Source organism: Bacillus sp. CZDM1, from assembly GCF_055502545.1.
The window spans coordinates 1-230,686 of the sequence record NZ_JBUESO010000003.1 but is presented as its reverse complement, the minus strand read 5'-3'; the positions used below and the strand labels follow the sequence as shown (position 1 = coordinate 230,686).

The window sequence follows — 230,686 nt, the reverse complement described above, 5'->3', positions numbered from 1 at the left end:
TATAGTGACATCTTTAGGCGGTTTATCTTCCTTGCCTTTTGAAATAACAACAGAAACCTTGTCACCCATACTCATTTCCGTATTAGGCAGAGGTGATTGCGAAATAATGCTGCCCTTAGGAATCAAATCATCAAACTTTTCTTCTGAAATTTCAAATTTAAGTCCAACAGAATCTAAATATTCCTGCGCACCCTTTGTACTGTATTGTGTTAAGTCTCGTAAGACAATCGGTTCAGGACCCTTACTTACTTCTAATCTTAATGTAGTTTCATCAGGTATTATTTCTTGACCGCCTTCTGGCTCTTGGCTAAGAATTGTACCAGCCTCACTATCATCAAAAACTTCAGTAATATCAATATCCTTAAAGTTTAGATCCTCTAATAAACGGCTTACTTCCTCATAGTTTTTTTCAATATAATCTTCTAGTTTTATTTTTTCCTTACCAGTACTTACAAATATCTTGACTGATGTATTTTCTTTTACCGTACTTTCCGCTTCAGGACTTGTTTTGATGACTTGCCCCTCTTCAATTTCATCATCAGGTATATTTTCTTGCTCGCCAGCCTTAAGACCTGTTGCTTCCAATTTGGCTATTGCATCTTCTAATTCCATCCCGCTGATATCAGGTATACTTACATCTTTAGGAGATAATAAGTCTGGTAAGACTGTAATCGTGAATATTCCCAACAATACTAACAATAAAAAGCTTGAAATTAATATAATAGGCCACTTTTTGCGTTTTTTCTTTTCTTTTCCTTTTGAATCAACATCTTTTCCTTTGTTTTTATCCTGACTATGTACCATTGTTTCACCAAGATTTTGCAAAGGACGATCATTCGTAATCACCGGTATTGCTTTTGTCGCTTCATCATCATCTGGGATGACAAATTTCTGTTCATTTACTCTCTCTGAATCGAGTGCTGTCCTTAAATCTTCTTCCACTTCATCTACATTGTTATATCGATGAAAAGAATCCTTAGCCGTTGCCTTCAATACGATATTTTCAACACTCTGTGGAATGTTCGGGTTCCACCTTCTTACGGATGGGGTTTCCGATTGCAAATGCTTTAAGGCAATAGAAACAGCAGATTCGCCTGAAAAGGGAAGTCTGCCTGTTAATAATTCAAACATGACGATTCCAAGTGAATAAATATCTGACTTTTTATTTGCCATTCCTCCGCGTGCTTGTTCAGGTGATAAATAGTGAACGGACCCCAGAACTGAATTCGTCTGGGTAATACTTGTTGCACTTAGCGCCATAGCTATGCCAAAATCAGTTATTTTTACATTTCCAAAACGGTCAACGAGAATATTTTGAGGTTTAATATCCCTATGAATGATGTGATTTTGGTGCGCATGTGAAATGGCAGAAGTCAGCTGTTTCATGATTTCAATTGTATCTTCAACCTGTAAGGGTGAACTCTGTTGTATGTATTGTTTTAAGGTTTGACCTTCGACATATTCCATTACAATATAATAAAGGTCATTTTCTTCTCCAACATCATAGATACTTACGATATTAGGATGAGCTAAACTTGTAGCAGATTGTGCTTCTCTACGGAACCGGCGTATAAATTCTTCATCATTAGCAAAATCAAGGCGCAGCATTTTGACAGCCACATCACGATCAAGAATCATGTCGTGTGCTAAATACACATTCGCCATCCCGCCTCCGCCAATCATTTCTAATACTTTATAGCGGCCACTTAATCGTTTTCCAATCAACATTATGCATCACCCTCGCTGAAATCAGCAAACTCTACAATTGCAAGTGTAATGTTATCTTCTCCACCATTCTCATTTGCAAGAGAAATAAGGGTACCCGCTTTATGCTCCAAAGGGTCTTCATTAGTCAGAATAGCACTCATATCTTTTTCATTTACTTTATTGGAGAGACCATCAGAACATAATAAAAGGATATCCCCTTCTTCAAAAATAATGGTTTTAACATCCATTTCTACTGCTTTTTCAGTACCAAGTGCACGTAAAAGTACATTTTTACGGGGATGATGCTCTGCGTCCTCCCGCGATATTTGACCTGTTCGAACAAGCTCATTTACTAGTGAATGGTCTTGGGTAACCTGTTTAAAACCGCTCTCATTAAATAAATAACATCTGCTGTCACCTATGTTTGCAATTGTCACAAACCGATTGGTACTAATTGCCGCCACAACAGTAGTACCCATACCATCGCATTCTAAGTTGTTCATTGCATGATTAAAAAGCAGGCTATTTACACTTGTAATTTGGTCTCTTAACCAACTTTCTGCATCACCAGCAGTCGATATACCTTCTGAACCCTCCCATTCGTTTTTCAACTGAGAGATCGTCATTTCGCTGGCAACGTCACCAGCACGGTGACCCCCCATACCATCTGCGACAATGGCTAGGCGGTTACCGTCCTTATTTACAAATATTCCACCAGCATCTTCGTTATGTTGCCTGACCTTGCCTTGGTCAGTCATAAATACTGCCTTCAATCCGTTCACCTCGTCTCCTCTTTCCGCTCCTTTGCACGAAGTTGTCCACATGCTGCGTCAATGTCGTGACCTTGCTCCCTCCGAATCGTTACATTTATTCCACGATTTTTGAGTGTTTTTTCGAATGCAAAAATTTTATCCTTCGGGGTACGTACATAGTCCCGCTCGGGAACATAATTAACAGGAATTAAATTAACATGGCATTTTAACCCCTTCAACAGGTCAGCTAATTCCTCCGCATGTTCAACAGAATCATTCACACCGCCAAAAAGGCCATATTCAAAGCTAATTCTACGCCCCGTCTTATCGATATAATACCTTACGGATTTCATTAAGTCATCAAGTTTATATGCCCTGTTGATTGGCATTAACCGAGATCGTAATTCAGTGTTAGGCGCATGTAGTGAAATCGCAAAATTAATCTGCATATTCTCATCAGCAAATTGATAAATCTTCGGAACAATACCGCTAGTGGATACGGTTATATGGCGAGCACCAATCATCAATGCTTTATCATGATTGATGATTTTTAGAAACGCCATCATATTATCATAATTGTCAAAAGGTTCTCCAATTCCCATTATGACAACCGAGCTGACACGCTCATCTGTTTCGTCAAGAGCCTGCTGTACGGTTACGACCTGAGCAACAATCTCCCCTGCTTCTAAATGACGCTTAAGCCCGCCAAGTGTTGAAGCACAGAAGGTACAGCCAATCCTACAGCCAACCTGGGTTGTTACACAGACTGAATTACCATAATCATGGCGCATTAAAACAGTCTCAATTGAGTATCCATCATGAAGTTCAAACAGAAATTTAATGGTCCCGTCAGAAGAAGATTGCTTAATAACGGTTTTTAGAGTCGTGATTTGAAAATTCTCAGAAAGCTTATCACGTAAACTTTTTGATAAATTATTCATATCTTCAAAAGAAGAAATCCTTTTTTTGTACAGCCAGTCATAGATTTGTTCTGCCCGGAAAGGCTTTTCACCATTATTAGTCAGCCATTCCTTGAGTTCATGAAGCTCCAGGGAATATATTGACGTTTTTTTCATGTCCAATGTTGTATTGTTCTCAGTTGTATTTAATTGTTCCAACTGTTACACCTTCTTTCTTAAGCATGCGATAAAGAACCCGTCAGAGCCAAAATCCTGAGGAAGGATTTGTAAAAAACCTTCTTTTACTAATGGTTGGATGGCCTCCGGCATTCTTTCTTTTAAGGTAACATCCACCTCAAATTCAGGATGCTCCTGTAAAAATGTAGAGACAGTATTTTCATTTTCTTCCTTATCTACTGTACACGTACTGTAGACAAGAATTCCACCTTTTTTGACTAAAGGTGAAACAGATTTTAATAAATTTTGCTGAATTGAACTTAATTGATTAAGATCCTGTTCTTTTTTGGTATATTTCATGTCCGGTTTCCTTCTCATAACCCCTAATCCTGAACATGGGGCATCAAGAAGTATTCGATCAAAGTATTCCTTTTCAAAATGTTCTCCTGCATTTCGTGAATCCATTGCGATTGTCCTTATATTGCCCAAACCTAAACGTTTAGCATTTTCATTAATTAATTTTACTTTATGTTCATGCAAATCGAGCGAGATTACTCCCCCCGTTAATTTCATGGTTTCTGCAATATGAGTACTTTTACCGCCAGGAGCAGCGCAAGCATCCAATATCAGTTCGTTTTCATTAGGAGCTAATGCATAGGCTGCGAGCATTGAACTTTCGTCTTGAATGGTTATCATGCCCTTTTTAAATGCCCTTGAAAAGGCTAAATTTCCTTTTAATGCCCGAATAGCTTCAGGAATAATAGGGCTTTTTTCGATTAGAAAGCCTTCTTCATCAAGATCCTCAATACATTCACGTATGGTGGTTTTAGTAAGATTCACTCTTGCTGTTTGCAGCGGTGCCGTTAGGTTAACTTCACACATTTCTTTTGTTCTTTCCATTCCAAACTGACTGACCCATCTCTTAACGAGCCATTCTGGGTGGCTCGTTTCGATTGATAATCTTTCAATGGGGTCACTAACCACATCCAAAGATGGAAGGCCTTCACGCTGAATACTGCGCAGCACGCCATTTACCATTCCAGCAATCCCCTTGTGGCCTCGCTTTTTGGCAATTTCCACTGCTTCGAATATTGCTGCTCTATCTGGGATTTTATCAAGGTATATCATTTGATAAAGGGTAACTCTTAACAGCTGAAGCACCCATTTTTCCAACTTTTTGCTATTTTTAATAAAGGGCTTTAAGAAGAAGTCTAGTGCCATCCTTCTTTGTAAGGTTCCATACGTTAATTCAGTCAGCAGCCCTGTATCAAGAGAGGAAATATTATTCTTCTCAATGGTAGTATTTAGCAGTAAGTTACTATATGATTGGTTCTTTTCAATCGCATCAAGTAAATCCATTGCGGCTTCCCGCACATTTTTCTTTTTATTCGTCATTTGATTCTCCTAGTCTCTTGCCAACTACGATTTTCGAACCTGCACCTCTGTAAAACTCTTCACTTGTCATTTTTGTTTTACCAGCGGGCTGCAGCTCTTTTATCCTAATAGACGTTTCATTACCGGTTGATACTGTAATACCATCAGGATCATTTTGGATGATTGTCCCAGGCACCTCACTCTTTCCCCCTGTTACCTTTTCAGAGCGCCATATCTTCAATGTCTGACCATCTAAAGTTGTAAAAGCAACCGGCCACGGATTTAATCCGCGAATATGATTATAGATTTCTTCACCTGTTTTGGACCAGTCGATTTTTTCTTGATCCCTTTTTATGTTAGAAGCGAAGGTCGCTTTTTCATTATTTTGAGGTATAGGTGTTAATTTTCCTCCTAATAGCTTAGGAAGTGTTTCAGACAATAATTCAGCCCCTGCAGCACTAAGTTTAGTATGAAGTGAACCAACATTATCTTCCTCAGTAATTTCTACTTCAACCTGCGTTAGAATATCACCTGCATCCAGTTTTTCAACCATATACATAATGGTTATCCCTGTTTTCTTCTTACCTTGGATCAGTGCGTAATGTATAGGTGCCCCGCCCCGAAGTTCTGGAAGAAGAGAGGCATGGACATTAATACAGCCATGTGTTGGTGCTGATAATATTTCCTTTGGCAATATTTGTCCAAAAGCTGCTGTAATGATTAGGTCAGGATTCAAAGAAAGAATCTGTTCCATTTCTTCTTTTTGACGAATTTTTTCTGGTTGATAGATCGGGATTCCACGCTTTATCGCTTCAACTTTGACAGGCGGTGGCGTTAGTACCTTTTTCCTTCCAACAGGTCTGTCGGGCTGGGTAACCACCCCAATAACTTCATACCCATCTTCAATAATTCTACGCAGGACGGGTACTGAAAAATCCGGGGTACCCATAAACACGATTCTCGTCATTCAATTTCTACTCCTTTTAACTCATCTTCCTCGAGATATCGGCTAACCTTCGTTGTAAATAATATCCCGTCCAAATGATCAATTTCATGAAGTATCGCTCTAGCGAGAAATTCTTCTGCTTCAAGCGTATACTTTTTTCCTTTGCGATTATAGGCCTCAAATTTCACGTAATTTGGTCTTGTAACCTCTCCAAACAAATCTGGGAAGCTTAAACATCCTTCTGGACCATGCTGCTCTCCAGATGTTTTTAGGATTTGCGGATTAATCATCTCAATTGTTCCTAATTCATTATCAATATCAACAATGGCAATTCTCTCATCAATTCCAATTTGCGGAGCAGCAAGTCCAACGCCATCGTATTCAATCATCGTGTCGTACATATCGTCAAGTAATTTAGCTAGCTTTCTGTCAAACTTCACAACAGGGCTGCATTTTTTTTCGAGTACCTCTGCAGGGTACATAACAATCTTTCGTATAGCCAAAGGTGTTCCTCCATCTGTTTCGAAGTTGTCTGATTTTTTTATCAGTTACTATTTATTACTATTCATTTTCACCCAAAATACTTGATCATAACCTTTTATATCAACGATTTTTACGTATCTTACATTAAAATAAATGGGTTTACATCAATGGAAACTAGTAATCCGCTTTTCGGGTCGTTTTGATATTGGTCCAGTATGGTTTTTAATGTCTTAGTAAGCTCTGGTTCACGCTTGTATTTAATAAGACAATGGTAGCGGTATCGATTATTAATCCTTGGTATAGGTGAGGCAGCAGGTCCAAGAACAACTGCACGATTAGAAATTCTCGACCGTACAAAAGCAGCAATCTTTTCCGTGGCTGAAACCACACTGATTAACTGTTCATGACTAATAGTAATTAAAGCTAAATAATAAAATGGCGGGTAATGATGTGCCTTTCGCATCATCATCTCTCGATTATAAAAGAGATCATAGTCCTGTGTCCCAGCAAGTTCTACACTATAATGTTCAGGAGTATAGGTCTGGATAATTACTTCCCCCGGTAATTCATGCCGTCCCGCCCTGCCGCTAACTTGTGTTAATAGCTGAAACGTCTTTTCAGATGAGCGAAAATCAGGTAAATGAAGCATAGTATCCGCTGAGAGAACTCCAACAAGTGTGATATTCGGAAAATCTAATCCTTTTGCAATCATTTGTGTCCCTAAAAGAATATCGGCTTTCCCTTCATGAAATTCCTTTAATAGCCGTTCATGCGATCCCTTTTTCCCTGTTGTATCTACATCCATACGAATTACTTTTGCCTCAGGAAGAATTTTTCCAAGCTCATCCTCGACCTTTTGTGTTCCTGTCCCGAAGTAACGGATATAATCACTTGAACACTCTGGGCATTGATTAGGCACATGGCTCTCATATCCGCAATAATGGCATTTCATTTGTTCCTTAACCTTATGATAGGTTAAGGAAATATCACAATTTGGGCAATTCATTACGAACCCGCAATCCCTGCACATAACAAAGGAAGAGTGACCGCGTTTATTTAAAAATAATACAGACTGCTCTTTCCTATCTATTCTTTCCTTCAACAGTTCAAAAAGCTTTCTAGAAAACATGGATCGATTTCCTGCTCTTAGTTCTTCTCGCATATCAATAATTTCAACTGCAGGAAGTGCCCGCTGATTCATGCGGTTAGGAAGAGTTAGCAGCTTATATACCCCTTTTTGAGCTCTTGCAAATGATTCTAAAGAAGGTGTAGCACTCCCGAGGACAACCGGACATCTATATTTACCTGCACGTTCAATCGCCACATCTCTCGCATGATAGCGCGGCATTTCTTCCTGTTTATAGCTTGTTTCATGCTCTTCATCAATAATAATAATCCCCAGATTTTCAAAGGGAGCAAAAATCGCTGACCTTGCACCGACAACTACTTTAACTTCTTTGCGTTGTATCTTCCGCCACTCATCATATTTCTCACCTGCTGAAAGTCCACTGTGCAAAACAGCAACTAAATTGCCAAAACGCCCCTTAAAGCGATTTACCATTTGCGGAGTAAGGGCAATTTCTGGTACAAGAACGATAGCTTCTCTGCCTTTTTCAATGACATCCTGAATGGATTGCAAGTAAATTTCAGTTTTCCCGCTGCCTGTTACCCCATAGAGGAGGAACACTTCATGAACCATATCTTCAATGGAACCTAATATTGGCCCCATTGCTTCCTGCTGATCATTGGTTAAAGGCAAAGGCTCCGTCCGGGTAAAGGTCCGGTTTTCATAGGGATCACGATAAACTTCCATGTCCTGTTCCGTGAGAAGTCCCTTTTCCACAAGCGCTTTTACGGTTGCGCCTGAGATTTTTAATTCTGCTGACAACTGTCTCATCTCAATTGGACCGGGGTTCTGAATAAAGTACCTCAATGCTTCTTTTTGCTTTTCAGCTCGTGGTGGTAAGCTATTATATTCAGTTTCTAAGTCCGCTGGAGATAGAAGCGGGCTGACATATTTTAATTTCTTTTTATTCAGTTTCCCTTTTACTAGATAGATTACTTCCAGCAGGCCTTTTGCTGCTTCTCTTTGCAGGATAGGGACCAGCCCATTTTTCAATGCGTCCTCCCAATTTATCGCTTCCTCTTTTTTTAAAATCTCGTGAAGCTGTACAGGTATTTCATTAATCGATACTCCCGGAGATAGCTTCACTTTCTTTTCATATTTAGCCTTCAAGGCTGCTGGAAGCATAGCTTGGTAGGCAAAGATTTTAAAACACAGTGTAGTTTCCGTCAGCCAATTCCCAAGTTCAAGCAATTCCTTATTTAAGACTGGCTCTAAATCCATCGGCTCACAAATTTCACGGAGCTTTTTAAATTCTGATTCAGCTTTTATCTCCGTAACAAATCCTTGAATTTTTCTTGGACCAAAAGGGACAATTACCCGCATTCCAGGCTGAATGGTTTCTAACCATTCTTCTGGAACTAAATAATCAAACTCCCTGTCCGTTTGTTTTGCAGGTACATCAACAATTACACTAGCAACTTTCATCTGGTTCCAAATCCTTTGGCAACGCTGTAATAGCTTCAATTATCCTGTAGGCAACATCCAGCTTTGACATTAAAGGCAACTCCATTTTAGCTCCATTTCGCATGAATAACGTTACAACGTTTGTATCAAAACCAAATCCAGCGCCTTCTGACCTTACATTATTGGCTACAATCATATCTGCATTTTTAGCCTTTAATTTTTTAAGTGCGTATTCTTCAACATTTTCAGTTTCAGCTGCAAATCCTACCAGAATTTTGTTTCTCTTCATGGTACCGAGCTCAGATAAAATATCCTTCGTTCGTGCAAGTTCGATAACCTTATCACCAGGCTGCTTTTTCATTTTATGGTCAAAGGAAACTTTAGGAGTATAATCAGCCACCGCAGCTGTTTTAATAATAATATCAGCATAGTCATAGTTTTTCATGACTGCCTGATACATATCATCCGCACTCTCAACCTTAACTAAATTCACCCCTTGCGGCGGCGATAAATGAACCGGACCAGAGATTAATAGCACCCTTGCTCCTTCAGTTATCGCTGCTTCTGCAAGAGCATATCCCATTTTCCCTGTAGAATGATTCGTAATAAAACGAACAGGGTCAATTTTTTCTCTTGTTGGACCAGCAGTGATTAAGACAGTTTTCCCTTTTAGTTTTAAAAAGCTTTTATTTGAAAAATGCTGTTGGATTAACTCTACAATTTTCTCTGGTTCCTCTAGGCGACCCTTGCCTACATATCCGCAAGCTAGATAGCCCTCACTCGGTTCAATAAATTGATAATTGTATGAAGACAAGATTGAAATGTTCTTTTTCACTGCGGGATGGTCATACATATGGACATTCATCGCTGGTGCGATCCAAACTGGTGCAGTTGCAGCCAATAAGGTTGTCGTAATCATGTTGTCAGCAATTCCATTTGCAAGCTTTCCGATCGTATTGGCCGTCGCAGGTGCTACTAGTATTAAATCTGCCCAATCAGCTAAATCGATGTGGGCGATCACATTTGGATTTTTTTCATCAAAGGTGTCGGTATACACTTCATTGCGAGATAAAGCCTGAAATGTTAAAGGGGAAACAAATTTTGCTGCAGAGTCACTGAGTATTACTTTTACCTTTGCTCCTGCTTGGACAAGTTTGCTTGTTAATGCAGCAGCTTTATATACAGCTATTCCACCGGTTACACATACTAGTATCTTTTTATCCATCTTAAACATCTCCCCCATTTCAATTCCACAAATTATCTATTCTTTTATTATGCTAGAATCACATTTTATTTTCATCTTTTTCAGCTTTGTTTCTAAAAATATTGTCTAATTTTGCAATAAAAAATAAAAAAGGCTGACATTTTGCTGCTGTCAGACCTTCATTGTTGTTACTTGCCTATATTGCTATCTTTTCCGTATATAGCACCTGTTTCTGATTTCTTAGGAACACGATAAGTAAGTTCACCGCTGTAAATTTCTTCTAGCGCTTTCCCTACATGCTTATAGGAAACATATTTAGGTAATCTTTCATCACGTGTTTGCTGCATGGAACGAGCACGCTTTGCTGCAACGGAAACAAGAGAGTATTTTGAATCAATTTTATTTAGCAATGAATCAATCGAAGGATATAACATTTATTCGACCTCCAGTAATTTTTTATATCGGTGTTCTACACGTTCTCTGCGACAATGTTCAGCGACAACAATTGCTTTCACACGTTCACAAGCCAATTCTACTTGGTCATTTTCTACAACGTAATCGTATAATTCCATCATTTCAATTTCTTCACGGGCAGATAACATCCGATTGTTAATTAACTCTTCTGTTTCCGTACCTCTAGTTACAATCCGGTTCTTAAGCTCAGAAAGACTCGGAGGCATTAAGAAGATAAATAAACCTTCTGGGAACTTTTCCCTGACCTGCCGTGCGCCCTTCACTTCGATTTCTAAAAACACATCTTTACCAGCATCTAAGGTTTCACGTACATAATCTACAGGGGTTCCATAATAATTCCCTACGAACTCAGCATACTCTAAAAGTTTCCCTTGTTTAATTAATTCTTCAAATTCATCCCGTGACTTAAAAAAATAATCAACCCCATTTACTTCACCAGGACGGGGAACGCGCGTTGTTGCAGATATAGAATACTCAAAAGCCGTGTCCGGATGGGAAAATATTTCTTTTCTAACTGTTCCTTTTCCGACACCAGATGGACCAGAAAATACGATAAGCAATCCTTTTTCCTGCATTTTCTATAATCCTACCCTTCATCCATAATTTCATCACGGTCTGCCAGCCTATGGGCAACCGTTTCAGGCTGTACTGCTGATAAAATGACATGGTCACTATCCATGACAATTACTGCACGAGTACGTCTTCCATATGTAGCATCAATCAATGAACCCCGATCTCGGGCATCTTGAATAATCCTCTTAATCGGAGCAGATTCAGGGCTTACAATTGAAATTATCCGATTGGCAGATACGATATTTCCAAATCCAATATTAATCAATTTAATCGACATGATTATCATCCAATCATCAATAATATATTTTTGCCGTGTCAACCATTTTCTAAACACTATTATTCAATATTTTGTACTTGTTCTTTAAGCTTTTCAAGCAAACTTTTTATCTCTACGACTTTTTTAGTAATCGTTGAATCATTTGCTTTTGATCCAATCGTATTCGCTTCTCTATTCATTTCTTGAACAAGAAAATCTAGTTTTCTGCCAATTGGTTCTAATTCGTTTAGGGTTTGAGTAAATTGCTGAATATGACTTTTTAACCTTGTTAATTCTTCATTAATATCAATTTTATCAGAAAATACAGCCACTTCTGTTAATACCCGCGTTTCATCAATTTGTCCCTGTACGAATTCTTCCATTCGTTTCATTAATCGTTCCTTATACAGAGAGACAACTTGGGGAGCATATTCTTTCAGTGCATCTATATTTATATCTAATAGTCCCAAAGAAGTGAGCAAATCCTTTCTAAGCTCTTCTCCTTCCGTTATCCGCATCTGTTTACATAATAAAACAGCTTCTTCTGCAGCTCTAAGTACTAAACTTTCCAATTCTTCATTTCCAGCTTCATTTTCTTCAATATGTAAAAATTCATTACGCGTTAATAAATCCTGAAGTAATACGTTTCCTTCAATATTGAATTTATCCCGTGCCTGTTTAATAAATAGGTAGTATTCTTCAAGCAGCTTCCAATCAACCTGAATTTTTCGAGTTACCGCACCCTCCCCTTCTATCATGATATAAACTTCTGCTCTGCCGCGACGAAGATGCTCAGTTAATTTTTTCTTTATCTTATCCTCAACATTTAATAAGTGTCTAGGCATCCGAATATTCACTTCACTAAAGCGATGGTTGACTGTTTTTACTTCTACATTCACAGAAAAAGAGGCTGAAGCAATCCTGCTTCTTCCAAAGCCCGTCATACTTATAACCATTAAGTACACTCCAATCAATTGAAGATGAGCGCTAACCTACTATGTAAAGTTTATTTATTATCTGGAAACTAACAAAAGGTAATAGAGTAACCTCTATTACCTTTTGGATTATAACACACTTTATTTTGTTTTTCTTAACAAAAATGTTCCGGCTAGTAAAAAAGTTGGAATGGAGGATAGTCCTATAATCAAAAGCCAGTCTTTTGCTAGAATTGGTAAGGTGTGAAATATCGGTTGGAATGGCGGGTAATAGATTACGACAATCATCAGTGCAAGAGAAGAGATAACTGCCCAGACTAAGTACTGATTACCAAATGGATTTCTAGATAGTACTGATTTTTCACTCCTACAATCAAATACATGAATGAGCTGTGCCATAACGAGAGTAGCAAAGGCAATCGTTTGGGCATATGGCAGATTTGCCGGATTCTGATTATAGACAATCATAAAGGCTAACAGGGTAACGATTCCAATAAGGAACCCCCTTGAAACAACTTTCCAGCCTAATCCTCGTGCAAACACTCCTTCATTTGGACTCCGTGGTTTGCGCTTCATTACATCCTCTTCAGGACGATCTAGTCCTAGAGCCATTGCCGGTAATCCATCCGTCACTAAATTGACCCAAAGAATTTGAATTGGCACAAGAGGAAGCGGCAGTGCCAGGAGCATGGCAAACAACATAACCAATATTTCCCCTACATTTGAAGCAAGTAAGTATCGAACGAATTTTCGAATGTTTTCATAGATGTTTCTGCCTTCTTCAATTGCCGATTTTATTGTCGCAAAGTTATCATCGAGCAATACAAGAGAGGATGCTTCTTTAGCCACATCTGTACCAGTAATCCCCATTGCCACACCGATATCTGCAGCCTTTATTGCTGGAGCGTCGTTCACTCCATCACCGGTCATCGCTACAATATGGCCTCTATTTTGTAAAGCTTTGACTATTTTCAATTTATGCTCTGGTGAGACGCGTGCAAATACGGATACATCATCTACAACATCCTCAAGCTCTTCAACCGACATGTTTGATAATGCATTTCCATCAAGGACCAAACTTTTCTTCGTTAGAATACCGAGCTGTGCAGCAATGGCTTTAGCTGTAATGATATGATCACCTGTTATCATAACAGTTTTTATTCCTGCTTCCTTACATTCTTTAACTGCATCTTTCACTTCTGGTCTTGGCGGATCAATCATGCCTTGGACACCAATAAAGGTTAATTTATTTTCTGCTTCCTGTTCGCTTAAGATAACGGTATTGGCCGAAATAGGTTTAAAGGCAATCGCAATGGTTCTAAGTGCTTTGGCAGCAAGATTATTGATAGCCTCTTGCACTTGACTCTGGACATTTTGTCCAAGATATTGTGTTTTGCCATCCCATAGGATGGATTCACTTTTACCTATAATTACATCTGGTGCCCCTTTTGTTACAATAAAATTCCTGCCTTGTTTATCTTTAACATGCATACTCATCATTTTTCTAACTGAGTCAAATGGAAATTCCTTGATGATGGTAAATTCATCTAATAGATTGTTGCGGTTAAACCCTGCTTTCATGGCACTTACGAGCAATGCACCCTCAGTAGGGTCTCCGTCTAGAATATAATCTTCATCTTTTATCACCAATTCTGAATGATTGCAGATCATCCCAAAAATAAGCATTTGCTGCAGAGCCTTTTCGTCCTTTGGATGAACCAGCGTATCTCCACGATAAAAATCTCCACGAGGCTGGTATCCAACCCCATCAACCGTCCAAGTGTGACCACCGCTCCATAAATGGGTAACCGTCATTTTGTTTTGTGTCATTGTTCCCGTTTTATCAGAACAAATGACCGACGCACAGCCGAGTGTTTCTACCGCTGGGAGTTTTCTAACAATGGCGTTTTTCTTAATCATTTTTTGGACACCCAGAGACAACGCTACCGTTACAATCGCCGGTAATCCCTCAGGTATAGCCGCAACTGCCAGGGAAACACCTGCTAAGAACATGGTATAAAGTTCATGCCCCTGTAAGACTCCAATTGCAACCACGAGAACAGTTAACAATAAAGCAACACTTATTAAGATTTTCCCCAGCTGCTCTAAACGGCGCTGCAGGGGTGTTTCTTGCGATTGGGCATTTTGGAGTAAATCAGCGATCTGTCCCATCGCTGTTTTCATCCCTGTGGCAATAACAACTCCTGCACCACTACCCCTAGTAATCATCGTGCCCATAAAAGCGATGTTTTCCATATCACCAATTCCAGGGTTTACTGTCTTTAAACTATCTATATGCTTAGACACGGGTACGGACTCACCAGTAAGGGCTGACTCTTCGATTTCTAAACTTCTAGATTCGATAATCCGTACATCGGCACCAATTCTATCTCCACTTGAAAATTTAATGATATCTCCGGGCACAATTTCTTTAGAAGGGATTTTCACCCACTGCCCTTCACGTAACACGGACACCTGAGGAGCTGATAATTCCTTTAGTGCCTGCAAGGATTTCTCAGCTCTTCTTTCTTGATAGAAGCCAAGGATACCGTTAATAATGACGATAGCAATAATCGCTACTGCATCAATATATTCACCAAGCAACCCTGATAAAAGCGTAGCTGCAAGCAGCACTAACACCATAAAATCTTTAAACTGACTAAAAAATAAGAGTAAGGCAGATTGCTTTTCCCCTTCCTCCAATTCATTAAGCCCATGTTGGGCTATTCGTTTCTTTACAGCTTCCGGTGATAACCCAGACGAAAAGTCGGTATCTAAGACCTTTTCTACTTGATTTATCTCCATCTCATGGAATTTCATCCGACCATCTCACTTCCCCCTTAATTATATGAGACATGCTCTAAAGAAAGCTTATTCAGCCTCGTCCAAAAAAATGCTATGATAATTAAGAGCAGTTACGATAACTGAATGAACAAGGTAAAATGAGACATACTCTAACCTAGTAAGAGACATTCTCTAACCTAGTAAGAGACATTCTCTAACCTAGTAAGAGACATTCTCTTACCTAGTGAGCTATACTAAAGAAAAGAAATAGTTTGAAGTAAAGGATGTTTTCCATGTCATTTGATGGTTTATTTACAAAAGCAATGGTTGATGAACTTGCGCGCACCTTAAAGGGCGGCAGAATAAACAAAGTACATCAGCCTTATAAAAATGAAGTAATCCTCACAATCCGTGCAAATGGAGTGAACCAAAAGTTATTATTTTCTGCTCATCCAAGCTATGCAAGAATACAGCTCACCAATGAAGCATACGAGAATCCCAGCGAACCGCCTATGTTCTGTATGCTGCTAAGAAAGCATATTGAGGGCTATATTTTAGAGGATGTCTATCAGGTTGAAAATGATCGTATGATTATTTTTGAAATTAAAGGGCGTAATGAAATCGGAGATGTGAGTTACAAACAGTTAATAATTGAAATAATGGGCAGGCACAGTAATATTGTACTAGTTGATAAAACTAGAAACATCATTCTTGATAGCGTGAAGCATGTTTCGTTTGCAGTAAACAGTCACAGAGCCATTTTACCTGGGCAGCCCTATATTTATCCGCCAGAACAAAATAAACAAAATCCATTCTTGGCAGTTGAAGATGATGTATTGAGAAAGATTGATTTTAATAGCGGCAAGATTGATCGGCAGCTTGTAGAACATTTTGCTGGGACCTCACCGTTATTCGCAAAAGAGGTTATTTTCCAAAGCGGGATTGCCAACCGAACAACCGTTCCGAAAACGTTCATTCAAATGATAGATAAAATTAAGAGTGGAGCAATAGAGCCTTCCATCTTATCAACAGGGAATAAGGAAGTGTTCTATCTCTTTCCACTTGAACATGTAAAAGGAGAAGTTAAAAGCTTCTCAACCTTAAGTGAAATGCTTGACCGCTTTTATTTCGGGAAGGCTGAGCGTGATCGTGTCAAACAGCAGGGAAATGATATAGAGCGGTTAATTATCAATGAAAAAGAAAAGAATGAGAAAAAAATTGAGAAATTAGAGAATACATTAAGAGAGGCTGAGAAAGCCGAGCAGCTCAAGCTCCTTGGTGAACTGTTAACAGCCAATCTCTATGCTGCCAAAAAAGGGATGAAAGAAATCGAAGTGGTCGATTATTATGATGAAACGGGCGGTACAGTAGTGATTTTCTTAGACCCGCGTAAGACACCTTCAGAAAATGCGCAAAAGTATTTCTCTAGATACCAAAAAGCCAAAAATTCTGTTTCCATCGTAATCGAACAAATTGAAATGGCACGTGAGGAAGTCTTTTATTTTGAAAATTTACTTCAACAGGTGCAGTCAGCATCACCAAAAGATATTCAAGAAATTCGCGAAGAGTTAATTGAAGGCGGTTATATTCGCGACCGTCAAAGACGAAATGCGAAAAAATTATCTAATGCCAAGCCGATTCTTGATCATTATCTTTCTTCTGATGGCACTGAATTGATTGTTGGAAAAAACAATAAGCAAAATGACTATTTGACCAATAAACTTGCAGCTAGAGATGAAATTTGGCTGCACACTAAAGACATTCCTGGCTCGCACGTTGTCATTCGAAGTAAAGATCCATCTGAAAGAACCATACATGAAGCAGCGAACTTGGCTGCCTATTTTAGTAAAGCCAGAAACTCTAGTTCCGTACCAGTAGATTTTACAAAGGTGCGGTATGTTAAGAAGCCTAATGGTGCAAAGCCTGGTTTTGTCATTTATGATAATCAACAGACTGTTTATGTTACTCCTGAAGAGGAAATGGTCCTAAAACTAAAGAAAAAATAAAATGGCCCCGGATTTTCCGGGGCTTTTCGTTTATTCGAACTTCTTGCTCCACTCAGAAGGGGATTTACTCCACGAAAGTAAGCTCTCTTGATCATCTTTGCTTATGTAGCCCTTATCAATCGCTACTTCCACTAGATTAACAAAATCAGTAAGTGATTCACTTTTTATTTCTTCTTGTGCGAATGCTTCCCTGCCCTTTTCTAGTCCATATGTAAATATTGAAACCACGCCAAGAACTTCACACCCAGCTTCTCGCAGTGCTTGAACGGCAGTAATCACACTGCCTCCCGTAGAAATCAGATCTTCAACCACCACAACCTTTTGTCCTGCTTCCACTTTTCCTTCTATCTGGTTTCCTTTGCCGTGTCCTTTTGCTTTTGAACGAACATAACACATCGGCAAGTTTAATAACTCACTAACCCATGCTGCATGTGGTATCCCTGCAGTTGCAGTACCAGCAATGACATCGGCATCTGAATATTTCTCTAAAATAATAGATTGAAGCCCTTGTGCAATCTCCTTTCTTACTTCCGGATAAGAAAGTGTCAGGCGGTTGTCACAATAAATAGGTGAACGTAATCCTGAAGTCCATGTAAATGGTTCGTTTGGTTTTAATGCTACTGCATTAATGGTTAATAATTTTTCTGCTATTAATTTTTTCATACTTGACTCCTCCATGCTTCCATCCATTTTTCATAGCTTTTCAGTGGATCATTTGATCTTGTGATGGAACGTCCTACAACAATCGAGGTAACACCCGCATTCCTTGCAAATTCAGGGGTGGCGACCCGTTTTTGGTCTCCAGTACTATCTTCTGCCATCCGTATACCTGGGGTAACTGTGTAAAATTTATCACCTAATTTTTCCCGAATAGATAATGCCTCCCAAGCAGAGCAAACAACTCCATCTAAACCGGCTTCTTTTGCTATAGAAGCATAATGAAGAACGGATTGTTCCAGAGAAACAGAAATGAGCTGGTCTGTTTTCATTTGCTCCTCCGATGTACTGGTAAGCTGTGTAACGGCTATGATGGCCGGTCGTCTACGACCATGTGCCGTGCCCTCCTCTAAACCTTCTACCGCAGCGCGCATCATTTCTTTGCCGCCAGCGGCATGAACGTTTACAAGGTCGCATTCCAATCTAGCAAGCCCCTTCATGGCGCTTTTTACTGTATTGGGAATGTCATGAAGCTTCAAATCTAAAAAAATACGGTGGCCGTTTGCTTTTAAGTAACGAATAATTTCAGGTCCTTCCTGATAATACAACTCCATTCCTACTTTTACAAAGAGTTGTTTACCAGTAAAGGGCTGTAAAAATTGCTCTACCTCTTTACGATTCGCAAAATCAAGCGCGATGATGAGCGAGTTTTCCATGGTCCTGCCAGCTCCTTCCCTTGCATTCACTGATATGTTCATAACCTAACTGCTCTATCAGGGCTGGTAATTCTTCAATGATCGTTGGGCAAATATATGGATCCACAAAATTTGCCGTACCTACCGCAACCGCACTAGCTCCTGCATAGAAGAATTCAATTACATCTTCAGCAGACTCAATACCGCCCATACCAATAATCGGTATTGATACCACCTGACTTACCTCATAAATCATTCTTAAAGCAACTGGTTTAATTGCCGGTCCAGACAGTCCGCCGGTCCGATTAGCTAAAATGGGTTTACCTGTCTTTAGATCCAGTCTCATTCCAACAAGTGTGTTAATCATCGTTAACCCGTCGGCACCGCCTGCTTCTACAGCTTTTGCCATTTCAACAATATTGGTAACATTCGGTGAGAGCTTGACATATACCGGTACTTCAGAGACTTCCTTCACCTTACGTGTTAATTCCTTAGCAACCTCGGGAATCGTCCCAAAAGCAATCCCGCCTGTTTTTACATTTGGGCAGGAAATATTCAATTCTAATGCGTGGACGTTAGCTGCTTTAGAAATTTTTCGTGCCACCTCAACATAATCGTCTTCAAGCGAACCAGCTACATTTGCAATAATCGGGACATCATATTGTGATAACCACGGCAATTCATTGCTGATCACTTTCTCTAAACCTGGATTTTGCAGGCCAATCGCGTTAAGCATTCCTGAAGATGTTTCCGCTACCCTTGGAGTTGGGTTCCCAAACCTCGGTTCCACAGTTGTTGCCTTAATCATAATGGCTCCAAGTTGACTCAAATCATAGAATTGGCTGTATTCCCTGCCGAATCCAAAGCAGCCAGACGCAGGCATGATTGGGTTTTTCAATGTTAAACCTGGCAGCTCCATGTTCAATTTGCTCATATCAAAACCTCCCCTGCTCGGAAAACCGGGCCATCACTGCAAACCTTTTTATAGGATACATCTTCTGGATCATCACTGGTTCTGCATACGCAAGCAAAGCATGCTCCAACCCCGCAGCCCATCCGTTCTTCTAATGATAAGTATACCTTCTTATCCGAATAACCTTTTTCAATTGCTTTAAGCATTGGAGTCGGACCGCAGGTATACAAACAGTCAAATTCTATATCCTTGATAATATCTGTCACAAATCCTTTGGTTCCACAGGAGCCATCAACGGTTGCCACATGGGTCTCTCCATATTCTGAGAATTCCTTTTCATAAAATACTGCCGACTCTGTTTGGAATCCTAAAACATGAATGACCTTTACCCCTTTTGCAATCAGCTGTTTAGAAAGCTCGTAAAGAGGAGGGACGCCAATCCCTCCGCCAACAAGTAAAGCTGTTTCCCCTTGATTAACCTCATCAAGAGGAAACCCATTTCCTAGCGGACCAAGAATATCCAACACCATCCCTGGGGTTTTCTCAGCTAGAAGAGAAGTTCCTATCCCCTCTTTGCGATAGATCATCGTAAACTGTGAATTCTTTCTATCAATAGAAGAAATGCTTATTGGTCTTCGTAAAAGCGGATCTAAACCTTTTCCAACTCGAATATGCACAAACTGACCTGGTGCTGTTACTTCATTAACGAAATCTGCTTCCACAGTAAGCTGATAGATGTCTCTAGCGATTTCTTTTTGGGAGATGATTGTGCATATTTCTTTTTTTATCATACAAAAATAGCCTCTCTTTCCTCTACATCCATGGCTTCTGCTGAAAAATTCATTGATTCTATTACTTTAAGAATAGCGTCAGCTGTGTCTAATGATGTTAAGCATGGAATCCCATTTTCAACTGCTTCACGACGGATTCTAAAGCCATCCCGTTCTGGCTGTTTTCCTTTCGTAAGGGTGTTAATAATGAACTGGGCTTCCCCACTATGAATAACATCCAGCAGTGTTTTACCTTGTGAGCCAATTTTTCCAACTACTTTTACTGGAAGTCCAGCATTTTCAAGAGCTGAAGCTGTTCCGCCTGTTGCCATAATTCGATACCCGATTGCCGCAAACCGTCTTGCAAGCTTTAATGCTTCTTGTTTATCCTTATCAGCAACTGTAAACAAAACTGTACCAAATTTTTGAATTCTCATACCTGAAGCAACTAATCCTTTGTAAAGTGCTTTTTCCAAGGTAATGTCTTTGCCCATTACCTCACCAGTTGATTTCATTTCAGGTCCAAGCGTAATATCAACATTTCTAAGCTTTGCAAAAGAGAATACGGGAACTTTTACAAAAACACCTTTCTTTTCAGGCACAATTCCTGGTGTGTAGCCTTGTTTTGTAATGGAAATCCCCAATATTGCTTTAGTTGCAATCTTTGCCATTGGGATATTTGTTATTTTACTTAAAAATGGGACAGTACGGCTTGAACGTGGATTGACCTCAAGTACATATACTTGATCCTTCGATATGACATACTGAATATTTAAAAGTCCAACAATATTTAACCCCTTCGCCATTTTTTCTGTGTATTCAACTAGCGTGTGTTTGATTCTATCTGATAATGTTTGCGGAGGATATACAGCAATTGAATCCCCAGAGTGGACTCCTGCACGTTCAATATGTTCCATTATTCCTGGAATTAACACATTCTCTCCGTCGCAAATCGCATCCACTTCAATTTCTTTTCCCGTTAGGTAGCGGTCTATTAATACCGGGTGCTCTGGATTGATTTTAACGGCATTTTCCATATAATGTAGCAGTTCTTCTTGTCGATATACGATTTCCATTGCACGGCCGCCAAGAACATACGATGGACGAACAAGTACCGGATAGCTGATTTCATCGGCAATAATTATCGCTTCTTCAACTGATAATGCGGTTTTTCCAAGTGGCATTGGAATATCCAGCTGCGCAAGGGCTTGTTCAAATTTATCCCTGTTCTCCGCACGGTCTAAATCCTCTAGGCTTGTTCCAAGTATTTTTACGCCATTCTCTTCTAAACCTGCAGCAAGATTTATCGCTGTTTGCCCGCCAAATTGCACGATTACACCCAGTGGATTTTCTAAATCAATTATACTCATTACATCCTCAATGGTTAACGGTTCAAAGTACAGCTTATCGGAGATACTGAAATCCGTTGAAACTGTTTCAGGATTATTATTAATAATAATTGCTTCATAGCCTGCTTCTTTGATGGCTTTAACAGAATGGACAGTCGCATAATCAAACTCAATTCCTTGCCCGATACGAATTGGCCCGGAACCGAGAACAATAACACTTTGTCTGCCTGTTACAATGGATTCATTTTCGTCCTCATATGTTCCATAGTAGTAAGGTGTTTCTGATTCGAATTCAGCTGCACAAGTATCCACCATTTTATAGACCGGAACCATACCTAATTTTTTGCGTAGATTGTATATATCCTTTTCCTTTTGGTCCCAAAGCTCTGCAATCTTTTTATCAGAGAAGCCTTTTTGTTTTGCTTCCTTAAGGATTTCCATATCCATCGGGTTGGAAGCAAGTTTTGTTTCAAACTCGATGATTCCATGCAGTTTGTGTAAGAAAAATAAATCTATTTGGCTCCACTGATGAATGGTTTCAACTGGAATACCTCGTTTAAATGCTTCTGCGATATAAAAGAGCCTCTCATCTCCAGCTTTGCAAATTCGTTTCTCTAGTAATTCATTACTGATTTCCGCTGATCCATTTAGTTCGAAATGATGGACACCCGCTTCTAGTGAGCGGATTGCTTTTAATAAGGACTCCTCAAAGGTACGGCCTATCGCCATAACTTCACCCGTTGCTTTCATTTGTGTCCCAAGTGAACGGTTCCCTGATTCAAATTTATCAAATGGCCATCTCGGGATTTTCGTTACGATATAATCAAGAGCAGGTTCAAAGCTTGCATAGGTTTTTCCCGTTACAGGGTTAAGCATCTCATCTAGTGTTAGGCCTACTGCGATTTTCGCTGCTAGTTTTGCAATAGGATAACCGGTTGCTTTTGATGCTAGAGCTGATGAACGGCTTACCCTTGGATTTACTTCGATGATGTAGTAATTAAAGCTATATGGGTCTAAGGCAAGTTGAACATTACAGCCGCCTTCTATCCCTAAGGCGCGAATGATTTTAAGAGAAACATTTCTTAATAGCTGATATTCTCTGTCACTTAATGTTTGACTTGGTGCAACAACAATCGAATCACCAGTGTGAACTCCAACTGGATCAAAGTTCTCCATATTACATACGACAATGGCATTGTCATTTCCATCACGCATTACTTCATATTCGATTTCTTTAAAACCGGCAATACTTTTCTCGAGTAAGCATTGATTTACCGGACTGTGCTTTAAGCCGCTTGCCACGATTTCGTCCAATTCTTCTGAATTATGACAAATACCTCCGCCAGTCCCTCCAAGTGTATAGGCAGGCCGAACAATAACTGGAAACCCTATTTTTTCCACAAATGCGTGTGCTTCTGCTAATTCATGAATAATTTCACTATCCGGTACGGGTTCACACAGTTCATTCATTAAGCTGCGGAATAAGTCACGGTCCTCGGCTTGTTTGATAGCAGATAACTTCGTTCCTAAGATTTCCACTTCACACTCTTCTAAGACCCCTGATTTTGATAGCTCAACCGCAAGATTAAGACCGGTTTGACCGCCGAGAGTGGCTAATAGAGCATCAGGACGTTCTTTGCGAATGATTCTGCTTACAAATTCCTCGGTTAATGGTTCAATATAGACGGCATCCGCAATCTCTGTGTCCGTCATAATTGTGGCAGGATTGGAATTAACGAGAATAACTCGATAGCCTTCTTCTTTAAGAGCGATACAAGCCTGGGTGCCTGCATAATCAAATTCTGCTGCCTGCCCAATCACAATGGGTCCTGAACCTATTACTAAAATGGAGTTTATATCATTACGTTTTGGCATGTTGTGGAAACCTCCTGTTTTTCAGCTTCAATCATCGCAAGAAACTGATCGAATAAATGGTTTGCGTCTTCAGGTCCTGGTGAAGCTTCTGGATGATATTGAACAGTAAAGGCGGGATAATCTAAATGCTTTAAGCCTTCAACAGTACCATCATTTAAAGCAATATGTGTAACTGCCAGCTGCGTATTTTGTAACGATTTTTCTTCAACAGTATATCCATGATTTTGAGCTGTAATGGCAATTTTTCCTGTCGCTAAATCTTTAACAGGGTGGTTAGAGCCACGATGACCGAATTTCATTTTTACGGTATCGGCACCGCATGCTAATGCAAATAATTGGTGCCCTAGACATATACCGAAAATTGGTACTATACCCAATAACTGCTTAATCATATGGACAGCTTCTGGAACATCCTTTGGATCCCCAGGTCCATTAGAAAGCATAATTCCATCTGGTCGTAATTGAAGGATTTCATCTGCAGTTGTATGGTATGGAACAACAACAACATCACAATTACGCTTATTTAATTCTCGTAAAATTCCATGCTTCATTCCGAAATCAACAAGCACAATTCTCTTCCCTCTGCCTGGACTTGGATAAGAATTTTTTGTAGAGACTCTTCTGACTTGATCAATCGGCATCTTCGTCTGTCTTAGCTTACTTATTACTTCATTAGGATCACTTTCAATCGAGCAGATGGCTCCTTTTAATGTCCCATATTGGCGAATAATCCTGGTTAATTTACGTGTATCAATACCTGCAATTCCAGGGATCTTTTTCATTTTAAAGTACTCATCAATCGTAAATTCACTCCTCCAATTGGAAGGGAATTCCGCAGCTTCTTTGACTATAAAGCCTTTTACTGCTGGATTAATGGTTTCAAAATCATCACGGTTTATTCCGTAATTTCCAATTAAAGGGTAAGTCAGCATAACAATTTGCCCACAGTAGGATGGATCAGAAAGGATTTCTTGGTAGCCCGTCATACCTGTATTAAAGACGACTTCTCCGGTTGTGTCCATGTGACTTCCAAAACCTTCACCAATAAATACTGTTCCATCTTCTAAAATTAGCTGTGCTTTCATACTGTTACACGTCCTTTCTCCCAAGCTACTTCGCCGCTCGCAATTGTCATTTGCGGCCAGCCTTTACAATTCCAACCAGCAAATGGAGTATTTTTTCCTTTTGATAAAAATTCCTGTGGATCAATTGCCTTTTCTTCGTCTAGATTTAATAGAACCAAGTCGGCTGGGGCTCCTACTTCAATTCTTCCGAAAGGAAGTGAAAAGCTTTCTGCCGGCTTTTTCGCCATATAGTGTATTAACTGTTCGAGACTCATAATGTTCTTTAAGACGAAGTGTGTATATAGCAGTGGAAACGCTGTTTCTAAACCAACAATTCCAAAAGGAGCCAGCTTAATTCCCTCATTTTTCTCATCCGTTGTATGTGGTGCATGATCCGTTGCTATAAAATCGATTGTCCCGTCCAACAATCCTTCAATTAACGCATCCCGATCAGCCTTATCTCGAAGTGGCGGATTCATTTTATAATTCGGATCGAGACTATCCGGTATATCATCTTGTGTTAATAGTAAATGGTGAGGTGTGACTTCTGCAGTAACTTTAATCCCTGCTTTTTTCGCATCCCTAATCACACGAACCGATTCTTTCGTACTAACATGGCACACATGATAATGACAGCCAGCCGCCTCGGCAAGCAGCACATCTCTTGCAATCTGTACTGACTCACAAACTGAAGGAATTCCATTTAGTCTATTTCTTTCTGAGAAAGAACCTTCATGTACACAGCCTTTATTGATCAGTGTATTTTCTTCACAATGGGCAACAATGGCCATATTCACACTTGCTGCTTTTTTCATGGCTTCGAGCATCTTGCTGGCATCTTGAACACCTACACCATCATCTGTAAAGGCAAATGCTCCTGCATTTTTTAATGCTTCAAAATCGGTTAATTCTTTACCGATTTGTCTCACAGTGATGGAGGCATAAGGTAAGACCCGAACGTTTGCTGTTTCTTGAATGCGATTTTGAAGCCATTCCATTTGTTCTATCGAGTCTGGAACTGGTCTTGTATTCGGCATTGCCGCTAGTGTGGTAAATCCACCTTTTGCCGCAGCGAGTGTACCCGTTGCAATCGTTTCTTTCTTCTCTCCTCCTGGCTCGCGGAGATGAACATGTAAATCGACAAATCCTGGTGATACCAACAATCCCTCTGCATTTACGATTCGATCAACAGTTTCCTCTATTTGATGATCAATCTTTACAATTACTCCATCTTCTATTAATAAATCTGCCTGTTTATTTACACCGTTAGATGCTATGTAGCTGGCGTTCTGAATAAGTAGTTTCATTCCCATACACTCCTTTTATACTTTCTATTGCTCTTTTTAAGACTGCCATTCTCACGTATACACCGTTTTCCATTTGCTTAAAAATTCTTGACCGTTCGCATTCTACTAAGCTATCTGCTATCTCAACATTTCGGTTTACCGGTGCTGGGTGCATAATAATACTTTTTGGCTTCATTGCCTTTTCCCGTTCCAAAGTCAGTCCAAATTGGCTATGGTACTCCGCTGCTGTATAGCTTCCTTTCTTCTGATGCCGTTCATGCTGCACACGAAGGAGCATGACAACATCTGCCTCACGAATTGCCTTATCAATTGGTCTAAATCTTGAAGCACTAAGACTATGAGTATCAAACCATTCGGTTGGACCCGAGAAAATAACATCTGCCCCTAGTCTAATAAGCGTATCTGCATTAGAATGTGCTACTCTGCTATGCCTTATATCACCGATAATGGCAATTTTCAAACCAGAGAAACGTCCGAACTCCTGATAGATGGTTAAAAGGTCAAGGAGCGATTGTGTTGGGTGATGACCGCATCCATCCCCGCCGTTAATAATCGGTATATTTACTTTTTCAACGAGATCATCAAAATAACGGTCCTGACCATGGCGGATAACAATGCTGGTAACTCCAATTGCTTCAAGTGTTTTTACTGTATCGTACAAGGTCTCGCCCTTTTGAACACTAGAAGTTTGCACTTCAAATGGAATAACGCTGAGACCTAACCTTCTTTCGGCAATCTCAAAACTTGATTTTGTTCTAGTACTTGCCTCAAAAAATAAGTTAGCAGAAAACAATTGACCTTCTGGACGCCATATCTTTCCATCAGCAAAACCCTGAGCCTCTGAAAGAATTTCATAAATCTCATCGACCTTTAATTCATTCGTGGTAAGCAAGTGATTTACCATGATTTTCCCCCATCCCATTATTTGTAAAAAACACCCTGATTTAATTTAATCAAGGTGCATTTATCATACTAAGACCACGATTTATAAAATCGTATTTAGTATTACACCCTTATAGCCTCTCTGGACTACTTTTAAAAGGTTAATTTTCTTTATGCAGTTTTTTGCTTATCTTTTTCTACTGTTTGTTCAAACATATCTTCACTTACTGGTTCTTTACCAGGAAGGATTAGGTGTAAAAGAACACCAGCAATTGCCGCGAATGCCATTCCTTGTATCTGAAAGGATTCTGATACTTTTATAAAAGCACCGCCAATTCCGATAACCAGAATGACTGATGATATCACTAAATTACGTTTGTTACCAAAATCAATTTTACTATCGACAAGCATACGTAAACCGGATGAAGCAATGATTCCAAAGAGCAGGATGGAGACACCGCCCATAACAGGTGTTGGGATAGTACTAATTAATGCTGTTATTTTTCCGATAAATCCAAAGATTGTTGCTAGAACAGCTGCACCTGCTATTACATATACACTGTATACTCGTGTTATCGCAAGGACACCGATATTCTCACCATAAGTTGTTTTCGGAGGACCGCCAATTAATGCAGATATAATGGTTGCTGTTCCATCCCCCAAAATGGAGCGGTGTAAACCTGGTTCTTTAATGTAATCACGTCCAACCACTTTACTTAGAACAAGCTGGTGACCAATATGCTCTGATAGTGTTACTACAGCGACTGGTACCATTAGAAGTGCTAAGTCCCATGTTATTTTAACCTCATAGCTTACAAACGGGATGATGAATTCAGGCATTTCAAACCAACTTGCTTCCAACACTGGTTTAAAATCAACAATCCCGATTGTAAATGAGTAAAGATAACCGACCACGATACCTGCTAAGATTGGGATAATGCTCAACATGCCGCGCATGTATATGGTGAAGATAATGGTGGCAGCTAATGTTACCAGTGCTGCTGAGAAATGAAGCAAGCTATATTCTCCTGCAGGATTATTCATCGCCATATTAACAGCGGTTCCGGATATTGCCAGACCGATAACTATGATTACAGGACCTACTACAATCGGAGGCAGCAGATTCATAATCCAGCGATGACCTGCTTTACTAATAATTAGTGCGACAATCCCGTAGACAAGACCCGCAAGGAATGAACCGATCATGGCTCCCCCTGGACCAGCTGTAGCTTTTGCCGCTATTACCGGAGCGATAAAGGCAAACGAAGAACCAAGGTATGCAGGCACCTGCCATTTTGTAATCATTAAGAAGGCGAGTGTTCCTAAACCACTTGATATTAATGCAATTGCTGGGCTTAACCCGACGAGATAAGGAACAAGGATCGTCGCCCCAAACATGGCGAATAAATGTTGTAAGCTTAAAGTGAGCCATTGGGCAGGATTGGGAATATCTTTTACGTCTAAGATGGGTTTAGTGTTCAATGTTTTCTCCTCCACAATCTTTCTATTTATTAGTGTGTTATTTTCATCAAAAAAAATCCCTCTTTGTCCATGAGAGTACAAAGAGGGTATGGAAATGCCATTTAGCATTGATGATGGCATTTTCCCCTTTGTCAGCCTCACAGGACTGCAATTAAAGGGCTACTATTCACTTTTCAAAGATACTTACTTGGTCAACCTTATCGACATCTTGTAATTCTACAACTACTTTTTCACTACTTGAAGTTGGAATGTTTTTCCCAACATAATCTGCTCTTATAGGAAGTTCACGGTGTCCACGGTCAACAAGAACAGCAAGTTGTATAGAAGAGGGACGACCAAGATCCATAATCGCGTCTAGTCCTGCTCTAACCGTTCGACCTGTATATAAAACATCATCAACAAGTATAACTTTTTTATCTTTCAATTGTACTGGGATATCCGATCCCTTAACAAGTGGTTCTTGATCATCTGTTTTCTTAGTTAAATCATCACGATATAAGGTAATGTCCAATTCGCCAACAGGTATCGGTTTCCCTTCAATTTCTTCGATTTTGGCAGCGAGTCTCTCTGCAATGAATATCCCTCTAGTACGAATTCCTACAAGGACACAATCTTCAATCCCTTTATTTTTTTCTATGATTTGGTGAGCAATTCTTGTTAGTGCTCTTCCGATTGCTTGTGTATCTAATACTACGGCTTTTTGGTTCATTTCCAACACCTGCCTAATTTAATAAAAAAACCTCTCACGCTTTGAGGTGAGAGGTAAAGAGTTTATCGGTATGGGCATAGGTATCCCAACCAATTATTCCGTTTCCTTCTCAGCCTCACAGGACTGATTTAAAGGCATATTCAACTGTTGTTATCGTACAATAATTCGACAAATGTGTCAACGATTATTTCGTAACTGATTTAAAACCTCTACAAATTCTACTGGCAGAGGTGCTTCAAATTCAAGGTATTCGTTGGTTCTTGGGTGGTTAAAACCAAGAACTCCTGCGTGTAATGCCTGGCCGTTGATATCAAGTGTTTTCTTTGGTCCATACTTTGGGTCACCTGCAAGCGGATAGCCAATATATTTCATATGGACACGTATTTGGTGGGTTCTTCCTGTCTCTAATTGACACTCCACAAATGTAAAATCCTTAAACCGTTCAATCACCTGAAAATGAGTTATAGCATGCTTACCATTATCCACAATCGTCATACTTTGCCGATCTCTCGTGTCTCTGCCCAATGGTGCATCAATCGTTCCAAAATCGTGAGGTATCACTCCATGCACAATCGCTTTATACTTTCGCGTAACGGTCTTTTCGACTAATTGGTTAACTAGCTTTTCATGGGCCATGTCATTTTTGGCAACCATTAAAAGTCCAGAGGTGTCCTTATCGATACGATGAACGATACCAGGTCGAAGAACACCATTTATACCTGATAAATCTTTACAATGAGCCATTAACCCATTAACAAGCGTTCCCGTTAAATGTCCAGGCGCTGGATGAACCACCATGCCGCTAGGTTTATTAACCACTAGAACATCCTTATCTTCGAAATAAATCTCTAAATCCATCTCTTCTGGGACAACATCGAGTAATTCTGGGTCAGGAATACTAATTTCGATTTCATCATTTAAACTGCATTTGTAATTTGTTTTTATCTTTTGTCCATTTACAAGGACATTTCCCTCTTTAATCCATTGCTGAACTTGAGTTCTTGACCATTCTTCATTTAAAGTTGAAATAACTTTATCAATTCGATCGCCTTTTTGCTGTTCAAGAGTGGTGTGTACCATTTTCTCCATATGATTTCTCCTTTGTTTCACGCTCATCGCGCAGCATTTGAATCATTAATAATACTACGCCAATGACTAAAGCCGAATCCGCAATATTAAATACTGGGAAGTTATAATTGAAAATATACGTATGAATAAAGTCAACAACTTCTTTTCGAAGCAGGCGGTCAATAAAATTACCAATCGCTCCACCCAGCATAAATGCCAGTGAAACACCTAGCAGCCACTTACCCTTTGCTTCTTTTTGAATGTAATAAATGATCGCAATGATTACTATAGCCGTTATGACATAAAAGAACCACATTTGTCCTTGCAGGATTCCCCATGCCGCTCCGCGATTTCGGTGAGAAGTAATATACAAAAAGTCCTCAATTACTGGGATACTTTCACCAAGATGCATTTTTGTGACGATCTGCCATTTCGTCACTTGGTCTAATAAAATAATAAAAATTGCGATTAAATAATAATACACTAAGGAATACCCCCATCTACGAAGACTTTACTTCCTTAGCATTTTAGCACAATCTTTAACGAAACAACAATGGAAGGTTAGAAAAAGCCGGAAATAAATGGTTTCTTATAAAAATGCTCCAAATTGTCAGAATCCTTTGATGATTTTATTGTCGGCATATTCTTTAAAAGATGTTCTGGCAGAGGTTCACCCGACATTTCACACTGACCGAAATTACCTTCTTCCAGCTTTTGGATGGCAGTTGAAATATCCGCTAGTTCATCCTCTAATATAGGGATCATCCACTCATTTTTCTGCTTATTATTCAATGATTTTAAAATTTCTAATTGCGTTTTACGGAGCTCCCAAAACAGCTGTTCCTGCATTGCATTCATAGTTGTAACCTCCGTTAAGTCATTTCTTATATTATCTCCCCTTAATTTGACCTAACCCGGTAAAACATTTGACATCAGGAACAACAATTAACGGAATAGGATAAAAAATGAAAAAACCCCATGAAATGATCATGGGGCATTCATTTTAAGCTAAGTGTGTATAGTTTTCTTTAACTACATCTGCACAACGCGGGCAAAGTGCAGGGTGCTCTGAATCTTTTCCAACCTCAGGTGTCACAACCCAACAGCGTTCACAGGTTTCACCTTCTGCTTTCGTGACAACGATGGCAGCAGTATCTAATTTAATAGCATTTTCAGGTGCTATTTCATAGCTGCCTGCGACTTCAAATCCAGAGATGATAAATAATTGGTGCACATTCTCCTTAATAGAGTCCAGTAGGTTTTTCGTATCCTCAGTCACATATAAGGAAACCTTTGCCGTTAATGATTTACCAATAACCTTTTGATTTCTAGCTTCTTCAAGGGCTTTTAAAACATCATCACGGAGCTTCATAAATGAAGTCCATTTTTCTTCTAATGCAGCTGCATTTTTTAGTTCCTGATATTCTGGCATATCCGTTAACTGCACGCTTTCTTCTGTAACTGCAGGAATGAATTTCCATACTTCGTCAGCAGTATGAGAAAGAATTGGTGAAACTAATTTTGTTAATGCAAATAATGAGTCGTAAAGCACACTTTGGATTGCACGGCGTTCAGGATTGTTAACTGCCTCAATATATAAAACATCCTTAGCAAAATCAAGGTAAAATGCACTTAAGTCTAGGGTGCAGAAATTGTTAATCGCATGATAAATTCCGGCAAACTCATAATTTTCATAAGCATTTCGAACATTTTTAATCAACTTATTTAATTTTACGAGCATAAATTGATCAACTTCACGAAGATTTTCGTATGAAACCCTATCTGTTGCAGGATTAAAGTCGGATAAGTTACCAAGCAAGAAACGGAAAGTATTACGAATTTTTCTATATACCTCTGCAACCTGCTTCAAAATAGCATCAGACACACGAACATCGGCCTGGTAATCAACTGATGCAACCCAAAGGCGGAGAATATCTGCTCCTAGTTGCTTCATTACCTTTTCAGGTACCATGACATTCCCTAATGATTTACTCATCTTTCTGCCTTCTCCATCTAAAGCAAATCCATGACTTAAAACACCTTTGTATGGAGCTTTGCCTGTTACTGCCACTGCAGTCGATAAGGAAGAGTTAAACCAGCCTCGATATTGATCCGAACCTTCTAAATATAAATCAGCTGGGCGAACCAAGTCGTCTCTTTCTAAGAGAACCGCTTGATGAGATGAGCCGGAATCAAACCAAACATCCATGATATCAGTTTCTTTTGTAAACAATCCATTAGGACTTCCTGAATGAGTAAAGCCTTCTGGCAATAGTTCCTTTGCTTCACGCTCAAACCAGATATTTGAACCATATTCCCGGAACAAACCAGAAACATGATCAATGGTTTCATCTGTAATGATTTCCTCACCATTTTCAGCATAAAATACTGGGATTGGAACTCCCCAAACACGTTGGCGTGAGATACACCAATCGCCACGGTCACGGACCATATTAAATAGTCGTGTTTCCCCCCATGCAGGTACCCATTTTGTTTCTTTTACTGCTTCAAGAAGATCATTTCGGAAATCTTTGATGGAAGCAAACCATTGTGCAGTTGCTCTGAAAATAACAGGTTTTTTAGTTCTCCAATCATGTGGATAGGAGTGAGTAATAAATGAAAGCTTTAATAGCGCACCTGCTTCTTCTAATGCTTGAGAGATCGGCTTATTAGCACTATCGTAAAATAATCCTTCAAACCCTGGTGCTTCACTTGTCATTACACCTTTATCATCTACAGGGCAAAGTACTTCAAGTCCGTACTTTTGACCGACATGGAAGTCATCCTCCCCGTGTCCTGGTGCTGTATGAACACAGCCTGTTCCAGCATCAGTTGTAACATGATCTCCAAGCATTACTAATGAGTCACGGTCGTATAATGGGTGCGCTGCAAGGATATTCTCTAACTCATTTCCTTTTACCTTTTGAATAACCTCAGCATTTTCCCAGCCTATTTCATTCGTTACTGCTTCTAGAAGTGCTTCAGCTACTAAGAATTTGTTTCCATTCGCTGCAACTACTACATAAGTTAAGTCTGGATGTACAGAGATTCCTAAGTTTGCAGGAATAGTCCAAGGTGTAGTCGTCCAAATGACAATTTGAACATCCGTATCAAGGACACCTTTTCCGTCTTTTACTTTAAAGCCTACATAAATAGAAGGTGACTTTTTATCCTGATATTCGATTTCTGCCTCGGCAAGAGCTGATTCACTTGACGGGGACCAATATACAGGCTTAAGGCCTTTATAAATATAGCCCTTCTTTGCCATTTCTCCAAAGACCTTAATTTGCTGTGCCTCATATTCAGGCTTAAGAGTAATATATGGGTTTTCCCAATCACCACGAACCCCGACGCGTTTGAATTGTTCACGCTGATTGCTTACTTGTTCAAGCGCATATTTTGTACAAAGCTGGCGGAATTCAGCTACCGTCATCTCTTTACGCTTAACTCCCTTATTTGTTAACGCCTGTTCAATTGGCAATCCATGAGTATCCCAGCCTGGAACATATGGTGCATTGAAGCCGCTCATCGATTTATAGCGAACAATAAAATCTTTTAAAACTTTGTTAAGAGCGTGGCCCATATGAATATCACCATTTGCATATGGAGGTCCATCGTGGAGCACAAACATCGGACGTCCAGCAGTCCGTTCTTGAACTTTTTTATAAATATTCATTTCTTCCCACTTTGCCTGGATTTCAGGTTCTCTTTGTGGAAGATTTCCACGCATTGGAAATTCAGTTTTTGGCATTAGTAACGTATCTTTATATTCCATTTTCTTATTCCTCCTGTAACACTCGTCATAAACAGAATAGCCAATAGACAAATAAAAAAACCCTCTCATCCCATAAAAGGGACGAGAAGGTTTTATTCCCGCGGTACCACCCTGATAGATAGCACAAAAAAGTACTATCCTCTTTAAGATTCGTAACGTGAATAACCCGCCATAGCTTACCATCCTTAAAAAAGAGTTTCAGCCTGGGACTCAAGGGTGATCTTCCAATTCCTCACTTTTTCCAGGCTTCCACCATCCCCGGCTCGCTATCAAAAGTTTATGAAAAAATGTACTGTCCCTCTCATTGTCATTTCCATTCTTTATTAACTTATTAGAAAATTATATGCGAAATAATACCAATTCGTCAAGCTAAGGAATCTTCCTCTTGATGGATTTTAAGTTCTGTTGCATCCACCTCATACTCTAATAAATGATCCCAGTCATCTGTATTTATCATATCCAGCTGGGCTTCAATCAACATTTTAAAACGAGTACGGAATACTTTTGACTGCTTTTTCAAGTCCTCGATTTCAAGAGCAATTTTTCTCGCCTTTGAAAGTGACTCATTAACAATACGGTCAGCATTCTTTTCTGCTTCTTTAATGATAAGCTTGGCTTCCTTTTGTGCATTTCGTTTTACATCTTCACCAGCCTCTTGTGCAATAACAATAGACTTGTTTAATGTTTCTTCAATATTTACAAAATGACCTAAACGGTCCTTCATCTCAGTTAAACGTTCTTCCATTTCTTTCTTTTCACGAAGGACTAATTCATAATCCTTTATAACTTGGTCTAAAAATTCATTTACCTCGTCCTCATCGTAACCACGAAAACCTTTATTAAATTCTTTATTGTGAATATCTAACGGCGTTAACGGCATGATGCCACCTCCAAGAATCTTTCTTCTGTATGTATTTAGTGTATAAGCATAAATTCGACAAAGTTTTCGATAATCCTGCTAAAAGCAAAAAATTATTTTTGCTTTCCGACAACAATTCGCCATTTATCTTTTTTTGTTCTTCCTTCAATTGACAAAATCTTTACTCTCCCATAGCCTCTAACAGACAACAAGTCACCCTCTCGACATTCAAAGGAATGATTTTCAATAGACGTCCAGTTCACCTTCACCAAGCCTTGTTCAATGAAAGCTTGAGATTTTTGCCTCGATATATGATGAACACCAGAAATAATTGTATCGAGTCGTAAGGAGGAAATCGTGATGTCCTGTTCCATCCATAAATTATCAACGGTTATGGATTCTTCAAGTTTTAACTCTCTTAAACGTATTGATGCTCTTCCAATTGATTCTAAATTGCTTTTAATATAGTCACTGATTTCAGCAGCAGAGAAAAATTGAACTTGTCCGTCTTTCATGGGAATGTCGCCAAACTTCCCTCGTTTTAATCCTAATGACATAAGTGAGCCAAGAACTTGGGGATGTTCTATAGAAACAAATTTGATAGGATAGTCGATCTCAAAAAGATTAATTTGAAATTCACTTTCTGTCGGTTCTAAATAATCAGGCATTATCAATGCCCTTTTTCTTTCACCGTCAGTATTCCCCCCAAAAAGTTGATATTTAATACTTCCATTCTCACCTATTATGGTTTTTAAAATATGCTGCTCTCTAGGATCAAGAAAATCAGTGAGTTTAGATGTATAGCTGGAATCAACAAAGTCCTTCCAGTGTAATACTTGATCAATAAATTCCCGTTCCTCAGGACGAAAATGCTGGTAAATATTCATATTTAACTCCTTAGCCCGGTTTAGGCTGGAAAATTAAGAAATTAAGTTTTGCAAAACTATTAAGCCTTGAGGGGCGAAAGATAAGATAAGAAATGCGGCTAAAGGTGATAAGTCCATCATACCTATTGGTGGAATGATTCTTCTAAACGGTTCCAGAAATGGTTCACATAACTTACCAAGAATTATCCCAATTTGTGAATCTCTCATATTTGGAAACCATGATAAAAGTATATAAATGATAAGCATCCATTTATATATTCCAATGATTTGGATCAAAATGTTAAAAATCATATCCATTCTTACTACCACCTCGTATCATGATATTCTTGTTCCTTCACTAGTTCAGATATATTGCCAGAAATCTCAACATTATCAGGCGTACATAAAAATATACTAGAGCCGATTTTTTGAATGTCCCCGCTTAATGCATAGACTGCTCCACTTAAAAAATCGACAATTTGTCTTCCTTCTTCGTGACCGATGCGCTGAAGATTTACAACAACAGCACGGCGGTTTTTCAAATGATCCGTTATGTCTTGAGCTTCGGCATACACTCTAGGTTCAACTAAAATTACTTTTGCACCCTTTTGTACACTCTGCAGACTTACAACGTTTTGAGGCTTCGAAGGCTGTTTTTGGGGCTTTATTGGTTCAACCTTCTCATATTCATCCTGATTATTATCATCAAAATCATCATCTAAAAAGAAAAATGTTTTTAACTTAGATTTTATCGTCATCTTTTATCCTCCTCACCAGCCTCACCGACAAGTGCCGTTCCTATTCTAATCATCGTTGCGCCCTCTTCAATGGCAATTCCAAAGTCATTAGACATCCCCATAGAAAGCTCAGTACATGGTGCGAATTCAAGATGCAAATTTTTCACTTGATCACGAAGCTCTTTTAACCTTTGAAAACAGGTACGAAGCTGCGCTTCATCATCTGTAAATGGAGCCATAGTCATTAAACCTTCAATACAAATATTCTCGTATGGCTGAAGACTTTTAACAAAGTCAATGACCTCCTCGGGAGCAAGACCATGCTTTGAATGTTCTTGAGAAACATTCACTTGAACCAGGCATTTCACTTTTTTTACCGCTCGTTTATTAATTTCCTCTGCTAATGAAATTCGGTCCAAAGAGTGTATATATTCTACTTTATCAATAATATACTTAACTTTGCGGGTCTGTAGTGTCCCGATAAAATGCCATAGGGGCTTGTCCCCTAATACTTCCCACTTTGTTAACAGCCCATCATCCCGATTTTCACCTAGATTTATTATACCAGCTTCCATAGCTTCCTTGGCTCTTTCTATGCTGACATATTTGGTTACGGCAATCAGTTTCACTTCATCAGGAGCCCGATTTACCCTTTGGCATGCATCACTTATTTGCTGTCTAATATGTATGAGATTTTCTGCAACCTTCATTCTGTGGTCTCCTTCCAGCCTATATAACTTAGCATCCTTCCTGTTTTACCTTGGTCACGGCGATGAGAGAAAAATTCAAATTGGTCACAACTAGAGCATAGTTTAGTAATTTGAATATTATCTGCTGGGACTCCGGCTTTAAGAAGAATTATTTTATTCAATTTTCGTAAGTCTAAAGTATACTGTCCATCATTAATTAAATTATAGGGTTTTTCTTCGACATCTACTAGAGTATTTTCTACAAAGTTAATAACATAATCATTAACAATATAACATTTTTTACAAATAGATGGACCTATTGTGACAAAAATTTGATTAGGAAGTATTCCTTCCTCTCCCCATTGCTCTACCATTTTTCGTGCAATTTCATTAACAGTTCCTTTCCAGCCAGCATGTGCAGCACCAATCATCCTGTGTTCAGGAGAAATAAAAAAAAGAGGGACACAATCGGCATAGCAAAGAGTTAATAAAATTCCCTCTTCATTCGTATAAAAACCATCCGTCCCCTTAAAGGCATTTTCATAGGTATCTGCCCCAAATCCACGGTCAGTACTTGTAACTTTTCTAATTAGGGTTTCATGGGTCTGTTCTGCCCCAACCCAATGCTTCACAGGAAATTGAATAAACTCAGCCACTTTGTTCCGATTTTGACAGACAGCTTCTCTCTGGTCTCCAACATGAAAGCCCATATTAAGATTTTCAAACACTCCAGCACTGCTGCCGCCTTTTTTGGTTGTTATTCCAGCAACAAGCCTCGGATACTGCTCCATCCAATTTTTAATTGAAAGAAATGATTGATGATCATATGCAAAGGGTTCCATACTCAACCTCATTTGTTTTTTTTCTAGTTTACCATGAATCGATTAATTGGTCACCGTAAGATGATATTGATATCTATACTTCCATTTCTTCTGTATTCCGTTCTTCAATAGCCTTGAATCTAACCAAAATTACATCTTGACCTATTTTAATAATATTTTTCCATGGAATAACAATATCTTCCTCCCTTCCAAAAAAGCCTAGAACTTTACCATTACCGGTAACGATAACCGCTTCTATTTTACCTGTGGAAAGATTAATTTCAATATCACCAATATTTCCAAGTTTTTTCCCATCAGACACATTCACTACATCTTTAATTTGAAATTCAGAAATTTTGACCATATCTCTCACTCCCGCCATTTTTATCCTAATGAAAATATATGATTAGATTGGTCAATTTATCTGTAAATGAATTAAAAAATAAAGCTGCCCAAAAGGAGGAAACTGCAAGCACAAAATAAAAAGGGTGAACCGCCACATAATGCAGCGTTTCACCCTTTGAACGTTCCCGAATATTTGCAGTTTCCTCTTGGACAGCTTTAACTTTGAATATTTTTATTCATTTGCTTGATGGCAGCTTTTTCCAAGCGTGAAACCTGCGCTTGTGAGATCCCAATTTCATCAGCTACTTCCATTTGCGTTTTTCCCTGGAAGAATCGCTTTCTTAAAATTAACTTTTCACGCTCATTTAGGCGCCGCATGCCTTCTTTTAAGGCAATTTCTTCAATCCAGTGAATATCTTTATTTCGTTCATCGCTTAATTGGTCCAACACAAAAATGGGGTCGCCGCCATCGTTATAGATTGGTTCGAACAAGGATACAGGGTCCTGAATAGCGTCTAGCGCAAAGACTATTTCTTCGTGAGGGACTTCTAATACTTTAGCAATCTCCTCAGCAGTTGGTTCCCGTGAAGTTTCACTCATTAAACGTTCCCTTACTTGTAGCGCCTTATAAGCGATATCTCTTAAGGACCTTGAAACGCGAATAGGATTGTTATCGCGCAGGTACCTGCGTATTTCGCCAATAATCATTGGTACGGCATAAGTGGAAAACTTTACGTTTTGACCTAAATCAAAGTTATCAATCGATTTCATAAGCCCAATACAGCCAACCTGAAACAGGTCATCAACAAACTCGCCTCGGTTGTTAAACCGCTGAATGACACTTAGAACGAGTCGTAAATTTCCGTTGACGAGTTTTTCTCGTGCTGTAATATCGCCCTCTTGCATTTGCCTGAAGAGTAATCTCATTTCTTCATTTTTTAATACAGGAAGTTTTGATGTATCTACGCCACAAATTTCAACTTTATTTCGAGTCAATCCCTTTTCCCTCCTCATAGGAGTTGCTGTACAAAAAACAGTATTTCCTTGAGGAGGAAAAATATGCACTTGTACATTCTTAGGAATTGCCAAGGTATTGTCGAAAAATACGATTATTACTTTGGTTTCAATGGTCTTTCGGCTAGAAAAAAATTCTTTTTTTGTAATCTCAAACCATTTTATTAAATTCTTTTCTTAATCTTTTTATTATTCTTTTTTCCAGACGGGATATATACGATTGAGAAATACCTAGCATATCGGCTACATCCTTTTGCGTTTTTTCTTCTCCATTGGTAAGTCCGAAACGAAGCTCCATGATTTGCTTTTCCCTATCACTTAGTTGATGCAGAGCTTTGGTTAATAATTTTCTATCCACATTCGCTTCTAAATCCTTCGTAATGATATCATCATCTGTTCCCAAAACATCTGATAATAATAACTCATTACCGTCCCAATCAATATTTAACGGTTCATCAAATGAAACTTCTGATCTAATTTTATTATTTCTTCGCAAGTACATAAGAATTTCATTTTCAATACATCTGGAAGCATATGTAGCCAACTTAATCTTTTTCTCAGGATTAAACGTGTTGACTGCTTTAATTAAGCCAATGGTACCAATACTAATTAAGTCCTCAATATTAATTCCGGTATTTTCAAATTTTCTAGCGATATACACAACAAGCCTAAGGTTACGTTCTATTAATATCGATCTAGCGGCCTTATCACCGCCTGGAAGCTTATTTAAAAGCAGCTCTTCTTCGTCCTTACTTAAAGGAGGCGGTAAGGCTTCGCTGCCGCCAATATAATAAACTTCATCACTTTTAATTCCTAATTTGATTAGGATCTTATACCAGTAGTAGGATAAGCGAAGTCTCCATTTTTTCACACAAGTTCCTCCTTCTAAAATCTGTTTTTAAGAGTATAGTATTATTAACTTACTTTCGCCGAATCATCATGCTGTTTTGGCCCTGTGAGCATTTTAGGATGGACAATGCATTGAAAGGCATCATCGGCAGATAATTGCTGCATTGTAAACGATACAAGACCTTTTTCACATAAATAATTTTCACCCTTAGATTCAATCAATATTGAGTCAGGCTTAACAGCAGCGATGAGTTGATGCTCTTGTCCTACCACCCGGCAAGGTACAATCCTCAGCCTATTTTGCCATTCATCCGGAAATTCCACATTTCCGAGAATCAGAGATTCAGGATCGACTGCCATTTTTTTTACCGGTTCGGCGACATTTTCTATGATATTCTTTATAGAAACAAACATAACAGGAAGTTTGGTTAATGGATCATAAAGCTGATTTCCACTGTCGACAAGACCTTTAAAAGTATAAGATTCAGCATTAATTCTTAGAGTGACATTCACAATCTGATCAAATTGAATTTTAGTCATTTCCATTCCCTCAATATTCCTTTTTGAAAAATGCCAGGCAATTGGAAAACCTACCAAAACAAAAAGCCAGCTAATTGGATCACCAAACCCCGTAACATTCGCAATCACAACTTTTGTTGACATCTCTGCATCAAATTGAACAAAATAATGTGCTCCGATTAATGCTCCTCCTATAAGAAAGGTAGTTACATAAAGAGTCATTAACGCCTTTATGAAAAAAGATAAACGTTTATAACCGAATACAACTAATACCATTACAACCGAAAATAGAAGCTTTGATATGGGATGGCTGGAATAGGTGTGTAATGGTGTAAACGAAAATAATATGATTAATGAACCAATAAAACCACCTGCTAATAACCTCCATATCCGAATTTGTCTTTTTAAAAAAATGGCTGATAGGTACAGGAGAAGGCTATCAAATAACAGATTAAGAGCCCAAATAACATCTAAATATACAGACAACCAGTTTCCCCCTTTTAATGTCAAAAGCATTTAGTAGCTTTATGGATTATACAGGGTGTATTAACATCATTTCTATTATTCTGTTTAGGGAAAAGTATAACCTACTTTATGGGCTAAAGTGTGTCACTTTCTGTAATCAAAAAAACAGAAATTTCCACTATAAACAACGTATTTTGTCTAATTTCATTAGGACAAAAAAGGCATGATCCTTTTGGACCATGCCTTTTGTCAAATTATCTTCTACGATTTCTGTTACGTAAGAATGTTGGTATATCTAATGTTTCTTCTTGGGGAGCACTATTATGACGGACAGGTTCTTGTGGAGCCTCTTCACGTTTTTGCTCTCTCTTAACTGTACCCAGCTGCGGTTTTGCTTGACCAAATGCTGGACGAGCTGTCTTTGGCTGGATAACCTCTTCATTAAATCCTGTTGCAATAACTGTAACAATGATTTCATCCTTATGATTTTCATTAATGACTGATCCAAAAATCATATTTACTTCCTGATCAGATGCTGTCGCAACAATATCAGCTGCTTCTTGAACTTCATACAAGCTTAAGTTGCTGCCGCCGGTAATATTCATCAGAACCCCTTGTGCACCATCGATCGACGTTTCTAACAAAGGAGAACTAATTGCTTTCTTCGCCGCTTCCGTTGCACGATTTTCACCGGTTGCCATACCAATTCCCATTAATGCAGATCCTTTGTTTGACATAATGGTTTTCACATCTGCAAAGTCCAAGTTAATAAGACCCGGAACTGCGATTAAATCAGAAATACCCTGAACCCCTTGACGGAGTACATTGTCCGCTTCACGGAACGCTTCAAGCATTGGAGTACTTTTATCTACAATTTCAAGAAGGCGGTCATTCGGGATTACAATCAAAGTATCCACTGCCTCTTTCATCGCGCCGATTCCACCTGCAGCCTGGTTAGACCGCTTTTTCCCTTCAAACGTAAACGGACGAGTTACAACACCGACAGTTAAAGCACCTAAATCACGGGCAATTTGAGCTATCACAGGTGCCGCACCTGTACCTGTTCCGCCACCCATACCAGCAGTAACAAACACCATATCAGCACCACGCAGAGCATCTTCTAATTGCTCTTTACTTTCTTCTGCAGCTTTCTTTCCAACTTCAGGATTGGCACCAGCACCAAGTCCTCTGGTTAATTTTGAGCCAATTTGCATTTTTACTTCTGCTTTTGAAAGGTTTAAAGCTTGTGCATCGGTATTAACTGCGATAAATTCTACTCCTTGAACACCATGTTCAATCATTCGGTTTACTGCATTGTTTCCTCCGCCGCCAACCCCAATAACTTTTATAGTAGCAAGAGAATCTAAATTTGTATCAAACTCTAACATGACAAATCCTCCTAATTCGTCGATATTCCTTTTCGTGTATGCTTATTCGAAAAAGAGACCAAGGAATTTTTTTACTTTTGATGACATCTTATCTTCCGGATGTTTTTCTGGCTTTGCTTTTGTTTGTTGTTGTTGTTGTTTTTGAACTTTCTTCTCGATTGGTTCAGAAACAGGTGCCGAGGCGACGAAGGTCCCACCTGGTAATCTAGCATTCTTGTATGCATATTTGATTAAACCAACCGCAGTTGTGTATTGAGGTTCTCTTACTCCTATATAATTGGGAACGGCTTTGCGAACTGGACTTTGGAATATAGATTGAGCAAGTTCTAATACACCTTGCATATTTGCAGTACCGCCTGTAAAAACGAATCCTCCAGGTAAATCATTTATTCCTAATCGTTTCAATTCATGAGCAATCAATTCAAAAATTTCTTCCATTCTAGCTTCTATGATTTCAGAAACATATAATTGATTAAATTGCTGATGTTGATCACTTCCAATAATAGGAACACTAAAGAATTCATCTTCTGAGGCATCATCGTAAAAAGCATGTCCATATTTTACTTTAATTTTTTCAGCATCCTCGGTAGAAGTATGTAATACCTTTGAAAGGTCATTTGTAATTAAATCTCCTCCAACCGGAATAACACTAGTTGCAGCCAAGTATCCTTGTTCGAAATAAGCGATAGTTGTAGACCCGCCGCCTAAATCAATTAATGCAACACCTAAATTCTTCTCATCCTTTGACAATGCATAATCACCAGCTGCAAGCGGCTGTAAAATAATGTCTGTGATTTCTAATCCAGCACGTTCCACACATCGCAGTGTATTTGTAATAATAGCATTTGATCCAGTGACAAGTGTTCCTTCTACTTCCAAACGAACACCAATCATGCCGCATGGATTATTAATTTCATCCTTACCATCAAGGATAAATTGTTTTCGTATTACTCCGATAATCTCTCTATCCTGAGGAATAGAAACAACTTGAGCTTCTTCTATAACACGTCTAACATCATCATTGGTAATTTCACGATTTTGACTAGAAACCCCTACAATCCCACGACATGGTTCAAGAGCGACCTGATTGCCAGAAATACCTACAATTACTTGTCGTATTTCCATCCCAATCATTCTTTCTGCTTCTTCAATAGCACGTTTAATAGAATGAACGGTATCATTAATGTCAATGATAGATCCTTTACGCAGCCCTTCTGACTTTACATTTCCAACACCAATTATATTGATAGAGTCATTGACAATTTCACCGATGATTACTTTTACACTGGATGTACCGATGTCAAGACTTACATATATTTCATTGCTGTTCATTCTTTGGCACCTCCTTAACATTACTTCAGTCGAACAACATTTATATTTCACAAGATATTTAATAAAAAAGTACGTACCTATATCTTATAAAATTATTCGTCACAACTAAATAATTCCCTTTAAAAAAATCAAATTTTTTCTATTTTTTCTTTGCTTGTTGACCATTTTGTCAATAATATTCTTCTTATTACAGCTATATTTTGAAATAAGCGTACACCAAAGGCGAAAACAGCTGCTAAATACAAGTCTACACCAAGATGAACGCCTAGAAAAGCTAAACTTGCAGCAAGTAAAATATTAAAAAAGAATCCAGAAACAAAAACTTTTTCATCATAAATATTTTGCAGTTGCGCTCTTATGCCGCCAAATAATGTATCAAGCGCTGCCAGAACTGCAATTGATAGATAATTAGAATATTCTTCCGGAATCCTTATATCTGTTAATAGACCAAGGAGTACTCCAATAATTAATCCTAATAAAGGCAGCCACATTATGTATTCCCTCCTTCATTCGCTTTCAATGACTCTAAATATCGAATCCGGATAGGATTATCATATGCGGGGATGGTAACCTCAGGGGTTGGTTCAGAAATAATCAGCTTAAGGTTTTCAGTGAAAAATTCCTCCGTTGCTTTTGAGGCTTTTATCCGATTGTATAATTTTTCAGCTGTTTCAATACTTTCTACACCGACCCTAACTTCTATTGGTAAACTTGTTAATGCATGACCATCAATTTTTGTTTCATTATTGATATCTCTTATGACCGTAGTATTGATAATTCTTTGACCATCTACTGATATATACATGGCGTCATACATATTCAATTCATTCAATAATCTTTTTAACAGTTCAGGTGAAATTTCCTTTGAAACCGGTGCTCCAATTTGGATTTCCTCCAAAATAGGGTCAATTTTCAACTTTAAACCTGGAACTTGAACCTCCGTCAATCCGGCTTCAATTTTCAGTTCTTCAATCGTATCTATTAAAGCCTGTTCCTTACTTTGCTTTTGCTTGGAATCATAGGCAAGTAATTTTTCTTCAATGGATCTAATTTCACTTACCAACTCTGATTGCAATTCCTTTTCTTGGAGCAAAGCCTCCCGCAGCTGCCACAAATCACGAGTATCGCGTTCGACCGGTTCTTTTACAGTTTGAAACTGAATGGCAATCATAAAACCAATTACTGTGGATATTGCAATAAAACTAATATTTTTTTTTTGCTTGTCCACTTTTTTCACCTTACCTTTTAAATTTATCTAATGTGGACATATTTAATTTCTATGAATTTCCTAAGATGGGATTCAGAATAATTTCGTTCTGTTTTTCCAGGGTAAAGACAATATTATCGTTAACTAGTTGATCCTTCACACCACCGGTAAGGTTTAATGCAGATGCCAATACCTCAGAGTCACCAATAGCTGTAATGACAAACGGTGCTGGATGTTGAATTCCATCAACCGTAATAACAGGTCCGTCACATAGTATATAAGACTGGCTTGTTAATCTCTGGCCATTAATGGCAATGGCAGCAGCCCCTGAGATGTAAAGTTCATTAATAACTTTAAAAACATGGTGTTCATGGACCAGATAGTTATTAATATTTTCTTCCTTTGGATCGTAGGCCCCGTCTGACAGCTGTACCATTACACCTTGTCCCTTAACCTTAACTTTACCTAAGAACATTCGGTATTTTTCTGCATCTTCAGCAAGGTTTGAATAGGCTTCCGCTTCTTTTGAAAGATCTTTTTCGTTTTCTAATACCTTATCTTGCTTCCGGTTTAATTCTTTTTGTAATCTCCGATTCAATTCCTCAATCTCTATTAGTTGATTTCTTAGGTCTAAGGTTTTTTCCCATTGTTTACTTGTTAAATTTGTGTTTTTTTGCTTTATTTCTTTTTGAGTAAAGTGATAAGAAAATGCAATCATAAACCCAAGAACAAGGCATACAAGGGATAATATTACATGCTTACCCTTCACCTTTATCATTCTCAATTTCTGATTCCTCCGATTCGTCCGCTTCCAATTCATAGGCCTTAAAATATGAACCTACCTCTAAATCGATAATCCCCTTTTTATTCGGATCTAATTGGCTAATGATTGAAGGATAATGGATCATTTTTTCCGAAAAACTTCGTAATGTGGCACTTACTTCAAAACCATCATTCATGAATAAAGAAATATGATATTGATCCGTTTTTTTCGGGGTATAATGTACTTCAGAGATTGCGTTTAGAACCTCATCCGGAAGCTCTTCAAGGGCAGAGACCATTTCTTTAAGGATAGCTCCCTCTTTAAATTTAAAGAGAATGGGTGCATTGACAGGTAGTTCAGCCACTACCCTATCCTTAAGGATTTTTCCGTTTTCCATAACAGGGTAATAGGAGTTATCTGACTCGAGATATGCAATTTTTTTTCGTTCCTCAATCTCAATCATTACTGTATTAGGCCATACAATTTTTACCTTTGCCTCTTTAATAACATTCACCTTTTGGAGATTTATAGCAATTGAATCTTCCTTTACACTCCAAATATTTGTCTTTTTTGATAAATGACTGGTACTGATTATTTCATTTGTTGACAGTAGATCATTACCTTTAATGGTTATCTTTTTAACATGACTTAATGGCGACTGTACATAAGCGACGATGGCAATCATGGTAAAGAACAAAAATAGAAGAAAAATAAGCCTTCTGTTGGCTTTACGACGTCTTTGCTCTTTAAGCTTTGGAATTCTATCCTCAATAGCGACAATCTTACCTTTATCCATACACTTCCCTCCATTAAGAATAACGCTTAGCATGTCCTAAAAGAAAACCTATGATATCTACCCGCTTTTCCTGCCTAAAAAGCGAAAACAACGGCACGAAAAATCATGCCGTCATTCATTTTCTCAGTTTTTTTCCATATTTATAATGAGTAATTATACCACAAAATTTGTAATAAGTACGACTAATTCTTATTACTTTCGACCAATAATTTCTACCTCAGTTTCCATTTTAACTCCAAATAAATGTTCAATTTTATCTTTAATATACTGAATTAAATCTAGTACATCCTTGGCAGTTGCATTACCGGCATTTACAATAAAATTTCCGTGCATTTCAGATATTTTTGCTCCGCCAATTTGGAAACCTTTTAACCCGGCTTCCTCTATTAATTTACCGGCATAATTTGGCAGCGGGTTACGAAAAATACTTCCTGCACATGGAAAATTCCATGGCTGCGTTTCTTTACGATAATCTTTGTTTTTTTGCATTTGCGAAACAATAGCAGTCCTATCACCCATTGTCAGCTTAAATTCCGCTTCAAGTACGATACCAGGACGTTTCTTTTGAAGGACCGAAGTTCTATAGGTGAACTCCATTTCATCATTAGACAACCATTCAATGGACCCGTCTTCAAACAATATGTGTGCCTTTGTTAAAATCTTACTAATATCTGAACCATGTGCTCCTGCGTTCATGTATACTGCTCCACCAACTGATCCAGGAATACCACTTGCAAATTCAAGTCCAGACAAGCCCTTCTTTGAAATTAATGTTGATAAGCTGACTAAAGAATGTCCTCCTCCAACCGTAATAGTGGACTCATTAATGGATAGATGGTTTAACCCAGAACCTAATTTTATTACAACACCTTCAATCCCCTTATCAGAAACAAGAAGATTTGATCCTCTGCCAATAGCTCTCCAAGGAAGTTGACGCTCCTTAATGAAGGTCATTACTTTTTGAATATTTTCCAATGATGATGGTTCAATAAAGAGATCAGCTGGACCTCCAATTTTCATGGTTGTATGCTGGGATAGCAGTTCATTTCTTTTCACTTTGCCAATATTTAATTCTTGAATTTCTATTAATAATCCGTCCATTCCTATCACCCTATCTTTCAAAACAAACGTATAGTTTTAGTTTATGCTGAAAACTGTATTGGGCTACTTTTGTTTTCCTTGGACTAGCTGTTTCATTAGTTTATATAGCCTATCAGCAGAGTCCGGCACCCCTAAATTTTTTGCTTTTGTTTTCATCATTTTTAGATTTTCTTGGTCTAACAGGATTTTGTCAATATGTTGAATGAGACTTTTGCTATTTAAGTCTTTCTCGATTAGTAATTCTGCTGCTCCGTGATCACTTAGTGACCTTGCATTTTTTTCTTGATGATTATTCGTAACATAAGGGCTTGGCACGAGAATACTCGGAATTCCTAATGAAGTGATTTCAGCAAGTGTCGTTGCACCAGCTCTTGAGACAACTAAGTCAATCCCAGCTAGAACCTCAGGCATGTTATGAATAAAAGGCTTAATCACAACGTTTTTCGGATTCCCAACAAGTTCAGCTTCTTTTTGTACATCAGCATAATGAACATCACCCGTAATATAGAGTACTTGATAGGGCTTTTCACCAAATTCAGAGAGCGCCTTAACTACAGCATCATTGATGGGTCTTGCACCACGACTGCCCCCGAAAATTAATACTGCTGGCATTGTCGTACTTAATCCTGTCGAAAGCCTTCCCCTAATGCCATCTTGCCCAATGACTTCGGAAGCCCGAGGGTTACCCGTAAACACTACTTTCTGCTTTGGAAAATATTCTCTTGCCTCCTCAAAACAAATAGCAATCTTGTTAACGTATCTGCTTAAAAATTTATTAGTTAACCCAGGAACACTATTCTGCTCGTGGACAATGGTTGGAATATTTAATTTAGCAGCTGCATATACAACCGGCCCACAGACATAACCACCTGTTCCAATTACAATATCAGGCTGGAATTCTTTTAACATTTTTTTACTGTCCCTAGCACCTTTTAAAAATCTTAAAATCGTTTTGATATTATCCAAGGATAATTTTCTTTTGAATCCGGTAATATGGATGGATTTAAAAGGTATCTTTTCCCGAGGAACTAATGTACTCTCCAGCCCGCTCTTTGTTCCTATGTATAAAACTTGCGCATCTTTATTTTCTTTTTGTATTTCCCTTATGAGTGCAAGAGCTGGATAAATATGTCCTCCAGTTCCACCGCCGCTTACTACTATTTTCATATGTCCACCTCAAATTAAAAAATGCTTTACGCTCATTTCTTATCCTATCTTACTATAAAATTAACAGAACGTAAGGATTGCAAAAAGAATGTTATCTAATTGTAAACTAATAAAGGAAATAAATAAAAAGAACCCTGCATCAAAACAGGGTAAATTAATATCTAGAATAACGGCTAATGTTTAATAAAACACCTATAGCCATCAACATTAAGGTTAGGGATGATCCGCCATAACTTAGGAAGGGAAGAGTGATTCCAGTAACAGGCATTAAACCAGTTACTACTCCGACGTTTATCATAACTTGAATGGCGACCATTGAAATGATTCCAACTGCCAGAAAGCTTCCATATAAATCGGGTGCCCCTAGGGCGATACGTATTCCTCTCCATAACAACAATGCAAATAAGAGAATAATGAAGGAACCGCCAATAAAACCTAGTTCTTCTGCTAATATTGCAAAAATGAAGTCAGTTTGTGGTTCAGGCAAGTAAAAGAACTTCTGTCTGCTTTCACCAAGTCCAAGACCGAATAAGCCGCCAGGACCAATTGCATAGAGCGATTGGATAATTTGAAAACCACTACCCAAAGGGTCTTGCCAAGGGTCTAAGAAAGAGGTGATCCTTTTCATCCTATAGGGTGCAGAAGCAACCAAACCAACAAATCCTGCTAATCCGATTAAACCTAATAAAGCAAAGTGTCCAACTCTAGCACCTGCAATAAATATCATCACTACACAGGTGCCAATCATTACTGTTCCAGTACCTAAATCTGGCTGTAGCATAATCAAGGCAAAGGCAATAAATACAAGGCCTAAAGAAGGCACCAGCCCTTTTTTAAAGGAGGTGATCAACTTCTGTCTCTCAGAAAGAAACTTCGCTAAAAAAGCAATCATAGCAAGCTTCATAAATTCCGATGGCTGAACGGAGAAGGCACCTACGCCAATCCAGCTTCGCGAACCATTTCGAACATTACCAACCCCTGGAATGAGTACGAGTATTAGCAGCACAAAGCATGTTATCAAAATGACCTTTGACCATTCTCTCCATGTCCAATAATTAATATTCATGATAAAAAACATGGCTGCTATTCCAACACCCGCAAATAGCGTTTGTCTTTTTGCAAAGAAGAACGAGTCATCAAATTTATATTCCGCCCATACCGCACTTGCACTATAAACCATAATAAGCCCTACTGCTAATAACGTAAATGTACAAATTAATAATATAAAATCAGGAGTTGTTCTCTTTGTCGGCACACCTAACACCTCGAATAGCAAGTTTTAGGGCTTCGATGTTGCCCAGCTCCAGCGACAAAGTCGCTTCCGCTTTTCGTTGGACAAGCCCTTACTTAAGCTTATGCACCGCTTCGATAAAAATGTCTCCCCTGACTTCAAAACTTTTATATTGATCCCAGCTTGCACATGCAGGAGATAACAAAATAACGTCACCTGGTTCTGAATATTCAAAAGCAACAGGCACGGCCTTTTCAACATTATCGACAGTGTTAATTTGTTTTATTCCTGCTTCTTCCCCAACTCGCTGAATTTTCGCTGCAGTTTGACCAAAAGTAATTAATGCTTTCACATTTTTCAAATATGGGATTAACTCATCAAATTCATTTCCGCGATCAAGGCCGCCAGCAAGCAGAATAATTGGATTTTTAAAAGCTTGTAACGCGGGTATAGTTGCAAGTATATTTGTTGCCTTTGAGTCATTATAAAACTTTCTGTCCGCAATTTCTGATACGTACTGTAGACGGTGTTTAACCCCTGTAAACGTTCTAAGAACACTTTGTATGGACTCATTCTTAACACCGGTTAACTTTGCAGCTGCCATAGCGGATAAGATATTTTCTAGATTATGAACACCAGGAAGTGCGATTTCATCTACTAACATTACTTTCTCGCCTTTAAAACAAATCCAGCCCTCATTAATGTAAGCACCTTCCATAATCACACGCTTTGTCGAAAATGGTATAGCAGCAGCTCGGGATTGTTCAGCAATTTCCCTCACTTCCTGCTGATCTGCATTATAAATAAAGTACTCTGCTGCACTTTGATTTTTGGTTATATTCGCTTTTGCTTTAAAATACTCTGCTCTATTACCGTGATAATCTAAGTGAGCATCATATAAATTCGTAATAATGGCTATCTTAGGATTGAATGTTTCTATCCCCATTAATTGAAAGGATGATAACTCGATAACGATATTATTTTCCGCAGTCGCCTCTTCTGCTACACCAGAAGCTACCGTTCCAATATTACCGGCAATTAAAGGCATCTTATTACCTGCATTCAACATTTCAAAAATTAACGTTGTCGTGGTCGTTTTTCCATTTGTACCGGTTATACCAATGAAAGGTGCTTCAGATATTTGATAAGCAAGCTCCACCTCAGTTAATACAGGTATTCCCTTCTCAATAGCGCCTTCAATGATTGGGTTTTGATAAGGAATACCGGGATTTTTAACGATGAGTTCGAATCCTTCATCAAGCAGTTCAACAGGATGCTCACCACAAATGACTTTAATACCTTGCTCTAATAACCCTCGCGCCTCTGGATTTTCTGATAATGGTTTTTTATCATTTACCGTCACGAATGCACCAAGCTTATGTAATAGAGCAGCAGCAGTTACCCCGCTTTTGGCCAGCCCAAGGACAAGAATTTTTTTATGAAGATACGTATTTATCTGCTTCAATTATAACCACACCTCAATATAGATACCTAGTATCGCTAATATTAAACCAACACTCCAAAATGTAACAACAACCTTCCACTCAGACCAGCCAAGCAGCTCGTAATGGTGATGGAGCGGACTCATTCGAAAAATCCTTTTACCTGTTGTTTTAAAAGAGATAACCTGCAAAATAACAGACAAGGTTTCAATGACAAATACTCCACCTATAATGATCAACAATAATTCTAACTTTGTTAAAATTGCTATGGTAGCAATCGCACCACCAAGTGCGAGTGACCCGGTATCACCCATAAACACCTTTGCAGGGTGGGCATTAAAAACTAGGAACCCTAGAACAGCCCCAGCTACTGCAACTGAAAAAATTGCCACTTCCATTTGCGATTGATTCCAAGCAAGGACAGCATAGGCACCAAAAGCAATCGCGGCAGTCCCTGAAAGTAATCCATCGAGTCCATCTGTCAAATTGACTGCATTTGAGAACCCTACAAGCCAAAAAACAATGAAAAATACAAAAAACCAGCCTAATTCAATGGAGTAACCACTACCTGGGATAGTGATTTCCGTAGGAAAACCATTTTCTTTATAAACAAGATAAAAAATAACTGAAATAATAATTTGCCCTAAAAGTTTTTGTCTAGAAGTTAAACCTAAATTACGCTTTAATGCGACTTTGATAAAATCATCCAAAAATCCAAGTAAACCAAATCCAAATGTCACAAGAATAAGTAAATAGGTTTTAACAGTCGGTTCAGAAAACTTTCCAGTCATGACAAGAGTGGTTATAATAATGGAAAATAATATCATGATTCCGCCCATCGTTGGGGTACCTGTTTTTACTTGGTGGGATTTGGGACCTTCCTCCCTAATGCTTTGTCCAAATTTCAACCTTCTTAAGAAGGGAATAAAAATTGGAGAAAGCAATACGGTAATCAGGAAGCCCATTAAAATTGTGAAAAAAATAACTTGCTCCAGCATTTTATCCCCTCCCTTCTACATTATTATTCGAATTCTTCATAGATATCTTTTCCAACATTACAGCTATATCATATGTTTCTTTATTTTCTTTGAGAAGTTTTTTATTAAAAAATGCGAAATTGGTCATATTCATTTTCTCTCTATTATCTCCGTCTATTTTTTCAAAATAAAATCGTAAAAGATCTAGGACTCCTGAGGTCAGATTTTCAGTAAAAAAGATGGGAAAGTGATTTGGAGTATATTTAGGTATCTGTTTCTTTTTATCCCAAACCGCTGCAATGGCTCCATTTGCGATGGCATCTAAAAGTTCCCCTGAATCATCGCTTAATGGGATAAATAAACCTCTTGTCTGCACTATACCTGCACTGTCAGAAACCATAAAATATAAATGATCCGCCTCTTTTACACCTTTAAAGTCTGGGAATAATGTTACTAAATCATTAAAAGCTAAATACATTTCTATCTCTCCTCGATAGCTTCCCGAGCAACGACTCGGTCATCAAAATCATAAACATTACTGCCAATTATCTGGTATGTTTCGTGACCTTTACCTGCAATTAGGATTACATCACCCTCAGCAGCCTGGTTAATTGCGTTAACAATTGCCTCTTTTCTATCTGGAATGGTGATGTAGCTTTCCCCTGTGGCACCATTTTCCATATCTCCTAATATTGCTATAGGGTCTTCACTTCTAGGGTTATCCGAGGTAAAAATAGGATCTGTACCATAACGACAGGCAATTTCTGCCATCAAAGGCCGTTTTGTTTTATCCCGGTCGCCACCACATCCAACGATTACAAAAACCCTCTTTTTCGCAAAGCTTCGAATCGTTTTCAACACATTTTCTAAGCTATCTGGTGTATGCGCATAATCAACAATAACTGTAAAATCTTGTCCTGCATTTACAAGCTCAAATCTTCCGTCTACCCCTTTAACACTTTCAATAGATTCAATAATTACCTCCATCGAAATATTTGAAACAAAAGCAGCAGCGATACTAGCCAAAACATTATAAACACTAAACTTTCCAATTAACTGTATGTTGATTGGATAACTCTTCTCTTTTAATACTATTTCAAATGAAGTCCCCGCAGAAGTCATCTTAATATTTCTAGCATGAAAATCTGCCTCATTATCAATTCCGTAGGTCACAACATGAGCCGCCGTAGATTTTCGATACATTTCAGAAGCAGAGTCATCAGCATTTAAAATTGCGAATTTAGGTTTATTCACGTCGAATGAGTTTCCAAGCTGGGAAAATAATAAACTCTTAGCGTGCCTATAGTCATCCATTGTTTTATGGTAATCTAAATGATCTTGAGTCAGGTTCGTAAAAACTGCTATATCGTAGTCACAACCATGGACTCTCCCCATATGTAAGGCATGTGATGAAACCTCCATTATTGCTGTATCTACACCAGCATCAAGCATTTGTTGGAAACCTTTTTGAAGGATTAAACTTTCTGGCGTTGTATTTTTAGTTTCAATCTTCTGGCAGCCTATTTTTGTATACATGGTTCCTATTAACCCTGTGCTCCGATTTACATCAGAAAATATTTTTTCGATTAGATGACTGGTAGTTGTTTTCCCGTTGGTACCTGTGATTCCGATTAAATGCAGCTTTTTTGTTGGATGGTTATAAAAAGCATCAGCTAATACTGCCATCGCTCTAGTTGCATCCTTAACAATTATGACTGGTACAGAAAGAGCTAGTGCCCGCTCAGCTAGTACTGCGGCAGCTCCATTATTCACTGCAGATTCAGCATAATCATGTCCATCGACGGTATATCCTTTAATACAAATAAATAAACTTCCCTTTTGCACCTTACGATTGTCATTTTCAATCGATGTAATTTCAGGATCCGTCCCTTGATAAGGAACGAGGGGGTGCAAATGTTGAAGTAAATCATGTAGTTTCATAATCTCAAATCCTCTCTTGCCTTTTGCAAAAATAACAATTTTTTACATGAAAATTTCTTCTTAAAAAGATTCACCTTATTTTACAGCAAAACCAAGTAGAATTCCATTTATCCTTTGGTTTTTCAAAAAAACAGGCGGCGGAAATCATTCCGGCCGCCTAACTGATAGAACTTTTTAACTCTTTCTTTATTCCTCTTTCCCAAAATAAAGTCTTATTGTTGAACCTTCTTTTACTTTTGTACCGGCCTCCGGGGACTGCCTTACTACAATATCACCTTCACCACTTGCATCAATTTTAAGATTTAACAGCTGTTCAGTAATCTCAAGTTTCGTTAAACCCGTTAAGTCAGGAAGTGTAATGGGCGCCGTATCCGGCCATCTTAATTCTTTTTCAATTTGATCTTTTCTAGGTTTTACTCCCATTGCCATAAGACCATCCTTCATTATACTGCCAACGATTGGAGCACTTATGGTTCCCCCGAAGATAAGTCCGCCTTTGGGATTATCTACAGCCACATATACAACGATTTCTGGATCATCTGCAGGGGCAAACCCCATAAACGAAACGATAAAGTTATTTTCCAAATATCTTCCGTTTTGCGCTTTTTGAGCTGTTCCTGTTTTACCGCCAATTCGATAGGAGTCAACAAAAGCCCTGAAACCAGTACCTTGTGCAACAACACTCTCCAGGGCATGTCGAATTTCCTTAGACGTTTCTTCAGATATTACTCTTCGTTTCTCCACAGGAGTATTTCGCATCACGATTTCTTTTGTGACAGGATCAATTAACTCTTCTGCAATATATGGCTTATAAAGAATCCCGCCGTTTACAGCTGCGGCAACGGCTGCAACCTGTTGAATAGGTGTTACTGATACGCCTTGACCAAAAGCAGTTGTTGCTAATTCAACCGGACCTACTCGGTCTATATTAAATAGAATCCCTGAACCTTCACCAGCTAAATCAATCCCTGTTTTCTGCCCAAAACCAAAATCTTTTATATATTTAAACAATTTATCTTTACCTAATCTTTGACCAAGTTCCACAAATCCCGGGTTACATGAATTTTGGACGACTTCTAAAAATGTCTGGCTGCCATGGCCGCCTCGTTTCCAGCATTTCAGCCTTGCACCCGCAACCTCTACTGAACCTGGATCATGAAAATGTTCTTTTTCTAAATCCACTTTCCCTTCCTCGAGAGCAGCAGCAAGAGTGATTATTTTAAAAGTAGAACCCGGCTCATAGCTTGACCACACGGGAAGATTCCGGTTATATACTTCCTGAGGAACATTCCTGAAATTTGCTGGGTCAAACGTTGGCCTACTTGACATCCCTAAAATTTTCCCATTATTTGGATTCATCGCAATCGCAATAATTCCATCTGGATTATATGTTGCTTCCGCAATATCAAGCTCTCGCTCAATAATAGTTTGAATTTTGGTATCTATTGTAAGCTTTAAATCAAGACCATCAACAGGATGCTCGTAGTCGTCAGCCATATCATCCATTCTTTCACCTTTGGCATTAGCGTAAAACTTAACGGATCCTCTTTCACCGCTTAGCTCTTTATCATAGTAAAGTTCTAATCCCATTAACCCCTGGTTGTCCACTCCGGAAAATCCTAAAACATGAGAAAGATAACTCCCAAACGGGTAATGCCTTTTTGAATCTTCACCAATATAAACACCTTCGAGTCCTAAAGCCCTGATTTCTTTTGCTTTTTCATGAGAAATTTTTCTTCCTTCTTTTATCCTTACAATCGATTCACCCTGGGTAATTTGTCGATATGCATTCTCCTTAGGAATATTTAACACAGCGGCCAGTTTTTCAGAAGTTCCAGCAGGGTCTTTAACCTGTCTCGGTACTACATATACAGTTGGGGCACTAACATTTGTGGCTAACGGGACACCATTACGGTCTATTATCTCGCCGCGCTCTGGTTCAAAAGGAATATTTCTACTCCAAGAACCTTTAGCTTGACCGGTCAACATATCACCCAGTACAAACTGAACATAACCAAGTCGGACATCAATGATTAAAAAGATAAGAATTCCAACGAACAATGCAATCATTAACCTCTTACGGACAGTTACATTTGAAACACGCATAAAATGAACGAGCCTCCTTTATCCTACTCGTTCATTTATATGCTTGTACTTATTTGGATAGAACGATTACAGATACCGTTTTAAGCCTATTATCAGTCAAACGGGACATCTTCTGCAACTTCTTCAGATAACTCACTATTTTCATCAACTTCCTTGTTTTCTTCTTCTAACTTTAAGGTTTCTTCTGGGGTTTTTAAATCAACAATTAAAAAATCTCCCTTGCGTAAAAGCGCACCCTCTTTGAAATTTTGCTTAACCACATAACCGCTGCCTGTAGAATTTAGTTTAACTCCAGTCAGTTTTGCAACCTTCATCACGTCCCTGAGTGACCACCCTGAAAAATCCGGTGCATTCAACTCTCCATCAGTTTGAAGGATAATCTTCTCACCTTCGAGAATATTTGTGCCAGCAGCTGGAAGCTGTCCCGTTACTTTTGTACCTTTTCCTAAAACAACTGCCTTAAGTTCCTGTTCCTCAAGTTTTTTTATTGTTTCTGTAACAGATTCACCCTCGAAATCATCTAATTTCGAAGTAGAGGCTTTTTCTTGTTGTGAAGGTTGAATATTCAAGTAGTGTAAACTGTTTTTCATTACAGGATTAAAAACCATTGAAACTGGAATAGAACCCAGGGAATAGTGCTCTATTTCCGGTTGTTGAACAGCAACATATACAACTAATTTCGGATTATCAGCAGGAGCCATGCCTAAAAATGAAAAAATATAATCTTCTTGTCCCCCTAAATAACCGCCCTTAGGATCAGGAATACTTGCTGTTCCTGTTTTTCCTGCTACACTATAGCCATCAATCTGATATCGATTCCCCGTACCCGTTTCTTCATTTGTTACTACTGTTTCAAGAATATCAAGTACTTCCTTTGCGGTTTCAGCAGAAATTGGTGTTTCAACAACTTCAGGCGCAGTATCACGAATGATCTCTCCTGTGTCGTGATTAACGACTTTGTCCACCACATGAGGCTTCATCATCTTCCCCATATTTGCAATCGCTGTTGCCGCCTGGATTTGCTGGATTGGCGTAATCGCTGTCCCTTGTCCATATGCAGTGGTTGCTTTTTCAATTGGCCAGGTAAATTGAATTTTTCCAGACGTTTCATTTGGAAGGTCGATACCGGTTGGGCGATCCAATCCAAATTTAGTTAAGTACTCACGAAATTTTTCAAAACCTAATTTTTCATTTGCCAGCTTTGCAAAAGCAACATTCGATGAGCGCTGTACACCTTCAAGGTAGGAAATAGTTCCCCATCCAGATCTATTATGGTCATGTATCGCCTTATCTTTTGATGTTACTCGATAAGAACCGGACTGGAATAATTCATTGGGATCAAATTTTTTTTCTTCAATAGCCGCAGCAAGCGTGAAAATCTTCATTGTTGAACCTGGTTCAAAAGAAGTTTCGACGGCTTCATTATGCCAGCTATTTTCAATCCCTTCCTTCGTTTTAGGATGGAAGGAAGGTCTTTGTCCCATCGCTAAGATTTCACCTGTTTTTGGATCTGCTACAATAGCGATGATTTTCTTTGGATTATATTCCTCTACTACTTTATTCATAGCATCTTCTAAGAATGTTTGAATCTTCTTGTCAATCGTTAAGTAGACATCATTTCCGTTCTCGGCAGGGGTAACCTTCTGTTCACCGTTTGGAAGCAAGTATCCCCATAAATCACTTTCGTAATTGATTTCCCCATCCTTGCCCGTTAACTCTTTGTTTAATGACTGTTCAATCCCCATTTTCCCGACGTAATTGTAAGTTCCATCCTTTTCGTCAATTCTGTCAGCGTAACCAACTAGATGAGAAGCAAAAATTCCATTTGGATAAAACCTTTTTGAGTCGCGTTTAAAAGTAATCCCTGGAAGTTTTAGAGCTTCAATTTCTGTTTTTGTTTGGTGAGAAATGTCTCTTCCCGCTTTTCCAAATTCAACCTGAAACTGATCTTTAGTCAAGCTACTATAAATCTTTGATTCTTCCATATCAATAAACTTTGATAATTCCCTGGCTGTTTTTTCCGGATCCGTAACATGGTTAGGCTTTTTTGGATTCGTGGTCATCTTTTTATCTAAAATGGCAATCAGCGTATATGAAGTGGTATCCTCAGCGATAACTTCCCCTTTTTGGTCATAAATCACGCCTCTAACACCATCCAAATTTCCTGTTCTGCTGTATTTTTGCTGGGCTTTTGCTGCAAGCGGCTGGGAACCGACCTCCCCAGTAAATTGAATGGAAAAGTACCTAAAGAGCAATATAAAAAAGAGCAGGCCGAATACTACAAACAATCCGGCTGCTCCGAAATTCATATATGGCTGTTTCTTGTTCATTTTTCGTGCACAACCTTGACGTTATTTTCGTTTTTTATAAGCCCCATTTGTGTCGCCTTTTCATAAATTCGTTCGTACGAACTAAGTTCACTTACTTGTAACTCAAGGTCGCTGTTTACCTTTTTAAGTTCATTAATCGAGGTTTGAACCCCCTGAATATCCTTATTTACCTGGTAAATTTCTGCTTGATTCGAGATGAGGTTGACGGCACCAAAACAAACCAGCCCTGTAAATACAATTCCGATTATTTTCTCCCCAGGTGTTAGCCAGTGCTTTTTTGTTTTTACAATAGTACGTTCCTGAACCTGTACTGTCCGTTCTACTTGCTGCTGTTGCTGAAATTTCCTGGCAAGACTACTCATTCTTTCCCCTCCACATAATTTTTTTATAATTTTTCCGCAATACGAAGCTTTGCAGATCTGGCACGGTTATTATGTTCTAATTCTTCTTCTGATGGAAGAATCGGCTTTCTAGTAATTAACTTCATAATAGGTTTGAATTCCTCGGGAATCACAGGTAAGCCATGTGGTAAATCTGGAATTTCACTTACTTTCTTAAAAGCGGCCTTACAAATCCGATCTTCTAATGAGTGAAAGGTAATTACACTTATCCTTCCTCCTGGATTAAGAATATCAATTGCTTTTTGCAAAGATTTCTCGAAAACAGCCAATTCATCATTGACGGCGATTCTCACTGCCTGAAAAATTCTCTTAGCTGGATGTCCGCCCTTCCTTCTTGCAGGAGCAGGAATCCCTTCCTTAATCAGGTCAACCAACTCAAACGTAGTTTCAATTGGCTGATTCTCTCTTCTAGCCTCTATTTTTCGGGCAATTTGCTTAGAGAATTTCTCTTCTCCATAGCGAAAAAAGATCCTAACCAAATCCTCGTAAGACCAATGATTAATGACATCATAGGCTGAAATTTGCGCTTCATTATCCATTCTCATGTCCAGCGGTGCATCATGATGATAACTGAAGCCTCTTTCTGGAGTATCTAATTGAGGAGAGGACACACCAAGGTCATATAAAACCCCGTCAACTTTTTCAATCCCTAGCTTTTCAAGTTCTTCCTTTAGGTATAAGAAATTGCTTTTGATTATTGTTAGTTGCTCACCGTAGAGTGACAATTTCTCTTTTGCATGTGCAATAGCTATTTCGTCTTGATCGAAGGCAAACAATTTTCCGTTATTAGTAAGTTTTGAAAGTATCTGGGAACTGTGGCCGGCTCCACCTAAAGTACAATCAACATAAATGCCGTTTGGTTTAATATTCAATCCATTGACAGCTTCATCTAGTAACACAGTTGTATGTTCAAACATCATTATCACCTTTTCCAATCGAACGATATAAAACGGAGCTATAATAGAATAACTTGTCCATTATATATCAAAACCAATCATATTTTCTGCAATTTCGGCAAAAGAATCTTCGGACTGCGAGAAATAGTCTTCCCAAATCTGTTTGCTCCAAATTTCGATTCGATTGGAAACTCCTAAAACTACACATTCTTTTTCTAATTTTGCATACTGAAGCAATGGTGCAGGAATGTTAATTCTTCCTTGTTTATCTAGTTCACTTTCGGTAGCACCAGAAAAGAAGAATCGGGTAAATGCACGGGCATCTTTTTTCGTCAGTGGCAGGCCTTTAAGTTTTTCTTCAATCAATGCCCACTCTGATAATGGGTAACCAAATAAACATTGATCCAAACCGCGGGTGATGATAAACATCTCTCCAAGGTCTTCGCGGAATTTGGATGGCACAATCATACGGCCTTTAATATCAATGCTATGATGGTATTCACCCATAAACATACCCGGTACCCCCACTTTCTATATAAAATGTACCACATTCCCCCACTTTCCTCCACTTATTTTTTAATAATTCTTGCTTACTAGCTTAAATCCTTTTTTATCCTGTAAACTTTTTCAAAAAAAAAAAGAAACTTCACAGGGAGTGAAGTTTCACTAAAGTTTAATTACCTTATGCCGACCATTAAATTCGAATTCAAGTTCCATTAATTCTTTAATAAAATTAGTTCCATACTGATTTAAATAATAGAATATATTCCACACTCGCTCTTGAGGGAAACCATCCGGACGCAAGGATAAATCAATACGGTTAAACTTACTAAGAATCACATCAAACTTTGACTTTACTGATTCTTCCAGCTTTGTTTCCATGAATCCGATTTGCTTTAATAGATAGTTTTCATTTTTCTTTAATAACGGCAGCAGACTCTTGTCAAGCTCATTTGTTTTCGCTTCAATCAGCTCATACTGCTTTAAAACTCGAGATTTTAGTGAAGAGAATAGTTCAGATACTTCTTTATCCTTTATGGACTCAAGATATCGATCTCTTTCTTCGACACTACCCCTGCTTAAAACCTCGGTTAGTTCTAATTGCAGCTCATTTAAATCACTTTCAATGGCTCTTTCCAACAAGGTAATGTTTAATCTTGGAACAATAGGCGGCATTTTTATATTAAAATGCTCAAAAACAAGCTTTAATTCAGCCCAATAAGAAATTTCACCCGGTCCAGCAATAAAAGCTAGTGTCGGAAATAGCCACTCTTGCATTAGGGGTCGTGTCACCACATTATTACTAAGTTTTGCAGGATCTTGGCAGGCAATTTCCATTAATTCATCTTTCGAAAAGGAAACTGCACCACTTTTCCCCACAAAATGATTACTATCTAGATCAAATTCCAGTAAAATACGTTCATTTGATTTTGGATGGCAGTAAAAGATATTCGCTGCTTTTTCAGTTGAATCAATTGTGATAGGAAACCCATTTTTGCCGATTACACTTTGCTGCTCAAGTAAATTATTTGTAACTTCCCTATGGTGTTCAATTTGTTTAGAGAAGTTTTCTTTTTGTAAGAGACGGAAATTACTGTCACCTGAATCCACGATTAATAAGCCATAATCTTTAAAAAGTTCCATAACAATATTGGCAAAAAAGTCAACAAATGTAGTTGATTTCAATAACGCTTCTTCAGCAAAACGAATTAATTGTTTTGTATGGTTCGTTTCCCCAAAATTTTCAATAAGATTATTTACCCATTCCCTGCAAATTTCTTTATTCAGGTTAATATCCGAGACCATCTTCTTTTGTTTAACCTTTTCTGGGTAAGACCATTTGTCTACTCTTTGCTCTACCGGCATAAACAGATGATTAACTTCATGAAAATCATGGTCCTCTCCTGCAATCCAGAATACAGGCACAACGGGAATTCCAAGCTGTCTCTCTTTTTCCTCAGCCAATTTAATAATTGAAATGATTTTATGTATGGAATAAAGAGGTCCAGTAAGTATTCCTGCTTGTTGACCGCCAATGACAACTACACTATTCAATTGTTTTAGTTTTGCAAGCGAGTTATTTACTGCCTCTGATGTTGGAAAACGCTCCATAAATTTCTCAATGTGATCAGCTACTTCTTCACGCGGAAAGCTTCGATTACTTAATTCATCCAATCTTTTCTGATCTTCGCCAAAGTCATTAAACCGATAATGAAAAAAAGACAAAATATCAGGAGATTGCTCTAGATAATTAGAAGCAAATCGGTTAGTTGCTGATAATGAGAGATCTAAAATCTCCATTTAAGTACTTCCTTTCTAATCAACCGTATTCATTCCATATGAGTATAACATCATCTATCCTAATTAAAAAAATCTTTGCTTAGGAAAATGTAAAAGTTACCGCACTCCGCAATATACCGAATAAAGTTAGGGTTATATAAGCTAAAAAGAAGATTAGAAAATTAAATCTCCAATAGCCTTTAAACACCTTCGTAAAGATAATTTCACCCTTTATTCTCCAATGTATTACCACAAAAACCATTGCAATAATAATTAATAATAGCAGGATCAACCAGAAAAATGATTTTCCCCAGATGGTTATTAATAAAAAATGAACGGCCAAGATAAATAAAATGTTTGAGTAGTCCAAGGCTTTATGAAAAGACTTTCGAGCGTTTTTAGTAATTAGCTTATTTAATACAAAAATGATGAAAAACCCGAGTAGAGGTGCTGTTAAGAAAATAGTGATGATTGATGAAATAAATGAATTCAATTAACTCCCTCCCTAGCCTTTTCTTTCCCTTTTAATAAATAATAGTAATTCTCAATATTTATTGCCTTCTTTTGTTGTTTATTTGCTTCATCTAACAAAAAACCAAGAATCGCGTCTACCTCAGTCCTTCTTCCTGCCTCCAAATCTTTTAGCATAGAGGACTGATTATCACCTGTTTTTTTACATATTCTAATCATATCTCTAAACTTCCTAATAGGATCTTCTAAGCTTAAAATAAAGGCAATTTCAAGAAATAGTTTTTTCACGGCAGCAAAATAAAAAGTGTTTGTAATTAATTCCCCGTTTTTGACTTGAAGAATTGCCGTTAGAGGATTAATTACTGCATTAGCAATTAATTTATTTACCATCATTTGATAATAATTGTCTTTGATTGTAATAGGAAAATGTATAGGTGCGCATGCCTCCGCAAGCTCCATTAGAATTTCAGATTTACCTTTATATAGAGCTGCATTAACAGCTCCTCCACCATTGTGACGTACCGTATTTGAATTCACCTTACTTGCTCCGTGCTCAACGGACCCAACAAGAATGGCAGCGGCATCGATTTTTTCAATTAATTTTAAATGACCCATACCGTTTTGTAAAAATAATAGATTTTGTGGGCTGCAATCGAATTTAGTTAAATGGTCAATTATCGAATGAAGTTGATATTGTTTCACAGCAATAATCGTTAATTCTTCAGTACCCTTCCACTTTGAAATTGGAAAAGCCTTAACGTTGACCCGACTTTGAATTCTGCCATTTTGAAGGATTACTCCCTTTTGATTGATGACTTCAGCTTGTTCGCTCGTCCTAGTATAAAGTGTTACAGAAAAAGCCTTAGCCAAGTATGACGCGAATAATAATCCTATCGAACCAGCACCAACAATGCCAATATTATTCATGATATCCACCCATTTTTATCTATTTTACTAATATTTTAGCAGATACTAGTTTGTAAGTCTGTCCTAAAAAAAGAAAAAAACCCATTTCGATCAGATCGAAACGGGACTTTTAGATTATTATTAACATCGTTTTAATACCGCAAATTCAGAAAACGCTTTCCTTCAATCAAATTATTTAAAGAATTTTTCGTGTATTTGTTATATAATAAATATAATTCATTTTGAATAATCTTATCATTAATCCCATTCCATATTATTCAGCAATAAATGAATATATACAGGTCTTATGCAAACCAATTCTTAGGGGGCTAAATTATGGTAATGAAGGTTGAAAAATTAAAAGTAAATTTTAAAACACTAGAGGAATTTAAAAAATTCAAAGAATATGGAATCCAAGAGCTTTCTATGCTCGAGGATTTAGAAGCAAATATGGTTGATAATGATAGCGACTCTCCTTTTTACGGGATCTATTTCGGAGACAAACTAGTAGCCCGTATGAGTCTATATCAAATTAATGCGAAGTTTGATCGTTATTTCTATCCTCCACAAAATTATTTAGAACTATGGAAGCTTGAGGTTTTACCAGAATATCAAGGCAAGGGTTATGGGAAGGAACTTGTAGAGTTTGCTAAAGGCTTGGGTCTCCCAATTAAAACAAACCCAAGAGTACAATCAAGAAACTTTTGGGAGCATATGAACTTTACAAACGTTGAATACGACATGGAGCGCGACAGAGGCGAAAACCCACTTGTATGGTATCCCGAAGGTGTTGAACCAGCTCATAACGAATAAAAGCGAAAGCGCCTTGCTCAGGGGCGACAGGCATAAGACGAGCCGGCGAGAAGGTTGGTCTTTACCTTCTTGACGGATTGGCTTATGACCCCGAGCCCCTAGGCGCTGTAGCTAGACAGATAAAGAAAAGCGGACAAATTGTCCGCTTTTTGCTATTTTTCAACTCTTTCGAGGTTTCCGTTCTTATCCATTTGAAATTTTACTTTTTGTTGTCTATCTTCTTCTTGCAAGACAACCATTTTTCGTGCTCTTTCCATAATTTCAATTAAAGAACGGTAGTCCTCCTCGATTGCTTTTAGGTTTTTTGATAATCTTTCATTTTCGGCTGCAAGCGAATAAGATTTCTTTTCAAGATCTTTAATTTTTTGAATAGACTTCTCTTTCGCCTCCTCGATGCTTGACGCAGCAGAAGCTTTCTTATGAAGGTCATCTAAGAAGTGCAGCACGGATTGGAATGTAACACTTTCACTCATGGATGAAGCAGGTGATGCCGCCTCTTCATTGGTTAACTCTTTTTGATAATCTTTTTCCGCAGACACGCCCTGTTTTTTTAATTCCTTCCGCTGTTTTTTTGCAAGTTCAATTCCTGATTTATATTGCTTCCTTACAAACGAATTCCAACGGAAACCGCAAGCAGCGGATGTTCGAGACAGCTGTTTCCCCACTTCTTCAAATGCTTGGAGCTGTGTCCCACCTTCTCGAATATGTCTTAACACAACTTCAGCTAGCAATAAATCTTCATCTTGGGACCATGCATCTTGGCGAGTTGGTGACATAAGTCAAATCCCTCCTAGTGTTTTTATTCATACATATGCATCTACTAGAAAAGATAGACTGATTAACAGATTGTCTTTATTCTTATTTCTTCGTTTTTTTACTAATAAAGTTTTGGACATATCTATGATGGGAATCACTTTCCCATAGAACACTACAATTATTGACTTCTTCTTCTATTCTTTCTCGAAGCTTACTTTCCTTCCATTTTCGAATCCACATCATTTTATATGATTCTAATACACTTAATTCAACAGCTAACAGTTTCTCCAAATAGGCTTCACAGGAAGAGATGGGGTCCTTTGAATATATAAAGTCTATAAAACCGGCTTCTTTTAAATATTCAGCAGTTTGAATATCAGCTTCCATTAAAAGTTTCATACTGCCTGCAGCTGGCAGTTTTTCTGCTAAAATCGTGCCCCCGCCCCAACCAGTGGTAATTGCTTGTTTACCCTGAACAAATCCAGCTTTTACCCCTTCTCTCGCTAAACGGAAATCACAGGCGGCAGCAAGCTCACATCCCCCGCCGATGGCCGTACCATTAATAAGAGCAATTGTTGGTTTCGTCATTGTCAGAATCGAAATAAGAATTTTTGACATTTTTGAAAGCATTACATAGGCCTCTTCTTTTGTTTTAAGCTGATGGAATACAGATAAGTCACCGCCTGAACAAAAAGCAGTGTCACCTTCCCCTGTAATAACAAGCGCCTTAATTGAAGGGTCATCAGCTAATGAAATGGCTTCTGTTAATCCCTGCATGACATCATAATTAATCGCATTTCTTTTATCACTTCTTGCGATTGTAAATAATAAATAACCACTATCCCTTTTCTCAATGGTATATGACAAGCTGCTTCCACCTTTCTCTCCTGTTTGTATGTATATAAAATCTCGGGTAACGACAAAAGCACAAGGGCATATTGCGCCTTGTGCTTTATCCTAATGGAAATTAGTCGTTAACAACGTCTTTACCCTTGTATGTTCCGCAAGCTTTACATACGCGGTGTGAAAGTTTCATTTCACCACAGTTTGGGCAGCTTACCATACCAGGTACGTTTAATTTAAAATGTGTACGACGTTTTCTTTTTACAGTTTTAGAAGTCCTTCTAAAAGGTACAGCCATTCTTCCCACCTCCTTAAAGAGTATTAAGAAAGTAATGAAGGCCAGGAATGCTGGTTCTTCACTTTGCTTCTTGTTTTGCTGATTATGATTCGGAAGAAGAATTGTTTTTGTCAAAAAACTTTGCAAGACCTGCTAGTCTTGGATCAATCTTCTTAGATCGATCTTGATCATGAACAACTTCCCAGTCCTTACCGGATTGTGGTGCAGCATCTTCATGATTAACATCCTCACAGAACACCTGCATTGGAACTTCTAGTAAAAGGATTTCTCTAATGACTGGCATTAGATCAATTACTTCCCCTTTTACTTGATATACTTCCTCTTCAGTTTCATATTCTGAACCTTGTAAGAGGAAAGTTTCAGTTGTGTCGACATTAATCGGAAGCTTTACATCCACTAAAGTACGAGAACAAGGTAAGATTAAATAACCTTCTATTTTCAAATGAAATGTCACTTTTGTTGAATCAATGTCACCCCGACCGGTAATATGCATCGGAGATACTTCACGAATCGATGGATCCGTTTCAATAATTTCATCAACTCTAATCGTATCATCAATCAGAAAATCCTTGTTTCGATATTTTTGTAATTGGCTTAATGTCCATTTCAATTGAATCACCCCAAGGCAACAAAGGTAATTATAGCCTTCGATTAAATTTTTGTCAATGTTTTTTCTTTACACCTAAAAACGTGATTTTCATTTTATTTTTTTCCAAAACACTTTCTTCATATTAGCTTACCCAGTTCAATCCTATTACAATCTCCGCTTACCATTATTATGAACGAATATCTTATTATGGTAATTTTTGCTATAATACGTTTACTGTAAAATTTACCATGATATTAAAAAAATAAGGAGATATTTACTCATGAAATCTGTTGGTGTAATTGTTGAATATAACCCATTTCATAATGGACATGCCTATCATTTGCAAGCAGCAAAGGAAACAGCTCATGCTGATCTTGCTGTAGCTGTTATGAGTGGAAATTTCCTTCAACGCGGTGAACCTGCTCTAGTTTCTAAATGGTATCGGACAAAAATGGCTCTCCTTAGCGGCGTTGATATTGTCCTAGAACTTCCCTATCAATTTGCTACTCAAAAGGCTGAAACCTTTGCAAATGGTGCAGTCTCGGTTCTAGATGCCATCGGGTGTCATTCACTATGCTTCGGAAGTGAAAGCGGTGATATTTCAACCTTCAAGCAAACAGTCGATTATATGGAGCTGCATAAAGATTGTTTAGATGAAAAAATAAAAATGAATATCAAAACAGGTGTAAGTTTCCCTAAAGCATTATCGTTGTCTTTTCAATCATTGTCAAGTACTGAAAACCTATTAAGTTTAGATAAACCAAATAATATCCTTGGTTTTCATTATGTAAAAGCGCTAAAAAAGCAAAAAAGTTCAATCATTCCACTTACGATAAAGAGAAAAAATGCTGATTACCATGATGAACACTTTGCCACTGAGACCATCGCAAGTGCGACAAGCATACGAAAAGCACTCTTTACTTCTAACAATAGCTCCATTGAACAATATGTACCTAATACAACAGGCACATTGCTCAAAGAATATTTAAATGAATATGGGAATTTTCATGAATGGGAAAATTATTGGAGTTTTTTACGTTTCCGCCTGCTCCATAGCAGTCCAGAAGAACTAAGAGAAATTTACGAGGTTGCAGAAGGAATAGAAAGCAGATTAATAGCAGCAGCACTAGAGTCCTCTACCTTTAAAGAATTTATGGAAAAAGTAAAAACAAAACGCTATACTTGGACCAGAATTCAAAGGATATGTGTCCATATCTTAACCAATACAAAAAAAACAGAAATAAGCGGTACTTTAGAAAAAGCTTCTTATTTAAGACTATTAGGAATGACAAAAAGAGGAAAAGAATACTTAAATAAAAATAAATCACAATTTAATCTTCCACTCATTTCAAAACTATCAGCTTATAAAGAAAACGATATTTTACTCGATATTAAAGCATCACGTGTTTATTCCTGCGGGTTAGGAAAACAATATGGGAACATCCTGTTACAACAAGAATTTAAACAACCGCCTATTTATGTAGAATTAAAAAGATGATGCCTCCCTGAGGCACCATCTTTCTTATTTCATAGGTAATTTCTGCAAGTAATTAATCGCATCATCAATTAAGTCTACCGGGACAATCTTCATTTTGGAATCAATTTCAATTGCTGTCTTAACCGCTAAGTTGTAATTGGAATCACTGATTCCCTTTTCATTTGGGGCAAAGAAAATTTCTGCTCCTGCCTTGTCTGCAGCAACAATTTTTTGGTCAATCCCCCCAATAGGTCCAACTACTCCTTTGGAATCAATGGTCCCTGTTCCTGCAATTTTGTAGCCTTTCGTAAAGTCCTCTTCCATTAACTGGTCATAGATTTCTAATGCGAACATCAATCCTGCCGAAGGGCCGCCAATCTCGTCTGTCTTAACGCTTACCTTTGGATTCACAATGATTTCTTTATCATCAACCAAAGAAATCCCAATACCAACCTTCTTTGGTTCCTCTTTGAAAGCCTGAAGCGTAACTTTTACTTTCTTCGTTTTGTTATTCCTCATAATCGTTAATTCTACTTGATTGCCAGCCTTTTTGCTGCCAACAAATTCGATAAAGCTTTCAGAAGATGTAAATTTCCGACCATCAACCTCAATTATACGATCGCCAGGAAGTAATTTTCCCTCTGCTGGCATATCAGGTACTACCTGAACAACGTAGACACCCTTATATTCGTATTCAACTGGATAACCGGCCTTTTTATAAGCTACTTCAATTGCATTCAGCTTCGAACCTGCCATCATGTGAAGTTGCCTTGCGTTGTATTCATCCTGCGTTTCCGTTTCATGTAAAATGTCATCCACAGGATAGAGTTCAACATAGTCAAAAAGCATAGCCTCCGCATAAGAATAGATATTGGCTCTTCCCATTCTTACAGTTGTAAGCATAAAGCTGCCCTTACCTTCTTTTCGGTCGTCTACCTGAATGATGGGGGCTAGTTCTTTGGCAATACCTGGTTTTGATACATAATAAGGTAATGAAAAGAAAATGCCCGCAATCATCAGCAATGCTATAACTATGGAAGAACCTGTAAATATTTTTCTTCTCATAGCATTTTACCCCTTCCATCCCTCTATAACATATTTTATTTGTTCTATTTGTTTTTTTGTTTCTTCTTCTCCAAGAGTAATGATTTCGTCGATATTTGTAAATGCACGGGAGCTATATACCTCAACTGGCGGACGAATCATGATATCAGAAGCTATCTCACGATTAATAAGGATTTCTGTTTGCATAATATCAATACTCTGCATAATAACATCATAAATAGAGGTGATTTCCGCATTACGCTTTACCCTCGATACGTCAACAGCAATCACAATATCTGCACCCATTTCTTTCGCAACGGATACTGGAACCCTATCTGACACTCCACCATCCACCAGGATTCTTCCGTTATATTTTTCAGGGACAAAAATTCCAGGGATAGCTATACTTGCTCTGACAGCCTCCGCCACGGGACCTTGCTTAAACACAACTTTTTCACCAGTAAGTAAATCGGTTGCTACAATGCCTAAAGGAATGGATAAATCCTCAATATTTTTACCGTGAGTAAAAACCCTAATAAAATCCTTCACCCTTTTCCCTGCAATAAAGCCCATTTTCGGAACAGTAAAATCTAAAAAATATTTTCGTTTAAATGCAGTTGATAATTTATATAAACGGTCGATTTCAATGCCTGCCCCATAAAAACTGCCTACTAGTGCTCCCATACTGCTGCCGGCGATTATATGAATAGGAATTCCAGCTTCCTTCAAAACTTTAATGACTCCTAAATGGGCAAATCCCCGTGCTCCGCCAGAACCAAGTGCTAATCCTATTTTAGGACGCTCCATAGCATTCCCTCCTTTTCATAAGCTTTAAAAGCATTATGACAATACAAAATATGTTAGGGGAAATCTCGTTCAATCTTATGGTCTAATTTAGCGTTCTATGAGTATATTTGTGTTATATGGGGACAAGGCCTGATGATTAAACAAATGAATAATCCTTATTTTAACATTATTTATTTATACAGTATAACAAAACCCTCGGAGAGGAGGCTCTTTCTTTGCTTCAATCTAAAATAAAAACCCTATTTTTATCTATATCTGCTATCATTTTAGCTGGTTCCATGATTGCATATCCTAAGGAGTCTTTTGAAGCCTCCATCCGTGGACTTAATATGTGGTGGGAAATTGTTTTTCCATCATTGTTACCGTTTTTTATCGTATCTGAAATGTTAATTGGGTTTGGGGTAGTCAAGTTTATTGGTGTGTTATTAGAGCCGCTCATGAGACCTTTATTCAGAGTTCCTGGTGTAGGCGGGTTTGTTTGGGCAATGGGAATGGCTTCTGGATTCCCGGCAGGTGCTAAGTTGACTACAAGGCTGCGCCAGGAAGGTCAGTTAACCCAAATTGAAGCAGAAAGGCTTGTTTCCTTCACAAACTCCTCAAATCCATTATTTATCTTTGGCGCGGTTGCAGTTGGTTTTTTCCATAACCCTCATTTAGGAGTCATTTTAGCATTGGCCCATTATTTAGGAAATATTTGTGTGGGTCTTATGATGAGGTTTTATGGCAGGGAAACCCCCGATAAAGCGAAGGACAAACAAGGAAAATTCATACTAAGGTCTGCTTTCTCAGCACTTCATCAAACAAGAATAAATGACAACCGCCCCATTGGCAAACTTCTTGGCGATGCCGTAAGTTCTTCCATTCAAACTTTGCTAATGGTTGGAGGATTTATTATATTATTTTCAGTTATCAACAAGCTTCTCTTTCATCTACATATTACTGCTGCGCTCGCAAAAGGTTTTGATCTTGCTCTTTCATCATTATCATTTCCTGATATGCTTAGTATTCCTTTCATTTCAGGATTATTTGAAATTACAATGGGAAGTGATTTAACAAGCCGGGTCGGGGATGCTACTTTACTCCAGCAGGCGATTATTACAAGCTTTATCCTAGGTTTTAGCGGTTTTAGTGTTCAAGCGCAGGTAGCCAGTATTTTAGCACAGTCTGATATTCGCTTTAAACCGTTCTTCTTTGCAAGAATCGCACAAGGGATATTCGCAAGTTCTTTTGCTTTTATTTTGTGGAAACCCATCTATGTTCGGTTCTATCAAACAGAACAGCCATCTAACGCAATCCCGGTTAGTTTTTTTGAAGAAGGTACATGGATGCATACTTTATACCATAAAATTATTGAACTTGGACCAATCATTACCATCCTTTCCTTGTCGCTATATGTATTGCTCTTGTATTTTCAATCAGTAAGGACACCAAAAAAGCCTTAGGTTCCCCTGAAGGCTTTTTACGTTATCTGTTAAATTTTTTATCTAGTGCATTTTTCACAATAGGTGGTACAAGCTCTGAAATATTGCCATTGTATTTTGATACTTCCTTAACAATACTAGAGCTTAAGAAAGAATATTGGCTATTAGTCATAATAAAGAATGTTTCAATTTCATCATTTAGCACTCTGTTCATGGAGGTTATTTGCATTTCATATTCAAAGTCTGAAACCGCACGTAATCCGCGAATGATAGCATTCGCATTAACTGACTTAGCATATTCAACAAGGAGTCCAGAATGTTCGTCGACCTTTACATTTGGAAGATCCTTTGTTACTTCTTTTATTAGACTTATCCGCTCCTCAACACTGAAAAGCGGGTTTTTTGATGAATTATTCATGACACTCACATAGACCATATCAAATACCTTTGCGCCTCTTCTGATGATATCTAAATGACCAAACGTGATTGGATCAAAACTCCCAGGACAAACAGCAATACTAGCCACAAAAGACTCCCCCTTATTCCTCACTATGCTGCGAATAAATTGTAATCGCAATCATTCCATACTTTTCATACTTATAGTGTGAAAATTCCCCTGCACTTACTGGTAATTCAACATCATGACTATGTTCGCAGATTATGTAACCGCCATTTTTTAATAACCTATATTCCGAAATCTTTTGCATTAAACTGAGTAACTGCTGCTTTTTATACGGCGGGTCTAAAAATATGTAATCAAAGTGAATTTCCCTTTTTACTAAGGCTTTTAATGCTCTGTCTGCATCATTCCGGTACACTTCCGCCTTATCCTCCATCTTACATGCTTGGATATTCTCATGGATGGTTTGAATCGCCTTGGCATCCCGGTCGACAAAAATGACTTTTTCTACACCTCTGCTTAGCGCTTCCAATCCTAATCCACCGCTGCCAGCGAATAGGTCCAGTCCTAATCCACCTTCAAAATATGGTCCAATCATATTAAATAAGGCTTCTTTTACTTTATCAGTTGTTGGTCTTGTTGTATTTCCAGGGACAGCTTTTAAGGCTCTTCCTTTACAAACTCCTGAAACGACTCTCAATAATTATCACCACAATTTTTTCTATATTCTATTTTTAACATTATCCTATCATAATTGACTAAACTAGCCAACTTGTCGGATTATTTTACGAAAAATTATTTTAAATACGTATAAGCTTGATCGTTGTGGAAATAATGTAATTAACAACATCAATTCGAGGATGTTGTTGCCAACCGCGGAGAAGACTTACGTTTCCCCATAAGTTCTTCCTCCGGTTTCTCCTCTCCCTTTGCCTTCTATCCTTTATCGAGGATGTAGAAGGACCCTGCAGATGTATGTCTGCAGGGTTTTTTCTTTTGTTTAAAGCTTTATGTCCAAAAATATGATAAAGTATGGAATGAATTCTTAAACAAAGGAGAGTTATCTTTGATACAACGCTTTATTGAACTAGGTGAGGGTTATTCGGATATATATGAGTTACTTGAACTAGCAAGGGCTAATCAACACCGGCTTCTTCATATGATGGCATTTCATACAGAAAAGAATGATAAGCAAGTGACATCTCTTGCAGTCGTTTTGCAGCTCACAGATCCTGGAAAATTCCAAGCACTTTATATTTGCCGTGAAGGTATCCCTAATCCAAACTTTACTCCGAATAAAAGATATGATTTATTTCAGCAGACTGCAGAGGAACTTGGAAAGCAAATCATTCAATTATCAGTTAAACCATCTTCCATTTTCCATGAAAAAGACTTGTACTATCAACATTTAATTGCAATATTGAGACTAAATCATTATATAAAACCGTTACATTAAAAAAGCTTCAGCGCGTTTGCGCTGAAGCTTTTTTATATACCCATTTTATAATCATATTCTTTTGCTTTATCTGGTGATGAATTTTCAAATTCCATCTTTAAGAAAGGCTTATATGACGGTTCTACTTTCTTAACAAATGAAAAGGAATTTATTTTTTCCATAATCACATCAAGTTCATCTTGATTACAATAAAGTACAACATATTTTAATTTTTTTGAAACGTAATGAACATTTCCAAAACGTCTTAACATCTTTGCTTGCTTTAAGGAATATAGCCAAATAACCAATCCTTGCCTTTGAACGAACATACTTATTTTCCCCTTCAATAAACCATCATTTTAATAAGTCTAGCATATTAAAACTCTCTTTTTCAATTCAAACTTTACTGATGATTCGGTAATTTTACCAAAACTCCAAAGGATAATGGTGATTCATATGGATTTAGAGCCAATTTGGCAGCAATTTATTAAGAAACTCTCAACGAATAAAAGTATTACAAATGTACACTGGAAAAAAATAACTGGAATCCCGTTTTTATATATTATCATAACCCCTAATTTATCTCAGCAGACTCTTGAGGAATTCATTATCAAGTGTTCCATTGTAGCAATGAAGGGTCACCGGTTGCACAGTGAAACAATTTTTGTGCGGCAGGATGGCGTTCTTATGGTTTATCGGCACCGGTTTTATGTACCTCAAGAAAAAATGTTTTGCTGCGGGAACCTATGCGTTGATTGTACGCGGTTAAAAAGGTAAAAAAACGGCTTAATCAGAATTAAGCCGAATTTTTATGCTGAGCAACCGCAGCTTCCACCACCGCCACAGCCAGCGCCATGGGAATCAGAATGGAAAAATGGGTTTCCTGTAGGAACCTTAATATGTTTAGAAACTGCCCCGCCCACTTGCATACTGATTTCATCGAGCAGATTTTGCAGGTCATTTTCCGCTAATTTGAATTCAGCTACATGTGGATCTAAGTCCATATCCCGTTTATATTCACGAATTTGACTCATTACCCTTTTATAATCTGGATGGTATTTGCCAAACCGCTGCACCTCTTCATAAAGCTCCTTAAGGTTTACAAAACGGTTAATCTTCTCTTGCGTTTCTTTATTCGACTGCATCTTATATAGGCAAATCTGATATTGTTCTAAAATGTCAGATTCAAAAACCATTTGTGCTAATTCCTCAGCGTATTCTAATAGTTCTACTCTTTCTGATGTAGCTAGCATGTAAGCCCACCTCCATTCACATTTTAACATGAATGTATGCTGAAAGTGAAATAAACTATTACTTAGGGATATTTACCAAGAACTCATTTGTTAATCCGTACGATTTGTTGTGCAAATCTACAACCTCCAATTTAATCTCACGTTCCCCTGGAGGAAGACCTTTAATGATAAAGGCTGCTGCGTTTACCTCCTTCGTTCTTTTCCCATCTACCCATACTACCAGCTTACCTACTTTCTGACCCTTTTGATCTGATTGCCGAAAGCTGATTCCAGATAAAATACATTCAACAAATACATCTTTGCCATTCGTTTTGGATTGAACAAAAAACGAGGGCGCCTTGTCCGAATATTCACTGAATACCGGTGATGCAGTTGAACCTTGGAAGCCAGAAAGAATACTAACGAAGAATATAGAAAGAATGGTTAATTCCATGTACTTTTTCAAATCATCACTCCTTTTACCTGTATTGTTCACCTCGTTTATTTTTTTTACTCTTTACTTTTTAAACGAAAAAAGACCACTAGCTAAGTGGTCCCTCATCAATCTTGGTCTTTCATAGACTGAAGCATGTAAAACATCATGGATGCCATTTGTACATTATTTGTAAATTTCTCAACCTTGTGTGGAATGGTTTTTTTATAGTAATGAAGTGACTCAATTTCTAAAGTCTGCAAATCATAGGGGTTCCTAGATAACTTTCGATACCATAGCGGCTGTTCTCGTATAAATTTCTTTAATTCTTTTTGGCCATTTAAATATTCTAGTACATCTCTTCTCATGGAAACTTTCCCTTCTGTTAGTCTTTACGAAATGAAAAAGGATGTTTGTGTTCAACTTTTAATGGGGCCTGTTTAGGTTGACTGCCCTGAAATTGGGAAAGTACGCCTTGAATAGCCCCTAGCGCTTGACTTAAGTTATTAACATAATGCTGAATTTGATTGTGATCCATTTTTTGTACGGTTCCTAGGATTGTTGATATCCAGTCTCCATTTTTCTCCTCTTCCTTTTCAGCACTAGGACTAGTTTTAACCCCTAATGTTTCCCAACGATTATCTTCTTCTCCAAGTAGATACCAATCTTCATATAACTCCTGCCAAGTTGAATTCCCATTCCGTACTTCCTTAATTAACGCCGGGTTGTTTTTCACAAACTCTTTAAATTTAATCACGGAAGGATGTAAATTTCTTTGCATAATACTTCACCCCTGCCCAAATCCAATGTGCCTATTATACGATATGTGCTAAATTAAAAATTGTGAAAAAACTACTTGCTGTAAAAATTATATTTATAATGGTAAGATGACTTCAGAATGAGAAACGAGAGAGGGATTACTGATGAAAGATGCACTACATCAATTATTAAACAATTGTATTGAAAAAGGATCTGAAGAGGATTTAGATGCACTTGCCTATTTATTAGAAGGATTTCAAAAGAAAATTGATAAAAAGTATACACAATATATTGATGGGCTCATACATATGGAGAGAAAAATAGATAAAGAAAAGAAAACCTGTGAAATCACTGTGCCATTAAATGCCGTTTGGAATAATTCATTAGATATGGTTCATGGAGGAATCACTGCCACTCTGCTTGATACTGTTATGGGGACAGTTATAAATGCCATCCTCCCAGAAGGTTATGGAGCGGTAACAAATCAATTGAATATCCATTATATTGCTCCTGGAATAGGCGACTCACTCCTTTGTAAAGCTGAAATCATTCATCACGGAAGCAAGACGGTTGTGATTTCAGGAGAAGCTTTCCGCTCGGACGGAAAAAAAATAGCCCATGCAACAGGAACGTTTTTTATTATTCAAAAATAGGGTAAACGAGGAGAAAGAACAAAATGGTTACTGCGGTTGTCATTCCCATTCTTTGCCTTTACTTCTTTTGGATTACTAGAAAAGAAATGAAACTAAATGATAGTAAGTGGCTAGCAGCTGCTGATGTAGCAAAAGAAGCGGTTCTGACCGGTGAAATAAAAAGTATTAACCAAGAAAAACAACGTTTTTATTATCATCGGTACATACTTTTATATGAACTTACAGTCCAAACCGAAACAAAATTAATAAAAGCTAAAAAAATAATCCCTATCAGAAATAATATTGAAATTGATACTTTTTCGGTTGGCGAGGTATTAAGAATATATGGCAGCTGGGAAGGAAATCATTTTCATTTTAACGAATACCAACTGGTCCATATAGATAAAAAGTAAAAAGGTGACTAGCTAGTCACCTTTTTACTTTTATCTAATCCTCAGATTTTTGAATAAAGTTTTGTGTATAATATTTTTGATACACTCCAATACCTAGGTGAGTGAAATCCTCATTTAATAATGACTCCCGGTGACCTTTACTATTTAACCAGCCCTCGGCCACTGCAGGACCATCTGTGTAATTAGCAGCAATATTTTCACCAGCAGACTTATAGGCAACTCTAGCAGCCTCTAGTCTATCGGAAAGACTGCCAAACTTCTTAGAGGTATGGGAGAAGTCATTGTTATCTGACATATCCTTACTATGACCATAGGCTACTTCTGATGTCTCCTCATCCCATTTTAAACTTTTCACATTATGCCTTATCCGCATAACATTGGTGATATCAAGTATTTCTTTCTCAGTTCCTTCCTCAATGACTCTCCACATCTCTTCGCTAGGCTCAAGCGCTCCAATTAATTCACCGCTATAGACTAGTTCGTAAGGACGCTGTTTAATTAAGGTTTCATCGTTCAAAAAGCGTACACTGGAGAGGCTGCCAGTAAATTTGTCTATATATAATTGGGCAAAAACATCTCCCAATTTTATTAATGGACGAATATTCAAATCAGTATCATTCAATTCAAAACGATAAGAATTCCCCTTAAACTCAATATCTATATTTGTATCAATTGACTGCGTATTAAAAATTCCCTCAATTGGCTGTCCAATTTTAAATGGTGAAACATCCAAATTATCGCCTATTGCAAATACTGTTACCACTTTGTTATTCTCCACACCAACCTGGATATAACGGGAGTAGTCAGTATTATAAATATACCATTGATACCCATATAAAGATTCATCAATTCTTTGTGGTTCACCTAGGATTCCTTTTAAATAGGTGAGATTTTGACCAACGAGTAAGCCCATACCACTGGTTGGATGTTCACCAGACGTTTTCTCTTGGATATTATTTTCCCGATTTTGATATAATGAATTGTTCATTTCTAACGTATGTTCATCAGTAATTAAAACTTCATTATCGCCATTTTCATTTATACTTGCATAAAAACCAATGGTTACGAAAATCGACGCTAGGATGAGGATTCTGAAGAGAGTACGCAGTTGTATTCACCCTCTCTATTACATTTCATTCATAATATGTCTTATTTTAATAATTATATCACCATTATCATTGTAAGTAATAGAGAATATTAAACTTGTCAGAAAAATATAATTTATGTAAAAAAACAGATACACCATTTTGATGTATCTGTTCTTCCTATTAGTGTTGTACCCCATTATAATTTTGCTCTGAGATTTCTGTAAGTGCTTCTTTCGCTTGATCATCGGTCAATTCTCTAATTGCAAAATCTCCCAGAGAAACAATACCAATTAATTTATCCCCTTCGACAACAGGCAGCCGGCGAATTTGGTTCTCTGCCATTAAATTTGCCGCCTCCTTGGTTGTAGAGTCTGCAGATATTGTTACAAGTTTACTACTCATAATATCTTCCACTTTTGTAGAACCTGGGTGTTTTTCAGCAACGCCTCTCACCACGATATCACGGTCGGTAATCATACCTACAAGCTTATCCTTGTCAACAATGGGAATAGCTCCAACATTTAATTCCTTCATCTTTACTGCTACTTCAAAAACATTATCCAACAACGTGCAACACTCTACATTATCTGTCATAATATCACGTATCTTTTCCAATTCTACGCCCCCATTTTTACATAGTTTTGCTTTACCATTTTCTTATGTTTACCAAAAAGGAATGATTTATTCGATGATGTATTCATTGCAAGTTTACACATTTTCAACTATTATTAAATTGAATTAATTTGCTTAGGTTAGGCATTGTTTCTAGGAGGGACTAATTATGAGATTCGAGAATACTGGCTATGAAAAGATGAAAGCTGATTTAAACCGTTTAGATGATGTAATGCTTGAGTACGGTTTAGTTCGAGAAGGTCAGTGGGATTACGACCGTGTTACATACGACCGTAAGTTTGAGTTAAAAGAAGGAACATTTTACTTACGAGTTCAAGGCTTTGCTGTAGAAGGAAATGTTGACTCTAATAAGGCAGTTATCGAGTTAATAACGCCATTATTAGGGAAACATTATTATCCTCACGGAGTAGAATATGGTGAAGGGGAAAACTTCCCAACATCGCTAGTAAATCAATGCAAGAAAATTCTTGAGGGTGTAAAATCCGAAGTTGATAAATTTGCTTTGTAAGCAAAAAGACGCATGAATACCATTCATGCGTCTTTTTTATTTAGGCTGTGTTAAAGCTGAATGTTGATTTTACTTTGTTTGGAAAATAAGCGGAGAATTTCCGTTTAAATTGGTAAATACCCATATTTCCTTCATAATAAGCGGAGAATTTCCGCTTATGGTATCCAAATCATTGGATTTTGTCTTTTTTAAAGCAGTTAACCGGAATATTTCCGCTTATATCGACTTCTTAAGGTTCCTTTATATCAATAGCCGGAAATTCTCCGCTTATGAATGATCAATCCTACACGAAAATCAACAATAAATAATAACACAGCCTATTTAAAAGAAATCATAAAAATATGGTTTGGTTTGTGGGAATAGTTCTTCTAAGACTTCTATTTCTGTTTCTTGACACTGTATGTAACCTAGTTCAAATAATTCTGCAGGGCGTTTGTAACCAAATAGTAACGCGGTCAATGAATTAATATCTAATCTTACACCCCGTTTAGGAGGCTGAACACAATTACTTCCTTGCTTGTCTTTATAAACTTTTACTTCTCCATCACTAAGGAGATAGGTGCCATTATTCCAAGGCGCATATTCATCTTCAAGGTGGAGGAATACCTTATTATTGATGTTATTAAAAGGCAATTTATTTAGGCATTGCTCAGCATCAACAACACGTGCCATAAAATAGGGAGTAACCTCCATCTTTACTTTTGGTTGATGCATGATAAATGGCAAAAGCTCATGGTTTGAAGTTAGTATGCTGACGTTATCAACCATAGAGTCATGCTGACAAATAAAATTCCACAATCCGCACCTTGCCTCTCTATTTAACGCAACAAACTCTTCAACTGCCATTTTACGCTCTTTTACTTCAAATAAGATGTACCCTATTGGTTCATCATTTTTGTTGTAGTAAACGGCAATCTGACCCTCACCATAAATGTTATTCTTCCACCACGATTTCTCACGAACAAGCATCCCCATATAATTATTACTGTACTGAGCATAAACGGCTTCTATATCAGGATGATGGCTGTCTTTTGTAAACCGCTTAATGGAGCCAGGCTGATTTTCTAAAAACTTAAGATCCTTTTTCTCAATAAGCAGCTTCTTATTTTCAGTAAATACTTCCCAGCCGAATTTTCGGTAAAAGCCAATATCAAAGGGGTGTAATAGTGAAACAATTTGCTCTTCATGACGCATTCTTTCTAATGCTGTTATTATTAACCTTTTTACATACCCGTTTCTTCTAAATTCAGGATATGTTGCAACCCCTGCTATACCACCCATTTTCCATTGTTTATCCTTTATATTAATATGATAAGGAATTATATGAAGCTTGGCACAAAGACTATTATCCTCCCACGCTCCTATTACTGTATGTCGTTTTAGCATTTCTAGTCTTTGTGCAACACTTTCCTCAGGTACTTTGTATTGAAAAGCATACATTGATAGCTTAAGTGATTCTAGATAATCCTTTTCCTCTAGTTCTCTGATTTCCAAGTCCATCACTCCCTTTATTAAAATATTTCTCTTAATACCCAGAAATTCCTTTCATAATAATACAAAAAAGTGCCATTGCAGGCACTTTTATATTCCTAATATTGCTTTTATCGTCGAGGTTGTTTCTCCTCCCGTGTAAAAAACATAAAGTAATAAGTATACGGCCACACCAGTGATAGCTGTAAAAAACCAAATGACACTTGTAATCGGACCTAGCTTTCGATGTTTGGTTAAGTTATTTTTATAACCTGTATAGAGTGTCACAATTCCAAAAACTGCTCCAGTGGTTGCTAAAGTGATATGAAAAATTAAAAAAATCGTGTAATAAATTTTTAAATTGTCTGGACCGCCAAAGGCCGTATTTCCAATAAAAATAGTTCTTGATGCATAGATGATAAAGAAAATAAGTGCAAATATTGCAGCTGTAAACATTGTCTTTTTATGTGCTTCTATTTTCCTTTGTTTAATTTGCCACCAGCCAATCGCTACCGTAATCGCACTTAAAACGATAAAGCTGGTACTTATCGTTGGTAATATTGCTAGGGAATTCATGGAATTAGCCTCACTTTTTTATATTTTCTACAATAATTTTAGTTTAGTTATCCCTTTTTTTCAATAAAAAGAAAATCTCCCAGTCAATTGGGAGATTTATTCGATAAGCGAAGGCTTCAGAGTCGACTGGTTCAGCTCATTATCAGAGTCAGCCTTATCCTTTCGGTACCATTCAAAGAATACATGTCCTAAGATTACACCATAAACAATTTCTTGAATAATCTTCATTAAAACTCCACCGAGCTGCTGATCATGTAATAATGACATCGAACTAAATAACTCTGGACCACTAATGCTCAAACCTGCAAATGTTGCTGGTCCCACACAAAGACTCATCACCTGTGCCCATACTTCGGGATCAGAATAGGTTGCATAGATGGAGCCGGGTGCAAATATGATTAAGGCACATGCTGGAGTAATTAAGATACCATCCGCAAAAATATAACCAACCTTTTTTAATCCACTTAATCTTTGATGTTCTGGAACGGGGTTTATTAACGGCCACCACATCAAAATCGCAACAATAAAAAGAAGAGACGAGTAGCCAGCATGGAACCAGAAGTTTTGCATAACGCGATCAAAAATCATTGGTATATGATAAAAAGAAAACAATCCATTAAAAACAATTAATGCTATAAGTGGTTTTGTGAAAAACTTAAACAAAGCATTAATTAGCCTTACTTCGAAAAGCTTTCTCCAAATCCAAACCGGAATACCAAAGATAAATATTGGCGGTATGACAAGCACTAGGACTGCCATTTGAATCATATGGACGTAAAACATTAAATGAGCCATTAAATCTAATGGAGACCCTTTTATAGCATAGATTAGTGAAATCGATAGCAAAAATAACCCAGCTTGCTTCATTGTTAGTGGTTCACTATCAACAAACTTGCGGCGGAATTTAATTGTAATTAAAAAGTATACTGCAGTTATTGCAAGCAGACATAATAGAAAGTACGGGCTCCAAAGTGCCTTAAAGCCAAAAATACCTAATGTAAGCACCGCATATCACCTCTAAATAGTAGTTAAATCATAATTATATTATATACGTTATTCGACGTCGGACAAAGAAATAAAACAAGTTTCCTATAAAAAGAAAATCGGCATACGCCGATTTTCTTTACTGTTTACCACCAAATAATTGTTGTAAATGTTAACACTGTCACTAAGCCAACAAGCAAGCCTGAATAAAGAAACAAAGATGGTGCCTCATGTCCTTTATGACTCATATGCATGAAATAGTAAAGCTGGAAAATAACTTGAACAATCGCTAGTAAAAGAATAAACGGCACGATAAACCAAGCCGAAAATCCTTTAACAGCTACTACAGCAAAAGCGATTAACGTTAAGAAAATCATCAAAGCAAAAGATACAACTTGATGTCTCATTTCTTCAGCGCTTTTTTTTCGACGATATTCAATGTCAACTCTTGGATTCCCTGAATTTAATTGTGAATTTGCCATCAGTTTATCCCACCATTCCCATTAAATAAACTACTGTGAAGATAAATACCCAAACTACATCAATAAAGTGCCAATACAAACTTGCAACGTAAAATTTAGGAGCATTGTAAAGGTCCAAACCGCGTTTATAATTACGAATAATTAATGTTGTAATCCATAATAGACCAAATGCAACGTGACCACCGTGGAAACCAACTAATGTGTAGAAAGCAGATCCAAATGCACTGCTTGTAAACGTATGATGATACTCATGCACATAGTGGGTGAATTCATAAATCTCTAATCCAAGGAAGCCCAAACCTAAAAGTAAGGTAAGTATTAACCAAAGATTCATTTTTTTAGCATTAAAGTTCTTCATGTGATACATAGCATAAACACTTGTTAAAGAACTTGTTAATAAAAGCATTGTAGCTACAAATGTCAAAGGCAAGTCATACAAATCTTTCGCTAATGTATGTGTTGAATCAGGTACTTTGTCCTTAAGTGCTAAGTAGGTAGCAAAGAGAGAAGCAAAAAGCACCGTCTCTCCACCTAGGAAGAACCAAAAGCCTAAAAATTTATTTTTTGCTTCAAGGGTTGATTTTTCAGGCTCAGCAGGCCATGTTTCATACGTTAATTTATCTTCTGCTTGCATTATGCCTTAACCCCCTTATCCTCGTCATCAATCAATTCTTCTTTATGAATATGGAACCCATGGTCATCCTTAACAGAACGTAAGAACATCGCTCCAAAAGTTATCAATAAACCAATAATAAGAACTGGTACTGACCATGCTTTATCATCCATGTTAAACAATGCACCAAATGCTGCAACGAATAAACCGAAAGCAATTACAAATGGCAGGAATGATGAATTAGGCATGTGAATATCGCCTAACGGTTCTGCAGGAGTCATTCCTTTTTTGCCTTCCATCTTTTCTAACCAGTAAGCATCTAAACCACGAACCAATGGAAGCTGTTTAAAGTTATAGAATGGCGGCGGTGAAGGTATTGCCCATTCAAGTGTTCTTCCATCTCCCCATGGATCATTTCCAACGCGCACATTTTTCACTGATGTCATGATGACATTGTATAAAAGGACGAGCACACCTAATGACATGAATACTGCACCCAGTGAACTAATTAAGTTTGAAAGTTCAAATCCTTGGCCCGGAAGGTATGTGAATACACGACGCGGCATTCCCCATAAACCTAAGAAGTGCTGGATAAAGAACGTCATATGGAAACCAATAAAGAATAACCAGAATGTAATTTTTCCTAATGTTTCATTTAACATTGTTCCAAACATTTTCGGCCAGTAAAGGTGAGTTCCTGCGAGAATCGCAAATACTACACCGCCAACGATAACGTAATGGAAGTGAGCTACTACGAAATACGTATCATGGTATTGATAGTCAGCTGCTGCTGATGCAAGCATTACCCCTGTTACCCCGCCGGCAACGAATGATGGAATAAAGGCTACAGCATAATGCATTGGAGTGGTGAATTTAACGCTTCCGCCCCACATTGTTAATAACCAGTTAAATATTTTAATACCGGTTGGTACACCAATTGCCATAGTCGCAACAGCAAAAATTGCATTTGCTACTGGCCCAAGTCCAGTAGTGAACATGTGGTGAGCCCAAACCATGAAGCCTAAGAAACCGATTAATACAGTTGCGAATACCATCGAAGAGTACCCGAACAGACGTTTTCTTGAGAACATTGAAAAGATTTCCGAGAAAATACCAAAAGCAGGAAGTACTAGAATATATACTTCTGGATGTCCGAAAATCCAGAATAAATGCTCCCAGATTACAGTATTACCACCCATAGTTGTAACAAAGAAGTTCGATCCAAACATACGGTCAAACATCATTAATACTAGACCGACTGTTAGTGGTGGAAATGCAAATAGAATTAGTGCAGAAGTGACAAAAGTAGTCCATGTAAACAATGGCATCCTCATATATGTCATTCCTGGAGCACGCATATTAATGATTGTTACTAAGAAGTTAATACCACCAATCAGTGTCCCTAGACCTGATATCTGTAAACCCAATACGTAGAAATCAACGCCATGACCTTTGGAGGCCATTGCAAGGGACGCATAAGAAGTCCAACCAGCATCCGGTGCACCATCAAAAAACCATGAAAGGTTTAGAAACACTCCACCGAAGAAGAATAACCAAAATCCTAATGCATTGACAAACGGAAATGCGACGTCACGCGCTCCAATTTGCAATGGCATTACGGCATTCATAAAAGCAAAAACTAGCGGCATTGCTGCAAGGAATATCATTGTTGTTCCATGCATGGTAATTATTTCATTGAATAAACCTGCACTAACAAAATCATTATTTGGTACTGCAAGCTGGATGCGGATAAACACAGCCTCTAGTCCGCCAACTACAAAGAAAAATCCACCTGCAATCAGATATAGGATGGCGATTTTTTTATGGTCAACAGTCGTTAAATAATCCCATAAAGTCGCGCCGAATCCTTTTTTTTGTGCGTAGGTACTCACGCTTTTTACCTCCCTTTCTACCGAATCCCCTATTATTCCTGGACTTTTAATCCCATTAAATATTCTGTTACATCATTAATCTGTTCTTCTGTTAAAGAATAACTACCTGTCATTAAGTTGCCTGGCTTGTATTTTTCAGGATCTGTAAGCCATTTTTTCAAGTCTTCTTCACTGTGATCCAATACACCTGCTATACGAGAACGTTCTCCAAAGTTTGTTAAATTCGGAGCACGTCTTGCTTCTGGCGGTGTACTATTTGCAGGTGTAACAGCATGGCAGCCTATACAACTATTATTGAAGATTTCTTGACCACGTTGAGCACTTTCAGTTTCTGCTAATTTTGGTTCTTCAACATCTTTCATATCTGCAACCCAGTTTTCGAAGTCATCACGGCTCATGGTTTTAACTTTAAAATCCATTAATGCATGTGATGGTCCACAAAGCTCCGCACATTTGCCGTAAAATAAATCCCCAGCTTCTTCAGCCTTTTTGCTATCAAACTCTAACCAGAATTTATTAACATTTTCAGTATTTGTGTCAAGCTTACCGCCTACGGCAGGAACCCAGAATGAGTGTTTAACATCAGAAGATATTAAATTAAAATATACCTTCTCATCTGTTGGAACCACTAAATCCTGTCCAGTCACAATACCTTGGCCTGGATATTCAAATTCCCACCAATATAAATTAGAGCGGACATTGATAACAAGCGCGTCTGAATCTTTATCTTCCATTGGTGAAACATCTGCTAATTTAAATGTTGCAGATACTGTTGGAACTGCTAAAAGTAATAATAATAAAATTGGTACAACAGTCCAAATAATTTCAAGTTTGTGACTTCCTTCTACCTGCTTTGGAATCTTTTCATCCTTACGTCTAAATTTAAACAATACGATAAAGAAGATTACCATTACGACTATAATAACCCCTACCATAATCCATGTACTTAGAGCCATCAAATCATATTGAATTTGCGCAACTTCACCAGCTGGCCTTAACGTCGATAGGAACGGTTCGCCGCATCCTGAAAGGATAAGCGAAAGAATCGCAAATATCGAAATTAAACGCCATTTTGCAAGCCTTTTCATAGCTAAATCATACCCCTCTTTCGCTAAATGAATTCTTTGAAACTTTCTGTGATCAAAAATGTATGTAGTAGTATTCTTTCTTAAATATATATATTTCCCTTATTTAAGAAAGAACATTCTAGCTAAACTAATGTGACAATGACCATTGCGACAAAAATAATCGTTAAGTATTGCAATGAATACACAAACATTAGTTTTGCCCACTTAATATCATCTTTGATCTTATATCCATAAATCCCTAATACAAGCCAACCGATATTTAACACGGTTGCCAAAATTAGAAATGGGATTCCTAATGAAGTAAGTAATAAAGGTGTCGGCAATAATGCAGCTACCCATATTAAGATGTGTATCTTGGTTGTTTTAAATCCCTTTACTACTGGAAGCATCGGGATTCCCGCAGCTCTATATTCTTCTACCCGCCTCATCGCTAGTGCATAAAAATGGGGTGGCTGCCAAATAAACATAATAATGAACAGAGCCCATGCCATCATATCAAGATTTCCATCAACTGCAGCCCAGCCAATTAAAGGTGGTACAGCACCAGAAATACTGCCAATAATTGTATTTGATACCAATTGCCGTTTAGACCATAGTGAGTAGAGCACAACATAACTAAAAACCCCAAGCAGTCCAATCACTGTTGCAGTTATGGTAGTAAACAATAGAAAAATTGTTCCTAGAACAATTAAGAAAACACCCAATCCAAGTACCTTCGAAGGAACTATTTTCCCCGTAACCGTAGGTCTTGATTTTGTTCTTTCCATTAAAGGGTCAATGTCACGATCAATAAAATTATTTATAGCGCATGAACCCGCAATAATTAGGGAGGAACCAATAACGGTAAATAAAACTATATCTATGTTGCTTAGAAAACTTTGACCACTAAAATGCAGGGCCAGCCAAATGCCAGTAAAAGTTGTTATAAGATTTGAATTTACAATCCCAATCTTTATAAGTGCCATAAAATCTTTCCACATAGTGGATTTTGCCATATGTGAATTAAGACCCGTTGAGCCATTTTCAATCGTTGCTTCACCGTATGCCTTTGAATTTGGCATCTTTCCCCCTCCTAAATATGTTGTAATTATTATTATAATCCCGATAGATAACTTTACCAAATTATAATAGTTATTTAAAAGCTATTATTATTTTATAATATTGTTATTTAAGGAACACTTTCTCTGTATATTAAATCACACTTTGGTGTATTTTTGTGAATTTTTTTTGAATAATTTTTGTCTAAATTGTGTCCGCGAGTATTTAATACCCATTATACTACATATTAGAATCTTTAGATAATAATATACACTCTAATTTAAGCAAAATCTAAACATTTCCTTTGTGTTATAGACAACAAAAGCAAATATTAAAGTTGTTATATATAAGTTTAATTTAACCAATCTTTATATTTCTAACAGACACCTATCTATTTAGTAGTAGTTTTCACTATAATAATAGTGTTAACCTAAAGTTATCCGCAATCTAAATTTTAATAAAAGTAATACAAAAATTTCAGTTTTAATTCTGTTCTTTTTCCTGTGTTTTCGTTATGATAAGGTAGTACATTTATCGCTAGATATTCCAAATCATTATACTTACAAAATATTGAACAAAAAAATTTATTAGACTTTTATTTAAGAAGGTGATTGTTTGCGACGTTCTTTGAAGTGGTTAGCTGTGGCAACTACTATTGGAATGATACTAGTTTTACTTGGGGGCGCACTTGTTACAAAAACAGAATCCGGTATGGGGTGCGGAAGATCTTGGCCATTATGTAATGGTGAGTTCGTGCCAACGGAGATAACTCCTGAATTAATTATTGAACTTGCTCACAGACTAGTATCTGGTGCGGTAGGTTTTATGGTACTCATATTATCTATTTGGACTTGGAAAGTAATCGGGCATATTAGGGAAACAAAATTCCTTTCCTTTCTTTCTTTTTTCTTTTTACTAATACAAGGATTAATTGGAGCTGCAGCTGTTATATGGGAACAGTCTGACTTTATCCTCGCATTACACTTTGGTATATCACTCATTTCTTTCGCCGCTGTATTTTTGCTTACTTTATTGATTTTTGAAATTGATAAAAAGTTTGATGCAGATAAACTTACTATCGATAAAAGAATGGGGTTTCACATTATTTCTATTTCTATTTATAGCTATTTTGTCATTTACACAGGTGCCCTAGTCCGCCATACCAAATCAAGTTTAGTCTGCCGTGATTGGCCGTTATGTATCAATGACAGCCCCGCACTTCCAACTAACCTATTTGAATGGGTGCAGATGGGACATCGTGCGGCAGCTGGTCTCATCTTTATTTGGATTGGATATGTTACTTATTTAGCAGTAAAAAGGTATCGTCAGCAAAAAGTTATCTATTGGGGCTGGATTAGTGCGTTTACTTTAGTATCTCTCCAGGTATTATCCGGAGCTCTTGTTATTTTTACTCAGTTAAATCTTTTTATTGCTTTGATGCATGCATTATTTATTACGTGTTTATTTGGTGTACTAAGTTATTTTCTCTTTTTATTATCAAGATCACGAAAAAAACAATAAAAAAAGTTGCCGGGTATTATACTTGGCAACTTTTTTTATGACTATTTATCCAATTCAAGCAGTAAATCTCCAGTTTGAATTGCTTCCTCACTTTTTACGTAAATTTCTTTTATTACTCCTGAAAAAGGAGCTTGAACGGTTGTTTCCATCTTCATAGCCTCGGTGATTAGGAGATGGTCTCCTCGTTCCACTCGTTCCCCTTTATCCACTAATACTTTGACAACTGTACCAGGCATAGTGGCCGAAATATGTGTCTCATTTTTAGGATCTGCTTTTAATCTAGATATTACCGCTGCTTTGATACTTTCATCCTTAATATTTACCTCACGGGGCTGACCATTTAGTTCAAAATAAACGACACGTGTACCATCCGCCTGCGGCTGACCAATTGAGACAAGTTTAACAATAAGTGTTTTTCCAGTTTCAATCTCTACTTCAATTTCTTCCCCAAGCCTAAGCCCATAAAGGAAAGTAGGTGTATCTAAAAACGATATATTTCCATATAGGTCAACCGTATTCAAATACTCTTTATAAACTTTTGGATAAAGCGCATAGGAAATCAAATCAATATCTGAAATGTTTCGTCCCAACTCCTTAGCTAACTCTTCCTTTAATTCTGAAAAATTCACATCAGATAGTAACTCACCAGGACGAACCTCCAATGGTCTTTTCCCTTTTAAAATTACGTTCTGCAGTTTTTCTGGGAATCCTTGATGCGGCTGACCGAGATACCCCTGGAACAATTCAACTACAGAATCTGGGAAGTCAATTGAGTCTCCATTATTATGGACATCAGCTTCTGATAAATTATTTTGTACCATAAAGAGTGCCATATCCCCGACAACTTTTGAAGATGGCGTTACTTTTACGATATCCCCAAACATATGATTGACCCTAGTGTACATTTGCTTGACTTCATCCCACTGATCGCCAAGTCCCACACCTTTCGCTTGCTGCTGTAAATTACTGTATTGTCCACCTGGCATCTCATGCTGGTACACCTCTGAATGTGGTGCAACCATTCCACTTTCAAAATCGTGATAATATTTCCTTACATCCTCCCAATAATAAGAAAGCTGTTCAAGAGCATCAATATTTACATTAGGCTTCCTATCCTTACCTTCTAATGCGTAATACAGAGAATTTGCGCTTGGCTGTGAAGTAAGCCCCGCCATCGTACTAAGGGCTGTATCCACAATGTCTACTCCACCATCAATGGCACGAGCATAGGTGAAGATTCCATTTCCACTTGTATCATGCGTATGAAGGTGTATTGGAATATCTATTGTAGCTTTTAGTTCAGATATAAGTCGATAGGCTGCTTCAGGTTTTAGCAAGCCTGCCATATCCTTTATCCCCAATATATGTGCCCCTTGATTCTCTAATTCTTTTGCTAGTACTTTATAATAGGTTAAGTCATATTTTACTCTCGCTGGATCAAGAATATCACCGGTATAACAAATTGATGCTTCGGCGATTTTTCCACTGTCCCTGACTGCTTCAATAGCGATTTCCATTCCTGGCACCCAGTTTAAGCTGTCAAAAACTCTGAATACGTCAATCCCTTCTTCCGCAGACTTTCTAACAAATTCTCTGATAAGATTGTCAGGATAATTTTTATATCCCACTGCGTTGGAACCGCGGATTAACATTTGAAACAGAACATTTGGTATTTTTTCACGTAGCACCCGCAATCTTTCCCATGGATCTTCTTTTAAAAAGCGATAGGCTACATCAAAAGTTGCTCCTCCCCACATTTCAAGAGAAAATAGGTTCGGCATTAGCTTTGCTGTCGGCTCAGCTATATGCAAAATGTCGGTTGTTCTTACCCTTGTTGCCAATAACGACTGATGTGCATCTCTGAAGGTAGTATCCGTTAATAATACTTTATTTTGATTCTTTACCCATTGAACGAGTCCTTCTGCACCATCTTGGTCCAGAATTTGTTTTGTTCCGTCCTGGTAAGGAAAATCATATTTTAATTTAGGCACTCTTGGTTTCGAAAACACCGGTCTTTTCTTTTTTTCAACACCTGGGAAGCCATTGACCGTAACGTTTCCAATATACGATAGCATTTTGGTTCCACGGTCCTTACTAACAGGAAATACGAATAACTCCGGAGTTGAATCGATAAATGAAGTATCATACTCCCCTCGTCTAAAATTCTCATGTCTTACAACATTCTCAAGAAAAGGAATATTGGTTTTTATTCCCCGAATTCTAAACTCCCTTAGATTCCGAACCATTTTAGATGCTGCTTGTTCGAAGGTTAATGCCCATGTAGATAACTTCACAAGCAAAGAATCATAATAAGGTGTGATGACAGCACCTTGAAAACCATTTCCTGCATCAAGGCGAACACCAAAGCCCCCTCCAGAGCGATAAGCCATAATTTTTCCGGTATCAGGCATAAAATTATTAAGCGGGTCTTCTGTTGTAACACGCGACTGGATCGCAAAACCGTTAATCCGAATCTCTTCTTGAGGAGGAATTCCGACAATTGGACTATGTAAATCCTGACCTTCAGCCACTAAGATTTGCGTATGTACAATATCAATTCCTGTTACCATTTCAGTTACAGTATGTTCAACCTGAATCCTTGGATTTACCTCTATGAAATAAAAGTCTTGACCAGAAACAAGAAATTCAACTGTCCCTGCATTTAAGTAAGCCACATTCGTCATTAGCTTAACTGCGGCTGCACAAATTTTCTCACGTAATGAATCGGATATTGACACACTAGGGGCTACTTCCACTACTTTCTGATGACGGCGCTGTACAGAACAATCCCGGTCATACAAATGGACAATGTTACCCTTTTTATCTCCAAATATTTGTACCTCTATATGTTTTGGTTTCTCAATTAATTTTTCCAGGTAAACTTCGTCACTTCCAAAAGCAGCTTTGGCTTCTGATTTGGCACGGTCAAATGCTTCTTGCATTTCCTCTTGGTTCCTTACAATCCGCATTCCGCGTCCGCCACCGCCAAGGGCCGCTTTAATAATAATCGGATAACCATGATGGAAGGTAAACTCTTGAACTTCTTCGATGTTATCGACAGGTCCATTGCTGCCTGGAATTACAGGTATACCTGCCAGTTCAGCTTGCTTCCTAGCCTTGACTTTATCACCGAACATATCAAGATGCCTTGATGTTGGTCCAATAAAAATAATACCTTCTTCTTCACAACGTCTTGCAAAATGAATATTTTCTGATAAAAAACCATATCCTGGATGAATGGCGTTTGCTCCGCTAAACTTAGCAATTTCAATGATACCATCAATATCTAAATAGGCATCGATAGGTTTCTTGCCTTCACCGACTAAGTAGGCCTCATCTGCTTTATAGCGATGATAGGCTCCAGTATCTTCCCTAGAATAGATAGCAACGGTTTTGATATTTAATTCAGTACAAGCCCTAAAAACCCGAATAGCAATTTCTCCTCTGTTCGCAACTAACACTTTATTAATTTGTCCTGTCAATTTTGGCACCCCATATCTCATTTTGATAAAAGCGCAGGGAATACTATTTTCCCCGCGCTACGTTCTAAATTGATATACATTTCCATCTTGTTGACTACTATTCTTTTCTTGGTGCTGTTGTTTATATTTATTTTCGTATCTAACAAACATTGAGACGTTCACTAGAATACCTGCTGCAATAGATAGTTGTAAAAGTGAAGATCCTCCATAACTTACAAATGGTAATGGGACACCTGTTAGTGGCATGACCCCTGAAACACCCGCAAGGTTAATAAAAGACTGAATTCCTATCATACTAGATATCCCAATAGCCAATAAGCTGCCAAACGGGTCTTTACAACGAAGACCAAGATAAATGCCCCTTAATACAATATAAGCCAGCGTAATGATTACAAAACTAACACCCCATACACCTAACTCTTCCGCGATAACTGCCATAATAAAATCTGTATGGGATTCAGGTAAATATCCCAGCTTTTGAACACTCTTTCCTAATCCCAAGCCATTAACCCCGCCAGAACCAATCGCAATATACGAGTTTGCTAGATGAAACCCAGAATCTAGTTCATCTTGGAAGGGATTACTTAAAACTTCAAATCGTTCCAAACGTGCTTCAGAAAAAATTTCATCCTGCAGCACTAAAATAACAGGTGATAGCAGAATCATTCCTAGCAACACTAATTTGGTAATTGTTTTAATATTCATCCCTGAAGAGATTATAATTGTACCCGCAATCAGACCAATAATAAGTGCTGTACCAAAGTCTGGCTGGAAGGCAATCAATCCAAGTACGATTACTAAGTAGGCTAATGGCGGAAGTACACCATGATTGAATTTGTTAATGTATGCCTGTTTCTTCGCATAAACCGCTGACAAATAAATAATAAGTGATATTTTTACAAACTCCGCAGGCTGAATACTAATAAAACCAAAGTCATACCAACTTTGTGCATTTCCTCTAACTTGTCCAAATACAAAAAGCCCTAAAAGACCTACGATAGACAATCCAACCATTGGCAGTAAAAATTTTGTACTTTTCATTATTTTGTAAGGGAACAGGGCGATGATAATAAAAATAAAACCCGAAGCAAATAGGTAGAGCTTCTGTTTTTGATAAAAATAATCACTTTCAACTCCATATCTTTGGACGCTTGAAGCCATACTGGCACTATAAACCATAACTAATCCAAATAAAGACAAAAGGATGATTGCAATAATTAGTGAATAATCATAGGATTTTAATATTTTTTTAAACATGTTATAACTTCCTCGTTTTTAAAATTGTCGTTATTGCTATTATAATAGAAAATGGAACGATTTAGTTGAGGAAAAGTTACATTACTACAATCTTTTGAATGGGAATATTCTGAAAACGGAAAAGGTTAATAAAAAACTCAAACAACACATCATCATTGTTTGAGTTTTTCAGCTATTTTCTAAGGGATGCTTCATGAAGCGCAGATAATTCTCTTTCTAATTTATCTAGAATCGCTTTGCCATCCTTGACTTCAATTAAGCCTAATCTAACCGCAAATTCTATCTCTCTTGATAACCCAAACATTTGCGTATCCAATACCTCTTCATAAAGAGGGCATTGAGGCATCGTGAGATTTTCCATTTGCACCTTTATAAGCTTTAAAATTTTTTCAGCGTCTGCCTGTAACAAGGCATAGGCTTTTTCCTGATGATTCACTATCATTTCAGACGCCAACATTGATCCCCCCATTTCAGAGCGATAACCCAACTTATCTATAAATTTTACCTTTTACTACAGAAAAATGCAAGAACAATAACCTCGAGGGGCATATAGTTCCTTGATATTACTTATATGACATTCATTCTATTTCACGTTATACTTTAATAGATATGAACTGGAGGAATGAATGATGGAAAATATAATAGTACTATCCGGAAAGGTAAAATATTCAATTACTCTCGATCCCACAGTTTGGATTTTTGATGATCGAAAGGTGGATTTGACTACATACTTCTCTACATCTTTTGAACACTCAAATGAACTTGAGGAGTACACTAAATCGGTATCTAAACATTGGGACCGAGAAATCATGGAGGGTGCTGTCTATCCGCCAACATTAAAAACGGAGAAGAAATATGAGAAAGAAAAGGTATTAACAGGTAGTTTCGGTATTCCTATCCTGCCTTTTTTAAAAAATGCAGAGCTTAAGGACGATGCTGTTTCTTTAATCATAAAAACTTTAACATCAGAACATGAGATATCTCTTGAAAAGGCCAAGAATCTACTATTAGGTTTTTCCGATGGTGGTAAACCACTTACAGAAGATGGACCTGTCCATGTTTATTTCGGTGATGGTTCTAACTTATTAGATCCAATAAAAAATGTTAAAGAATTTATTATTAAATAATAAACAACGGGTGCCAATTAGGTACCCGTTTTTAGCTCTTTAACATCTTCTTTTGTCTTTATGCTTACAGCAAATCGGCTGCCAGCCTGGCTAATCCTGATCGTTCCCCTTTTAACAGCTTAACATGTCCGGAAATAACTTGGTCTTTAAAACGTTCCACGACATAGGTAAGACCATTATTGTAGGCGTCAAGATATGGATGGTCTATTTGTTCAGGGTCTCCCATTAAAACAATTTTGCTGCCCTCACCCACACGTGTAAGGATTGTTTTCACTTCATGCTTTGTTAAATTTTGGGCTTCATCAATAATAATAAATTGCTTCGGCAGACTTCTTCCTCTTATATAGGTTAAAGCTTCTACCTCGATCGAACCCATTCCAGCAAGGATGGCATCCAATTCACCAGGCTTTTTAGTATTAAATAGGTATTCAAGATTATCAAATATCGGCTGCATCCAAGGTCTTAGTTTTTCTTGTTTTTCACCGGGCAAATACCCTAGATCCTTACCTACCGGTACAATCGGCCTTGCTACTAATAGCTTTTTAAATTCTCTAAAGTCCTCTGTCTGCATTAGCCCTGATGCCAGCGCCAGCAATGTTTTACCTGTCCCTGCTTTGCCTATTAAGGTAATAAGCGGGATATCTTTACGAAGCAGCAGCTCTATTGCCATCGTTTGCTGCACATTTCTTGGGTGAATCCCCCATACATGTTCTTGATTTATGGCAAGTTTCTTTACCTTTTTTCTTGTTTTATCGACCATTCCTAACGCTGACGCAGACCCTCCTAGTGCGTCTTTCATGATTAAGTATTGATTTGGATAAAATGAATATTTTCCAATTTCCGATAAAAGCAATTCACCTTTTTCATAAAAGGAACCCAGCAACTCTACTGATAAAAAAACTTCTAAAAAACCTGTGTAAATATGGTCAATTTCGACCACCCTGTCACTTAAAAAGTCTTCAGCAGTTAATCCAATTGCGTCTGCCTTTACCCTGACTAATGTATCTTTACTTACAAGGATTACTGGCTTTCCATTTTCCTTTTGCTGCTCTTCCGTTGATAAATTTTTTGCAACTGCAAGAATTCGATTGTCATTTGTTTTTTCTACAAAAATTTCCTGTAATTCATGAAAAGCACGATGATTAAGTTCAATTCTAATCGTTCCACCATTTTCAAGAGGGATTTTTTCATGAAGCTTACCCGCTGCTCGCAATTCATCAATTAATCTTGATACATGACGGGCATTTCTCCCAATTTCATCCATGTACCTTTTCTTTGAGTCCACTTCTTCAAGGACAACTGCAGGAATGACTACTTCATTATCTTCGAATGAGAATATGGAATACGGGTCTTGTAATAAGACGTTTGTATCTAACACGTATATTTTACTCAAAGCGACGCCTCCACTTTTTCTAGTTGATTGGTTTGTTAATCCGTTCATTACAAACCTATTGCTAGATAGGACTTTGGTAAAATATATGTTTGTTCGAATAAAGATAGAAGGATTTCCGCACAATAAATGTAAGTTGAGTATAACGAAATTCCTGAGAACACAAGTGAATCGGTTATACAACTCTATCTGGAGGTGGATTTTATAATGAAGAAGCTTTTCATATTTACCACTTTAGTATTGGTCCTTGCAGCTTGTAACAACAGTAACAATGCTCAAAATAATGAAAAGCAATCATTGGTTAACGTTAAGAACAGTTATATAGAAGATGTGGACCGGAAAACTGGTCAGGAGGTTTCCCAACGATTAGTTGAACTTGCCACTAGTATTCCAAATGTTCATGATGCAACTGCAGTTGTCATTGGCAGATATGCCATTGTTGGTATTGATGTAAATTCAAAGATTGAACGATCTCAAGTGGGCTCAATCAAATATTCCGTCGCGGAAAGCCTGAAGGAAGACCCTTATGGTGCACGTGCAATCGTAGTGGCTGATGCAGATACAAATCAGCGTCTGAAAGAGATTGCAGAAGATATCGAAAAAGGAAGACCCATTCAAGGTATAATGGAAGAGCTTGCCGACGTGGCAGGCAGACTAATGCCTGAAATCCCTGGAGATATGATTGACCCTAATCCTAAAAATGCACCAGAAGAACCAAAGAAAAAGCTTGAGCAAGATGAAAAAAATAGCTTAGATAAAAAACAAAATGAAGAATCAAATGAACATATGAACTAAAAAGCAGAGCTTATATTTGTTATATTGAAAAAGCTTAGTCAATTTGACTAAGCTTTTTTGATTGCTTCCATGACTTGCGTATCTAATCTGGCAGCTGCATTTTTGTCATATGTTTTATCATACTGTGGCTCTGTAACAATTTTTGAACCATAAAACATGACATCCCTAACCTCGCGAATACGTATTTCAATCAGCGCAAGCTTTAATGGAACGTCCTGGAGCCGCTCTTCTTTCAAAGATGCTTCACCTTGTATGGAATATGTAGATTCATTAGCAATTAAATTGATAACCACTTTCTCATTTTGATTGATATTTTGAATAATTCTAGATTTATTATCTACAGCAAAATAGATTGTTTCTTCATCTTTTGCTAAAATCCAAGATATCGCACTAACATTTGGACCACCTGTTTCATAATCTACCGTTGCTAACGTTACAAACCTTTCCTTCTGCAGCTCATCATATAACGGCTTAATGAGCCTTGGTTCTACTTGATTTGGCATACATACAACCCCTTCATTCAATTCCTTATATCCTTATGTCAAAAAAAACAGACATTCTTATAGTACTATTATCTGTTTTTTTCAGCAACTTAATCACAATAGATTTACTTGCTATCATCTTTGCATGATATACTATAGTATAAGAAAAGCAAGATAAGAATGGACTCAGTGAGGTGCTTTATGAGGGTAAAATGCGTGATCTGCGACAAAATTGAATCGATTGAAGATGAATCATTTATAGCTAAACGACTTCGAAATCGTCCTATCCATACATATATGTGTCAAGACTGTAGTAGTAGAATCTCCGATAAAACAAAAGCAAGAATTGATACAGGTAACTTTAGATTTTATCGAGCACAGTCTGAAAAGGATGACTGGTAAAAAAAACATGCCAATTCCATTGCGGAATTGGCATGTTTTTTTATTCATCTTCAAATGGAAAGTTGCAATATTTATCTGGCTCTTGGTTAATTTGCTTAAGCATTACTTCGATAAGTTCACGAGGAAATCTCGTCTTCTTCGATTCACCCTCATGAATATAAGTAACATAATACATCACATCATCTGTTGTCACTTCGATGTTTGATAAATGTTGTTCATTCTTAATAATTTCATCAAAAAGGTCTAATGTCTCTCTTGCTGCAGTATCTTCAGGGCGAGCGTCGCATACAACCTTTATCGATAGCCAATTATAGAGCGCATCCTGTACCGATCTCATGTAAATATCCCCCGTTACTTTGCCTCAACCTGCTGTTTTTTGGACTGATGTAAGCGAATTTTGTAAATGATTAAAATCAAAGCTGCTACAACAAGCCCCTCTGTTATTGGTAAGAAGATTCCGAGTGCAGTAAGAATCGTACACCCTGCAGCTAAAAAGATATAAATCAATATTGATTTTATTAACGGCAGCTTCTGCTTTTGTGCAAAGCCAAGTTTATAAACCAAAATTGAGAGAGCTACAATTGTAATATAAAGAAGCCACATTCCCAATTTTGGTTGTTCAGTTACGTTATAGAGGGCTGGAAAAAAAGATAACCGGTCCGCTACATTCACGCATATTACCTCCCCCGAAGAGATATTAACTTAATTCTGCAACCTTTTTCTTTTTGGCCATTCTTTCACGTTCATTTTTATCTAGAATCTTCTTACGTAAACGAATTGATTCTGGTGTAACTTCACAATATTCATCATCGTTTAGGTATTCTAATGACTCTTCTAGTGTCATAATTCTTGGTTTCTTAATGACAGAAGTCTGATCCTTATTGGCAGAACGAATATTGGTCGCTTGTTTCACTTTTGTGATATTAACAGTAATATCGTTTTCACGTGTATGTTCACCAACAATCATACCCTCATAAATTTCAGTACCTGGCTCAACAAAGATAGTACCACGGTCTTCAACTCCCATAATACCATATGTCGAAGCTTTTCCAGACTCCATGGATACTAGTACACCTTGACGTCTGCCGCCAACTTGACCTTGTACCATTGGCTGGTAGCTGTCAAATGTGTGATTAATAATTCCATACCCGCGTGTCATAGTTAAGAACTCTGTTGTATAACCAATTAATCCACGTGCTGGAACATTAAAGATTAAGCGTACTTGACCTGATCCGTTATTGATCATATCAATCATTTCGCCTTTACGGGCACCAATTGATTCCATTACAGAACCTGTATGCTCTTCTGGTACATCAATTTGTACTCTTTCAATCGGCTCGCTACGAACACCATCTATTTCTTTTACAATTACTTCAGGCTTAGAAACTTGTAGCTCATACCCTTCACGGCGCATGTTTTCAATTAAAATAGATAAGTGAAGCTCACCACGGCCTGATACAATCCAGGCATCCGGCGAATCCGTATTTTCAACACGTAAGCTAACATCTGTTTGCAGCTGAGCGTGTAGTCTTTCTTCGATTTTTCTTGAAGTTAGGTACTTACCTTCTCTGCCAGCAAATGGACTGTTATTAACAACAAAAGTCATCTGTAATGTTGGTTCATCAATTCTTAGAATTGGTAATGCTTCTTGGTGCTCAACCGGACAAACGGTTTCGCCCACGTTAATATCTTCCATACCAGAAACAGCAATTAAGTCTCCCGCTACTGCTTCTTGAATTTCCTGACGTTTTAGTCCAAAGAAACCAAAGATTTTCGTTACACGGAATTGTTTAACAGTACCGTCTATTTTCATTAATGAAACCTGTTGGCCAACCTTCATTGTACCGCGGAAAACTCGGCCAATCCCAATTCGTCCTACATAATCATTGTAGTCAAGAAGGGCAACTTGGAATTGTAAAGGCTCTTCACGATTGTCAATTGGTGCTGGAATGTGTTCAACAATTGAATCATATAAGCATTGCATGTTTTCATCCTGTTTATCATGATCGGTACTTGCAGTTCCATTTATCGCAGAAGCGAAAATGACTGGGAACTCAAGCTGATCTTCATTCGCACCTAGTTCAATAAATAAATCAATTACCTCATCAATTACTTCCAAAGGACGAGCAAAATCACGGTCAATTTTATTAACGACAACAATTGGAGTTAGATTTTGTTCTAACGCCTTTTTTAATACGAAGCGCGTTTGTGGCATTGTTCCTTCATAGGCATCAACGACAAGTAAAACACCATCAACCATTTTCATGATACGTTCAACCTCGCCGCCAAAATCGGCATGTCCCGGTGTGTCCAAAATGTTGATTCGTTTATCTTTATATTGTATCGCTGTGTTTTTAGCGAGAATCGTTATTCCACGTTCTCTTTCCAAATCATTTGAATCCATTGCACGTTCCTCAACGTGCTCGTTTGTACGAAATGTTCCTGATTGCTTCAATAATTGGTCAACCAAAGTCGTTTTCCCGTGGTCAACGTGTGCGATAATAGCTATATTGCGAATATCTTCTCTTAATTTCAAGTGCTTCACTCCTACTTCTATTTAAAAAAATTTTAAGCTATTTATAGTTTCCCATATACAACTAAAGTATTATACCACATTTATGATGGAAAGCTAACTGCATTTTCTGTAGAATAAGCTATAATAAATATCACAATGATTTTTTTTATTTAGGAGACGAAGGGGACTGGCAAATAATGAAGCAAATTAAATGGATTTTTGTTCTTTACGCTATACTTGCAACCGTAAGTATTATGGGAATTGGCGTGGCAATTGGAGAAGAAAGTATTTTAGGAATCATTGGCAGTATCATTACATTAGTACTTGTAATGGGATTTGGATTTAAAACAAAAGCTAAATTTAGAGCTAATGGAGAATTGTAAAAAAAGAAAAGCGGAAGCGTCTATGAACTAGGGCTTCCGCTTTTCTTTTTACCATTTACCTTCATTTAAATAATCATTTATGATGCTTTGGTGTAATCCTGGTTTTGCGACGAGCAATGAATCTTTAGAAAGGAAATCAAGTTTTTTTCCTCTTAGATTGGTTACAATACCACCTAATTCTTCAATAATAATAGCACCTGCAGCAACATCCCACGGTGACAATCTCATTGAAATATAGGCATCCACTCTTCCCGTTGCTACAAACACCATTTCAAGTGCAGCAGTACCATATGATCTAGTTCCTCTTGCATCTCTTACTAGTGGTATTAGCAGGTTATGGTCAATCCGATGATTTTCCATTACCCAAGTTGCATTTAACGCAATGATTGATTCTTTTACTGCCACTTTATTTAATTTAGGCAGAGGGGAGTCATTCATAAAGGCTCCTTTACCATTAATTGCATGATATAATTCACCATGAGCAACATCATAAATAAGCCCAATCTTACCAATACCATTTTCATACACACCTAAGGATATTGCGAAATTTCGCTGTTGATGGATAAAGTTCATCGTCCCATCTATCGGATCAATAATCCATACTACTCCATCAAGATTATCTACCTCGTCCCCAAACCCTTCTTCACCTAATATCCTATGGTTTTCAAAAGTCTTTCTGATTTTATTAATAAAAAATTGTTCAATTTCTTTATCTATATTTGTTACTAAATCATTGGGATTTGATTTGGTTTGGATATTTAAGGTCTTAGAAAAAGATTCCCTAATTTTATCCCCAGCTTCCTTTACCCATTGCTTAGCTTGAAGATCAATGTATTCCCAGTCCATATTTTCCCTCCCATTTATGTATATCCTAAGCTTAATCAAAATTAACTAAGCCTTCAACTTTTAACATTCTTACACTAGGGCAAAACAATAAACGAACTCTCTTCTATCCTACACAGAGTTCGTTTTATAATTTCAATATATACTTCTTTATTTTCATTCTAAATTGTATCCCCTTTGAAAACAAATTATCAAAGAGCTTTTAGTTTTAATAACTCTATGCGGATTTTTTCTAACTTTTGTTTGCATTCCTTCATCTTTTTTTCATTTTTTTCTTCGAGAGCTTCAAATAATGTTGCCAGCTCATAATCCATTTCTAATCGTAAATATGCCATTCTTTCCTTTTCGCCAACTTTTTTTAGTGAGGTATTCATTAATTGTTTCATTTAAGCTTTCTCCTTTCAACTGTTATTTAATTTTTCAGACTATTTTTAGTAATATAATATGAGCCACCATGTAAGGTTGCAACAAATATGTGCGTTAACCTATATAAGCAGTTCGTTTCAAGAATTTCCGCCAGTATGCTACAATGAATGACAAATGTCTGCATATGGAGGTTCCTCATGGACTTTAAAAACTTTACGAATGAAGATTTCGATGTTTTTCAAATAGATGGATTAGAGGCAAGAATGGACGCGCTTAAAGAGAGAGTTCGCCCAAAATTAGAACGTCTTGGACACTATTTTACACCTGCGTTAACAACTTTGACTGGGGATGAACTATTTGTTCATGTTGCCAAACATGCTAGGAGAACGATTAATCCGCCAAAAGATACATGGGTTGCATTTGCTAATAATCCACGTGGATATAAAATGCTTCCACATTTTCAAATCGGACTATGGAATACACATGTATTCATTTGGTTTGCTGTGATTTATGAAGCACCCCAAAAACAAGATTTTGCGAACAGATTTACCAAAAAGTTAAACAAAATATATAAAGAAACACCAAAAGACTTTGTTTGGTCATTAGACCATACAAAAACAGAATCGGTGTCACATGGAAATCTTTCAAAAGAAGATTTACGTAGCATGTTTGACAGGCTGGAACAGGTGAAAAAGGCAGAAATATTATGTGGATATGAGATTAAACGGGATGACGTTCTTAAATTAAGCGAAGAAGAATTCCTACAGCGCGTTGAATATGTTTTCAATAAAGTTGCACCCTTATATAAAATTGCTCTTAATATCAAATAAAAAACTCCGAACCCAGTTCGGAGTTTTTTCTCGTTATTTCATTAAAATTCTTTCACCTAGAGAGGCATCTTTGGCTTTTTTTATTGCCCGATAGGAAGAATAGCCACTCATTTCTTCAAATTCACCACAAAGTGTCTTTTCTTCAGCTTTACTTGGTACGATTTCTTTAAACCTCCGGTAAATATTCATTAGTTCTTCACGGTCAATTCCTTTTTCATAGGCCCGTTCAACAGCTTCATAGAACTTAATGACATCAACAATTTCATCTGTTGTCCAATGGTAATCAATTGGGTATTGGTATTCCAAGTTGTTTTCACCTGCTTACTTTATTTACATATATGTATAATACCCCTATTTTGCCCATTTTCCACGAATTTGCTCTGCATCGATAATCATTCGATCAAATAATTCTTCAACGGTTGGTATATCCTTAATGAGTCCCATCACTTGACCTGCCCATGCAAAACCTTCATTTTCAACTCCATCATATATATATCGTTTATTTGCCTGTCCGCTAATATAATTCTTCAATTGTTCATAACCGCCGTTTTCTTTTTCAATATCTAAAATTTTATTTGTCCAACTATTTGAAATAACACGTGCAGGTGCCCCTAGTGTGCGTTTAATTATTACTGTATTTGCTTCTGATCCCTCAACAAGTCTTTTTTTGTAAAGTTCATTTGCATGTACACATTCCTTTGTAGCAATAAATCTCGTCCCCATCTCAATTCCTTCTGCTCCTAAACTGAGAGCTGCCATTAATCCTCTGCCATCTCCAATACCACCTGAGGCAATTACAGGGATAGAAACTGCATCAACTACCTGAGGGATTAATACCATCGTTCCTATATCGTCCCTTCCAAGATGGCCGCCACCTTCCTGCCCCACTACCATTACAGCATCTGCGCCTAATTCTTCAGCCTTTTCAGCCTGCCTCCTAGCCGCAACAAGAACTAATTTTTTTATCGAAGTTCCTTTTAACTGTTCAAATATCGGTGAAGGATTTCCACCAGTCATAGAAATAACTGGTACGTCTTCATCAATGGCTACTTGGAGCATATCCTCAAAGGGGCGATTATGCTGACCAATTGCGTAATTTACTCCGAATGGTTTATTTGTCAGCCCCTTCACTTTTCTAATCTCCTCCCGAAGTTGAGTCGGGTTATCCAGAGACATTGCCGTAATTTGACCAAGTCCACCTGCATTGGAAACAGCTGCGGCTAGTTCAGAATAGGCTAGATGGGCTAAACCTCCTTGTATAATAGGATATTGGATATTAAGTATTTCAGTTACTCGCGTCTGCCAATTCAATGAAACCCCTCCTAATTATTGTTACCATCATATTTCGCTGTTAAAGGTTAATTTTCCTGTTTAATTGAGAAACTAACGTAACACTATAAAAAGTGGTTTACCATTGACACAAATTTCTATGCAAGCACTGGTATTAGTGCTATAATTCATTTGTTTTGAATTTATCAAAAGCAATTTGTATATAAAGAGGTGTGGAAATAAATTGTCTCAAAACCAAACACCGTTATTTAGCGGTTTATTAGAACATGCAAAAAAAAATCCTGTCCAATTTCATATCCCTGGTCATAAAAAAGGTGCTGGAATCGATCCTGATTTTAGAAATTTCATTGGTGATAATGCCTTATCGATAGACCTCATTAATATCGGTCCACTTGACGACCTTCATCAGCCAAAAGGTATCATTAAACAAGCACAGGACTTGGCAGCTGAGGCATTCGGTGCAGATAGAACCTTTTTTTCAGTCCAAGGAACGAGCGGTGCAATCATTGCTATGATTATGGCGGTTTGTGGACCAGAGGATAAAATCATTGTCCCTAGAAATGTCCATAAATCCATCATGTCAGCAATTGTTTTCTCCGGTGCTATTCCCGTTTTTATTCATCCTGAAATTGATGAAGATTTAGGTATATCCCATGGTATAACGATTGATTCTGTTGAAAAGGCTCTTAACCAGCACCCTGATGCGAAAGCAATCTTAGTAATTAACCCCACGTATTTTGGGATATCCGCAGATTTAAAGAAAATAGTGGAAATCGCTCACTCGCATAATGTACCCGTCCTTGTTGATGAAGCTCATGGGGTTCATATTCATTTTCATGACAAATTGCCTCTCTCAGCAATGCAAGCAGGTGCTGATATGGCTGCAACGAGCGTCCATAAACTTGGAGGATCGATGACACAAAGCTCTATTTTAAATGTTAAAGAGGGTCTTGTTTCTGCCAAGCATGTTCAGACTATACTTAGTATGCTGACAACCACTTCAACATCCTATTTATTACTAGCTTCCCTAGATGCAGCTCGTAAGCAGTTAGCTACTAAAGGAAAGGAATTGATTGATAAGACAATAAATCTGGCACAATCAATTCGAAACAGAATTAATGAAATTGATCACTTGCGTTGTATTGGTGAAGAAATTTTAGGGTCAAAGGCAACTTTTGATTATGATCCAACAAAATTAATTATCTCAGTAAAAGAATTAGGATTAACAGGGTATGAGGTTGAAAAGTGGTTAAGAGAAAGACATAATATTGAAGTAGAAATGTCTGACCTTTATAACATTCTTTGTATCATAACACTCGGCGATACAGATTATGAAGCAGACATTTTAGTAAAAGCTTTAAAAGAGCTCGCAGAGGAAAGAGAACATAGAAAAGAAAGACTTGAGCCTATACAAGTTCTTCTTCCAGACATCCCTATTCTAGCATTAACTCCTAGAGACGCTTTTTATGCAGATACAGAGGTAATTCCTTTTGAGGAATCAGAAGGGAGAATCATTGCCGAATTTATCATGGTTTATCCACCAGGAATTCCAATATTTATCCCTGGTGAAATCATAACGAAAGAGAACCTTCACTATATTCGGGAAAACCTTGAAGCGGGATTACCCGTACAAGGACCCGAGGATGATGAAATAAAAAACATACGTGTGATAAAGGAATATAAAGCTATAAAATAAAAATACAGGATTCCGTCGAGGAATCCTGTTTCTATTTTAGAAAAGATATTTTATCTTTCTTCTTCTGAATGGTGACCATCGCAACAATTACATCTAGAATAGAGAACTGTTACTTTTTCATCTTCGAAATGATCAATTGTTGAGTCGCAAGCCTGGCATACGATTGTACCCATCTTTTTCAATCCCCTTTTCATTATGAAATGTTCATTACATTGAAAACGTTTTATTGTTGTTAATTTAATAATAATATAACACATTAGAAATATCAAGCCTAAATTGTATGTCACATTTAATTATTTATACACAAAAAAAGACCTATAAATAGGTCTTCTACTTTCAAACTATTCATATTGGGTAACAAATGGGATTTGCGGGAGGGTTTCACTGAAGAATTCTGCCAAATCTGCAGCTTGTTGTTTATCTGGAATCCGGAATACATTTTGAAGGTATTCAATATCTTCAATTTCTTTAGGATCGAGGAGAGTTGAACGGCCCGTTTGCATACAGACAACTAGGGGTTTTCCAAAAAACATGTTTGTATAAATAATCCCAAAATCATAACGAGTTTGTTCAGTAGTAAAACCAATAAACCTAACTTTTACATTTTCATGCTCATCATAGAGCTTATCAAATAATTCCATATGAATCCTCCCTTTTGAAAAAATATTTAGAATATTATTATAATTTATTTTTTTATATAAAACAAATGACATTTATGTGTCTTAATGTTGTCACCATGGTTTTTTCAATGCTAGAATAAAGGAGATATCAAATGGGACATAGGGGGGATGAAGATGGCTGAAAACGCATTTATTAAACTTGTGCCTTCATCTGCAAAGCAAACAATTACTGTAGAAGAAGTAAAGGAACTCTTAAATTATTATAAAGATATTACTGGTAAAACAGGAAATCAAGTTGATTGGGAATATGGTGACTCTGCCTTTCCTTATGAAATTAAGGAAAAAAATGAAGGAAAAGGGAAATGGTTTTACTTACATTCTACTAACGAACGCTATTACGCAATCTTAATTGGTGTTGATCAAGAGAGTATTCGTGATGAAGACGGTACTGATAGAATTCAAACTTACATACAAGTTACTCTTCCTGAACAATCCACGTTTGGTGATAAGGGGAAAGCAAATGAATTCTGCAAATTCCTTGCCAAGAAATTACAAGGAGAGCTGCACCTTTTTAATGAGCGAATCATGTACTATTATCCAAGGAAGTAATAAAAGAACTAACTCCCATCCGGGAGTTTTTTTAATGCGTTATAAGTGCCAGTGTATAGTGTATGGAGGTGTATATCATAAGGCTTAAAGAGGTAATAAAAAGTGTTTTAGCAGTTGATTGGGTAACTCTGTTACAAAGGGCAAAGGCTAAATAAAAAAATACAAAAAACATTATCACCTTGTATAGTAGTTGATCATGCTTCGACATCCATTCAATCAGAGTAAAAGCACTCCATATTATTAATTGCATTATAATTACAACATACATTCGCATTTTTTATCACCACTCAACATCTTTTCTTAAATAAAGATTGTAGTGTTTTAAATATATGCTCAGAAGTTATAATTTATCATTCGATTGAAATAAGAAAGTCCTTTCCATATAATGCGGAAAGGACTTTCTTATTATTACTATTTTAAAACATGAATTGGAGTGCCCATTGCTACTTCAGCGGCTTCCATTGTAATTTCTCCTAATGTTGGATGAGCATGAATGGTCAATGCTAAGTCTTCTACTGTCATTCCTGCTTCAAGAGCCAACCCTAGTTCAGCAATCATATCAGATGCACTTGCACCGGCAATTTGCGCACCGATCAAGACACCATCTTCTTTGCGTGAAACTAATTTAACAAAACCGTCTCCACTGTCTAGTGATAAAGCACGTCCATTTGCTGCAAATGGGAATTTTGCTGAATTAACTTCAATACCCTCTTCTTTTGCCTGCGCTTCGGTATAACCTACGCTAGCTAATTCTGGATCTGAGAATACTACTGCAGGGATACCTAAGTAGTCAATTACAGCATTATGACCTGCTATCGTCTCAGCAGCAATTTTCCCTTCATAGGAAGCTTTGTGAGCTAATTGAGGACCTGCAACAACATCACCAATCGCATAAATATTAGAGACACTAGTTCTGCATTGATTGTCAATTTCAATCAATCCTCGGTCAGTGACCTTAACACCAATTTGGTCAAGTCCCATTTCATCCGTATTTGGACGGCGGCCAACCATAACAAATACGTAATCTGCTTCAATTTTCTTTTCTTCACCTTTAACTTCAAAGGTTACTACTACACCATTTTCAGTTTCTTCTACACCTTTAGCCATAGCCTTCGTATAGAATTCTGCACCTTTTTTCTTCATTGTTTTCTTAACTAGGGCAGCCATTTGCTTTTCAAATACTCCTAGACCTAAGATATCATCCGCACCCTCTAAGATTGTAACTTGAGTACCAAAATTTGCATAGGCACCTCCAAGTTCTATCCCAATAACACCGCCGCCGATTACAACGATTTTCTCAGGAACTTCTTGCAGATTCAATGCACCAGTTGAATTAAGTACTCGTTTTGAGTATTTAAAAGTTGGCAGCTCAATTGGACGAGAGCCTGATGCAATAATTGCATTTTTGAAGTTGTATGTTTGGGCAGAATTTTCGCCAATCACTCGTAATGAATTACCATCAACAAAGTAAGCTTCGCCGCGAACAATGTCAACTTTATTTCCTTTTAATAACCCCTCGACACCGCCAGTTAATTTCTTTACAATTCCAGCTTTCCATTCTTGAACCTTTGAAAAGTCAACTTTTACATTTTCAGCTGTAATTCCAAATGAATCCGAGTGCTTCGCCACTTCATAACGGTGCCCAGCTGCAATTACTGCTTTTGACGGAATACAACCTACGTTTAAACAAACTCCGCCAATATATTCCTTTTCAACAATCGTAACTTTTTGTCCTAACTGTGCTGCACGAATAGCTGCCACATATCCGCCGGGACCAGCGCCAATGACTATAGTGTCTGTATCTATTGGAAAATCTCCTACTACCATTTGTTACGCCTCCATTAACAATAGTTCTGGATCGTTTAATAATCTCTTAATGTGATTTAAAGCATTTTGAGCAGTCGCTCCATCAATCATTCTGTGGTCAAAGCTTAATGACAATGCTAATACAGGAGCAGCTACGATTTCACCATCACGTACAATTGGTTTTTCAGCAATTCTACCTACACCAAGAATAGCTACTTCAGGATGATTAATTACAGGTGTAAACCATTGTCCGCCAGCAGAACCAATATTAGAAATCGTACAAGATGCCCCTTTCATTTCATTAGGAGCCAGTTTTCCATCACGTGCTTTACCAGCTAATTCATTGATTTCATTAGAAATCGTAAATACGGATTTGCGGTCTGCATCTTTAACAACAGGTACCAATAAACCTTTTTCTGTATCAGCTGCAATTCCAATATTATAGTAATGCTTATGAATTACTTCACTTGTTGCATCATCAAGTGATGTATTTAATGCAGGGAATTCGCGTAAAGCACTAGTTAATGCTTTTACGATGTATGGTAAGAAGGTAAGCTTAATACCCTTTGCTGCAGCCACTTCTTTGAACTTTTTACGATGTGCAACAAGTTTAGTTACATCGATTTCATCCATAAGCGTTACGTGAGGGGCAGTATGTTTTGAATTTACCATCGCTTTTGCAATTGCTTTTCTGATTCCGCTCATTTTCTCACGGGTTTCAGGATATTCACCTTGTGGAATTGGAGCAGCTTTAGCTGCGGCCTCCGCCTGAGCAGCTGCTGGTGCTGAAGTTTCTGCCGCTACTGCAGCTTGTGGTGCTCCTGCAGCTGCACCGCCGCTTAAGAATGCATCAATATCATTTTTTACGATTCGGCCATTTTTACCAGAGCCAGGAACTTGTGTAATTCCCACACCTTTATCACGAGCATATTTCCGAACAGATGGCATAGCAATAATTCTGCGATTAGGGTCTACTTCCACTTGTACCTGTGGTTGTGTTTCACCTATACCATATGCAGGTGGTGCTGGCGGTGGTGTTACAGGAGCATCTTGCACTGCAGCAGGAGCTGGTGCTGCTGGTGCTGCTGTTTCTTGCTTCGGCGCTTCTTCAGCAGGCTCATCACCTTTAAATTGCAGGTTTTCATATCCTGGAGCATCAAATGTTACAAGAACCTGTCCTACAGTAGCTACCGTTCCTTCTGCTACTTTCACTTCAATAACAGTTCCTTCAACAGGAGATGGTATTTCTACGACTGCTTTATCATTTTGGATTTCGCAAAGGATATCATCTTCTTGGACTTTATCACCTGGCTTTATGAACCATTTAACAATCTCGCCTTCATGAATACCTTCACCAATGTCAGGCATTTTAAATTGGAATGTGGTTGCGGTTGCGCTCACTGCGATTCATCCTCCTATTATGCATATTTTCAAACGTTCAATCAAAAGAAAAAGCGGGAAACAGGAATCCTATTCCCCATCTTTCATTAAGGCTGTTTTCTCAAAAAGAGCCTTTATTAGAATGTTAATACTTTTTTAGCTGTTTCAATTACGTCTTTGTAGTTTGGAAGCCAAGCTGCTTCAGCTTGTGGGAATGGGTAAATAGTGTCCGGTGCTGCTACACGCAATACAGGTGCTTCTAAACTTAAAATCGCACGATCACTAATTTCAGCCACAACATTTGCCCCAACACCAGCTTGCTTTTGTGCTTCTTGTACCACAATCGCACGACCTGTCTTTTCAACAGAGGCAATAATTGTTTCAATATCGATTGGGCTAACCGTACGCAAGTCAATAACTTCAGCAGAAAAACCTTCTTTTTCTAATTCTTCAGCTGCTTTCAATGACTCATGAACCATCGCACCATAAGTAATAATTGAAATGTCCGTACCTTCACGTTTCACATCCGCTTTTCCTAGTGGAATAGTATACTCACCTTCAGGAACTTCTTGACGGAAAGAACGATATAATTTCATATGCTCAAGAAAAATAACTGGATCATTATCGCGAATGGATGAAATCAGAAGACCTTTCGCATCATAAGGTGTTGATGGAATAACTACCTTTAAGCCAGGTTGCTGCGCCATTAAGCCTTCTAAACTGTCTGCGTGCATATCTGGAGTATGTACGCCTCCTCCGAATGGTGAACGGAATGTTATTGGAGCATTAAATTTTCCTCCAGTACGATAACGAAGACGAGCCGCTTGACCAGAAATAGAATCCATTACTTCATAAACAAACCCAAAGAACTGGATTTCCGGTACGGGACGGAAGCCCTGTAAGCTTAGACCAACTGCCAAACCGCCAATTCCTGATTCTGCAAGTGGTGTATCGAATACACGATCTTCACCAAATTCATTTTGCAGCCCTTCTGTTGCACGGAAAACACCGCCGTTTACGCCAACATCTTCACCGAACACTAATACATTCGGATCATTTTTCAGTTCTACACGCATTGCATCTGTAATTGCTTGAATCATAGTCATTTGAGCCATGGCTTACTTCGACTCCTTTGCTTTATATATTTCATATTGTTCTTCTAAGTTATAAGGTAAGTCTGTATTTGTAATTGTGATTAGATCAGTCACCTTTTGTTTAGGGGCAGCATCTGCCTTTTTAAGTGCTTCTTTAATATCTTCTTTTGCCTGCTCAATTACTTCGTTTTCTTTTTCCTCATTCCAAAGGCCTTTCTTTTCAAGGAATTTACGGAAACGTACAAGTGGATCTTTCTTTTCCCATTCATTATCGAGCTCAGCTGTACGATAACGTGTTGGATCATCTCCGGCCATTGTATGTGGACCATATCTATATGTTAAAGTTTCAATAAACGTAGGTCCTTCTCCGTTAACTGCACGCTCACGTGCCTCTCTAACTGCTGCATACACTGCTAATGGATCCATACCATCTACTTGGATACCAGGAATACCGGCTGCAACCGCTTTTTGAGCAAGTGTTTTAGCTGCAGTTTGCTTTTCAACAGGAGTCGAGATAGCAAAACGGTTATTTTGTGCAATAAAGATGGCTGGCGCTTTGTATGCACCTGCAAAGTTCATTCCTTCATAGAAATCACCTTGAGAAGTACCGCCATCACCTGTATATGTAAGAGCAACAGCTTTAACTCCACGTTTTTTAAAGCCTAAAGCAACACCTGCTGTTTGTACGTACTGAGCACCAATAATAATCTGAGGGATCGCAATATTTACTCCATCAGGAATTTGTCCACCTTCGAAATGACCTCTGGACCATAAAAATGCTTGGTATAACGGAAGACCATGCCATACGATTGGTGGTACATCTCGATAACCAGGTAAAATAAAATCCTCTTTTTCAAGCGCAAATTGTGAAGCTAATTGTGATGCTTCCTGTCCTGCAGTTGGTGCATAAAAACCAAGACGTCCTTGGCGATTCAATGAAATCGAACGTTGGTCCAAAATTCGGGTATAAACCATTCGGCGCATTAATTCCTGCAGCTGCTCGTCACTTAGGTTTGGCATTGCTGCTTCATTAACAACTTCGCCTTCTTCATTTAAAATTTGAAGCGTTGTAAATTGATCTTCTACTACTTCAAGTACTTTTTTAGCATCGACTTGAGCGTTCTGAGTTTTAGAAGCCATTCGTCACATCTTCCTTTCTTTCATTACAAAAATGTAAAAATAAATTCACTCATATTAGATTACCCAAAAACCTTAAACAACATAAACGATTATTCACTTTAATCGCCCGTTGTTCTGTACTATTATTTTCAAAAAAATTAATGGTACAATAAATAATTCCATATTGAGTTTACATCATCTAAATTCGCTCGTCAAATACTATGTTTCATAAATTTACAACATACAAATATTATTAACTTCCTATTAATACAAAGTTCTGTATCACTCTATACTTCATCCTGTTATATTAATATATTTTCGCTTTTTTTCACAAAAAAAGAAATCAGCCATAACAGCCAATTTCTTACTTTTCTTCTTCAAGATTAAGTCCTGCTAGTTTATAATATTCAAGCTTTTTCTCATTATATTGTGCGGTTAAAACATTGAATTCTTCATTAGCCTCAAATACCTTTTGATAGGCAGTATTTAAATCCGCAACATGTGCTTCAAGCTTGTCGTAAGAAATACTTTCTTCTTTAAGCATTAGATATAATTCTTTATCATGATCTAGTGCACTTGAATATTCCTTTGAAAGCCTGCTATGTAATTGGTATCTATTCTTCATTATTTTTGATAAATCTTCTGCTTTTTTCTTTTGGTCAGGTTCTTTTATATTATTTATTATTTCTTCTGCTCTCTTAAATTCCGTTTTAGAAGCATTTATACTGTCAATTTCCATCTGTAAGTGGTTTTTCCTTTTTTCAATAATGGAAAGTGCTTCATCAGTAAGCGTGACAATCTTTTCATGCTGCTTCATCCCTAAAGTCATAATTTCATTGTATATTTCCTTTTCTTTCCTTTCTAACTTTGCAAGCGGCTCTTGCTGCTCTTCAAATTCTTTCTCTGCATCCACAACTCTTTCTAACACTTGATACAACTTTTCAGCTGAAGACTCCTTGCTAATGCAGCCGGATAATAAAAAACCACTAATTACTACCGCTATAATAATGCCTGTAATTCTAAAAATAGACAAATCGCAACCCCCTTACTGATAACAATTCCTACTATATCCATACTTCTTATTTTTGACAATATCCCCTGGAAATTCTCTATCATTAATCAGAATAATTGTTGATACTTACAATTAACTTTTGTGGAATAGTCTGATAGACTAATGAATATCAATATCTTTAGTTTATAAACAGGAGTGAATCAATCATGTTAATGATGGATGATATCATTCGAGACGGCCATCCTACACTAAGAAAAGTAGCAGTTGAAGTACCTATGCCGCCATCGGAGAAAGACAAAAAAACACTTGAAAGCCTATTAGAATATGTAAAGAATAGTCAAAATCCTGAAATTTCTTCACAATACGGATTACGACCTGGAATCGGTTTAGCTGCACCACAAATTAACGTTTCCAAACGCATGATTGCTATTCACCTTCACGACGACAAAGGAAGCTTGTATAGCTATGCATTGTATAATCCCAAAATTGTCAGCCATTCAGTCGAAAAAGCTTATTTAGTTTCTGGGGAAGGCTGTCTTTCTGTAGATGAAGACATTCCTGGATATGTAGAAAGGTTTGCTCGAATTACTGTGAAAGGAATTTCGCACGAAGGCGAAGAGGTGAAGCTTCGCTTAAAGGGTCTCCCAGCCATTTGCTTTCAACATGAAATTGACCATTTAAACGGAATTATGTTTTATGATCATATTAATAAGAAAGACCCTTTTAAACCAATTGAGGGTGCAATCGCAATAGAAAGATAAAAAAGGCGCAAGTGCTCTGTCTCTTGCGCTTTTTACTATTTATATAAGTTTTACTTCCTTCAATCCATTCCAGATTCCATCTTCCGATACATCTGTAGTAACGAAATTTGCAAGTGCCTTAGCCTCGGGAACACCATTCCCCATTGCAACACCCGTTCCAACGGCTTTAAGCATTTCTAAATCATTTAAGCCATCACCAAATGCATAAACATCCTTCAAGTCAAACCCTAATCTGTCAATCATTTTCTTTATCCCTTCAGCTTTAGATCCACCTTTAGGTAAAATATCAACTGAATAGGGATGCCATCTGATAAAATCAAATTCAGGGAAATTTTCAAAGTAGAACGTCTCCTCGTTCTCTTTACAGAATAGTAAGGATTGATAAATCTCATTTTGGACATAGAAAGATTTGTCCTCATCGGGATGTGGAAATAATAAGCTTCCCATGCTTGTTTCAATAAATGGATGGTAATGAGTAGTTGCCTTCATGGTTAACTCATTCATAAATATCAATGGGTGTTCGTTAGTCTTTGTATCCAGCAGAAATCTTTCTAACTCAGATTGTTCTAGCGGATTCTTATAAATCGCTTCGTTTTCAAATACTACATACTGCCCATTAAAACTTACAAAAGAATCTATATCCAGTTCTTTTTTTAAGCTTGTAAACATAAAAGGCGCTCTTCCTGTTGCAATCGCTACAAATACACCATTTTCCTTTAATAATTGGATTGCTTTTTTTGTGCTCCTAGGGAGTTTCTTTTCTTGATCGAGCAATGTTCCGTCTATATCAAAGAAAACAATTTTTTTCATATAATTCTAACTCCTCTTTGCTTTTTCAATTATGATTAAGCTTTACAATAATTTCTCTATAAACACTAATCATAACAAGAATAATTGTCAATTCATTAAACTTTCATCATTCTACCATGTTTATCCATGAAAGATTTCTTGATTATTCCATATAATATTAGTATAAAAATCCTAAAATAAAAAAAAATCTAGAATATCTGCCATGGCTTGCTTTACATTGGACAAGGATCGTTTAAAATAGGAAGTAAGGAGATGATCCACTATGTTAAAGAAGCTAAGAAAGAAGCTCTTAAAACAGTGGAAAGATTTACTACGAAAAAAATCAATTGCTTAACGACAACTTTTTTCGAGCCCTTCAAACTTGCGAAGGGCTCATTCCTTATTGTAAATTGATTATCAGTGTATTTATTTACATATTTTTCTATAAGTCCATATGCTTACTTTTTAGGCGAAAAGTGAAATTAAATGAAAAAAATGTAATTATTTAATATAATAGAAAAAGTCATGATCGATTAAGGAGCGAATAATTATGGTATTTAAAGTTTATTTTCAAGAAAGAGTTACTGAAGTCCCTGTTAGAGAAAAAACTAAGGTTCTCTATGTGGAGGGAGAATCGGTTAGAGATGTTCGCAAGAAAATTGCAGATCGTGGATACAACGTTGAATTTTTACAAGAAGTGACAGGTGCATTTTTAGAATACGAAAAACAAAATGAAGATTATAAAGTATTGGAGATTTGATAATTTATGAAATTTGTAAAAAATGACCAAACTGCCGTTTTTGCCTTAGGCGGTTTGGGTGAAATCGGAAAAAACACATATGCAGTACAATTTCAGGATGAAATAATACTAATTGATGCCGGGATTAAATTCCCAGAGGACGAGCTATTAGGAATTGATTATGTCATCCCGGATTACACCTATTTAGTTAAAAATGAAGACAAGATCAAAGGATTATTTATTACTCACGGACACGAGGACCACATTGGCGGCATTCCTTATTTATTAAGAGAAGTAAATATTCCAATCTATGGCGGGAAACTCGCTTTAGGGTTAATTAAAAATAAATTAGAAGAGCATGGCCTCTTAAGGACCGCAAAACTAATTCCCATTCAAGAAGACGATGTGATAAAATTCCGCAAAACGTCTGTGACTTTTTTCCGAACAACACACAGTATTCCTGATTCTTATGGGGTTGTCGTGAAGACTCCTCCAGGGCAAGTTGTCCATACAGGGGACTTTAAATTTGACTTTACACCTGTTGGTGAACCGGCAAATTTAACGAAGATGGCAGAAATCGGTAAAGAAGGCGTATTGTGCTTACTTTCAGATAGTACAAACAGCGAAATTCCTGAATTCACAATGTCTGAACGTCTTGTTGGTGAAAGCATTGATGATATCTTCCGAAAGGTCTCTGGCCGGATTATATTCGCAACCTTTGCATCTAATATCTATAGACTGCAACAAGTTGTGGAGGCTGCCGTTGCAAACGGAAGAAAAGTAGCCGTTTTTGGTCGAAGTATGGAATCAGCCATTAATATTGGTCAAGAATTAGGGTATATTGTTGCACCAAAAGAGACATTTATTGAAGCGAACCAAATTAATCGACTTCCTGCAGATAAAGTTACAATTCTATGTACCGGAAGCCAAGGCGAAGCTATGGCTGCTTTATCTAGAATTGCTAATGGCACACATAGACAAATACAAATTATCCCGGGCGATACAGTGGTATTCTCATCTTCCCCTATTCCTGGGAACACAATTAGTGTAAATCGGACGATCAACATGTTATTTAGAGCAGGTGCTGAAGTTGTTCACGGGAAACTAAGCAACATTCATACCTCTGGTCATGGTGGTCAAGAGGAACAAAAATTAATGCTGCGCTTAATAAAGCCAAAATTCTTTATGCCGATTCACGGAGAATATAGAATGCAAAGAATGCATGCCAAACTTGCTGTCGACTGTGGTGTGGAAGAAGAAAATTGTTTTATCATGGATAATGGTGAAGTATTAGCTCTTTCTGAAAACAGTGCGCAAGTAGCCGGGAAAATCCCATCCGGCTCTGTTTATATTGATGGAAGCGGTATTGGCGATATCGGGAATATTGTTTTACGTGACAGGAGAATCCTTTCAGAAGAAGGATTGGTCGTTGTGGTGGTTAGTATTAATATGAAAGACTTTAAAATCGCTTCAGGACCTGACCTTATTTCTAGAGGGTTTGTTTATATGAGAGAATCTGGTGATTTAATTAATGATGCTCAAACTCTAATTACTAAGCATTTAAATAAAGTAATGGAACGCAAAACAAGTCAATGGTCAGAAATTAAAAACGAAATTACTGATACGTTAGCACCATTCCTTTACGAAAAAACAAAACGCAGACCAATGATTTTACCAATCATTATGGAAGTATAAAAAAGGAAGCGCCTAGGCGCTTCTTTTTTATTGTCTAGCGGCAGCGCCTACGCGCTGCCGCATTTCCTATTGCATAACCTTCCGTTCAAAACGATCAATATCTTCGTCTGTACCTATGACTATCAACACATCGTTAGCAAGGATATCTTCATTTGCCTTTGGAGAAACGATGATATCCATTCCCCTTTTAATTGCAACAATATTTAACCCATATTTCTTTCGAATGTCTAAATCAATGATGGTATGACCGCTAATCTTACTGTTTGCTACAATTTCCACAATACTATGTTCATCGGATAACTCTAGATAATCCAACACACTGCTGGAAGCCATATTGTGGGCAATTCTTCTTCCCATATCTCTTTCAGGATGTACAACTTTGTCTGCGCCAATTTTCACAAGCACCTTTTCATGATAATCATTTTGTGCTTTAACCGTAATATGATTTACCCCTAACTCTTTTAATATCAGGGTGGTTAAAATGCTAGATTGAATATCATCACCGATTGCAACGATTACATGGTCGAAGTTACGAATACCTAGGCTCTTTAGAACTGCTTCATCTGTAGTATCACCTACAGCAGCGTGCGAGGCTATCATCGCGTATGCATTAACTCTTTCTTCGTTTTTATCAATTGCGAGCACTTCAAAACCTTCATCAGAAAGAGTTCGGCAAATACTCCCGCCAAATCGTCCTAATCCTATTACCGCAAAATTCTTTCTCATTAAAACTCCCCCAGGAATATCAATTAACCATTTTCATTTTAGCATATCCAATTTAGTTGAATATACTAATTTAATGATTGTCGTTTCTTTTCTGTACTTTTTTGATAAACAAATAAATGAAAACTGTAACCATTGCCAGGATTACTAAAACAGGTAAATTACCAACGATAAAAACAATAAAACCTGAAATAGCTGCTAACAGCATGTTTGTACTTTTCATAAATTGTTTTTTTGTTTTATCCCAGGTATTAAGATCTTCATCTTCAAGATTAGGCACTATGACTTTATTTTCATATAGTGAAATATGGATCGTTGAAAGTGAGGTCTGATTTTCTAGGTATTTCATTCTCCCTTGTATTGTTTCAATTTCCTCTTGTACTGCAGCGAGGTCAGCAGAAATTTTTAAAAGGTCTTCTGTCTTTTGTGCGGAATTCATGAATGAAGTTAACCGTTCTTCCACAACTCTTTTCGACTTTAGTCTTGACTCAAGGTCGACATACTCTTCGGTTACATCAGTTCCAGTAATATTTCTCTGTAGGACCTCTGCTGCCTGACCCTCAGCATCATGTAAAAAGGCTTGGAAATTCTTTTGGGGTATCCGTACGGTGATTTGTCCACTAACTTGCTCTATCCCATCCTTTGATACATTTGACTCAGATATATAGCCGCCATATTTTACTACTTGAGCTTCTATGTTCTGTAAAGTTTGTTCAAATTTCTTAACCCGGAGATGTAAATCTGCTTGATAGATAACCATTTGATTAGGAACCTCTAATTCCGACTGCGCAGCTGCCTCTTGTTTTGTACTATTATCTAATGCTACTTGTGATTTTTCTTCCATACCAGCCTGTCCGGAATCCAATTCCGCACTTTTGTCACTACTCATCTTCGCTTCTTCACTTTTACTGTTAGAACTGCAAGCAGCTAGTAAAAAACACAGTGATATCAAAGCAAGTAATCTCACCATTTTTTTCATGTAACTTACCCCCTTTTGTCTATTATTAATACCGACGATAAAATTTAGGGATGGTTACAAAAAAACAAAAAAAGACTGCTCGTTGATAAAACGAACAACCTCTTGTTTCTCACTTATTCGGTTTTTTCTAATTCATCTAATACCCGGTTAACTCTTTTTTCGAGCATTTTCATGCCGCTGCCGCCGGCTTGGAAATGGCGAAGTTTACCCTCACGGTCAAATACATAATAAGCTGGAACATATTGATTTTCAAATGTATCAGCTAGTTTATGTTCACTATCAACAAAAATAGGCTGATTAATTCCATGTTCTGCTGCAACTTGCTTGATTTGCTCCATATTTAAGTCTTCTTCCGACCTTGGCATATGAACCGCCACTACATTTAATTTGTCTTTGTATTGATCACGGAATTGATTAACTTGCGGCATAGCTTCTTTACATAAGTAACAGCTGACGGACCAGAAATGGATAAGAGTAGGTTTCTCTCCAACTAAATCCTCTCTTGTAACTTCCCCATTTAACCATTCAACTGCACCAGATAATTCTGGCATTGGCTCACGTAATTTCATGACGTATCCCCTTTTTAAAAAAGACCTAACTTAAATTGTTAGGTCTCTTCTTTTTAATAATTTTCAAGATTAAGCATTAAGTGTTGCTTGTCCTGGCTTCCAATTTGCTGGGCAAAGTCCGCCAGTTTGCAGTGCTTGTAGTACACGTAATGTCTCATCTACATCACGGCCGATATTGTTGTGATTAACTACAGAATACATTAATTCACCTTCTGGGCTGATGATGAATAAGCCGCGAAGTGCAATTCCTTCCTCTTCAATTAACACACCGTAATCGCGTGCAACCACATGGTTGGTATCTGCTGCTAATGGATAGTTTAGCTCACCCAGACCATTGTTTTTGCGGTCTGTATTGATCCAAGCAAGGTGGGTATGAATGGTATCGGTAGAAGCACCAATTACAACTGCATCAAGATCATCAAATTCTTCATAACGATCTGAAACTGCTGTGATTTCTGTTGGACAAACAAAAGTAAAGTCCATTGGATAGAAGAACAAAACAGTCCATTTGTCGTTTTTCATGTTCTCTTCAAGGCTTACCTTTCCAAATTCTTTGTTCGGTAAGACTGCATCCATTTCAAATCTAGGCGCTTGCTTAGCTACCATACGTTCTGGCATGTCTAATCCCTCCAAATGATTAATTAGTTCCTTCTTTGGTTTACCCTTTTTTCATAAAGAATAAACGACGATATGTAACAATCTTTTCTAATTTTCAGTTTAACATTTTTAGACAAAAGAATGAAATAATACGCTTTTAATCATCAATATTTATCAATTTCCTTGATATGATAGATAACTGGTAAGTATCTTTATAGCTACTTCTATTGCTTCTTCCTTTGGATTTAATTTAGCATGGTGGAGGCCATACGGGGAATCCACTCCCAGCCAAAACATTAAACCCGGTATTTCCTTTAACATGTAACCGAAATCTTCACCTGTCATGGCTTCTTTGCATTCAATAACATCAATAGTGGTCTGTTCCTTCATAAATTGAATGAAGTTCCTTGTAATATTCTCATCATTGTATACCTGGTGGTACATGGATCCATAATCAATAACGGCTTCACATTCAAAGCTGGTTTCTATCCCTTTTACAACAGCATTGATTCGTTGTTTGACCTTATCCATTGAATCATCAGAAAGGGTTCTAATCGTTCCCTCAAGCCTTGCCTTTTCAGCAATAATATTTTGCACTGTGCCACTAGTAATTTTGCCAATTGTAATCACTGCACTATCTAATGGATTTACATTACGGGAAATGATTGTTTGCAGCTGACCTACAAGTGAACATGCTGCAATTACCATATCATTTGTTAAATGTGGATAGGCAGCATGCCCACCCTTCCCTATTAAATCGATAAAAAGTTCTGAAGTATTTGCAAACAATAACCCCTCTTTTAGGGCAATAGATCCGACAGGATATTCTGGGGCGATATGCAGGGCAAAAATAATATCTGGCTTCCATTCCTGCATGGTGTCAGTTTTTAGCATTGGTTCTGCACCGCCTGGCCCCTCTTCAGCAGGTTGAAAAATAAATAAAAGATCATCCTCAATTGGATTTTGTACAAAGTGTGTTAAAACACCAAGAGCGATACTCATATGAAAGTCGTGACCACATGCATGCATTTGTTCCTGATGGGTTGAAGAGAATTCTAATCCTGTTTCTTCAACAATCGGCAGACCATCAATATCGGCACGATAGCCAATTATTTTTCTAGGATGTAAACCGTTAACCTTAACAAAAAGTCCTGTTTTCCATTTTTTTATGGTAACTCGCTCTAGTGATAAGGTTTCTATATATGATAACAAATATGCTTGTGTTTTATATTCTTGAAATCCTAATTCAGGAATAAGATGCAGGTCACGTCTTATTTTAACAAACGGGTTCATTCATTTTTGCTCCTTTACTAGAGAGAAAGCGTGGATGCTGTCCACGCTTTCCTTTTTCTTACATTTATAATTGGCGAAGTTCTTGCATGATTTCGGTTTTTGATTTTGTCTTCTCATCAATATCCTTAATTTTTCTTGCAGGGGTTCCGGCAACAACTGTATACGGAGGAACATCTTTCGTAACTACCGCACCAGCAGCAACTACTGAGCCTTGTCCCACTCTGACACCTTCTAATACCACTGCATTTGCACCAATTAGAACATCATCTTCGATAATAACAGGCTGTGCGGATGGCGGTTCGATAACACCAGCTAAGACAGTACCTGCTCCAATATGACAGTTCTTCCCAACAGTTGCTCTGCCACCAAGTACAACACCCATATCGATCATCGTTTTTTCACCAATAACAGCGCCAATATTAATGACAGCACCCATCATGATAACAGCATTATCACCAATTTCAACTTGGTCTCGAATCGTTACACCTGGTTCGATACGAGCATTAATATTTTTAGTATTTAATAATGGAATCGCTGAATTGCGGCGATCATTTTCAACTACGTAATCTTCTATTTTTTCCTGGTTTGATTCTAACGCAGGGTTAATATCAGACCATTCTCCAAAAACAACCCCAGTGTTTCCATTAATAAAAGTTTTAGAATTGCTTCCAAAATCGATACCTTCTAAATCACCTTTTACATAAACCTTTACCGGCGTTGATTTTTTGCTGTTTTGAATAAAAGAAATAATTTCATTTGCATCCATCATTTTCATATTAGTACCTCCAAATTTAATTAAAATTTACTTTACCAAACAAAGGTTTGGAAAACAAGGAAAATGTTATCAAGTATTAGCTGCTAATGACCGCTATGTTCTTTAATAAGGTCCACAAATGCCTGTACCTGTTTAAGTTGAAAGGATGACTCATAGGCTAATAACCATGTATCACGTATTAGGGAATCACCATTTTCATCAAGTAACGGAATCTTGTAAATTTCCTTTTCGGTGTTATTTAACGTAATGCCCGGTAAGATGGAATATCCTAAACCATTGAAGGTTAATTGCTTACATGTCTCAATTTGATCAACAATGATTGTTCTTTTAGGTGAAGTTTTGAATTGACGCATCCACCAATCTTGGATTTCTTGATAATAATTAGAATCACTTTTAAACTGGATGAAAGGTCTATCCGTTTCTAACAGCTGGTCAGGTCTGGTAATGTCTCGATCCACCAAGAAAAGCGGGTCGCTAAAAAGTTTTATTTTAACCCCTTTCCAATCTGGCAATCCTCGAATGATTCCGATATGTACTTGATCATCGTAAAGACTTTTCAGTATTTCACTGCTCCACCCCGTAATGAGTGAAATTTTTGCTTGCGGATATGTATCACTATATTTTTTTAAAACGGGTGGCAGCCAATTTTGACCTACAATCGAAGCAACTGCAATCTTTAAGGTACCTGATACCCCCGATTGAAGAGAATGGATACTTTCCCTGACCTTTTCTTCTTTAACCAGCACCTCATTGACAAATTGAATAATATGTTCTCCAGCTGGAGTAAGTGAAAGTCCTTTTTGAGAACGGATAAAAATTCTCGTTCCCCATTCTTTCTCTATCGTTTGCAGACGCTGCGAAAGCGCAGGCTGAGATACGAATAGCCTTTCAGAAGCTTTTCGCATATTCATTTCTTGAGCTAAAATAGATAATAAATGAAATTCAGATATTGAGGACAAAACCATCCACCTTTATGCTTTATTAAACAACCGCATTACTTATTATATATAGAATATTAAAACATTTCATTAGTAAGGTTTCTTTTTTTTCAGAAAAATACTCTGCAGCATTATACAGAGCCTTTTTTATATTTAGGAATAAATGAAATCAGAATTAAACTAACTATTGCAAAGGTAAGAACCACATAATATACCCAATGTAATGATTGAGTCAGCCCTTCCTGAAGTAGTTCTCTAGCTGATTCAGATAAAGTAGAGCCCTCATCTTCCTTTAATAAAAGGTTTGCAGAATCCACAGTAAGTTTTTCCTCAGATTGTTTGGAGTTATCACTAAGAAAATTGCCCAGCCGATTATTGAGAATTCCGCCAAGTAAGGCTGCACCAATTGTGTTTCCTAAATTCCTCATAAACATATTGGCCGCGGTTGCGATTCCTCTTTGCTGCCAGCTTACTGTTGCTTGAATGGAGACAATAAAAGCCGTTGAGGTTAAACCCATACCTACGCCAACAATAAGAGACCCTAATGCAGCCCAGAGCGGCCCAGAGGAGCCTGTCATCGTGACAAATACTATACTGCCGATAATTAAGGCTCCACCTCCAATAAGGGAGGTTTTACGGTATCCCAATGAAATAAGCATCCTTCCAGAAAGCGTCGAAGCAATTGGCCAGCCAATGGACATTGCTGTTAATGTAAATCCTGCAACGATTGGTGTTTGTTCCATTACCCCTTGAACAAATGTAGGAAGAAAACTTGAAATTCCTATCAACATTATACCGGTTGTTAAAGAGGTTACATTCGCAATAAAAATAGATCTTTCCTTCCAAATATTAAAGGGCATTACAGGTTCTTTTGCCCGTCCTTCGTGATAGACAAACAGACTAATCGTAATAATAAATAAGACAATTAAGCTGACAATTTGCCAGGATCCCCATGACCAACGTCCTCCACCCTCCACTAACAAAAACATTAAGGAGGAAATAGACAGTGTTAATAAGAATGCACCTATGTAATCAATTTTATGCTTTTTCTTTTCAACGTTCTCGTGAAGGTAAAATCCTATACCAATCAAAGAAAGCATCCCAAGTGGGATGTTTATCCAAAAAATATAATTCCAGCTTACGTATTGGACGAGTAATCCACCTACTGCTGGTCCTGTAACAGCAGAGATTCCCCATACACTTGCTAAATACCCCTGAACTTTTGCTCTTTCCTCAGCAGAGTAAATATCACCAACAATAGTGGTTGCAATCGGAGTAACCGCACCTGCACCAAACCCTTGGATTAATCGAAAAATAATAAGTGCTTCCATCGATGTTGCAAAACCGCAGAGGATGGATCCAATTAAAAAGATAATGATTCCAATAAAGAGAATAGGTTTTCTGCCGAATAAATCAGATAATTTTCCATAAATCAGGACCGTTACCGCATTCATTAATAAATACGCTGAAAAAACCCAGCTGTAAAGAGTAAAGCCACCTAAGTCAGCAACAATAGCTGGCATGGCCGTTGAAACGATCGTTGCTTCAATCGCTCCCATAAACATCGCTAGCATTACGGCTGCCAAAACAAGCGGTCTATTCGTCTTTCCACTCTTTGATTTAGAAATTGGATTAGCCATCACTACACCTCATGTTTCTCAATAAAATAATACAGCCCCCATATGGGAGCCTTATTTTTCACTTTTATTCATCTTGTTTACGTCCAAATTCAACTGCATTAACACTGTACTTCGAGGCAATATTCCTTCAAAATAACCATCTTCCGTATCAACACAAAGAAAAGGATGGTTAACTAAGAGCCTCAGACAGGTTTTGATTGAAGCAGTAATCTTTACTCGTGGAACAGATATATTCATAACCTCTTCCACTCTTTTTTTTTCTAATTGTTCAAATTCAATCCTTTCAAGTCCAAGAATTGAATCCATAATAATAGGTGTACTAATAAGACCATGTAGTTTATAATGCGGATCTAGTACGGGTATAGCCGTATATCCACTTTTAGTTAGGACTAATAATGCATGCTCAAGATTATTTCCAACCTGTACATGAGCAACACGCTCAGAAGGTATCATTAATTTTCGTATATCTATTTCTAAAAATTCACCACTGTGAAGACTAATCATCGCCGAAAACTCCTCAATGTTTGTTTTACCACATGTATATTCTACCATAGTTTTCGGAGAACTGGTTTTTTTTATGAAAAAGTAATAAACAAGAAATTTCGTTATAAAAGAAAAAAATTAGGAACCGTTGCCGGCTCCTATTGAATTAAATCAAAAATTTCAATTGTAATCATGTCTACATTATCAAATTGATAGCGTTTTGGCTTTTCCTTTTCATTATATATTTCTAATTCAAATGTTTCTGTTTTTGGATGAAATGTTACTTGACACTTTCTTTCGCCATTTACTTCAAAATAGCGTTGTGCCGGCTCACCTCCATTAGACTGTTCCTGAAGGTTTTTTAACCGTGTTAATATCCCTTGAAGCTGTGACATATGCTCCGTCTCCTTTCAAACACAAGCAAACTTTCTACTGTTATGTTTCTCTTTTCGCATATTTCTATCCTTATGGATTTTTTCCAGCATAATTTCATCTGGTGAATATGCCAATATTAAAAGAATAAAATAACAGACAGCATCTGTCCATGTAAAAGTGAAAAAAGTGGAAACTTTTTTTTATTTATTTGAATTAGCTTTCTTCAAAATAGAATCAGGTATATTATTATACAAAAATTCATCCACCTTCCAGCCTCCATCGACTTTTCTTAATAAAACCCCCTCAAAATGATCTTCATAGCCAACTGGACCATCTGTAGAGGCAGGAAAAAATTCAAAAACATAAATGCTATCAGGAGAAAAGATTACTTTTGTCTTATCAGAATAGTGGAAAAAGGGAATATAAAAAAGTGCAAAATCTGAACCATATGTAACAAATTTCCCTTCTTCTTCAAAAACGTTCTCTTTCCAAAATAACTTTTGATAACCTTCAGAAAAGTAGGGATGTAATAAATCATTAATTTCTTCTTTTGTTCTAACCTGTTCACTCAAAGAGACCTGAACTTGAAAGGCTTCCTGAAGCATGCTAAAAATCTCTTTTTTAGTACTTAGATTTTCTTTTGCTGTTGGAGACAAAGGTATTAATAATAAAACGACAAGAAGTAATAGTAAAGTTTTCTTCATTTTCCTTTTCCTCCTCCCGGTAAAAGATTTAGGTTATTATTCATTTTAACAACAAATATTCCTGATAATTGCAAAAATAAATCGCAAAAAAACATCAGAAATAGACATTAACCCACAAATTATTAAAATTTCTAAGGAAACTCCCCGAAAAATCTTTATAAAAAATAGGCCTCAATGAGGCCCTATCGAAAAAAAGTGATTGCAACAAAAAGGATGATAAATAGAACTAGGGTAAAAAATATTCCATATGCCCAAAAAATCGGATTGCTCAAATAAATATGTCTTTGTATTGGCTCAGCTATTTTTGTATCCATTTCTCCTTCAACTGCTTTTTTCTGTCTGGCCACTGACAATGTATAAATAAGCGAAACCGCAAGAATTCCAACAATAACTATTGAAAGAGCATTAACAAACAGATTCATGAGCGATTTCTCCTTTAATAATATTTCTATTAAAATTCCACCGTATGAATTATTTTATACTCGTAAAGTTATAACAATTGGTCATTCTCGAATAAATACTGATAGGTAATATCAATAAACAAGTAATCACTTCCGTTTATAGGAATAGAGAAAGTTCGTATCGTCTCCCCAGTCTCGATATCACTGTATAAATCAGATAATATCCCCTTACGTTCATTTCTCATTTTAATGATATTTTCTAAAAAATAGGGACGCCAGCTCCAATTCTTTTCAAAATATTCTTTTTGGGAATACCAGCCGCTCTCACCCTTAAAAATATTCGAGGATTTCTGAAAACCATCTTCATCACATACATACATCCGAAATGCAATTTGATCCATTTCTTTAATGAGCGAAGAAAACAACTCTTCATAATTAGCCTTTTTGTTCTTAATTAATATATCTTGTACTTTATTTTGAAAAAATTCTGCTGCTGAATATATTGCTTCCAGTTTCCTTTTCTCATATGCGATAAATTCATGGAATTTCCCTTTTAAACGCTGTTTTAGTAATTCACGCTCTATAAACTCCCGGGCAGGGGGATGCAGATAAAATCCTTGATAATATCTCCCGCCATTTTTCCATGCAAATTGAAGCTGATAACTCATTTCTATATTTTCAAAAAGTAATGTGGCTCCAATTTTCCTTGCTAATAATGATAAAGAAAACAATACATCCGTAAAGCTTGCAGCCGTTGCATTTGATTTTAAAGCACGTAAATTTATTTTTATGATTTCAGGACCTAATTGGCCAATACGTTCAAAGAAATTTGTGTCACTATTTATACTTGCAATAGCAACTTTTATCCCATACGTTCGATAATATTGTAATAAATGATCTAGCTGACCAAAATCACCCTTATAATTACCTTCAGAAATTTCAAGGACTATTCTCTTTAAATTCAAGCCTCTTTTTTCAAAAGCCAGCAGTTCTTGTAAAAATGGCTCTCCATGTCGATACATGAGTAAATCGGCATCACGATTCAAATAGATACTAACATCATCCTCAAGATCAAATGCACGTTCTAACGCTTTTTGAACTAATAATTGGTCAACTTCGAATTTGTATTCGTCTGGAATACTATCATCATGGAAAAAGCTGCCCAAGCTGATGATGCTGCCCTCTGATTGATATCTACCTAATACCTCATAAGCAATTACACGCTGCTCATCGGCACTAAAAATTGGTTGAAAATAAGGAATGACATTTTCAAGATCCGTTAGGATATCCAATGCATCCATTTATGCACCCTCCGCAAAAAAGATTTTCCTCATTATACCATAACCTTATATACAATACGCTCAACTTGCACATCATGTTCTTTTCCAAAAGAATACCATCATAGGCATTTCGAAAATGCCGAATGATAGTACCAAGTCCATAGAATGGAGGCTAACAATTGAAAAAACTTTGCTTGTTAGTATCAATCCTTCCACTGTTTGGATGTAATAATGCAGATGAAACAGTTTCTAAACAGCCAGATTCGCAAAACTACACAGAAATATATGAACAAGTACCAAGACCTGAAATTCAAAAAACTAGAAATACCACCACTAATAGTGAAAATAAACCGAAGCCTATTACAAAAACAAACCAGCCAGTATCACAACCAGCTAAAAAAAATTCAATGATGCTGGATGTTGTCTTGATTAAACAAAATCCTGAGTTAAGATATGGATGTGAAGTAACAAGCCTTGCGATGGTTTTAAACTTTGCTGGTGTGAAAACAGACAAAATGGATTTGTATCGCTCTATTCAGAAAGATCCTGACCCTATCAAAAGATCTTCTAATGGTGATATATTAAATTGGGGCAACCCTGCGGATGGTTTTGTAGGAGATATGACCGGTAAGCAGGCAGGTTATGCAGTATTTGATAAGCCAATGGAAGCACTTGTTAATCAAAAACTCCCAGGCAGAGCTGTTAACTTAACAAACCAGCCCTTTGAACGAGTTCTAGAGCATGTCTCTGCTGGTTATCCGGTAGTGGTATGGACAACAGGAGATTATCGATTACCCGATCGCTGGGAGTCTTGGTATCATGGACAGCAAGTTATTAAAACACCATTGGATTTGCATGCCGTTGTACTAGTGGGTTATGATGCAAATTATGTTTATTTGAATGACCCGCTTTCTGGCAGAAAACAAGTAAGAGTTGGAAAAGAAAATTTTATCGCTTCCTGGAAAGCACTCCAAAGCAGGGCGGTAAGTTATAAATAGAAAAGCAGCCAAAAGGCTGCTTTTTATTTGGAATTTTTTATATATTTTAGAATATGAACTATTGTATACCTTTTTATCAATAAATTCATTCTGCCTTTTCGCTTGCAAAATTGTCCATTTTTAAAGAAAATACGAATGACTCTATTTTTACTCAGAAAAAAATCGTAGATAGGTTGGTAATTAAATTATGCCTAAAAAAATGAAAAGGAGATCTTTCCTAAAAAGTACCTTTGGTACACTTCTTACAGTTTTCGGTCTTGGTTCAGGCGGTTACTTCTATGCCAATCGAATTGAACCTTCACTTCTTGAAATAAATCACCTTGAAATCAAGCACTCGTTAATTCCTGCAAGTTTTACTGGAGTAAAAATTGTTCAATTTAGCGACACACATTTAGGTTTTCATTACAATATAAACCAATTAAAGAAATTAGTTGACAAAATTAATCAACTACAGCCTGATTTGATTTTTTTTACAGGAGACTTATTGGACGAGCCAAATAAATATAATGAAATAAATAAAGTTCCTCCAATTTTGCAGCAATTAAAAGCAACAATCGGTAAATATTGTATTTATGGAAACCATGACCATGGTGGCTATGGTTCAGAAATTTATAAAAATCTTATGGAAATGTCTAATTTCACCCTCCTGTTAAACGAATCCCTCCCTATTAAGCAAATGGATGGAAGTTATTTTTCTCTATTAGGTATAGACGATCGAATGCTGGGCAAACCTGATTTACAACTAGCAATGAAAAATGTACATGAGAGCTCGTTTAAACTTCTTTTATCTCACGCCCCTGATGTTGCCGATGAAGCCTCCGCCTATCAAATACATTGGCAGTTAAGTGGACATAGTCATGGAGGACAGGTGAAAATCCCTTTTGTTGGGGCTCTCGTCATTCCACCTTTTGCACAAAATTATCCCGAAGGGTACTATTCCATTGGTGAAATTAATCCATTGTCGTTATATGTTAATCGGGGTATCGGCACAACACGACTCCCATTTCGGTTCATGGCAAAACCAGAATTAACTGTATTTACCTTGATTTCAATGGAAACAGATTAAAAAATCCTTACCCAATAATCGGCAAGGATTTTTTAATTGCTTCTGCTATTTCCTTTAAGATTTTTTCTTGATAAAAACTTTTCCTCTAGCCCGATTAGGCATTTTTCTCATCCTTTAAACGTAAAAAGTTCTCATTTTTTACAATAATGTTTTTACTTTCTTGTATTTCTATTTTACAATTAAATCATAATAAAGATAAATAATTTAAAGAAAATAAAGACTATTTCACTAAAACTTCTAAATTGTCAATTATATCTTAAGTTGACCGTAAAAACCTAAAAGAATATATAGAAATTATAGGAAATAGGTTTACTCTGTTTTTAATTAGAAAGGAGTACATATCTTGACTCACGAAAGGGAAATCCCCCATCCAAAAGGAAAGCTAACGATAGATAACCTCTCACAAGCTCTTTTTATTGTTAATCGCCATGCAAAAACAGCACCAAACCCCAAATATTTATATAAACTAAAGCATGAATCATTAAAAAAATTAATAGATGAAGGTAAGGCAAAAAAAATAGGACTTCATTTTTCGGAAAATCCTCGTAATAGCAAACAGCAGTCGGATGTCCTCGTTCAGTGCGGCCATTATACTTTTCATATTCCACCTTCTAAGTCTGATTTTGCTGAGCTTCCTCATTTGGGGAAATTAGATGGAAGTGTGAGAAATCCAAAAACCTCACTTTCTCTTAACCAAGCAAAAGGCATATTACAGCTATATACCGGCATAACAGAAATGGAACAGCCACCTTCAAATCATCGAAAAAACCGTCCATATCAAAAACCGATTTTTAAAAAGTTAGGAGAACGATATACGTAAAAAGGCCAAATTTAACTGGCTCTTTTACGTATTTTTATTTTGTACATAATTTCGCTACAGCTTATTGATAATTTTGTGAACTCACTCACAAGTTATAGACCCTTTTAACCAACAGGTTTACAATACAATCATAAGAAGACTAAATCATAAAGAGGTGCCTTAGACATGAAAGGGACAGCGATTCTTTATCAAGAGCAGAGGATTACATTTATTGAAGATGTTGAGCAGACAGTATTCGAAGAAATAAAAAACCAGTGTGGCTGTGATCAATGCAGCTGCAAGGTAGATAATAAAATTGTTACTTTCGATTCCGTCTCTCCCGTTTTCTGGCATGAAGATGAAGTTGATTGGGACTATGGTTATTAATAATACTCTATAATTTGATATAAACTCCCCCCCCCCCCTTTAAGAACAGCCTGATTATTATTCAGGCTGTTTTTATATTCTCACTGCACTCCCTTGTCCATTATTGTAGAATATTTCTATAAATCTGTTTATAATCAGAGTATTCATGAAAGCAATGGAAGGATGAACAAGGGTGGAGCATTTAATTAATACCAAAGTTCAAGGCATAGAAGTTTCAGGAATTAGAAAATTTTATAATATGGTAGCACACATAGACGATGTTATTTCATTTACAATTGGTCAGCCAGATTTTCAAACACCAGAGCATGTCAAACTAGCCGGCATCCATGCAATTGAGGAAAATTTCACTTCCTATACACCTAATGCTGGAATCCCAGAATTACGAACTGCCGCATGCGATTTTGTTAATAAGAAATATCGTCTTTCCTACGAACCAGATTCCGAAGTAATTGTCACAATGGGTGCAAGTGAGGCAATAGATATATCGTTTAGAACCATTCTAACGGAAGGTACGGAAGTTATCCTGCCAGGACCTATTTATCCAGGATATGAACCGATTATTCGGCTGTGTGGAGCACTTCCGGTTCATGTCGATATTAGGAAGAATCAGTTCCGATTTACGTTAGAAATGATTAAGCCTTATATTACCGACAAGACACGCTGCATTGTTTTGCCATACCCATCAAATCCAACAGGAGTAAGCCTCACTGAGATAGAGTTAAAAGAAATCGCTGATTACTTGAAAGAGAGAGAAATCTTTGTCCTCGCAGACGAAATATACAGCGAGCTCACTTATGATCAGCACCATCTTTCGATTGCATCCTTTTTAAAAGAGAAAACAATCGTAATTAATGGGTTGTCAAAATCTCATTCGATGACCGGGTGGAGAATTGGCTTCCTATTTGCTCCTAAAGATATTACCAAGCATATATTAAAGGTACATCAATACAATGTATCCTGTGCAAATTCAATTGCTCAGAAAGCAGCTTTAGCAGCATTAACCACGGGAATGGATGATGCCATCCCGATGAAAAGGGAATATATCCAAAGACGCGCCTATGTTTACAATCGTCTTACCGATATGGGGCTAAGTGTAGTCAAGCCAGACGGTGCATTCTATTTCTTTGTTAAAATCCCTGATTCAATCCCTTTGAATAGTTTTGACTTTTCTCTTGAGATGGTCCATCAAGCAAAGGTAGCAGTAGTTCCTGGAAGTGCATTCTCAGAATTCGGCGAAGGTTATTTTAGACTTTCTTTTGCCTGTTCACTTGAAACGCTGGAAATTGGGTTAAATCGAATGGAGCAATTTTTAAATGATAAAAAACACCCTCACTGTTAAAAAGTGAGGGTATTTCTGCTATTGACCTTTGTATTGTCCATTATTTTTGGACGCCTTTTCTTTTTTTGCTTTTTCTTTATGAATTTTATTTGTTGCTGCTGATCCCATTTCATGAGCAAATTCTTCATTTAAGACAGCAGAATCAAATCCTTTTTTATTTTTTTGCTGCGGGTCATTCTTCTTTGTTCTTTTAGCCATATATAGTTTCCTCCTATTTCAGCTTCTAGCTTATTTTTTGAAAACAGGAGGAATTTATACAACTCGTATTAGGACTTCCAATATTTATATAATGCCTGTGTCCCACTATTCTCCTCGCCCATTACAACAAGTTGATCATACAGGGATTTTGCCAAAGCTAAACCAGGAACTTTCATTTCCATTTGCTCTGCTTCATCTAAGGCGATTTTCATATCCTTAATGAAATGTTTTATGTAAAATCCTGGTTCAAAATTCCCATTCAGCATTCTTGGAGCAAGATTGCTTAATGACCAGCTTCCAGCAGCGCCAGTGGTAATACTTTTTAACACTGATTCTGGATTTAATCCTGCTTTTTCGGCATAAATGATGGCCTCGCAAACACCAATCATATTTGAAGCTATCGCAATTTGATTACACATTTTTGTATGCTGTCCTGCACCTGCTTTTCCCTGATAAACAATATTTGTTCCCAGGAGACTTAGAAGTGGTCTTATCGCTTCAACGTCTAATTCTTCTCCGCCTACCATAATGGACAGTTTCGCTTCCTGTGCACCAACATCACCGCCAGAGACAGGGGCATCAATGGTATGAATACCTTTTTCATTTGCAGCCTCATATATTCTCCTTGCAAGTGATGGGGCTGAAGTCGTCATATCGATGAGATAACTATCTGGTCTTGCATGATTAACTAAGCCATTTTCACCTAAATAGATTTCTTCCACATCAGAAGGATAGCCAACCATTGTAATAATAACATTAGCCTTCTCTGCCATTTCTTTTGGCGAATCTACCCAAATAGCGCCTTTTTCTACTAGTTCATCTGACTTTTCCTTAGTCCTTGAAAAAACAATTAAGTGATACCCAGCTGCCATTAAATGCCCAGCCATACTTTTTCCCATAACACCTGTCCCAATAAAACCAATTACAGTATTTTCTGGAGTTAACAAAATAAATCAATCCTCCGATCACGAATTTTCACCTTTTATTATATATGTAATAACGCAAAAAAACCGGAACTAAGTACTTTCCGGTTATCGTGCTCAATCTCCAAATTTATGCACCTACATAGTTTCTCCTAGTTCAAATCATGATAAACACAAATTCAAAGCTCTGATGAAAAATTTGTTAAGTAGACACGTCCAAAAACTTCCTGATTATTGTATATTTCAATCGAAACTGCTTGGTTTTTCTCAATCATATTCTCTATTTCATGAATGTGTAAGTCTTCCTTTAGGGGGAGCGGATCCATAAAAATATACTTTTCACTTTTTCCCTTTACCTCTAAATATTCTCCATTTAAAACTTGCTCTTCTCCGTATATGATTTCACGTTTACCAATTGCAGCAACAAGCTGATCATCATGTATCGTAACCTTTACTTTATATAACTCATGTCTATCTAAAATTTCATTATTAATTCTAAAACGGAATTGAAGTTCATTATTCTTCGTTAACAAGGCATCGGCGTAACGATTTACAATTAGTTCTTTTGATAGGGGTAATCCACAACCAGTAAGGATAGTTCCAATAAACATGATACACACTAGAACAAAAACCATTTTTCTACTTCTCCGCATGTTTAAACACTCCTTTATGTTTTTACCTTAACCAAATATTTTTGGTAATAAACGTAAAATGAGGTTGATTATTGGAATAATAACTATGAGGTTAAATAGCTTTAATCATGCCCCCATCAACTAAAAACGAACTCCCTGTCATATAGGTATTAGCATCCGATAGAAGAAAAGCTGCTACGTTGGCAAATTCCTCAGGTGTTCCATATCTCTTAAGAGGAATTGTCTCTTTCATTGATAATTCAACCGTTTTTATGTCGACTCCTTGTTTATCCGCATTAATTTGATCTAAATGCTTAACACGATCAGTTGCTATGCGACCTGGCGCGATTGTATTGATTAAGATATTGTAGGAAGCAAATTCAGATGCTAATGACTTAGATAGTCCAACAATACCGGTTCGAAAGGTATTAGAGAGTATTAAGCCTGGTATTGGCTCTTTAATTGAAGATGAAGCGATGTTAAGAATCTTTCCTCCATCCTTTTTTAGGTAGGGCAATGCTTCACGAATGACACGTACATATGATAATAAATTTAATTCAAATGCACTTTGCCACTCATCATCTGTTAAGTCCTCAAAAGTTCCAGCAGGCGGCCCCCCTGCATTATTAACAAGTAGTTGAAGACCTCCAAATGTTTCTATTGTTTTTGATACAAGTAGTTTAATATCTTCTGTCTTTGTTATATCTGCTTTTTGGAAATCAACACTGCCCTTCCCGATAGATGCTAATTCCTCAGCCTTCTTTTTAAGTTTTTCCTCATCTCTGCCTGAAATCATTACGTTGGCTCCTTCTTTTACTAACGCTTGTGCGATAGCATATCCCAGCCCTTGGCTGGAAGCAATTATGAGCGCTGTTTTCCCGCTAAGATTTAAATCCATCATACATCCCCCTTTAACTTGTCTATTTCTATTATACTAAAATTTTCCTCGTATTCCTAAAACATGTACGACAAAAAGAGACAGAATCATTCTGCCTCTTTGAAATAAAGTATTATTTTGTTGCAGCATTAACTGCTTCAATTACTTGTGAAGTTGTTTGCATATTTAAAACCTGAGTGGCAAGCTTCTCCATTTCGGCTTTACTTAACTTTTTAATTTGAGACCTTGCTTTTAGGATAGACGTTGCACTCATTGAAAATTCGTCTAATCCTAGACCTAGAAGAAGTGGGATCGCTGTTTCGTCTCCAGCCATTTCACCGCACATCCCAGCCCATTTACCTTCTGCATGTGCAGCATCAATAACCATCTTCACCAATCGCAGAATAGACGGGCTATATGGCTGGTAAAGGTAGGATACACGCTGATTCATCCTATCTGCCGCCATTGTATATTGGATTAAATCATTCGTTCCAATACTAAAGAAGTCAACCTCCTTAGCGAATTGATCAGCTAAAACAGCAGTTGAAGGAATTTCAACCATAATCCCTAGCTCAATATCTTCGGAAACCTTTTGGCCAGCAGAAATAAGCTTTTGTTTTTCCTCTTCAAGGATTGCCTTCGCTTCACGGAATTCATCCAAGGTTGCAATCATCGGGAACATTACTTTTAAGTTACCATAACTGCTTGCACGAAGAAGTGCACGAAGCTGGGTACGGAAAATATCCTGCTCCTCCAAGCATAAACGAATTGCCCGGAATCCTAAAAAGGGATTAAGCTCCTTTGGTAATTGAAGGTATGGAAGCTCTTTATCGCCGCCGATATCTAATGTACGAACAACCACTGGCTTACCATTCATACCTTCTAAAACAGCCTTATAAGCCTCAAATTGTTCTTCTTCAGTAGGAAGCTGGTCCCTTCCCATATAAAGGAATTCAGTTCTGTAAAGTCCTACACCTTCTCCACCGTTTTCGATTACTCCCTTTAAGTCATTAGGAGTACCAATATTAGCGGCTAATTCAACATGATGATCGTCCGCTGATACCGTTTTTTCATTAACAAGCTTTGCCCATTCTGTCTTCTGAGCTTCATATTGCTGATGAATGTTACGGTATTCCTCCACCAGCTCAGGAGTAGGATTAATATGTACTTCACCTTTTAGACCATCAACAATGACTAAATCACCATTGTTAATATCTTCTGTAGCACTTTTTGTTCCTACTACTGCTGGAATTTCCATGGATCGAGCCATAATCGCAGAATGAGAAGTACGTCCGCCAATATCAGTTGTAAACCCTAATACGTATTGTCGGTTTAATTGAGCAGTATCGGATGGTGTTAAATCCTCGGCTACAATAATTACTTCTTCAGCGATCATACTTGGATTTACTAATTGTACGCCTAGTAAATGTGATAGAACGCGCTTTGTAACATCACGAATATCAGCAGCACGTTCCTTCATGTACTCATTGTCCATTTGTTCAAACATCATAACAAACATGTCTGCTGTATCTTTTAATGCAGCTTCTGCATTTACTTTTTCTGACTTAATCTTATCTTCAATTGGTCCATTTAGTTCTGGGTCAGTTAGCACAAGTAAATGTGCCTCAAAGATAGCTGCTTTATCTGCACCAAGTTCAACCTGAGCGCGATCTCGAATTGCCTCAAGTTCTGCTTTAGATTTCTCTATAGCTTCCTTAAAACGAGATACCTCTGAATCTGCATCCTCTATTGTCTGTTTATCAAATGATAAATTTGGTTCCACTAGCCGATATGCTTTTGCAATGGCAATGCCATTGGAAGCAGCAATTCCCTGTAAAAATGTCATTACTCAGCCAGTCCTTCTTTTTTCAATAATTCATCAAGGCTTCTTATTGCTTCTTCACTGTCACTGCCCTCTGCACTAATTGAGATATCTGCTCCTTGGCCAATTCCAAGAGACATGACACCCATAATAGATTTTAAGTTAACTTTTTTACCCTTATATTCTAAATTGATTTCTGAATCAAATTTGCTCGCGGTTTGTACAAGCAGGGTTGCAGGTCTTGCGTGGATCCCTGTATCAGCTGTTACTTTAAATTGTTTTTCTGCCATGTTAAATCAAACTCCTTCTCGTTAATGTAAAATGACACTCGCTATTACATATCTAACAACATTTAGTCAGATAAGTTTAACTGAACTAATTGTTATATTATCTCCAAAAGAATATGAAGTATGTAAACAGCACGTCCCATTTATTTTTTGAAATTCATACAATTGCTAGGATAACATTTTCGAACAATACAGACAACATAAAACCATTTATGTAAGCGCATTTAAAAATCGACATCTTGTTTTTTTGAAAAAGTTCACTATTTTGCCATAAATAATAGCCTAATTTTGTAAAAAATGAAATAAGCTGACCTTTTAGGCAGCTCATTGTCTTCGTTTAGCTTTTTAATTTTTTGTCCTGCTATCAATCGACAGTACCAGTTGCAATTTTCAGGGCTGTTTCTAATTCTTCTGTGTATTTTTCTTTGGCTGTATCATCCCATTTTAATTTTTCGGCCATATATTCTATTACTTGTTTTTTATAGCTGTGGACATCACTAATATTGAAAAGAACCGAACCAGTTCTCCTTGTAAAGAAATCTATTGGTGTTGCAGCCATTTCACATTGAATTGAATACACTAGCTTTGCAAACAACTGGTTTGGAATGCCGTATTTTAACGCATCATTTTTATTCTCCAATAGTAAATCATAAGCCTCATCAACATTGGAACCATACATGAGAGCTAACTGTTCTGACTCTAATGAAGTAAGTCCTTTTTCGATACCCTTAGCTGTTTTTTCAATGGTATAAGCAGGATAATTGTCCGATCCTCCTACATGGCCACCAGAGATAGGCAAATTCTTTGTTTTACAGTTTTGATAACTGATACTTTGTTCCTTCCCTAGACTTACTGATATTCGATCAACAATGGCCTCTGCCATTTTTCGATAACCCGTTAATTTTCCTCCAGCTATCGTAAGCAAACCAGTTTTAGACTCCCAAATTTCATCCTTACGTGATATTTCCGATGCAGCCTTTCCTTCCTCATAAATGAGCGGTCGTAACCCAGCCCAGCTTGACTCAATGTCATCTTCGGTGATTGCCACCTTAGGAAACATATATTGAATTGATTTGATTAAGTATTCTCGATCGTTATTAGTAATGAAAGGCTGGAGCTTATCTTGATTATAAAAAGTATCCGTTGTGCCAACATAAGTTTTTCCTTCACGAGGGATAGCGAATACCATCCTTCCATCAGGGGTGTCAAAATAAATGGATTGCTTCAAGGGAAAACGGCTTTGATCTATTACAAGATGGACACCTTTGGTTAATTGCAGGGTTTTCCCATTTTTAGAATGATCGAGTTCACGCACTTCTTCCACCCATGGACCCGCAGCATTAATAATTTTTTTAGCACAAATCTGATATTTTTCTCCTGTTAACTGATCCTCAACAATGACACCGGCAACCATTTGATTTTTATAAACAAAGTTAACGACCTTTGTATAATTTATTGGAGCTGCGCCGAATCGATATGCCTCTTTTATTATTTCAACTGTCAAACGAGCGTCATCCGTACGATATTCAACATAGCAGCCGCTCCCCATTAAGCCTTCCTTCTTCAATAATGGTGCTTTTTCTAATGTTTGTTCTTTTGTTAACATGGTTCTTCGCTCAATACTTTTTACCCCTGCTAGAAAATCATAAAGTCTTAACCCTATCGATGTGCTCAGCCTTCCAAAGGTTCCTCCTCTATAAATCGGAAGTAACATCCATACAGGTTCTGTTACATGAGGACCGTTTTCATAAACAATTGCTCTTTCTTTACCAACTTCAGCTACCATTTTCACTTCAAATTGTTTTAAATAACGAAGTCCGCCATGAATCAATTTGGTTGAACGGCTTGATGTACCAGCAGCAAAATCCTGCATTTCAACTAGTGCTGTTTTCATACCTCTAGTTGCTGCATCTAGTGTAATCCCTGCACCAGTAATCCCCCCGCCAATAACTAGAACATCAAATTCCATATTTTTCAGGTTATCAATCATTTCATTTCTATTTATGTTAGAAAATTTCATCACTTTTCCTCCTAAATAGAAAAAGACTACCAATTTTATTTAAATGTCATCGCAGCCTTCACGGCCTTTCTCCAGCCATTGTATAGGCAGTCACGCTGGTCTACTGCCATTTTCGGTATGAATTTTCTATCGATTTCCCATTGCTTTGATATTTCTTCCTGACTTTCCCAGAATCCTACTGCAAGGCCAGCTAAATAGGCTGCTCCAAGCGCTGTTGTTTCACTTACTTTCGTCCTTTCAACTGGTACATTTAAAATATCACTTTGGAATTGCATTAACAAATTATTTTTTACGGCACCACCGTCTACGCGAAGTGTTTTCAGTTGTATTAAGGAATCTGATTCCATAGCTGAAAGTACGTCTTTGGTTTGATAGGCTAATGATTCAAGAGTGGCCCTGATAAAATGCTCCTTCGTTGTGCCTCTTGTTAAGCCAAAAACAGCACCTCGTACATCACTATCCCAGTAGGGTGTCCCCAAGCCAACAAATGCAGGAACGTCTCCAAAGAAATCCCCCTATTCACTATATGGTTTATTTTCTATTAATAAAACTAGATGGGTAATTCTAATTTTAGCTTCTAGGCTCTTCCAAATATTGAAATAATACATCTCCACCCCGCTGGCCTATGCCGCGAAAATGTTTAAAGTCATCCCTTTTAACAAGGAACTGACGAAATTCCATAAAGTCTTCCTTCTTAACATAGTATTCTGAAATTTCACCTGATTTAAGTTTTTCTAAAATATCGATCACATATTGTTCCTGCATATTCTTCATCACCTCTTTTTACATTTTATAGTAAGATTCATGATAATAGTCAACAATTGCACCTTATTCCCATGAAAATAAGGCTAGAAATGAAAACGATTGCAATTTTTACAAATAATTAACTAAATTGTCAAATAAAATCCTTTACGAAACTATAAAAGTAGTGCAAACTGTTATGTAAATAAGTATATACAATTTGTCAAGTAAAGGGAGAGAGACTTATGAAAAAAGCAGAAGTTGGAAATATCATTGAATTCCGTGGCGGATTAAAAGGGATTGTAGAAAAGGTAAATGAAAATTCTGTCATAGTCGACCTGACATTAATGGATAATTATCGTGATCTAGAATTGGATCAGCGGACAGTTGTCAACCATAAAAATTATAAGATAGTAAAAGAAAGCGCTTATTAATTTCATAACTTTGTAGATTAGGCAGCCAATGGCTGCCTTTTATTTACTTATCCTGTCCAGCTTCTTTTAATAACTGGTCTTTTGATTTTACTTTTCCATGAGGATTTTGGTCTTGTTTACGAACAGTCCATTCCCGCTCTTGTTGACTTTTAGATTTGCTCATCGTCCTGCCTCCTTTCCATTTCACCTTACTATTTTTTTCAATTTCTTCATTCTTATTAGTGGAATCATTCAAAAGTGTGAATGTAATCATTTCCTTTCATAATTCTTTTTTGTTAAAATAAATTTTATTGTTAGAAAGGAGGTAATCGATACTTGATAAATCGTTATTTTGATCCTCGGCTGATTACTGGGTTAATCATTTCCCATGCTCTTATGTATTTCACTTTTTATGACCGGGCAATATTCTGGTATATATTCACTGGCTCACTCCTTGTTTTAATCACTTATGCGATGTTTCAAGAAGCTGTTGATGATGAAGCATCATTTTTTAAATATCTCTCTATAGGTACAGTAACAGGATTAATCCTCTATTTAGTATTTTGGATGGGGATTCAAGCCTTTGACCTTCTAAATCTGCCTTTTGGAAATAGTGTTAATAAACTTTATCGCTGGTTTGCTCCTGAATTATTTTGGCAATACCTCGCACTAATTTTAGTGGCAGCTCCTGGTGAAGAACTCTTTTGGCGCGGGTTTGTTCAAAAAAGACTGCTTCACTACTTCGGACCATTACCGAGTATTTTTATTGGTTCAATGCTTTATGCTTCCGTTCATGTTTATTCAGGTACACTAATGTTAATGCTTGCAGCATTCCTGTCAGGGCTTATGTGGGGTGCACTATATTTATGGAAGAGAAGTATGCCATTAGTCATTGTTTCCCATATTGTTTTTGACATTATGATTTTTATTATTTTACCGTTAAAATAGGAAAAGCACCTGTCTAAAGTAATGGACAATGCTTTTCCTATTTTTATGATTTATTTACCTTATCGTTTAGAGGTTTCATCCATAAAAGGACAAAAAAGATAAGACTAATATAGCCAAACAATGGGTAAAGATTAGACAAAAGTTTACTATAGTCAATAAGACTGATGATATAAGAAACGATAAAGATAAAAGAAATCGTTATGAAAGTAGGAACATTAACAAATTGTTTTAACTGACGATCGAGTCCAAAAACATTTCCAATGACTGAAGTGAAGATTTCCCCATAAATAACAAGGACAAATATCCAATAAAAAAAAGGTGCTATCTGCTTCATAATTATCGCCATTGGTATCTCATAAATTTCTAAGTTTGGCAGCATAATCAATGTAAAATGGCTTGAAATTAAAATGACAGTTAATGCTGTCCCTCCTAAAATCCCTCCCCATTTGATGGTCCAATCATCCTTAATTTCATTTGCAATCGGAACTAGCACAGCTTGTGCCAAAGCAAGGTTTAAAGCTGTATAAGAAAAAGGTGCTAAGATACTTTTCCAACCATCTTCTGCATGGGGTACAAATAATAAGTGATTTAAAAAATCTGGCTGTTTAATAGAAAGTGTCATTAACATAAGACTGAAGCAAATCATAATGGGAACCACAAATGAATTGACTGCAAATAGCCCCTTTGTACCAACAAGCATAACTAAAAAAGATAAAAAAATAGTTATAAACACTCCTAAATTCTTAGAGAAACCTAATTGTTCCTCAAACACCGCTCCTGCACCTGCAAGCATTACTGCACTTACTCCTAATAACATAAAAAGCATGATTATATTAATACCCCTGCCTGCCCATTTCCCAAACAAGTGTACATTAAATTCCTGATACGAAACGGCATTAATCCGAGCAGCAATTCTCATCAACTTTGACCCTAATACGATAAGGAGGTAGCCGCTCAATAAAATACTTAAAAACCCAATGAAGCCAAACCGTGAGAAAAACTCAACGATTTCTCTTCCTGTAGCAAATCCCGCACCGACAACTGTACCAACGTAGACTGCGGCGATTTGGAAAGCTGCTGACCAATTTCTTTTCACCTCATCTCCCCCTTAAATACAATATATGAGCGAGGGGACAAACAAAGACGAGCTTTTTTATAATGAGTACAAATTCTCCTTTGAAGATATTACCATAAGCAGACTACTTGAAAGTCAAAAAAGGTCAAAGTATACTATTTGCATAAGGTCAAATATAGTCAAAGTCAAAAATATCTATTTTATTTTAGGAGGGTTTATTTTATGCTTTGTCAATTGTGTAAAGAAAACCAAGCCACTGTTCAATTAAAACTAAACTTTAACGGATCTCACAGTGATATGAAGCTGTGTCATGAATGTTATGCTGCTAATAAAAATAAAATCAATCCTGGGTTTGTACCTAAAATGAGTTACTTCCCTGGTTTTCCTTTAGAAGATTTATTTTTGAATATGAAGCCTAATGAAACGATCCAGCCAAAGAGCCAGCAGCAGGCTGGCGAGCGTAAGGGAGGTGGCCTTATTGATCAATTTGGGCGAAATCTAACCCATATGGCCAAAGCCGGTCTGATTGACCCCGTGATTGGCCGTGATGAAGAGGTTAAAAGGATTATTGAAATATTGAATCGCCGTAATAAAAATAATCCGGTGTTAATTGGTGAACCTGGTGTCGGGAAAACCGCTATCGCTGAAGGTCTAGCAATGAAAATTGTCGATGGACTAGTGCCAGCTAAATTAAAAAATAAAGAAGTTTATTTGCTAGATGTTGCTTCTTTAGTCACCAACACAGGTATTCGCGGTCAGTTTGAAGAAAGAATGAAGCAATTGATTGCAGAATTACAGGAGCGTAAAAATATTATCCTGTTCATTGATGAAATTCATCTACTAGTGGGGGCTGGTTCAGCTGAAGGGTCTATGGACGCCGGTAATATCTTAAAACCAGCTCTCGCACGAGGTGAACTTCAGCTAGTAGGTGCAACTACTTTGAAGGAATACCGTCAAATTGAAAAAGATGCTGCTTTAGAACGTCGTTTCCAGCCCGTTCAGGTTACAGAACCAACAGCCGAGGAAGCCATTGAAATTTTAAAAGGAATAAAGAAAAAATATGAGGACTTTCATGAAGTAAGCTATTCTGATGCTGCACTAAAAGCATGTGTTCAGTTGTCACACCGTTATATCCAAGATCGTTTCCTGCCGGATAAAGCTATTGACTTACTGGATGAAGCAGGTTCTAAATTAAACCTATCTTCAGATGGTAATGGCAAGGAGCAGATTGAGAACCGAATAAAAGAAATATCCCTTCAAAAAGAATCGGCTCTTAAAAATGAAAACTATGAACTAGCAGCAACACTTCGTGACGAAGAAGCTAAGCTAGAAAAGTCATTAAATGAAACATCTGAATTCAGTAGACCTGTTATCGAGATATCACATATCCAAGAAATTATTGAACAAAAGACCGGTATTCCTGTTGGTAAATTACAAGAAGATGAGCAGCAAAAGATGAAATACCTTGAAGAAAGTCTAAATATAAAAGTCATCGGTCAGAAAAAAGCTGTTGAAAAGGTGGCAAAGGCCATAAGGAGAAGCCGTGCCGGCTTGAAATCAAAGAATCGTCCGATTGGCTCTTTCCTTTTTGTCGGTCCAACGGGGGTTGGTAAAACAGAGCTCTCCAAAACACTCGCCGAAGAATTGTTTGGTTCAACTGAAGCAATGATTCGACTCGATATGAGTGAGTACATGGAAAAACACAGCATTTCGAAACTAATCGGTTCACCGCCAGGCTATGTAGGTCATGACGAAGCTGGGCAACTAACTGAAAAAGTACGAAGGAATCCATACAGTATTATTTTATTAGATGAAATTGAGAAAGCCCATCCAGATGTCCAGCATATGTTTTTGCAGATTCTCGAGGACGGGCGTCTAACAGACAGTCAAGGAAGAACCGTTAGCTTTAAGGACTCTGTTATTATCATGACTAGCAATGCTGGGGTAGGACACAAAACCGTTCATGTTGGTTTCGGTACGAATGAGGCAATAGCAGAAACTTCTATCTTAGATTCACTGGGCAGCTTCTTCAAGCCAGAGTTTTTAAACCGTTTTGATAGTATTATAGAATTTAACTCCCTTAATAAAGAACATATCATGCAAATAGTTGATTTAATGATAAATGATTTACAGGAAACCCTAAAAGAACAAAATATTGAATTTACTATTACCCTAGAAGCAAAAGAAAAACTAGCAGAGTTAGGCTATCATCCAGCATTTGGTGCACGTCCGCTTCGCAGAGTGATTCAAGAGCATATAGAGGATAGAATCGCAGACTTTATTCTAGATCAGCCTGGGGAAGATCATTTATCCGCTATCGTCGAAGATGGTCATCTGAAAGTAACTTCAGGAAATATAGAAGTTTATTAATAAGGAAAGCGAAGCCTTTGTGGCTTCGCTTTTCATTTATGATTATAACTTTTGGTCCTCAACAGAATTTAACCAAACCTCTATTTCGCCAACAACAGATTGTACACAGCCATCCTCAAAAGGTGAGATTAGATTAGCTTCTTTCACAAGTCTTGTAAATGACATACTGCCACCAAGCTTGCAAAGATTTACATAATCAATCCAAGCCTCTTTTTGGTTTTCTCTCGAACGTTTCCAAAATTGGAAGGCACAGATTTGTGCTAAGGTATAATCAATATAATAGAAAGGTGAGTTGAAAATATGTCCTTGACGCTGCCAGAAACCACCATTCTCTAAATAAGTATTCCCGTCATACTCTTTATGAGGTAAATATTTCTTTTCAATTTCGCGCCATTGCTGCTTTCGTTCCTGCGGTGACGCTTCCCAATTTTCATATACCCAGTGTTGGAATTCGTCAACAGAAACACCATACGGCAGGAATAATAAAGCATCACTTAAATGTGAAAATTTATATTTATCGGTATCTTCCTTAAAGAATAAATCCATCCATGGCCAAGTAAAAAATTCCATACTCATCGAATGAATTTCACAAGCCTCGTAAGTTGGCCAATAATATTCAGGGATTTCAAAATTCCTGCTTGAATAAATCTGGAAGGCATGCCCTGCTTCATGTGTAAGCACATCAATATCCCCAGAAGTCCCATTAAAATTTGAAAAAATAAACGGAGCTTTGTAGTTTTCAATGAATGTACAATAACCTCCACCAGCTTTACCCTTCTTTGCCACAAGGTCCATTAGGTTGTTATCCTGCATAAATTGGAAGAACTCTCCTGTTTCCTTTGAAAGATCTTCATACATTTTTTGTCCGTTTTCAATAATCCATTCAGGACTGCCCTTTGGTACTGCATTGCCTGTTTGATATTTGAAGCCTTCATCATAATATTTTAATTTATCCACGCCAATTCGTTCCTGTTGCCGCGCTTTTAAAGAGGTTGCAATTGGAACAATAAAATCCTTCACCTGCTGACGGAAATTCGCCACCATCTCAGAATTGTAGTCTGTTCTCATCATTCGGTTGTAGCCAAGCTCAACAAAATTTTCATACCCCAACGCATGGGCAATTTCCGTTCTTACTTTAACAAGATCATCATAAATTCGGTCGAAATCTGCCTCATGCTCAGCTAAAAATCCAAATTTCGCTTCATTTGCACGCTTTCTCATTTCCCTATCAGTTGATTCAGTAAAAGGCTCTAATTGCGCAAGGGTGCGTTCTTCCCCTTCAAAAATAATTTTTGCTGATGCAATAAGTTTTGTATACTGTGTTGAAAGTCGATTTTCTTTTTGTAATAAAGGAACTATCTCCGGTTTAAAGGTCTTTAATTGTCCTTCAGCTAAGGCAAATAATTGTTTGCCCCATTTAGCTTCTAATTCGTTGCGAAACTTGGACAGAACAAGTGCCTGATAATATTTAGTAACCAGCCCCTCAATTTCCGGCTGCATTTCATCCATATAATCTTGCTCTGCTTTATAAAATTCATCGTTAGTGTCAACTGAATGGCGAATATAGCAGAGATTGAACATTGTGCCAATATCATTTCTAATTTCATTTACTTCGTTCATCGCCAAGCTTTGCTCTTCTACTGAATTTGCATTTTTAAATTTTTCTATTGCACCCTCAAATCGCCCTGTAATACTTTCTAGGTTGGGACGGGTATATGTATACTCTTCAAATCTCATTGAAACATCCCCTTTAGCTATAAATTTCAACTATATTCAATTCAACACTATCCATTAATATTCCTTTAAAAAGAAAAAAATACGGCATGAGCCGTATTAAAATTTCCCTGCTGGCAATCCAAGTTTTTTCAACAATTCAATCGCATCCTGTTTTTCAGAATCTGTCAAACTAGACATTAGTGAATGGATCTGCTGCGCATGTTCTGGGAAAACCTCTTGAATAAAGTCTTTCCCTTTATCTGTAATTTGTGCAAATGTAACACGTCGGTCATTTGGACAAGCTATCCTAATCAACAGTCCCTTTTGTTCCAATTTATCAACAACATAGGTGATACTGCCGCTTGCAAGTAAAATTTTCCCGCCAATCTGCTGCATTGGCTGATCACCTTTGTGATATAAAAGCTCTAATACGGCAAATTCAGTCGGGTTCAAGCCACTTGCTTGAATCACTTTATTAACATGTTCATTAATCGCCTTATATGCTCTTGAGAGAACAATAAATAGCTTCAACGATTGAGATACTGAATCATTTTCCATAAAAACTCATCCTTTTTATTAAGCTTCCGCTTTTCTTATTGTCTAGCTGCAGCGCCAAGGCGCTTCCGCTTTTCTTATTATCTCGACTTCAAGATTATTATAAGAAAATTTTGAGTTGATGTCAATTTAACCTATTCTTACAATCGGTACTGTCCACTTAATTATATTTAATTATTCCGAACTTTGAAACAATCCGTTTCTCATTTTTACAGATTTTATGTAAGATAAGGTTATTAAAAGATTGATATAATATAAACGAGGTGAAATATGAGTCAACCAGCAGCAGTAACAGCAAAAGCACCAAAAACATCAGACGCAACAATGTTTAATATTCTTTTTATCATCGGGCTTTGTCATTTACTTAATGATGCCATACAAGCTGTTGTCCCAGCTATGTTTCCAATTCTAGAAAAATCAATGGGGTTATCCTTTACTCAACTTGGAATTATTGCCTTTTCCTTAAATATGGTTTCGTCTGTGCTACAGCCAGTAGTTGGATTCGTCACAGATAAAAGACCAATGCCCTTCGTACTACCAATAGGACTTACCTTAACATTGGGTGGTGTTCTTGGAATGGCGTTTGCCCCTTCCTTCGGTATGATCGTTCTTTCAGTCATTTTTATTGGACTTGGGTCAGCTGTTTTCCATCCTGAAGGATCAAGGGTAGCCTATATGGCCGCAGGGAAGCGAAGAGGACTGGCACAATCCATTTATCAAGTGGGCGGTAATACGGGGCAGGCATTAGCTCCACTAATCACAGCACTCATCCTTGTCCCACTCGGACAGCAAGGTGCTTCATGGTTTTCGCTTGTTGCTGCATTGGCAGTATTGTTATTAATCTACATCGCTAATTGGTATAAACAGAGATTAGTTGAAAACCTGCCTTTAATAAAAAAGAAAAATTCAATGTCATCTAATAAAACTGGTCTTTCAAAAAAGGTTAAACAATCACTATTTTTAATTCTATTACTGATATTTGCAAGATCATGGTATATATCGGGAATGACTAATTTTTACGCTTTTTTTGCTATAGAAGAATACTCCCTGACGATTAAGGAATCACAGCTTTTCCTATTTGCGTTTTTAATTGCTGGCGCCTTTGGTACTTTTTTTGGCGGCCCGCTGGCTGACCGATTCGGGAAGAAAAAATTAATATCTATTTCCATGTTACTGACTATACCATTTTCTATTCTTATTCCTTTTGTACCATCTTTTATTGCATTTATCTTTCTTACGCTTACAGGATTTATTTTAATGACCAATTTTTCAGTTACGGTGGTGTTTGCACAAGAGCTTGTACCTGGGAAAATCGGGACAATGTCTGGACTAACCGTTGGACTCGCCTTTGGTATGGGGGCTATCGGTTCCGTAGGACTTGGATTTATAGCAGATTTATTTAGTATGTCTGCCATGGTTTCTTCGATTGGTTTTCTGCCATTGCTTGGATTATTGGCCTTCCTTCTTCCAAGTGATCAAATGGTCCAAAAATGGAATCATGAGAATTAGAAAAAGGATGGGTTGGCCCCATCCTTATTTTATTTCTTGAATTTTTTGGTAAAGCTCTTCTTTTTCATCATCTGATAGCATACGCTCTGCCATAGGGAAGAGGACATTTTCTTCTTTAGCAAAGTGCTCCGTTAAAATGGAGTAAGCATTCTTAACTAATTCAGCTAAGTTTTTCTTTTCCTCCACTGTTTGGTTGCTATCAGCTTTTTCTAGAAATTCGTGAATTTTTGCCTTCGCTTGATCATGTTCATATTCCATAACAGCAATCGGTCCAGAGGTTGTGCCTATATATACACCCATCATTGGAAATAGAACTCCTTCTTCCCGTTCTGAATGTGGATCGAGTGCTGCCTTAAATTCATTAACCTTCATGATCAATTCTGCAAAGGTATTATCACTAGTAGAATCCTCTTCGATTTGCTTGGTTAATTTGAATAATCCCTCTAATTGTGTTATTAACGGAGGATGCTCTGACTTTAATTGATTTAGTCCTTTACTTAGTTCTACAGGAGCCATTCCTCCAAAACTGCTCATACAGCCACTCATCTGCATACACCTCTTATTCATTAACTTGTTTTTAGTATAAAAGTATGTCATTTAAAATGTTGTGACACCGGTCACATCTATACAAATTAAGGAAAATGATATGAAGGCGCTTTTAATTTTCGAAAAATTTTAACATTTACCATCAAAAAATCTCATAAACTAGCATATAATATAGTTAGAACTAAAAAGGGAGGGCAAGAACATGAAAACCCCTAATTATCATGACTTTTATCAAAAGGCGTTGATACCAATCGGTTTCAATGACCTACTGGCAATAAAGGAATACGAATCTTATGATATTGATTCACCTTCTACACATTGGCTCATTGCTGTTGAAGGAGTGCAGCTCCCACAGGCAAAGATATACTATCATTGGAAGGTAAGTATCTATCACTCTAATTATGATGGTGATTTTAATTGGAAGAGACCTTTCTATTGTTCTCCAATTATGAATTCTATGGATCGTGCACATGAGCTTGCATGCTCATTGGCTGCAACAAGTAAACTAGATCAGCTTTCCACCTTAAACCTACAAGAAAAAATTAGTTAAGCCTCAAAAAAATATCCCCTTCTGCTTCACCTTCTTTTTACCCTCACTTGTGAATAAACCTACAAATAGTGAAATCAAATTACATATGAATAAAAACAGGTGCTGCTCGCAACCGCAAGCAACACCTTTAATATTATGCTAGACGGAACACAATTCCATGTCCACCCTTTGGATATTCCCATTTGATATTTTGGTACGGGCAGCCTATACGGCAGCTGCCGCATTCGTGACAGCCCTCATAACCGACCTGCATCCTTAAACCTTCCCACTTGTATACTTCAGCTGGACAGAAAATGGTACAAATTTTATCTGGGCATTTTGTGGCACAAATATCATCATCCATTACGGTTAAATGTGACTTCGTATCAGCTTTAAAACGAAGAAGGTACTGTTTTTCTTCGATATTCTTAGTTGACATTATTTCACCGCCTTCCAAGCTCGATAAATATCTTGAATTACCTTAATCGTTCCTCTTTCTGATGTTACACTCTTCATAATTTCCTTTTGTTTATCCCGTTTCGGTGTTCCATCTACAGTGAAGAATTTGCTCATCGCTTTATTCATCATCGGAACATACTCTTTAAAATATTGCGGATTATTCTCAAATGTATGTGTTGCGTCTTTATATTTCTCTAAATCTTTGATTATGAAGCTATCATAAAGCTTTTGACGGTAGAGATTTAAGCTGGATTCCGAGAAATCTCCACGGTACTTCGCCTCAATTACAGTTTCAGCGGCCAATAAGCCGGAGTGCATCGCCATGTTTGAACCTTCACGATGAATCGCATTAACAAGCTGTGCAGCGTCTCCTACAACCACTACACCATTACCAGCTACTTTTGGTACCGAGCGATATCCACCTTCAGGAATCAGGTGTGCTAGATACTCTGCAGACTCCCCACCTGCGAGCATTGGTTTTACCATTGGGTGTGTTTTTAAGTAGTCTAATAGGTCATAAGGCTTCAATTTTGCTTTTATCATACTGGATAGGGTTGTACCTACCCCGATATTCAAACTGTCCTTATTCGTGTATAGAAACGCTGTCCCTAGATTTCCTTTTGTTGAATCACCAAAAATCTCAATTGTACAACCTTGGTTATCTTCTAAGTTAAAACGATCATTAATTTTTTCTTTAGGTAAATTGATTACTTCCATTACCGTTAAGGCCACTTCATCGGGACGGAATTCTTTATGGAAGCCCAACTGCTTGGAGAGCAGGGAGTTTACTCCATCCGCAAGGACAACAACATCCGCATAAACTTCGCCATTTGGACGGTCAGTGCGAATGCCAATTACCTTTCCGTTCTCAACAATACACTCCGTTACAACGGTTTCATTGATTAAAAGAGCACCTGCTTCAACAGCTTTTTTTGCAAACCATTGGTCAAATTGCGCTCGTAATACCGTAAAGTTATTATATGGTTCAACACCCCATTCAAGACCTTTGTAACCAAATTGTACGACAGATTCCTTATCCATCATCCAAAAACGCTGCTCAATAACTGGTCTCTCAAGTGGAGCTTCTTTCCAAAACTCTGGAATCAACTCTTCCATTTGCTTCCGATATAGTACACCGCCCATTACGTTTTTGCTTCCAGGATATTCTCCTCTTTCAATAAGCAATACGTTTAAGCCTTTTTGGGCGCAAACTAGTGCACATGAAGTCCCAGCAGGACCTGCCCCTACGACAATAACATCAAATTTTTCTGGCATAGCTCATTTCACCGCCCTTTTCATTCCGTAGCTGTTTAAATTGCTCGATAAGTTTAGGTACAATTTCCAATGCATCTCCTACTATTCCATATGTTGCCACATCAAAAATTGGAGCATTTGGATCCTTGTTAATGGCGATGATTAAATCAGAGTTTTTCATACCGACCACATGCTGGATTGCTCCTGACAAGGCAATCGCGAAATAAATTTTAGGCGTTACCGTCTCACCTGTCTGACCAATTTGAAGCTCGTGAGGCAGCCAGCCTGCTTCAACCACATCACGTGTACCTCCAACTGTTGCACCAATTGTATCTGCAAGTTCATAGAGGATCTGGAAATTCTGCACGTCTCCCATCCCTTTTCCTCCGCAGACAATCACATGTGCATCAGCCAAATTCGCCTTTTTTGTTACGTCATTCACAATTTGCAGCACTTTTGTCCGCATATTTTCTTCTTTGAGATCTATGCTTTCTTCGATAATCTTCCCTGCTTTGCCTGAATCTGGCTCAAGTGCCTTCATTACTTTCGGTCTAACGGTTGCCATTTGCGGGCGATGCTTTTTACAGAGAATCGTTGCCATGATATTACCGCCAAATGCTGGACGGCTCGCTTCTAGCAAACGGCTATCTACATCCACATCGAGCATAGTTGTATCAGCTGTCAAACCGGTGACTAAATCTGTCGCCACAGCACTTGCTAAATCTTTGCCATTGGGTGTTGCTCCGTATAAAATAATTTCCGGCTTATATTTTTCTACTAGCAGCATAACCCCCTGCATATACGATTCTGTCCGATATTGCTTTAACACAGGATGGTCTACCATGTAAACTTCATCTGCACCGTAAGCAATCACTTGCTTTGCTAATGGTTTAACTTCACTTCCTAGTAAAAAACCTGCCAGTGGAACTTGTAATTTGTCAGCAAGCTTTCGTCCTGCTCCAAGGAGCTCTAAAGAAACTCCCTCAATTTTTCCGTCATTTTGCTCAATGAAAATCCAGACACCACGGTATTCATCAAAATTCATGTAAACCCCTCCCACGTCAAAAAAAATAATCTTTATTGTTTAGATGCCTGTAATGTTAATACCTCTTTTTTCTCCATCAAGATATCCACGAGTTGTTTAACTTGCTCATCCGCAGAACCTTCGATTTTTTTCCCGCCTTCAGGACGTGGAGGTGTAAACATTTTTCCAACAATGGTTGGCGAGCCTTTAAGGCCAAGCTGGGAACGATCAACATTTTCAAAATCATTTACAGTCCAAATTACTGGTTCATATCTAGCTGCTTGTATCATATTTGGCATTGGTGAATATTCTATGTGATTAATTTCTTTTTCAACCGTTAACAAACAAGGTAATTCAGCCTGTATTAGTTCATAGCCGCTCGATAATTTTCTTTTGATTAAGACTGTTTTTTCTTTTAAATTGACTTCAGAGACTTCAATTACATTCGTTATAGGCGGAATATCCAACCTTCTAGCAATACCTGGTCCAACTTGGCCTGTATCTCCATCGATTGCGTGCTTACCGCAAATGACCATATCGACTGGGAGTTCCTTATTGATTTTTTCTAATGCTTTAGATAGGGCATAACTCGTCGCAAGTGTATCAGCACCTGCAAAGGCACGATCGGTAATCAAATATCCGCGATCTGCACCAATCTCAATACTTTTTTTAATAACAGCTGTTGCCTGCGGTGGCCCCATCGACAAAACTGAGATTGTACCTCCATTCTTATCCCTTATGCTTACTGCTTCTTGTACAGCATGAGCATCGTATGGATTTAAAATGGCTGGTGCGCTGCGTCGGTCGAGTGTGTTTGTTTTCGGATTAATCTTTATGATTTTTGTATCTGGTACTTGTTTGACACATACGACAATGTGCATGTAGGACATTCCCTCCCCCATATTGGCTATGTTTGTTTGAAAGCGTTTGCCTTCCTTGGTTATAAAAAATGCCATATTACGATATATGACTCGTAACACAAGCATATTACCAAACAATGATAGATTTCTTTTTTCAAAATTGATAAATTATAGGATTGAGGTAAATTCTAGAAGTATAAGATTTGATGGATATCGTGATGTGAGTGAGTATTTTTAAAAAATAGTGTTAATTTAACTATAAGAAATATTCAAAAATAAACAATGATAAAAATCACAGTTTCTGTCTAATCATGTAGATAATTTAATTTACACTATTCATACAGATGAAAGTTGAGGCTAGAGAATTGTGGAAGTGTTTGTAGGAAGCGTACTTTCTGCTTTATCAACAGGTGCAGGAGCTCTAATCATTCTTTTTATTAATCAATCAGTCACACACCGGTGGATGGATATGTTATTAGCATTTAGTGCTGGAATTATGATGGCTGCCTCAACAATAGGGCTAATCCCTGAGGCATTAAAATTGGGTGGTTTTGTCTCACTTGCAATGGGAGTATTCTTGGGGGTTTTGGCATTAACAACTCTGGAAAAAAGGATTCCTCATATAGACTTGGAACATAATCAGTATGGAATTCATTTTGATGAAAAGGCATTGTTGATCATTGCAGCCATTACTCTGCATAATATTCCTGAAGGCTTGTCAGTCGGTGTCAGCTATGCTTCACAAACAGAGGATACGGGGAATTTGATCGCGCTGGCAATTGGTTTTCAGAATGCGCCAGAAGGCCTTCTTGTTGCTCTCTTTTTAGTTAATCAAAAAATCAGCAAATTTAAGGCCTTCTTTCTTGCAACCCTAACAGGTGCAATTGAGATTGTTACATCCTTCATGGGATTTTATTTAACCTCATTTGTTCAAGGGCTTGTCCCATATGGTCTTTCATTTGCAGCCGGTGCGATGTTGTTTATTATTTATAAAGAGTTAATCCCAGAAAGCCATGGTGATGGCAATGAGAGGGTCTCTACTTATGCTTTTATTACCGGTCTTTTAGTGATGGTTCTCATCATTGATATCTTCTAAGACTTTATTCAGGTGATTTCCTTAAACACATACCTTCGGCCAAATCATAATCATTTGATTAAAAGCAAGCTTTATTTCTTCATTTGGTCTTGAGAAATGCTGGGAAGCTTTTTGATACTCATTTATTAAGATATCAAGCTCCTGGCTGTATTTAATTGTTTCTTCACTTGTAAATCCTTGTGTATTCGCACAATTTATCATCATTGCACGTTTAATTTTTATTGCATTAAGCATCTCAGAAGGGCTATTACCTGACATATACAATTTCTCCACCTACTCCTACTCTTTTGCACTAAACCGCTAAAAAAATTGGTTACTTGATGAATTATGACAAGATTTAAGGCAAAAGTAAACACTTTCGCAAAAGTAGACAAAACAAGCATTTTACCCTATTTTTCGACAAAATTCATGTCTTTTTTTCTACTTTTACGACAATTTCCATACCTTTTTAGTGGAGTTTTAGTAAATATATTTACTAAAACTCCACTAAAAAACTGGCTGTCTAATCAGCCAGTTTAAATATATTATTAATGAATTTCTTCTTTCTCGTAGATTGGTACCCAGCCCTCTGTTGTAACAAAAATTCGAAGCGCTACTACTTTACGATCTTCTTCTAATGTAAAATAATGTCTTGTATTTTCAGGTACAGAAATTAAGTCTCCTGGATTTAGATGAACTTCGAAAAATTCTCCGTCTTTGCCTTGAATAACAAAAACTCCGTGGCCGCTCACAATAAAACGAACTTCATCGTCTGTATGGTGATGTTCATTTTTGAAGTTTGTTAGCAGTGTATCAAGATTTGGAGTATTATCAGATAATGAAATAACATCTTGAGCTTTGTACCCTCGGCGTGCTGAAATATCTGATATTTCTACTGAAAATACCTTTAGGATTTCTTCTTTCTCTTCATCACTCAAAAGATACTTCTCCACTAGTGATTGAGGAAGTTTTGTAATATCCCAATATTCATAAATAACCTCTTGTGACGCTAAAAAACTCGCTACTTCTTCTTTATTAAGAATTTGTTCTTCTCTACTTTGAAATGTAATGTATGCCATTATAAATCCATCCTCTCCTAAGAAATTTAAACTACTTTATTTAATTGGTATTGCTTATGTTCTAATAGTCGTAATTGATATTTAAATAAGAACTCAGAAGCTTCTAGAAATTTTTTTGCCTCGAAAGCATTTCTTCCCCAAACAGTTATTCCGTGATTACGAATTAATACAGCGCCTGAATCTTCATTGATATACTCCGAAAATGCATCTGCGAGGGTAGGAATATGAGCATAGTTTTTGATGATTGGAATCGTCAACACTGCGTCCTCTTCCCACATATTAAAAGCCTTAATCAGTTCCTGACCCTTAAATGTTACCTCCCCTTGGTTCCCATATAGCTCAGAAATCACGTTATTATCAATAGTGTGTACATGAAGACTACAGCCTGCATTCGTTCTTCGGTATATTTCGACGTGAAGCAGCGTTTCTGCAGATGGTCTCAAGTGTGTTTCTTCAACTGCATGCCCAAATTCATTAACCAGCAAAAAGTCCTCTTCTGTTCGTTTGCGTTTATCCTTACCACTTGCAGTTACCAGAAACTGTAGAGGATCATCACTAACCTTAATAGCAAGGTTACCGCTAGTTCCCATAAACCAATCCCGCTCAGCCAGTTCATCTTTTATGTCAGCTAACTCCAGCCATTTTTCCTTTATCATGATGTCCTCTGCACCTCAATTCGATTTTTAATTTCTTCTATACAGTCATGAAAAGTAGTAAATCCTTTATAATTTAAATCCCATTCAGAACATTTTTCTTCTAGGAGATCTCTAGCCAACACAAAATCAGCATGTTTAGCTGCTTCAAGATCGGTGACCGAGTCACCAATTACGATCGTAAAGCATTCTTCATCCTGGTTTATCTTCCGAATAATACTAGGTTTGCAGCAGCCGCATTCGTTTTGACAGTAAGAATCACAAGTATATGGCCAAAGTATTTTTATGTTTTCCCCTGAAAAGTCACTGTGGTTACAATAAATCCCTTCAAAAGGGCCGAACTTTTCAAGAATGGGATATACAAAGAAATCAATTCCACCGCTGACAACATAAAGGGGTATATCTTCGGTTCTAGCAAATTCAACAAATTCAGAAAACCCATCACGAATCTTAGCATTTTCGATCGCAAATTTTGTAATTTCATCTCTTTGGTTACTTGGTAATTCAGAGAATAATTTCCCTACACCCTCACTAATTGAAATTTTCTGCGATAAAATTTGGTCTTTAATTTCAACCCAATTAGCAGGTGCAAATTTTTTCATGATTGCGATGATATTATCACTTTCAGTAATCGTTCCATCAAAATCACAGTAAATGACTGGCCTCATCATTTATACTGACACCTCAGCATTTCCCCATAACTGCAGTGCAGTCTTTAGCTCAGGATACATTTCTGCCCCTTCCACTAATGTCTTTCCTTGAAGATTCACTTCAATAGCTTGTCGGAATGCTAAACCGCCGCCACGCGCACCATTAGGATGACCGTGAACTCCGCCTCCAGCGTTGATCACTGAGTCTATACCGAAATCCCGAATCAGGAGTGGTACCAACCCTGGATGTATTCCTGCAGAAGGGACAGGAAATGAATTTTTTATTGTATCTTTTTTTGTTAATTCTTCTGCAATTGATATTGCTGATGATTTCTCCAATGCCACAGTTCCATATGGTGATGGAAATAATGACAAGTCCGCACCAGCAAGCCGGAGCAGTTTACCTAATAACAAAGAATGTGAAAGACCATAAAACGCAGAGGATGTTAATGCACCACTTACAGCAGGATGAGCCATTAATGGTAAAGCAATTTGGTCGTCTTCACGCAGCTCCTGTAATACATCCAATCCATAAGCAAACACATTAAATAATAACAGGTCCGCTCCAAGCTCCTTCGCTTTCCTCGCTTTGTCCTTTAGCTGGGATGTTCGGCCTGTTAGGTTTACTGCGTACAAAGTACGATGTCCTGTTTGTTCATAGACTTCCTGTAATATTTTATTGCCTGCTGTTATTCTTTTTTCAAAAGGGGTTAATTCATTTTCAAAGAGAATTTCATCATCCTTAACAAAATCAACACCGCCTAGAGCCTGTTGCTTTAGCTGTTCAGTTAGGAAATTCAAGTCCTTACCAAGTACCCCTTTAAAGATGCTCATTAATAACGGACGATTATAAATACCGAGCTTTTCTCTTAATCCTCCAATACCAAATCTAGGACCAGGAAATTTATTTTTTAGTTCATCCTTAAACTGTAAGTCAAGTAATTTTATTTTTCCATCTAATGAAAGTTTTCCAAAAACAGTAGTCAGAATCGCAGGAATATCATCTGAAAAATTGATGGCTGGATAGGCAATATGTATGAGTGACTGTTCCTCTGTTAAACCTTCAGTCGACACCACCCTGCCTTTGTGCTTACGTAATTGACTCTGTTCTAGTTCTGGCAAGTTCGTCCATGAACCGACAGTCAAACCTAAAGCTATTTCCTCTGCTTTTTTTTCAAGATTTTTTTCACCGTGTACTAGGTATGTGGCAATTATTTCAGACAATTTTAATCTTCCTTTCTTCGAAAAACATAAAAAACCTCTTCGCAAAAGAAGAGGTTAGCATCGCAAACTAACATCTTCTCATCTTTCAGCCTTTTTGCTGCAAGATTTAGCACCGTGCTTAACATTGTGTTAAGTCGGTTGCCGGGCTTCATCGGGCTTTTCCCTCCGCCTGCTCTTGATAAGAAAACGATCGTATTATTTACTATTATCACGTTAATAAACTATATTTTGGATTATCCCAAGAATTATATTTTTTGTCAATCTATTTTTTAAAAATTTCCAACTTACTAATTCTTCTCACTGCTTCTTCTAAACGTTCCTCACTTGTGAGTAAACCGACTCGGACATAGCCTTCACCTAGTTCACCAAATGCAATCCCAGGTGCCACTGCAATATGTGCTTGTTCTAGCAGGATGTCAGCAAATTCAGTAGAGGTTAGTCCCTCAGGAACTTTTAGCCAAGCAAAAAACGATCCCTTTGGAGCCGTAACATCCCAGCCCAGCGAACAGAGCCCCTCAATCAAGACATTTCTTCTGCGCTCATAAAGATTATTTAAATCTCGAACACAATCCTGCGGACCTGTTAATGCTTCAGCGGCAGCTTCCTGAATACCGCCAAAAATACTGCAATAGAGATGGTCTTGAATAAGCTCAATCGCTGAAATAACACTGCTATTGCCTACAGCGAAGCCGACACGCCAGCCTGCCATGTTATAGGTTTTAGACAGAGTATATATTTCAATACCAACTTCTTTTGCCCCATCAATTTGTAAAAAGCTCAATGGCTTTTCCTCATCAAATCCTATTGCACCGTAAGCAAAATCATGAACAACACAAATATCATGCTGGTTTGCAAGATGAACAGTTTCCTCAAAGAACTCCTTAGTTGCTGCTGCCCCTGTTGGGTTGTTAGGATAATTAAGGAACATTAATTTTGCCTTTTCTATTGCCTCAGAAGGTAATTCACTAAAGTCAGGCAGAAAATTATTTGTTTCACGGAGAGGCATCGTTACCATTTCCGCCTTTGCCAGCGCTACCCCAGATAAGTAATCTGGATATCCTGGATCTGGTACAAGAATTGTATCACCAGGATTTAAAAGGCATTGTGGTATTTCCACCAATCCAGCCTTACCGCCAAACAAAATCGCCACTTCGTTATCAGGATTAAGGGTAACACCATACTCTCTTTGATAAAAGTCAGCTGCAGCCTGTTTTAAGTAGGTATGACCTTGAAAAGGAGAATACTTATGATTCACAGGATTAGCCGCTGCTTCCTGCATTTTTTTTACAATATGATTTGGAGTGGCCTGATCAGGGTTCCCTTGACCTAAATTAATAACATCATAGCCCTCTTCAATGTATTTCCCTACCTTTTTTACTAAAGAAGCAAAAAACTGCTTCGGAAGATTATTTAATATTTGCGATGTTGGAAATTGTTTCATCTTGTCACCTGCTTAATTTATTTCATTTTGTTGTTGAATTCTAGTCACAAATGATATAACTTTTAATACATCTTGTAAAGAAAAAATTCTAAAAAATTAAAATGAGGTGAATATTAGTGAAATTTAAAATATCTTGTTTGCAGATGGACATTGCCTTTGGTAATCCAACTGAAAACTATCAAAAGGCAGAAAGATTAATTAAAGAAGCAATGAAAGAAAATCCTGATATCATTGTTTTTCCAGAGCTGTGGACAACAGGCTATGATTTGACACGACTTGAAACGATCGCTGATAAGGGTGCAGCCAATACCATTGATTTTTTAAAAAAGGCAGCAATAAAATATCAGGTTCACTTTGTAGGCGGTTCTGTGGCAAATCAGGGTGAACAGGGAGTAAAGAATACCCTTCTTATCATCAATAATAAAGGGCACCTCGTCCATTCATATAGCAAACTACATCTTTTCAAATTGATGGACGAACATCTTTACCTCGAAGCTGGAGAGGAGATAGGGTTATTCGATTTGGATAATAGCACTTTTGGCGGAGTAATCTGTTATGATATTCGTTTTCCAGAGTGGATTCGTGCGCATACCTCTAAAGGAGCTGAAGCCCTTTTCGTTGTTGCAGAATGGCCTGCCCCCCGTTTAACGCATTGGAGGTCGCTGCTCATTGCCAGAGCAATTGAAAACCAATGTTTCGTTATTGCATGTAATCGCTCAGGCAATGATCCAAATAATGAATTTGCAGGTCATTCTATGATTATCGACCCATGGGGAGACGTAATAGCAGAAGCAGGAGCGACTGAGGAAATACTGTCTTCGGTAATTGAGTTAGATTTAGTTAAAGATATTCGTAAACAAATACCAATTTTTGAAGATAGAAGACCTGATTTGTACTAATCTAAAAAACCACTTCCTTATATAGAAAGTGGTTTTTCTATTTATTTAAAAAATGATTTATTGGTAACGTAATCTTAAATATTGTTCCCTTTCTCTCTTCACTTTCAACTTGAATATTCCCAGTATGTTCCTCAATAATTCGGTAACTGACCATTAAACCTAAACCCGTACCTTTTTCTTTTGTGGTATAAAAGGGTTCTCCAAGTTTTTTTATTTTATCCTTTGGAATCCCCATTCCTTCATCTTGAATACATATTTGTACATTTTGTTCCTCAGTTTTATTTATCGTAATTGTAATTTGTCCACCGTTCGGCATGACTTCAATAGCATTTTTTATTAGATTAATAAAAACCTTTTTCAGTTGATTGGGCTCGCAGTAAACGAATGGCAAATTGGCTTCATAGTCTGTATTAAATTGAACATTGTAAAGCACCGCTTGAGGACTTAATAAATCAACTGTCTCCCTCATAATTTGACAGACGTCTTTCTCCTGAAATCTAATTTCCTGAGGTTTTGCCAGGATTAGAAACTCATTAATAATCGAATCAATTCTTGCTAACTCGGAGGTAATGACATCGTAATACATAGAATGTTCAGGTTTAATACTAGGCTTTAGTAATTGAATAAACCCCTTTAATGCAGTCATTGGATTTCTTATTTCGTGTGCAATTCCAGCAGCAAGCTCACCAACAATACTTAATCGATCAGACATTCTCAACTGTTCCTGCATTTTAGCTTTTTCCGTTACATCAATAATAACAGTTAGATTTAGACCATCAATAATTCGGCGCTTGGTCGAGTAATCAAAATGTTTAACTGTCCCGTCAATCATTTCCATTACCATTGTGGAACATTGCCTGCCAATTTGCGTAGCTTGTTCGATATGATTCATAATTTCCTGCTTTTTCTCTTCTACAGTATTAAATAAATCTAACAGGGACTTTCCTAACAGTCTATCTTTTGAAAGACCAAAGATTCTTTCTCCAGAGTAATTGATATCGACAATTTGATACTTGTCATTCCATAATATCAGTCCGTCCATCGAATCTTCAAAAATTCTTTGGAATTTTTGTTCACTAGGCAATGCCTCGTTCTGTTTCGCTGTATTTCCCACTAACTCACCCGCCTCACGAAACCCAAAATAAGGTAATATCATACTATACCTATATTCTACATTATTAAATAAAATCCTTTTTTACTTGACAAATTTATTACAATGAAAAACATAAAAAAGGTAAAGCGCAAAATTCCCGCTTTACCTATACCATTTAAAGGAATGGATTTTCGTGCTTTGCTTTTAAACGCTGCCATCTTTTTTCAACTTCTGCTTCAAATTCCTCTAAGATTGATTTGTTTTCTTCTTTAAGTAGGTGTTTTGTTTTACCCATGTATTTAAGCCACTCAGAAATAGTCACACGTTTGTTTTTATCTTCTGGGTTATAGGTAATGCTGGTAACACCTTGCTCGACCTCATACAGAGGGAAGAAACAAGAATTTACAGCTTGCTCCAAAATCGTTGCCCCATAACGGTCCTCGGATTTCCAGTTAAGTGGACAGGTAATAAGGATTTTCCCATAAACCGTACCAACGTTTTGTGCATACCATTGAGCTTTTGCACCCTTTTTAATTAAGTCTTGAGGGAAAGCTTCCGCCCCTGTAAATACATAAGGAATATTGGTGGCCGCCATAATTTGCGCGGTGTCTTTATGGTGGAATCCTTTTCCTTTCTGTGCCTTACCAACTCCCGATGTGCTAGTCATATGACCTAACGGAGTAGAATAAGACATTTGTGAGCCTGTATTCATATAACCTTCATTATCATATTCAAGCATAATGAGCTTATGTCCACGAAGAGCTGTACCAATAGCAGAACCCATACCAATGTCCATACCGCCATCTCCGGTAATCATGACAAACGTCGCATCATCAGATACTTCTACTTCACCACGGCGTTTTAATTCAAGGAATGCTTCAAGTGTTCCTGATAGTGTAGCAGCACCATTTTGGAAAAGGTTATGAATCATGGTTTGTTTATGAGAGCTATGCGGATATGAAGTTGTCGTAACATAGGCACATCCTGTTTGGAATAATGTGACGATATCACCTTCAATCCCTTTAAAGAAAAGTTCCAATCCTGCAAAAATCCCACAGCCTGGACATGCTCCGTGTCCTGAAGCAATTCGCTTAGGTTTACCAGTTAGTGCACGAAGAGGCGGGATTTTAACCTTAAGTTTATTTGTTTCTTCATCCATTTTCACATCAATTAAACCAGATTTGTATACATCACCATGCTGTGGTGTGATAACCGGCTTAAGAACTTTTTCCGGGTTGCCTGGTACATGACCATAATAATCAAATGGCTTTTCGGCAAATCCTTTTTCCATCGCCTCAATCGTCATTTCAAAGAATTTTTGTGCATCGGAAGCGTAGAAATCTTTACCCCCTAAACCGAAAACTCGACTTAAAACGATTGTTTGATTTTCCCGGTCTTCTTGAAGGGCAGATTTCACTTCATGGGTTAAATTCGGTCCATTTGCTCCATAGGAATCTGCACGTTCACCAACCAATAATGCTTTTACATTTTTAAGGGCTTCACGAATTTCCTTCGCTGGGAAAGGACGGATAACATTTGGACTGATTACTCCAGCTTTAATTCCTTTAGCACGTAATTCATCAACTACATCTTTCGCTGATTCACCAGCAGAGTTTAAGAGGAATAATGCAACATCAGCATCTTCCATTTTATATAAATCAAGTACTGAATATTCACGGCCGGAAATACGGGCATATTCAGCTGCAACCTCTTTATAAACCTCACCCGCGGCGTAAATGGCTTCAGATTGCTGGAAATTGTTATTGATTAGGTCATCACCATTCATATGAGCACCAATTGTTACTGGATACTTTGGATCTCTCGCAAAATGATAGTCTGTTGGACATTCACCTACAAATTTCTGCACAACACTACGGTCCTTGAAATACTCAACTCTTCGCTTTTGATGTGAAGTGAAGAATCCATCGTAGGCAACGATAACCGGCAGACGGACCTTAGAATGTTCAGCAATTTTCAGAGCCATAATATTCATATCATAAACAGCTTGCGGCGTACTAGCTGTTAAGATAACCCAGCCAGTATTTAACGCAAAGTAAAGGTCAGAGTGATCACCTCTTATATCAAGAGGTCCACTGACTGCACGTGTTACAAGATTCATGACCATTGGAAAGCGGGTTCCAGATTGAACGGGCAGCTGTTCTATCATATAAAGAAGGCCATTTGCACTTGTTGCATTGAATACTCTAGCACCAGTAGCAGAAGCACCGTAGCAAATACCTGCAGAACCATGTTCACCATCTGCTGGAATCAGCTTAATATCATGCTCACCGCGGGCTTTCATTTGGTCCAAAAATTGTGCTACTTCTGTAGAAGGTGTAATTGGGAAATACCCCATAATATGATAATTAATTTGCGCAGCTGCCATAGCAGCCATTTCATTTCCGGACTCAAAGGTTGAAAGCTGCTCAGCGACCCCTTGAATCTTTAACTTTTCTTCTAACATTGCCATTATGAAATCCCCCCTGCTAAATACGGAAAGTTCTGTTTTACACGGTTAGCATCTGCATATCCAATCATTTCACGAAGATCACCTAACGCATCTGTTGGACAAGCTTCAACACATTTTAAACAGCCCTTACAATATTGATAATCAATCCCTTTAAGGAACATTTGTTTTCTGCCCTTCTTATCTTCGCCAGCTTCCCATACGAAGCAATAATCTGGACAGACATTATCGCAGGCAGCACAGTGGATACATTTATCCTGTTCAAACTGTGGAAGAAATCCTTGTCGTGAACCACTTAAATCTTTTAATATACTATTACCTTGAGTGGTCATTACCCCGCCGATTTCCTGGGTCATGTAACCTAATTGCGGCAATGCCCGCGAAAAACTTTTACCTTCTGCCCCTTCTGGCACATCATAGGTTTTAAATTGAACTTCATTATAACCACGGTCAAACGTGCGAATATTTGGCTCCACTAAATGCGGGTATTTTTTTTCAAATGTTTTACGAATAACGTTTCTCATAGAATCTGGATCTAGGAATTCACAAATACGATATAACGCACCGAGCATCGCTGTATTGACTTTTGTTTTTTCTTCAACTGCGATCGTTAAAGCGTCAACAATAGCAAGTGTGCCATATTCTAACTTTAGATCACTTCTCACTTCATCAAACTCTCTAGCTGTATTTACAAGTGCGATTCCATCAGCATTTAATCCGCTTACGACATCGACTGTTCTATATAGTGCTTCATGAAAAACCGCCACAATATGTGGCTGCTCTATTGGGCTGTGATCTCTTATTTCAACATCTGGATCACAATAACGGATAAAACTTTTAACAGGTGAACCTTTCTTTTCTGAGCCATATGATGAGAAATTAGATCCGTTCAAACCTAGACCTAGTACTCCGGCTTCAGCTAACATTTTTCCAGCTAAATTTGCACCAAGACCCCCAATTGATTCAAGACGAATCTCAAAGAAACCAAGCTCATTTTTCTTTGGCAATATTGACATAATGTCCCTCCCCTTCTTGTACAAAAAAACACAAAATATAAATTCCCCAAATTCATTGTAGGATAGATCTTTTTATTACGCTGTGACAAAAATCAAACATCAGCAAAAAAATTCTATAACACCTTTTAAAAATTTATTTAAAACGTTAATTTAAATGGTTTTTATTTAGCATTTTATGTATATAACAGCTTCCCTCCTGTAATATAACAGGATTTTTTTATTTCGATTTTGGATTTTTTCAAAAGTAGGATATAATATACTATTGTTTTTAATTTGCCGAAGGAGTTTTACGATGAACGTTATTTGCTGTACCTTAAATGCTAAATATATACATACAAATTTAGCGATTCGCTGCTTAAAGGCTTTCGCTGCTCCGGAATTTAACATCCAATTAAAGGAATATACGATAAAGGATCCGGTTATGAATATCGTGTCAGACCTCTATCAGCAAAAACCAACAATTATTGGATTTAGTTGTTACATCTGGAACATTGAAGAAACCATTAAGGTTGTCAACATGATTAAAAAAATTGATCCTTCTATTAAGATTGTATTTGGTGGTCCTGAAGTATCTTATGATACGGTAGAATGGATGGAAAAACTCCCAAGTGTCGACTTTATAGTGATGGGTGAAGGTGAACGTTCATTTAAGCAGCTGCTTTCTGAATTGAACGGAGCGGGCAGCTATAAAAATGTACATGGAATTGCCTATCGCAAAAATGGAAAAGTAAAAGTGACACCCCAAATGAATAAGCTTGACCTAAAGGAACTCCCATCACCCTATCGATTTCCTGAAGATAAAGCTCATTTGGGTAAACGTGTCACCTATATTGAAACCAGCAGAGGCTGTCCATTCAGCTGTCAATTTTGCCTTTCTTCCATTGAAGTAGGGGTCCGTTATTTCGATAGGGAGAAAATTAAGGAAGATATTCGTTATCTTATGGCTAATGGGGCAAAGACGATTAAATTTGTTGACCGTACATTTAATATTAGCAGAAGCTATGCGATGGAAATGTTCCGATTTTTAATTGATGAGCATCTACCAGGAACAGTTTTTCAGTTTGAAATTACTGCTGACATCATGAGACCTGAGGTTATTGAATTTTTAAATAATGAAGCACCAAAAGGCTTATTTCGCTTTGAAATCGGCGTTCAATCGACAAATGATTATACAAATGAGCTTGTCATGCGGAAACAGAATTTTGCAAAACTAACAAGAACCGTTACCATGGTGAAGGATGGCGGAAAAATTGACCAGCACCTTGATTTAATCGCCGGTCTGCCTGAGGAAGATTACGCATCCTTTCGGAAAACGTTTAATGATGTTTTTGAACTTCGTCCTGAAGAACTGCAGTTAGGTTTTTTGAAAATGCTTCGGGGAACTGGGCTAAGACTTCGCGCTGCTGAACATGAGTATGTTTATATGGATCATTCTCCATATGAAATTTTGGGGAATAATGTCCTTCCCTTTGATGATATTCTCAGAATTAAACAGGTGGAGGATGTGTTAGAAAAATATTGGAATGACCATCGCATGAATCACACAATAGAGTATTTGGTTACAAACGTGTTTCCTTCACCTTTCGACTTTTTCCAGGAGTTTGGGACCTATTGGGATGAGCAAGGCTGGTCAAGGATTGGTCACCAGTTAGAGGATTTATTTCGAAGATTGTTCTCGTTTCTTCAATACCGGAAGCTGAGTGACCTTGACATTATTGAAGGCCTGATGAAATATGATTATTTAATAAACCATAAGTACAAGCCGCGAAAGCCATGGTGGGAACAAAGCTTCAATAAACAAACAAGAACCGAAATTTATAAACAAATAGTCGATACCCCATCGCTGCTAGGGCAAATCTATGTGGAACTAGAACTTGATGAGAAAGATTTATATAAGCATACAATGATTGAGGAACTTTCCTTTAATCTTGATGAATACTTATCATCTGGAAAAATCTTAAAGCAGTCTTCTAATTTAATCGCTTATTTTGATCCTGCAAACAAAGGAACACTAATCTTTTCATATAAAGGATAAAGATAGCCGGCATAAAGCCGGCTTATTTCTTTTTCGATGACTTTTTATTATCCTGATTATTCTGAAGTACTTCATATAGCTTAATTCCATTCACGTCACCAAATTCAATGCTAAATTCTTCACGTGTGTTTTGCACGCTTTTCTTATCTTTCATTAACTTCTTCCTTTTTTCCCAAGCTTTGAATTACGGTTTGCAAATCTGATTGCGTTGTTATTATCGGTAAATTCTGCTGAGAATTCACTTTCCTGTACATTCTTATGCGGCGTTTTAGAATATTTTTTTACTGCATCAAATTCTGCTTTTCGTTTAGCCATTTTTTCGTCCTCCCATCTTTATGTTACATCTTTAGTTTCTTCAAAATCAGGGATTCAATCACTTCCTTATTTTTCATAAATAAATTTGTTCATTAAGTGAAAAATAAAGAAAAATAGGAGTGAGTATGATGACCAATAAGAAAAAGCAAAAACTAGATAATCCAACGATGAATCAAACAATTCCACATCAAATTAATGCACCAAGTTTCGAAGGAACAGGAATTAAAATGCAGCCTCCATTTATAAATGAACATGGCGTTGTAATCGGAGATAGCTTATATTCTTCACCAAACTCTCCTTTAGAAAATTGGACTGAGAATACCGACCCTGAAATTATGGCCGGGGACGAGTGGGTTCACCCAACAAATGATATTGGCTGGAATACAGCAGAAAACCGTGAATTGCTAGAGAGCAAGAAAAAACCACAAGCCTATCCCTTCATGCACCCTGACAAGGATGTTAGTAAGGGCAGTGATTAAAACAAATTTGTATCCATTTCCGCAAAACATTACCACTTATTAAAAAACAGAATTGAATCATAATACAATTACAGAGAAAAGAAATTTATCTCTGTATAGATACTAAGGAGTTGAAGAAAATGGCTAACAGCAGCAATAAATTATTAGTTCCAGGAATAGAGCAATATCTTGATCAGGTTAAATATGAAATCGCACAAGAGTTTGGTGTGAATTTAGGCTCCGATACAGTTTCCCGAGCAAATGGGTCTGTTGGCGGCGAAATTACAAAAAGGCTAGTACAACAAGCACAAGCACAAATGGCTGGTCAGCAACAATAATCTTAACTAAATAAACATGGAAAAAGTCCGGCAAATTTGCCGGACTTACTTTTTCCCATTATTCTCGTGTTTTATTGCTTTATTTTCATTATTTGTCTTTGGTCTTTCTTGTTTATTGACATTTTTATTCTCTTTTTGTTTACCTTGATTACTAGTTCGATGTTCATTACCATGGCTGTTTTTATCCGATGGTGAATTTTGCATACCATCCCCATGTTCTTGTGCAATTTGATTGTTATCTTCACTTTGATTTTGATTTAGATTACTATTATTCTGCTCTAGCTTTTTGACCTGACCCGGCGGCATGGTTGAATTTGTTGCAGGTACAAGGGGAGCATTATCTTTTTGCTTTATTTTTTCCTTGTTTTGTACCGAGTTATTTTTATTTTTATGATATACCCCAACTGGAACACCTAAGTCCTGTGCTTTCTCTAATTCTGCTTCAGTGGTTGTATACATTTTTATTTCAACTAGATGTTTATGAACGGTTTGTTTAATTTCAGCAATATTCTCCTGCAGTTTTATTGCCGCTTTATCTTTAAGTTGATGTGTCTTTACTGTTGAAATCACAACTGTTTCTGATTGGGAAATATATCCTTCATCTTTTAATTCTTCAACAATAATTGCAGTTAATTCCGAAGCATCTTTTTTCTCCCAATCATCCAACTGAGAAATGATTTGTTCTGCTTCTTTATTAAACCCGTTGAGTTCAACTACCTGCATGTTTTTATTTAGTCCCATTTCAATACTAGTGTTAGCGTCAATAGACATATAGGCATATGCCTTATTATTTTGATACACTGGAATAATAGATCCTAAAGATATGATTAGAACAGCCATTGACATCCAAACCGTTTTTAAAGTTAAAAAGTTATTAAATACAATTTTCTCTTTCCTTTTTTGATAATCAGTAACAGGATAAAAATCTATTTCTTCACCTATTGAATAAAGCCTATCCATTTTACGGGCACGTAAGAATTCTCCGTCTGAAGTTAATAGTGTCAAATAAGGATCATCAACTTCCATGATAATTCCCTTTCTCATGTCTCAAGCACCCCCCTTAAATAATCATTTAAATATACATAATCAGTCGATAATATTAGTGCAATCGCAATAATATATTTTCGGTTTCGCTCAATCGTCTTTCTACTGACATTCACTTTTTTTTCTAACTGTTTTATCGGAAGGCGTTTTTTTTCAAATAGAGAACTTTTTAATTCCTTATCATCCACTAAAAGTTTAGCTACTAATATGGCATTCTCCCTTGCATCTGCATGTTTAGGTGAATTCTCAACTAAATCGCTAAAGCTTAAATCGAATGAAGTTAATAATGCTTGAAATTGTATAATTTCGTCTTTTCTTAACTCTTCATCAGATTTTTTCTTATATTCCTCGAGGGACAGCTCGTTCACAATTACCATGCCTGCTGAATCATCCTCAAGTGATGAATAGGTTAAGTCGATACTGACGTGTTGATTTTTCGTTTGTTTCCGAATATAATCAATAACTCTCCTCTTGATTATGACTTCAGCAAAACTAAGCAGAGAGCTTCCTCTATCAGGTAAATATTTTTCAATAGCCTCATTAAAGGCAATCAGACCAATACTAAATTCATCATCGGTTTCATAAATATATCGTTTACAAACTGTAGAAACATTTTTCGCAATAAAGGGTTTATAAGAATCTATTATTTCATTTAGTAGTAAGCGGTCCCCTTGTTGAATTAAAAGAACCGACTCTTCTAACGTTCGTTTTTTATTCTTGGTTAAAAACAATAAACCTAGCATTGCCTCACCTCACAATAACCCAATTATACCATACGGCGCACGCCTTGGATTTTATGGGGGTAAAGCGCATGAGAAAAATTAGCCCCAAGAAAGGCTATCTTTTCCTGTTTATAATCCTAGATTCTATTAATTTCCTTTGCCGTTATTCTCTTTTTTCTTTTCCTTAGTAGAATTCTTTGATTCTGCCTTTGCTTCTTTTGCTGCCGCCTTTGCTTCCTGCTTATTTTGTAGAATTGCCTGTTTTGCTTGTTTTTTCTCCTGTACCGCCGATTGTTGAATTTCCTTCTTAGTTGGTTGTGGTGCTGCTGATTCAGTTACTTCAGGAATAACTTTGTCTGAACTAGACTCTACAAGTGTCTCTGGAGAAGCTTCCGTGTCTTCTAGTTTATTTTTTTTTGTTATTTTTTCATTTTTCTTTTCCCATTTTTTTATTTTCTTCGAGACCTTTACATAGCTTTTTTCTATATTCTTTTGTAATGAAGCTTTCACAACGGGGTTTTTCACCTTTTTCATGGCTGCGGTAAGGGCGATGATATTTTGGGATAAAACTTCTTTTACATCTCCAATTTCTTTATTCTCTTCACCTATTTCATCAGATGCACCATCATCTACAGCGGTCACTTGATCATCTGCACTTTCCATATTCTCAATTGCTTTTTCCATTGTTTCTATGGCTGCTTCTTCATCTCCATCAGCAAACAGCGCTTCCGCCTCTACAAGGCGCTCCGCTGCATAATCTGCAAATAACTTTGCTTCTTTAACATCATCTATCGTTAAAGCAAGGCGTATTTTTTCTATTAATATCTTCGAAAAATAGAAGAAGTCCCCTGGTAATAATGATGGTGTTTCTACTTTATCACTTTCAGAGTTTGAATCTTCTTGAAGATCTATTATAGCTGTCTCACTAGTTGTTTCATCAGCGAAAACATTTGCACCTGGAAATACTATTGTACTTGCAAGAATAATTGCTAGCGCACCTTTTGTGATTTTGTTTACTGACTTATGATCTGTTTTTTTCTCCAATTCATTCACCTCATTGTTTTTGACACCCTTTTTCCACTAAAGATGTACGTTTAATTAGCATCCTTTTATGGGGGCATACAGAAAATTCTCAACAAAAAAAGCTACTAATCAGATTCTGATAGGCAGCTAATTTCGAGATTTTAATATCCACTTTATCAAAAATCCAATAAGTAACCCCGGAATGACAAATATCATGGGTAAAAAGACAGGACCTGGATGAACATTAAAAATGGTAACCTTTGGTGAAATCATTAATCCAACTGTGACAAAATAGGCAGAAAATACAAATGGTAAATAAGAATACTTTTCCTCAAGCGGCATTGCATGACGATATCCATCCCACATTGAAAACATATAAACACACGGATAAAACATCAGCCATTGATAATTTACGACCGATTCAGCCCTTTTAATTTCACCCAGGAAACTGTACATGATTGCACTATTAAAATGACTGTTCACATTTATAATAAATTCTAGTATCACAAACAAAATACCTTTGATGTACTGGCCGCTTAATAGCTGACTGAATCCCGGAAAGGCTATACTCCATAAGACTGCTTCTAATTTACTTATTTTTTTCATTTCTCTATCTCGCTTCTGATGTAAGTTACTTCCAAATTAGTTTTACCAGTAACAGACTGAATAAACGAGTTATGAAGAAATATTTTAACTCATGCTACTATCATAAAATGGGAATTTGATAATTAGGATTATCCTTTTGTTTTAGGTAAAAGGCAGTCATTGGCTTTAGACCATCTTTAAAGTCCGGACATATGATTCCTGATTCCTTCAAATCTTTCTCTGCCTGCGTGCAATCAAAATGACCCATCCAAGTAAAATAATCTAGGGCTTCTTTTTCAACCCTCAGATACTTTCTCATCGGCTTTATGGAAAGAAACCATTTTCCCACTGTTAATGGGAGGGTACCCATTGGTTTCTTGTTTATCAATTCCTCCATCATAAAGGTGTAAATTTCAGAAGCACGATAGGGGTGAGGATCCGTTAAATGATAGGTTTTACCAATCCCTTTTTCCAAAAAGCTAAGATAAGCAGCTGCCTGAATGATATAGTCTATTGGAACTAAATTTACATATGCTTCTCCCTTACCCAATTTCGGCAGCAGAGGAAGAAATTTTAATCGATCTAAAAAATTCATCATAAAATAGGGGCCATCAAATTTAATCGTCTCACCGGTTTGAGAATGACCTTTGACGATTCCAGGGCGAATAATCGTAATTGGAATTTCCCTTTTTAGTTTTTCCACCAAAACTTCAGCCTCATACTTTGTTTCCTCATAATGATTTTTAAAACTTGTCGGTCGAATAAGCTCTGTCTCGTATAGAGTTCCTTCACGGTCACCTACAACATATGCCGTACTAAAATATACATAACGTTTCAATTGCGGCAATCCTCTTACCCAGTTATTCACATTTTCTGTGCCATTTACATTGATTTTGCAGGCAGTATCCCTTGGTACTGCCAAATCATAAATGGCTGCAAGATGAAATACATGTGTTATCTTTCCAATTAGGATTTCATGGTTATCGGTAGAAATCATGAGTGATGGCTGGGTGATATCACCTTCTATAATGACAAATGCTTCATTCTTTAGACCTAGCTCTGTCATAATAGCTTGACGTTCTTTCCTTGCCTTATCCATCATCCCTTGAAGGACAAGAACATATATGACTCCTTTTAAATCATTCTTTTTTAAAACTTCTCGAATTAATTGGTTGCAGATAAAACCCGGAAACCCTGTAAAAAAGTACCCATTTACCATCTTAATCCCTCCTAAAAAATGTTAAATACATTTGTACTAATTGTATGTCGTTCCCAAAAATATAGTCAAGTTATTAGTCTGAATTTTCAGTAATTTATTTTCAAAAAAATGACGGGAATTAGTCCCGTCATTTTTAGTCCTGCTGATCCATTGGGTTATAAAGCTTCACACTTGGATTTTTTTCTTGGAACCAGCGAAGTGCAAAATCATTTTCAAATAAAAAGACATACTGATCAAAGCGATCCTTAACAAGGAGACTTCTAGAGCTTGAGAGATTTTCATCTACGATATCTCCTTCAACCCATCTTCCTATTTTCGATCCCATACGTTCCATCAATACCTCAGCATTGTATTCATTTCTCATCCGATGTTCAAAAACCTCGAATTGTAACTGCCCAACAGCACCTAACAAGTAATCATCTGTTTTCACTGTTTTATAAAGCTGAATGGCGCCTTCCTGAACTAGCTGCTGGATTCCTTTATAAAAAGATTTTTGTTTCATTACATTCTTAGCAGAAACCCTAACAAAGAGCTCAGGTGTAAATTGCGGTAGCCTTTCAAATTGGAAATTTTCTTTACCGGATGTAATGGTATCCCCAATTTGGTAAGTACCCGTATCGTAAAGGCCGATAATGTCCCCGCTGACAGCTTCATCAACCGTGCTTCTTTCTTCCGCCATAAAGGAAGTGGATTGAGAAAGCTTTATTTGTTTACTTAATCGTGGAATATTAACGGTCATTCCCCGCTCAAATTTACCCGAACAAATTCGAACAAACGCAATCCTGTCACGATGGGCTGGATTCATATTTGCTTGAATTTTAAAGACGAAACCCGAAAATTGCTCAGCGAGTGGATTAATTTCCCCAATGGATGAATTTCGAGCCATAGGAGCTGGAGCAAATTGCAGGTACGTCTCTAAAAAGGTTTGGACCCCAAAAGTTGTTAATGCACTGCCAAAGAAAACGGGGATAATCTTTCCATCAGCCACTTTTTCAGCAGAGAAATCATTACCAGCTTCGTTTAACAGCATTATCTCTTCCAGCGTTTGGTCATACAATCCAGAAACCTTTAAAGGATGGTCACCTTCTATTTCCCCATCACCATTCAATGGAATGAAACGATCTTCCTCATTTACTCTAAATTGTTCGATTCGTTTGTAATATCGGTCGTAGATACCCAAAAATTCTTTACCCATCCCGATTGGCCAGTTCATGGGATAGGTCTCAATACCCAGCACTTCCTCTAATTCAGCAAGCAGCTCTAATGGTGCTTTCCCTTGACGGTCCAGCTTATTAATAAATGTGAAGATAGGAATACCACGCATCCGGCACACTTTAAATAGCTTTAAGGTTTGCTCCTCAATCCCTTTTGCAGAGTCGATAATCATTACCGCACTATCTACAGCCATTAGGGTACGATAGGTATCTTCACTAAAATCCTGGTGTCCTGGTGTATCCAAAATGTTGACACGAAAATCATTATAGTCAAATTGCATAACGCTGGATGTTACTGAGATTCCACGTTGTTTTTCAATTTCCATCCAGTCACTTGTCGCAAACTTACCAGTTTTTTTTGCTTTTACTGTTCCAGCGTCGCGTATAGCTCCGCCAAACAATAATAATTTTTCTGTAAGTGTTGTTTTCCCGGCATCCGGGTGAGAAATAATCGCAAAGGTTCTGCGTGATAGTACTTCTTCTTTAAGTTTGTTACTCATTTCAAATTCCTCTCTTTTAACAATCAAAAAATTTTTCTCGTACCCTTAATCTTATAGTCTCGCGGTAAAATTTGCAATCCTTTAATGCTGCTCATCTGGAAATCCATTTCCACCCATTCCCACATCCTCTTTTGTTATTTTCCTTTTATAATAGAGTTAGACTCTTTATAAGGAGATGACTAGAATTGAATCAAAGTAAAAAACTAGTTTCAAAGATCATTCCGCTCATCGCAGCGATACTAATATTAATGGTAGGTATTACTTGGGTTATCCAAACTACAAAAGAAAAAATAGAAATTCCTTTTTCTTCAGTAGAAAATACAATTCAAAACCAAAATGGCAAATTAGTTACACTAACTGAGTATTCAGATGGCAGCCTTCAACTTGAAGCTGGTGACCAAAAATACGCATCAAATGTCCCTCCAAATAGCCAAATGGTTGACAAGCTGGTTGAAAAATATAATATAAATTACTCATTTTCAAATAGCAGCACCTTTGGAAAGTGGATAATGGCTGTTATTTTACTTGCCCTTGTTGCAGCAGCTTTAGTACTTCAAAAAACAAAAGGTGGTTTCGGGCTTTCAAACTCGATGAAGAGCAGTGTTTCACAGGCACGCCCGCTTCCTTCCATTAGTTTAGAAGACGTTGGTGGGATTGGTGAAGAAATGAAGGAAGAAATACTACAAACACTTTCAACGCTTAAAGAACCTGAAAGGGCTATAAAACTGGGGATTAAACCACCAAAAGGTATTCTTTTATATGGACCTCCAGGTACAGGAAAAACATTACTTGCTCAAGCCATTGCCCGTGAACTAAATGCAGCTTTCTTCTCAGCCAGCGGTTCTGCTTTTAATGAATTATTCGTTGGTGTTGGCGCGAGCAGGGTACGCTCTTTATTCCAGACAGCAAGAAAACAAGGTCCTGCTGTCATTTTCATTGATGAAGTAGATGCCTTAGCCGGCAGAAGAAAAGCACATGGCGGTGAAGAAGCAGAAAAAACGTTAACAGAACTGCTCGTTCAGCTTGATGGCGGGCATTCAAATGATGGAATATTGTTTATTGCCGCCACAAACAGAAAAGATATGCTGGATGAAGCATTTTTAAGGCCAGGGAGAATAGATTTCACCTTCCAGGTCCCACTCCCTGATACAAAAGGCAGAAGAGAAATTATTGATATTCATACAAAAGGGAAAGCACTCAGCAATGAAGTATTAGCCTCTTTAGATGAACTTGCTGAAAGTACCTCCGGCTTTTCTGGAGCGGAGCTGCAGTCATTATTTGAAACTGCCAGCAGACGTGCCGTACGAAACGGGCAGGATGCATTAACAAAAGGGGATCTTGATTATGCTCTTGACCGAACCATTTTAGGAAGTACTTCTCGTTCTTTACAGGATCTAGACACGAAGCGTCGGGTGGCCATCCATGAAGCGGGACATGCTATTGTCGCTTCGTTAACAAAGCCAGGTTCTGTAAGAAAAGCTACCATTATCCCACGTGGTGAGGCACTCGGTTATGTGGCACCAATACCAAAAGAACTTCATTTATCAACAACAAGTGACTTATTAGACAGAGTCGCCATGGTGCTAGCTGGCGGCGTCGCGGAAAGAATGCTTCTTGGCGAACATAGTATTGGTGTCAGTGGCGACGTACAGCAAGCTAAGCAGATTATCGAACAAATGGTAGATACCGGTATGCTTCAAGGAGGTTTCACCCTCACATTTAACAAACAGGACAAGGAAGTAAAGATGCAAGAACTGTTTGAAAAAGGGATAGAAAAAGCAGAGAATCTTATTAAGGGTCATTATCATCAGTATCAACATTTAGTTGAAAACTTATTAAAAAAAGAAACACTTGAAGGCTTTGAGGTTGAAGAAATTGTCTGTGGGAAGAATTCAAAAATAAATGATGATGTTTCTGCATAAATGAAATGGATGTTTCTGAGGTACACTAACTTTATGTATTTCACATAAGGAAGTGTATGTAAATGATCGACTCAAAAATAGATTTCGAAGCGAAAAAACACCAAGAAGGTGCACTAGGATACCTCGATAACCCCAAAAAGACCGAGGGCTTACTCAAGAAGGCTATCCTTAAGGCGAGAAATAACAAAGGTACTTTAGGAGAGGCCTGGGAAAAACTACAACTATTTATTGATTTAGTTCAATCTTATTCAAAAGGCGAATATCGAAACGTTTCTCCTGCTACAATTTTAACGATTATTGGGGCAATCTTATATTTCGTTTCTCCATTAGACGTAGTCCCTGATTTCCTTGTAGGACTAGGGATACTCGATGACGCCGCCGTGATTACCTTTACGTTAAAAAAATTATCTGTAGAAATTGATGAATTTAAAGTTTGGAAAACAGCAACAGAAAGCCCTCTTGATTAACAAGAGGGCTTCCGCTTTTCGTTTTGTCTAGCTGCAGCGCCTAGGGGCTCGGGGTCATAAGCCAATCAGTCTAGAAGGTTAAATAGCAACCTTCCAGCCTGCTCGTCTTATGCCTGTCGCCCCTAGGAAAAATTGAACTGCATTTTTCCCTGTGCAAGACGCTTCCGCTTTTCGTTTTATCTAAAACAAGCTGCTCCTACGATGATCAATAGGATAAATAATACTACGATTAGCGCAAAGCCGCCGCCAAATCCAGTACCACAGCCACAGCCCCCATGACCAAATCCGCCTCCGTAACCATATCCATAAGGCATATTTATAACCCCCTTTTTAATTTAATAGTATTTTCAGCACCAAGAAGCCCCGATAATAATTAACAAAATGAACAATACAACTAGAAGGGCAAAGCCGCCGCCATACCCGCCATGTGAACCAGACATTTACATTACCTCCTTTTTTAATTCCATATATCCTATTCATATCTCTAAAAATGTGCGATAGACACATATATAAATAACCCGCTTTTCAAAAAAAAGAATAAGCCCATTCTATATGGGCTAATTTATCATTTTGGATCAATAATCGGCAGTAAACGATTTACTAATCTAGGTGATAACGGCTGTAAAGAAGTAAAGCAGGAGAGGTCTACAATAATACAATTTGTTGTAGTTCTTAACGAAAAGATATTGTCGCACATATCTACTGGATAGCCGTCTATGTCTACCGGTTCAAGCAGAGTTATTGTTGCACAACATCTCCTTACGTCTATTGCCTCTAATCTAAAAACATTTGTTATAAAAAAATCTCCATTATTTGTCCAACCCCAAGCCTCAAATTGACATTTCCCGGTTGAAAGTATAAACGGAATCGTGTCATATCCGAAATCACCATTTACAAAGCGAAAATCTTCAAATGATAATTTTTTTTGTTCTTCTAACAGTTGCTGCAGGTCGTGACAGACACATGTATCCTTCTGATGTTCCCCCATAATCAATCCTCCTTTCCATTATTTATATAGGCTGTAAGTAAAATTGAATTTGTTGCGCACCATTTATGGCACACTCCCTTGCTGAACTTTTTGATTCAGCGGCAGCTATTACATATCCATAACGTTGTCCCATTGAGCGAGGAGGTGTGACAATTTGACCGGTTGCTGCTTTCGTGTAAACCTCTATTACTCCAGTTTGTTCTTCGGCAGAATCACACCCCGATACTTTAAGTAATCTCCCAATAGAGCTAACGATTAAATAATGTGCATAGATAGCTTTTTCTTGCCTTCTTATTAAATCTGGCTCTTTTCCTGCATACAACTTTATCGTCTGTTCTGCAAGATTAACACCAAACGCTTCCTCAATCATCCGATTCATAGCACCCCCTGCCATTCTCGGATTAATCTCAATCAGCTTCCAGCCTTTATTTGTTAATTTCATTTCCAAATGGCAAGTACCATTTCTAAATTGAAAATCCTCAATTATAGAATAGACAGTTTCTTTTAATCCTGAAAGTTGTTCCAATAACAACTTAGGACAGATAGAATAACCGGTAATAATAAAACGTTCGCCCTTTGTTACTTCCTGTTCAACAATTGCCACAATTGTGATGGTTGAATGAAAAACCATCACTTCAATTAAATATTGTGGACCCTCAAGATATTCCTCTACTAATATAGGAAATTCAGAATTTTTTCTGAGAAGTTGTTTTACACCCCTCTTACATTCCCAGATATTTTCGACCAATATTACATCCTTTGAACCATTTGATTGAGGCGATTTAATAATTAGTGGAAATTGGTCATTTACCTCATTTTCGATAGTTTCGGGTGAACTCAGCACCTTAAAAAAAGGGGTATAATTCTTTCCACTCAAGAATTCCCTGGTTAAAATTTTATCAATCATAATTTCCAATGGTTCATACGTGAGTGGCGTATTACAAATAACATTTGTGAGCAAGGCAGCCAAATAAACATACTCATCTAAAAAGCTAATAAAACAGTCGACAATTTTCCCCTCATTCATAAGGTCTGTTATCGCTAAGAATATTTCATCAGTATCTGACATATCAATGAGCCGTGCATCATCTATTTCTTTATAACCCTCCTTTTCCTCTATAAAAATAGTGCGATTCGTTAAAAGGATTGTCTCGTAACCTAGTCTTTTTGCTGCTTTTATTCCTTCATAACTTGACCCTGTTTTGTTGGTCCCTAAAAAAACAATTGATTTCATTATGTGCACCCACCAAAGATTTTCATCACCTTTTTCAGAAAGTTTATCTGTTACAATAAAATATTCTTTTACTGATAGTTGGTGCAGGCTAGTTCATTATGTATGAGCAGTTATTTGACCAGTAAATTTAAAGTGTTACAGATGCCTGCAAAAAAAACCATGGACAAGTGTTTAGAAAGAAAAAAAACCATATTCCTTAAGGTTTTAATCCTTAAAGTATGGTTTAATATCATTACTTTTTTTCACTAAAAGGGCTCTTTGTCCGGATTCCGGATCTTCTTATTTTGACATCTACATCGACATTGACGATGGCATCCTTAAAATATTCATCCCACTACTTTTCAATTCGTTTGAAATTATTATAATCTTGGCGGTAAAGTATTTCTCCAAAACCAAATATATCGGCCTCATATTTTTGTTGAAGCTTTTTTATGGTTGCTTCAAGATCCTTTTTGATTTGTTTTTCCGTTAACTTTCCGAATTTCTTAAAAGTATTGATTTTTATTAGATCATCTTTACATTGGGAGCTGTCTAAATAGGCTTCAGCCCTTACCTTAAGATTAATTACTGCTCTACCCTTAACGAGACTTGCTTTTGATTTTGTCACAGTATTGAATATACGAACACCAAGGAATTTATCTTTACTACAGCCCACGGTTACTACCGTTTTATCTAATTTATTTATAATCCACAAATAACTTCGTGCATCCTTAAGAGGCAGGAAATCTTGGAGCCTATCCTCTTTAATAATGGCCAATGAATCAACCACTACCATAGCATCTGGAGCACCCTTTTTCATATTATCAACACTGATCCCTTTTTCAGGGTGACCTTTTATAGTTAATGCCGCCATCACTCCTCTTCTTCCAGCTGAGGTAAAGGCCTGAATGAAATCGTTTAAACGGATATCCGGGTCTCCCCCCCAACTTTCAACAAAAGAGTTTAATTGTGTATGAAGTTTGAGAGAAGATGATTTTTGCACATGATAAGTTACCTTTAAGACATCTGCTGCTTTTACATTCCTAGCTGTTACAATGTTAAAGTCATCCCTAATTTCACGATTTCTTTCCAAAAAATCTATAAAATCTAATATACCTTCTCTTAGAACACTTTCCCCAATGACAAGTACCTTCATATGTGAGAATATTAAATGTTTGGAAATACCAAATTTCAGAATATATAATATTTATCATTGCTTCAAAAAAGGTGAATTCAAATAGGCTCATATCAAAAAGTGCAATAAGTATAGTTAATAGAAGTATGAGTAAAAAATAGGCCAATGTTACCATATTTGGAAAACCCCATCACTGTCTTTACCTTATTTTTCCAAAATTATCCGTTTTTATCCAACAAAAAACCAACAACTTTTTGTTGTTGGTTTAATACATTTGATTACTTCCCGATACTGCCCATTTTGGGAAATAGACGCTAAAAACTGTTCCCATATTCGGTTTTGATTCTACTTCCACCCTGCCACCCATCGACTCAGCTATTTTAAAGGTTGAGGCTAGTCCCAGACCTGTTCCATTTACTTTTCCCGAAGTAAGTGGTTTACCTAACTGTTCTAGAATATGTCGCGGTATTCCCATCCCATTATCCTCTATCACAATATAAACCTCTTTTAACATTTCATGGAGGCAAACATTTACTTGTCCTCTAGGTGAACATGCTTCAATCCCATTTTTTATGATATTCAAGAGAGCAAACCTCAACATGGACGGTTCCCCTTTAATAAATATATCCTCTTGAGCAGTAGTAGTAAAAAAAAGTTCCACTTTATGCAATTCAGCATATGGTCTCATTAATTCAACTACCTCATTTAATTCCCTAACAAAACTCATCTCCTTTTGCTCGTTACCTTTCGTATCCATAAAAGCCAAATAGTTATCTAAGCTGCGCTCGGCCTGAGTTAATTCGTTTTTCGTTTGCAGCAGATTAAATGCCTGTTGCTTCGTTAAAGTCCCCTCCTCAATAAGTTGAAGATAACACTGAGATGTTCTAATCGGTGCTAACATTTGCTGCGATATAAAAACCAGCAAATGATTTTTAGTATGGTCTTTCTCAAATTGAATAACCTTTTCATTCATTAACTGGATTTCACTTATAGAATATTGAAGATGAAGCACCATCCAAAGAGTAATATAGTTTAATATTGAAAACCAAAACCAAAGATTGATTTCTGAAAGTGTAAACGTATAGTCATCTAAAAATTGAGTCCCCAGTGCAAAAAAGAGCAGGGAAAAGGTCAACAGCATATAGGGATATTTTTGGCGAAACTTTTCACCCCAAAGTTCTAAACGAGGGAGCGTAAAATAAAATACGGTGACGAAAAAGGTCGTCATCCAAAGTCCTCCGAGATAAATGCCTGTTCCCCCCATCCTGAGACGATAAATAATCAGGATAATAGATAGTATTACCCCACTTCTAAATCCCCCATAGAGGAATGCCAAGATTAAGGGAATAAAGCGAAAATCCAACATTGTTTCCTCATTTATGGATACAGGAAAGGTCATACATATAATGATTGAAAGACCACATAAGGCACTTAATACTATTTTATTTTGAAACCTCTTCCGAAAATAAGATTGATAAATTAATATCGGCAATAAAATGCAGAAAATCTGCAGTAACCATAAGCCTAGATATGATGGTATTATTAACAATTAGCATTCCCCCTGTCCCTACTATCTCTAGTTTAGAGCCTACTAAAAAAACTTACTATTAAATATGTCACATTTTAGACACAAACATAAAACGTAATCAAAAAAACAGCTCACCATAACGGTGCAGCTGCCTGAAATTTAATTTAATTTAATTTAATTTAATTAAAAATACACAAGAAAAATTATGAAAGCTAACAGGATTCGATATATCGCAAATGGTACAAGTTTAATTTTATCTATTAATTTTAAGAAAAAGCGAATAGAAATTAATGCAAAAACAAAGGCACTAATAAATCCTGCAATAAAAAACGGGAGTGCATCCATCGTCATATACTGCCAATTTTTCAATAAGGAAAGGAAACTAGCACCCGCCATAATAGGCACTGCCATAATAAAAGTAAAATCAGCGGCTGCTCGATGGCTCAATCCTAAAAGAACGCCACCTGATATAGTCGAACCGGAACGTGAGAAACCTGGCCACAATGATAAACATTGAATGAGACCAATCATTAGTGCTTGTTTATATGTAATTTGGTCAACGGTTTGGATTTTTGGTATTTTTGGGCCAAAGCGATCTGCAATTATCATGAAAATAGCACCAATCACTAAACCTATTAAAACAGTTTCAGTCGAAAATAAATACTCATCTATATAGTCTTCAAGTAGTACCCCAAAGATTCCAGCAGGAATTAACCCAACAATTACTTGTGTTAATTTTAAACGACCGCCACTTTGGTTAGATAGGTTACTTTTTATTCGACCCATTCCTAATAAATCGATAAATCTATCCTTAAATGTCACCACAACCGCTAAAATGGAACCTAGCTGGATGACTACTTTAAAGGTATTCGCTCCATACTTTCCTAAGAAATCTTCTGATTGCAGCCACATATCATCAACGATAATCATATGCCCCGTCGAAGATACGGGAGCAAATTCTGTTAACCCCTCAACTAACCCTAAAATAATTGCTTTAATAATCAATAATAATTCCATTTACATAACTACTCCTAACTTTATCTTCTGTTTTAAATTCAAGGATATGGAATAACTTTTTAATTGTACTCAATTTCCATTGAATTTAGCAAATAATATCTAACAAAAATAGAAGCGAGGCTAAGCTAGCCTCGCTTTTTAATTATAAAATAATGCGATTAACACGCCCATTGAATTTCTCTAACCAGTAACCAGTTGTCATATCTGCAATTGCAACGCCTGTAGAACTTTGTGATCCCAAGAACTTACCTGCACCTAGATAAATTCCGACATGACCATCTTTTTTATAGGTATCAAAAAATACAAGGTCTCCAGGAAGCATTTCCTCTACCTTGACAGGTGTACCAGTATTTTTCAAGACTTCGGTACTAGCACCGATTTTAATATCTACCTGAGCGTACGCCCAACTGACAAAAGCTGAACAATCAAATCTTCCATTTGCAATATCATGTTCGTTTCGACCTCCGCCAAATACATAAACCGAATTCCCAATATACGTAATCCCTTCAGAAATTAGACCTTTAACGGTTTCATTCGTTAACAACATTGAATCAGTTAGAATTTGGTTCGGATCCATATCGGTAAGATTATACATGGTTGTAAGTGCAGAATCCTGTTGCAATAATCCTGCCTGTTCTGCAAGTGTAACTTGCTCTTTTTTCTTTAATTCTAATCTTAACCATTCATTTTGTTGTTTTTGTTCTAGAATTTGTGCCTGCATTCCTTCTAATTCTACTTTCATACTCTGAAGCTCAAATAATTTATCTTGTACCTGATCTTGTTTCTCCTTAATACTCTCTTTGTCGATTTCATGCTGCTCTATAAGAGATTGATCTGCTTCAACAAAAGATGCTACAGCACCAACGCGTCCCACAAAATCCTTAAAACTTGAGGCACCCAGCAAAACATCAAGATAATTTACCTTTCCACCCGTTTCCTGAAAAGTAAGAGCACGTTTTTTTAAGATTTCATTACGCTTTTTTACTTTTTCATTTAACGATTCAATCTCGGACTCTAGTTTCTGTATTTCCATTTGAGAAACTTTTATTTTGTTCTCTGTATCGATAATAATATTATTATTATCAATGATTGCTTGCTCTACCCGGCTGATTTGTTCATTAATTTGTTTAATTTCTTCTTTTACTTGATTAAGCTCTACATTCCCTTTTATAATTTCTAATTGAATTCTTGAACGTTGTTCGTCTATAACCTCATGGTTTTTATTTTCCTCTGTTTCAACTTGCTGATTTTCATTTTCCTCGGCTCCTACTTGAAGTAATACAGTTGGACTTCCAAACGTGATTATTGAACAAAAAGCTATAATCTTCTTTTTCAATTCTTTTCCCCTGCTTTCCTTCATCGCAAATCGCAACACAGTAAATTTTTTCAGCTATGTAAAACTAGATATTTATCAATTTATGAAATTACTAAAATAAACCTATATACCCATTTTTACCCTATTCAGTTGCAATTAGAAGTATAGCACGAAATCTTGTCAAATCAATAATAGTAATATTAAATTTATGTTTCAAGGAATGACTATATCACATGTTCAATGATAAACATAAAGAAGCAGACCAATCCAGTTGGTCTGCTAATCAATTACATTGAACTCCTTAATTTGTTTTAAAAAGTTCTTTAACACTATTTGTTCCACGATTTACAATTTCATTATGAGTATTTCTAGCCATTTTTACATACTCATTCGTAACTTGCTGCCAAGCATTTCTGCGCTCACGTGCGTAGTCAATGTTAGCTTCAGTACTCTTTTCAAAATTATCTTCTAACTGGTCAATAATTTGGAATACAGATTTGATAGGAGTGAGAGCTAGGTTTTCTAATTGATTAGAAACCTCTTTAAGCTGCTCTTTAAGCTCTACCCTTTCATTCATCATTTCTGCTTCAATTTTTTCTTCGTCTTTGAAAAGCTGTTCCCTGCGTGCATTCATTTGCTGCATCAATCCAGAGACAACTTCTTTGTTTGTTTTTTTAGATTGCTCAAAGAGGTTACCAATTGACTTTCTATATTGCTTGTTGAACTTAATAACTTCTTTTAGAGCGTTCATATAAGCATCTTCACGGCTTTCACGCAATTGTCTTGCACGTTCCAGTGATTGTTCATACTGATTCCATAGTGTATCCACAAATAAACCTTCATTCTTAGGTTCTTCGGCTGCTGGTATCATTTTTTCTTCAACAGCAAGAACACTTTCACTCTTTTTCTGTGCCATCGTCCTTCCTCCTCTTTTTACTGTTTACTTTCTCTATCGAATCCTTCTTTTGAAATGAAGGAATATAGAGCTCAAGGAAACTTGAATACATTTTAAAGAATTGGTCTAGCATCGATTGGTACGACTCTAGTTGATTGGCATAGCCTTTTAAGTATGTAATACCAGCTTTTGTTATGGAATATCTTCTTTTGGCAGGACCACTGCCATTTGTATCCCACTCAGATGACACTAGTTCTTCCTTCTCTAGCTGTCTTAACAGTCTGTAAAGATTTCCCTGATCAATCGTTTTAAACCCAAATGTTTGTAATTTCTGGCTTAGCTCATATCCGTGAAGAGACATTCTGCTAAGAAGCAATAGAATAAATGGCAGAACAAAGTTTTTTGATGGATTGACAGATTGATTCTCTTGATTTACCATTTTTATATCACCTCACCTATATGTATTTTACACCTATGAGTAATATTTTGTCAACTCGACAAATAAATGTTATTATACGGTGTATCAACACGTTTACAATTTTCGTATGTTGGTAATAAAGTTTAATAAAAAATTGAAGGTGGTGTCAAATTGAAACAATCGAAGTTAAGTATGTTAGGGATGCCATATTTACATTTTGGCAAGGGTGAACCATTAGTTCTCATTCATGGATTAGGTGAAGTAAAGGAAGGGTGGCAATCACAATTTGAACTAGCTGATCAGTATGAGTTAATAATTCCTGATTTGCGCGGTCATGGTGAATGTACCAAAACAGAAGGAATTTCTATTCCACATTTTGCTTCAGATGTTATTGCTTTATTAAACGAGTTAAAAATTGAAAACGCTAACATTTTAGGCTTGTCAATGGGCGGTGCTGTCGCTCAAGAAATTTATCGTCAAGCCCCCCACCTAGTACGCTCTCTCATGTTGATAAGTACATTCCACTTTTTCCCAAAGAAACTCAGAAAACCATTACTGAATTTTAAGAAAATGAGATTAGGTGTTGCTGCAACGGATAATGACCTTAAAGAAACAGCTGCACATATGAGCCTTTATTCATGGTCAGAGGAGAATATGAATCACTTTAAACAATATTTTCAGCCGAAACGTAACATCTTTTTAAAATCTCTAAAAGCTTGTTTCCAGGTTGATAATATTTCTTTATTACCGACGATAAAAGTTCCAACTCTTATTATTGGCTGTCAATATGACTCTGTTTTACCAGTTTGGATACAATATTGTATGCACAAGCTGATTCCTCATTCAGAATTTATCATTATGCGAAATTCGGGGCATTTAGCAAAATTAGAAGCAACAAACCGGTTTAATCTTCTGCTAAGAAAGTTCTTAAACCGGCAAAAAGCTGCTGCTTAATTTATATAAGTGGGAAGGATGGGGGTCCTTCCCACTTATAACACGTTTTCGGTTAAACAGTTGGCACTAATTCCTTATCTTTCGCCTTTCCTTTTAGACTTTCTTTACCCACAATACCTTTTATAGAAGCTAATTCATTTTTTATTTCAGTTAATTGACCTAATCCCAGTTTCACTTCCTCTAAATCGGTGTGAATGTTTTTTTCCTGATTATGTTCTTTCTTTTTCAAAATTTCCTTCTGTGTTTCTTTTATTTCCTCAAGTTCCTCTCTAACATCACGAAGGTTAACTTGAATAATTTTAATGTCTACAAGATCCTTACGTATTTCCTGAATGTCATCCTTCATTCTTTTCATTTCAGATACTTCTTGAACGATTCTTTGGAATTCAACCTGCATTTGTTTAACCATCATAACCATTTCTTGAAACAATGCTAGATTTTCTTTATTTATTTCACTAAGACCATCCTGTAATTTCCAAACCTGTTCTTCTAAGATATCGATTTTCCCTTCAGCTTGTATTGAAAGATTGGCCACATTAGCAACATCTTTTTTGGTAGGAATATTCATAATACCAAGCATAAGCTCTTGATTTTTCCTTAACAGTTCCATGTACCGTGAGTGAACACCTAGGCCGGTATTGGCTAAACGAACAAATTCATTCTTATCTGCAGCCATAAACAATAGTCCATTTATTTGTTTTTCCCACATCTCACTAATCTGTTTAAAGCCCTCGTACGGATCATACATCTTTTCTTTTGTCATCCTTCATCATCCTTATTGTTATGATTTTGTGACTTCTTCAGCTTGTTCCATGTATTTATTTAAAGGGAATATGAACGTTTTTAATTGACCTGTCAAAAGGTTAACGAAACCTTTTTGACTCTCATAAATAAGAGAGGCAGCTTGTTTTAAGGTTTTTATATATTGCAATCGTGCATTCTTCCTAAGATCAATATATTGTTCTAGCATTTGAAAATATTGATCCATCATTTGAATATTTACCACCATCTTCAGTGGTGCATTTAAAATCGAAGCTGTTCTACTTTGAATTTGGTCAATCTGCTGATTAATTTCTTCATAGGATCTTTTTGGTAAAATATGCTGAAGGACTGTAGTTGACATTAAAAATTCCTCTCTGGCGGTTCTCTCCCAATTACCAAATTCTTTGTTGAACTGTTCTCTGACAGATTTAATATTCTCCTGATTTCGTTTTATACTTTCAGAAAAAAACATGGCTTCTTTCAAAAACACATCATCACGAAAATCGGCTTTCTTTGCCCATTGGTCTAACTCACGAAATGCATGGTTCCAGAGAAGGTCCAGGGATGAAAATTGTTCCTGAACATCTTCCTTATTCAGGATTGGTTCTTGTTCCTTTGATTCTAAGACAGGTTCAGGTAATTCGGTTTCTATGACTTCATTTTCACCTGTTAGATCATCCACAGAGTTTCGTCTCCTTTTAGTCGTTTTTGGTGTTTCAGTATCCTTTGGTTTGGTTTCTTTTTTTTCAGGCATTTATTTCTCCCCCTTTTTATTGTAAAATTTCTTAAGAATGAATCTTTTCATTTTCTTCTTGACGAAGCATTCTCCTTAAAAGCTTTCCAACAGATGATTTAGGAAGCTCTGCAAGAAATTCAATCTCTTTTGGTACTTTATATGGAGCTAGATTTTGCTTTAGATATTCTATCAATTGCTCTGGTGTAACACTTACACCGGCTTTTACTTTTACATATGCCTTGACTGTTTCTCCTCGATAGGAATCGGGTTTTCCAACTACAATTGCTTCTTCAACTGCAGCATGCTGATAGATAATTTCCTCAATTTCACGAGGGTATACATTGTATCCGCTTGCAATAATCATGTCCTTTTTGCGATCTAATATATAGAAATAACCATCTTCATCCATTTTGGCGATATCACCTGTAAAGAGCCAGCCATCTCTAATTACTAATTGAGTGTCACTAGGACGTTTCCAGTAACCCTTCATTACTTGTGGCCCGCGTAGAATTAATTCACCCGCTTCACCGACCGGTACATTTACATATCCCTCTTCAGTTTCCTTAACAATCCGTGCTTCTGTCCCTGGGATAGGAATTCCTACACTTCCTAGTTTACGAGGAAGAAACGGCGGCGTAGAAATAGCTGAAGGAGCTGTTTCTGAGAGTCCATAGCCATCTGCAAGTCTTATCCCCACACGTTTTTCAAAATATTTTACTTGTTCTACAGGGAGTGGTGCACCACCGCTGCTAAAGTAGAATATATCCTTAATTGCACTTTCTTCCAATTGCGGATGACTGTTTAATGCAAATATCATCGTTGGAACTGCAGTCACCTGGAATGGTTTCTCTCTATTAATTATTTCAATTAATTCATTCACATCGAAACGAGGAAGAATTAATTGGTTACAACCAATTCGGATCGCTGAGAGAGCATTGCAAGATAATCCATAGACGTGAAACATTGGGAGGACACTGATGATTTTAAAATTTTCTGGTTTCTCATCAACGGCATTATAGGTAAAATCACATACTTGAATAATATTAGCAAGAAGATTCTGATGGGTAAGCATTACACCTTTGGATACACCCGTTGTTCCGCCAGTATATTGTAGAATGGCCACATCTTCTTCTATGTTTATTGGGATATCAGGAATCACATTATCATGAGTAAGAAAGTCATCAAAGTAAATATCATCATCTGCAAGACTAACCCTGCTTTCACCAAAACCAACAACTATAATTTTTTTCAAAGAAGTTTTTGGCTGAACTTCTTTTACCTTTTGATAAAATGCTTTAAATACCACCATATAGTTTGCCTCAGAATCATTTAGGGCATATTCAATTTCTCTTTCAACATACATGGGATTGACTTGTACAGCAATGCCACCCAGGCGGAATACTGCAAATAAGCTAAAAATATAATGAGGACAGTTAGGCAGCATGATTCCTAGTCTATCTCCTTTTTTGAAACCAATGCGGTACATGGAAGCAGCTAGCCATTCTGATATAGTTCTTGTTTCTTTGTAACTCCATGACCTTTCATAAAAAGTAAGAGCTGGTTTTTCCCCGTGAATATTGGCCGCCTGCTGCAAAAGATCAAATAACGAAACATAGTCCACTGATACCTCTTTATTAATTCTTGGATCATAAAACTTTAACCACGGCATTTGCGAATAAACCATACAATCCTCTCCTAATTCAATCAAGTTATTAACCAATTAAATTATTGTTTTAAAAAAGGTTTTTGTAAACGTACCCAAATCGACATTATTCCACATTTTTCAAATGGTGACTGGTATTAACAAAGAGTCTTTAAAGGCTTTAACATAAATACACACAGAAGATTGATGGTTTTTGTCGAAGGATTCACTCTTGTTCACACAATTTTCGAAATGAAGACAAATATTTAGAAGCCCTTATATGCCTGACGATAGATATTCGCAAGCTCCGTTACAAGAGGTTGTTTTGGGTTTGCAATCGTATCTTGATCATCAAAGGCATGTTCTGCTAAACTATTAATTTTTTCTTCGAATACACTTTTGCATACACCCGCCTCTTCTATGCCCGTTGGCAATTCCAACTCAACAATAAGCTTCATGATTGCTTGTACTAGACTCTCTACCCCTTCTTCTGTTGTCTTCGCAGGAAGACCAAGCATTTTGGCAATTTCAGCATAGCGTTGATCTGCTATAAAGTGTTCATATTTTGGATATGTCATGAATTTATTCGGCTTTTGTGCATTGTACCGAATCACATGCGGCAGCATGATTGCGTTAGCACGACCATGAGCGATGTTAAATTCAGCACCAAGTGCATGTGCCAGGCTATGGTTAATCCCTAAAAATGAGTTAGCAAAAGCCATGCCGGCAATGGTTGACGCATTGTGCATTTTTTCTCGGGCAAGCTCATCCTTACCATTACGGTAAGCCTTTGGCAGGTACTCAAAAACTAATTGAATTGCTTTTAAAGCCAATCCATCTGTAAAATCATTGGCTAACACAGAAACATATGCCTCAATTGCATGTGTTAAAACATCTATCCCCGTATCTGCCGTAACATGCTTAGGAACGGTCATAACAAACTGGGAGTCGACAATAGCCAAATCTGGTGTTAATTGAAAGTCTGCCAGCGGATATTTGATATTGGCCTTTTTATCCGAAATAACCGAGAAGGAGGTTACCTCAGAACCTGTTCCGGATGTGGTAGGGATTGCAACAAGAATAGCCTTCCCACGAAGTGATGGGAATTTCACCACTCTTTTACTAGGATCGAAGAATTTTTGCTTTAAGCTATTAAAATCTGCTTCTGGATGCTCATAGAATAGCCACATCGCTTTTACAGCGTCCATGACAGAGCCTCCTCCAAGAGCGACTAAACAGTCAGGCTGGAATTTTCTCATCCTTTCTGCACCTCTGTGAACCACATCAATGTCTGGTTCAGCTTCAATATCATACAACACCTCATATTGGATATTGGAAGGATTCCTTTCCAACTGATAAAGTACTTTATCAACCGATCCATTTTTCATTTGACTTGAGCTTGTTACAATAAATATTTTTGAAATCCCTGGAATCGAAGAGAGTACTTGAATGGAGTTTCTTTCAAAAAATATTTGTGATGGAACTTTAAACCATTGTGTCATGTTTCTCCTTTTTGCAACTTTTTTAATGTTAATTAGATTAGCTGCTCCGACATTCTGAGACACCGAGTTCCCTCCATATGTTCCGCACCCTATTGTTAATGACGGTAAAGATGTGTTATAGATATCACCAATAGCACCATGAGTAGATGGTGTATTAACCATAATTCTTCCAGCCTTCATTCGAAGGGCAAAGGTATCGATGACATTTTGGTCTACTGTATGAATTGCCGCAGAGTGGCCAAGCCCCCCGTATTCAAGTGTTTCTTCAGCGATTAGCAGCCCTTCAGCTAGACTATTTACTTTATAACAGGCAAGAATAGGACTTAATTTTTCACATGAAAGCGGGTAATTAGCTCCTACACCTTTTAATTCTGCAATTAAAATTTTAGTATTTACAGGCACATTCACGCCTGCCATTTTTGCAATCATAAATGCTGGCAATCCAACAATCATCGGATTTAAAGAGGCATTCTTTTCGTCTATTACTGCCTTTTCGATCATTAGTTTTTCTTCATTATTTAAGAAATAACAATGGTTATCGATCATTTCCCTTTTTACTTCATCATAAATCTCATTGTCGATAATAAGTGCTTGTTCAGAGGCACAAATCATTCCGTTATCGAAGGTTTTGGATAGAATAATGTCGTTTACTGCACGTTTAATATTGGCGCTTTTTTCAATATAACAAGGAACATTTCCTGCCCCTACACCAAGTGCTGGTTTACCTGAACTGTACGCAGCTTTCACCAAATTAGGTCCCCCAGTAGCCAATATGAGAGAAATTTTTGGATGTTTCATCAAAGTCTGAAATGCTTCATGAGAGGGAGTATCAATCCATTGGATGCAATTCTCAGGTGCCCCTGCCTTTAATGCAGCTGCCCGAAGGAGTTTTGCAGTTTCAACACAGCATTTTTGTGCATATTTAGGAAAAGCAAAGATAATTGGATTTCTGGTTTTAAGGGAAATCAATGATTTAAAAATGACAGTGGATGTTGGATTCGTGATAGGTATGATACCAGCTATGACCCCCACTGGCTCAGCCATCTCTACCATGCCCTCATGCTCATTTTCACTTATGACTCCCACTGTTTTCATTTCTCTTATGTTGTTGTAAATAAATTCTGTCGCGAACATATTTTTGAAAACCTTATCCTCATATACGCCTCTTCTTGTTTCTTCAACCGCAAGCTTTGCCAGGTCTTTGTGATGTTCAAGTGCAGTATATGCCATTTGCTTAACGATTTCATCGACCATTTCCTGGTTGTAGCAGCGAAATTCAGCTAATGCCTTTGCACCATTTCTTGCTAAGATATCAATCCCCGCTTCAACATTTTGTTTTTCCTGAACTACTTTTTCTTCAACTGCCATTGCATATCCCTCCAAATCAATCTTTTCAAATGGGAATGATTTCTACTCCAAATTTCCCCCTTAACCTTTTCTGGCTAAAATATATCATGTTGAACAATGAAGAATTTGTCGAATTGCGCTATAAAATGAATGAATACCCATTCATTTTTTAAAAATTCACAAATTGTTCAATAGTAACTTCACCCTACTATTATGAAAATAAAAACCGCACCCCCTTTGTTTGGGGTGCGGCCTGCAATTAAATCAACCAGTATTACGTAATCCAGCTGATATTCCACTTATGGTAAGAAGTACTTCGGTGATTAATTCTTCAGTAGGCTCGTCCTGCTTCCTTAATTGTTTAATTAATTCAACCTGTAAAAAGTTTAATGGATCAACATAAGGATTTCGACGATAGACCGAGTCTTTAATGTTTGGTGTATGATCAAGCAATTCTTTATCTCCTGTTATTTTTAGAAGAATAGCTTTCGTTCTTTCATATTCTTCAAGGATATTCGAAAAAATTCGCTCAGCGATTTTCTGATCCTCCACCAGTGATAAATATTCCTTAGCAGTTGTGATATCTGCTTTCATTAGAGCCATTTGGAGATTATCAATCGTTGATCGGAAAAATGGCCATTTTTCATACATTTCCTGTAATTGTTGTAAATTTTGTTCACTTTGTGAAGCAAAGCTTTCTAAACCAGTTCCTGCTGCATACCATGCTGGAAGCAGCTGCCGGCTTTGTGTCCAAGCAAAAACCCAAGGAATGGCTCTCAAATCCTCAAATCGACCACGATTCTTTCTACTCATTGGTCTTGAACCTATATTTAAATCACCAAGTTCTCTTAATGGGGTTGCTTCATTAAAATAGGTTAAAAAGTCTGAATCTCCAAAAACAAGCGATTGATACTTCTTTAGCGATATGCTGGAAATCTCTTCAATAGCTAACTCCCACGATTCATCCCTCAAGTTTCCATGCTCTGCTTCTTTTGATACACGGGCTGTTGACAGCATTAGTGTAGAAGTTGCCTGTTCTAAGCTCCGATAAGCGATATCTTCAAGCAAATATCGAGATGATAACACTTCACCCTGCTCGGTAATTTTCACTCCATCACCAATCGTTTCTGCCGGCTGTGAAAGCAGACTTTTGTTTAATGGGCCGCCTCCACGTCCTAGAGATCCTCCTCGTCCATGGAAAAACTTCAATCCAATGTGGTACTTGTTTGCCATTTCATGAATTTCGAGCTGAGCTTTATATAGCTTCCAATTCGCTGTTAACGTACCGCCGTCTTTACTGCCGTCTGAGTACCCCAGCATAATTTCCTGTTGATCATTCATTACTTCCAAATGATTACGATATACAGGCATTTTAAACAAGGTTTCCATTATTTTAGGTCCGGCAGTTAAGTCTTCAATCGTTTCAAGTAATGGTGCGACATTTAATTGATTTTCAATCGTCCCATCAGCATGTAATCGATATATCCCAGCTTCTTTTGCCAAAACAAGTACTTCAAGTAAGTCACTAGGCGATTTAGTCATACTGACAAGATAAACGGATATCGAACGTACGCCAAATTCTTTTTGAGCATTTTTTATCATTTGAAACACCTGAATCATTTGTTGTGTTTCAGGTGTATAATCTTCATTTAGCAGAAGAAGGGGTCGAGGATCCATTAAAGAATTTTCTAAAATTCTTACTTTTTCGTCTTCAGATAGTTCCGCATAATTATCAGAAATTCGAACTTTACGTAAAATTTCTGTAATGGCTGCCTCATGCTCACCGCTATGATTGCGAATATCAAGTGTTGCTAGATGGAACCCGAAAAGTTGTACCTGACGAATCAACTTTTGGATCGTTTTTAGCTCATGCGCGGCCGGATGATGTTTATTTAAACTTCTTTTAACTAAAAACAATTCTTCTAATAATTCTTCCGAGGAACGATAACCTAAATCAGATTTACCAACTTGTTTTAAACGTTCGATGATAATAGCAAATTTCCGACGATATACTTCCGTTGTAATTGGCCATTTCTTATCTTCAGTTAAGTATTTGTTTTCTTCTTCCTCTAAAGTTTGGATTAGTTCTTGACTGACTTCCACTCTAGTTGTGGAATGACTATAACGTTTCATTAAATCGACAAGAACATTTTTATATTTTTTTAAGACAAGCTTCCGCTGCTTATGTAACGTCTCCCATGTAACCTCTGGAGTAACGTTTGGATTACCGTCCCTGTCACCGCCAATCCATGATCCAAATTTAAGGAAATTAGGTACATCCCAATTATTAGTAGAAAAGTTTTTCTCTAAACAATCTTCTACTTCTCGATGGATTTCTGGAAGAACTTCAAATAATGTCTGATCAAAATAATAAAGTCCATTTCGTACCTCATCCAGTACCGTCGGCTTAGTATGGCGGAGTTCATCGGTCTGCCATAGAATTGTTACCTCGTTAAACAAACTCTCTTCTAACTTTCGACGTTCTCTTGTTGTTAATAATGGATGATCAAGCTTCTTTAATATAACCGCAATACGTTGTTGAATTTCTAATATGGAACGCTTTGCTGCTTCTGTAGGATGTGCTGTAATAACCAACTCAAGTGACAATTTGTTTAGAACTTCCTGAATCATTTTTTCATCAATATTGTTTTCCTTTAGAGAAAGAATTGCACTCTCAATGGAATCGGGTTGAACAATAGAATCATCTTGTAGATGATATTGTCTTTTTCTGCGAATTCGGTGATTTTGTTCCGCAATGTTTATCAAATGAAAATACATCGAAAATGCTCGAATGACTTGTTTTCTCATTGGACTGCTGAGGTTTGTAATCTCATGTTTTAATTCAGCATAAATGTCTTGGTCGAAATGGATTCTAAGTGTTTTACACGTCATTCTTATTTTTTCCACTTTATCTAATAGTTCAGTTCCACCATGATTGACAAGGATTTCACCAAGTATTTGCCCAAGTAATTTAACATCGCGGCGAAGTGGAAGACTGCTATCATTCATCTTCAATTCTGTATTCATGCTTTCACCTTCCCTGTACTAGTTAATTGACTAAATTTTTTATTTATTAATATAACATATCTTTTAGCCCCATGTTAGAAATTTTTTAAATAATTAAAAAAACAACCCGAATTTTCTTCGGATTGTTCGTGAAACTTATCACCTTTTGTTGAATTCTTCAAGTTTTAAAGAGATGGCCGAGGCTACTTCATCCGTTGATTTCGGAATCACATTTTTAAAAAGCGAATTTGCCAATGAACCTAGTGCCCCACTCGCATTAATTTCAAGAAATCCTGTTAACAATGTTTTATTCGTATTAAGTGCTTGGGCTTCAAAATAACCTTCACCAATATACTTTTCATTCATACGCCTTAATTCAAAGCTTACTCTAGTCGGTTCGTTCCACTCTTTAATATCAATAACCAAATTTACCTTTTTCCTCATTATGCCAAGGTCACTTTTAAATTCCCATGTTATAATACTGTCATTAATTTGCTCATGCTGTATATAACCAGGCACAAGTGGCGCCCAATTATTTGCATCTCTAATGAAGTCCCAAATTACGTTTATGGGGATAGCTAATTCTATTTGTTGCATTTCGCTAGGCATTGGTATCCCTCTTTCATATAAAATGTAAAAGACCTTCAATGTGCTGAAGGTCTTTTTATTATTTATATGATTAATTGTGTCTTTATAGAAGAATGAAATTAATTTGCTGGAATGTTCCTAACGAGCATATTCCATTAGGAATTCATGTATCCTCCCTGCTGCTTCTGACAGTCTCTCTGCGGGCTGTACTAATGCAATTCGAACATATCCTTCTCCTTGTTTTCCGAACGCGTCACCAGGGATTACAGCTACGCCAGTGTGATTGATTAATTCAAAGGCGAATTGTCTTGATTTCCATCCGGCAGGGATTTTGGCCCAAAGAAACATAGTTGCGGGGGAACTAGACAGCTGCCACCCGCTTTTTTCTAGTCCAGCTATAAGGGTATCTCTGCGAAACTCGTACTCTTTCACCTGTTCTTGCAGTATCGCGAAATCCGATGTAAGCGCAGTAACAGCTGCTTTTTGAATAGGATAAAATACCCCATAATCAATTTGTGATTTAAAGGTCCCTAGGATATTTAGCGCTTGTTCATTACCGACAGCGTATCCAATTCGGCAGCCTGCTAAATTAAAGGTTTTTGATAAAGAATTAAATTCAATCCCAACCTCCTTAGCACCTGGAACTGACATGAAGCTAATTTGTGGATGGTTATCATAGATTAATTCAGAGTAAGCGAAATCATGAACGACCAAAATATTATGACGTTTTGCAAAATCAATCACCTTTTCGAAAAAGCTTTTGTCAGCTAGTGCTGTTACAGGATTACCTGGATAACTAAGAATCATCATCTTTGTCTTTTCCAAGACAGGCAGCGGAATATCATCTAGAACTGGCAAAAAGTTATTTTCTGCTAATAAAGGCATAGTGTACAGGACACCACCAGCAATGGTAACACTCGCTTCGTAAATAGGGTAACCTGGGTCTGGTACTAAGACATAATCCCCTGGGTTGATCATCGCAGTTGCTAGATGAGCCAGGCCATCCTGTGACCCCATTAATTGGAGTACTTCTTTCTCTGGATCAATGTCTGCTGCATAACGCTGCTGATAAAAGAAAGATACAGCCTCATGAAATTCTGGTATTCCCTTTAAGGTGTATCCATAATTGGCAGGATTACTTGCATATTTTACAAGTTCTTCAACAACAAATGCAGAAGGCGGTAAATCAGGACTGCCTACACTTAAATCTATAACATCAAGACCCCTGTTTAGTGCTTGCCGCTTAAGATCAGCTACCTCTTGAAAAATACTGGCTGTTAATTTTTGAACTTTATTCGAAGCAACAAGATTCATAGATTTGACCCCCTCAATCATTTACATAACTCAAATATATTTATTTTATTGATACATTTTAGCAAAATTTCATCTATTAATAAAATTCTTTTACCTTTAAAATTCTAAAAATGGTTGATTATCAAATCTACATCTTTTAAGATTTAGGATAATTGACAGTTTATTATTCGGAGGTAACGTGCAGGTGAAAGCGATTCAATATGTAATATTTTTATTGGGATTGACCTTCTTTGGCTTGGGTAATGCGATAGCAGTTAAGGTGCAACATGTTGGTTTACATCCCTGGGAGGTCTTAAATGTGGCTTTATATCAACATTTTGGACTTACTATAGGGACTTGGGGAGTAGTATGCGGGCTATTACTGGTTATCATCTCTTTTTTTACAGCAAGAAAGTATATTAGAATTGGGACTTTCTTAAACGCCCTTTTAATTGGGCCCATTATGGACTTTTTTCTTTGGTTAGATTTTTTACCTAAGTCAACTAATTCTTGGGTTGATTATCTTATATTATTCTGTGCCATTGTCATTGCTGGTATTGGCGGGGGGATGTATGTTGCGGCAGGTCTTGGTGCCGGACCACGAGATGGTTTTATGCTTTCCATTTCAAATAAAACTAAATTATCCGTAAGTCAAGCACGTATTCTTGTTGAGAGTTTTATCTTGATTATTGGTTTTATATTAGGAGGACCTGTATTTATTGCGACCTTCCTCTATACATTTATCCAAAGTCCAGTATTCCAACGGTCTTTAAGCCTTTTTAATAGCTTAATTGAATTGTTAAAAAATAAGAATAAACAAATTAGAGAAGACGTGTATTTATGACACGTCTTCTCTAATTAACTAGATAACTTCTACTCTTTCAGTACTGAAATCGTGATAATATTTTTGATGAGATAAATCGTTTATATCATGTTCATTTTCCTCTTCAAAATAAGCGGACAATTTTCCTTCATAGACTAATTCTAATGAGGCTGATTCTTTTATATCATCTGGAGTAACAAGTGAAAGTGGCTTTTGTTTATTGATTTTCACTCCTGATTCCTCAAGAAGAGCGGCAACAAAATGGGAACAAAAGAATGCATTTTTCCGATCTAATTCCCAATTGAACATAACAGCGAATAGACCTAAAAGATTATAGCGATATTCACCCTTATTTTTCTCAATCTCCTCAATTTTACGACAAATTGCATCATACTGTTTTTCTGATATTATACAAGAATAGATAGCACAATCAGCATTGCGAAATATGCCGCCACGGATGTTTTCTCTGACAAAACCAGCTAGGAAAGGATTGCGGGGTCTTTTTCTTCCAAAACTATAGACGTCCCATAATTGGTCATCTAATGCGATGGAAGCATGATTATGCGGCTTCTTCGTATATAGTTTAATCATCTTTGTTAATACCGTCCCAGTATCAGTAAGAAGTACGTAAACCTTCCTCATCCTATATTCCCCCTTAAATTTTCTATAGGAAGGGATTTCTCTTACTATATCCCTTTATGATTATCTTTTATTTTATTTTAACGTGTATGTCTACAGACTTACACAATCCCGAGAATTATTTTTATCTAAGACTTAAGTCTTATCCACTTTATGCTCTTATATTATAATTTACTAAATTAAATTCCTCATAGAAACACATTTTTCCTGTTTTTATTATAAAAATTTCCCATTTTTAACATTTCATACATAGAATAATATATTCATTGATGATTAGGGGTGCAATAGATGGGATTATATATTAACAAAGGGAAACATCCGAAAGTATATAAAAATAAAAAGAAAATACATGAACCACACCAAAAGATGGTGAGAAGAGACTATCTTGCAGAAGTAATAGACGAACAGTACCACGCAAATGTTTCATTACTTCGTGAAATCCATGAGATGAAACATCAGTTTCTTAACCAAGAGGTTGTACAAGCAAAAAATTGGGATAAAGTTGCAAATCAATTAAATGAACTTAGTTCTAATAATCAACAACACACAGAACATGAAGAATTAATAATCCATTTATTGAAAACACAAGAAGAACTGCAAAAACAATTATCTGAAAAAATTAGTAAACAAGAAGAGTTTCAAACTGGGGTATTAAACCGGCTGGACCGGCAAGAAGCATTAACTGAGAAAATCTTTCGTCAAATAAATCATATTCGCTCAATCCTTTTTGAACGGACCAACTACCTTGCAGAAAAAATTGATGAAGGATATAAAATTACCTCTTCTTATGTCTATAATCTAATGACCGGTTCAGACCAGCCCATTACCTTTTATTTAATGAACAATAAAAAAGGAGACAAACAAAGGTAGATCCCGGTGCCATAAAAAAAATGGCGCCGGTTTTCTATGTTCCATTTCTAAACTTAAAAAGCTTTTACTTTTCTATAGTATTGGACAAAGTTATTTAGCATCTCTTTTCCACCTGTCGTTAATATCGATTCGGGGTGAAATTGAACACCTTCAAGTGGAAGTTCTTTATGACGTATCGCCATAATTTCCCCATTCTTCGTCCAAGCGGATATCTCAAAACAGTCTGGCAGCGTATCCCTTTTCACTATCAAGGAGTGGTACCTCGTTGCTTGAAATGGATTCGGTAAGCCTCTAAATAGTGTTTTTTCATCATGGTAAATATCAGAGGTTTTTCCATGCATTAATTGCTCAGCAGGAACAACATCACCCAAATAAGCTTGAGCAATAGCTTGGTGCCCAAGGCAGACACCCAAGATTGGAATAACCCCTGAGAATGCCTTTATGGCCTCAAGACTAATTCCTGCTTCATTAGGATTACCTGGACCTGGAGATATCATTAAAAACTCAGGATCTGCCGTTTTTATTTCATCTAAGGTTGTTTGGTCGTTCCGCTTTACGACTAACTCCTCTCCTAATTCCCCTAGGTATTGAACTAAGTTAAAGGTAAAAGAATCATAATTATCCACCATGAAAATCACTGATGTTCACCCATTTCCCTTCAGACAATTCATTTATATATTAGTTTCAGCTTTTTATCCATCATACATGAATTTTAAAAACAAAAGAAGCCCTTTCAAGTGAGAAAAGGGCTTCCAATATCAATAAAGTCTGTTAGATAACTTTTGCTATGAAATTTTCTTTAGTTCCTCAGATAACTTGAGGAAAGCTTCCTGATTTCTTTCTTGTAAGGAGAGGTCGATTTCCTTACGGAGCACATTTCTTCTAAATTCAATCAAGGCATGGTTTAAAAACATTTCAGCAATTACAGAATCGTTGTTTTCATCTGTTTGTTGTGGTGAATTTAATAATCTCTTTTCCATGGAAATCAACTCCTTGAGCTTTTTTTTATTATACTGTTAATTATCTAAAAATTCAAACATTTTATTTGTCATTATTAAAAGAAATTTTTTCCTCCCCTTTGTACTGCGTTTATTTAAGAAAAATTTAATAGTTTGTTTAGATTGCTTTTATAACTCCCGATTACACTAAGCTTGTAACAAAATAATGAATGGAGGAAAAGAATATGAATAAGAAGCTTTTAGCGGTTATCGGGATAAGCGGAACGCTTATGTTGGGCAGTGTTTATTCGATTTCTGCAAATACATCTGGTTACGATCTATACAAGGAAGCCTTAAAGAAAACCCATTCGGCAGGGAGCGCAACGTTAAATATTAATCTTAAAATCGAGGATAACAAAAAGTCTATATTATCATCTAAATCCATTTTCAAGTCTGATTCTGTAAATCAGGTAAACTCCATCTCTACTCGTTTAGCTAATGAAACTGAAGTTAGCAATATGAATATGTACAAGCAGGATGGAAATTGGTTTCTGATGAAGGACGGACTGGATACAATTTACAAAATGGAAACCTCTAATAATCCACATCACAGTAATAGTGCTGAGTTAAGAGATGATGTAGAAAATCTAATCGATGTCATGACTAAAAATCTTCAACAACAAATTACAGTGGCTGATAAGCAAAATGGAAATCATGTAATTGAACTGGATTTAACAGGTAAAGAAATCCCTCTCACTGCGAATGCTCTAAGTACGCTGATGATTAAACATGCTGCTATGATTCAAGACAAAAATGAATCTGAAAGCTCAGGCTTTCACATTAAGGCAAAGGTTCCTGAATTAGATCATGATATTACGGTTAAGCAAGTCAAACTTACTGCTCAAGTGAACAAAGAAAATTATATTGAACAACAGACTGTCAAAGTTGTCGTAACAGGAAAAGATAAACAGGGTGCCAGCCATGAATTAGTTATAGGTATTCATTTAAATGCTTCTGCCTACAACCAAACTACGGTGACACCCGTTGAAATTCCAGCTGACAAGGTAGTCGGATTCAATCATGGTAAAAAGTAAATTGAAATAAGAAATGGATAGAGGTGACAATTTTGGAAAAGGCAGTGGTTATTACTGGAATGACGAAGCAATACTCAAACGGCAGAGGAATACAGAATATCGGTCTAACCATTGACCAAGGGGAAATAGTAGGGATCCTTGGTCCAAATGGAGCGGGTAAAACAACCTTATTAAAATGCATGACCGGTCTAACTTCACCAGATAGTGGAAAAGTTGAATTATTTGGTGTTGACCTTCAAGGTAATTACAAAGAAGCAATACGACCTGTGGGTGCGTTAATTGGGCCAGTTGTTGCTTATGAAAATCTATCACCCTATAAAAATCTGAAAATGATTTCTCGCTTGTATTCTGGTATTACTGATACAGATATTGAATTGGTATTGCAACAGACCGGTTTAACTCCTTTTAAAGACGAGAAAATATCCTCCTTTTCTATGGGTATGAAGCAGCGTTTTGGGATAGCCTCAGCACTCATATCTAAGCCGCGATTAATCATTCTAGATGAACCGACGAACGGCTTAGATATTGATGGATTGCTTTTGTTAAGGAAGACAATTCAGGAGATATCAAGCCATTACAGTGTAACCTTTGTGATTTCCAGTCACCATATTTCAGAATTAGAAAAATTATGTAATCGTTTTTGTTTTCTTATCCAGGGTGCTGCCTCATTTTATGAAGCCGGCAGCGACCCATTAGAGGATGTTTATGTCAAGAAGATGGAGGTGGCAGGGAGATGAACACAATAAAAGCAAATAGTTTAAATGAAATACAAAAGCTGCTGACAAAAAAAAGCACCAAACTGTTTCTACTTGCTGCTGTCCTTATTCCTGTCCTGACTAAGCTTCTCGTAAATAATCTTTTTTTAACTGATTGGATGGCTTTACCGACTGAAAATATAAATTTTACCTTATTAGATTTATTTGTCACCATTTTCATTCCTTTATTTATTTTTATCAGTGCAACAGATTTATTTACAGGAGAAGGTGAACGCGGAACTTTACTTCAAGTAAGACCCATCAGTCGAATGGAGCTTTTCCTTTCCAAAGTCATTGCTATTAGTATTTTTAACTTAATTGTTCTTTTATTAGAATGGCTGGCCGTGATGATTAGCAGTGCAGTTTTTGATAGAGCCTTCAACCTGATTACTATTCCTTCTAGTCTTGGAGCTTTTATTGTATCCTGGTTGCCCCTAATCGCTCTGACGGCATTTGCTATAATGTTGGCACTTCTGGTCCATTCTAGTGTTCTTGCAATATCTAGCATGATTGTTCTTTATCTAATCATGATGTTTATTCCTTATGTTTTCCCTTCTTCCTTATACTTACTGCCATCTACATATTTAGATTGGTATATGCATTGGCTTAGCGATGTTTCACTTCGATGGATTTTGCAAACTGTCACGTATTTGTGCTCATCTTTCGCATTGTTTTTTTCAGTAGGCTATTATATGTTTAATAGGAAAGAAGCCTAACCGAAGGGTGCTAATCCTATGTCTATCAAACTTCGTCTGATATTATCAAATATTGCGATGATCACCGTACCAATCATTATGTTTATGCTTACCTCCTTTCTGTTAATGATGGTGTTTCTCGGTGATATCCGTGAAATGACCAATTTCTTACCAGAAAGCCACAATTACCACAAAACAAAACAAGAGGATACATTGCTGTTTTTAGAATTAAAAGAAAAGTCTGCCGCCAACCCGATGGAATTGATGAGTAAGAATTATTTGGAATCCCTAAACTCTGAACTTAGTAAAATCGATTCTGGTTTAATAATCCGTAAAAATGATGAGATATTCTATCTTACAAGAGAGCTAGAAAAAGTCGATACAGAGGAGCTGCCGGAATTTGGAACAGAAAAAAGCTTCCGCAGCTTAGAAGAAATTGGTGAGCAGACGTTTGCCATGAAGCAGCATGATTTCTACCTGCAGGATGGCAGCGAAATCACACTCTTTTTAATGAGAGACGCTAGCCCGTGGAATCAGTTTGTGAGAACCTTTTTCCCAATACTATTCGGCTTATGTTTATTGATATTAATTGCGACCAATGGATTATTAACCTACTTTGTGTCTAAAAGTATTATCAACCCAATTAATCAACTAAAAAAAGCAGCTCATTTTATAAAAAGCGGCAACCTCCAGCATTCCATTACAGCGACTAGGAATGATGAGATTGGTCAGTTAACACAAGCATTTGAAGAAATGCGGATTCAATTAAAGGAGTCACACGAAATCCAAAAACAATATGAGGATAACCGGAAGGAATTAATTGCCCATATTTCTCATGATTTAAAAACGCCGATTACCTCCATTAAAGGATATATTGAAGGAATCCGTGATGGAGTGGCAGATACACCTGAAAGAAGAGCACGCTATATTCAAACCATCTATACAAACGCAGTGGACATGGACCATTTAATTGATGAATTATTCTTATTCTCAAAGCTGGATTTAGGGAAGGTTCCCTTTGAATTTGAAAAAATTGATATAAAAGATTATCTAAGTGATTATTTTGAAGAATTAAGCTTTGACCTTAGAAAACAGAATGTAGAGTTAAATTTCCAATTTGCCCCTCAGGGACATTATCATGTTTTAGCTGATCGTGAAAAGTTTAAACGAGTACTGGCAAATATTATTAACAATAGCTTGAAGTACATGGATAAGGATAAAAAGGAATTAATAATATCGATGCATTCTACCGACGAAACTATAGAGGTTTCCATTGCAGATAATGGACCAGGTATAGCTGAAGAGTCGATTCCCTTCATCTTTAATCAGTTTTACCGAGCTGAACAATCCAGAAATAAATTAACAGGGGGCAGCGGTTTAGGACTTTCGATCGCCAAAATGATTATCGAAGAACATAACGGTAAGATAAAATTAGAAAGTACTTTAACAGTAGGAACAAAAATCACCATTATCTTGCCGCACCATTCCTGTTTAGAGGAGGCCACATCATGAAAAAGATTCTGATTATTGAAGATGAAAAAAGTATCGCCGAACTAGAACAGGATTATTTAGAAATCAACGGCTTCCTTACAGAAATGGTCCATACAGGAGATATTGGTCTTCAAAAGGCAATAACACAAGATTACGATTTAATTCTCCTAGACGTTATGCTTCCGAACATTGACGGTTTTGAAATTTGCAAGAAAATAAGAAGTATAAAAGATATTCCAATCATTATGGTGACAGCAAAAAAAGAAGAAATTGATAAGATTCGAGGGCTAGGGCTGGGAGCAGATGATTATTTAGTCAAGCCCTTCAGTCCGAATGAAATGGTTGCGAGAGTGAAAGCACATCTATCCAGGTATGAGAGATTATCAATGAAACAAACTTCTGAATCGCAAGGAATATACATCCGTGGTTTATTCATTGATCGACCCTCAAGGCGTGTCTTTGTAAATAACAAAGAAATTACCTTAACCACCAAAGAATTTGATGTTCTCACCTTTTTATCACTAAACCCAGACCAGGTTTTCAGCAAAGATCATCTATTTGAAAGAATATGGGGCTACGACAGCAATGGAGACGTTTCAACCGTCACCGTTCATATCCGCAAAATAAGAGAAAAAATCGAACATGACCCCTCCAACCCTGAATACATAGAAACCGTATGGGGATCGGGCTATCGTTTTCACTAATTTTGTGAACACCTTTAGGTGTCACCTTGGTGAACATCTTTTAAATGTCACCTTGGTGAACATCTTTTAAATGTCACCTTGGTGACAGGCACCACAAAAAGACAATGTCCACCTCAGGCGGACATTGTCTTTTTGTGTTAGTGGATTTGGCTTTGGAATAATGTGTTTCGGTTACTAAATTTTGTGACTAGTTTTATTAAGAAAAGGTTGCCTATTAGTAAAGCAGCGCCTATTAGGAATAGTGTTAATGGGCTTAAGAAGAATATTCCACTTGCTTGGCTTATGAGGATGCCAACGATTGGTAACACAAGCAGTCCACCAAATTGCTGGGCTTCCTGGAACGTTTTGACTTTGGCCGAAATCAAAACATTCAAGATGATATTAAACAGGACTAATATTGGAATAACCCAAAACATTAAGATCATCCAGGTAGAGTTAAAATATAATAATACTTTAAAATACGGATACGTGATTACATTAACAACAATAAAACTAATGATAAAAGCTGCAAAGGAAATACCTAAAGTTGGAATTATGGATGCAACTAATTTACCAAGAAACAAGTCTTTAATTGAAATAGGTGCAAACAACAATGTCTCTAACGTATTTCTTTCCTTCTCCCCTACAAAACTATTTGATGAAGTAACCATTGAGTTAATAATGGCTACCATTAAGAAAAAAGGTATCATCATAAAGGTTAAGAAAAAATAAACAAACTTTAAGCCAAGTGTCGGCAATGCGATTAGATTATTCCGTATCTCCTCGTTTGGAAAGTCTTTAATAAATGCATTTATAGGTTTCTCTATTTCTTTTGACGAAGTTCCAACTAAATCAAAGTGAATTCCAAAATATGCCATGCAAACTGGAACAACAATACATAAGAGGAAGGCCAGGATTATCATCGGAACACACACCTTTTTAGAAGAAAAAGTAGCCTTCATATCTTTCTGGGCAATGGTTAAAATCGTCTGTTTATTCAACCCGTTTACCTCCCCTAATATAAAAATAAATCGCCTCGAGGCTTCTATTGGTTATTTCACAATTATGAACCCAAGATTCACTAAGAATTTTGGCTAATAAAGGAGATATCTCTTCCTTCGAGGTAAGTATAAATTCCAAATGATTGGTCTCTTTTCTTATGTATCTATGCTCCTTATAGGTTTGGCTATTAAGCGGCTTAAGACCCGTTTCTACTACTAACTTAATTTCTTTTAAGTATTTCTCTTCTAATTCCATCATCGTTCCTTTTTCAACGATTCTGCCCTCATTTAAGAACAAATAAGAATCACAGATTGATTCAAGCTGGTGCAGAACATGTGAGCAAATTAAGATCGTTACCCCTTCCTCTTGATTTACTTTACGTAAATAATGGATTACTTCATTAATCCCTTCAGGGTCTAACCCATTGGTCGGTTCATCGAGAAAAAGAAGTTTTGGATTATGCAATAAAGCTTTGGCTAGTGAGATTCTTTTCTTCATTCCTGTTGAAAAGCTCCCCACTAATTGATCCTTAAAGCCCAGCATATCGAATTGCTCAAGCAAATGTGTAATTCTCTTTGTATCGCAGCCTCCATATATTTTTGAAAAGAAGACAAGATTGTCCCATGCGGTCATATCATGATAAATACTTGCACTTTCGGTTACAATTCCAACTCTTTTTCTGATTTCATCTCCGTGCAGCTGCGGGTCAAACCCCATCACTTTCATCGTTCCATTGGCGGCATCAATGACTCCATTTAATAATCGGATAATTGTGGTTTTCCCTGCCCCATTTGGCCCAAGCAGACCATTTATTGTTCCTTCTTTAATTGTAAAAGAGACATCTATTAATATCATACGATCATTAAATTGTTTGCTTACTTGTTCAACCTCTATAATATTTGTCATAAATTTCTCCCCCCTAAAGTTTCAACCCTCTTTATTACGATTAATAAGGAGTATTCGTTCACAAAAAATTATCCTTTTTTTGATAGACTAGAAATAAAGATTAACTATATGTTCGAAAGGTTTTTATCTATAGGGAGCCGAATAGTATGAAGATATGAAAATAGAGGAGAGTCGAAATGACAACTAAAAAAGGAACCATTCTGGTTGTTGAGGATGAAGAAAAGATTGCGAGAGTTTTAGAGCTTGAACTTGAATATGAGGGCTATTCAGTAACAAAAGTAATGGACGGCCTCGAGGCATTAGAGGCTTATCGAACCGGCAGTTGGGATTTAATCTTATTGGATGTCATGCTGCCAGGATTAAGCGGGATTGAACTTCTTCGGCGGATTCGTAAAAATGACCTCAATACGCCAGTCATTCTCTTAACAGCAAAAAGCTCTGTTGAAGACAAAGTGTCCGGTCTCGACCTAGGGGCGAATGATTATATTACAAAGCCCTTTCAAATAGAAGAACTTTTAGCAAGAATTCGAGCTGCATTAAGAATTAAGCAAGTTGAACAACCCCAGGTTGAAGACAGTATCCTGTTACGTTTTGCTGATCTTAGTATTGATCAAAAATCTAGAGAAGTGTTAAGAGCTGGAGAACCTATCGAATTAACTCCAAGAGAATTTGATTTACTAGTCTATCTTATGGTTCATAAACGACAGGTGTTGAGCAGAGATCAAATTTTAGAGGCAGTATGGGGTTATGACTTTTTTGGAGATACAAATGTAGTAGATGTTTATATTCGTTATGTGCGAAAGAAATTAGACCTCCCGCACTTACCCGCATTAATTCATACTGTTCGTGGCATTGGGTATGTCATGAAGGATGCCAAATGAAGCTGAGAAATAAAATTAACCTTTATACAGCTTTTTTGTTTGCCCTGCTGCTGCTGATCTTAAATATTACGGTGTATTATACATTCAGCACTTTACTTCTCGACAGCGAGCTTACCACTGCGCATAAGGAGATGAAGAATATATCCGAAAATTTTGGAGAATCTCTTGGCAAAATCCCCAGTGACTCCTTACTTAGATCCTACGTTCCTGTAAACGGTATGATTGAAATTGTAACTGAGGATAACAACAATCCCCCTGCGTTTACCAGCGCTGACGAGCAAAACCTAAGTAAGAGAAAATCAGTATTTTATAGAAGTGAAGTCAGCAAAACGATAGAATATCAGGAACGTTCCTATACCTTTGAATCAATGCCCATTATCATGCAAGATGGCAGTGTTGCCAATCTTCAAATAACCAAAAGTATGGAGACAGCAACTGAGATATTATCTATTCTTCGTCTAGTTTTAATCTTGGTTACACTGCTTGCGCTGATTCCCGTCATAATTTCCAGCCGGTTACTTAGTAACTTTATTACCAAGCCTGTCACATCTATGATTAAGACAATGACAGAAATAAGGAAAAGTGGAACGTTTAAAACTATAAAACTAGAAGGTAAATCGAAGGATGAGCTCTTTCAAATGGGTCAAACCTTTAATCATATGATTGATCTTTTAGAAATGAACTTTGAAAAACAGGAGCAGTTTGTTTCAAATGCTTCACATGAACTTAAAACCCCATTGACCATAATAGAGAGTTACGCCAGCCTATTAAAAAGAAGGGGCTTAACAGAGCCAGAGTTATTCACGGAATCGATTGAAGCCATCCACTCTGAAGCACTCCGTATGAAGGAAATGACTGAGCAGCTGTTAATGTTAGCAAGACACCATGAACAGTGGAATATCGAGCTTAATCAGGTGAATCTTAATCAATTAATAGACCAAACAGTAAATGCATTCAAGAACGCCTATAAACGTGAAATTAAATTTGAAGCGTTGAATGAAGCTTCCCTATTCATTGAAAGTGATGATAAAAAGCTTAAGCAGCTTTTATTTATTTTTTTAGACAATGCAAGGAAATATAGTGACGACATCATTTCAGTCGAACTAGGGAAAGAGAATGATAAAATTTATATCAAAATTATCGATCGTGGAATAGGCATCATAGAAAGCGAACTCCCAAAGGTGTTTGACAGGTTTTATCGTGTGGATAAAGCAAGAAGCAGAAAACAAGGCGGTTCTGGTCTTGGGTTATCGCTTGCCAAGGAGATTGCCGATGCTATCGGAATAGATGTACAACTGGACAGTGCTGCTGGTATTGGAACTACAGCCACCCTTCTAATAAAAAATTTTGAAAAATTATAGGAAGTCTCATCACTTTCTCATTTTTATATAGGAAAATAATTGTATATAAGGTGGTGAATGTAAATGAAAAAGATATCTTGGTTTTGGGTGGCGATTTGCTCCATAATCCTTGTTATTATCTTTGTCAGCTTTCAGCAATTTGGAAAACTTACTCCTTCAGCTAACATGTTAACAGAAGAGGAAGCCGAGAAGCTTGTTAAAGAGCGCTATCAAGGTAATATATCATCAATAAAATTAGCCAATCAACAGTATCATATAGAACTAGAAAGACAAAATCATCTTTACAGCATTAAGCTGGATTCTTCTAGCGGTAAAGTTTTATCTTTCACACAAACTGATACAATAACATCAGAGCCAACGCCATCCCAACCACCCCCTCAACAAGGTGAAATCTCAGAAGACTCTCCAAAGAGATTGACCGATAAAGAGGCTGTGGAAATTGCACGGACACAGGTTCAGGGAGAGGTTGAAGATATCTGGCTGGAAACTGAAAATAATCAAACCTATTACTTTATAAAAATAGAAACAAATGATGATCGTGAAGCAACCGTGCATATTCATGCTATTACAGGAGCTGTAACGGTAGCATGGGATGACCATGAAAATAAACAGAAAGAAAACAACGATGACGATGATTGATTCGCAGGAAACTATTATTTTTCTCATTAAATTCTAATGATTCTATCCCTATCCTCTCATTTTTACTGGATATACTGAAAGTGTAGAAAGTAATAACAAAAGGAGGAAGACAAAATGAGAAAAAAAGTATTAATAGGCCTCGTATCTTCTTTACTAGTTTTAGGAGGAGCAATTGCGGTAGGTGCATCTAAAAATGATACTCCTCAAGATAATCCCGTTCAAGTTGAGGATAAAAATTCAGTCATTAATCTTGGTACACAAAACCTGCCTGAAATTAAACCAGGTCAGGAAATCGAGTTAGAAACAGAGCATGGGCAAACATTTTACAAAGTAGAATCAGATGATGACGACAGTAATTCTTCATCTGCCCAATCAACAACCTCTTCCACCATATCCATTGAAGAAGCAGCAAAAATCGCAACCAATGAAGTTAACGGCAAAATTACAGAGGTTGAAAAGGAAATGGAATTTGGCAGACTTGAATATAAATTTGAGATTCAGTCGGACCAGGGAGAAGTTGATATTCACGTAGACGCTGAAACAGGAAAAATCACAAGAGTAAAGTTTGATGATGACAGCAGAGATGATCGATATCATGAAGATGATAATGATGATGATGACAAAGGTAGAGGCAGTGATGACAGCGGAATTGATGGATAGAATATTAGAGAGGACAATCGATTATTCGGTTGTCCTTTTTTATGTCCCATATATGTAATTTACACCTATTGGTAATAATAACCAAGAAAGTTATATATAATGTGTTAAATACGACATTATACCTGTTTACACTATCCGAATTATGGCAAAAAAGATTATTATGTTAAACCATAGGAGGTAGTTTATTTGGGTGAGTTATTTTCTGGAATTCCCTATTTACGAATGGGTGCTGGTGAACCGTTGGTTTTTATTCATGGGCTTGGTGAAATAAAGGAAGGTTGGTCCAGCCAGTTTGAGCTTGCAGAAAAATATGATTTGATTATTCCAGATTTACGGGGGCACGGTGAGTATCTTACAAATGAGGAAATTAGCATTCCAAACTTTGCACGCGATGTTATTTGCTTGTTGAAGGGTCTTGGGTTTAAAAGTGCACATATCTGTGGGTTATCGATGGGCGGGATGGTTGCACAAGAAATCTATCGTCAGGCACCAGATATGTGCAGGTCCCTCGTGCTCGTAAGCACATTTCATTATGCACCGAAACATTTCGGAGAGGCATTTTTAAAATTCCGCAAGATAAAATCAGAATCACGGTCACTCGAGGAACAAAAAAATTTCGCAGCACGAGTTTGTCTCTACTCATGGACAGAAGAAAACGTTGAGAATTTCAAAAAATTCTATCATCCCAATCGTGAATTTTACCTTCCTTCAATGCAAGCATGTCTAGAGGTTAATAATTTATGTCTGTTATCAAAGATAAAAGTTCCAACTTTAATTATTGGCGGTCAATATGACTCGGTTACTCCTCCTTGGATACAATTAATGATGCATAAACAGATTAGATACTCTGAATTTGTGATTTTTAGAAATACAGGACATGTAGCTAAACTCGAGGCAAAAGAATCCTTTAATGAGGTACTTCGCAGTTTTTTAAATAAACACAAAAAGGCAAGTTAAGGGAAGGACACTCCTTCCCTTTCTTCCTTTCTTATTATATAATCTTGTACTCACCTTTAGTACAAAATCTAAAGTGGATTCGAACGAGCTGAAGCCCATTCATCGACAACTACTGCGAACAATCCTGTTAAAGCTAAGGAAACATGGCCTGCTTCAACCAGCTTGTAAGTCTTATCCTCGCTCGAAACTAAATTCATAATCGGCAAGCTTTGGTGTTCTAAAACTAAATTATCATTCGTTGAGGAAATAACGAACAAATTTGATTTAATATTTTTCAAATCTACATTTTTATTTCCTATCATTAATTCGCCTTTAACAAGCTTGTTCCCCTTAAAAAGGTCATTCAATAATTGTCTAAATGCCTCACCTGCAAATGGGACCTGATCAGTAGTCCATTTGTTCATTCGACGCCATTTATCAACATATTTAGGATCATGTGCCCGATTTAAAAGCATCGTATAGTGACTAAAATAAACTGGAGCAGATACTGCACGAAACATTGCTTGCACATAGGATGACGGGATTGTCCCATAAACATCTATAAAGCGATCAACATTAAAATCACCATTCTTAAGACCTTCCGCCCATTTATCCGGCCCAACAAGTGTAGAAAAGTCTATTGGTACTGTTGCCACAATCAAGTTTTTAATGTTCTCTTCAGCAATCGCAGCGTATATAGAAGCGATCGTCCCACCTAGGCAATAACCGATAAGTGTTAACTCCTCCGCACCAGAATGGCGAATAGCACGCTTAACAGCTGTTCTTAAATACTTTTGAATATATGTATCCAGACCAATATTCTTATCTTCGTAACCTGGTGTACCCCAGTCTAGCAAATACACATCATAACCACGGTTTGTAAGTCCCTCAATTACACTTGCCTTTGGGGCGATATCAAGTATATAAGGTTTGTTAAATAAAGAATAAACGAAAAATAAAGGAATACCATACTTTTTTTGTTTTGCGGGGTAATGCCATAAAACTGATTTATTTTTTCTCCAAACCTCTGTCCTAGGTGTATGACCAATCTCCGGCTCCGGCTCATTTAATACTTGAAAAACGTGCTTCCAACGTTTCATTTCTTTCTCATAATCTAACGGTGGAATTAGATCCGTAAAAGGTGATTCGACTGCCACTTCTCTAGCCCCCCTTTTTTAATTATTTTGTTGGATCAGCACCTGTTAAGACGGGTTCTTTTTGATCGTCTTTTTGATCGTCTTTTTGATCGTCTTTTTGATCGTCTTTTTGGACGTCTTTTTGATTGTCTTTTTCGACGTGACCTTTAAGTATCTCTATTTCATCTTTAAGATTATTTAATTTATTTAGCTCGAACCTAATCTCTTGTAGTTCACTTTGTAGATTCTTGGAATCTGCTAGTTCCTTTTTCGTTTTCACTAACTCTGTTTTAAGTTGTTTGGTTAATTTGATTATTTCTTTTGAAATCTCAACAACAGCTTCAATTTCCGTGCTTTGAGACTTCAATGAATCCTGTAAGTCCCAAATTTGTTCCTCAAGGGATACAACTTTTTCTTCCGTTTGAATGGTTAAAGAAGCTATATTAGCCAAGTCATTTTTAGTTGGAATATTGAGTACACCTGCAAGTGCCTCTTGATTCTTTCTAAATGCTTCAAGGTATCGGGAGTTTGCCTCTGATCCTGTATTTGACATTTTGACAAATTCATTGTTATTTGACCAAAGAAAAATAAAATCATTTATCTGTTTTTCCAAAACTTCACTGTACTTTTTGAAAGAATCAAATGGGTCGTACGGTTTTTTTGTCGACATCTTGTTCACCTCAATAAAGTTATGATTTATTTGACTCCGTAGTATTCTTCATATATTGCTGAAAGGGTAAAAGTGCAGACTTGACCTGATTTTCAAAAAGATTCACGAATATTTTTTGATTTTCATATAAGACATTGGAGGTACTCTTAACACCTTCAATATATTTCTCTCTACCTTTCTTTCTAAAAGAAATATATTGTTGGACACTGTCTAAGTACTTATCAAGACCTTGCCCAGTCGTTAGTGCACGAATTGGTGTAGATAATAGAGAGGTAGTTTTATTCTGAATGTCATCAACAACTTGGTTGATCTCTTCAAAAGATTTAACAGGGAAAAAATGTTGAATGGTGGTTGTGGTCATGAGTAATTCCTCACGAGCATATTTTTCCCACTCAAGAAGCTCTTTCTTAAATTGCTCCGTAATGGCTTTACTATTTTCCTGATTTCTTTTAATACTCTCAACATATTGTTTAGTAGCATTTAAGAATAAATCATCATGATGGTTTAAGCGCCCTGCCCATTCATCTACTTCTTCAAAGGCAGCTTTCCACATTAATTCAAAACTTGAAAGCTGATTATCCTGGTTAGATTGATTTTCCACTTTTGATTCATTTCTAATAGACATATTTTTTCTCCTCCAAATGTTTAGTTATTAAATAACTTTTTTAAATCTTCTAGTTCGGTATTTAATGTTTTTATTTTGTTAGCCTTTAAGTCCTTCACTTCATTTTCAATTAAACAAAGCAAGTCACTTAAAGATTTATTAAGCTCTTTTAACTCGAAATTGTCCTTTTTCATTCCCCTGTTTAACATAAAAAGCGTTTCATCCAGTTGATCTAACTTATCCTCACACTCTACTTTTCTTTGTGCTAGAATAGCAAAATCATCTTTCAGTGGAATATCAAGTAAAGTTAAGCAATTGTTGATTACCTTTTGTTGAATCACAACAAGATCTAAGTGGTTTTCGATTGCTTTTCCAAAAGCATGTGTAAAGGTTAGACAATTGGTATATGAATGAATCCGCTTATTACACTCTTTTTCTAGGTATTTGTAAAAAGATCCAGGATCCTGATGTCTTGATTCCATAAATGCCCCTTTATCTAACCGGATAGTATGTTAGAATCTATCTGTAACTACTTTAATCCTTGTCCATTATATTATAGCAATTTGTAACGACAATTTACTAGTTTATTATTCGACTTTTCCATTTAATCAAAATAAATAATATTTTCATATATAAGAGTTGGACATTTTTGGGTGAATCTTTAAGTTCTTTAGTTTTATTAATAATCATATAAATGGCAATATCTAGTAAAAAAGGAGTTGTTGAGAATGCCTATAACGAAGGCAAATGGAATTGATTTATATTATGAAGTCCATGGTGAGGGTGAACCACTGCTATTAATCATGGGATTATCACTTACTTCTAAATCGTGGTTTCGAACAATCCCGGCTTTAAGTGAACAATATAAAGTAATAGTATTTGATAATCGTGGTGTTGGACTAAGCGGTAAACCAAATTCTTCCTATTCAATTGAATTAATGGCTGAAGATGCAAGAGCCGTTCTAGATTCAGCCGGTGTAGAGTCTGCACATGTATACGGTATTTCAATGGGGGGAATGATCGCTCAAAGACTTGCGTTGAAATATCCAGAACGGATTAAGTCCCTCATCCTCGGCTGTACAACATCAGGCGGGGAAAAACATGTTCAACCTAGTGCTGATGTGTCCATGCTGATGCTGTCTAGAGCCTCTTCTACAGCCACACCGGAACAAATCGCTTGGGCAACTGCTCCAATCCTTTATAGTCAATCTTTCATTGAAAATCATAGGGACCAAGTCGCTGAAGATATTCAAAAGAGAATCGAGATACCTGTCCTTCCATATGCCTATATGCTGCAGCTTCAAGCGTGTCTTGCTCATGACACCTATGATGAAATTGACGAAATAAAGGTACCTGTTTTGGTGATTCACGGTGATGCGGATAAATTAGTTCCATATGATAATGGTGTAACTTTGGCTGAAAAAATACCAAATGCCGAATTCCTTACCATTAATGGCGCAGGTCACATTTATGTTACTGAAGCGAATGATATAGTGAATAATCGAGTACTTGAGTTTTTAAACAACCTATAAAATTCATAAAGAATGCCCAATTAAAAACTGGGCATTTTTTATGTTATTGAACACTAGCACTTGTCCCGCCATCTACAACAAGAACATGACCGTATACATAATTAGAAGCGTCAGAAGCTAAAAATAATGCCGGTCCTTTCATATCATCATCTGACCCGAATCTTCCTGCAGGGGTTCTCTCGAGAATTTTTTCTCCTGAATAATCGATGACCACTTTTGCCATCTTTGTTGGGAAAAATCCGGGAGCAATGGCATTGACATGAATGTTATAGGGTGCTAGTTTTACAGCCAAATCCTTTGTAAATGTAATGACTGCTCCTTTGCTAGTTGAATAGCCAATTGCATCCATCACAGTTGGATCTTGTCCTCCAAATCCAGCTATGGAAGCAATATTTATGATCTTACCAGAACGCTGCTCCTTCATAATCTTTCCGACTGCCTGCGAAAATAAAAATACGGCTTTAAGGTTAATATTCATAACCTTATCCCATTTATCTTCTGGCATTTCTAGTGCAGGAGCCCCCCAGCTTACACCACTATTATTGACTAAAATATCAATCCTTCCAAACTCTTTCATGGTCTGGTCTACTACATATTGAATTTCTTCTGGGTTAGAAACGTCACATTTTAAGGCAAGTGAACGAACACCTTTTGCCGTTAGGACATCACTAATTTGCTGGCAAGCTTCTAGATTTCTTGAGCAAATGACTACATTTGCTCCCGCATCACCATAGGCCTCTGCAATTTGTTCACCAAGTCCTCTTCCCCCACCTGTTACAATAGCTGTTTTCCCCTGCAAGCTAAATAGATCTCTAGTATTCATCTTCATTCCCCCGAAAAAATGATATTACCTATTTGAATCTTAATACATTTAAATTTATTAAAACACGAATCTATAATAATATTCACAAAAATGTTAAGAATCAAAAATATTATATCAAATAAGGAACCCACTGATATGGATTCCTTCGCTATATTACTTAATTAAAAGATCAATTGTTTTATAGGCTATGAAAAACGCAGCTAATGAAAAAACAGCCTCCTTAAAGCCAAATATAAAAATGGAACTGCTAAAAATAAATAGGTTAAAAAACATAACAATTTGTCCAATTGAAAAAGGGGTCCGTTTACTTAATAAAATGGCCAAAACCTCCGTACCATCTAAGGACCCTCCATATCGAATGACTATTCCTACACCCAATCCTAAAATTACGCCTCCTAAGACTATTACTAGAAATGGATTATTTGTAACGGAAGGAAATGGTTCTAGAACATGGGTACCTATTGAAAGCACAGAAATAGCAAAAAGACTTAGAATTAGAAATCTTTTTCCCAGATAAGAATAACCTAAAAAGAAAAAGGGAGTATTCAGCAGTAAAAGAGACAGGCCAATCTCCATACTAGAAATATGCGAGAGAATGATGCTTACTCCTACGATTCCGCCATCAATTACATTATTTTTCACTAAAAACAACTGCAGTGAAATAGCAACGAGCGAAGCGCCGCAGAAGATATATAATAATCTTTTGGTGATAGATATATTAGCAGATCTGTAATAACTCAGATAATAATTTACTCTCCTCTTATACATAATCCGCCCCTTTTGTTTCAATTATCTCTCCAGTGTACGGTTTATTATATTCTTCTTCATAAGAAAAATACCCGGCCTATTGGTCAGGTATTCTACTAGACACAATGTTTAATTTCTTTGTCAAAACCTTCCTGATTTAAAGATAGAATATAAAAGCAATAGGAACAATGTTGTAGCAATACCAAAACCTATTTCTATTACTGGCAGGCTGTCTAACAGTATGGATGTTTGTCCTGATAACGAGGCACCAATAATTACACCTACCAAAATAATACTAAAGGACAGCAATACAAGACTAAAGGACAGCCTGTTACTTATACGATTAAGTTTATGAAGGACTGGCTCCATTTCAGAAGTGGATATTTCAATCTTCATTTTCCCTTTTTTCATAACGGATGTAAAATCTTTAATCGTTTTTGGGAATTCATGAAGGATATCCCCATATTCTGTGAAATTTGACCATGCAAATTCTGCCACGTTTTTTGGCTTAAAGCGATCAATAAGTAATTGCTTACCAAATGGTTCGGCAACTGCTAAAATACTTATTTCGTGGTTTAGCTTTTCAACGGTCCCCTCTAATGTCAGCAGCGTTTTACCTAATATCGTTAAATCTGTCGGAATCATAATTTTATGACGGTAAGCAACAGAAAAGAGTTCATTAACAGCATTTCCAATACTCATCTGACTAAAAGGAACATCGAGGTACTTTTCCCGAAGCTTATCTACATCTGAATGTAATTGTTTTACATTTACTTCATCTGGAACAAGCCCCATGTTCGTGATTGCCTTTACTACTTCTGAAGTGTTTTTCCGCATTAATGCAATGACAAAAGAGGCAATGTGCGATCTCATTTCATGAGTTATTCGGCCCACCATACCGAAATCCATAAATGCAATCACTTGTCCTGGCAGGGCAACGATATTTCCTGGATGAGGATCCCCATGGAAAAATCCATTAATTAGGATTTGATGAAAAATAGCATTTACTATTTTCTCACCTAATACTTTTGTGTCGTATCCCTCTTGCTGCAGCTTTTCAATCTCATTTAGTTTAACCCCATCAATAAACTCCATCGTCAGAATCCTCTTAGTACTGTATTCCCAATATACCTTGGGAATATGGACCTTGGAATCATGAATAAATTGTTTAGCAATCTTTTCAGCGTTTCTGCCTTCATTTTCATAATCCAATTCTTCACGAAGCGACCTTGATAATTCTTCTATAATTGTCCGAATTTGATACCTTTCAACCCATTCGATTCTACTTTCCGCTAATCTGGCAAGATCCTGAAGGATTTCTAAATCTGTATCAATTACACTCATAATATTGGGACGTTGAATTTTAACAGCAACACGCTCTCCTGATAGCAAAACTGCATGGTGGACTTGCCCAATAGATGCTGCAGCTAATGGAGTCTCACAAAATTCTGCAAAAGAATTTTCGAGAGAATCAGCCAATTCCTCTTCTACTATTCTTTTCACCTCATCAAATGAAAAAAGAGAAACATTGTCCTGAAGCTTTACTAGTTCTTGAAGGATATCGGCTGGGATAATATCAGGTCTAGTGCTGGCAATTTGGCCAATTTTCACAAAAGTTGGACCAAGTTCCTCGAGGAACATCCGAATTCGTTCACCTGTTGTTCTGCTATTTCGTGATTGGTTTCCTTCAACAAATACTCTCTTTGGAACTGATAACAAATCAAGAAGCCCTAACTCTTTCATAACAAACCCAAAACCATACTTAGTAAAAGCATAAACGATATCTCGATAACGGTGAATATGGCGAATTTTTTTCTTAATCATTCTCTCCACTCCTGTTGGGAGTATTTTAAATATCTATTTCCTCGAATCAAGATTCTCACTTTCACGAGGGATTTACAAGCTCATCCTGCTATTGTTCGATTAAAAAACAAAAAGACGCATCATTATCGATACGTCTCTTTACCATATTACTTATTTAACATTTTAAATACTTGCTCGACATCTTTGTCACCGCGACCTGACAGGTTGACAATTAAGACATCATCTTTCGGTAATTCCTTTGCTAGTTTTATAGCATAAGCAACGGCGTGGGAGCTTTCTAACGCGGGGATAATCCCCTCCGTTTTACTTAGCAGCAGAAATGCGTCTAATGCTTCCTGCCCTGTAACCGTAACATATTCAGCTCTTCCGCTTGTTTTCAATTGACTATGCTCTGGACCAACTCCTGGGTAATCTAATCCGGCAGCAATTGAATAGGTTGGCTGTGGATTACCTTCTTCATCTAATAACGTCAAACATTTAAAACCATGAATAACTGCCGGGGTTCCTTTTGTTAAGGTTGGTGCTTCTTCCGGCTCTACTCCAATTAAACGTACAAATTTTTCATCAATATAATGGGCAAAGGCACCAATAGCATTACTGCCACCGCCTGTGCAGGCAATAACCGCAGTTGGCAGCCTTCCTTCTTTTTCAATGATTTGACGCTTTGATTCTTCACTAATAATGCTCTGAAAATGTTTAACCATAGATGGATATGGATGCGGTCCAACAGCTGAACCCAATAAATAAAAGGTAGTTTCATAGTTTTGAACTAAGTCAGCCAATGCTTCATCCACGGCGTCCTTCAAACGTCCCTGCCCTTTCTCGACTGGAATAACTTTTGCCCCTAATAGTTCCATTCTAAAGACGTTTAGAGCTTGACGCTCCGTATCGAGTTTCCCCATATAAATAATACATTCCATTCCAAACATGGCACATGCAGTTGCGGTTGCAACACCATGCTGGCCAGCACCCGTTTCAGCAATGATTCGTTTTGCACCCATTCTTTTTGCCAATAAAATTTGACCGATTGCATTATTGATCTTGTGAGCACCAGTATGGTTTAAATCTTCTCGTTTTAGATAGATTTTTGCTCCACCCATTTGTTTCGTTAAATTTTCTGCATAGGTCAGCGGGTTTTCACGCCCAACATATTCCTTGAGGTAATAGTTGAATTCCTCGATAAAATCCGGATCATCCTTATACTGTAAAAATTGTGCTTCTATCTCGTTTAGTACCAGCTGAAGCTCCTCAGGAACAAAACTACCTCCAAACTCACCAAAATAGCCTCTACTATCTACACTAACTTTTTCCATTCTCAGCTCGTCTCCCTACTACTATTAATTTACTCATACCTTGAGTTGAAATTATTATAGTATAAGTTTACTGAGTATTCAAACTAAATATTTATTCATACCTTAGTATTCGATTAAGTTAAAACCTGGCCTCTTGCAGCACCAAGAGCCATTCGAATTCCGATTTCTCTCGTACGCGCTGTTACGGAAACGAGCATATTATTCCTAACCCCAATACCGCCAACGAACAACGAAATACCAGCAATGCTTCCTATAATTAAGATCATGATTCTTTTAATCTGCCCAATCCCTGCTGCTATTTCATTTTTTCTAATACTTTGTCACTAGTACGTTTTCCCCGAGCCTCTGAATATGAATTACAATCATTTTAGTGATAATATTTATACTGACATGAAAGGAGAGATATGTGTGAAAATCGTAGCACTTGTAGGTAGTAATCGGAAGGAATCATTTAACAAAAAATTAGCATTATACATGCAAAATCGTTATCAGATGACTGCAGAGATTGAAATTCTGCCTATAGAAAAACTGCCGATGTATAATCAAGATGATGAGCTTACACCGCCAGAAGTCGTAACGGAGATTAAGCAAAAGGTGGGTGAAAGTGACGGAGTCCTATTTGTTACACCTGAGTACAACCATTCTATTCCTGCTTTTTTAAAAAATGCGATTGATTGGTTTTCCCGTGTTGATAAAGTTATGGTGAACAAACCTGTCATGATTGTCGGCAGTTCCCCTGGCGTATTAGGAACCGCCCGTGCACAAATGCATTTACGACAGATTTTAAATTCTCCTGGCATATCTGCGCTGACTTTACCAGGAAATGAAGTATTTATAGGAGCTGTTCATGAAAAGCTTGATGAATCTGGAAAACTCATTCACGAGCCAACTGTTCAGTTCATTGATACGGTTATGGATAACTACATAAAGTGGATAAATAAACAAAGTCATTAATTGTAAAAACGCATGGAGTAATTATATCCATGCGTTTAATAGTTTTTTATTTCATTCCATTGTTTTTCAAAATTTACAAATGGGTCAGCTTCTTCTTTTACTATAGAGTGTTTGCTGGAATTCCAGTTTTTATAGACTAGGTAAAGAATGTAAGCAGCAACTACACCGATAATGGCAGGTGCATTTGAGATAGAAGCCATTAGAAAGATGACTCCAATAATACCTAGTGCAATTTTTCCACCTGTTGATTCTGCTTTTAAAAACTGTTTGTAGATGAAATATAAAGCTGCCAGACTTATTAGTAACCCCACCATCGGACCAAGTGTTGAAAGTAAGATGATGGCTGCAATTCCTCCTGCTAAACATAAACCAAATTTTTTCAATTTGTTTTCCTCCTTTGCTTTCTTGATATCATCTTACCTTTTTTCGAGGCTGCATATAATTGAGCCTGAGCTTGATTTTCGAATAGGTCTAGAGACGTAGAAAGGGTCAGCCACCAAAAAATACTAACAATAAAATGGAAAAATCCTAGCACTATTTAGATGTTAGGATTTTTTTTTGCTACAGAATGTTTGTTTTTTATTCAAATTTAGGTTAAGAACACCTTTACCCTATAAGGTATAATAAGAAAAACTAGCACTTAATGGAGGACATAAAATGAATCGATTCAAGCACTTATTAATAATATTATTAGTAGTAACCCTTACTTCATGTGGAATTAGTTCCGAAGGATATAGAAATGTATCTTCAGAGGAAGCAAAGCAACTCATCGACAACAAGGAAGTAGTTGTGCTAGATGTCAGAACCCCTGAAGAGTATCAAGAAGGGCACATCCCTAATGCAATATTGCTGCCATTACAAGAATTAGAAAATAAATTGAACGATTTAGATAAAGAAGAAACCTATATAGTGGTTTGCCGCAGCGGAAATCGCTCTACTCAAGCTAGTGAAATATTAATAAATAATAAATTTACTAATATTAATAACATGACCGGCGGTATGAATAACTGGTCATATGAAATTGAAAATTAAATATATTAGAGATAAGTAAAAGAACCCAGCAATGATGGGTTCTTTTTTTCTATAGAATATCCATCCAAATCTTTATAGCTGTTGCTAAAATTAAAAAGGCTAATACCACTTGTAAAACCTTGGTGTTTACCTTTTTACCAGCCATCGCACCTAATGGTGAGGCAATTAAACTGGCAAAAATCATAATTACGGAAGGTAAAAATTCTACTTGTCCCGTGGTAATTTTCCCTACAGTGGCACCAATTGAAGATAAAAATGTAATAGCTAATGAAGAAGCAATCGTCATACGTGTTGGTATTTTTAATACAACTAGCATGATTGGAACTAATAAAAATGCTCCTGCCGCCCCAACAATTCCAGAACCAATTCCAACAATTAATGCTAGAGATGCTGCAAGCCATTTATTAAACGTAACTTGATCCAGTGGAATATCATCAATTCCTTTTTTCGGAACAAACATCATGACAGCTGCGATTAATGCTAAAATCCCATAAACTAAATTGATTCCACCCTCAGTCATTAACTTTGAACCAAAACCGCCAACAAAACTACCAATTAAAATGCTTACTCCCATATAGCCAATTAATGTTTTATTTAAATAGCCGCCTTTACGGTACGCCCAAACACCACCGATCGTCGCAAAAAACACCTGAACAGCGCTTATCCCTGATACCTCGTGGGCACTAAATGCTGCTAAACCAAATATAGGCGGAATATATAAAAGCATCGGATATTTAATAATAGAACCGCCTATTCCTAACATTCCAGATATATATGAACCAATAAAACCAATTAAGAAAATAGTAATAATAAAGCCAATATCCATGCTGCTGCCTCCCCTCTTAAGAAAAGGGAACCCCATTCGGTTCCCTATTTCTTAACCTTTTTTTATCCAGAACTTTAAAACATCGTTCTCCACTTCGTGTTTCACTACCTCGTGACCGCCTGATTTTGCCCATGCCGCAAGGTCATTTTTTGCCCCTTTATCCGTCGCATGGATTTCTAACACTTGACCACTTTCTAAATCATTCATTCCCTTTTTTGTCTTTACAATCGGCATCGGACATGCCAACCCTTTTGCATCTATAATCTTATTTGCTTCCATTTCTTTTACCTCCTAGATATTGTGTTTTATCGAACGGCACAGCGATTTGGTCCAATTTCCATTTCACGTTGCATTTCTTCATCAGGATTTATTTTCCCCATATTCGTTTCACGAATTTCTTGATACGCATTAGGTTGTGGTGGTAAATTTTCCGTTACCAATTTTCTAAACTCATTTTCGTCTTCAATGTTCAAGCCATGGTTTTTAGCATACAGTGTTCCTAATTTTTCTGATACACTACCATCATCATTCAATTCTTCAATGATCATAAAGTGAGCTGGGAGGACGATTAAACCCTCTGATAATTCTCTGTAGCGTTTATAAAGACTTTCTCTCAAATCTCCAACCCAATCTTGTGCCAAGCCGGCTAAATCAGGTCTTCCGATTGAGTCAATAAACAAGATATCTCCAGATAGTAAAAACTTTTCATCCACAATAAATGAAGTAGACCCAATAGTATGACCTGGAGAATATAGGGCATGAATATTGATTTTCACGTTCCCGATTTCTACGTCATTACCGTCTTCTAATGGCTGATAAGAAAAAGTTACTTCAGTTGCATCCTTTGGAGGCAGCCAATAGGTTGCACCTGTTTTTTCTGCAATGTTTCTGCCACCGGAAATGTGGTCAGCATGTAAATGTGTGTCAAAAACATGAGTAATTTTTGCACCAATACTTTCAGCAAATTCCAAATAAATGTCAGTCATACGAGTGGCATCAATAATCGCGGCATCTCCGTTCGATACGACCATGTAAGATAAACAGCCTTTACCAATGCGTACAAACTGATAAATTTCGCCACCATCTTTCAAATCACCGACTTTTACAGGTTCTAAATGTTCACTCCAGGCTTTCATACCACCCTTTAGGTAAGAAACAGTAATACCTTCGGCAGAGAGCATTTCAGCAATCATAATAGATGAACCTTCCTTTGCACACACCACCAAAACTTCTTTATCAGAAGGAATCTTATCCATAATCCCTTCAACACCATCTAGCAATTCAAAATAAGGGATATTAAAATACTTGAAGTTTTCTCCTTCAATTTTCCAATCCTGAAAGTCACTCTCATTTCGAACATCTAGAATAAATAATTCTTCCTTATTAAGTAACTTTCTCGTTACCTCCTTAGAACTCATTACATTAACAGTCATGCAGTTTTACCCCCTATGGTATATTTTATTTTAAAAAAATATAACTAATTTACGATAATATCCTATAGTGTAGTTGTTTTCCCTGACCATTGACACATTCCTGGTATTACGTTAATAACTTTAGTAAATCCCTTTTCTGCTAGCTTTTGTGCAGCAAGGTCGCTGCGGCTTCCTGTACGGCATACAACATATATTTCTCCTTCTTTATCTAAATCACCTAAACGTTGTTCTAGTTCACCTAAAGGAATCGAGATAGCATTAGGTATATGATTAAACGCATATTCTGCTGTTTCTCTAACATCCAGAACCACAATATTTTCACTTGCAGCAAATTTCATTTCGAGTTCGTTATTATTAACGACATTCGGATGTTTTCTTTCCATTATTTCATCGTTAGAAGACTTTCTTATATAATGCTTTAATACTTCTCCATCCTCCAACGTGCCTAAATACTGATGACCTGTACTTTCAGACCAAGCCTTGATATCAGCTTTGGACCCCTTATCTGTTGCTTGGACTTCCAATACCTGACCAGCCTCTAATCCACTCATTGTCTTCTTTGTTTTAACAATTGGCATTGGACATGCTAATCCCTTTGCGTCTAAAATTACATTAGCTTTCATGTTATCCATTTAATATCCTCCTGATTTAATACCTATAAGGGTATTATTGTAGTTAAAAAAATTTATTCTACTTTTCCTTCCCATGACATCATTCCACCTGTCATATTAATCACATTAAATCCTTGATACTCAAGAAATTGTGATGCCTGGCCACTTCTAGCTCCAGACCGGCAAACCATGATATATTCTTTTGATTTATCTAATTCATGCATACGAAACTCCATAAATCCTAACCTAATATTTACAGCGCCAGGTATCTTTCCACTCGCTACCTCATCTACTTCACGAACATCAATAATATTTAATTCTTTTCCTTCATTTAGTAATTGTTCAACTTCCTTTGCAGTTATTGCTTTCATTTTATAATCCTCCTCTTATTTCTTTTATGACCAAGCATTCATGCCGCCTTTGACGTTTATTACTTTCGTATAGCCTAATTTTTTTAATATCTTACTTGCTTGTCCGCTTCTCATTCCGCTTTGACAAATAACAATTACTTCTTTGTCCTTTGAGAGTTCATGTTCCGCTTTTTGTGCAAGTAAATTAAGGGGAATATTCTTAAATTGCCTAATGTGATTTCCTTTAAATTCTCCTGGTGTTCTTACATCTACAAACAATTTATTCTTATCCTTTAACTCATTTTTTAAATCTGCAGTTGAAATATTTCGTACACCTTTAATTGGAATGAAACGATAACCAATAAATAATATGAAGAGTCCAATTAATACGTAATTTATATACTCCAAGTATAGTCCCTCCTATAGTTTAGGGGATAATATTCCCCCCATATTAATTAAATGAACAGATTGACATTCCCATCTTCAGCTTCCGCTAAATATGCTGCAACACCTGCATATTCGATATTATCTAAAAGCTCTTCGTTTTGAAGACCTAGTAAATCCATCGTCATGGTACATGCAATTAATTTTACATCCTGCTCTTGAGCCATTTCGATTAGCTGAGGCAGGGGAAGTGCATTGTGTTTATTCATTACCTTCTTAATCAGCTTTGGTCCGAAACCTGCAAAATTCATTCTTGAAAGTCCCATGTTATCAGCGCCTCTAGGCATCATTTTTGCAAACATTTTTTCCAAAAATCCTTTTTCAACAGCAATACTTTCATCTTTTCGTAGAGCATTTAATCCCCAGAAAGTGTGAAAGATCGTTACTTCATGATCATAGGCTGCAGCACCATTTGCTATTATATAAGCTGCCATTGCTTTATCATAATCACCGCTCAATAAGACGATTGTTGTTTTTTTCTTCTCTGTCATTTTTAATGACCTCCTATATTACAATTACCCATATGGGTATAAAATAATGTAATTTTTTATTACCATTACCCCTATGGGTATCATAGTAACGAAAATAAAAGAGGGTGTCAACCCTTTTTTATCGACTTTTTACTAATAGGTCTACTGCTTCTTTGATTAATTCTTCTGCACTTCTTTCATGCGTTTCCTCTGCTTTTTTAACACACTCGACTAAATTTGAACTTACAATTACCCCTATTGTACGATCAATCGCTGTTCTAGCTGCAGATAACTGAGTAATAACATCTTTACAATCCTTATCTTCTTCCATCAATCGTAATATGCCTCTTAACTGCCCTTCAATACGTTTTACCCTATTTTTAATTTGATCATTATACTCCATGACCTTACCTCCATCGAACAAATATAAATGACACGATCAATATTATACCCATATAGGTATAATGTCAATAATTGTTCTAATTTATACTTGTTATCTAATTTATTTTGTTTATATTACTTCCAAATACAGAGGAATAGGTTTTCCAGCCGCCATCCACATTTTTAACATAGTAACCATTAATATCAATTTTACAAATAAAAATTACAAAAAAAATCCTAACATCAAATAGATGATAGGATTTTGATTATGACCTGTGAGGGATTCGAACCCACGACCCCTTCCCTGTCAAGCTTGTTTCATAAAACCAAACTAATAAAATTGAAAAAAATGAGTATAAATAAGTCTGATTTAAGGGGGTTTTGAAAGGGTTAAAGGTCAACTGGGAAAAATATATTAATTAAAAAAATTAATTATGTTAGCAAATGTGTTAGCAAGATGGTTTGCAGGTGGTCTGTATGCCATTATCGATAAGCCCTTTTTAAATCGACTACTTTTTTAGCAACAAACTTAAGTACATACAAATATTCTTAATATTACTTTTTGGTGGCTTTTTAGTTCAAATACCATTTCCCTTTATTAAGCAAATGAACTTATTTATCATTTCATCAGCCATTTTAAATTCATCGATGGAAGATTAATAAATATCAATACAATAAACTTCTCTTCTATCCCCAGACATTTCTGCATTTAAAACAGTGTGTTTGTGGACAAAAAGTAGCGAAATGCTCTGTCTTACCATTAAGCACATTGAATCAATATCTTGGGTTAAAAATAGAAGGTCTTCGCAACAACCTAAAATTACTATTTCATGTCTGATTAGTTATTTCAATATGCCAGAATTGTCAATAAAACTTTTTAGTTCATTAAGAGCACTAATAGAAATCGGTGTGCTGTTAAATGCAGACTTTATATCTCTTATTGGTACTCCTTGGTTGCAACTAAGAATTTGTTCCGTTATATCCCGAAGTGTCACATACCCTGCACGCCCCGTACGTTCCATCCAATATGAAAAACCACTAAAGTCTGTTGCCACCCACTTTACATCTGAACCAGGAATCCCTTTTTTAGCAAAGTTAGAAAAATCAAAAGCATCACTGGTCCAAGCACATGTTGCACCGTTCAATTTAAAGTTTGGATGATTTTTAACACTCTTGCCAACTGGGTTTGCATTTATATAAAGGGAAAACTTTATAAAATCATTACTCAGATTACTCTGATTTACAAGTTGTGTATGATAGTGTGATATCCCTAGAGATGTATCAGTGGTGTCTATTTTTTGTCTAGCAAGTCCATTTGAATCTATTAACCATTTTGCTTCAATCAAACAAACCTTATAACTATAATATCCGTTAATATCCCAATATTTAACTATTATCATTGCATCTGCCCCAAAAGCAGTTTCAATTTCGGGCGGATTTACTCTACAAACCCATTTAAATAATTTTTTATTTACTCTTAATAATCCATTTCTTCCAGAACCAATACCACCAGAATATGTTATGTGGCTTATTAACCTTGAAACATAATCACGTTCTGAAGTAATAAATCCTGTATTTATATCTATTCTACATTGTTTATCAACATCATCAATGAATTGAAGTATTTTGTTTTTGGTTCCAACATCAATATTTTGCCACGGCATAATTTGTCCCTCTTAATATTAATAATAAGCCGAATATATGATTTATGTATAGAAATTGAATATAATTGGCTTGTTTAGGGTATTTGCTTTCTGTTATAAAGCACCACATTACTTAAATAAGAAATAGGCTTTACACATAAACGAAACAAAAAGAAAAATTGAGTATTTTTCAAGTAATATATAAATACCATTTTTAGTTCAGAAGCCTCCAAATTAAAACTGGATTTCTATATTATATAATTCTTTTATTTTCTCTGGACTAATGAATTCCTTCATAAGTGTAGTATTGTAATATTCATAGTCTCCGTTTGTTATTTTGGACATTTTGTACTTATCCCCAATTTTAGCGAATTGTTCATATCTCAATTTACTTTCTTCGAGATACAAATCAAGCGCCATTTTTATCATTCCTGACTGTTTCAATGAATTGGGAGTTAAATATTCTTTATCAAGTAATTCTTTAATAGTATTGATACGACTGTAGAATACGTTTATTTTGACTGGTTGATTTTCTTCTCCTCTTGGGGATTTCACATTACGAAATACGAAAGGTGAATCGAGTAATTCCTTTTCAGTAAACTCTTTTGTATTAGAGTTGTATTGATAATAAGTTTTTTCGCTACGAGTCTTCTCTAAAAACTCAATACATTTATCATCTACTACAATATGATAATCCCGTTCTTTTACATAAATAGTTTTGTTTTCAAAATCTACTTCTGAATATTTTAATTCCCTTATTTGACTAAATCGTTCCCCAATTATTCCTTCCCACATTAGAAATAGTAATGCTTGATCCTGAGTATTTTCTAATCCGTCCAGTAACTCAAGAAATTCTGAGAAGCTATAATGTACTTTTTTATTTTTGTCAACTAAAACATCATAATAAGACTCCTCAATACCTTTCATTGGGTTTAATTTATTAGTTCTCAATCCTTCTTCAATTGCCCATGATATGTAGCTGGCAATAAATCTCCCATTTGTACGCGCCACGGTTAAGTTATGAGGGTTCATATTCTTTATGATTTTACTGACTTCTGTAGAATTGAAGTTATATAAATCCTTCTCCAGTAAATCTTCCGCTGGAAATGCCTTATAAAATACATATCTAATTGTATTTCGAGTTTGCTCATTTTCGTATGTTGAAAGAAAATTTTCTTTGATATCTTTATTATATAGTTTGTATTTATTAATATTTTCCACCATATGGTCTGTATTTTCATTTGAATTTTCTATTGATTTTTGTATGGTTTCTTTTTTCACCTCTATGTTCCAAGCATTTTTTAATAAATCAATCAATTTCTTTTGTCTTTTTTCAAGCACCTCCTGTGTCCACTCATTTTCTTGAATCACCTGAGTTGTTAAAGCAAATGAAGTAACCCCGTTTTTGATTTGAAAATAAGAGGACTTTTTCTTTTGAAAGTCGTAATTTTTGGCAATAGAATTTTTAGCACGGGTCAATAAAACTAAGTTACCTAACTTATGAACAAATTGTTCATGCTCTTGAAAATGTTTTAACCAATCACTTTCTTCTTGTGGCTTCTGCGGAAGGACGTGCTCAACTGTGATTACAGAATAATCATAATATGGCTGACCAACAGTTAATAAGGAATCAAGTTTAAGTAGTACATATCTCTTGGCAGAATCTTTTAAATCTAAATAAACATCCCCGTTTAGTTTTTCAATAACTGCTTCTTTATCTTCACTTGTTACTTCTAAAGAAGATTCCGTTGAAAATAAATCTACTTCTTTTTCAAATTCCCTTAAAATTTGAGAATACTTTGACATTCTCCAGTTAAAGTTTTTCCTTAATATCATGCTTATTCCAGCGAATTTCTCTAAACGATATAGAAATTCTTCTAAACACTCATTATAATTTTTCATATAATACATAGCCAAAGGAATCCAATCACTATTATCAATTCTATTTAACAAACTTAAGACTTTTATCATTTGTGGCTGATTTGTATAAAATGAATGAAACTCCACGAGTTTTAGATAAATTTCACTATAAGGAATTAAGATTTCATCAATAAATTGTTTACCACTAATAGCTAAAAAAATTTTATCATACTCATCTTTATTATTAGCGCTGCCCTTGCGTTTTTGAATTATCATTCTTAAATGATCAAATAATTTATTAAATCGGTCCCTGCCTAAAGACAATTCAACATCTTCCCATTTCAGAGTGTAATCTTCTTGTTCTCCTACAGGTATGTCCCCTATAACACGCGCTTTAAATATATCGCTTGGCATTAAATCTAAACCTCGTGTAACCGTCAAGTAGTTTTGAACACTTTTTGCTAATTAAGTTTGAACACTTTTTATGATGATTTTATATTCCCCCA

Annotated in this window: 239 protein-coding genes, 4 pseudogenes, 1 riboswitch and 1 other annotated feature (1 of these 245 cut by a window edge); of the genes and pseudogenes, 52 read left to right on the top strand and 191 right to left on the bottom strand. The window is 37.0% G+C overall.

Annotation, left to right across the window (positions count from 1 at the left end; all coding sequences use genetic code 11):
* The 13 genes from pknB to ACY3XC_RS08785 all read right to left on the bottom strand — a co-directional run.
* Positions 1-1,728: the 5' portion of a Stk1 family PASTA domain-containing Ser/Thr kinase gene (pknB, locus tag ACY3XC_RS08845; RefSeq protein ID WP_464868219.1), read on the bottom strand. 234 nt of this gene lie to the left of the window's left edge; 1,728 of the gene's 1,962 nt are visible here — the first part of the coding sequence; its start codon is at positions 1,726-1,728; the stop codon falls past the left edge of the window.
* Entirely contained in the window at positions 1,728-2,480 is a 753-nt protein-coding gene (locus ACY3XC_RS08840) for a Stp1/IreP family PP2C-type Ser/Thr phosphatase (protein WP_464868428.1), read from the bottom strand. Before ACY3XC_RS08840 ends, pknB begins: the two co-directional genes overlap by 1 nt.
* A 5-nt stretch (positions 2,481-2,485) precedes the next feature.
* Positions 2,486-3,577, bottom strand: coding sequence for a dual-specificity RNA methyltransferase RlmN (rlmN, locus tag ACY3XC_RS08835; protein WP_464868218.1), 1,092 nt, complete (start codon positions 3,575-3,577; stop codon positions 2,486-2,488).
* Positions 3,578-3,580: 3 nt separating this feature from the next.
* Entirely contained in the window at positions 3,581-4,930 is a 1,350-nt protein-coding gene (gene rsmB, locus ACY3XC_RS08830; RefSeq protein ID WP_464868217.1) for a 16S rRNA (cytosine(967)-C(5))-methyltransferase RsmB, read from the bottom strand.
* Positions 4,920-5,876, bottom strand: coding sequence for a methionyl-tRNA formyltransferase (gene fmt, locus ACY3XC_RS08825; RefSeq protein WP_464868216.1), 957 nt, complete (start codon positions 5,874-5,876; stop codon positions 4,920-4,922). The genes rsmB and fmt overlap by 11 nt, the downstream gene beginning before the upstream one ends.
* Positions 5,873-6,358 (bottom strand): peptide deformylase, encoded by a 486-nt coding sequence (def, locus tag ACY3XC_RS08820; RefSeq protein WP_179160889.1) that lies wholly within the window; start codon positions 6,356-6,358, stop codon positions 5,873-5,875. Before def (ACY3XC_RS08820) ends, fmt begins: the two co-directional genes overlap by 4 nt.
* A 119-nt stretch (positions 6,359-6,477) precedes the next feature.
* Positions 6,478-8,889, bottom strand: a complete 2,412-nt coding sequence (gene priA / locus ACY3XC_RS08815) for a primosomal protein N' (protein WP_464868215.1) — start codon at positions 8,887-8,889, stop codon at positions 6,478-6,480.
* Complete coding sequence (coaBC, locus tag ACY3XC_RS08810) at positions 8,876-10,093, bottom strand: bifunctional phosphopantothenoylcysteine decarboxylase/phosphopantothenate--cysteine ligase CoaBC (RefSeq protein ID WP_464868214.1); 1,218 nt, start codon at positions 10,091-10,093, stop codon at positions 8,876-8,878. Before coaBC ends, priA begins: the two co-directional genes overlap by 14 nt.
* 167 nt (positions 10,094-10,260) lie before the next feature.
* Positions 10,261-10,506, bottom strand: a complete 246-nt coding sequence (gene rpoZ / locus ACY3XC_RS08805) for a DNA-directed RNA polymerase subunit omega (protein WP_179160891.1) — start codon at positions 10,504-10,506, stop codon at positions 10,261-10,263.
* Positions 10,507-11,121, bottom strand: coding sequence for a guanylate kinase (gmk, locus tag ACY3XC_RS08800; protein ID WP_179160892.1), 615 nt, complete (start codon positions 11,119-11,121; stop codon positions 10,507-10,509).
* A gap of 11 nt (positions 11,122-11,132) precedes the next feature.
* Entirely contained in the window at positions 11,133-11,396 is a 264-nt protein-coding gene (gene remA / locus ACY3XC_RS08795; protein WP_090758253.1) for an extracellular matrix/biofilm regulator RemA, read from the bottom strand.
* A gap of 59 nt (positions 11,397-11,455) precedes the next feature.
* Positions 11,456-12,331: a YicC/YloC family endoribonuclease gene (locus ACY3XC_RS08790; RefSeq protein WP_464868213.1), complete on the bottom strand. Its 876-nt coding sequence runs from the start codon at positions 12,329-12,331 to the stop codon at positions 11,456-11,458.
* A gap of 120 nt (positions 12,332-12,451) precedes the next feature.
* Positions 12,452-15,130 carry a calcium-translocating P-type ATPase, SERCA-type gene (locus ACY3XC_RS08785; protein WP_464868212.1) on the bottom strand — a complete coding sequence of 893 codons (2,679 nt, stop codon included), beginning with the start codon at positions 15,128-15,130 and terminating at the stop codon, positions 12,452-12,454.
* 257 nt (positions 15,131-15,387) lie between these two features.
* Here ACY3XC_RS08785 and ACY3XC_RS08780 point away from each other — a divergent pair, with 257 nt between their 5' ends.
* Positions 15,388-17,100: an Rqc2 family fibronectin-binding protein gene (locus tag ACY3XC_RS08780; RefSeq protein ID WP_464868211.1), complete on the top strand. Its 1,713-nt coding sequence runs from the start codon at positions 15,388-15,390 to the stop codon at positions 17,098-17,100.
* A 30-nt stretch (positions 17,101-17,130) separates the two neighbouring features.
* On the opposite strand, the gene pyrE is transcribed toward ACY3XC_RS08780, so the two are convergent.
* The 45 genes and pseudogenes from pyrE to ACY3XC_RS08555 all read right to left on the bottom strand — a co-directional run bounded on the left by pyrE (position 17,131) and on the right by ACY3XC_RS08555 (position 63,566).
* Positions 17,131-17,763 carry an orotate phosphoribosyltransferase gene (gene pyrE / locus ACY3XC_RS08775; RefSeq protein WP_464868210.1) on the bottom strand — a complete coding sequence of 211 codons (633 nt, stop codon included), beginning with the start codon at positions 17,761-17,763 and terminating at the stop codon, positions 17,131-17,133.
* On the bottom strand, positions 17,760-18,473 hold the full coding sequence (pyrF, locus tag ACY3XC_RS08770; RefSeq protein WP_464868209.1) for an orotidine-5'-phosphate decarboxylase: 714 nt from the start codon (positions 18,471-18,473) through the stop codon (positions 17,760-17,762). The genes pyrE and pyrF overlap by 4 nt, the downstream gene beginning before the upstream one ends.
* Positions 18,445-19,386, bottom strand: coding sequence for a dihydroorotate dehydrogenase (locus ACY3XC_RS08765; RefSeq protein WP_464868208.1), 942 nt, complete (start codon positions 19,384-19,386; stop codon positions 18,445-18,447). The genes pyrF and ACY3XC_RS08765 overlap by 29 nt, the downstream gene beginning before the upstream one ends.
* Positions 19,383-20,156, bottom strand: coding sequence for a dihydroorotate dehydrogenase electron transfer subunit (locus tag ACY3XC_RS08760; protein WP_464868207.1), 774 nt, complete (start codon positions 20,154-20,156; stop codon positions 19,383-19,385). Before ACY3XC_RS08760 ends, ACY3XC_RS08765 begins: the two co-directional genes overlap by 4 nt.
* Entirely contained in the window at positions 20,153-23,359 is a 3,207-nt protein-coding gene (carB, locus tag ACY3XC_RS08755) for a carbamoyl-phosphate synthase large subunit (protein WP_464868206.1), read from the bottom strand. The genes ACY3XC_RS08760 and carB overlap by 4 nt, the downstream gene beginning before the upstream one ends.
* On the bottom strand, positions 23,338-24,444 hold the full coding sequence (locus ACY3XC_RS08750) for a carbamoyl phosphate synthase small subunit (protein ID WP_179160901.1): 1,107 nt from the start codon (positions 24,442-24,444) through the stop codon (positions 23,338-23,340). The genes carB and ACY3XC_RS08750 overlap by 22 nt, the downstream gene beginning before the upstream one ends.
* Positions 24,441-25,730: a dihydroorotase gene (locus tag ACY3XC_RS08745; protein ID WP_464868205.1), complete on the bottom strand. Its 1,290-nt coding sequence runs from the start codon at positions 25,728-25,730 to the stop codon at positions 24,441-24,443. The genes ACY3XC_RS08750 and ACY3XC_RS08745 overlap by 4 nt, the downstream gene beginning before the upstream one ends.
* Positions 25,690-26,634 (bottom strand): aspartate carbamoyltransferase catalytic subunit, encoded by a 945-nt coding sequence (locus ACY3XC_RS08740; protein WP_464868204.1) that lies wholly within the window; start codon positions 26,632-26,634, stop codon positions 25,690-25,692. The genes ACY3XC_RS08745 and ACY3XC_RS08740 overlap by 41 nt, the downstream gene beginning before the upstream one ends.
* Before the next feature lie 149 nt (positions 26,635-26,783).
* Complete coding sequence (locus ACY3XC_RS08735) at positions 26,784-28,094, bottom strand: solute carrier family 23 protein (RefSeq protein WP_464868203.1); 1,311 nt, start codon at positions 28,092-28,094, stop codon at positions 26,784-26,786.
* Positions 28,095-28,260: 166 nt separating this feature from the next.
* Positions 28,261-28,803: a bifunctional pyr operon transcriptional regulator/uracil phosphoribosyltransferase PyrR gene (gene pyrR / locus ACY3XC_RS08730; protein WP_179160905.1), complete on the bottom strand. Its 543-nt coding sequence runs from the start codon at positions 28,801-28,803 to the stop codon at positions 28,261-28,263.
* 177 nt (positions 28,804-28,980) lie between these two features.
* Positions 28,981-29,892: an RluA family pseudouridine synthase gene (locus tag ACY3XC_RS08725; RefSeq protein ID WP_464868202.1), complete on the bottom strand. Its 912-nt coding sequence runs from the start codon at positions 29,890-29,892 to the stop codon at positions 28,981-28,983.
* Positions 29,864-30,355 carry a signal peptidase II gene (gene lspA / locus ACY3XC_RS08720; RefSeq protein ID WP_179160907.1) on the bottom strand — a complete coding sequence of 164 codons (492 nt, stop codon included), beginning with the start codon at positions 30,353-30,355 and terminating at the stop codon, positions 29,864-29,866. Before lspA ends, ACY3XC_RS08725 begins: the two co-directional genes overlap by 29 nt.
* 77 nt (positions 30,356-30,432) lie before the next feature.
* Complete coding sequence (locus ACY3XC_RS08715) at positions 30,433-30,729, bottom strand: hypothetical protein (protein WP_464868201.1); 297 nt, start codon at positions 30,727-30,729, stop codon at positions 30,433-30,435.
* Between the two features lie 145 nt (positions 30,730-30,874).
* Positions 30,875-33,646: an isoleucine--tRNA ligase gene (gene ileS, locus ACY3XC_RS08710; protein ID WP_464868200.1), complete on the bottom strand. Its 2,772-nt coding sequence runs from the start codon at positions 33,644-33,646 to the stop codon at positions 30,875-30,877.
* Between the two features lie 74 nt (positions 33,647-33,720).
* Positions 33,721-33,960: a binding site (T-box leader), on the bottom strand.
* Between the two features lie 50 nt (positions 33,961-34,010).
* Entirely contained in the window at positions 34,011-34,526 is a 516-nt protein-coding gene (locus ACY3XC_RS08705; protein WP_464868199.1) for a DivIVA domain-containing protein, read from the bottom strand.
* A 92-nt stretch (positions 34,527-34,618) separates the two neighbouring features.
* Positions 34,619-35,392 (bottom strand): YlmH family RNA-binding protein, encoded by a 774-nt coding sequence (locus ACY3XC_RS08700; RefSeq protein WP_464868198.1) that lies wholly within the window; start codon positions 35,390-35,392, stop codon positions 34,619-34,621.
* A gap of 33 nt (positions 35,393-35,425) precedes the next feature.
* Positions 35,426-35,689 carry a YggT family protein gene (locus ACY3XC_RS08695; RefSeq protein ID WP_464868197.1) on the bottom strand — a complete coding sequence of 88 codons (264 nt, stop codon included), beginning with the start codon at positions 35,687-35,689 and terminating at the stop codon, positions 35,426-35,428.
* Positions 35,690-35,694: 5 nt separating this feature from the next.
* The gene (locus ACY3XC_RS08690) at positions 35,695-36,129 is read right to left on the bottom strand and encodes a cell division protein SepF (RefSeq protein ID WP_179160913.1); all 435 of its coding nucleotides are present in this window, start codon (positions 36,127-36,129) and stop codon (positions 35,695-35,697) included.
* A complete protein-coding gene (locus tag ACY3XC_RS08685; RefSeq protein WP_464868196.1) occupies positions 36,126-36,818 on the bottom strand; it encodes a YggS family pyridoxal phosphate-dependent enzyme in 693 nt (230 codons plus the stop codon). Before ACY3XC_RS08685 ends, ACY3XC_RS08690 begins: the two co-directional genes overlap by 4 nt.
* Positions 36,815-37,639: a peptidoglycan editing factor PgeF gene (gene pgeF, locus ACY3XC_RS08680; protein ID WP_464868195.1), complete on the bottom strand. Its 825-nt coding sequence runs from the start codon at positions 37,637-37,639 to the stop codon at positions 36,815-36,817. Before pgeF ends, ACY3XC_RS08685 begins: the two co-directional genes overlap by 4 nt.
* Positions 37,640-37,712: 73 nt before the next feature.
* A complete protein-coding gene (locus ACY3XC_RS08675; RefSeq protein WP_179160916.1) occupies positions 37,713-37,982 on the bottom strand; it encodes a YlmC/YmxH family sporulation protein in 270 nt (89 codons plus the stop codon).
* A gap of 197 nt (positions 37,983-38,179) precedes the next feature.
* On the bottom strand, positions 38,180-38,959 hold the full coding sequence (sigG, locus tag ACY3XC_RS08670; RefSeq protein ID WP_179160917.1) for an RNA polymerase sporulation sigma factor SigG: 780 nt from the start codon (positions 38,957-38,959) through the stop codon (positions 38,180-38,182).
* 169 nt (positions 38,960-39,128) lie between these two features.
* Positions 39,129-39,848, bottom strand: coding sequence for an RNA polymerase sporulation sigma factor SigE (sigE, locus tag ACY3XC_RS08665; protein ID WP_063251599.1), 720 nt, complete (start codon positions 39,846-39,848; stop codon positions 39,129-39,131).
* A gap of 44 nt (positions 39,849-39,892) precedes the next feature.
* Positions 39,893-40,831 carry a sigma-E processing peptidase SpoIIGA gene (spoIIGA, locus tag ACY3XC_RS08660; RefSeq protein ID WP_464868194.1) on the bottom strand — a complete coding sequence of 313 codons (939 nt, stop codon included), beginning with the start codon at positions 40,829-40,831 and terminating at the stop codon, positions 39,893-39,895.
* Between the two features lie 233 nt (positions 40,832-41,064).
* A complete protein-coding gene (gene ftsZ / locus ACY3XC_RS08655; protein ID WP_464868193.1) occupies positions 41,065-42,198 on the bottom strand; it encodes a cell division protein FtsZ in 1,134 nt (377 codons plus the stop codon).
* A 42-nt stretch (positions 42,199-42,240) separates the two neighbouring features.
* On the bottom strand, positions 42,241-43,530 hold the full coding sequence (gene ftsA / locus ACY3XC_RS08650) for a cell division protein FtsA (RefSeq protein ID WP_464868192.1): 1,290 nt from the start codon (positions 43,528-43,530) through the stop codon (positions 42,241-42,243).
* A 105-nt stretch (positions 43,531-43,635) separates the two neighbouring features.
* Positions 43,636-44,021 (bottom strand): annotated as a pseudogene (locus ACY3XC_RS08645) (small basic family protein).
* A complete protein-coding gene (locus ACY3XC_RS08640; protein WP_464868191.1) occupies positions 44,021-44,758 on the bottom strand; it encodes a DUF881 domain-containing protein in 738 nt (245 codons plus the stop codon). Before ACY3XC_RS08640 ends, ACY3XC_RS08645 begins: the two are co-directional and overlap by 1 nt.
* Positions 44,759-44,807: 49 nt before the next feature.
* Entirely contained in the window at positions 44,808-45,515 is a 708-nt protein-coding gene (locus tag ACY3XC_RS08635) for a DUF881 domain-containing protein (protein ID WP_256989261.1), read from the bottom strand.
* Positions 45,496-46,296: a cell division protein FtsQ/DivIB gene (locus ACY3XC_RS08630; RefSeq protein WP_464868190.1), complete on the bottom strand. Its 801-nt coding sequence runs from the start codon at positions 46,294-46,296 to the stop codon at positions 45,496-45,498. The genes ACY3XC_RS08635 and ACY3XC_RS08630 overlap by 20 nt, the downstream gene beginning before the upstream one ends.
* A gap of 192 nt (positions 46,297-46,488) precedes the next feature.
* The gene (gene murB / locus ACY3XC_RS08625) at positions 46,489-47,397 is read right to left on the bottom strand and encodes a UDP-N-acetylmuramate dehydrogenase (protein WP_464868189.1); all 909 of its coding nucleotides are present in this window, start codon (positions 47,395-47,397) and stop codon (positions 46,489-46,491) included.
* 63 nt (positions 47,398-47,460) lie between these two features.
* A complete protein-coding gene (gene murG, locus ACY3XC_RS08620) occupies positions 47,461-48,564 on the bottom strand; it encodes an undecaprenyldiphospho-muramoylpentapeptide beta-N-acetylglucosaminyltransferase (RefSeq protein WP_464868188.1) in 1,104 nt (367 codons plus the stop codon).
* Between the two features lie 154 nt (positions 48,565-48,718).
* The gene (gene spoVE / locus ACY3XC_RS08615) at positions 48,719-49,819 is read right to left on the bottom strand and encodes a stage V sporulation protein E (protein ID WP_179160927.1); all 1,101 of its coding nucleotides are present in this window, start codon (positions 49,817-49,819) and stop codon (positions 48,719-48,721) included.
* 88 nt (positions 49,820-49,907) lie between these two features.
* Entirely contained in the window at positions 49,908-51,260 is a 1,353-nt protein-coding gene (gene murD / locus ACY3XC_RS08610; RefSeq protein WP_464868187.1) for a UDP-N-acetylmuramoyl-L-alanine--D-glutamate ligase, read from the bottom strand.
* Positions 51,261-52,235 carry a phospho-N-acetylmuramoyl-pentapeptide-transferase gene (gene mraY, locus ACY3XC_RS08605; RefSeq protein ID WP_464868186.1) on the bottom strand — a complete coding sequence of 325 codons (975 nt, stop codon included), beginning with the start codon at positions 52,233-52,235 and terminating at the stop codon, positions 51,261-51,263.
* A 1-nt stretch (position 52,236) separates the two neighbouring features.
* Entirely contained in the window at positions 52,237-52,692 is a 456-nt protein-coding gene (locus ACY3XC_RS08600; RefSeq protein ID WP_179160930.1) for a hypothetical protein, read from the bottom strand.
* A 2-nt stretch (positions 52,693-52,694) separates the two neighbouring features.
* The gene (locus tag ACY3XC_RS08595) at positions 52,695-54,155 is read right to left on the bottom strand and encodes a UDP-N-acetylmuramoyl-L-alanyl-D-glutamate--2,6-diaminopimelate ligase (protein WP_464868185.1); all 1,461 of its coding nucleotides are present in this window, start codon (positions 54,153-54,155) and stop codon (positions 52,695-52,697) included.
* A 186-nt stretch (positions 54,156-54,341) separates the two neighbouring features.
* The gene (locus tag ACY3XC_RS08590; RefSeq protein ID WP_464868184.1) at positions 54,342-56,261 is read right to left on the bottom strand and encodes a stage V sporulation protein D; all 1,920 of its coding nucleotides are present in this window, start codon (positions 56,259-56,261) and stop codon (positions 54,342-54,344) included.
* Between the two features lie 92 nt (positions 56,262-56,353).
* Positions 56,354-58,591, bottom strand: a complete 2,238-nt coding sequence (locus tag ACY3XC_RS08585) for a penicillin-binding protein (protein WP_464868183.1) — start codon at positions 58,589-58,591, stop codon at positions 56,354-56,356.
* A complete protein-coding gene (gene ftsL / locus ACY3XC_RS08580; RefSeq protein ID WP_179160934.1) occupies positions 58,588-58,953 on the bottom strand; it encodes a cell division protein FtsL in 366 nt (121 codons plus the stop codon). Before ftsL ends, ACY3XC_RS08585 begins: the two co-directional genes overlap by 4 nt.
* A gap of 23 nt (positions 58,954-58,976) precedes the next feature.
* A complete protein-coding gene (rsmH, locus tag ACY3XC_RS08575; protein WP_464868426.1) occupies positions 58,977-59,909 on the bottom strand; it encodes a 16S rRNA (cytosine(1402)-N(4))-methyltransferase RsmH in 933 nt (310 codons plus the stop codon).
* A gap of 60 nt (positions 59,910-59,969) precedes the next feature.
* Positions 59,970-60,401, bottom strand: coding sequence for a division/cell wall cluster transcriptional repressor MraZ (gene mraZ / locus ACY3XC_RS08570; RefSeq protein WP_095247750.1), 432 nt, complete (start codon positions 60,399-60,401; stop codon positions 59,970-59,972).
* A 153-nt stretch (positions 60,402-60,554) separates the two neighbouring features.
* Entirely contained in the window at positions 60,555-62,189 is a 1,635-nt protein-coding gene (bshC, locus tag ACY3XC_RS08565; protein WP_464868182.1) for a bacillithiol biosynthesis cysteine-adding enzyme BshC, read from the bottom strand.
* Positions 62,190-62,268: 79 nt separating this feature from the next.
* Entirely contained in the window at positions 62,269-62,661 is a 393-nt protein-coding gene (locus tag ACY3XC_RS08560) for a DUF3397 domain-containing protein (RefSeq protein WP_179160937.1), read from the bottom strand.
* Positions 62,658-63,566, bottom strand: a complete 909-nt coding sequence (locus ACY3XC_RS08555) for a 2-dehydropantoate 2-reductase (RefSeq protein ID WP_464868181.1) — start codon at positions 63,564-63,566, stop codon at positions 62,658-62,660. Before ACY3XC_RS08555 ends, ACY3XC_RS08560 begins: the two co-directional genes overlap by 4 nt.
* A gap of 315 nt (positions 63,567-63,881) precedes the next feature.
* On the opposite strand from ACY3XC_RS08555, the gene ACY3XC_RS08550 reads away from it, so the two are divergent.
* Positions 63,882-64,358: an N-acetyltransferase gene (locus ACY3XC_RS08550; protein ID WP_179160939.1), complete on the top strand. Its 477-nt coding sequence runs from the start codon at positions 63,882-63,884 to the stop codon at positions 64,356-64,358.
* 152 nt (positions 64,359-64,510) lie between these two features.
* On the opposite strand, the gene ACY3XC_RS08545 is transcribed toward ACY3XC_RS08550, so the two are convergent.
* The 4 genes from ACY3XC_RS08545 to ACY3XC_RS08530 form a co-directional block, all read right to left on the bottom strand.
* Entirely contained in the window at positions 64,511-65,134 is a 624-nt protein-coding gene (locus tag ACY3XC_RS08545) for an RsfA family transcriptional regulator (RefSeq protein ID WP_464868180.1), read from the bottom strand.
* Between the two features lie 82 nt (positions 65,135-65,216).
* Positions 65,217-65,981 carry an enoyl-CoA hydratase/isomerase family protein gene (locus ACY3XC_RS08540; RefSeq protein ID WP_464868179.1) on the bottom strand — a complete coding sequence of 255 codons (765 nt, stop codon included), beginning with the start codon at positions 65,979-65,981 and terminating at the stop codon, positions 65,217-65,219.
* 100 nt (positions 65,982-66,081) lie between these two features.
* On the bottom strand, positions 66,082-66,255 hold the full coding sequence (gene rpmF / locus ACY3XC_RS08535; protein WP_063251584.1) for a 50S ribosomal protein L32: 174 nt from the start codon (positions 66,253-66,255) through the stop codon (positions 66,082-66,084).
* Between the two features lie 82 nt (positions 66,256-66,337).
* Positions 66,338-66,865 (bottom strand): YceD family protein, encoded by a 528-nt coding sequence (locus ACY3XC_RS08530; RefSeq protein WP_464868178.1) that lies wholly within the window; start codon positions 66,863-66,865, stop codon positions 66,338-66,340.
* Between the two features lie 259 nt (positions 66,866-67,124).
* Here ACY3XC_RS08530 and ACY3XC_RS08525 point away from each other — a divergent pair, with 259 nt between their 5' ends.
* Entirely contained in the window at positions 67,125-68,342 is a 1,218-nt protein-coding gene (locus ACY3XC_RS08525) for a nucleotidyltransferase (RefSeq protein WP_464868177.1), read from the top strand.
* Positions 68,343-68,366: 24 nt separating this feature from the next.
* Here ACY3XC_RS08525 and ACY3XC_RS08520 read toward each other — a convergent pair whose 3' ends face one another.
* Positions 68,367-69,386 (bottom strand): SepM family pheromone-processing serine protease, encoded by a 1,020-nt coding sequence (locus ACY3XC_RS08520; protein ID WP_464868176.1) that lies wholly within the window; start codon positions 69,384-69,386, stop codon positions 68,367-68,369.
* A 6-nt stretch (positions 69,387-69,392) separates the two neighbouring features.
* Positions 69,393-70,172, bottom strand: a complete 780-nt coding sequence (locus ACY3XC_RS08515; RefSeq protein WP_179160944.1) for a patatin-like phospholipase family protein — start codon at positions 70,170-70,172, stop codon at positions 69,393-69,395.
* A 215-nt stretch (positions 70,173-70,387) separates the two neighbouring features.
* Here ACY3XC_RS08515 and ylbJ point away from each other — a divergent pair, with 215 nt between their 5' ends.
* Positions 70,388-71,614: a sporulation integral membrane protein YlbJ gene (ylbJ, locus tag ACY3XC_RS08510; RefSeq protein WP_464868175.1), complete on the top strand. Its 1,227-nt coding sequence runs from the start codon at positions 70,388-70,390 to the stop codon at positions 71,612-71,614.
* A 22-nt stretch (positions 71,615-71,636) separates the two neighbouring features.
* Here the strand turns inward: ylbJ and coaD are convergent, their stop codons facing one another.
* Both coaD and rsmD read right to left on the bottom strand, forming a co-directional pair.
* Entirely contained in the window at positions 71,637-72,119 is a 483-nt protein-coding gene (coaD, locus tag ACY3XC_RS08505) for a pantetheine-phosphate adenylyltransferase (protein WP_464868174.1), read from the bottom strand.
* Between the two features lie 13 nt (positions 72,120-72,132).
* Positions 72,133-72,693, bottom strand: a complete 561-nt coding sequence (rsmD, locus tag ACY3XC_RS08500; RefSeq protein WP_464868173.1) for a 16S rRNA (guanine(966)-N(2))-methyltransferase RsmD — start codon at positions 72,691-72,693, stop codon at positions 72,133-72,135.
* A 366-nt stretch (positions 72,694-73,059) separates the two neighbouring features.
* Here rsmD and ACY3XC_RS08495 point away from each other — a divergent pair, with 366 nt between their 5' ends.
* Positions 73,060-73,449, top strand: coding sequence for a DUF7147 family protein (locus ACY3XC_RS08495; protein WP_464868172.1), 390 nt, complete (start codon positions 73,060-73,062; stop codon positions 73,447-73,449).
* Between the two features lie 32 nt (positions 73,450-73,481).
* On the opposite strand, the gene ACY3XC_RS08490 is transcribed toward ACY3XC_RS08495, so the two are convergent.
* The 5 genes from ACY3XC_RS08490 to ACY3XC_RS08470 all read right to left on the bottom strand — a co-directional run bounded on the left by ACY3XC_RS08490 (position 73,482) and on the right by ACY3XC_RS08470 (position 75,877).
* Positions 73,482-73,757: a YlbG family protein gene (locus tag ACY3XC_RS08490; protein ID WP_179160949.1), complete on the bottom strand. Its 276-nt coding sequence runs from the start codon at positions 73,755-73,757 to the stop codon at positions 73,482-73,484.
* Between the two features lie 480 nt (positions 73,758-74,237).
* On the bottom strand, positions 74,238-74,681 hold the full coding sequence (locus tag ACY3XC_RS08485) for a YlbF/YmcA family competence regulator (protein WP_179160950.1): 444 nt from the start codon (positions 74,679-74,681) through the stop codon (positions 74,238-74,240).
* A gap of 58 nt (positions 74,682-74,739) precedes the next feature.
* Positions 74,740-75,126 carry a hypothetical protein gene (locus ACY3XC_RS08480; protein ID WP_464868171.1) on the bottom strand — a complete coding sequence of 129 codons (387 nt, stop codon included), beginning with the start codon at positions 75,124-75,126 and terminating at the stop codon, positions 74,740-74,742.
* A gap of 95 nt (positions 75,127-75,221) precedes the next feature.
* Positions 75,222-75,461, bottom strand: coding sequence for a YlbE-like family protein (locus ACY3XC_RS08475; RefSeq protein WP_179160952.1), 240 nt, complete (start codon positions 75,459-75,461; stop codon positions 75,222-75,224).
* A 17-nt stretch (positions 75,462-75,478) separates the two neighbouring features.
* Positions 75,479-75,877: a YlbD family protein gene (locus tag ACY3XC_RS08470; protein ID WP_464868425.1), complete on the bottom strand. Its 399-nt coding sequence runs from the start codon at positions 75,875-75,877 to the stop codon at positions 75,479-75,481.
* Between the two features lie 139 nt (positions 75,878-76,016).
* Here ACY3XC_RS08470 and ACY3XC_RS08465 point away from each other — a divergent pair, with 139 nt between their 5' ends.
* Both ACY3XC_RS08465 and ACY3XC_RS08460 read left to right on the top strand, forming a co-directional pair.
* Complete coding sequence (locus ACY3XC_RS08465) at positions 76,017-76,505, top strand: PaaI family thioesterase (RefSeq protein WP_464868170.1); 489 nt, start codon at positions 76,017-76,019, stop codon at positions 76,503-76,505.
* A 23-nt stretch (positions 76,506-76,528) separates the two neighbouring features.
* The gene (locus ACY3XC_RS08460) at positions 76,529-76,897 is read left to right on the top strand and encodes a hypothetical protein (protein WP_464868169.1); all 369 of its coding nucleotides are present in this window, start codon (positions 76,529-76,531) and stop codon (positions 76,895-76,897) included.
* Positions 76,898-76,931: 34 nt separating this feature from the next.
* Here ACY3XC_RS08460 and ACY3XC_RS08455 read toward each other — a convergent pair whose 3' ends face one another.
* Both ACY3XC_RS08455 and ACY3XC_RS08450 read right to left on the bottom strand, forming a co-directional pair.
* Positions 76,932-77,885 carry a CAP domain-containing protein gene (locus tag ACY3XC_RS08455; protein WP_464868168.1) on the bottom strand — a complete coding sequence of 318 codons (954 nt, stop codon included), beginning with the start codon at positions 77,883-77,885 and terminating at the stop codon, positions 76,932-76,934.
* A gap of 280 nt (positions 77,886-78,165) precedes the next feature.
* Positions 78,166-78,600, bottom strand: a complete 435-nt coding sequence (locus tag ACY3XC_RS08450; protein WP_179160956.1) for a CBS domain-containing protein — start codon at positions 78,598-78,600, stop codon at positions 78,166-78,168.
* Positions 78,601-78,766: 166 nt separating this feature from the next.
* Here ACY3XC_RS08450 and ACY3XC_RS08445 point away from each other — a divergent pair, with 166 nt between their 5' ends.
* Entirely contained in the window at positions 78,767-79,126 is a 360-nt protein-coding gene (locus tag ACY3XC_RS08445) for a YugN family protein (RefSeq protein ID WP_179160957.1), read from the top strand.
* A gap of 321 nt (positions 79,127-79,447) precedes the next feature.
* On the opposite strand, the gene ACY3XC_RS08440 is transcribed toward ACY3XC_RS08445, so the two are convergent.
* The 8 genes from ACY3XC_RS08440 to cyoE all read right to left on the bottom strand — a co-directional run bounded on the left by ACY3XC_RS08440 (position 79,448) and on the right by cyoE (position 87,292).
* Complete coding sequence (locus ACY3XC_RS08440; protein WP_464868167.1) at positions 79,448-80,626, bottom strand: GNAT family N-acetyltransferase; 1,179 nt, start codon at positions 80,624-80,626, stop codon at positions 79,448-79,450.
* 81 nt (positions 80,627-80,707) lie between these two features.
* A complete protein-coding gene (locus ACY3XC_RS08435) occupies positions 80,708-81,172 on the bottom strand; it encodes a DUF420 domain-containing protein (RefSeq protein WP_179160959.1) in 465 nt (154 codons plus the stop codon).
* A 96-nt stretch (positions 81,173-81,268) separates the two neighbouring features.
* Positions 81,269-82,177 (bottom strand): cytochrome c oxidase assembly factor CtaG, encoded by a 909-nt coding sequence (gene ctaG / locus ACY3XC_RS08430; protein WP_464868166.1) that lies wholly within the window; start codon positions 82,175-82,177, stop codon positions 81,269-81,271.
* 125 nt (positions 82,178-82,302) lie between these two features.
* Complete coding sequence (gene ctaF / locus ACY3XC_RS08425) at positions 82,303-82,638, bottom strand: cytochrome c oxidase subunit IVB (RefSeq protein WP_179160961.1); 336 nt, start codon at positions 82,636-82,638, stop codon at positions 82,303-82,305.
* A 4-nt stretch (positions 82,639-82,642) separates the two neighbouring features.
* On the bottom strand, positions 82,643-83,272 hold the full coding sequence (locus ACY3XC_RS08420; RefSeq protein ID WP_464868165.1) for a cytochrome c oxidase subunit 3: 630 nt from the start codon (positions 83,270-83,272) through the stop codon (positions 82,643-82,645).
* Positions 83,272-85,143 (bottom strand): cytochrome c oxidase subunit I, encoded by a 1,872-nt coding sequence (gene ctaD / locus ACY3XC_RS08415; RefSeq protein ID WP_179160963.1) that lies wholly within the window; start codon positions 85,141-85,143, stop codon positions 83,272-83,274. Before ctaD ends, ACY3XC_RS08420 begins: the two co-directional genes overlap by 1 nt.
* Positions 85,144-85,175: 32 nt before the next feature.
* Complete coding sequence (coxB, locus tag ACY3XC_RS08410) at positions 85,176-86,231, bottom strand: cytochrome c oxidase subunit II (RefSeq protein WP_464868164.1); 1,056 nt, start codon at positions 86,229-86,231, stop codon at positions 85,176-85,178.
* Between the two features lie 122 nt (positions 86,232-86,353).
* Positions 86,354-87,292: a heme o synthase gene (gene cyoE / locus ACY3XC_RS08405; protein WP_464868163.1), complete on the bottom strand. Its 939-nt coding sequence runs from the start codon at positions 87,290-87,292 to the stop codon at positions 86,354-86,356.
* 592 nt (positions 87,293-87,884) lie between these two features.
* Between cyoE and ACY3XC_RS08400 the strand changes: the two genes are divergently transcribed.
* A complete protein-coding gene (locus tag ACY3XC_RS08400; RefSeq protein ID WP_464868162.1) occupies positions 87,885-88,790 on the top strand; it encodes a COX15/CtaA family protein in 906 nt (301 codons plus the stop codon).
* Positions 88,791-88,831: 41 nt separating this feature from the next.
* On the opposite strand, the gene pyc is transcribed toward ACY3XC_RS08400, so the two are convergent.
* The 3 genes from pyc to ACY3XC_RS08385 all read right to left on the bottom strand — a co-directional run bounded on the left by pyc (position 88,832) and on the right by ACY3XC_RS08385 (position 93,983).
* Positions 88,832-92,293 carry a pyruvate carboxylase gene (pyc, locus tag ACY3XC_RS08395; protein WP_464868161.1) on the bottom strand — a complete coding sequence of 1,154 codons (3,462 nt, stop codon included), beginning with the start codon at positions 92,291-92,293 and terminating at the stop codon, positions 88,832-88,834.
* 36 nt (positions 92,294-92,329) lie between these two features.
* Positions 92,330-93,529, bottom strand: coding sequence for an FtsW/RodA/SpoVE family cell cycle protein (locus ACY3XC_RS08390; RefSeq protein ID WP_464868160.1), 1,200 nt, complete (start codon positions 93,527-93,529; stop codon positions 92,330-92,332).
* A 172-nt stretch (positions 93,530-93,701) separates the two neighbouring features.
* Positions 93,702-93,983, bottom strand: coding sequence for an Fpa/YlaN family protein (locus tag ACY3XC_RS08385; RefSeq protein ID WP_095247795.1), 282 nt, complete (start codon positions 93,981-93,983; stop codon positions 93,702-93,704).
* Between the two features lie 175 nt (positions 93,984-94,158).
* On the opposite strand from ACY3XC_RS08385, the gene ACY3XC_RS08380 reads away from it, so the two are divergent.
* A complete protein-coding gene (locus tag ACY3XC_RS08380; RefSeq protein ID WP_464868424.1) occupies positions 94,159-94,656 on the top strand; it encodes a peptidyl-prolyl cis-trans isomerase in 498 nt (165 codons plus the stop codon).
* A gap of 64 nt (positions 94,657-94,720) precedes the next feature.
* Here the strand turns inward: ACY3XC_RS08380 and ACY3XC_RS08375 are convergent, their stop codons facing one another.
* On the bottom strand, positions 94,721-96,049 hold the full coding sequence (locus ACY3XC_RS08375; RefSeq protein WP_095247787.1) for a PhoH family protein: 1,329 nt from the start codon (positions 96,047-96,049) through the stop codon (positions 94,721-94,723).
* Positions 96,050-96,253: 204 nt separating this feature from the next.
* On the opposite strand from ACY3XC_RS08375, the gene ACY3XC_RS08370 reads away from it, so the two are divergent.
* Positions 96,254-96,841 (top strand): YhcN/YlaJ family sporulation lipoprotein, encoded by a 588-nt coding sequence (locus ACY3XC_RS08370; protein ID WP_464868159.1) that lies wholly within the window; start codon positions 96,254-96,256, stop codon positions 96,839-96,841.
* 47 nt (positions 96,842-96,888) lie between these two features.
* On the opposite strand, the gene ACY3XC_RS08365 is transcribed toward ACY3XC_RS08370, so the two are convergent.
* Positions 96,889-97,344, bottom strand: a complete 456-nt coding sequence (locus tag ACY3XC_RS08365; protein ID WP_464868158.1) for a pyridoxamine 5'-phosphate oxidase family protein — start codon at positions 97,342-97,344, stop codon at positions 96,889-96,891.
* Positions 97,345-97,524: 180 nt separating this feature from the next.
* On the opposite strand from ACY3XC_RS08365, the gene ACY3XC_RS08360 reads away from it, so the two are divergent.
* Positions 97,525-97,725 carry a YlaI family protein gene (locus ACY3XC_RS08360; RefSeq protein ID WP_179158477.1) on the top strand — a complete coding sequence of 67 codons (201 nt, stop codon included), beginning with the start codon at positions 97,525-97,527 and terminating at the stop codon, positions 97,723-97,725.
* 40 nt (positions 97,726-97,765) lie between these two features.
* Here ACY3XC_RS08360 and ACY3XC_RS08355 read toward each other — a convergent pair whose 3' ends face one another.
* From ACY3XC_RS08355 to typA, 3 genes are read right to left on the bottom strand one after another with little or no spacing between them, the layout of a single operon-like run.
* A complete protein-coding gene (locus tag ACY3XC_RS08355; RefSeq protein ID WP_464868157.1) occupies positions 97,766-98,062 on the bottom strand; it encodes a hypothetical protein in 297 nt (98 codons plus the stop codon).
* A 14-nt stretch (positions 98,063-98,076) separates the two neighbouring features.
* Complete coding sequence (locus ACY3XC_RS08350) at positions 98,077-98,397, bottom strand: YlaH-like family protein (protein ID WP_179158475.1); 321 nt, start codon at positions 98,395-98,397, stop codon at positions 98,077-98,079.
* 25 nt (positions 98,398-98,422) lie between these two features.
* A complete protein-coding gene (gene typA, locus ACY3XC_RS08345; RefSeq protein ID WP_179158474.1) occupies positions 98,423-100,261 on the bottom strand; it encodes a translational GTPase TypA in 1,839 nt (612 codons plus the stop codon).
* 176 nt (positions 100,262-100,437) lie between these two features.
* Between typA and ACY3XC_RS08340 the strand changes: the two genes are divergently transcribed.
* Positions 100,438-100,623 carry a YlaF family protein gene (locus tag ACY3XC_RS08340; RefSeq protein ID WP_179158473.1) on the top strand — a complete coding sequence of 62 codons (186 nt, stop codon included), beginning with the start codon at positions 100,438-100,440 and terminating at the stop codon, positions 100,621-100,623.
* Between the two features lie 48 nt (positions 100,624-100,671).
* Here the strand turns inward: ACY3XC_RS08340 and ACY3XC_RS08335 are convergent, their stop codons facing one another.
* Both ACY3XC_RS08335 and ACY3XC_RS08330 read right to left on the bottom strand, forming a co-directional pair.
* Positions 100,672-101,469 carry an inositol monophosphatase family protein gene (locus ACY3XC_RS08335; protein WP_464868156.1) on the bottom strand — a complete coding sequence of 266 codons (798 nt, stop codon included), beginning with the start codon at positions 101,467-101,469 and terminating at the stop codon, positions 100,672-100,674.
* 188 nt (positions 101,470-101,657) lie between these two features.
* The gene (locus ACY3XC_RS08330) at positions 101,658-101,852 is read right to left on the bottom strand and encodes a hypothetical protein (RefSeq protein ID WP_179158471.1); all 195 of its coding nucleotides are present in this window, start codon (positions 101,850-101,852) and stop codon (positions 101,658-101,660) included.
* 177 nt (positions 101,853-102,029) lie between these two features.
* Between ACY3XC_RS08330 and ACY3XC_RS08325 the strand changes: the two genes are divergently transcribed.
* The gene (locus tag ACY3XC_RS08325) at positions 102,030-102,662 is read left to right on the top strand and encodes a YktB family protein (RefSeq protein ID WP_464868155.1); all 633 of its coding nucleotides are present in this window, start codon (positions 102,030-102,032) and stop codon (positions 102,660-102,662) included.
* Between the two features lie 33 nt (positions 102,663-102,695).
* Here ACY3XC_RS08325 and ACY3XC_RS08320 read toward each other — a convergent pair whose 3' ends face one another.
* Positions 102,696-102,968 carry a UPF0223 family protein gene (locus ACY3XC_RS08320; RefSeq protein ID WP_464868154.1) on the bottom strand — a complete coding sequence of 91 codons (273 nt, stop codon included), beginning with the start codon at positions 102,966-102,968 and terminating at the stop codon, positions 102,696-102,698.
* Between the two features lie 45 nt (positions 102,969-103,013).
* On the bottom strand, positions 103,014-103,973 hold the full coding sequence (locus ACY3XC_RS08315) for an NAD(P)H-dependent flavin oxidoreductase (protein ID WP_464868153.1): 960 nt from the start codon (positions 103,971-103,973) through the stop codon (positions 103,014-103,016).
* A gap of 202 nt (positions 103,974-104,175) precedes the next feature.
* Here ACY3XC_RS08315 and ACY3XC_RS08310 point away from each other — a divergent pair, with 202 nt between their 5' ends.
* On the top strand, positions 104,176-105,648 hold the full coding sequence (locus ACY3XC_RS08310) for an aminotransferase class I/II-fold pyridoxal phosphate-dependent enzyme (protein ID WP_464868152.1): 1,473 nt from the start codon (positions 104,176-104,178) through the stop codon (positions 105,646-105,648).
* A 50-nt stretch (positions 105,649-105,698) separates the two neighbouring features.
* On the opposite strand, the gene ACY3XC_RS08305 is transcribed toward ACY3XC_RS08310, so the two are convergent.
* Together ACY3XC_RS08305 and ACY3XC_RS08300 are read right to left on the bottom strand one after the other, a co-directional pair.
* On the bottom strand, positions 105,699-105,821 hold the full coding sequence (locus ACY3XC_RS08305; RefSeq protein WP_095247803.1) for a GapA-binding peptide SR1P: 123 nt from the start codon (positions 105,819-105,821) through the stop codon (positions 105,699-105,701).
* A 168-nt stretch (positions 105,822-105,989) separates the two neighbouring features.
* Positions 105,990-106,289, bottom strand: coding sequence for a DUF3055 domain-containing protein (locus tag ACY3XC_RS08300; RefSeq protein ID WP_179158466.1), 300 nt, complete (start codon positions 106,287-106,289; stop codon positions 105,990-105,992).
* 153 nt (positions 106,290-106,442) lie between these two features.
* Between ACY3XC_RS08300 and ACY3XC_RS08295 the strand changes: the two genes are divergently transcribed.
* Entirely contained in the window at positions 106,443-106,877 is a 435-nt protein-coding gene (locus ACY3XC_RS08295) for a DUF1885 family protein (RefSeq protein WP_464868151.1), read from the top strand.
* A gap of 411 nt (positions 106,878-107,288) precedes the next feature.
* Here ACY3XC_RS08295 and lpdA read toward each other — a convergent pair whose 3' ends face one another.
* The 5 genes from lpdA to ACY3XC_RS08270 form a co-directional block, all read right to left on the bottom strand.
* Positions 107,289-108,704 carry a dihydrolipoyl dehydrogenase gene (gene lpdA / locus ACY3XC_RS08290; protein WP_179158464.1) on the bottom strand — a complete coding sequence of 472 codons (1,416 nt, stop codon included), beginning with the start codon at positions 108,702-108,704 and terminating at the stop codon, positions 107,289-107,291.
* A gap of 3 nt (positions 108,705-108,707) precedes the next feature.
* Positions 108,708-110,051 (bottom strand): dihydrolipoamide acetyltransferase family protein, encoded by a 1,344-nt coding sequence (locus ACY3XC_RS08285; protein ID WP_464868422.1) that lies wholly within the window; start codon positions 110,049-110,051, stop codon positions 108,708-108,710.
* 149 nt (positions 110,052-110,200) lie between these two features.
* Positions 110,201-111,178 carry an alpha-ketoacid dehydrogenase subunit beta gene (locus ACY3XC_RS08280; RefSeq protein ID WP_464868150.1) on the bottom strand — a complete coding sequence of 326 codons (978 nt, stop codon included), beginning with the start codon at positions 111,176-111,178 and terminating at the stop codon, positions 110,201-110,203.
* 3 nt (positions 111,179-111,181) lie between these two features.
* Complete coding sequence (gene pdhA / locus ACY3XC_RS08275; RefSeq protein WP_464868149.1) at positions 111,182-112,297, bottom strand: pyruvate dehydrogenase (acetyl-transferring) E1 component subunit alpha; 1,116 nt, start codon at positions 112,295-112,297, stop codon at positions 111,182-111,184.
* Between the two features lie 343 nt (positions 112,298-112,640).
* Positions 112,641-113,309: a YkyA family protein gene (locus tag ACY3XC_RS08270; RefSeq protein WP_464868148.1), complete on the bottom strand. Its 669-nt coding sequence runs from the start codon at positions 113,307-113,309 to the stop codon at positions 112,641-112,643.
* Between the two features lie 185 nt (positions 113,310-113,494).
* Between ACY3XC_RS08270 and def (ACY3XC_RS08265) the strand changes: the two genes are divergently transcribed.
* Complete coding sequence (gene def, locus ACY3XC_RS08265) at positions 113,495-114,049, top strand: peptide deformylase (protein WP_179158460.1); 555 nt, start codon at positions 113,495-113,497, stop codon at positions 114,047-114,049.
* Positions 114,050-114,088: 39 nt separating this feature from the next.
* Here the strand turns inward: def (ACY3XC_RS08265) and ACY3XC_RS08260 are convergent, their stop codons facing one another.
* Positions 114,089-114,859: a Cof-type HAD-IIB family hydrolase gene (locus ACY3XC_RS08260; protein ID WP_464868147.1), complete on the bottom strand. Its 771-nt coding sequence runs from the start codon at positions 114,857-114,859 to the stop codon at positions 114,089-114,091.
* 529 nt (positions 114,860-115,388) lie between these two features.
* On the opposite strand from ACY3XC_RS08260, the gene ACY3XC_RS08255 reads away from it, so the two are divergent.
* Entirely contained in the window at positions 115,389-115,598 is a 210-nt protein-coding gene (locus ACY3XC_RS08255; protein ID WP_179158458.1) for a DNA-dependent RNA polymerase subunit epsilon, read from the top strand.
* A 6-nt stretch (positions 115,599-115,604) separates the two neighbouring features.
* Positions 115,605-117,272 (top strand): ribonuclease J1, encoded by a 1,668-nt coding sequence (rnjA, locus tag ACY3XC_RS08250; protein WP_464868146.1) that lies wholly within the window; start codon positions 115,605-115,607, stop codon positions 117,270-117,272.
* Positions 117,273-117,338: 66 nt separating this feature from the next.
* On the opposite strand, the gene ACY3XC_RS08245 is transcribed toward rnjA, so the two are convergent.
* From ACY3XC_RS08245 to ACY3XC_RS08185, 13 genes are all read right to left on the bottom strand, one after another.
* Positions 117,339-117,998 (bottom strand): potassium channel family protein, encoded by a 660-nt coding sequence (locus ACY3XC_RS08245; RefSeq protein ID WP_179158456.1) that lies wholly within the window; start codon positions 117,996-117,998, stop codon positions 117,339-117,341.
* 70 nt (positions 117,999-118,068) lie between these two features.
* Positions 118,069-118,974, bottom strand: a complete 906-nt coding sequence (locus ACY3XC_RS08240; RefSeq protein ID WP_464868145.1) for a DUF4349 domain-containing protein — start codon at positions 118,972-118,974, stop codon at positions 118,069-118,071.
* Between the two features lie 113 nt (positions 118,975-119,087).
* Positions 119,088-119,543 (bottom strand): TlpA disulfide reductase family protein, encoded by a 456-nt coding sequence (locus ACY3XC_RS08235; protein ID WP_464868144.1) that lies wholly within the window; start codon positions 119,541-119,543, stop codon positions 119,088-119,090.
* A 69-nt stretch (positions 119,544-119,612) separates the two neighbouring features.
* The gene (locus tag ACY3XC_RS08230; RefSeq protein ID WP_179158453.1) at positions 119,613-120,161 is read right to left on the bottom strand and encodes a peroxiredoxin; all 549 of its coding nucleotides are present in this window, start codon (positions 120,159-120,161) and stop codon (positions 119,613-119,615) included.
* A gap of 153 nt (positions 120,162-120,314) precedes the next feature.
* On the bottom strand, positions 120,315-121,433 hold the full coding sequence (locus ACY3XC_RS08225) for an N-acetyldiaminopimelate deacetylase (RefSeq protein WP_464868143.1): 1,119 nt from the start codon (positions 121,431-121,433) through the stop codon (positions 120,315-120,317).
* Between the two features lie 64 nt (positions 121,434-121,497).
* The gene (gene dapD, locus ACY3XC_RS08220; protein ID WP_464868142.1) at positions 121,498-122,208 is read right to left on the bottom strand and encodes a 2,3,4,5-tetrahydropyridine-2,6-dicarboxylate N-acetyltransferase; all 711 of its coding nucleotides are present in this window, start codon (positions 122,206-122,208) and stop codon (positions 121,498-121,500) included.
* Positions 122,209-122,291: 83 nt separating this feature from the next.
* The gene (locus tag ACY3XC_RS08215; RefSeq protein WP_464868141.1) at positions 122,292-123,167 is read right to left on the bottom strand and encodes a LysR family transcriptional regulator; all 876 of its coding nucleotides are present in this window, start codon (positions 123,165-123,167) and stop codon (positions 122,292-122,294) included.
* Positions 123,168-123,277: 110 nt separating this feature from the next.
* Positions 123,278-124,786 carry an MDR family MFS transporter gene (locus ACY3XC_RS08210; protein WP_464868140.1) on the bottom strand — a complete coding sequence of 503 codons (1,509 nt, stop codon included), beginning with the start codon at positions 124,784-124,786 and terminating at the stop codon, positions 123,278-123,280.
* A 51-nt stretch (positions 124,787-124,837) separates the two neighbouring features.
* Positions 124,838-125,290, bottom strand: a complete 453-nt coding sequence (cbpB, locus tag ACY3XC_RS08205) for a cyclic-di-AMP-binding protein CbpB (protein ID WP_464868139.1) — start codon at positions 125,288-125,290, stop codon at positions 124,838-124,840.
* A 137-nt stretch (positions 125,291-125,427) separates the two neighbouring features.
* On the bottom strand, positions 125,428-125,664 hold the full coding sequence (locus tag ACY3XC_RS08200; RefSeq protein ID WP_045515459.1) for a YkuJ family protein: 237 nt from the start codon (positions 125,662-125,664) through the stop codon (positions 125,428-125,430).
* Positions 125,665-125,844: 180 nt separating this feature from the next.
* On the bottom strand, positions 125,845-126,348 hold the full coding sequence (locus ACY3XC_RS08195) for a DUF3993 domain-containing protein (RefSeq protein WP_464868138.1): 504 nt from the start codon (positions 126,346-126,348) through the stop codon (positions 125,845-125,847).
* Positions 126,349-126,530: 182 nt separating this feature from the next.
* Positions 126,531-126,770 carry a hypothetical protein gene (locus tag ACY3XC_RS08190; protein WP_464868137.1) on the bottom strand — a complete coding sequence of 80 codons (240 nt, stop codon included), beginning with the start codon at positions 126,768-126,770 and terminating at the stop codon, positions 126,531-126,533.
* Between the two features lie 68 nt (positions 126,771-126,838).
* Positions 126,839-128,050, bottom strand: a complete 1,212-nt coding sequence (locus ACY3XC_RS08185; protein ID WP_464868136.1) for an EAL domain-containing protein — start codon at positions 128,048-128,050, stop codon at positions 126,839-126,841.
* A 158-nt stretch (positions 128,051-128,208) separates the two neighbouring features.
* Between ACY3XC_RS08185 and ACY3XC_RS08180 the strand changes: the two genes are divergently transcribed.
* The 5 genes from ACY3XC_RS08180 to ACY3XC_RS08160 all read left to right on the top strand — a co-directional run bounded on the left by ACY3XC_RS08180 (position 128,209) and on the right by ACY3XC_RS08160 (position 132,618).
* Positions 128,209-129,027, top strand: a complete 819-nt coding sequence (locus ACY3XC_RS08180; protein WP_464868135.1) for a C39 family peptidase — start codon at positions 128,209-128,211, stop codon at positions 129,025-129,027.
* A 187-nt stretch (positions 129,028-129,214) separates the two neighbouring features.
* Complete coding sequence (locus ACY3XC_RS08175; RefSeq protein ID WP_464868134.1) at positions 129,215-130,093, top strand: metallophosphoesterase; 879 nt, start codon at positions 129,215-129,217, stop codon at positions 130,091-130,093.
* Positions 130,094-130,436: 343 nt separating this feature from the next.
* Positions 130,437-130,913 (top strand): YkyB family protein, encoded by a 477-nt coding sequence (locus tag ACY3XC_RS08170; protein ID WP_218781149.1) that lies wholly within the window; start codon positions 130,437-130,439, stop codon positions 130,911-130,913.
* Between the two features lie 165 nt (positions 130,914-131,078).
* Entirely contained in the window at positions 131,079-131,279 is a 201-nt protein-coding gene (locus ACY3XC_RS08165) for a hypothetical protein (protein ID WP_464868133.1), read from the top strand.
* A gap of 172 nt (positions 131,280-131,451) precedes the next feature.
* Entirely contained in the window at positions 131,452-132,618 is a 1,167-nt protein-coding gene (locus tag ACY3XC_RS08160) for an aminotransferase A (RefSeq protein ID WP_464868132.1), read from the top strand.
* Between the two features lie 18 nt (positions 132,619-132,636).
* On the opposite strand, the gene ACY3XC_RS08155 is transcribed toward ACY3XC_RS08160, so the two are convergent.
* The 9 genes and pseudogenes from ACY3XC_RS08155 to ACY3XC_RS08115 form a co-directional block, all read right to left on the bottom strand.
* The gene (locus ACY3XC_RS08155; RefSeq protein ID WP_464868131.1) at positions 132,637-132,816 is read right to left on the bottom strand and encodes a hypothetical protein; all 180 of its coding nucleotides are present in this window, start codon (positions 132,814-132,816) and stop codon (positions 132,637-132,639) included.
* A gap of 68 nt (positions 132,817-132,884) precedes the next feature.
* Entirely contained in the window at positions 132,885-133,763 is an 879-nt protein-coding gene (locus tag ACY3XC_RS08150) for an NAD(P)-dependent oxidoreductase (protein WP_464868130.1), read from the bottom strand.
* Between the two features lie 155 nt (positions 133,764-133,918).
* Complete coding sequence (locus ACY3XC_RS08145) at positions 133,919-134,392, bottom strand: hypothetical protein (protein WP_179158439.1); 474 nt, start codon at positions 134,390-134,392, stop codon at positions 133,919-133,921.
* Between the two features lie 91 nt (positions 134,393-134,483).
* Positions 134,484-135,269, bottom strand: a complete 786-nt coding sequence (locus ACY3XC_RS08140) for an SDR family oxidoreductase (protein WP_464868421.1) — start codon at positions 135,267-135,269, stop codon at positions 134,484-134,486.
* Positions 135,270-135,381: 112 nt separating this feature from the next.
* Entirely contained in the window at positions 135,382-137,094 is a 1,713-nt protein-coding gene (ptsP, locus tag ACY3XC_RS08135) for a phosphoenolpyruvate--protein phosphotransferase (protein WP_464868129.1), read from the bottom strand.
* Positions 137,094-137,360 carry a phosphocarrier protein HPr gene (locus tag ACY3XC_RS08130; protein ID WP_411252568.1) on the bottom strand — a complete coding sequence of 89 codons (267 nt, stop codon included), beginning with the start codon at positions 137,358-137,360 and terminating at the stop codon, positions 137,094-137,096. Before ACY3XC_RS08130 ends, ptsP begins: the two co-directional genes overlap by 1 nt.
* Positions 137,361-137,721: 361 nt before the next feature.
* Positions 137,722-139,377 carry a glycerol-3-phosphate dehydrogenase/oxidase gene (locus tag ACY3XC_RS08125; protein ID WP_464868128.1) on the bottom strand — a complete coding sequence of 552 codons (1,656 nt, stop codon included), beginning with the start codon at positions 139,375-139,377 and terminating at the stop codon, positions 137,722-137,724.
* 35 nt (positions 139,378-139,412) lie between these two features.
* Positions 139,413-139,874, bottom strand: a pseudogene (locus ACY3XC_RS08120) (FGGY-family carbohydrate kinase); the annotation flags it as partial.
* Positions 139,875-139,947: 73 nt separating this feature from the next.
* Positions 139,948-140,142: a hypothetical protein gene (locus ACY3XC_RS08115; protein WP_179158433.1), complete on the bottom strand. Its 195-nt coding sequence runs from the start codon at positions 140,140-140,142 to the stop codon at positions 139,948-139,950.
* A 221-nt stretch (positions 140,143-140,363) separates the two neighbouring features.
* Between ACY3XC_RS08115 and ACY3XC_RS08110 the strand changes: the two genes are divergently transcribed.
* Positions 140,364-140,552, top strand: coding sequence for a YkvS family protein (locus ACY3XC_RS08110; RefSeq protein ID WP_090758199.1), 189 nt, complete (start codon positions 140,364-140,366; stop codon positions 140,550-140,552).
* A 43-nt stretch (positions 140,553-140,595) separates the two neighbouring features.
* On the opposite strand, the gene ACY3XC_RS08105 is transcribed toward ACY3XC_RS08110, so the two are convergent.
* Positions 140,596-140,715, bottom strand: a complete 120-nt coding sequence (locus ACY3XC_RS08105; RefSeq protein ID WP_221820470.1) for a DUF6254 family protein — start codon at positions 140,713-140,715, stop codon at positions 140,596-140,598.
* Between the two features lie 152 nt (positions 140,716-140,867).
* On the opposite strand from ACY3XC_RS08105, the gene ACY3XC_RS08100 reads away from it, so the two are divergent.
* On the top strand, positions 140,868-141,479 hold the full coding sequence (locus tag ACY3XC_RS08100; RefSeq protein WP_464868127.1) for a lysostaphin resistance A-like protein: 612 nt from the start codon (positions 140,868-140,870) through the stop codon (positions 141,477-141,479).
* A gap of 43 nt (positions 141,480-141,522) precedes the next feature.
* Here ACY3XC_RS08100 and ACY3XC_RS08095 read toward each other — a convergent pair whose 3' ends face one another.
* The gene (locus ACY3XC_RS08095; RefSeq protein ID WP_464868126.1) at positions 141,523-142,575 is read right to left on the bottom strand and encodes a YkvI family membrane protein; all 1,053 of its coding nucleotides are present in this window, start codon (positions 142,573-142,575) and stop codon (positions 141,523-141,525) included.
* A gap of 201 nt (positions 142,576-142,776) precedes the next feature.
* Between ACY3XC_RS08095 and ACY3XC_RS08090 the strand changes: the two genes are divergently transcribed.
* Positions 142,777-144,924, top strand: coding sequence for an ATP-dependent Clp protease ATP-binding subunit (locus ACY3XC_RS08090; protein WP_464868125.1), 2,148 nt, complete (start codon positions 142,777-142,779; stop codon positions 144,922-144,924).
* A 42-nt stretch (positions 144,925-144,966) separates the two neighbouring features.
* Here ACY3XC_RS08090 and ACY3XC_RS08085 read toward each other — a convergent pair whose 3' ends face one another.
* Positions 144,967-146,661 (bottom strand): M3 family oligoendopeptidase, encoded by a 1,695-nt coding sequence (locus ACY3XC_RS08085; RefSeq protein ID WP_464868124.1) that lies wholly within the window; start codon positions 146,659-146,661, stop codon positions 144,967-144,969.
* A gap of 96 nt (positions 146,662-146,757) precedes the next feature.
* The gene (locus ACY3XC_RS08080; RefSeq protein ID WP_464868123.1) at positions 146,758-147,198 is read right to left on the bottom strand and encodes a MarR family winged helix-turn-helix transcriptional regulator; all 441 of its coding nucleotides are present in this window, start codon (positions 147,196-147,198) and stop codon (positions 146,758-146,760) included.
* 267 nt (positions 147,199-147,465) lie between these two features.
* Here ACY3XC_RS08080 and ACY3XC_RS08075 point away from each other — a divergent pair, with 267 nt between their 5' ends.
* Positions 147,466-148,704 (top strand): MFS transporter, encoded by a 1,239-nt coding sequence (locus ACY3XC_RS08075; protein WP_464868122.1) that lies wholly within the window; start codon positions 147,466-147,468, stop codon positions 148,702-148,704.
* 24 nt (positions 148,705-148,728) lie between these two features.
* Here ACY3XC_RS08075 and ACY3XC_RS08070 read toward each other — a convergent pair whose 3' ends face one another.
* Positions 148,729-149,256: a hemerythrin domain-containing protein gene (locus tag ACY3XC_RS08070; protein ID WP_464868121.1), complete on the bottom strand. Its 528-nt coding sequence runs from the start codon at positions 149,254-149,256 to the stop codon at positions 148,729-148,731.
* A 196-nt stretch (positions 149,257-149,452) separates the two neighbouring features.
* Here ACY3XC_RS08070 and ACY3XC_RS08065 point away from each other — a divergent pair, with 196 nt between their 5' ends.
* Positions 149,453-149,800, top strand: coding sequence for a hypothetical protein (locus ACY3XC_RS08065; RefSeq protein ID WP_464868120.1), 348 nt, complete (start codon positions 149,453-149,455; stop codon positions 149,798-149,800).
* A 133-nt stretch (positions 149,801-149,933) separates the two neighbouring features.
* Here ACY3XC_RS08065 and ACY3XC_RS08060 read toward each other — a convergent pair whose 3' ends face one another.
* Genes ACY3XC_RS08060 through ACY3XC_RS08045 form a run of 4 tightly spaced genes read right to left on the bottom strand, consistent with a single transcriptional unit; the run spans position 149,934 to position 153,397 of the window.
* Positions 149,934-150,218: a ferredoxin family protein gene (locus tag ACY3XC_RS08060; protein ID WP_075685099.1), complete on the bottom strand. Its 285-nt coding sequence runs from the start codon at positions 150,216-150,218 to the stop codon at positions 149,934-149,936.
* Positions 150,218-151,513 carry an FAD-dependent oxidoreductase gene (locus ACY3XC_RS08055; protein ID WP_133369543.1) on the bottom strand — a complete coding sequence of 432 codons (1,296 nt, stop codon included), beginning with the start codon at positions 151,511-151,513 and terminating at the stop codon, positions 150,218-150,220. The genes ACY3XC_RS08060 and ACY3XC_RS08055 overlap by 1 nt, the downstream gene beginning before the upstream one ends.
* On the bottom strand, positions 151,497-152,537 hold the full coding sequence (locus ACY3XC_RS08050) for an electron transfer flavoprotein subunit alpha/FixB family protein (protein ID WP_179158426.1): 1,041 nt from the start codon (positions 152,535-152,537) through the stop codon (positions 151,497-151,499). Before ACY3XC_RS08050 ends, ACY3XC_RS08055 begins: the two co-directional genes overlap by 17 nt.
* A gap of 32 nt (positions 152,538-152,569) precedes the next feature.
* On the bottom strand, positions 152,570-153,397 hold the full coding sequence (locus tag ACY3XC_RS08045) for an electron transfer flavoprotein subunit beta/FixA family protein (protein ID WP_179158498.1): 828 nt from the start codon (positions 153,395-153,397) through the stop codon (positions 152,570-152,572).
* Between the two features lie 343 nt (positions 153,398-153,740).
* On the opposite strand from ACY3XC_RS08045, the gene ACY3XC_RS08040 reads away from it, so the two are divergent.
* The gene (locus ACY3XC_RS08040) at positions 153,741-154,472 is read left to right on the top strand and encodes a ZIP family metal transporter (protein ID WP_464868419.1); all 732 of its coding nucleotides are present in this window, start codon (positions 153,741-153,743) and stop codon (positions 154,470-154,472) included.
* 21 nt (positions 154,473-154,493) lie between these two features.
* Here the strand turns inward: ACY3XC_RS08040 and ACY3XC_RS08035 are convergent, their stop codons facing one another.
* From ACY3XC_RS08035 to ACY3XC_RS08010, 6 genes are all read right to left on the bottom strand, one after another.
* Positions 154,494-154,730: an aspartyl-phosphate phosphatase Spo0E family protein gene (locus ACY3XC_RS08035; protein WP_464868119.1), complete on the bottom strand. Its 237-nt coding sequence runs from the start codon at positions 154,728-154,730 to the stop codon at positions 154,494-154,496.
* 269 nt (positions 154,731-154,999) lie between these two features.
* On the bottom strand, positions 155,000-155,530 hold the full coding sequence (locus tag ACY3XC_RS08030; RefSeq protein WP_464868118.1) for a 1,2-dihydroxy-3-keto-5-methylthiopentene dioxygenase: 531 nt from the start codon (positions 155,528-155,530) through the stop codon (positions 155,000-155,002).
* 26 nt (positions 155,531-155,556) lie between these two features.
* Positions 155,557-156,186: a methylthioribulose 1-phosphate dehydratase gene (locus ACY3XC_RS08025; RefSeq protein ID WP_464868117.1), complete on the bottom strand. Its 630-nt coding sequence runs from the start codon at positions 156,184-156,186 to the stop codon at positions 155,557-155,559.
* The gene (locus tag ACY3XC_RS08020) at positions 156,183-156,854 is read right to left on the bottom strand and encodes a 2-hydroxy-3-keto-5-methylthiopentenyl-1-phosphate phosphatase (protein WP_464868116.1); all 672 of its coding nucleotides are present in this window, start codon (positions 156,852-156,854) and stop codon (positions 156,183-156,185) included. Before ACY3XC_RS08020 ends, ACY3XC_RS08025 begins: the two co-directional genes overlap by 4 nt.
* Positions 156,855-158,057, bottom strand: a complete 1,203-nt coding sequence (gene mtnW, locus ACY3XC_RS08015) for a 2,3-diketo-5-methylthiopentyl-1-phosphate enolase (RefSeq protein WP_464868115.1) — start codon at positions 158,055-158,057, stop codon at positions 156,855-156,857.
* A 75-nt stretch (positions 158,058-158,132) separates the two neighbouring features.
* A riboswitch (SAM riboswitch) is annotated at positions 158,133-158,242 on the bottom strand.
* A gap of 77 nt (positions 158,243-158,319) precedes the next feature.
* On the bottom strand, positions 158,320-159,498 hold the full coding sequence (locus ACY3XC_RS08010) for an aminotransferase class I/II-fold pyridoxal phosphate-dependent enzyme (protein ID WP_464868114.1): 1,179 nt from the start codon (positions 159,496-159,498) through the stop codon (positions 158,320-158,322).
* A gap of 116 nt (positions 159,499-159,614) precedes the next feature.
* Between ACY3XC_RS08010 and ACY3XC_RS08005 the strand changes: the two genes are divergently transcribed.
* Entirely contained in the window at positions 159,615-160,397 is a 783-nt protein-coding gene (locus ACY3XC_RS08005; RefSeq protein WP_464868113.1) for a carbon-nitrogen family hydrolase, read from the top strand.
* Between the two features lie 37 nt (positions 160,398-160,434).
* Here ACY3XC_RS08005 and ACY3XC_RS08000 read toward each other — a convergent pair whose 3' ends face one another.
* The 3 genes from ACY3XC_RS08000 to ACY3XC_RS07990 form a co-directional block, all read right to left on the bottom strand.
* Positions 160,435-161,511 (bottom strand): ATP-binding protein, encoded by a 1,077-nt coding sequence (locus tag ACY3XC_RS08000; RefSeq protein WP_464868112.1) that lies wholly within the window; start codon positions 161,509-161,511, stop codon positions 160,435-160,437.
* A 154-nt stretch (positions 161,512-161,665) separates the two neighbouring features.
* The gene (locus ACY3XC_RS07995) at positions 161,666-163,960 is read right to left on the bottom strand and encodes a thiamine pyrophosphate-dependent enzyme (protein ID WP_464868111.1); all 2,295 of its coding nucleotides are present in this window, start codon (positions 163,958-163,960) and stop codon (positions 161,666-161,668) included.
* Positions 163,960-164,973: a 2-oxoacid:acceptor oxidoreductase family protein gene (locus ACY3XC_RS07990; protein ID WP_464868110.1), complete on the bottom strand. Its 1,014-nt coding sequence runs from the start codon at positions 164,971-164,973 to the stop codon at positions 163,960-163,962. Before ACY3XC_RS07990 ends, ACY3XC_RS07995 begins: the two co-directional genes overlap by 1 nt.
* A 292-nt stretch (positions 164,974-165,265) precedes the next feature.
* Here ACY3XC_RS07990 and ACY3XC_RS07985 point away from each other — a divergent pair, with 292 nt between their 5' ends.
* On the top strand, positions 165,266-167,008 hold the full coding sequence (locus tag ACY3XC_RS07985; RefSeq protein ID WP_464868109.1) for a B12-binding domain-containing radical SAM protein: 1,743 nt from the start codon (positions 165,266-165,268) through the stop codon (positions 167,006-167,008).
* Between the two features lie 22 nt (positions 167,009-167,030).
* Here ACY3XC_RS07985 and ACY3XC_RS07980 read toward each other — a convergent pair whose 3' ends face one another.
* The gene (locus tag ACY3XC_RS07980) at positions 167,031-167,162 is read right to left on the bottom strand and encodes a hypothetical protein (protein WP_256989053.1); all 132 of its coding nucleotides are present in this window, start codon (positions 167,160-167,162) and stop codon (positions 167,031-167,033) included.
* Positions 167,162-167,323 carry a hypothetical protein gene (locus ACY3XC_RS07975; RefSeq protein WP_179158415.1) on the bottom strand — a complete coding sequence of 54 codons (162 nt, stop codon included), beginning with the start codon at positions 167,321-167,323 and terminating at the stop codon, positions 167,162-167,164. The genes ACY3XC_RS07980 and ACY3XC_RS07975 overlap by 1 nt, the downstream gene beginning before the upstream one ends.
* A gap of 128 nt (positions 167,324-167,451) precedes the next feature.
* Between ACY3XC_RS07975 and ACY3XC_RS07970 the strand changes: the two genes are divergently transcribed.
* Together ACY3XC_RS07970 and ACY3XC_RS07965 are read left to right on the top strand one after the other, a co-directional pair.
* Positions 167,452-167,802 carry a DUF3905 domain-containing protein gene (locus ACY3XC_RS07970; RefSeq protein ID WP_464868108.1) on the top strand — a complete coding sequence of 117 codons (351 nt, stop codon included), beginning with the start codon at positions 167,452-167,454 and terminating at the stop codon, positions 167,800-167,802.
* 119 nt (positions 167,803-167,921) lie between these two features.
* Positions 167,922-168,119, top strand: coding sequence for an alpha/beta-type small acid-soluble spore protein (locus ACY3XC_RS07965; RefSeq protein ID WP_095251895.1), 198 nt, complete (start codon positions 167,922-167,924; stop codon positions 168,117-168,119).
* 45 nt (positions 168,120-168,164) lie between these two features.
* On the opposite strand, the gene ACY3XC_RS07960 is transcribed toward ACY3XC_RS07965, so the two are convergent.
* The 6 genes from ACY3XC_RS07960 to ACY3XC_RS07935 all read right to left on the bottom strand — a co-directional run bounded on the left by ACY3XC_RS07960 (position 168,165) and on the right by ACY3XC_RS07935 (position 174,426).
* On the bottom strand, positions 168,165-169,163 hold the full coding sequence (locus ACY3XC_RS07960; RefSeq protein ID WP_464868107.1) for an anti-sigma factor domain-containing protein: 999 nt from the start codon (positions 169,161-169,163) through the stop codon (positions 168,165-168,167).
* The gene (gene sigI / locus ACY3XC_RS07955) at positions 169,160-169,906 is read right to left on the bottom strand and encodes an RNA polymerase sigma factor SigI (RefSeq protein ID WP_464868106.1); all 747 of its coding nucleotides are present in this window, start codon (positions 169,904-169,906) and stop codon (positions 169,160-169,162) included. Before sigI ends, ACY3XC_RS07960 begins: the two co-directional genes overlap by 4 nt.
* Positions 169,907-170,032: 126 nt before the next feature.
* Entirely contained in the window at positions 170,033-170,929 is an 897-nt protein-coding gene (locus ACY3XC_RS07950) for a DUF5667 domain-containing protein (protein ID WP_464868105.1), read from the bottom strand.
* Positions 170,930-171,055: 126 nt separating this feature from the next.
* Positions 171,056-171,514: a hypothetical protein gene (locus ACY3XC_RS07945; RefSeq protein WP_179158410.1), complete on the bottom strand. Its 459-nt coding sequence runs from the start codon at positions 171,512-171,514 to the stop codon at positions 171,056-171,058.
* A 100-nt stretch (positions 171,515-171,614) separates the two neighbouring features.
* Entirely contained in the window at positions 171,615-172,712 is a 1,098-nt protein-coding gene (locus ACY3XC_RS07940) for an SDR family oxidoreductase (protein WP_464868104.1), read from the bottom strand.
* 133 nt (positions 172,713-172,845) lie between these two features.
* Complete coding sequence (locus ACY3XC_RS07935) at positions 172,846-174,426, bottom strand: peptide chain release factor 3 (protein ID WP_179158408.1); 1,581 nt, start codon at positions 174,424-174,426, stop codon at positions 172,846-172,848.
* Between the two features lie 185 nt (positions 174,427-174,611).
* Between ACY3XC_RS07935 and ACY3XC_RS07930 the strand changes: the two genes are divergently transcribed.
* Both ACY3XC_RS07930 and ACY3XC_RS07925 read left to right on the top strand, forming a co-directional pair.
* A complete protein-coding gene (locus ACY3XC_RS07930) occupies positions 174,612-176,348 on the top strand; it encodes an AAA family ATPase (RefSeq protein ID WP_464868103.1) in 1,737 nt (578 codons plus the stop codon).
* Between the two features lie 62 nt (positions 176,349-176,410).
* Complete coding sequence (locus ACY3XC_RS07925; RefSeq protein ID WP_256989052.1) at positions 176,411-176,815, top strand: YkvA family protein; 405 nt, start codon at positions 176,411-176,413, stop codon at positions 176,813-176,815.
* 176 nt (positions 176,816-176,991) lie between these two features.
* On the opposite strand, the gene ACY3XC_RS07920 is transcribed toward ACY3XC_RS07925, so the two are convergent.
* The 10 genes and pseudogenes from ACY3XC_RS07920 to phaQ form a co-directional block, all read right to left on the bottom strand.
* Positions 176,992-177,129, bottom strand: coding sequence for a YjcZ family sporulation protein (locus ACY3XC_RS07920; protein WP_179158407.1), 138 nt, complete (start codon positions 177,127-177,129; stop codon positions 176,992-176,994).
* A 33-nt stretch (positions 177,130-177,162) separates the two neighbouring features.
* Positions 177,163-177,255 (bottom strand): YjcZ family sporulation protein, encoded by a 93-nt coding sequence (locus tag ACY3XC_RS07915; RefSeq protein ID WP_179158406.1) that lies wholly within the window; start codon positions 177,253-177,255, stop codon positions 177,163-177,165.
* A 125-nt stretch (positions 177,256-177,380) separates the two neighbouring features.
* Positions 177,381-177,803, bottom strand: coding sequence for a CotY/CotZ family spore coat protein (locus ACY3XC_RS07910; RefSeq protein ID WP_464868102.1), 423 nt, complete (start codon positions 177,801-177,803; stop codon positions 177,381-177,383).
* A 22-nt stretch (positions 177,804-177,825) separates the two neighbouring features.
* Complete coding sequence (locus ACY3XC_RS07905) at positions 177,826-179,037, bottom strand: ATP-grasp domain-containing protein (protein ID WP_464868101.1); 1,212 nt, start codon at positions 179,035-179,037, stop codon at positions 177,826-177,828.
* Positions 179,038-179,269: 232 nt separating this feature from the next.
* Positions 179,270-180,199 (bottom strand): annotated as a pseudogene (locus ACY3XC_RS07900) (Ger(x)C family spore germination protein).
* A 217-nt stretch (positions 180,200-180,416) separates the two neighbouring features.
* Positions 180,417-181,643 carry an ATP-binding protein gene (locus tag ACY3XC_RS07895; RefSeq protein ID WP_464868418.1) on the bottom strand — a complete coding sequence of 409 codons (1,227 nt, stop codon included), beginning with the start codon at positions 181,641-181,643 and terminating at the stop codon, positions 180,417-180,419.
* Between the two features lie 219 nt (positions 181,644-181,862).
* Positions 181,863-182,696, bottom strand: coding sequence for an undecaprenyl-diphosphate phosphatase (locus ACY3XC_RS07890; protein WP_464868100.1), 834 nt, complete (start codon positions 182,694-182,696; stop codon positions 181,863-181,865).
* A gap of 142 nt (positions 182,697-182,838) precedes the next feature.
* Entirely contained in the window at positions 182,839-184,032 is a 1,194-nt protein-coding gene (locus ACY3XC_RS07885) for a C40 family peptidase (RefSeq protein WP_464868099.1), read from the bottom strand.
* A gap of 280 nt (positions 184,033-184,312) precedes the next feature.
* Entirely contained in the window at positions 184,313-184,927 is a 615-nt protein-coding gene (locus ACY3XC_RS07880) for a hypothetical protein (RefSeq protein ID WP_464868098.1), read from the bottom strand.
* Entirely contained in the window at positions 184,908-185,345 is a 438-nt protein-coding gene (phaQ, locus tag ACY3XC_RS07875; RefSeq protein ID WP_179158397.1) for a poly-beta-hydroxybutyrate-responsive repressor, read from the bottom strand. Before phaQ ends, ACY3XC_RS07880 begins: the two co-directional genes overlap by 20 nt.
* A gap of 150 nt (positions 185,346-185,495) precedes the next feature.
* Between phaQ and ACY3XC_RS07870 the strand changes: the two genes are divergently transcribed.
* On the top strand, positions 185,496-186,278 hold the full coding sequence (locus tag ACY3XC_RS07870) for an alpha/beta fold hydrolase (protein WP_464868097.1): 783 nt from the start codon (positions 185,496-185,498) through the stop codon (positions 186,276-186,278).
* 52 nt (positions 186,279-186,330) lie between these two features.
* On the opposite strand, the gene ACY3XC_RS07865 is transcribed toward ACY3XC_RS07870, so the two are convergent.
* The 7 genes from ACY3XC_RS07865 to ACY3XC_RS07835 form a co-directional block, all read right to left on the bottom strand.
* The gene (locus ACY3XC_RS07865) at positions 186,331-187,041 is read right to left on the bottom strand and encodes a hypothetical protein (protein ID WP_464868096.1); all 711 of its coding nucleotides are present in this window, start codon (positions 187,039-187,041) and stop codon (positions 186,331-186,333) included.
* Positions 187,042-187,059: 18 nt separating this feature from the next.
* Complete coding sequence (locus ACY3XC_RS07860) at positions 187,060-187,794, bottom strand: hypothetical protein (protein WP_464868095.1); 735 nt, start codon at positions 187,792-187,794, stop codon at positions 187,060-187,062.
* Between the two features lie 31 nt (positions 187,795-187,825).
* The gene (locus ACY3XC_RS07855; protein ID WP_464868094.1) at positions 187,826-189,460 is read right to left on the bottom strand and encodes a long-chain-fatty-acid--CoA ligase; all 1,635 of its coding nucleotides are present in this window, start codon (positions 189,458-189,460) and stop codon (positions 187,826-187,828) included.
* Between the two features lie 224 nt (positions 189,461-189,684).
* Positions 189,685-192,288, bottom strand: coding sequence for a bifunctional acetaldehyde-CoA/alcohol dehydrogenase (gene adhE, locus ACY3XC_RS07850; protein WP_464868093.1), 2,604 nt, complete (start codon positions 192,286-192,288; stop codon positions 189,685-189,687).
* Between the two features lie 243 nt (positions 192,289-192,531).
* Positions 192,532-195,294, bottom strand: coding sequence for a phosphoenolpyruvate carboxylase (gene ppc, locus ACY3XC_RS07845; RefSeq protein ID WP_464868092.1), 2,763 nt, complete (start codon positions 195,292-195,294; stop codon positions 192,532-192,534).
* A 138-nt stretch (positions 195,295-195,432) separates the two neighbouring features.
* Complete coding sequence (locus tag ACY3XC_RS07840; RefSeq protein WP_464868091.1) at positions 195,433-195,882, bottom strand: CoxG family protein; 450 nt, start codon at positions 195,880-195,882, stop codon at positions 195,433-195,435.
* Positions 195,883-195,999: 117 nt separating this feature from the next.
* Positions 196,000-197,175 (bottom strand): LL-diaminopimelate aminotransferase, encoded by a 1,176-nt coding sequence (locus tag ACY3XC_RS07835; RefSeq protein WP_464868090.1) that lies wholly within the window; start codon positions 197,173-197,175, stop codon positions 196,000-196,002.
* Positions 197,176-197,353: 178 nt separating this feature from the next.
* Between ACY3XC_RS07835 and ACY3XC_RS07830 the strand changes: the two genes are divergently transcribed.
* Entirely contained in the window at positions 197,354-197,998 is a 645-nt protein-coding gene (locus ACY3XC_RS07830; protein WP_464868089.1) for a YczE/YyaS/YitT family protein, read from the top strand.
* Between the two features lie 18 nt (positions 197,999-198,016).
* On the opposite strand, the gene ACY3XC_RS07825 is transcribed toward ACY3XC_RS07830, so the two are convergent.
* Positions 198,017-198,619 carry a hypothetical protein gene (locus tag ACY3XC_RS07825; protein ID WP_464868088.1) on the bottom strand — a complete coding sequence of 201 codons (603 nt, stop codon included), beginning with the start codon at positions 198,617-198,619 and terminating at the stop codon, positions 198,017-198,019.
* Positions 198,620-198,904: 285 nt separating this feature from the next.
* Here ACY3XC_RS07825 and ACY3XC_RS07820 point away from each other — a divergent pair, with 285 nt between their 5' ends.
* Positions 198,905-199,486, top strand: coding sequence for a hypothetical protein (locus ACY3XC_RS07820; protein WP_464868087.1), 582 nt, complete (start codon positions 198,905-198,907; stop codon positions 199,484-199,486).
* A gap of 53 nt (positions 199,487-199,539) precedes the next feature.
* On the opposite strand, the gene pabA is transcribed toward ACY3XC_RS07820, so the two are convergent.
* Both pabA and ACY3XC_RS07810 read right to left on the bottom strand, forming a co-directional pair.
* The gene (pabA, locus tag ACY3XC_RS07815; protein ID WP_464868086.1) at positions 199,540-200,124 is read right to left on the bottom strand and encodes an aminodeoxychorismate/anthranilate synthase component II; all 585 of its coding nucleotides are present in this window, start codon (positions 200,122-200,124) and stop codon (positions 199,540-199,542) included.
* A gap of 147 nt (positions 200,125-200,271) precedes the next feature.
* Positions 200,272-200,466 carry an IDEAL domain-containing protein gene (locus tag ACY3XC_RS07810; protein ID WP_464868085.1) on the bottom strand — a complete coding sequence of 65 codons (195 nt, stop codon included), beginning with the start codon at positions 200,464-200,466 and terminating at the stop codon, positions 200,272-200,274.
* Positions 200,467-200,669: 203 nt separating this feature from the next.
* On the opposite strand from ACY3XC_RS07810, the gene ACY3XC_RS07805 reads away from it, so the two are divergent.
* Genes ACY3XC_RS07805 through ACY3XC_RS07785 form a run of 5 tightly spaced genes read left to right on the top strand, consistent with a single transcriptional unit; the run spans position 200,670 to position 205,163 of the window.
* Positions 200,670-201,518, top strand: a complete 849-nt coding sequence (locus ACY3XC_RS07805) for a hypothetical protein (RefSeq protein ID WP_464868084.1) — start codon at positions 200,670-200,672, stop codon at positions 201,516-201,518.
* A gap of 32 nt (positions 201,519-201,550) precedes the next feature.
* Positions 201,551-202,255 carry an ABC transporter ATP-binding protein gene (locus tag ACY3XC_RS07800; protein ID WP_464868083.1) on the top strand — a complete coding sequence of 235 codons (705 nt, stop codon included), beginning with the start codon at positions 201,551-201,553 and terminating at the stop codon, positions 202,253-202,255.
* Complete coding sequence (locus ACY3XC_RS07795) at positions 202,252-202,989, top strand: ABC transporter permease (RefSeq protein WP_464868082.1); 738 nt, start codon at positions 202,252-202,254, stop codon at positions 202,987-202,989. The genes ACY3XC_RS07800 and ACY3XC_RS07795 overlap by 4 nt, the downstream gene beginning before the upstream one ends.
* Positions 202,990-203,007: 18 nt before the next feature.
* The gene (locus tag ACY3XC_RS07790; protein WP_464868081.1) at positions 203,008-204,480 is read left to right on the top strand and encodes a sensor histidine kinase; all 1,473 of its coding nucleotides are present in this window, start codon (positions 203,008-203,010) and stop codon (positions 204,478-204,480) included.
* The gene (locus tag ACY3XC_RS07785) at positions 204,477-205,163 is read left to right on the top strand and encodes a response regulator transcription factor (RefSeq protein ID WP_464868080.1); all 687 of its coding nucleotides are present in this window, start codon (positions 204,477-204,479) and stop codon (positions 205,161-205,163) included. Before ACY3XC_RS07790 ends, ACY3XC_RS07785 begins: the two co-directional genes overlap by 4 nt.
* Before the next feature lie 137 nt (positions 205,164-205,300).
* Here the strand turns inward: ACY3XC_RS07785 and ACY3XC_RS07780 are convergent, their stop codons facing one another.
* Both ACY3XC_RS07780 and ACY3XC_RS07775 read right to left on the bottom strand, forming a co-directional pair.
* Entirely contained in the window at positions 205,301-206,143 is an 843-nt protein-coding gene (locus ACY3XC_RS07780) for an ABC transporter permease subunit (RefSeq protein WP_464868079.1), read from the bottom strand.
* Entirely contained in the window at positions 206,136-207,050 is a 915-nt protein-coding gene (locus ACY3XC_RS07775; protein WP_464868078.1) for an ABC transporter ATP-binding protein, read from the bottom strand. The genes ACY3XC_RS07780 and ACY3XC_RS07775 overlap by 8 nt, the downstream gene beginning before the upstream one ends.
* Positions 207,051-207,226: 176 nt before the next feature.
* On the opposite strand from ACY3XC_RS07775, the gene ACY3XC_RS07770 reads away from it, so the two are divergent.
* The 5 genes from ACY3XC_RS07770 to ACY3XC_RS07750 all read left to right on the top strand — a co-directional run bounded on the left by ACY3XC_RS07770 (position 207,227) and on the right by ACY3XC_RS07750 (position 211,548).
* The gene (locus ACY3XC_RS07770) at positions 207,227-207,931 is read left to right on the top strand and encodes a response regulator transcription factor (protein ID WP_464868077.1); all 705 of its coding nucleotides are present in this window, start codon (positions 207,227-207,229) and stop codon (positions 207,929-207,931) included.
* The gene (locus ACY3XC_RS07765; protein ID WP_464868076.1) at positions 207,928-209,292 is read left to right on the top strand and encodes a sensor histidine kinase; all 1,365 of its coding nucleotides are present in this window, start codon (positions 207,928-207,930) and stop codon (positions 209,290-209,292) included. Before ACY3XC_RS07770 ends, ACY3XC_RS07765 begins: the two co-directional genes overlap by 4 nt.
* Positions 209,293-209,355: 63 nt before the next feature.
* Complete coding sequence (locus ACY3XC_RS07760; protein ID WP_464868075.1) at positions 209,356-209,931, top strand: PepSY domain-containing protein; 576 nt, start codon at positions 209,356-209,358, stop codon at positions 209,929-209,931.
* 114 nt (positions 209,932-210,045) lie between these two features.
* The gene (locus tag ACY3XC_RS07755) at positions 210,046-210,591 is read left to right on the top strand and encodes a PepSY domain-containing protein (RefSeq protein ID WP_464868074.1); all 546 of its coding nucleotides are present in this window, start codon (positions 210,046-210,048) and stop codon (positions 210,589-210,591) included.
* Between the two features lie 186 nt (positions 210,592-210,777).
* The gene (locus tag ACY3XC_RS07750; protein ID WP_464868073.1) at positions 210,778-211,548 is read left to right on the top strand and encodes an alpha/beta fold hydrolase; all 771 of its coding nucleotides are present in this window, start codon (positions 210,778-210,780) and stop codon (positions 211,546-211,548) included.
* A gap of 68 nt (positions 211,549-211,616) precedes the next feature.
* Here the strand turns inward: ACY3XC_RS07750 and ACY3XC_RS07745 are convergent, their stop codons facing one another.
* Genes ACY3XC_RS07745 through ACY3XC_RS07730 form a run of 4 tightly spaced genes read right to left on the bottom strand, consistent with a single transcriptional unit; the run spans position 211,617 to position 214,419 of the window.
* Positions 211,617-212,684 (bottom strand): alpha/beta fold hydrolase, encoded by a 1,068-nt coding sequence (locus tag ACY3XC_RS07745; RefSeq protein WP_464868072.1) that lies wholly within the window; start codon positions 212,682-212,684, stop codon positions 211,617-211,619.
* A gap of 22 nt (positions 212,685-212,706) precedes the next feature.
* Positions 212,707-213,333 carry a polyhydroxyalkanoate biosynthesis repressor PhaR gene (locus ACY3XC_RS07740; RefSeq protein WP_464868071.1) on the bottom strand — a complete coding sequence of 209 codons (627 nt, stop codon included), beginning with the start codon at positions 213,331-213,333 and terminating at the stop codon, positions 212,707-212,709.
* A 19-nt stretch (positions 213,334-213,352) separates the two neighbouring features.
* Positions 213,353-213,958: a hypothetical protein gene (locus tag ACY3XC_RS07735; RefSeq protein ID WP_464868070.1), complete on the bottom strand. Its 606-nt coding sequence runs from the start codon at positions 213,956-213,958 to the stop codon at positions 213,353-213,355.
* Positions 213,959-213,978: 20 nt separating this feature from the next.
* A complete protein-coding gene (locus ACY3XC_RS07730; RefSeq protein WP_179158369.1) occupies positions 213,979-214,419 on the bottom strand; it encodes a hypothetical protein in 441 nt (146 codons plus the stop codon).
* A gap of 246 nt (positions 214,420-214,665) precedes the next feature.
* On the opposite strand from ACY3XC_RS07730, the gene ACY3XC_RS07725 reads away from it, so the two are divergent.
* Positions 214,666-215,469: an alpha/beta fold hydrolase gene (locus ACY3XC_RS07725; protein WP_464868069.1), complete on the top strand. Its 804-nt coding sequence runs from the start codon at positions 214,666-214,668 to the stop codon at positions 215,467-215,469.
* A gap of 43 nt (positions 215,470-215,512) precedes the next feature.
* On the opposite strand, the gene ACY3XC_RS07720 is transcribed toward ACY3XC_RS07725, so the two are convergent.
* The 5 genes and pseudogenes from ACY3XC_RS07720 to ACY3XC_RS07700 all read right to left on the bottom strand — a co-directional run.
* Positions 215,513-216,292 carry an SDR family oxidoreductase gene (locus ACY3XC_RS07720; RefSeq protein ID WP_464868068.1) on the bottom strand — a complete coding sequence of 260 codons (780 nt, stop codon included), beginning with the start codon at positions 216,290-216,292 and terminating at the stop codon, positions 215,513-215,515.
* Between the two features lie 153 nt (positions 216,293-216,445).
* On the bottom strand, positions 216,446-217,060 hold the full coding sequence (locus tag ACY3XC_RS07715) for a YitT family protein (protein ID WP_464868067.1): 615 nt from the start codon (positions 217,058-217,060) through the stop codon (positions 216,446-216,448).
* A gap of 120 nt (positions 217,061-217,180) precedes the next feature.
* Complete coding sequence (locus ACY3XC_RS07710; RefSeq protein ID WP_464868066.1) at positions 217,181-218,863, bottom strand: ABC1 kinase family protein; 1,683 nt, start codon at positions 218,861-218,863, stop codon at positions 217,181-217,183.
* Positions 218,864-219,009: 146 nt separating this feature from the next.
* The gene (gene trpB, locus ACY3XC_RS07705) at positions 219,010-220,176 is read right to left on the bottom strand and encodes a tryptophan synthase subunit beta (RefSeq protein ID WP_179158364.1); all 1,167 of its coding nucleotides are present in this window, start codon (positions 220,174-220,176) and stop codon (positions 219,010-219,012) included.
* Positions 220,177-220,292: 116 nt separating this feature from the next.
* Positions 220,293-220,481: pseudogene (locus ACY3XC_RS07700) on the bottom strand (FtsX-like permease family protein); the annotation flags it as partial.
* Positions 220,482-220,584: 103 nt separating this feature from the next.
* Here ACY3XC_RS07700 and ACY3XC_RS07695 point away from each other — a divergent pair.
* Entirely contained in the window at positions 220,585-221,130 is a 546-nt protein-coding gene (locus ACY3XC_RS07695; RefSeq protein WP_464868065.1) for an NADPH-dependent FMN reductase, read from the top strand.
* Positions 221,131-221,165: 35 nt separating this feature from the next.
* Here ACY3XC_RS07695 and ACY3XC_RS07690 read toward each other — a convergent pair whose 3' ends face one another.
* Complete coding sequence (locus ACY3XC_RS07690; protein ID WP_464868064.1) at positions 221,166-221,513, bottom strand: lmo0954 family membrane protein; 348 nt, start codon at positions 221,511-221,513, stop codon at positions 221,166-221,168.
* A gap of 274 nt (positions 221,514-221,787) precedes the next feature.
* Between ACY3XC_RS07690 and ACY3XC_RS07685 the strand changes: the two genes are divergently transcribed.
* Positions 221,788-222,162, top strand: a complete 375-nt coding sequence (locus tag ACY3XC_RS07685) for a rhodanese-like domain-containing protein (RefSeq protein WP_179158358.1) — start codon at positions 221,788-221,790, stop codon at positions 222,160-222,162.
* Between the two features lie 49 nt (positions 222,163-222,211).
* Here the strand turns inward: ACY3XC_RS07685 and ACY3XC_RS07680 are convergent, their stop codons facing one another.
* The 10 genes from ACY3XC_RS07680 to ACY3XC_RS07635 all read right to left on the bottom strand — a co-directional run bounded on the left by ACY3XC_RS07680 (position 222,212) and on the right by ACY3XC_RS07635 (position 230,594).
* Positions 222,212-222,988, bottom strand: coding sequence for a sulfite exporter TauE/SafE family protein (locus tag ACY3XC_RS07680; RefSeq protein ID WP_179158357.1), 777 nt, complete (start codon positions 222,986-222,988; stop codon positions 222,212-222,214).
* A gap of 51 nt (positions 222,989-223,039) precedes the next feature.
* A complete protein-coding gene (locus ACY3XC_RS07675) occupies positions 223,040-223,267 on the bottom strand; it encodes a sulfurtransferase TusA family protein (protein ID WP_179158356.1) in 228 nt (75 codons plus the stop codon).
* Between the two features lie 26 nt (positions 223,268-223,293).
* Positions 223,294-224,421, bottom strand: coding sequence for an MBL fold metallo-hydrolase (locus ACY3XC_RS07670; protein ID WP_464868063.1), 1,128 nt, complete (start codon positions 224,419-224,421; stop codon positions 223,294-223,296).
* 62 nt (positions 224,422-224,483) lie between these two features.
* On the bottom strand, positions 224,484-225,053 hold the full coding sequence (locus tag ACY3XC_RS07665) for a sulfurtransferase TusA family protein (protein ID WP_464868062.1): 570 nt from the start codon (positions 225,051-225,053) through the stop codon (positions 224,484-224,486).
* Positions 225,054-225,106: 53 nt separating this feature from the next.
* Positions 225,107-225,403, bottom strand: a complete 297-nt coding sequence (locus ACY3XC_RS07660) for a rhodanese-like domain-containing protein (RefSeq protein ID WP_464868061.1) — start codon at positions 225,401-225,403, stop codon at positions 225,107-225,109.
* A gap of 24 nt (positions 225,404-225,427) precedes the next feature.
* The gene (locus tag ACY3XC_RS07655) at positions 225,428-225,790 is read right to left on the bottom strand and encodes a rhodanese-like domain-containing protein (RefSeq protein ID WP_464868060.1); all 363 of its coding nucleotides are present in this window, start codon (positions 225,788-225,790) and stop codon (positions 225,428-225,430) included.
* Positions 225,791-225,837: 47 nt separating this feature from the next.
* Positions 225,838-226,317, bottom strand: a complete 480-nt coding sequence (locus tag ACY3XC_RS07650; RefSeq protein WP_464868059.1) for a DsrE/DsrF/DrsH-like family protein — start codon at positions 226,315-226,317, stop codon at positions 225,838-225,840.
* Between the two features lie 118 nt (positions 226,318-226,435).
* A complete protein-coding gene (locus ACY3XC_RS07645; protein ID WP_179158350.1) occupies positions 226,436-226,699 on the bottom strand; it encodes a metal-sensitive transcriptional regulator in 264 nt (87 codons plus the stop codon).
* 820 nt (positions 226,700-227,519) lie between these two features.
* A complete protein-coding gene (locus tag ACY3XC_RS07640; protein ID WP_464868058.1) occupies positions 227,520-228,341 on the bottom strand; it encodes a hypothetical protein in 822 nt (273 codons plus the stop codon).
* Between the two features lie 213 nt (positions 228,342-228,554).
* Positions 228,555-230,594 carry a GmrSD restriction endonuclease domain-containing protein gene (locus tag ACY3XC_RS07635; protein ID WP_464868057.1) on the bottom strand — a complete coding sequence of 680 codons (2,040 nt, stop codon included), beginning with the start codon at positions 230,592-230,594 and terminating at the stop codon, positions 228,555-228,557.
* Positions 230,595-230,686 lie beyond the last annotated feature (92 nt).

What these genes read in the sequence shown, in the direction of transcription:
- ACY3XC_RS08145 (WP_179158439.1), bottom strand. Translation starts at nt 134,392, where the DNA reads ATGCGGAGAAGTAGAAAAATGGTTTTTGTTCTAGTGTGTATCATGTTT.
- bshC (WP_464868182.1), bottom strand. Translation starts at nt 62,189, where the DNA reads ATGGAGATTTTAGATCTCTCATTATCAGCAACTAACCGATTTGCTTCT.
- fmt (WP_464868216.1), bottom strand. Translation starts at nt 5,876, where the DNA reads ATGACGAGAATCGTGTTTATGGGTACCCCGGATTTTTCAGTACCCGTC.
- coaBC (WP_464868214.1), bottom strand. Translation starts at nt 10,093, where the DNA reads ATGGATAAAAAGATACTAGTATGTGTAACCGGTGGAATAGCTGTATAT.
- ACY3XC_RS08600 (WP_179160930.1), bottom strand. Translation starts at nt 52,692, where the DNA reads ATGTATTTAGCTTTTAATGATTTAGTAACATTATTCCCAGACTTTAAA.
- ACY3XC_RS08550 (WP_179160939.1), top strand. Translation starts at nt 63,882, where the DNA reads ATGGTAATGAAGGTTGAAAAATTAAAAGTAAATTTTAAAACACTAGAG.
- ACY3XC_RS07935 (WP_179158408.1), bottom strand. Translation starts at nt 174,426, where the DNA reads ATGAGTAACAAACTTAAAGAAGAAGTACTATCACGCAGAACCTTTGCG.
- ACY3XC_RS08210 (WP_464868140.1), bottom strand. Translation starts at nt 124,786, where the DNA reads ATGGCTAATCCAATTTCTAAATCAAAGAGTGGAAAGACGAATAGACCG.
- ftsL (WP_179160934.1), bottom strand. Translation starts at nt 58,953, where the DNA reads ATGAGTAGTCTTGCCAGGAAATTTCAGCAACAGCAGCAAGTAGAACGG.
- ppc (WP_464868092.1), bottom strand. Translation starts at nt 195,294, where the DNA reads ATGAATACAGAATTGAAGATGAATGATAGCAGTCTTCCACTTCGCCGC.
- ACY3XC_RS07635 (WP_464868057.1), bottom strand. Translation starts at nt 230,594, where the DNA reads ATGCCAAGCGATATATTTAAAGCGCGTGTTATAGGGGACATACCTGTA.
- ACY3XC_RS08255 (WP_179158458.1), top strand. Translation starts at nt 115,389, where the DNA reads ATGGTATTTAAAGTTTATTTTCAAGAAAGAGTTACTGAAGTCCCTGTT.
- ACY3XC_RS08465 (WP_464868170.1), top strand. Translation starts at nt 76,017, where the DNA reads ATGAAAGATGCACTACATCAATTATTAAACAATTGTATTGAAAAAGGA.
- ACY3XC_RS08195 (WP_464868138.1), bottom strand. Translation starts at nt 126,348, where the DNA reads ATGAAGAAAACTTTACTATTACTTCTTGTCGTTTTATTATTAATACCT.
- ACY3XC_RS08365 (WP_464868158.1), bottom strand. Translation starts at nt 97,344, where the DNA reads ATGCCAAATCAAGTAGAACCAAGGCTCATTAAGCCGTTATATGATGAG.
- ACY3XC_RS07970 (WP_464868108.1), top strand. Translation starts at nt 167,452, where the DNA reads ATGACCAATAAGAAAAAGCAAAAACTAGATAATCCAACGATGAATCAA.
- ACY3XC_RS07985 (WP_464868109.1), top strand. Translation starts at nt 165,266, where the DNA reads ATGAACGTTATTTGCTGTACCTTAAATGCTAAATATATACATACAAAT.
- ACY3XC_RS08165 (WP_464868133.1), top strand. Translation starts at nt 131,079, where the DNA reads ATGAAAGGGACAGCGATTCTTTATCAAGAGCAGAGGATTACATTTATT.
- ACY3XC_RS07880 (WP_464868098.1), bottom strand. Translation starts at nt 184,927, where the DNA reads ATGGCACAGAAAAAGAGTGAAAGTGTTCTTGCTGTTGAAGAAAAAATG.
- ACY3XC_RS08105 (WP_221820470.1), bottom strand. Translation starts at nt 140,715, where the DNA reads ATGAGCAAATCTAAAAGTCAACAAGAGCGGGAATGGACTGTTCGTAAA.
- ACY3XC_RS07965 (WP_095251895.1), top strand. Translation starts at nt 167,922, where the DNA reads ATGGCTAACAGCAGCAATAAATTATTAGTTCCAGGAATAGAGCAATAT.
- ACY3XC_RS08675 (WP_179160916.1), bottom strand. Translation starts at nt 37,982, where the DNA reads ATGGTCAAAATTTCTGAATTTCAAATTAAAGATGTAGTGAATGTGTCT.
- cbpB (WP_464868139.1), bottom strand. Translation starts at nt 125,290, where the DNA reads ATGATTAGTCTTCACAGTGGTGAATTTTTAGAAATAGATATACGAAAA.
- ACY3XC_RS07790 (WP_464868081.1), top strand. Translation starts at nt 203,008, where the DNA reads ATGTCTATCAAACTTCGTCTGATATTATCAAATATTGCGATGATCACC.
- ACY3XC_RS07810 (WP_464868085.1), bottom strand. Translation starts at nt 200,466, where the DNA reads ATGGAAAAGAGATTATTAAATTCACCACAACAAACAGATGAAAACAAC.
- ACY3XC_RS08110 (WP_090758199.1), top strand. Translation starts at nt 140,364, where the DNA reads ATGAAAAAAGCAGAAGTTGGAAATATCATTGAATTCCGTGGCGGATTA.
- ACY3XC_RS07710 (WP_464868066.1), bottom strand. Translation starts at nt 218,863, where the DNA reads ATGATTAAGAAAAAAATTCGCCATATTCACCGTTATCGAGATATCGTT.
- ftsA (WP_464868192.1), bottom strand. Translation starts at nt 43,530, where the DNA reads ATGAACAGCAATGAAATATATGTAAGTCTTGACATCGGTACATCCAGT.
- ACY3XC_RS08790 (WP_464868213.1), bottom strand. Translation starts at nt 12,331, where the DNA reads ATGGTTATAAGTATGACGGGCTTTGGAAGAAGCAGGATTGCTTCAGCC.
- ACY3XC_RS08760 (WP_464868207.1), bottom strand. Translation starts at nt 20,156, where the DNA reads ATGATAAAAAAAGAAATATGCACAATCATCTCCCAAAAAGAAATCGCT.
- ACY3XC_RS08130 (WP_411252568.1), bottom strand. Translation starts at nt 137,360, where the DNA reads ATGGCAGAAAAACAATTTAAAGTAACAGCTGATACAGGGATCCACGCA.
- rnjA (WP_464868146.1), top strand. Translation starts at nt 115,605, where the DNA reads ATGAAATTTGTAAAAAATGACCAAACTGCCGTTTTTGCCTTAGGCGGT.
- ACY3XC_RS07730 (WP_179158369.1), bottom strand. Translation starts at nt 214,419, where the DNA reads ATGGAATCAAGACATCAGGATCCTGGATCTTTTTACAAATACCTAGAA.
- ACY3XC_RS08695 (WP_464868197.1), bottom strand. Translation starts at nt 35,689, where the DNA reads ATGGATATGATTTTTAACATTTTGATCCAAATCATTGGAATATATAAA.
- coxB (WP_464868164.1), bottom strand. Translation starts at nt 86,231, where the DNA reads ATGAAAAGGCTTGCAAAATGGCGTTTAATTTCGATATTTGCGATTCTT.
- sigI (WP_464868106.1), bottom strand. Translation starts at nt 169,906, where the DNA reads ATGCTAGGTTTATTGTTTTTAACCAAGAATAAAAAACGAACGTTAGAA.
- ACY3XC_RS08785 (WP_464868212.1), bottom strand. Translation starts at nt 15,130, where the DNA reads ATGAAATTCCATGAGATGGAGATAAATCAAGTAGAAAAGGTCTTAGAT.
- pyrR (WP_179160905.1), bottom strand. Translation starts at nt 28,803, where the DNA reads ATGAACCAAAAAGCCGTAGTATTAGATACACAAGCAATCGGAAGAGCA.
- ACY3XC_RS07820 (WP_464868087.1), top strand. Translation starts at nt 198,905, where the DNA reads ATGGGATTATATATTAACAAAGGGAAACATCCGAAAGTATATAAAAAT.
- ACY3XC_RS07665 (WP_464868062.1), bottom strand. Translation starts at nt 225,053, where the DNA reads ATGGATAACATGAAAGCTAATGTAATTTTAGACGCAAAGGGATTAGCA.
- ACY3XC_RS08090 (WP_464868125.1), top strand. Translation starts at nt 142,777, where the DNA reads ATGCTTTGTCAATTGTGTAAAGAAAACCAAGCCACTGTTCAATTAAAA.
- adhE (WP_464868093.1), bottom strand. Translation starts at nt 192,288, where the DNA reads ATGGCAGTTGAAGAAAAAGTAGTTCAGGAAAAACAAAATGTTGAAGCG.
- ACY3XC_RS08060 (WP_075685099.1), bottom strand. Translation starts at nt 150,218, where the DNA reads ATGTCAACTAAGAATATCGAAGAAAAACAGTACCTTCTTCGTTTTAAA.
- rsmH (WP_464868426.1), bottom strand. Translation starts at nt 59,909, where the DNA reads ATGTTTGAACATACAACTGTGTTACTAGATGAAGCTGTCAATGGATTG.
- mraY (WP_464868186.1), bottom strand. Translation starts at nt 52,235, where the DNA reads ATGCTGGAGCAAGTTATTTTTTTCACAATTTTAATGGGCTTCCTGATT.
- ACY3XC_RS07840 (WP_464868091.1), bottom strand. Translation starts at nt 195,882, where the DNA reads ATGCCTAGCGAAATGCAACAAATAGAATTAGCTATCCCCATAAACGTA.
- ACY3XC_RS08295 (WP_464868151.1), top strand. Translation starts at nt 106,443, where the DNA reads ATGGCTGAAAACGCATTTATTAAACTTGTGCCTTCATCTGCAAAGCAA.
- ACY3XC_RS07925 (WP_256989052.1), top strand. Translation starts at nt 176,411, where the DNA reads ATGATCGACTCAAAAATAGATTTCGAAGCGAAAAAACACCAAGAAGGT.
- ACY3XC_RS08515 (WP_179160944.1), bottom strand. Translation starts at nt 70,172, where the DNA reads ATGGAGCGTCCTAAAATAGGATTAGCACTTGGTTCTGGCGGAGCACGG.
- ACY3XC_RS08235 (WP_464868144.1), bottom strand. Translation starts at nt 119,543, where the DNA reads ATGAAATTACGTGAGCCAATGCCAGAATTATCTGGTGCAGTTGAATGG.
- ACY3XC_RS07865 (WP_464868096.1), bottom strand. Translation starts at nt 187,041, where the DNA reads ATGACAAAAGAAAAGATGTATGATCCGTACGAGGGCTTTAAACAGATT.
- ACY3XC_RS07995 (WP_464868111.1), bottom strand. Translation starts at nt 163,960, where the DNA reads ATGGCAATGTTAGAAGAAAAGTTAAAGATTCAAGGGGTCGCTGAGCAG.
- ACY3XC_RS07670 (WP_464868063.1), bottom strand. Translation starts at nt 224,421, where the DNA reads ATGACTGTTAATGTAATGAGTTCTAAGGAGGTAACGAGAAAGTTACTT.
- ACY3XC_RS08050 (WP_179158426.1), bottom strand. Translation starts at nt 152,537, where the DNA reads ATGAATTTTGATGAATACCGTGGTGTCTGGATTTTCATTGAGCAAAAT.
- ACY3XC_RS07980 (WP_256989053.1), bottom strand. Translation starts at nt 167,162, where the DNA reads ATGAAAGATAAGAAAAGCGTGCAAAACACACGTGAAGAATTTAGCATT.
- ACY3XC_RS08455 (WP_464868168.1), bottom strand. Translation starts at nt 77,885, where the DNA reads ATGAACAATTCATTATATCAAAATCGGGAAAATAATATCCAAGAGAAA.
- ACY3XC_RS08230 (WP_179158453.1), bottom strand. Translation starts at nt 120,161, where the DNA reads ATGCCAGAACGTATGGTAGCTAAGCAAGCGCCTAGATTTGAAATGGAT.
- ACY3XC_RS08630 (WP_464868190.1), bottom strand. Translation starts at nt 46,296, where the DNA reads ATGGATAAAGGTAAGATTGTCGCTATTGAGGATAGAATTCCAAAGCTT.
- ACY3XC_RS08085 (WP_464868124.1), bottom strand. Translation starts at nt 146,661, where the DNA reads ATGAGATTTGAAGAGTATACATATACCCGTCCCAACCTAGAAAGTATT.
- priA (WP_464868215.1), bottom strand. Translation starts at nt 8,889, where the DNA reads ATGAAAGTTGCTAGTGTAATTGTTGATGTACCTGCAAAACAAACGGAC.
- ACY3XC_RS07940 (WP_464868104.1), bottom strand. Translation starts at nt 172,712, where the DNA reads ATGGTAAATGGGTACTTTTTTACAGGGTTTCCGGGTTTTATCTGCAAC.
- murB (WP_464868189.1), bottom strand. Translation starts at nt 47,397, where the DNA reads ATGGACGGATTATTAATAGAAATTCAAGAATTAAATATTGGCAAAGTG.
- ptsP (WP_464868129.1), bottom strand. Translation starts at nt 137,094, where the DNA reads ATGACATTTTTACAGGGAATTGCTGCTTCCAATGGCATTGCCATTGCA.
- ACY3XC_RS08705 (WP_464868199.1), bottom strand. Translation starts at nt 34,526, where the DNA reads ATGCCGTTAACGCCGTTAGATATTCACAATAAAGAATTTAATAAAGGT.
- ACY3XC_RS08070 (WP_464868121.1), bottom strand. Translation starts at nt 149,256, where the DNA reads ATGCAGATGAGTGGCTGTATGAGCAGTTTTGGAGGAATGGCTCCTGTA.
- ACY3XC_RS08245 (WP_179158456.1), bottom strand. Translation starts at nt 117,998, where the DNA reads ATGAGAAAGAATTTTGCGGTAATAGGATTAGGACGATTTGGCGGGAGT.
- ACY3XC_RS08355 (WP_464868157.1), bottom strand. Translation starts at nt 98,062, where the DNA reads ATGAGATCGGTACAGGATGCGCTCTATAATTGGCTATCGATAAAGGTT.
- ileS (WP_464868200.1), bottom strand. Translation starts at nt 33,646, where the DNA reads ATGGAATATAAAGATACGTTACTAATGCCAAAAACTGAATTTCCAATG.
- ACY3XC_RS08020 (WP_464868116.1), bottom strand. Translation starts at nt 156,854, where the DNA reads ATGATGAGGCCAGTCATTTACTGTGATTTTGATGGAACGATTACTGAA.
- ACY3XC_RS08010 (WP_464868114.1), bottom strand. Translation starts at nt 159,498, where the DNA reads ATGAAACAATTTCCAACATCGCAAATATTAAATAATCTTCCGAAGCAG.
- ACY3XC_RS08445 (WP_179160957.1), top strand. Translation starts at nt 78,767, where the DNA reads ATGAGATTCGAGAATACTGGCTATGAAAAGATGAAAGCTGATTTAAAC.
- ACY3XC_RS08175 (WP_464868134.1), top strand. Translation starts at nt 129,215, where the DNA reads ATGCCTAAAAAAATGAAAAGGAGATCTTTCCTAAAAAGTACCTTTGGT.
- ACY3XC_RS08325 (WP_464868155.1), top strand. Translation starts at nt 102,030, where the DNA reads ATGGACTTTAAAAACTTTACGAATGAAGATTTCGATGTTTTTCAAATA.
- ACY3XC_RS08140 (WP_464868421.1), bottom strand. Translation starts at nt 135,269, where the DNA reads ATGGATTTAAATCTTAGCGGGAAAACAGCGCTCATAATTGCTTCCAGC.
- ACY3XC_RS07685 (WP_179158358.1), top strand. Translation starts at nt 221,788, where the DNA reads ATGAATCGATTCAAGCACTTATTAATAATATTATTAGTAGTAACCCTT.
- ACY3XC_RS07975 (WP_179158415.1), bottom strand. Translation starts at nt 167,323, where the DNA reads ATGGCTAAACGAAAAGCAGAATTTGATGCAGTAAAAAAATATTCTAAA.
- pdhA (WP_464868149.1), bottom strand. Translation starts at nt 112,297, where the DNA reads ATGGCTTCTAAAACTCAGAACGCTCAAGTCGATGCTAAAAAAGTACTT.
- lpdA (WP_179158464.1), bottom strand. Translation starts at nt 108,704, where the DNA reads ATGGTAGTAGGAGATTTTCCAATAGATACAGACACTATAGTCATTGGC.
- ACY3XC_RS08075 (WP_464868122.1), top strand. Translation starts at nt 147,466, where the DNA reads ATGAGTCAACCAGCAGCAGTAACAGCAAAAGCACCAAAAACATCAGAC.
- ACY3XC_RS08225 (WP_464868143.1), bottom strand. Translation starts at nt 121,433, where the DNA reads ATGAACCCGTTTGTTAAAATAAGACGTGACCTGCATCTTATTCCTGAA.
- ACY3XC_RS07835 (WP_464868090.1), bottom strand. Translation starts at nt 197,175, where the DNA reads ATGAATCTTGTTGCTTCGAATAAAGTTCAAAAATTAACAGCCAGTATT.
- ACY3XC_RS08475 (WP_179160952.1), bottom strand. Translation starts at nt 75,461, where the DNA reads ATGAGAAGAGATGTACTAGAATATTTAAATGGCCAAAAAGAATTAAAG.
- ACY3XC_RS08260 (WP_464868147.1), bottom strand. Translation starts at nt 114,859, where the DNA reads ATGAAAAAAATTGTTTTCTTTGATATAGACGGAACATTGCTCGATCAA.
- ACY3XC_RS08030 (WP_464868118.1), bottom strand. Translation starts at nt 155,530, where the DNA reads ATGGCATACATTACATTTCAAAGTAGAGAAGAACAAATTCTTAATAAA.
- ACY3XC_RS08595 (WP_464868185.1), bottom strand. Translation starts at nt 54,155, where the DNA reads ATGAAACTACATGATTTACTTCAACATTTGCACCCCCTCGTTCCTTAT.
- ACY3XC_RS08545 (WP_464868180.1), bottom strand. Translation starts at nt 65,134, where the DNA reads ATGTCACCAACTCGCCAAGATGCATGGTCCCAAGATGAAGATTTATTG.
- ACY3XC_RS07660 (WP_464868061.1), bottom strand. Translation starts at nt 225,403, where the DNA reads ATGAAAGCAATAACTGCAAAGGAAGTTGAACAATTACTAAATGAAGGA.
- ACY3XC_RS08590 (WP_464868184.1), bottom strand. Translation starts at nt 56,261, where the DNA reads ATGCGTGTTTCAAATGTAACTGTCCGTAAGAGGTTAATGATTGCATTG.
- ACY3XC_RS08185 (WP_464868136.1), bottom strand. Translation starts at nt 128,050, where the DNA reads ATGGATGCATTGGATATCCTAACGGATCTTGAAAATGTCATTCCTTAT.
- murG (WP_464868188.1), bottom strand. Translation starts at nt 48,564, where the DNA reads ATGAAAATAGTAGTAAGCGGCGGTGGAACTGGAGGACATATTTATCCA.
- ACY3XC_RS07645 (WP_179158350.1), bottom strand. Translation starts at nt 226,699, where the DNA reads ATGGAGTATAATGATCAAATTAAAAATAGGGTAAAACGTATTGAAGGG.
- ACY3XC_RS07920 (WP_179158407.1), bottom strand. Translation starts at nt 177,129, where the DNA reads ATGCCTTATGGATATGGTTACGGAGGCGGATTTGGTCATGGGGGCTGT.
- ACY3XC_RS08065 (WP_464868120.1), top strand. Translation starts at nt 149,453, where the DNA reads ATGAAAACCCCTAATTATCATGACTTTTATCAAAAGGCGTTGATACCA.
- ACY3XC_RS08055 (WP_133369543.1), bottom strand. Translation starts at nt 151,513, where the DNA reads ATGCCAGAAAAATTTGATGTTATTGTCGTAGGGGCAGGTCCTGCTGGG.
- ACY3XC_RS07650 (WP_464868059.1), bottom strand. Translation starts at nt 226,317, where the DNA reads ATGACAGAGAAGAAAAAAACAACAATCGTCTTATTGAGCGGTGATTAT.
- ACY3XC_RS08080 (WP_464868123.1), bottom strand. Translation starts at nt 147,198, where the DNA reads ATGGAAAATGATTCAGTATCTCAATCGTTGAAGCTATTTATTGTTCTC.
- ACY3XC_RS07945 (WP_179158410.1), bottom strand. Translation starts at nt 171,514, where the DNA reads ATGAAAAAAATAAGTAAATTAGAAGCAGTCTTATGGAGTATAGCCTTT.
- ACY3XC_RS08115 (WP_179158433.1), bottom strand. Translation starts at nt 140,142, where the DNA reads ATGCAGGAACAATATGTGATCGATATTTTAGAAAAACTTAAATCAGGT.
- ACY3XC_RS07990 (WP_464868110.1), bottom strand. Translation starts at nt 164,973, where the DNA reads ATGTCAATATTGCCAAAGAAAAATGAGCTTGGTTTCTTTGAGATTCGT.
- ACY3XC_RS07740 (WP_464868071.1), bottom strand. Translation starts at nt 213,333, where the DNA reads ATGTCGACAAAAAAACCGTACGACCCATTTGATTCTTTCAAAAAGTAC.
- rsmB (WP_464868217.1), bottom strand. Translation starts at nt 4,930, where the DNA reads ATGACGAATAAAAAGAAAAATGTGCGGGAAGCCGCAATGGATTTACTT.
- ACY3XC_RS08370 (WP_464868159.1), top strand. Translation starts at nt 96,254, where the DNA reads ATGAAGAAGCTTTTCATATTTACCACTTTAGTATTGGTCCTTGCAGCT.
- ACY3XC_RS08635 (WP_256989261.1), bottom strand. Translation starts at nt 45,515, where the DNA reads ATGATAAAGGTGAAGGGTAAGCATGTAATATTATCCCTTGTATGCCTT.
- ACY3XC_RS07675 (WP_179158356.1), bottom strand. Translation starts at nt 223,267, where the DNA reads ATGGAAGCAAATAAGATTATAGATGCAAAAGGGTTGGCATGTCCGATG.
- ACY3XC_RS07680 (WP_179158357.1), bottom strand. Translation starts at nt 222,988, where the DNA reads ATGGATATTGGCTTTATTATTACTATTTTCTTAATTGGTTTTATTGGT.
- ACY3XC_RS08745 (WP_464868205.1), bottom strand. Translation starts at nt 25,730, where the DNA reads ATGAAACTACTTATTCAGAACGCCAGCTACATAGCATCTAACGGTGTA.
- ACY3XC_RS07860 (WP_464868095.1), bottom strand. Translation starts at nt 187,794, where the DNA reads ATGCCTGAAAAAAAAGAAACCAAACCAAAGGATACTGAAACACCAAAA.
- ACY3XC_RS08490 (WP_179160949.1), bottom strand. Translation starts at nt 73,757, where the DNA reads ATGTTCGTTCAAAGGCAAGGATTGGTTATTTGGCTATATTCCTTAAAG.
- ctaF (WP_179160961.1), bottom strand. Translation starts at nt 82,638, where the DNA reads ATGGCAAATTCACAATTAAATTCAGGGAATCCAAGAGTTGACATTGAA.
- def (WP_179158460.1), top strand. Translation starts at nt 113,495, where the DNA reads ATGTTAATGATGGATGATATCATTCGAGACGGCCATCCTACACTAAGA.
- ACY3XC_RS08390 (WP_464868160.1), bottom strand. Translation starts at nt 93,529, where the DNA reads ATGTTTAAAAAAATATTAAAATCCTATGATTATTCACTAATTATTGCA.
- ACY3XC_RS08125 (WP_464868128.1), bottom strand. Translation starts at nt 139,377, where the DNA reads ATGAAATTTTCTAACATAAATAGAAATGAAATGATTGATAACCTGAAA.
- dapD (WP_464868142.1), bottom strand. Translation starts at nt 122,208, where the DNA reads ATGAAAATGATGGATGCAAATGAAATTATTTCTTTTATTCAAAACAGC.
- ACY3XC_RS08420 (WP_464868165.1), bottom strand. Translation starts at nt 83,272, where the DNA reads ATGCAAGCAGAAGATAAATTAACGTATGAAACATGGCCTGCTGAGCCT.
- ACY3XC_RS08460 (WP_464868169.1), top strand. Translation starts at nt 76,529, where the DNA reads ATGGTTACTGCGGTTGTCATTCCCATTCTTTGCCTTTACTTCTTTTGG.
- ACY3XC_RS08025 (WP_464868117.1), bottom strand. Translation starts at nt 156,186, where the DNA reads ATGATAAAGGAAAAATGGCTGGAGTTAGCTGACATAAAAGATGAACTG.
- ACY3XC_RS07760 (WP_464868075.1), top strand. Translation starts at nt 209,356, where the DNA reads ATGAAAAAGATATCTTGGTTTTGGGTGGCGATTTGCTCCATAATCCTT.
- ACY3XC_RS07855 (WP_464868094.1), bottom strand. Translation starts at nt 189,460, where the DNA reads ATGGTTTATTCGCAAATGCCGTGGTTAAAGTTTTATGATCCAAGAATT.
- carB (WP_464868206.1), bottom strand. Translation starts at nt 23,359, where the DNA reads ATGCCAAAACGTAATGATATAAACTCCATTTTAGTAATAGGTTCAGGA.
- pyrE (WP_464868210.1), bottom strand. Translation starts at nt 17,763, where the DNA reads ATGAAAAAATTAATAGCAGAAAAATTATTAACCATTAATGCAGTAGCA.
- ACY3XC_RS07785 (WP_464868080.1), top strand. Translation starts at nt 204,477, where the DNA reads ATGAAAAAGATTCTGATTATTGAAGATGAAAAAAGTATCGCCGAACTA.
- phaQ (WP_179158397.1), bottom strand. Translation starts at nt 185,345, where the DNA reads ATGGTAAATCAAGAGAATCAATCTGTCAATCCATCAAAAAACTTTGTT.
- ACY3XC_RS08715 (WP_464868201.1), bottom strand. Translation starts at nt 30,729, where the DNA reads ATGAATGCAATGCAGGAACAGCTGTTTTGGGAGCTCCGTAAAACGCAA.
- ACY3XC_RS08280 (WP_464868150.1), bottom strand. Translation starts at nt 111,178, where the DNA reads ATGGCTCAAATGACTATGATTCAAGCAATTACAGATGCAATGCGTGTA.
- ACY3XC_RS07715 (WP_464868067.1), bottom strand. Translation starts at nt 217,060, where the DNA reads ATGTATAAGAGGAGAGTAAATTATTATCTGAGTTATTACAGATCTGCT.
- ACY3XC_RS07765 (WP_464868076.1), top strand. Translation starts at nt 207,928, where the DNA reads ATGAAGCTGAGAAATAAAATTAACCTTTATACAGCTTTTTTGTTTGCC.
- ACY3XC_RS07735 (WP_464868070.1), bottom strand. Translation starts at nt 213,958, where the DNA reads ATGTCTATTAGAAATGAATCAAAAGTGGAAAATCAATCTAACCAGGAT.
- ACY3XC_RS08750 (WP_179160901.1), bottom strand. Translation starts at nt 24,444, where the DNA reads ATGAAAGCACAGCTAATTTTAGAAGATGGAACAGTATTTATTGGTGAA.
- ACY3XC_RS07825 (WP_464868088.1), bottom strand. Translation starts at nt 198,619, where the DNA reads ATGAGGAAGGTTTACGTACTTCTTACTGATACTGGGACGGTATTAACA.
- ACY3XC_RS08035 (WP_464868119.1), bottom strand. Translation starts at nt 154,730, where the DNA reads ATGTCAGGTAATAGCCCTTCTGAGATGCTTAATGCAATAAAAATTAAA.
- ACY3XC_RS07755 (WP_464868074.1), top strand. Translation starts at nt 210,046, where the DNA reads ATGAGAAAAAAAGTATTAATAGGCCTCGTATCTTCTTTACTAGTTTTA.
- ACY3XC_RS08765 (WP_464868208.1), bottom strand. Translation starts at nt 19,386, where the DNA reads ATGAGCAAATTGAACATGGAGCTGCCAGGTTTAACATTGAAAAACCCA.
- ACY3XC_RS08780 (WP_464868211.1), top strand. Translation starts at nt 15,388, where the DNA reads ATGTCATTTGATGGTTTATTTACAAAAGCAATGGTTGATGAACTTGCG.
- ACY3XC_RS07960 (WP_464868107.1), bottom strand. Translation starts at nt 169,163, where the DNA reads ATGAGAAAGGGAATTATCATGGAAGTTGATGATCCTTATTTGACACTA.
- ACY3XC_RS08555 (WP_464868181.1), bottom strand. Translation starts at nt 63,566, where the DNA reads ATGAATAATATTGGCATTGTTGGTGCTGGTTCGATAGGATTATTATTC.
- ACY3XC_RS07890 (WP_464868100.1), bottom strand. Translation starts at nt 182,696, where the DNA reads ATGGAATTATTATTGATTATTAAAGCAATTATTTTAGGGTTAGTTGAG.
- ACY3XC_RS07915 (WP_179158406.1), bottom strand. Translation starts at nt 177,255, where the DNA reads ATGTCTGGTTCACATGGCGGGTATGGCGGCGGCTTTGCCCTTCTAGTT.
- ACY3XC_RS08200 (WP_045515459.1), bottom strand. Translation starts at nt 125,664, where the DNA reads ATGTCACAGCTTCAAGGGATATTAACACGGTTAAAAAACCTTCAGGAA.
- ACY3XC_RS08305 (WP_095247803.1), bottom strand. Translation starts at nt 105,821, where the DNA reads ATGGGTACAATCGTATGCCAGGCTTGCGACTCAACAATTGATCATTTC.
- ACY3XC_RS08585 (WP_464868183.1), bottom strand. Translation starts at nt 58,591, where the DNA reads ATGAACAAGAAACAGCCATATATGAATTTCGGAGCAGCCGGATTGTTT.
- ftsZ (WP_464868193.1), bottom strand. Translation starts at nt 42,198, where the DNA reads ATGTTAGAGTTTGATACAAATTTAGATTCTCTTGCTACTATAAAAGTT.
- ACY3XC_RS08725 (WP_464868202.1), bottom strand. Translation starts at nt 29,892, where the DNA reads ATGGAGAAAATGGTACACACCACTCTTGAACAGCAAAAAGGCGATCGA.
- pgeF (WP_464868195.1), bottom strand. Translation starts at nt 37,639, where the DNA reads ATGGAACCCTTTGCATATGATCATCAATCATTTCTTTCAATTAAAAAT.
- ACY3XC_RS08485 (WP_179160950.1), bottom strand. Translation starts at nt 74,681, where the DNA reads ATGCTAGCTACATCAGAAAGAGTAGAACTATTAGAATACGCTGAGGAA.
- ACY3XC_RS08690 (WP_179160913.1), bottom strand. Translation starts at nt 36,129, where the DNA reads ATGACGATAAAATCTAAGTTAAAAACATTTTTCTTTTTAGATGATGAT.
- ACY3XC_RS08300 (WP_179158466.1), bottom strand. Translation starts at nt 106,289, where the DNA reads ATGGAATTATTTGATAAGCTCTATGATGAGCATGAAAATGTAAAAGTT.
- ACY3XC_RS08380 (WP_464868424.1), top strand. Translation starts at nt 94,159, where the DNA reads ATGGAAAATATAATAGTACTATCCGGAAAGGTAAAATATTCAATTACT.
- ACY3XC_RS08190 (WP_464868137.1), bottom strand. Translation starts at nt 126,770, where the DNA reads ATGAATCTGTTTGTTAATGCTCTTTCAATAGTTATTGTTGGAATTCTT.
- ACY3XC_RS08335 (WP_464868156.1), bottom strand. Translation starts at nt 101,469, where the DNA reads ATGGACTGGGAATACATTGATCTTCAAGCTAAGCAATGGGTAAAGGAA.
- mraZ (WP_095247750.1), bottom strand. Translation starts at nt 60,401, where the DNA reads ATGTTTATGGGTGAATACCATCATAGCATTGATATTAAAGGCCGTATG.
- ACY3XC_RS07725 (WP_464868069.1), top strand. Translation starts at nt 214,666, where the DNA reads ATGCCTATAACGAAGGCAAATGGAATTGATTTATATTATGAAGTCCAT.
- ACY3XC_RS08285 (WP_464868422.1), bottom strand. Translation starts at nt 110,051, where the DNA reads ATGCCTGACATTGGTGAAGGTATTCATGAAGGCGAGATTGTTAAATGG.
- ACY3XC_RS08700 (WP_464868198.1), bottom strand. Translation starts at nt 35,392, where the DNA reads ATGAATATTTACCAGCATTTTCGTCCTGAGGAACGGGAATTTATTGAT.
- ACY3XC_RS07770 (WP_464868077.1), top strand. Translation starts at nt 207,227, where the DNA reads ATGACAACTAAAAAAGGAACCATTCTGGTTGTTGAGGATGAAGAAAAG.
- remA (WP_090758253.1), bottom strand. Translation starts at nt 11,396, where the DNA reads ATGTCGATTAAATTGATTAATATTGGATTTGGAAATATCGTATCTGCC.
- ACY3XC_RS08360 (WP_179158477.1), top strand. Translation starts at nt 97,525, where the DNA reads ATGAGGGTAAAATGCGTGATCTGCGACAAAATTGAATCGATTGAAGAT.
- rpoZ (WP_179160891.1), bottom strand. Translation starts at nt 10,506, where the DNA reads ATGTTATATCCTTCGATTGATTCATTGCTAAATAAAATTGATTCAAAA.
- ACY3XC_RS08155 (WP_464868131.1), bottom strand. Translation starts at nt 132,816, where the DNA reads ATGGCTAAAAGAACAAAGAAGAATGACCCGCAGCAAAAAAATAAAAAA.
- ACY3XC_RS07910 (WP_464868102.1), bottom strand. Translation starts at nt 177,803, where the DNA reads ATGGGGGAACATCAGAAGGATACATGTGTCTGTCACGACCTGCAGCAA.
- ACY3XC_RS08045 (WP_179158498.1), bottom strand. Translation starts at nt 153,397, where the DNA reads ATGCACATTGTCGTATGTGTCAAACAAGTACCAGATACAAAAATCATA.
- ACY3XC_RS08525 (WP_464868177.1), top strand. Translation starts at nt 67,125, where the DNA reads ATGAAATCTGTTGGTGTAATTGTTGAATATAACCCATTTCATAATGGA.
- ACY3XC_RS07905 (WP_464868101.1), bottom strand. Translation starts at nt 179,037, where the DNA reads ATGAAATCAATTGTTTTTTTAGGGACCAACAAAACAGGGTCAAGTTAT.
- cyoE (WP_464868163.1), bottom strand. Translation starts at nt 87,292, where the DNA reads ATGCCAAATTCAAAGGCATACGGTGAAGCAACGATTGAAAATGGCTCA.
- ACY3XC_RS08440 (WP_464868167.1), bottom strand. Translation starts at nt 80,626, where the DNA reads ATGGACTTGGAAATCAGAGAACTAGAGGAAAAGGATTATCTAGAATCA.
- ACY3XC_RS07805 (WP_464868084.1), top strand. Translation starts at nt 200,670, where the DNA reads ATGAATAAGAAGCTTTTAGCGGTTATCGGGATAAGCGGAACGCTTATG.
- ACY3XC_RS08330 (WP_179158471.1), bottom strand. Translation starts at nt 101,852, where the DNA reads ATGAAACAATTAATGAATACCTCACTAAAAAAAGTTGGCGAAAAGGAA.
- pyrF (WP_464868209.1), bottom strand. Translation starts at nt 18,473, where the DNA reads ATGGAAAACTCGCTCATCATCGCGCTTGATTTTGCGAATCGTAAAGAG.
- ACY3XC_RS08340 (WP_179158473.1), top strand. Translation starts at nt 100,438, where the DNA reads ATGAAGCAAATTAAATGGATTTTTGTTCTTTACGCTATACTTGCAACC.
- gmk (WP_179160892.1), bottom strand. Translation starts at nt 11,121, where the DNA reads ATGCAGGAAAAAGGATTGCTTATCGTATTTTCTGGTCCATCTGGTGTC.
- trpB (WP_179158364.1), bottom strand. Translation starts at nt 220,176, where the DNA reads ATGGAAAAAGTTAGTGTAGATAGTAGAGGCTATTTTGGTGAGTTTGGA.
- ACY3XC_RS08435 (WP_179160959.1), bottom strand. Translation starts at nt 81,172, where the DNA reads ATGAATTCCCTAGCAATATTACCAACGATAAGTACCAGCTTTATCGTT.
- ACY3XC_RS08740 (WP_464868204.1), bottom strand. Translation starts at nt 26,634, where the DNA reads ATGGTAAATCACTTGCTTACCACGAATGAATTAAAGGTCGATGAGATT.
- ACY3XC_RS07640 (WP_464868058.1), bottom strand. Translation starts at nt 228,341, where the DNA reads ATGCCGTGGCAAAATATTGATGTTGGAACCAAAAACAAAATACTTCAA.
- ACY3XC_RS07720 (WP_464868068.1), bottom strand. Translation starts at nt 216,292, where the DNA reads ATGAATACTAGAGATCTATTTAGCTTGCAGGGGAAAACAGCTATTGTA.
- ACY3XC_RS07775 (WP_464868078.1), bottom strand. Translation starts at nt 207,050, where the DNA reads ATGACAAATATTATAGAGGTTGAACAAGTAAGCAAACAATTTAATGAT.
- ACY3XC_RS08240 (WP_464868145.1), bottom strand. Translation starts at nt 118,974, where the DNA reads ATGAAAAAAATGGTGAGATTACTTGCTTTGATATCACTGTGTTTTTTA.
- ACY3XC_RS07795 (WP_464868082.1), top strand. Translation starts at nt 202,252, where the DNA reads ATGAACACAATAAAAGCAAATAGTTTAAATGAAATACAAAAGCTGCTG.
- pyc (WP_464868161.1), bottom strand. Translation starts at nt 92,293, where the DNA reads ATGAGATATGGGGTGCCAAAATTGACAGGACAAATTAATAAAGTGTTA.
- ACY3XC_RS08520 (WP_464868176.1), bottom strand. Translation starts at nt 69,386, where the DNA reads ATGAGAAGAAAAATATTTACAGGTTCTTCCATAGTTATAGCATTGCTG.
- rpmF (WP_063251584.1), bottom strand. Translation starts at nt 66,255, where the DNA reads ATGGCTGTACCTTTTAGAAGGACTTCTAAAACTGTAAAAAGAAAACGT.
- ACY3XC_RS08685 (WP_464868196.1), bottom strand. Translation starts at nt 36,818, where the DNA reads ATGAAGGTTGCAGAAAATCTCATACATATTAGACAGCAAATAAGTGAT.